Origin of the sequence: Micromonospora sp. WMMD961 (assembly GCF_029626145.1) — a bacterium.
Classification (GTDB): domain Bacteria; phylum Actinomycetota; class Actinomycetes; order Mycobacteriales; family Micromonosporaceae; genus Micromonospora.
In genome coordinates, this window is sequence record NZ_JARUBJ010000002.1 from 6591931 (window position 1) to 6818731 (window position 226801).

Genomic DNA, 226801 nt, shown 5'->3' on the forward strand with positions numbered 1-226801 from the left:
CCGGCCGTGACCGGCCTGATCGAACGGTTGCGGGCTGCGAGCGACGACTTCCGGCGGCTGTGGGCCGAGCACGAGGTGGCGGTACGCCGGGCCGACCGCAAGACGTTCGTACACCCGCGCGTGGGCCGCATCACGGTGGACTGCGAAACCCTGGTCACCCCGGACCTCGGCCAGCAGCTGCTGGTGCTGACCCCGGCCGACACCGAGGACCGGGAAAAGCTTGAGCTGCTGCGCGTGCTGGGGGTCGAGGAGTTTCCGGCCGTGCCTCACTGACAGCGCCCGCGGTTCCCCCACACTCATGGCAAGGGACCAGCAGGAGAAGCGTTGGCCGAGGAGGCGGGGGACGCACCGGGCGATGACGCAGATCCCGTCTCGGGTTTGCTCATCGATCCGTCTCGCTGCGCCGGGCCAGCGATTCCCGGAAGCACGAGCGTTTACAGCCCCGGAAGTGTCCTCAGCGGGCAAGATCGACCCGCTCACCATCTGCCCACAACCAGTCGCCATAGGTCGGACGCAGCCGGACCCGGCTAGATCGACGACAACGGCCCCTGATCAGCATCTCTGCTGGTCAGGGGCCGTGTCTGCACCTGGTGGCGGGTAGAGGATTCGAACCTCTGAAGCTTTCGCGACGGATTTACAGTCCGCTCCCATTGGCCGCTCGGGCAACCCGCCAGGGCACCCCACCGCGTCGTAACGCGGCGGCGGAAGCAAGGATAGCGGCTCCCCCCGGCAGCGATGCAACCGGGTACGGTCAGGGGGTCGTGCCGCTGGTCGGCGGCCGACGGCAGGCCCAGACCGCCGGACAGCAGGAGCAGAAACATGGCAGCGAACCCGTCGTTCGACATCGTGAGCAAGGTTGACCGTCAGGAGGTCGACAACGCCCTTCGGCAGGCGGAGAAGGAGCTTGCGACGCGGTTCGACTTCCGCGGCACCGGCGCTGAGATCTCCTGGTCCGGCGAGGAGGCGATCGGCCTTCAGGCGGAGACCGAGGAGCGCGTTCGCGCCGCGCTGGACGTGTTCAAGGAGAAGCTCGTCAAGCGGAACATCTCCCTGAAGTCGCTGGATGCTGGGGAGCCGCGCCCGTCGGGCAAGATCTTCAAGATCGACTGCAAGGTGATCCAGGGCATCGAGACGGACAAGGCCAAGGCGATCAGCAAGAAGATCCGCGAAGAGGGCCCCAAGGGCGTGCAGGCGCAGATCCAGGGCGACCAGCTGCGGGTCACCGGCAAGAAGAGGGACGACCTCCAGGCGGTCATCTCGCTGCTCAAGGGCGAGGACTTCGGCGTCGCCCTCCAGTTCAACAACTACAGGTAAGGAAGACCCGGCCGGCCTGGTTATTGGGCCGGCCACGCCCTGCCACCTGGGCAAACGTAGTCACTATTAGTCGTTGTCGGTCGGCAGCGATCGGCGTGCGACGGCCTGGCGACGGCCTGGCCGAGTCCCCTGGCAGCTCCCGACCGTTGGTCGAGCTGCGATGGCATCTGCGGCATGCGTCGCTTCGTTGACAAGAAAGATCGTCTCCACGTCTTTCAATCCGTACGCATGTTCGACAGTATTGACTGTACCAACTCAGGGAGTGTGGTCATGGCAGACAAGAGCGCCATCGAGTGGACCGAAGCAACCTGGAACCCAACGACAGGTTGCGACCGAATCTCCGCCGGCTGCGACAACTGCTACGCCCTCAACCTCGCGAAGCGCCTGAAGGCAATGGGGTCAGCCAAGTACCAGAACGACGGCGACCCACGCACCTCTGGACCCGGCTTCGGCGTCACGATCCACCAAGACGCCCTGAGCATCCCCCACCGCTGGCGTGAACCTCGGACAGTCTTCGTCAACTCCATGAGTGACCTGTTCCACGCTCGCGTGCCGCTGGACTACGTGCGTCAGGTGTTCGACGTCATGGCAGACACCCCACGGCACACCTACCAGGTGCTCACCAAGCGGGCATCCCGGCTGGCAAAAGTCGCCAGCCATCTCGATTGGCCGTCGAACGTGTGGATGGGCGTCAGCGTCGAAACGGAGCACGAGCTCCCACGCGTCGACCACCTCCGCGCCGTCCCGGCGGCAGTGCGGTTCATCTCCGCCGAACCACTACTCGGCCCCCTCGACAGCGTTGACCTAGCCGGCATCCACTGGCTGATTGCTGGCGGCGAGTCCGGGCAGGGCGCCCGCCCCGTCGATCCTGCATGGGTCCGAGCCCTCCGGAGCCAGTGTGTTGACGCAGGGACGGCCTTCTTCTTCAAGCAGTGGGGCGGAAGGACACCGAAGGCAGGTGGCCGGATGCTGGACGGTCGGACGTGGGATGAGATGCCATCGCGGGAGCTTACGCCGGTTCTATGAGCTCTTGGAGCAGCTTCTTCTTGCCCCTAGGGCTGGTCCTAGTGACATCCGGGTAAAGCCGTGTCCACGCCTTTCGTAGGTGGGTCTGGCGGGCCTGACCGGCAGCCTTCCCATAGACCTCGCTGTAACGCTTGCTGATCGCGACGGGCTTGCCCTCTCCTAGCAACCGACGCAGGTTCTGTTCGATCTCATTGATCCAGCCGTTTTCCAACGCCTGCTCACTTGCCAGGAACGTCGCCTCGTCCGCGAATAAGGTGTCAGCGTTCTCCAGGTCGTACACGGCTTTGCGCCACTGAGCAAGGCCAAGCGACAGGGCTTCGGCGAACTCGGTGAACCCGTCGCGGTGGCGAGTAAGGAACACAAGGTAGTAGACGGGCTTGTGGTGGGCACGGTTACGAACGGGAGTCACGCACCAGCTGCATCGTTGATCGGTAGCTAGACGCCTCGTGTACTCGACCACCACCGCCTCCTCAGCACGCACCCTGTCCTCGCCGTGATCCAGCCAGACCTTCTGCCACCAGTCACCACCACACGCTGCATCCATCCGGGCAAGGGTCGCCGGCGTGCCAGGGCTGTCCTTGGTGCTTGTAAGTAGTCCAGCCACCCTCCGCAGACCAACCGCACTGAAGTTGATCAGCATCTCGGTAGCTGGAGGCTGCGACGGCCGTTGAGCGAACACCTGCGCTGCCTTCTGGAACGGGATCATGACCCCGAACGGATCAAGATAGACCAGCGCAGGGATGCCCTTGACCAAGGTCAGCAGATCGTCAAGGTGATCTTCAATGCTGCCCGGGAAAACCTGCATGGGCAACTCCGCCCCCTCGGCCGCGATGACCTGCCGAAGCCTTGCCAGTGACTGTGGGTGACTCTCAACGAAGTAGCACTCCAACTGCCGGTTGATAGCTTGAAGCTCGCGCGCTTTACGGAGCAGCAGCGCAGGTGAAGCCTCATCTCCGTTGTCGTACCGCCCCTCCCCCGCATATCCATCGACAATCGCAACCCTGTGACCAGGGGAGTACAGGCCGGTTTTTCCAACGAACGGGCTGACGTACTTGTCGATGATGGCGTGTTTTAAGATCGCCGCCGGCTTTTTGCCTTCGAAGAAGCCCATGTGTCCCCCTTGGCCCCTGCCTGCCAGCTCACCCATAGCAAGCAGTCGATGTCAGGCAGTCATTATGATCTACTGGCGTAGATCCGATGCACCCTCATGCAGGCAGACCTTCTGTCAGGTGGACGACAGTACGATCTTGCGCTGCCACCCTCTCGCGGCAACTCGCGATCTCACGCCCCATGCCCTTGTTGGACCTTGGCGAACCGGCATATGGCACGTAGATCGCACGGACCAACGACAGCAGGTAGCGCGGGTCGCTACAGCTGCGGTCGGTCCCGTGCGACACTCAGTTGATGGATCTCGGTCCCATCGACAAGCGCCCCGAAGCGCTTCTCGCCATGCTAGAAAAGCTGCTTGCCGGCGGCCATCCTGCGACCTTCACTTACTTCGGCCACTCTGCGGCGATCTTGCCGTTAGACCGGCTTCGAGCCGGGCAGCCCTTGTTCGTCGAGGGCCAAGACGCATTCGTCACGCTTTCGATCGAGATGTATGAGTCGCTCATGGAAACGCTCGATGTGTTGAGCGACCCCGGCGCTGTAGCTTCGATCAAGGAGGCGGACGCTTCTACCGAAGAGGATCTGAGCCTAGAAGAGATGCGCCGCTTGCTTGCGGAGCGTGACGGAACGAGAAGTTCACGGTTGCCTTTGCGCCGACCGCCAGTCGTGAACTCTCTTCACCCAAGATTCCACGTCGCGCAGCTGACGCCGTCCTTATGTTCATCTCGGGACCGCTAGCTGAGTCGCCGTGGCGCGTCGGCAAACCGCTCGTAGGAACCCTCGCTGGCACCTATAGCGCTCGCCGAGAAGACTTCCGCATTCTCTACACCATTGACTTCGACGCGCGGAAGGTACGCATCATCTCCGTCTCTCACCGATCTGACGTCTACCGCCCTCGTTAGTGACCATCCCGTCTGCCGTCGACCCGCCCCGCTGGGGAGCGGGCCGCCGACCGGCCCGCCACGTCAAGACGGCCTTGACGCACGTTCGGACGCTGGCGGGCCGGGTGGTGGTCTGCTCGGCTCGCCCGGGTCGTCGGCTGGCGGGATGGTCCTGCGCCACCACCCATGGACCGCGACCCGCCGACGGACCCCCGGCCATCTCGGAGTCGTTGCGCCCCCGCCGGAGGCGCGGTAACCGCCACCGACCCGCCCGCCCCGATCCGCTGCGCGGACCCGGCGTGCCCTTTCCTGCGCCGCGCCGATCGGGCGCGGCCCGGCCGGCTGCCGGCCCACGACCTCAACCACTCTCGCCGCTACCGTCTGCGGCGGCCCCCGGGCCTCCCGCCCTCCGCGCCAGCCGCCGGGCGTTCTGCGCGTCCGGAGTTGGAGCGCCAGCGGAGCGACGGATGCGCGCCCAGGCGGCGGCGCGTGCGGCCCGTCTAGGGCCGCCTTGAAGACGTACAGAAACTTTGAACACATCGGCCGGCAGCCGGCGGTGTCCCGTCACGGCTGATGCTTGACACTCGCGTCCCACCACACGCTTGACGGCTGCTGTGTGCAGCGGGTGAGGGCTAGCGCGTCGGGTCGGTAACGAGCATCGGCGAGCACTCGGCCAGCTCGCTGAGTACCTCGGCCGTCGTGGTGGCCTTCATGCGGTCCAGCTCGTTTGCGGTGATCCCGACGACAGTCAGGAACCGCGCTGAGCCGTGCGGGGAGTTGATGGGCGGCAGTTCAGGGTCGGCAACGAAGGTCAGTGCGCGGAGCCGGGTATTCGCCTGTCCGGTGATCGGGCCGCCCGGGTCCATGCGATGGCCTTCGGCGAAGGGCTTGCCACTGGTGAACACGTAGTCGGCCAGTCGTTCGAGCAGACGCAGGGACCACGCGGGCGGCTCGTCCGCGTCCCTGGGGACCCTCATTGTCAGCTCGTATCCCCAACCGCTGACGTCCGGATCGTCGCTGCTCTTGGAGAACAGCTCGGTCATCCCGAACGTAACCAGCAGCCATTGGCCGGCGGACCGGTACGCGCTCAAGCCGTAGAGGCCCTGTCCTGGGAGGCTGTTCGTCCCCCAGTGCAGCGGATTTTGATCACCCGCTCTGGTTGCAACTGCCGCCTCAATCGCCGCCCAGCCGGGAGCCTCATCTGCAACCTTCACCATGAGCTCCCTCGCTACAGCTTCGCCACCTTGATTACCTGGCGTAGCTAGGCTAGATCAACTGTCAAGCATGTGCCGGGACGGATCTGTCGAGCATGTGGTGGGACTAGACACGCCGGCAGCCGGCGGCTCACCCGAGTGCCGGAACTCCCCTGGCCGCCCGGTCCCCGTCGAGTTTCCTGCTCACGGCGGGCCAGTCTTCGCTCGTGACGCTGTAGTAGATCGAATGCCGGACGTGGCCGTCGCGCAGGATGCGGTGGTTGCGGAAGATGCCTTCTTCGGTTGCGCCTAGGCCCTTAATGGCCTGTTGGGATCTGGTGTTGCGGCTGTCGGTCTTGAAGGCCACCCGGATGGCCCCTAGGTCGTTGAAGGCGTGGCGCATGAGCAGGTGTGATGCTTCGCGGATGGCGCCGGTACGCCAGTAGCTCGGCGTCAGCCAAGCCCACCCGATCTCCAGGCTGTGGTGGTTCGGTGAAATGTCGATGTAGCTAATGCTCCCGACAGCCTTGCCCGTGGTGAGGTCAACGATGGCGAAGGGCAGCCGGTCGCCTCTCTGCTGCTCGTCAAGTGCTTCCTGGATAAGCACGGCCACCGGTTCCTGGTCTGCCGGTGTCGCCTCGTCCAGGTAAGCCCAAACCTGATCGTGGCTCGCCGCTTCGGTGAGATCGCCGAGATGCCTCATCGACAGGGGCTCAAGGCGGACGATGCTGCCGCGCAGCTCGACCGGCCTGACCGTCATCGGCTCTGGCCTCATTCGGCAGACACCTCGTAGACCAGGATGTGCTTGTCACCGGCAAGAAGCTGATCGAAGGCTTCCAGCGGTGTGTCGTCCTCGTCGTAGGCGATCCGCACGGCTCGGACCACGCATACGCCGGGATCGAGCTTGAGGGCGGTGCTTTCTTGCGGTGTTGGCATCCGGAAGCTCAGCTCGTCGATGTAGTACGAGATGGGCTTGCCGTGTACCCGCTCCAGCACTGCCAGCACGCCCTCTTCGACCGGCTGTGGCTGTGCGATGGCGGTGTCCTTGACCAACTCGTGCCGGTAGTAGCTGTCGCCGAGTTGGTAGGGCTCCTCGTCGACGAGCATGACACGACGACGGACGAGCACCGGAGCGCCCTCAGGCATGGATAGCCAGCGAGCCACCTCCGCTGTGGCCGACGCAGGGCTGACGTCAAGGATGTCTTGCCGTCCAATTCTCCCTTGCCGGGCAACTTCGGCATTGAACGTCGCCGCATGGTTCTCAGCGCGACGTGCGCGCCGGTCCTGGTCCATCGCAAGAACCTGGAGCGGCCGGGCCTTCCTCACGTAGGTCCCCTGGCCCTGGCCCGACCCGATCAGCCCTTGCGATTTGAGCGCCGAAAGCGCCAGACGCACCGTCGTACGGGAGGCGTTGAACCGGTCGGCTAGCTCCCGCTCTGCGGGCAGCCGTTCTCCGGGCGAAAACTCGCCCCGCTGGATTGCGTCGCGCAGCGTATTCGCTAGAGCTACATGGATCGGCTCGCCGGCCGCTGTATCAGGCATCGGGGCACCCGGCCCTGGCTGTGTCCATGCCACCAGTCTAGAACCTTGGTACGGACCAAGCCTTGACCGTGGGGTGTGTCACGTGGTCTCCTTGGTATGTACCAAGTGGGCCACCCAAGGTTCCCGGTACGACAGGTTAAGCCCACGAGGGGCTGACCTACGACCCAGGAGGTTTGTTGTGAAGCTGTACGTGGACACCCAGAGCAAGCAGGTCCAGGTGACGAAGGACCCGGAGCCGAAGAACGACCAGAACGGCAATCAGCGGTCGGAGAAGAACACTGGCCGGCTCATGTGGTCGACCCAGGTCTTCGTGCTCGACGAGACTGGCGGCGAGATCATCACCATCACCACGGCGGGTGAGAAGCCGGGCGTGACGGTGGGACAGCTCGTCGCTGTCGAGCAGTTGGAGGCCATTCCGTGGGCGACCAACGGGCGCAACGGCGTCGCGTTCCGTGCCGTCTCGCTGAAGCCGAAGGCTGGTAACTCGGCGGCGAAGTAGGTCCCTCGCTCACCGCGCTGTGTGAGCCCTGGTGTCTGGCACAAGGCGGCCTGATGGTCCGCTGATCTGAGATCCAGGTCCGGGAGTGGTTCCGACTCCTACATTCCCGGCCCGTCATCACCAGTGGTGGTGGCATCCCCGCAAGAGCTGGCGCGGGGTCGGTCCGACTCCTACATCTGCCGACCCCGTGCCCTCCAACTCATCCACCCCAACTCGCGATTGGGAGGACTCGTCGTGTCCAAGTCTAGCCCCCGCCGCCCCTTCGGCGGCAGATCCGGAACGGTGACGGTCATCGAGGCCAAGGTCCACCGTTCCTCGGGCCGCAACGCCCGGTTGGCGTTCGTCCTCACGGCGGTCATCGTCGGCCTTCTCTCGGCCGTGGTGGCCGCATCGTCGGTTCACCCCATCGTGGGCCTGTTCATCGGCGCGGCCATTGGCATCCCGTGTGGTGCTCTGGCCTGGCTGCTGGTGCGGATCTGGCCAGTGATCCGGCTGCTGTGGTGGTGGAGCACCGAAATCGTGCTCTCGGTCCTGCTGCTCACCTTCTGGGTCCAGCTGGCCAACCACACCCCAACCCTGGTGACCCTGCTCGTGGTCGCCCTGGTCGTCGGCGTCCCCGCCGCTATCCCGACCATCCGCCGCCAGGTCATCGCCTGGACCTGGTGCCTGATCGTCAGGCATCGGCTGCGCGTGTGCTTCGCGCAGTTCATCATCGCCAACCAGTCCGGCAGCCTCCCGCTAATCCTGTGGGCTCGCCCCACCCCGGTCGGTGAGCGGGTCTGGGTCTACCTGCGCCCCGGCCTGTCGATGGCCGACCTGGAAGGCCGCCTCGACAAGATCGCCGTCACCTGCCACGCCTCGACCGCGCTGGTCGAGCGGGCCTCGGACGGCAATGCCGCCTATCTGCGGTTCGACATCAAACGGCGTGAAGTCCTCACCGCGCAGGTGAACTCGCCGCTGGTCGACGTCATCAACCCGGACACCCCCACCGCCGACCGGCCCACGCCGGTGATTCCGACGGCTCTGGACCTGCCGGACGTCGACGCACCCACCATCACCCTGCCGGTGCAGAAGAAGCCGGCCACGACCGCCAACGGCAGCAAGCCCGCGGGCTCGTCCGCGCCGTCCGACGCTGACGACGTCTCCGACTGGATCTGACCGGTGACGCAGATCGAGTACGACGAGGCCACCGACGGCTTCTACTTCCACTGCTACGCCTGCGGCCAAGAGGGCCGCTCATGGGACCGGCGTCGTGACGCCGAGCTCGATGCCGATCGGCATGACGAGCTGCACGACGACGACCTGATCTGACCCCAACCACCCATGGACGCGGAGAGCCGTTGCGGCTCGCTCGTGTGGCTCTCCGCGCCCACTCATCGCCCAAGGAGGGCACCCATGACCACCACGACACCTGCCACCGTTGGCGCGGTTCCTGTGGGGCCTGGCCTGTCGATGTTCGACCCCATCTTCGTCGGCATCGACGAGTTCGGTCAGCCCGTCTACATCACCCTCGCCTACCGCAACCTGCTCGCCGGAGGCGAACCCGGCGGAGGCAAATCCGGCCTGCTCAACGCCATCGCCGCACACGCCGCCCTCGCCGTCGACTCCCGCCTCGTCCTCTTGGACGGCAAGCTCGTCGAACTCGGCCAGTGGGAAGACTGCGCCGACGCCTTCATCGGCCCGGACATCACCGCCGCGCTGACCGTCCTGCGACGGCTCCAGCAGGTGATGAACAACCGCTACGCCTGGCTCCGCGCGTATGGGCGCCGCAAGCTCACCGCCGCCGACCGACTGTCGGTCATCACCGTCTTGGTCGACGAGATCGCGTTCTACTCCGCCACCGTCGGATCTAAGCAGGAACAAGAAGAGTTCGTCGCGCTCCTGCGTGACCTCGTCGCCCGGGGCCGCGCCGCCGGCATCCCCGTCGTCGCTGCGACGCAGCGGCCGTCGTTCGACATCATCCCCACCAGTCTGCGGGACCTGTTCGGCTACCGCGCCGCGTTCCGCTGCACCACACCCAACTCGTCGAACATCGTGCTGGGTCACGGGTGGGCCGAGCAGGGCTACTCCGCTACCGACATCTCGCCCAGCAACCAGGGCGCGGCCTACCTCATCGCCGAAGGCGGCATCCCCCGCCGCATCAAGGTCGCCTACCTGTCGGATGCCCAGATCTCCGGCATCGCCGACTACGCCGCCTGGATCCGGCGACCCCGCCGGTTACCGGACCGGGTTCCGGACCTCACCCACGCCGACTTCGGGATCGCGGCATGACCTCCCGCGAACGCGCCTACGCCCGTGCCAACAACCAGCGGGCCGCCCAATTCACCGAACTCTGGATCACCGGCAGTCCCGAGGACATCGCTGCCCTGGTCCAGGCCATCGCCCGCAGCGGGCGACTCGTCTACCTCTCCGCACCCACCCAGATGCCGGGTGACGACAACCGGCACCGCCGCTACCTGCGGCTACGCGCCCGATAACCGGCCGACAGGACCAGGTCACCGCCTGCCAGCAGAGCTGGTCCTGCCGACCTCCACCAACAACCTCGAAAGGACGTGGTTGCCATGAAGGCTACCCAAAACCCACCCACACAGGTCCAGGTCACACCTGCGGATCTGCTGCGGATGGCGGCCCTCTACCTGCGCCGGCACGGCTGGACCCAGGGCAGCTACTACGACATCTACGAAACCGCCGACTACCTCACCCCGCCGGCCTGCGCCGCCGGGGCCATCGGCATCGCCTGCGCCGGACACCGCGTGGAGCACTTCTCCCAGCTCGACCCCGACGCCCTCGCCGACTACCTCGCCGCCCTGGGCGTGTTCGTCGACTACCTCGACACCACCGCCCCGGTCTTCCACATCGATGAAGACGGCTACCTCCTCGACGAGCACACCTCCCCCTACTCATGGAACGACGACCCGGCCCGCACCGCCGAGCAGGTCATCACCGCCCTAGACAGCGCCGCTGACGAGTGGGACTCCCTCCGCATCACCGGAGGTGAGAACGCATGAACACCGTCAAGAAGCACTTGACGCCCAACCTGCCCCGGCAACGGCGTCGGGACGTCGTCGAGAACGACGCCTTCGCCTCGTTCGCCCGGCGCATCATCCGCGCCCACGGCCGCCGCGTCGCCACCGGAGACGTCGAAGCCCTGCGCGACCTCATCGCCCTGTCCGCCGTCATTGACGACGCGATCGGGGAAGCCGTGATCGGCCTACGGGCCTTCGGCTACTCCTGGGCCGAAATCGGCTCCCGCCTCGGCATCACCCGCCAAGCCGCCCAACAGCGCTGGGGTGGTGACAAGCCATGACCGACCTCCGTAGCCGCAACCTCGATGATCTGGCCGAGCGCACCGGCATCCGGGTCGAGTTCTACGACCCGGACGGCACCCGCTACGGGTTCCCCACCTTCCCCTACCACTGCGCCCCCACCGGCCTAGCCACCCTGCGGCAACTCCGCGCCGCCGGCCTCCGCCCGGGAGGGCACGACCCGGTTGCGCAGATCTATTGGCGGCACCGCAAGAACCGGCGGGTCGCCTACCTCTACCGCACCGACCTCGCCAAAGCGAAGCGCACCGCCACGCCCGCGCAGCGGGAGGCCATCGCCAAAGCCCTGCTCGCCCGCCGCACCTGCCGGCACTGCGCCCAGGTCAAGCCCTACTACATCCCCCGCCGCTACGGCTGCTGCCTCGACTGCCACGGAGGCCACCAATGACCACTACCCCGGTTAGCGCCGGCACCCGCCTGGAGGGCCTGGTCCTGGTCCTCATCCTCATCGTCGTCGGCGGCTCCGCCGGGGCCGCCTCCTTCACCCACGTCCACGACTGGACCATGGCCAACAGCCCCGACAACACCCCCGGATGGTTCGGCTGGGCCAACGCCGTCATCTCCGAACTCGTCCCCATCGCCGCCCTCCTCACCATCCGCCGACGCCGCCGGATTAGCGCACCCATCGGCTACCCGATGGTCCTGCTCATCGCCGCCGCCGGCCTCTCCCTCGCAGCCCAACTCGCTGTTGCCAAACCCGGCCCGTCCGGGTGGCTTCTCTCGGCCGTTCCTGCGCTGGCGTTCATGGCCCTGGTCAAACTCGTCCTCGCCCCCGCACCCACCGCGCAACCCGTGGCACCGGCTCCTGAGCCGATCCGCGTTCAGGTGGCCGAGCAGGTCACCACCGAGCCGACACCACCGGCCGCCATCACCCCAGCACCCGAGCCAACCCCGGCCGTCACCGCGCCGGCCTCGGAGCCGGTCGACGTACCCGCCCACCTACTGCCCACCGCCCGCTTCGCGGCCGTGCAGCACGAACAAGCCACCGGCCACCCCATCACACCCGCCGAGCTGGCCGACCGCCTCGACATCACCCCGACCGTCGCCGGGAAACTCCTCACCACCATCGGCGGTGTCCGATGACCATCGTCCTGGTCGACATCGAGCAGGTCACCCACACCTGCCCCGCCCACCCCGACGCCCACCCGTTCGACACCCGCCGAACCCTCATCGACCTCATCCCCGGCGGCCCGTGCCGGGCACCGGTCACCATCCGCTGCGGCCAGGTGACCACCATCATCCCGTGCCGTCAGCACGAACCGGTCAAGCGCCAGTGCGGCGCCTGCCGGGTCATCGTCACCGAACACACCATCACCACCCGCCACCTCACCACTGAGGTTCGCGGCTGATGGCCTCGACGCTGGACCTCACACCCCGTGCCTCGGCCCGGGGTGTGGGCTCGAACGCCGACACCATCGCCCCCGTCATCACCTACACCGCCGCCGGGTCGGCCTTCACCCGCGCCACCCAACCGGGATACTTCGGCTGGCTGGAACACGTCCGCGCCGCCGCCGGCTGCACCCGCCCTATCCGCCTCGCCGGGCAGCTCCTCACCGTCGAGCAGAGCACCGGCCGGGTCCTGGAACAGCGGCACACCGACGCCATGCCCGACGCCGCGATCTACACCGCCTGCGGCAACCGCCGGTCCAGGGTCTGCCCGTCGTGCGCACAGACATACCAACGAGACGCCTTCCAACTGCTGCGCGCCGGCCTCGTCGGCGGCAAAGGCGTCCCCGACTCGGTCGCCTCGCATCCGGCGGTGTTCGCGACCTTCACCGCACCGTCGTTCGGGACCGTGCACGCACGGGTGGTCAAGCGCCACACCTGCCGCAACCGCCGCCGCTGCGACTGCCGCGCCGAACCCTGCCACGCCCGCCGCGACACCGGCCTCTGCACCCACGGGCGTCCCGCCGTGTGCTGGGCACGCCACGAAGCCGCAGACACGGTGCTCGGGCATCCGCTGTGCCTCGACTGCTACAACCACGACCACCAGGTCGTCTGGAACATCTTCTCCGGCGAACTGTGGCACCGCACCAAGCAAGCCGCGGAACGCTGGCTCGCCACACTCGCCCGCCGCCGAGGCATTCCCCGCGTCGACGTCGTCACCGCCTCCGGCAACATCCGCAAGGTCCCACCGGTCCGGCTCTCACCCGGGAAGGTCGCCGAACTCCAAGCACGCGGAGCGGTCCACTTCCACGCCATCGCCCGCCTCGACGGCGTCGACGGCCAGGACCCCGACGCCGTCATACCCCCACCCGCCGGGTTCGGCGTCGACGAGCTGGTCAACGCGCTCCGGCACGCCGCCCGACACGTCACCTTCCACACCCCCACCCACCCCGACCGGCCCGAAGGGTGGCCGATCACCTGGGGCGAACAGGTCGACCTGGAACCCATCACCACCGACGGCACCGGCGAAGTCACCGACGGCATGGTCGCCGGCTACCTTGCCAAGTACGCCACCAAGAGCACCGAGGCCACCGGACACACCTCCACCCGCCTCACCGCCGACACCATCGGCGACTACGCCGACCCCGACGGCGACCACACCGCCCGCCTCATCGACGCCTGCTGGCGCATCGGCCGACCCACCCACACACCCGTGGCGCTCTCCCAGCGGCCCCGCGACCCACGGCCCCGGCCCGGCTTCGTCGACCGCTGGGACTGCCCCGACTGCGGCACCCACACCCGATACGCCGCCTGCCCCGTCTGCATCGCCACGCGTCAAGCCGCCCTTGACAGCGAACCGACGAAACCAACGACGGCCAACCCTTACGCCCGGCTACGCCGTTGGGCGCACATGCTCGGCTACGGCGGCCACTTCCTCACCAAAGCCCGCCGCTACTCGGTGACCTTCCAACTCCTGCGCGACACCCGCGTCAGCTTCCGACGCCACGAACACGACCACCAGGCCGACGAGCAACCCGGCACCCTCCGCGCCGTCGACCACCTCGACAAAGACGACACCACGCTCGTCGTCGGCACCCTCACCTTTGCCGGCGTCGGCTGGCACACATCAGGTGACGCGCTACTCGCCAACACCGCCGCAGCCATGGCCCGAGAGCGACGAACCACCGGTCGCGAAGAACTCGCCCACGAACTCAGCGCTACCCCCGCCGGGCTGTCGCCGGCCGCCGCCTGATCACCCCTCACTCACGGGAGACGACATGACCACCGCACAACCGCTCAAGCTCTGGACCGTCGAAGACGTATCGGCCTACCTCGGCGTCCCGGTCCAGACCCTCTACACCTGGCGCAAGCGCCGGATAGGTCCGCCCGCCGGCCGCGTCGGTCGGCATCTGCGTTATGACCCGGACGCCGTCCGGGCCTGGTTCGAGCAGCAAGCCGCAGCCTGAGGGGAGGAACGTCGTTGGCTCACGTCGAAGATCGCTGGTACAAGGTTGTTGTCCGCCCGGAGGGCAAGTCGGAACGGGTCAAGACCCCTCTTCATGGGAAGGGGCTCCGTTACCGGGTTCGATACATCGCGCCGGATGGTCGGGAGCGGTCGAAGTCGTTCCCGGACAAGGAGAAGCGGGCCGCTGAGGCATTTCTCGTCTCGGTGGAGTCCGACAAGTTGCGGGGCACCTATATTGACCCCGCCGCCGGGAAGCTGACGTTTCGTCAGTACGCCGAGCACTGGTTGGCCGCACAGACCTTCGACGAGTCGACCCGGGAAGCGACGGAGCGGCGGCTACGTCGGCACATTCTTCCGTTCCTCGGTAGCCGTTCGCTCGCCGCGATCCTGCCGACCCACCTGCGCGAGCTGGACCGCTCACTCCAGCAGCTCGGCCTGGCGGCCACCTACCGCGTCGTCGCCTACAGCAACGTCGCCACGATCCTCAACGCCGCTGTCGACGACGGTCGGATCCCTCGTAACCCGTGCCACGCGAAGACTGTCCGGCCGCCGAAGGTGCCGCCCCGCAAGGTGGTGCCCTGGTCCCGGGAACAGGTGCTCGGCATCCGTGCCGGCCTGCCGGCGCGCTACCGCGTCGCCGTCGATCTGGGCGCGGGCTGCGGACTTCGTCAGGGAGAGGTTCTGGCCCTGGCCGTGGAAGACATCGACTTCCTTCGGGGCACCCTGCATGTCGTCCGCCAGTTGAAGATCGTGGGTAGCCGCCTCGTCTATGCGCTGCCCAAAGGTCGCAAGACGCGAGATATCCCGTTGCCCGCGTCGGTGGGGACAGCCCTTACCGATCACCTGGAGGCGTTTCCTCCTGTGCCGGTGACGCTGCCGTGGGAGATGCCCGGCGGTGCTCCGGTCACCGTCAACCTGGTCGTTCACGGGCGCACAAACGTCGCCTTGGACCGACACACGTTCAACCGGGACTACTGGCACCCCGCTCTCACGGCTGCTGCGATTCAGTCCTCACGGGCCACCGGGATGCACGCGCTGCGGCACTTCTACGCCTCGGTCCTTCTCGACGCTGGGGAGAGCGTCAAGGCGCTGTCGGAGTACCTGGGCCACGCCGACCCGGGCTTCACCCTGCGCACGTACACGCACCTGATGCCGACCAGCGAGGACCGAACACGGCGTGCTGTGGACAAGGTATTTGGGTCACCCTCGGACGGCCTGGCGACGGCCTAGCAGCGATCATGGCTACGTTCTGGCAGGTAGCGGGCGGTATCCCTCCAGTTCAACAACTACCGGTAGGGCAGATCCGAGGGCTGGCCGATCGGGCCGACGACGATCCGCCAACCGAGCCGGTCTCAACCCACCGATTCGGGGGCGCCACCCGGCGAGCCGGCGTCAAGCCCACGCGAACTGAGGACGCCACCCGCCGAGCCAGCGTCAACTCCACTGAAGCTGAAAAGCGCACCCGCCCGAGTCGGCGTCGACCACCCCGGTCGGCGTCGACTCACCCCGCCGGTCAGGCTGATTCCGCGTTGAGTCCGTCGAGCACGAGTGCGTTGACAGAGCGCAGCACGGCCGCCTCCTGCTCGTGGCCGACGCTGCCGGCGACAGCGGCCCAGTGCGCGGCGCACCGGGCGGCCAGCTCCCATTGTCTGCGCGACAGCTTGACGGCGACCTCCTCGTCGTCGGCCGGCCAGTCCCCGGAGCCGGCGACGCCCGGGGTCCAGTGCGCGACCTGATCCCATCCGGCTTCGCGGATGTCCGATCCTGTCTGCACCACCTGGTGCGGATCGTCGCTCTCCGCCGCAATGCTGACCTCGCTGTCGACGGCACCATCCAGGTGTCGCCACTGCCGAGTGGTCATGCGCAGGCTGAAGGCTCGCTCCGGGTCGTCGACCTGTTCCATGTGGCTCACTCCATCGGTACACGGGCTCAGTAGACGACGCGGTACCAGTGCTCGGTCTCGCCGGGCAGCGGCTCCAACCGCACCTTGGTGCCGCCGGGGTGGTCGAACATGCGCACCCCGTCGCCGAGAAGCACCGGGGCGAAGAACATGAGGACCTCGTCCAGCAGCCCGGCCTCGATGCACTGCTTGGCGACGTTGGCGCCGAGGATGTTGACGTACCTGTCCCCGGCGGCCTCCTTGGCCTGGGCGACGGCGGTGTGCAGGTCACCGACGAACGTGACGTCCGCGGGTGGCTCGGCCGGCGGCCGGTGGGTGAGGACGAACACCGGCCCGTGGTACTGGCCGCCGAACGCGCCTTCGCTGTCGGTGCCACGGTTCGGGTCGTCGCCGCCGAAGGTGCCGTTGCCGGCCAGGATCGCGCCGACGCTGTCGAGTAGGCGCTCCGCCGTCGGGTTTTCACCCCCGATGTAGTCCGTCAGCCATGACATGTCGCCATCTGGGCCGGCGATGTAGCCGTCGAGCGACGCCGTCGCCGAATAGAGAACCTTGGCCATGAAGCCAGGGTAGGCGGGCGGAACAGCACACGGGTTCCTGGAAGTCGCCGGTGTCCGGCGCGCAGGGACACCCCGACTTCCAGGAACCTGAGTGGATCAAGCCGACGGGAACCCGTGTGGATCAAGGACCGGCGCGACGCGCAGAGCGCAGGTCAGGCGGGGACGGGGTGTTCGGCGCGTACCGCTGTGGTTTCCGCGCGGGCGATGGGCCCGGCGGGGAGCGCGGCGACCGCGGCCCCGACGGCGACCGCCGCCCCGGCGAACAGGAACGCCCAGCGGACGCCGCCGGCGTGGTCCACGATCACGCCGGCCACCGAACCACCGGCCGCGCTCGACGCCACCGCGACGGTGACCACCCAGGTGTACGCCTCGTTCAGCATGCCGGTCGGGGCGATCCGGCCGACCAGGGTGTTCTCCAGGGTCAGCGCGGGCGCGATGGTGGCCCCGCCGACGACGAGCGCGACTCCCAGGGCCAGCGGGGTGGGCATCACCGAGAACACCGCGAAGGTGCCGGCGAGGGCGGCGAGGAGCAGGGCGAACTGGCGGGTCATGTTCGGTGCCGGCTTGCGGACGCCGAACCAGACTCCGCCGGCGGCGCTGCCGAGCCCCCAGACCGCGAGCAGGAGGCCGGCCAGGCTCTCCGGGTCGTCGGTGGTGTGGCCGCTCGCGTACGCCGGGACGATCACCCCGGCGGCGCCGAACGCGATGCCCAGCCCGGCCACGCAGACCAGCAGGGCCGGGAATCCGGCGACCCGAAGCGGCCCGAGGCCTCTGGCGTGGTGCTCCTTGGGGTGCGGACGCCAGCCGCGCATGACCCGGCCGAGGGCCACGGCGGTGGTGCCGACCAGGGTGACGACGGCCGCGCCGATCAGCGCGGCGGCCGCGTCGGCGACCAGGACGAAGCCGGCGACGAGCAGCGGGCCGAGCACGAAGACGATTTCGAAGAGCGTGGTCTCGGCGGCCAGTGCGGTGTTGCGCAGGGGGTACCGGCCGGAGGTGGGGCCGGTCAGGTCGTTCCAGGCGCCTCGGATGGCGGCGGTGAGCGGCGGGTACGTGGCACCGGCCACGCCGCTGGCGAGGTAGATGGCGGGTAGGGCATCGTCGCCCGAGCGGCTGGCCAGCAGCAGGCCGGTGAGCGCCAGTGGGTGGGCCACGGCGGTGACCAGCAGGACGGGGCTGGGGCCGACCCGGTCGGCGATCCGCCCGGCTATCGGGCTGAGTGCGGCACCGGCGACGGCGTAGGTTCCGCCCGCCACGGCGGCCAACGAGTATCGCCCGGTCACCTGCTCGACCACCAGGAGCAGCGCCAGCGGGGTCATGCCGATCCCGAGCCGCCCGATGATGCCGGTCACCAGCAGCATCGGCGCGCCGGGGATTCGCCAGACTCCCAGGTACTGACGCAGCGCGACCACGGTGGACCTCCCGAGGATGTAATGAGCGTGGACCGCTTACGACCCTAACGGCACCGTACGACGGCAGACAGCGGTTATCCGCCCGACACAGCACTCCGCCCGCACCCGGGCTGACCGGGTACGGGCGGAGGCGGTGGATCAGCGGGTCAGCGCTGGAACTGCACCGGCCCGGCGTTGCGGGCCATCTGCTCCAGCCGGGCGACCCGGTCCTCCATCTTCGGGTGCGTGGCGAACAGCGACGCCATGCCGCCGCCCCGGAACGGGTTGGCGATCATCAGGTGCGCGGTGCTGGTGAGCTGACCCTGGGCCGGCAACGGCCGGCGGCGGGCCACCGCATCGATCTTGCGGAGCGCGCTGGCCAGGGCGAGCGGGTCGCGGCTCAGCTCGGCGCCCGAGGCGTCCGCCTGGAACTCGCGGCTCCGGCTGATCGCCAACTGGATCACGGTCGCCGCGATCGGACCCAGGATCAAGGTCAGCAGCAGGACGGCCGGGTTCGGCCGGTCCTCGTCGTCCCCACCGCCGAGCGGGATGAAGAAGGCGAGGTTCGCCAGCAGGGTGATGATGCTGGCCAGGCCGGCCGCCACGCTGGAGATCAGGATGTCCCGGTTGTAGACGTGGGACAGCTCGTGCCCGATCACGCCGCGCAGCTCGCGGTAGTCGAGGATCTCGGTGATGCCCTGGGTCACGCAGACCGCCGCGTGCTGCGGGTTACGACCGGTGGCGAACGCGTTGGGCTGCGCGGTCGGGCTCACGTAGAGCCGGGGCATCGGCTGCCGGGCGTCGGCCGCCAACTCCCGCACCATCCGGTACAGCTCGGGGAACTGTGCCTCGGTGACCGGTTGCGCCCCCATCGAGCGCAGTGCGAGCTTGTCGGAGTAGAAGTAGGTAACGCCGTTCATGACCAGCGAGACGACGACAGCGATGACCAGGCCACCGCTGCCACCGAACCAGTAGCCCACCGCCAGGATCAGGGCGCTGAGCAGGCCAAGCAGCGCTGCGGTCTTCAGACGGTTGTGGTGCACGATCTCTCCTTCGGTGCACGGATCGCCGGGATCCGCTGACCGGTGCAACAACCCGGTACCCGCCAACCATCCGTTACAACGCTGAGAGTTGACTGAGACTGCGCCGCAGGTCAGGTCGGGTCAGCGGCCGGCCAGGTCGAGCACCAGCTGTGGGGCGACGCCGAGCACCACGGCGGCCACCGTAGCCACCGCCAGCACCACGGCCACCACACCCACCACGGGTACGGCAGCGGCGCCGCCGCCACTCGGGGTGGCAGGAGACGTCGGTGCCCAGAGCGCGGCGGTCACCCGCAGGTAGTAGGCGAGCCCGATCACGGCGTTCACGGCCACCACCAGCGCCAGCCAGGCCGCACCGCCGTCCAGCAGCGCCCGCACCACAGTCACCTTCGCGAACAGGCCGGCGAGCCCCGGTGGCAGACCAGCGAGGCCCACCAGCGCGAGACCGAGCGCCGCGCCCCGCCACGGGTGCCGGCGGGCCGCCCCGCGTAGGTCGTCCAACGTGCCGCCGTCGGCACCGGTCGGCCGCAGCGCGGTCACCGCGGCGAACGCGGCCAACTCCAACACCACGAAGAAGACGGCGTACGCCACCGCGGCGGCGTACGCGGCGGACCGGGCGTCGTCCGTGCGGCCGGCGGCCAGTGCCAACGCCCCCAGCGGGGCGAGGATGTAGCCGGCCTGTGCGACGGACGACCACGCGAGCAGCCGGACGGTACGCCGCTGGCGTAGCGCGACCAGGTTGCCGACGGTCATGGTGAGCACCGCGAGCAGGGCGAGCACCGGGCCGGTCTGGTCCGCCGGGAGGGCCCGTTGCACCACGGCGAGCAGGGCGACCAGGCCGCCCAGTTTCGAGGCCGTGGACAGGTACGCGGCCACCGGCAGCGGCGCGCCGTCGTAGGTGGCCGGCGCCCACGCGTGGAACGGCACCGCCGCCACCTTGAAGGCCAGCCCGACCAGCAGCACCGCCACCGCGGCGGTGGTCAGTGGAAGATCCCGCAGCTCCGGCCGGTCGGCGAGCAGCGTGCCGAGCCGGTCCAGGTGCAGCCCACCCGTCACCGCGTACAGCAGGGCCGCGCCGAGCAGGGTCAGCGTGGTCGCCACCACGCTGACCACGAAGAACGTCACCGCCGCCTCGGCGCTGGCGAGACTGCCCCGGCGCAGGCCCACCAGCACGTACAGCGGCAGGGTCAGCGTCTCCAGGGCGACGATCACTGTGATCAGGTCACCGGCCGCGCCGAGCACCACGCCGCCGGTCATCGAGCAGGCCAACAGGAAGCAGTATTCCCCCACCGGCGACCGCCCGGCCCGCAGCGCGGGCACGGACAGCCCGAGCACGCCCACTGTGAGCAGTGCCACCACCACGCCGACCAGGGCAGCCCGGCCGCCGAAGACCCAGGAGCAGTCGACGCCGACACAGAAGGTCCGCCGCTCCCCACCCGAGCCGACCAGGGCCGAGCCGACGGCGGTGCCGAGCGCGCCCAGCGCGGCCACCACGATGGTGGCCCGTGGCCGGGCCAGCAGCAGGTCGGTGAGGAGCACGAGCACGGCGGTGCCGGCGGCCAGGTAGGCCGGCAACAGCGCGACGCTGTCCACGCTCTGCACACCAGTCATGGGTAGACCACCCCGATCAGGGCGTCGACGGGGGCCTCGGCGACGCCGAGGACAAGCGCCGGGGCCAGCCCGATGGCCAACGCGAGCAGCACCAGCGGCACCCACGCGGTCAGCTCCGCACCGGCCAGGCCGGCACCGATCCGCCCGACGGCGGGGCTCGGACGGTTGTGGGTGACCTGACGCAGCAGCCGCAGGAAGTACGCGGCGGTGAGCGCCCCGCCGACCGCCGCCAGCACCCCGAGGGTGGTCCAGAGCGGGCCACCCACCTGCACGGCCGCGATCACCGCGAACGCCTCACCCCAGAAGCCGGCCAGCCCGGGCAGGCCCAGCGACGCGACGGCCGCGAACGCGAGCAGACCCGCCAACCGGGGCGCGGTCTCCCGCAGCCCGGACAGCTCGGCGAGGGTTCCCGTGCCGGTACGGTCCTTCACCGCCCCAGCCAGGAAGAACAGCAGGCCGGTGATCACCCCGTGCGCGACGTTGCCGATCAACGCCGCCTGGATGCCGGTCGTGGTCAGCGTGGCGACGCCCAGCAGCACGAAGCCCATGTGCCCCACGCTGGAGTACGCGATCAGCCGCTTCACCTCCGACTGGGCCAGGCAGACCAGCGAACCGACCAGGATCGCGGCGACGGCGAGCACACCGAGCACCGGCGCCGCCCAACGCGCCCCCTCGGGCGCCACCCCCACCGCGACCCGGATCAGGCCGTACGTGCCCATCTTGAGCAGCACACCGGCCAACACGACGCTGCCGACCGTTGGCGCCTGGGTGTGCGCGTCGGGCAGCCAGGAGTGCAGCGGCCACAGCGGGCTCTTCACCGCGAACGCGGACGCGAGCAGGGTGAACGCGGCCAACTGGATGCCCCGGGACATCCCGGCACCACCGTTGAGCGTTACCAGGTCGGCGGTGCCGGCGGCGGCGACCACCACGTACACGCCGACCAGCAGCAGCACCGAGCCGAACAGCGTGTACAGCGCGAACTTGCGGGCCGCCCGACGCCGGTCCGCGCCACCCCAGCCGGCGATGATCGCGTACATCGGCAGCAGGACGACCTCGAAGAAGAGGAAGAACAACACCAGGTCCAGGGCGAGGAAGGTGCCCAGGATGCCCACCTCGACCACCAGCAGCAGCGCGACCAGGGCCCGGCCGCTGCCGCCGCCGGGCACCCGCCACATCGTGTACGCGCAGCAGAGCAGCGTGAGCAGCGCGGTCAACACCACCAGGGGCCAGGAGATGCCGTCGACGCCGAGGTGGAAGCGCAACTCCAGGCCGGGCACCCACTGCAGGTCCAGTTGGTGCCACGGACGCACCGCCGTTGCGTCGGCCGACCAGGCGATCCAGCCTCGACCGCCGAACACCAGCGGCACCGAGGCCAACAGGGTCAGCGCTGCCGCGACAGTGCCGACCAGCCGGGCCGCCCGGTCCCGGGGAGTCGCCGCCACCGCTACCGCGCCGAGCGCCGGCACCGCCAGGACAGCGACCAGCAACACCTGCCCGAAGGTCACCGGACCACCTCTGTTCGCGACTGCGGGGCTCGCAAACCCGGCTCACTCCTCGCGCTCACCGGACCCCTCCGATCACGGCGGCGGCCAGGCCGATCAGCAGCGCGCCGGCCAGTACGCCGGCGGCGGCCCGGGGCAGTGCCGCGCGGTGCAGCACGGCCAGCCCCGCCCCCAGCGCGGACGCAGCTCGCCCACTGCCCTCGACAGCGCCGTCCACGACCACCTCGTCGGTCGTGCGCGCGGCGCCGGCCAGCGCCCGGACTGGGCGTACGACAACTGTGTGCTGGGCGTCGTCGAGCCGGAACGCGCGGGCGAAGACCGGCCCCAGCGGACCCAGCGCGACCGCCGGGTCGGCGGTCGGGTTCCGACGCCAGCCCAGCGTGACCAGCCCGGCGCCGACCAGCAGCAACGCGAGCGGCAGCAGCACCCCCGGCCCCACGTGGACCAGGCCGTCCTCGGAGCCGGCCACCGGCACGGTCGGGAACCGCAGGCGGTCGGCGAACGCCCCGACGAACCCGGCCAGACCGAGCAGCGCGGCCGGCACGGCCAGCAGCAGGACCGGCCAGCGCAGCACCGCCGGTGGGTCGTGCGGTCGGACCAGCGGCAGGCGGGGTACGCCGAAGAAGGCGCGCAGCAGCAGGCGACCGGCGTACCAGGCGGTGATCGCCACGCCGAGCAGACCGGCCAGCCACACCAGCCAGCCCACCCAGGACGGCGCCGGGCCGGTGCCCTCCAGCGCGGCGGCCTCGGCCACCGTCAACACGCCGTCCTTGCTCCAGAAGCCGGCGAACGGTGGCACCCCGGCCAGTGCGCCCAGGCCCACCACCGTGCACCAGAACGTGACCGGCATGCTCCGCCGCAGCCCGCCCATCTCCGACATCAGGGTGGTGCCGACCGCGTGGATCACCGCGCCGGCGGCGAGGAACAGCAACGCCTTGAACGCGGCGTGGGTGAGCAGGTGGAACAGCGCGGCCGACGGGGAGCCGACGGCCAGCGCACCGGTCATGTAGCCCAACTGGGACACCGTCGACCAGGCCAGCACACGTTTGATGTCGTCCTGCGCGGTGGCGGCGAGCGCGCCGAGCAGCAGGGTGATCGCGCCGACCACCCCGAGCACCGTCAGCGTCACCGGCGCGGCCGTGAACAGCGGGTAGAGGCGGGCCACCGCGTACACCCCGGCGGCGACCATCGTCGCGGCGTGGATCAGCGCGGAGATCGGCGTGGGGCCGGCCATCGCGTCCGGCAGCCAGGTGTGCAGCGGGAACTGCGCGCTCTTACCGGCGACCCCGGCGAGCAGCAGCAGGCCGGCAGCGGTCAACGTCGCGCCGGAGTGGTCGTGGGCGAGCACGTCGGCGATCCGGAAGCTGCCCGTCGACACGCCCAGCAACGCGATGCCGAGCAGGAACCCGACGTCACCGACCCGGGTCACCAGGAACGCCTTCATCGCCGCCGCCGGCGCGCCGGGCAGTCGGCGGTCGTGGGCGATCAGCAGGTACGAGCAGAGGCCCATCACCTCCCAACCGACCAGCAGCATGATCAGGTCCCCGGCGACCACCACCAGCAGCATGGCACCGGTGAAGAGGCTGATCTGGGCGGCGTACGGCGGGTAGCGGTGGTCGACGTCGATGTCGTCGTGTGGACCGCGCCGCAGGTAGCCGATCGAGTAGACCTGCACGGCCAGGGCGACAGCGGTGACCGCCACCGCGACCAGCGCGGCGGCGCCGTCCAGCCGTACGCCGAGGGTCACCATCAGACCGCCGACCTCGACCCAGGTGGTCGACGTCTCCGTCGGCCCGTCGACGGTCAGCAGCAGCGCGACGGCCAACGCCAACGCGCCGGCCGCACCGGTGACGCCGAGCACGACGGCCGCCCGTCGGGCCCGACCGCCGCCGGTCGTGTCGTCGTGGCGCGGGGCCGGCGGCAGTAACAGGCCAGCCAGACCGGCGGCGAGCGGGACGGCGGGCAGCAACGCCCCGAGCAGCCCGGTCACCGGCCCGCCTCCGTGTCCAGGACGGCCGGCTCACGCCCGTCGACGACCTGTGCCGGCTCGGTCAGGGGCACGTCGTCGACCGCCACGGTGGCCCGCAGCCGGTAGAGCTGCAGCACGATCGCCAACCCCACGCCGATCTCGGCGGCGGCGAGGACGATGACGAACAGCGCGAAGACCTGCCCCGAGTGCGGGAGCACGGCGCGGGCGGTGGTGTCCGCGGTGACCAGGATCAGGTTGACCGCGTTGAGCATCAGCTCGACCGACATCAGCACCAGCACCGCGTTGCGTCGGCGCAGTACGCCGTAGACGCCGAGCCCGAACAGCAGCGCGGCGGTGACGTACGGGATGACCGGCCTCACCGGCGCCCCCCGGTCTCCGCGTCGACCAGCTCGGTGGGTGCCGCCGTCGCGCGGCTGGGCGGACGGCCGATGTCCGGCCGGGACAGCACGATCGCGCCCACCAGGGCGGACAGCAGCAGCACGGAGAGCACCTCGAACGGCAGCACCCAGGACTGGAAGATCTGCTCCCCCAGCCGCTCGGCGGTGCCCGTGTTGGGCAACGCGACGGTGCTCCAGCGGTACGCGTCGACGAGCAGCACGGTCAACCCCAGCCCGGCGCCACCACCGATCAGGGCGGCCGGCCAGCCGGGCCGGTCCAGGTCGTCGGAGGCCCCGATCGGAGCCCGGGTCAGCATCACCGCGAAGAGCAGCAGGACGACCACCGCGCCCACGTAGATCAACACCTGCACCCAGGCCACCAACTCGGCGCTGAGCAGCAGGAAGTCACCGGCCAACGCGCCCAGGCACACCACCAGGTAGAGGCCGGCCCGGACCAGGTGTTTCGTGGTCACCACCAGCACACCCGCACCGACCGCCACCGCGCCGAGGGCGAGCAGCAGCACGTCCGCCCCGGTCACCGGAGCGCCTCTCCGGCTCGGGCGGTCACGACGCGGGGTCCTGGTCGGCTTCGGGGCGTACCGCTGGAGGGGCCGGACGGGCGGCGGCCTTGCGCGCGGCGGCGGTCTCCTCCTTGGCCGGCTCGCCGTTCGGGTCGTGCGCGGGCGGCGGCGGCACGGTGGCCATCCACTGACCGAGGTGGTCCTTGTCGTGCAGCAGGTCCTTGATGTCGTACTCGGCGTACTCGAACTCCGGTGACCAGTACAGCGCGTCGAACGGGCAGACCTCGATGCAGATGCCGCAGTACATGCAGAGCGAGAAGTCGATGTCGAACTTGTCGAGCACGTTGCGTTGGCGAGGACGGGCGGCGCCGGGCACCGCCACCTCCTCCTTGTGCGAGTCGATGTAGATGCACCAGTCCGGACACTCACGGGCGCAGAGCATGCAGACCGTGCAGTTCTCCTCCGACAGCGCGATCACGCCACGCGAGCGCGGCGGCAGCTCGGGGGCGACGTCCGGGTACTGCTGGGTGGTCGAGCGGCTGGTCATCGTCTTGAGGGTGACCGCCAACCCCTTCACCAGGCCCGCGCCGGGCAGGCTGCGGTCGCTGGTGTCGCCGCGCTCGCTGGGGTCGCTCATGTCGACCATCCTGCCCTGTGGCCACGGCGCGCGCGACCACCACCCACAGGTCCAGGGCGGTACGGTGGTCGTGGGGAGAACGACGCACCCGGAAGGACCTGCCATGACCGCCGCGCTGCAGAGCGACCACCCGCCCGAGAGCGAGTGGACGACTGACGATCTGGATGCGCTGCCCGAGGATGGCCGCCGCCGGGAACTGCTCGATGGAGTGCTGCTGATGTCCCCCTCCCCCACCCGTACCCACCAGACCATCGCGATGCGTCTTGGTGCCGCGCTCGACGAAGACTGCCCCGACGGCTACGACGTGACCCAGGGCGTGGAGGTGCGGATCAACCGCACCCGGTCGTTCATCCCCGACGTGCTGATCACCACCGCTACCGCGGCGGCTCGGGAGCCGGCGAAGTACGAGCCGCACGAGGTGGTCCTGGCCATTGAGATCGTCTCGCCCAACACCCGTTCGATCGACCGGGTGTTGAAGCCGGCGCTGTACGCCCAGGCCGGCATCCCCTACTACTGGCGGATCGAGACGGAGGGCGGCGAGTTGGAGGTCGTCACCTACCGGATCGACGCGGTGAACGAGGTCTACACCGAGACCGGGCGGTGGACGAAGTTCGTCGACACCGGCGAGCCCTTTCCGATCAACCTGCCGATCAGTCGGATCACGCCCCGGGTCCGTTGACGACGGTCGGGGGCAACATCTCGACGCCGAGTTGTTGCAGCAGTTGGAACAACTCGTTGCAGCTCCACACCTCGACGATCCGGCCCGCCACGTCGAAGCGCAGGAACGTCGCGCCGGAGTAGCTGACCACCTGACCCGTCGGCGGCACCGGCCCGAACTGCCCGACGTGGGTGCCGGCCGCCCGCCAGTGCACCGCCACCCGCTCGCCGGCCGCCACCACGTCCACGACCTTGTAGCGCAGGTCCGGGAAGGCCGCCCGGCGCTCGCGGTGCCAGGCCAACGTCGCCTCCGGCCCGGTGCCGCCCAACCCGGGGCACTCCTCGGCCACCAACTCGTACGCGGACTCCTCCCGACGCGCGTTCCACACGTCGGCGATGAACCGCCGGGCCGCCGCCTCCACATCCGTCATGCCGGCGAGGGTATCCGGGCTCACGCCGTCGGCCGGTTGGAGATCGGTCAGGATGGGAAGCAGGGCAGTAACAACACCGGGAGGGTCACGTGGGCGAGGAAACAGGCGGCAAGTACGTCGAGCCGGGTGGCGAGTTCACCCGCGACCAGCGGTACATCGCCACCCGGATCACCAAGGACGGGCGCGACGGGTACCCGGTGGAGCCGGGCCGGTACCGGCTGGTGGTCAGTCGGGCCTGCCCGTGGGCGAACCGCCTGATCATCGTGCGACGGCTGCTCGGCCTGGAGGACGCCCTCTCGATGGCGGTGGCCGGCCCGACCCACGACGCCCGGAGCTGGACCTTCGACCTCGACCCGGACGGCCGGGACCCGGTACTCGGCATCGAGCGCATCCAGGACGCGTACTTCAAGCGCTTCCCCGGCTACGAGCGCGGCATCACCGTGCCGGCGATCGTGGACGTGCCGACCGGGCAGGTGGTGACCAACGACTACGCGCAGATGAGCCTCGACCTGTCGACGCAGTGGGTCGCGTACCACCGCGACGGCGCCCCGCAGCTCTATCCCGAGCACCTGCGGGCGCAGATCGACGAGGTCAACGACGTGGTGTTCCGGGACGTCAACAACGGTGTCTACCGGTGTGGATTCGCGGGCAGCCAGGAAGCGTACGACAAGGCGTACCACCGGCTCTTCGACCGGCTAGACTGGCTGACCGAGCGACTGACCGACCAGCGTTACCTGGTCGGCGACACCATCACCGAGGCGGACGTGCGGCTGTTCACCACCCTGGTCCGCTTCGACCCGGTCTACCACGGTCACTTCAAGTGCAACCGGCAGAAGTTGAGCGAGATGCCGGTGCTGTGGGCGTACGCCCGGGACCTGTTCCAGACACCCGGTCTCGGTGACACCATCGACTTCGACCACATCAAGCGGCATTACTACGAGGTGCACCGCGACATCAACCCGACCGGAATCGTGCCGCTCGGTCCCGACCTGTCGAACTGGCTCAGCCCGCACGGCCGGGAGGCGCTTGGTGGCCGCCCCTTCGGTGACGGCACCCCGCCCCCGCCGCCGCTCGAGCCGGTCGACCCGGCGCACACCCCGCTGCGCTGACCGGTCCACCTCGCGTCATTTCGTCGCCCCTCGCCGGGCTCGCCGCAAGGTCCGCGCAAACGATCAAGTCGCCAACCCACGACCTGAACAGTTACCCGGGAAGTTGCACGGATCTCGGGCGGTCGGGCGTGGGGGTGGGCGTGGGGCGTGGGACGTGGGGCCGGCCGGGTTTGCCGGTCGCGGGCCTGGCGCGGGGATGGTCGTGAGGATGCTTTCGAGCTGAATCGTTTGTGACATCGGGCGGCATCCCGGGCAGCGGCTGCGGCAGCGGCAGCGGCAGCGGCAGCGGCAGCGGCAGCGGACGATTCGTTTACGACATCAGCTCGAAAGCGTCTCTCGGGACCACCTCGACGCGCCGCGCTGAGCGATCCGGCCCACCTCGCGCAAGATGATCGCGCGCGGCTCGGGCACTGTCGCGCGAGGTCAGAGGGCGATGCGGACGGCCGCCGTGAGGACCAGTTGCCCGAGGGACGCCGGCACCAGCACCAGCCAGCAGAGCCGTTGCAACTGGTCCTCGCGCAGCCGGGGGTAGGACACCCGAAGCCAGATGATCACGAACGACACGGCGAATATCTTGAGCAGTGTCCAGAGCCAACCGAGCTGGTCGTCGGCGAACGGGCCCTGCCACCCGCCGAGGAACAGCACAGTGGTCAGCGCGGCGATCACCACGATGCCGACGTACTCGGCGAGCAGGAAGAACGCGAACCGCAGCCCGGTGTACTCGGTCATGTAGCCGAAGACCAGCTCCGAGTCGGCCACCGGCATGTCGAACGGCGGTCGGCGGATCTCGGCCAGCCCGGCGACGAAGAAAATGATCATTGCGGGCGCCTGCCAGAGCAGCCACCACGGCTGCCACGCCTCGACGATGCCGGAGAGGCTGAGCGTGCCCGCCGCCATCGCCACCGAAGCGGCCGCCAGCACCAACGGCAGCTCGTAACCGAGCAACTGGGCGGCCCCACGCAGCCCACCGAGCAGGCTGTACTTGTTGGCCGACGCCCACGCCGACATCAGCACGGCCACCACCCCGACACCGACCACGGCCAGCACGAAGAACAGGCCGATGTCCAGCGGTTGCCCGACCAGGTCGTTGGGGCCGAGCGGGATCACCAGCAGCACCAGCAGGTAGGGCACCAACGCCACCGCCGGGGCCAGCCGGAACACCGCCCGGTCCGCCTCCCGCGGAGTCACGTCCTCCTTCTGCACGAACTTGACCCCGTCCGCGACCAGCTGGGCCCAGCCGTGGAAGCCGCCCGCGTACATCGGGCCGAGCCGGCCCTGCATGTGCGCCATCACCTTGTGCTCGGCCTGGCCCACCAGCAACGGCAGGGTGAGGAACGCGACCACCACGCCACCCACCCGCAGCACCAGCTCCACCCAGAGCGGCATCAGGTCGTACCCCCATCGTGGTCGGGCCGGTCGGTCGGCGCCGGGCCGTCGTCACCGGCGGCAGGCCGGGGAGTACGCGCCGGCCGGGCCCCCGGAGCGGGCCGCGCCGGCCGCTCGCCGGCCGGCCTGGCCGGGGTGCCGCCGCGCGGGCCCTCCCCCACGCCGCCCGCGCCGGCCGGGGTGGGCGTGGTGCCCCACTCGCCGGGAGCGGGAACGCCCGGCGGGCGGATCGGCCGACGTCCGCCGCCGGCCTCCGACTCGCCCGGTTCCTTCGCGCCCGGCCAGGGCTTGGCCACCCGGGACGCGAGCACGAACTCCTTACGCAGCGGGTGGCCCTCGAACTCCGGCGGCAGCAGCAGCGGACGCAGCTCCCCGTGGCCGGCGAAGTCGATGCCGAACATCTCGTGGGTCTCCCGCTCGTGCCAGGCGGCACCCGGGTAGACGTCGACGACCGAGGCGACAGTGGGTTCACCGCGCGGCAGCCGGGTACGCAGCAGCACGCCGTGCCGAAGCCGCGTCGACCAGAGGTGCGCTACCACGTCGAAGCCCTCCGCCAACTCGTCGACGGCGGAGAGCCAGTCGAAGAAGTCGCAGGCCAGCTCGGTGTCGTCGCGGGCGGCGTGCACAGCGGCCAACCAACTCGCCGGTGGCACGTCGACGGTGGCACGGGCGAACCGTTGCCCGCCGGAGACCGACGGGGTCGCCTCGACCGGCGCGAGCAGCGCGATCAGCCGAGCGCCGACCTCTTCGGGAGTCATGCCGCTGATCCTAGTGCCGCCCGCGCCCGCACCTGGCCGCCGCCGATCCCCCGCGATCTGCCAGCTTCGCGCGCGGCGCAGCCCGCGACGAGGAAGGATGAGGGAGTGCGCGCTGTGACTGTGACACCCGGGGTGGCCAACTCGCTGCACCTCGTCGAGGACCAACCGGAGCCGGCTGCCGAGGAGGGCTCGGTCCTGGTCGAGGCGCTCGCCGTCGGCATCTGTGGCACGGACCACGAGATCATCGCGGGGGACTACGGCGAGGCGCCGCCGGGGGCGGACCGCCTGATCATCGGGCACGAGTCGCTGGGCCGGGTGATCGAGGATTCAAGCGGCACCCTGCAACCCGGCGACCTGGTGGCGGGGATCGTCCGGCACCCCGACCCGGTCCCCTGCCCGAACTGCGCCGTCGGCGAGTGGGACATGTGCCGTAACGGGCAGTACACCGAACACGGCATCAAGGCGCTACCCGGGTTCGCCCGCGACCGTTGGCGGATCGAACCACAGTTCGCGGTCGCGCTCGACCCGGCGCTGGCCCAGGTCGGCGTGCTGTTGGAGCCGACCAGCGTGGTGGCGAAGGCCTGGGACCACATCGAGCGGATCGGGCACCGGGCCGAGTGGCAGCCGCAGACCGTCCTGGTGACCGGCGCCGGCCCGATCGGGTTGCTGGCCGCGTTGCTCGGCACCCAGCGCGGGCTCAGCGTGCACGTGCTGGACCGGGCCACCGAAGGCCCGAAGCCGGAGCTGGTCGCCGGGCTCGGCGCCACCTACCACGCGGTACCGGTCAACGACCTGCAGTTCGAGCCGGATGTGGTGATCGAGTGCACCGGCGCGCCCACTGTGGTCCTCGACGTCATGTGCAAGGCGGCCCCGAACGGGATCGTCTGCCTGGCCGGGGTGTCCAGCGGCGGCCGGAGCATCGACTTCGACGCCGGGGCGCTCAACCGGTCCCTGGTGCTGGAGAACAACGTGGTGTTCGGCTCGGTGAACGCCAACCGGCGGCACTGGAGCATGGCCGCGCAGGCTCTCGTCCGCGCCGACCAGGTCTGGCTCGAGTCACTCCTCACCCGTCGGGTGCCGGTGAGCCGGTACGCCGACGCGTACACCCCCGGGCCGGACGACATCAAGGTGGTGCTGGAGTTCGCGTCCTGAGTGACGCCTCGCCCGATCAGATCCCCGGCAGCCGACCGTTGCGGAACAGGTCGACGAAGAGCTGGTGGTCCTGCCGGGCGCGCACCCCGTACGCGTGCGCGAAGTCCACCAGGTGGGCGACGAAGCCCCGCTCGTCGGTGTCCACCGCCGCGACGATCGCCTCCTCGGTGGAGTAGTCCACCAGGTCGTGACTGGACTCGTCGTCGGCGACCGAGTGCATCCGGGCCACCGCCCGACCGAGGTCGACCAACACCCCGGTCAGCTCCTCCGGCTCGTTCACGTCGGACCAGTCCAGGTCCGCGGCGTACGGGGACACCTCGGCGACGAGCTGACCGGCCCCGTGCAGCTCGGTGAAGCCCAGCCACGGGTCGGCGTGCGCCTGCAACGCCCGCTGCGACTCGGCGGTCCGGTGCCCCTGGTGCTGGAAGTATCCGCGAACCGACTCGTCGGTGACGTACCGTGCCACGGCCGGCACCTGCGCCTGCTTCATGTAGATGACGACGTCGTTCTCCAACGCCTGGGTGTGCCCCTCCAGCAGCAGGTTGTACGACGGCAGTCCGGCCGAGCCGATGCCCACCCCCTTGCGCAGCACCACGTCCTTGATCCGCGCCGCCACCGGCCGGAGCTGCGTCGAGCCGACCGGCAGGGTGCCCAGGTAGTCCTGGAAGGCGGCGCTCACCAGGTCCCGGGTGGCGTCGTCGATCTCGAAGACCCCGTCACCGATGGAGAAGCGTCGCTCGTAGTTGTCGATCGTCGTCTGCGCGGCGAGCAGGTCGACGCGGGTGTTGAGCCGGGCCTGCTGGAGCACCCGGCGCAGCACGCCGTCGGCGTTGTCCAGGGTGATCGAGCCGATCGCGTCGTCACCGCCGGCGGCGATGGCCCGCAGCTCGGTCAGGTACGACCGGGCGAAGCCGGCCACCAGATCCCCGATCGCCGTGTCGGAGAGCGCCTTGCCGTAGCCGAGCAGCGCCACGCTGGCCGCGAGCCGTCGCAGGTCCCAGGTGAACGGGCCGACGTACGCCTCGTCGAAGTCGTTGACGTTGAACACCAGTTGCCCGGAGCCGTTCATGTATGTGCCGAAGTTCTCCGCGTGCAGGTCACCGTGGATCCACACCCGGCTGGTCTGTTCGTCCAGGAACCGGTCGTCGGCGAAGTCGCCGAGCTGGTCGGCGTAGAACAGCGCGGCACTGCCGCGGTAGAAGGCGAACGGCGAGGCCGCCATCTTGCGGAACTTGCGGCGGAAGGCGGCCGGGTCGATCGCCATCGACGCGCCGAACTCCTCGGTGAGCACGTCGACGATGTGGGCGGTCCGCTGCTCCACTGAACTGCTCATGAACCGCAGGCTAGCCCGGCCCGGCCACCCCGAGCCTCGGACAACCGACTTGTCCCCTTCGACCGGGAAGTCGACCCGGGACAGCCCTGGGCGGCCTCGTCACCCATGCTGAACCGACGTGAATCGATGGTGGTGCAACCAACATGGGTTCGCTGACGTCTGTCTAGGCAGCCGGCGCGATCGGCGCCGGCTGCCATCACGGGAGGACCAGATACACGTGTTCAAAAAAACGGGGACCCTACTCACCGCCGCGCTGCTCGGCCTGACCGCGACGGTCGCCACGACCGGCCCGGCGGTCGCCGCGCCCGTCCGCGCCGGTGACCACACGCTCTCGGTGGGCAGGCTGATCCTGAGCCCGACCGACCGGGGATACCAGGGCAGCGTCTCGGTGACCGTCACCAACACCGGCAGCGCCACCGACTACTTCCACTACAAGCTGCGGGAGCCGGTGCCGGGCGCCTTCCAGCGCGACGACCTCAACTGCGACATGTTCGACATGCGGGTGGAGCAGAACCGCCGGGTGTTCAACTGCGCCCTGACCGACACCTGGGTCGAGTTGGCCCCGGGCCAGAGCATCCGGAACGAGCTGGACTTCCACGTACTGACCGACCCACGGCGGTACCCGATGAGCATGAACGGCGGCTGGGTCGAGGCCTACTCCACCAACGGCGGTCTGGTGGCGCGCACGTCGTTCGGCGCCCTGTTCCGGTCCACCACCGGTTCGCTGATCCGTCCCCGGCCCTACGTCCAGGACGCCCAACCGGACGCCTCGATCAGGCTGGACGGCCCGGTGACGGAGTTCCCGGGCGGTGAGGGCAACCTGCGGGTGCCGGTGACGATCCGCTACGACGGCGACGCGCCGCACAACAGTTTCTGGGTGCAGGCCAGTTCCCTGCCGGCCGGCTCCGTGTTCTGGCACACCGACCCGGCCGACGGCCCGGTCGGCGGCAGCGGCGCTCTGGTGCCGGTGCCGGGCCTGCGGTTGATGCCCGGCGAGGAGTACAGCTTCGCGCTGGTCATCAGCCCGCCGACCGATCCGGCCGACGCCACCAAGTTGATCGACATCGAGGTGACGACCGACTGGTACCCGACGACTCCCGACGTCGACCCGAGCGACAACGTCGTGCGGACCGCGCTGGCTGTCGGCGCGAACGGCTGACCTGTCGATCCGGTCGCCGCTCGGACCCGTCCGGGCGGCGGCCCGCGCCGTCAGTTGGCGGCGGGCGGGCGCACCGGCGCAGCGGTGAGGGAGTCGACGGAACGCGGGGCAGCGGCTTCGCGGGGCGGCGCGTCCAACGGCGCGGCCAACACGTCGCGTTGCGGCACGCCACCGATACCGGACTGCTCGGCGGCGATCTTCTCCTGCAGGCGCAGGATGCCGTGCAGCAGCGCCTCCGGCCGGGGCGGGCAGCCGGGCACGTAGACGTCGACCGGGATGAGCTGGTCCACACCCTTGGTCACCGAGTACGAATCCCAGTAGGGGCCGCCGCAGTTGGAGCAGGCACCGAACGAGATGACGTACTTCGGCTCGGGCATCTGGTCGTAGAGCCGCTTGATCGCCGGAGCCATCTTGTCCGTCACCGTCCCGGACACCACCATCAGGTCTGCCTGCCGGGGGCCGTGGGCGAACGGGATCACGCCGAGCCTGATGAAGTCGTGGCGACCCATGCTGGTGGCGATGAACTCGATCGCGCAGCAGGCCAGGCCGAAGTTGAACACCCAGAGCGAGTAGCGACGCCCCCAGTTCAACACGAACCGGATCGGCTCACCGAGCACTGCCGGTAGCTGCACGACCGCCCCCTTCTGTCCCCCACCGGACAGTCAACCACAGCGACTCCGAGCCTCGTTCCTGGCTTCGGGCGCCAATCAGAGCCGCCGCCGACGAGAGGCGCAGGAATCACCATCGAAGCTGACACGGGAAGACGGTTGACCTGCCGATCGGGCCCGGCCGAGATTCTCGGCCGGGCCCGATCGGGCGCCGTCGTCCCGACGGCACGTCACACTCAGGCCGTCGTCACCGTCGAGCTGGGTCCGGCCAGTTCAGCGACACCCGGGCCGGGGCCGATCTCGCCGGGAGCACCCGGGCCGGGGCCGATCTTCGCGGCCACACCCGGGCCGGGGCCGATCTCGCCGGGAGCACCCGGGCCGGGGCCGATCTTCGCGGCCACACCCGGGCCGGGGCCGATCGCAAGGACCACACCCGGGCCGGGGCCGATCTCGCCCGGAGCACCCGGGCCGGGGCCGATCGCCGTGACGGCTGCCGCCGCGCCGCCCAGGCCGAGGGCCAGGCCGGCTGCCGCAGTCACTCCGGTGATCAGGATCTTTCGCATCGTCATGGTCTCTCCCCGTGCCGTTTGGTTGATGACCTGACCGTACGGAAACGACGAATAACACAAAACCTACTTATAGCGGCACTTATCTATACTTATGCCCGTTGATGTACCACCTGATCTGTGCCACGCGGGCGCGATGTCTCGGAGACGACAGGGAACGCCTACCGGTTCTCCCGCAACCTGCCGGCGTACCCGAATGTGTGACCGGTGCTGGCGAACACGCCGCCCGCGGCCACCACGGGGAGGACGAGTGCTTGTGACGAGAGAAGTACAGGTGGGCGGACGGCCGCCGGACCCGCTGGGCAACTCCACCTCGGCCGCCAACGAACTGGTCTTCGACGACTTCTACCACGCCCACTTCCGCTCGCTGGTCGTGCAGCTCACCGCGTACACGGGTGACCGTGGGCAGGCACAGGACCTGGTCCAGGAGGCGTTCTGCCGGGCGTACGCCCGCTGGGACCGGGTCGCCCGGTACGAGGACCCGTTGGCCTGGGTACGCAAGGTCGCCTGGAACCTCGGACACAACCGCTGGCGGCGGTTACGGACCGCCCAGTCGTGGCTGGTACGGCAACGGGTTACCCACGTCGCCGGGCCGAGCCCCGACCGGGTCGCCCTCGACGTCGCGCTGGCGAAGTTGCCGCCGAAACAGCGGCGGGCTGTCGTTCTGCACTACCTCGCCGACCTGTCGGTCGCCGAGATCGCCGCGCAGGAGCGGGTCGCCGAGGGCACCGTCAAATCGTGGCTGCACCGGGGCCGCACGGCCCTCGCTGCCCATCTGCGGGACACCAACGAGGAGGTGCGGGATGTCTGAGCAGGAGACCCTCGGCCTCGCCGAAGAATTTGCCCACTACCGCCGTACCGTGCTGGACAAGGTCGAGGTGCCCGGTCCCGCCGCCGTCCGTCGGACGGTGCGGGGTCGCAACCGACGCCGGTGGGGTGCCACCGCCACGACGGCGCTCGCGCTGTTCGGCGGGTCCGCCATCGGGTACGCGGCGATGAGCGGCCCGGACCACCAACCGGGTCCGGTCGACCCGACGCCGAGCATCTCGGTGTCGCCCACGCCGGAGGGATCGACGAGCCCGACCCCCGGCCCCTCCGTGACCACCGGCGGCCCCGCCTCCGCCGTGCCCGACGGCCGGATCAGCCGGGCGCAGTTGCTCGGCGCGTCGGTGACCCTGCCGGCGTGGCGGGCCGGGCGCGGCTGCCCGACGTCGGCCGTACGGATCAGCGGTGACGACCGCGAGGGGGTCAACTGGCTGGTGGCGCTCGACCACGGCGACGTCGACGGGGACGGTGCGGTGGAGACGGTGGCACTGGTGCAGTGCGTGCTCGGCACCGGCGGCCCGATGCAGGTGGTCGCCTTCGACCGGGACGAGCAGGGGAAGGTGATCACGCTCGGCCGCGTGGTGGCGACGACCATCGACAAGCCGCAGTGGTTGTTCGCCCTCGACGTGGTGGCCGACGGCACGGTCCGTGTGCAGGTGGGTGACATCGCCCCCGGGGGCGGCTGGCCCGCCGAGTGGTCACAGCGGCAGTGGCGGGGCTACCGCTGGAAGGGCGACGCCTTCGCTCAGGTCTCCGGGCCGACGAGCTTCGGCCCGAACCGGCACGACGTCAACCTCGTCGTCACCGCCACGAACCTCGTGCTTGCCGACGCCGGGGACGGCTCCAAGGTCGGCACGGTCACCGTGCGCATCAGAAGCACGACCGGATCGGCCGCCTACGTGGCTCTGCGGCTCGGCCTGCCGCCAGCCGTTCGTCCCGACGGCAGTGGATGGGCGGCGTGCCGCAACGACCCGGAGACGACCCGGGAGCCGGTGACGTGCGACCTCAACGGACTCGGAGCCGGCAAGGAAGCCAAGCTCACGCTCGGCTTCCGGGTTCCGGCGGGCACCAGCGTCGGCACCGGCAAGGCCGACGTGGACGTCCGGGCGATGGACGCGAACTTCGACTTCGTGGAGGAGGTTTACGTACCGGACAACACGGTCTCGATCACCTACGGCTGAGGCGGTCCGGTCCACCGTCCCGCGACGGTGGACCAGACCGGGCGCCGTCACCAGGTGGGACGTTGCAACAGGCCGACGAACTCCACCAGCAGGCGTTCGCGCAACGCCGGCGGGGCGGCGTCGAGCAGCGTGTTCACCACCGCGAGGCGGTCCGGCGTCGACGCTCCCCCGCCACCGAGTCCGAGCCCGGCGGCCAGCCCGGCGACGAGTTCGGGCGTGAGGGCGTCCGGTGTCAGCGACGTCGCCAGCGCGATGAGCTCGGGCGGGAGGGCGACCGGACCGGCCGCCCGGGCGGCGGCCACCGCCTCGACCAGGTCCGGCCCGAACTCGGCGACCCGGGGCGCGACCGAGGCGGTCACCGTGAGGTGCACACTCGCCGGCAGCCCCGCGTACGACAGTTGGGGCTGGGTGTGCCAGCCGCGCGCGGTCAGCTCGTCGACCAGGACGAACAGGTCCGGGCCGCCCTCGGTGGCGGTGAAGCACACCACCGTCGACTCCGGCTCGGCCATCAGCCGCAACCCGTCGGCGGCGCGTACCGCGTCGGCCAGGCCGGCGACCGCGTCCCGGGTGACGGTGGCGAGCCGCAGGTAACCGTCGTCGCCGAGGTGCCGCACCGTGGCGTACGCGGCGGCGATCGGCCCGCCCGAGCGGGTGGACGCGATCACCGGGTTGATCATCGTGTAGCCGGGCCAGTCGGCGTACGCGAAGTACTGCGGGGCGCGGAGCGCGGCGTCCCGGTGCAGCAGCACCGACACCCCCTTCGGCGCGTACGCGTACTTGTGCAGGTCGACCGAGATGGACGTGACCCCGGGTACCGCGAAGTCGAACGGCGGCACCGGCTCACCGAGGCGACGCAGGTACGGCAGGGTCCAGCCGCCGAAGCAGGCGTCCACGTGGCAGCGCACCCCGGCGGCGGCGGCCGCCGCCGCGATCTCCGCGACCGGGTCCACCACCCCGTGCGCGTACGACGGCGCGGAGCAGGCGACGAGCACCGTCTCCGGACGGATCGCCGCGGCCATCGCGGCCGGATCGGGACGCAGGGTGTCCGGGGAGACCGGCACGACGTCCATCGCCACCCGCAGGTAGTGCGCCGCCTTGGCGAATGCGGCGTGGGCGCTCGACGGCACCACGATCCGGGGCTCGGCGATCTCCGGGTGCGCGTCCCGGGCCGTCTTGACCGCGAGGATCAGCGACTCGGTACCGCCGCTGGTGACACTGCCCACGACGTCCGGGGCGGTTGTGCCCGGGCCAGCACCGAGCACCCGGCCGGCAGCGCCGACCAGGGCGTTCTCCATCGCCAGCAGGGACGGGAACGCGGTCGGGTCCAGCCCGTTGACGTGTGCGCTCTCCCGGTGCGCGGCGGCGGTCAGCTCGTCCAGGCCCGGCACCGCGGGGTCGTAGACGTACGCGAACAACTGCCCCCCGTGGGTCGGCCGGTCCCCGGCGCGCAACTGCCGTAACTCGTCGAGCGCGACCTCCGCCGGCACCCCGAGAGGCAACGTGGCCCGGTCCTCAACCCTGGTCTCGTTGATCATGGAGTTGTGGTGCCCTTCTCGTGACGGTCAACGGCTTTCGTCCCCACCACAACTCCATGATCGACGCGGTCGTCACGGATCGGGTCAGCCAGGGCGGCGGGGGTGAGGGTGTACTGGCGGAGTAGGAGGATCGGCGGGGCGATCAAGAGGGCCGGGATCAGCGTGAAGCCGAGCAGGACGCCCAGGCGGGCACCGTCGGACTGGGCGGCGGCTGTTCCGGTGTCGGAGGAGACGTAGCCGGAGAGCTGGAGCACCAGGCCGTAGATGCCCGGACCCAGCGCCAGCCCGAGGGTCTCCCCGGCCGTCCACAGGCCCGTGAACACACCCGCCTGTCGCCGACCGGTGCGCCTGGTGTCGTACGCGATGCAGTCCGGCAGCATCGACAGCGCGAAGACCTGCTGCCCGGCGTACCCGACGCCGATCACCGCGACCACCAGGTAGACGGCGACCGTCGGCAGCACCGACGCGGCGACCAGGGTGAGCGCCCCGACGGCGAGGATCAGCGAGGCGGCGACCAGCGCGGTCCGCTTGCCCAGCCGGGCACCGACCCGGGACCAGATCGGCATCACCAGCAGCGCCGGCCCGACGAAGCAGACGAAGAGCAGGGTCGGCCCGCTCTCGTCGTCGCGCAGGATCTGCCCGGCGAAGTAGTTGACCCCGGCCAGGATCGTCGCCACCCCGGCGGACTGCACGACGAAACAGATCAGCAGCGCCCGGAACGGGCGGTTGGCGGCGGCCACGGCGAGTTGGGCGCGCAGACTCGGCTCGCTCCCGCTCACCGTGCCGGTCGGCGCGGACCGGGTGCCGAGGAACGCCCCGACGGCACCGAGGGCGATCAGCGCCGCCACGAACAACCCCATCCACCGGTGCCCGGCCACACCGTCGCCGCCGGCGCTCACCACCAGCGGGGCGACCGCACCGGAGACCAGGATGGCCAACGCCAGCACCGCGATCCGCCAGGTCATCAGCCGGGTGCGCTCGGCGTAGTCGTCGGTCAACTCCGCCGGCATCGCCACGTACGGCACCTGGAAGAAGGCGAACGCGGTGGCGGTGGCGAGGAAGGCGAACGCCACGTACGCCGCGGCGGCCGGCCCGTTGCCGAACGGCGCGGCGAAGATCGACGCGAAGAGAACAGCGAGCGCGAGGCCAGCGATGAGCAGGTACGGGCGGCGAGCGCCCCAGCGTGACCGGGTGCGGTCGGAGATTCGCCCGGCGACCGGGTTGACCAGCACGTCCCAGGCCTTGGGCAGCAGCACCAGCAGGGCTGCGAGTCCGGCGGCCACGCCCAGCGTGTCGGTCAAATACGGCAGCAGCAGCAGACCGGGCACGGTGCCGAACGCGCCGGTCGCCAGCGAGCCGAGCGCGTAGCCGGCGTGCACCGGGCGAGGCAGCGAGCCGGCGGCTGACCAGCCGGTGCCCGACGGCATTGTCATGGGGCCGAATGTTACTCACGTTATGTCGGAGGTCACATCCCCTCATCCGCCCGCCTGACGCGGACATCAGTCCAGTCGGGTTGACGGCAGTCGGACGCGCAACCGCCTCCGCAGTCTCGGAGTGTTACCAGCACCGACGGCAGACCAGCCCGGCGGTGACGGGGGAGGGGCAGTGACAGCAACGATGGGAGCCCACGCCAAAGAGCCACCGGCGGCACGGACGGCCGGTGCGACGGTCGAGGTGACGATCACTTTCGACGACTTCTACCACGCGCACTTCGGCAGCGTGACCGCCCAACTGTGCGCGTACGTCGGGGATCTCGGACACGCGCAGGACCTCGCCCAGGAGGCGTTCTACCGGGCGCTGGCCCGCTGGGACCGCCTGGTCCGGTACGACGACCCGGTGGCCTGGGTCCGCCGGGTCGCCTGGAACCTGGCCCGCAGCCGCTGGCGACGCCTGCGAACCGCCCGCAACCACCTGCTGCGGCAGCGGCCCACCGAGGCGGAGGTCGCCGGGCCGAACCCCGACCGGGTGGCGATCGACGCGGCGCTGGCGCAACTGCCCGCCAACCACCGCCGAGCGGTCATCCTGCACTACCTGGCCGACCTGTCGGTGAGTCAGATCGCCGCCCAGGAAGGGGTGGCCGAGGGCACCGTCAAGTCCTGGTTGCACCGCGGTCGGACGGCACTGGCCGGACTGCTCGACGAGAACACCGAGGGGGTGTGCGATGTCTGACTTCGACCCGCTCCTGCGCGAGCGGCTCTCCGCGTACCGCAACGACGTGGTCAGCCGGGTCACCGGCCCCGGCCCCGACCAGGCCCGACGCCACCTGCGCCGACGCCGTCGGATGACGGCGATGGCCGTGGCCGCCGCGGCGGTCGTCCTGGTGGTGGCCCCCGTCGTCGCGAACGCCGCGCTGCGCGGCGACCGGAACCCGCCGGTGCCGGCGGAGTCCGTCGAACCGACGGCACCGCCGACGTCGACACCGTCGACGCCGACGCCGACACCGACCGGGTCACCGTCGACGACCACCAGTACCCCGAGCGCTCCGGACGGGCGGATCAGTCGGGCCCAACTGCTCGCCACCCGCGTCGACCTGCCGAGCTGGCCGTCGGGCATGGCGGAGGGCGGCTGCACCACCTCGAAGGTGCGGCTGAAGGACGACACGACGGACACCTACGTGTCGATGCTCGCCGACAACGAGTTCGAGCACGGCGACATCGACGGCGACGGTGCCGTCGAAACCATCGCCGTCGTCGCCTGCCGGTACGGCGAGGCGTCGGCGAAGCAGGTGGTGGCCTTCGACCGGGACGCCGACGGCCGGATCGTGACGGTGGGCAGGGTGGTCCGGACCGGCGACGGGTTCGACGACATCCGCACCACGGAGATCACCCAGAACGGGTCGGTCGAGGTGCGCGTCGCCGACATCGTGCCGTGCTGCGGCACACCGACCTACCTGCGGCGGGAGCAGGTGCGGACGTACCGGTGGGACGGGGAGCGGTTCGGTCAGACCGACGGCCCGACGACGTTCGGCAAGGACCCCCGACTCACCGACCTGAGGTTGAGCATGACCCACGAGTTGGTCGACGTCCCCGGCGCCGACACCCGCCAACTCACCACCGTCTTCACAGTCACCAACGCGGGGCCGCTCGACGCGCCGCAGATCTCGTTCCGTGGCTTCGACTTCGAGCCGGCGGGCGGGGACTGGTCGAAGTGCGACCCGAACCCCGCGCCCCAGGCCGACAACCCGTCATGCCTACTGCCCGGAGTGCCTGCCGGTGAGTCGCGCCGTTACACCTTCGTCCATCTGGTCCCGGGTACGACCGGACCCGACGCGCAGAACCGGAGGTTCTGGGTCTACCACCACGACGCCCAGGAGCGGCTGTGGCCCGACCCGAAGCAGGACGACAACAGCGTCGTGCTGCCTTTCCGGCTCTGAACCACCTCGCGGCGCCCTGTCCCCTGCCGGGGGCGGGGCGCCCGCCCGGCAGGGCTGCTCGGTCACCCCTGCTCGCCGGGCGACCAACTCGCCGTCATGTCCACCCCGGCCGGGCGCAGCGGCACCCCCTCGGCGCGCAGTCGGGCCCGCGCCTCCCGCTCGTGGCCCGGTGGCAGCCGGCCAGCGGCCGTCACCACCCGGTGCCAGGGCACCGAGCCGCCGTGGCGGGCCATGATGGTGCCCACCAGTCGCGCGGACGCGCGACCCGATCGTTCGGCGAGCGCGTCGGCGACCGCGCCGTACGACATGACCCGGCCCTCCGGGATCCGCTCGACCAGGTCGAGCACCGCCTCGACGTACTCGTCAGGTGTCACAATCCGCCACCATATGGGAACGCCGCCGGGTGGTGCGGCCGTGACCACGCAGAATGGGCGGGTGCGCGACGCAGTCACGGCGGCCCGGCGGGTCGTCGTCAAGATCGGATCCTCCTCGTTGACCACCGCCACCGGCGGCCTGGCCGAGAAGCGCGTCGACGCGCTCGTCGACATCCTCGGTCGGCTCGCCGCCGAGGGGCGCGAGGTGGTCCTGGTGTCCTCCGGCGCGATCGCCGCCGGCCTCGCCCCCCTCGGCCTGATCCGACGCCCGCGCGACCTGGCCACCCAGCAGGCCGCCGCCAGCGTCGGGCAGGGGCTCCTGATCGGCCGGTACGCGGCCAGCTTCGCCCGGCACGGCCGCACGGTGGGGCAGGTGCTGCTCACCGTCGACGACGTGACCCGGCGGGCGCACTACCGCAACGCGTACCGGACGCTGCGCAAGCTGCTCGACCTGCGGGCGGTGCCGATCGTCAACGAGAACGACACGGTGGCCACCCAGGAGATCCGGTTCGGCGACAACGACCGGTTGGCCGCGCTGGTGGCCGCGCTGGTGCACGCCGACCTGCTGGTTCTCCTCTCCGACGTGGACGCGCTCTGGACCGGTGACCCCACCAAGCCGCAGTCGACCCGGATCACCGAGGTTCACGGCGACGCGGATCTCGCCGGGATCACCATCGGCGGGGCCGGCCGGTCCGGTGTCGGCACCGGCGGCATGGTGACCAAGGTCGAGGCCGCCCGGATCGCCACCGGCTTCGGCATCCCGGTGGTGCTCACCGCCGCCGACCTGGCCGGCCCGGCGTTGGCCGGTGAACCCGTCGGCACGCTGTTCCACCCGCAGCGGCAACGCCCGACGGCCCGGCTGTTCTGGCTGGCCCACGCCACGTCACCCCGTGGGCGGCTGCACCTCGACCCGGGCGCGGTGGCCGCCGTCGTCGGGCGACGCAAGTCGCTGCTACCGGCCGGCATCACCGCCGTCGACGGCACGTTCACCGCGGGCGACCCGGTGGACCTGGTGGACACCGCCGGCGCGTCGGTCGCCCGAGGTCTGGTCAACTACGACGCGGTGGAGCTGCCCGGGCTGCTCGGCCGCTCCACGTCCGAACTCGCCGCGGCGCTCGGCCCGGCGTACGAACGAGAGGTCGTCCACCGCGACGACCTGGTGCTGCTGTAAGCAAGGGCCCCCTGTTAACGCCTGGTGTTGTACAAGGGGCCCTTCCTAACGCGAGGAGCAATCGATGAGCGTGAGCGAGCAGGCGAAGCGGGCGCGGGACGCCGCCGCGGATTTGGCCGTGACCACGCGTACCGTCAAGGACGCCGCGCTGGTGGCGATGGCCGACGCGCTGGTGGCGCGTACCTCGGAGATTCTGGCCGCGAACGAGGTGGACCTGGCAGCCGGCCGCGAGGCCGGGCTGAGTGCGTCCGTGCTGGACCGGCTCGCCCTCGACGCGGGACGGGTCGCCGGCATCGCCGACGCGCTGCGCCAGATGGCCGCGCTGCCCGACCCGGTCGGCGAGGTGGTCCGAGGTTCCACCCTGCCCAACGGGCTGGAGCTACGTCAGATCCGGGTGCCGTTCGGGGTGGTCGGCATCATCTACGAGGCGCGACCCAACGTGACAGTGGACGCCGCCGGGATCTGCCTCAAGTCGGGCAACGCGGCGCTGCTGCGCGGGTCGTCCTCGGCCGCACACTCCAACGCCGCGCTGGTCGAGGTGCTGCGCGACGCGGTCACCGAGGCCGGGCTGCCGGCCGACGCGGTGCAGCTGCTCGACGCCAGCTCCCGCGACTCGGTCAAGGAGCTGATGCGCGCCCGAGGGCTCGTCGACGTGCTCATCCCGCGTGGTGGCGCGTCGTTGATCCGCACCGTGGTCGAGGAGTCGACAGTGCCGGTGATCGAGACCGGGGTGGGCAACTGCCACGTCTACGTGGACGCCGCCGCCGACGTCGCGAAGGCCGTCGCGGTGACGCTGAACGCCAAGACGCAACGCCTCTCCACCTGCAACACCGCCGAGTCGCTGCTGGTGCACGCGGACGTCGCCGACGCGTTCCTGCCGCCGATGCTGGCCGCCCTCGCCGAGGCGGGGGTGACCGTGCACGGCTCCCCCGAGGTGGCCGCGTACTCCGCCGCCGTCGTCCCGGCCACCGAGGAGGACTTCGCCACCGAATACCTGTCCGCCGACATCTCGGTCGCGGTGGTCGACTCACTGGACGCGGCGGTAGCGCACATCCGCCGCTTCGGCACCGGGCACACCGAGGCGATCCTCACCGACTCGGCGAGCGCGGCGCGCGACTTCGTCGCCCGGGTGGACGCGGCGGCGGTGATGGTCAACGCGTCGACCCGGTTCACCGACGGGGGCGAGTTCGGGTTCGGGGCGGAGATCGGCATCTCCACCCAGAAACTGCACGCCCGTGGCCCGATGGGTCTACCCGAGCTGACCAGCACCAAGTACGTGGTCACCGGAGACGGGCACCTGCGCTAGCCGGCTACGCGGCGGCTCCGGCCGGCGTGGGCCGGGCGGCTCGGATCGCGGACAGCGTGGCGTGCACGTCGAACTGGTGGCCGTCATCGCTCTCCCAGCCGCCGTCGCTGCGCTGGGTCTCGGCCAGCCGGCGCAGAGCCCGCACCATGATCCAGTCCTGTGGGTCGATGCCGGCCCTGCGCAGCGTGGCCGCCAACCACGCCACATTGCCCGCAGACATCTTCGGCATCCGTTCGGCGAGCACCACCTGGATCCGCGCCGACTCCTGGAACATCTCCTGCCGGTGCAGCACCGACGCGCTCAACCAGCCGGCGGCGAGGTACGAGGGCCAACTGCCGTCCGGACGCAGCCGCGCGGCCAGCGAATGGGCCGCCGCCTGCACCACCCCGGCGTACGCCCCACCGACCCGATGGTCGAGCGGGCCCGAGGCGCGCGCGTCCAGGCCGGCGACGGTGAGCCAGAAACCGGCGTTGGCCGACACGAGGAACCCTGCCTCCGGGTCGCCGGGTCGGGCCCACTCCGGGGCCGAGTCGGCCAGCGACGCGTCCTCGTCCCAACCGCCGTCGGCCTGCTGCCGGGACGCCAACCAGTCGAGCGCGCGACGAGCTGCGGGACGGCCGAGTGCTCCCAGGTCGTCCAGCTCGGCGAGCCGGAAGCAGGTGGCGTCGATCGAGGCGATCGGGCCGCCCCAGGTGGCCGGCCAGCCGCCGTCTGGCGACTGGCCGACCTCTGCCGTCTCCAACAGGTTGGCGGGCACCGCGGTGCCGTTGCGCAGCCAGGAGAGGCGGGCGCGTTCCACCGCATCACCGTGCGCCACGACGAACCCGATCGCGGCTTCCAAGTCGACCACGGCGGGAACGCTACCTGCGCAGATGCGATCCCGCCTCGGGGAATCGGTTGGCCTGGCATGGCTGCGTCGCTCCGACCGCAGGGCCAATCATCGTGACTTGCGTCGATTCGCCCGGGCGGCGGGTGCGACGGTCACCGGGCCACCGTCACGGGCGGCGTGCGACCGCTACCGGGGCCGCCGTCGCGGGCCGGGGCGGCCCGTTCGGCCGCCCCCGGCCCGGTCGGTCAGTACGCCGGCAGCGCCGGATCGATCTGCTTGATCCAGGAGAGCACGCCGCCCTGCACGTGGACGGCGTCCCGGAACCCGGCCGCCTTGAGCGCCGCGAGCGCCTCTGCCGAGCGAACGCCGGACTTGCAGTGCAGCACGATCTGCCGATCCTGCGGCAGCTTCGCGAGTGCCTCACCGGAGATGATGTCGCCCTTGGGGATCAGGGTGGCGCCGGGGATCCGGACGATCTCGTACTCGGCCGGCTCGCGCACGTCGACCAGGAAGATGTCCTTACCGGCGTCCTGCCAGTCCTTGAGCTCCAGTGCCGTGATGGTCGAGTCGAGCGTTGCCTCCTGGGCCTCCTCGGAGACCGCGCCGCAGAAGTCCTCGTAGTCTTCCAGCAGGTCGGTGACCGTCGGGTTCTCGCCGCAGAGCGCGCAGTTCGGGTCCTTGCGAACCTTGATCTTGCGGTATTCCATCTCCAGGGCGTCGTAGACCATCAGGCGGCCGACCAGCGGCTCACCGATGCCGGTGAGCAGCTTGATCGCCTCGTTCACCTGGATCGAGCCGATCGACGCGCAGAGCACACCGAGCACGCCGCCCTCGGCGCAGGAGGGCACCATGCCCGGCGGCGGCGGCTCCGGGTAGAGGCAGCGGTAGCAGGGGCCGTGCTCGGCCCAGAACACCGACGCCTGACCGTCGAAGCGGTAGATCGAGCCCCACACGTACGGCTTGCCGAGCAGCACCGCCGCGTCGTTGACCATGTAGCGGGTGGCGAAGTTGTCGGTGCCGTCGACGATCAGGTCGTACTGGGCGAAGATCTCGCGGACGTTCTCCCGGTCCAGGGCGGTGTTGTGGATCTCCACGTTGACCAGTGGGTTGATCTCGCGGATCGACGCGGCGGCGGACTCGGCCTTGGACCGGCCGACGTCGGACACACCGTGGATGACCTGGCGCTGGAGGTTCGACTCGTCGACGGTGTCGAAGTCGATGATGCCGAGCGTGCCGACCCCGGCCGCGGCGAGGTACAGGAGGGCGGGTGACCCGAGGCCACCGGCGCCGACACACAGCACCCGGGCGTTCTTCAGCCGCTTCTGCCCCGTCACCCCGACGTCCGGGATGATCAGGTGGCGTGAGTAGCGGCGGATCTCGTCAACGGTCAGCTCGGCGGCGGGCTCGACGAGCGGGGGCAACGACACGGTGGACTCCCCGGGATCGGCGGTGTGAACCGCGCCATTGTTGCTCGCCGGGGCCCCGCTCGGCCATGAGGGAGGACACGTGGTCCGCGATGCGGGAGCGGGAATAACCGACGATGCCGTCGGTCAGGGGACGATGTCACCCGCGTAGCGACGGCCGTCGAGGTAGGGCCAGGCGTTGGCGACGCAGCCGTCCAGGCCGTACGTCTGCTGCTGCATCACCGGTGCGGGCTCACCCGGGGCGGGGCAGGCCTCGTGCAGTTCGCCGAACTCGTGGCCGACCTCGTGGTTGATCACGTAGGTGCGGTAGGTGTCCAGCGAGGCGCCGTAGTCGGGCACTGCCTCCATCCAGCGGGCCAGGTTGATGATGACCTGGCCGGGCAGGCGGCAGGAGGTGTAGCGCTCGGTGGTCAACCCGCCCTCGGCGCACATCCGCTCGGACGTGACCGGGGTGGCCAGGTAGATGGTGAAGTCGGCGGCACCGGCGTCGGCCACCCGCTGCACCCGCAGGTCACCGGACGCGATCCAGCTGCGCGAGTCGGCCAGGACCTCGTCCACCCGGGCGGCGAAGACCTCGGCGTCCTGGCCGGTGCCGCGTTCCACGACGACCCGGTACCGGCGCAGCGGACCGTCCGTACCGTGCACGGGTGTCTCGCCGTCGGCGGCGGTGAAGCGTCCCGCTCCGACCGACGGGTAGCTGGTGGGCGCAGGGTGTGGCGCCCCACCGCCGCGTCCCGTGCCACTCTGGGTCGTGACGGCAGGAGTCACGGCCGCCGGCTCGCCGTCGCCCCTGGCCATCGGCACGCCGATGACGGCGGTCAGCACGAGAAGGACGAGCAGCAGGGTGCGGCGACGTCGCCGGTGCATCCGGGCCAGCGTGGGACGCACGTACGCCGGCCGGCCCGACGGGTCGGGCGGCTGGGGCGGGCCGTAACGGGACGACGGCGTCATGACGTCGAGCCTGCCAGATTATTCGGGCATTCTTCCGTTTTTGCAGCTATTGCCGCAAGACGCCTGATGGAGGGGTACGAGGAGGGCGCGTCGGCCCGTCACTCAGAGGGCAGGGCCGGTGTAGCGACGCCCGTCGAGGTACGGCCACGGGTTGACCTGGCACCCGTTGAGGAAGAGCGTCTGCTGCATCATCACCGGCGCTGGCCGGCCGGCACCCGGGCAGCGCTCGTGCCGGTGCCCGAGCTGGTGCCCCACCTCGTGGTTGACCACGTACGTCCGGTAGACCGCCAGCGGCACCTTCGCCGAGACGAAGTGCGGCACGGACAGCCGCCACCGATCCAGGTTGATGATCACCTGGCCGGGTGCCCGGCAGGACGTGTAGGGCCGACCCCCGACCCTGATGTCCACTCCCCCGTCGGCACACATGCGACCCGCCGTGCGGGCGGTCGCCAGGTAGACGGTGAAGTCGCGAGGCGCGCCCCCCGGCACCTGTTGCAGCCGCAGCCTGCCGCTGTCGACCCAACTGCCCGGCCCGGCCAGCGCCGTCTGGACCGCCAGCGCGAAGTCGGCGGCATCCTCGTTGCTGCCCGACTCCACCGCGACCCGGTAACGCCGCAGCTCACCCGCTCGCCCCAGCACGGGCCCGGAGCGGGCGTCGTACCCGAAATCGCCGGTGCCGGCGCTCGGGACCGCACCGGGCATCCGCAGCACCGGGGGCGGGCTGGACGGGACCGCCGCGGAGGGCGACGGGCTGACCGACGGCGGCAGCGGCGCGGCCACCAGCGGCGGCAGCGTCGGGATCTCGTCGGCGGCCAACCGTTCGGCACCGGGGTGCCCGTCCGGCCCCTCCGCGATCACGGTCACCGCCGCGCCCACCGCCAGCACCACCGCCACCAGCTGGGCGAACAGCGCGAAGCGTCGCTGACGACGGGCCGGGAGGCGGGCTGAGCTGGGCATCGGGCTCAGCCTGCCAGATCGGGCCGCCCAGCGGACTCCTCCGTTTCGGCGAGCAGGCCGACCACCGCTCGGGCCACCAGTCGGGGGACCTCCAACTGCGCCACATGACCCACACCGTCGAGCATCATCAACCGGCTGTCGCGGATGACCCGCGCGGTCTGCGGCGCGACCCGCACGTCGACCAGACGATCCTGTCGACCACCCACCACCAGGGTCGGTGCGCGCACCGCCTCGGCGAGCCGCCACAGCGAACCCGGCCCCGGCAGGTACGCCCGCAGGAAGCTGGAGACCAGACCACGAAACGTCCGGACGTACGCGGCGGCGTAGTGCTCCGCCTCGTAGCGGACCCGGATCTCCTCCAGCGCCTCGGCCCGGCGCTGGTCGCAGATCCGGCTGAGATCGGCGACACACGCCTCCAACACCTGCTGGGCCATCACCTCCGGCGCGAGCTGGGTGAGCCGCTTGGCGACCAACCGTTCGCCGCGCGGAATGGCGAGCACGGGCAGCATCCGCCCCTGCAACGAGCGACGGAAATCCAGGAACGGCAGGGCCGGGGAGATCAGGGTGAGCGTACGGACCAGGTCGGGCCGGAGCCCGGCCACCTGCACCGCGACCGCTCCGCCCAGCGAATTGCCGAACAGGTGCACCGGACCCCGATCGGAGTGCTCGATCCAGCGGACGACGAGGTCCGCGAAGGCCGGAATCGTGTAGCGGGGACCCGGTTCACTGCGGCCGAAGCCGGGCAGGTCGATGGCCTGACCGTCCAGCCGGTCGGCGAGCAACCCGGCCAGGTCGGTCCAGTTCTGCGACGACCCGCCCAGCCCGTGCACGTATAGCGCCGGCTCCGCGCCGACGGCGGTGGCCGGAGTGTCCCGCACGTACGTGACCAAGCCGTCGAGGCGAACCTCGCGGCCCGGCCACGGCGGGGGAACACGGTCGTCGGGGAGCAGGTGGTCCGGCCAGAGGGTGGCGCGTCTCATCGTTCCAGTCTGCCCCGGACCACTCAGGACAGCAGCGCCTCCAAGCGACGGTTCACCGCCGCGAGGGTCGCCCGCACCACCGCCTGCCGGGGATCACCGGCGACCAGAGCCGAGCCGGCGAGCTGCTCGACCCAGCCCTCACAGACGAGCAGAGCCACCACGGTGGCCACCTCACAGTTACCGAACGGCACCACCGCGGCGTGCTCGACGAAGCAGCGCCCCCGCTCGGCGTTGTCGGCACCGCGCAGCAACTCGTCGACCGCGGCGGCCGCGGCCACCGCGCAGAGCCGCAGGACATAGCCGTCCACCGCCGGCCCAGTCGCGTACCCGGACGCGCTCTCGCCCCCGGCCAGCAGCCGGACCTCCACGTTCGCGTCCAAGCCGAAGGTGCTGACCTGCACGTGGTCGATCACCACCCGTGGCCCCGGCGCGCCGTCCGTCTCCAACGGCCGGGACGGCGCCGACTCCGTCGTGGTCACCTGGCCGCCGGAGTACGACGTGCCGAGCGTTGCCGGGCTGCCGGTGGCGGCACCAGCGGGGGCGGCCGAGACCGAGCCCGGCTCCTCGACGGTGGCACGACCCCGGTGCGGCGCGTTCGACCGCCGGCGGCGCGAGGTGTCAGTGCCCGGCCTCTGCTCCAGGCCCGCCGGCACGGCCTCCACCCGACTGCCGGACGGACGGGTGCCCGCCGTCGACTCGGCCGCCCGGACCCCACCGCCGCGCGGGTCGGCACCGGCATCGCGCGACGCCGCGGTCTGGGGATCCGGGGTACGTCGTTCGGCGACCCGAGGCTCGGCCACGCGACGGCGCACCGGCGGGGGTGGCGTGCTGGGCAGGCCGGGCACGTTCTGCGGAGCGGCGGCCAGCCCCATCCGATCCTGGAGCAGACGGGCCACCTGTCGACTCACCTCGGCCGGGTCGGCGCCGTCGGCCAGGTCCAGTCGCAGGCTGTGCGCGCCGGCCGGGGTACGGCGCAGCGCGGCGTCGCGGACACCGGCCACCTCCCGGACGGCGTCCAGGATCGCGTTGACGTCGAACCCCTCGGGGCGCTCCCGCAACGGGGCTGGCTCGTCGTCGCGGCGAAGGTGGGTGGCGATGCGGGCGAGTTCCGGGGTTTCGGCGGGTGGGTCCACGGCTGGCGGCTCCGGCACGACGGGCACGTCCGGCTCGGCGGGGACGCGCTGCGGCAGCACGACCGCTCTCGGGTCCGACTGCTGGTCGTCCTCGGGGGACGGCGTCGGGTCGGGTGCGGATCGGCGCGCCGCATAGGGGGAGGCCGGCGCGGGGCCGGGCCGGTCGCGGGGGTCGGGCCCGTTCATGGCGGACGGTGGCACGGCCCCCGTCGAGGACGACGTGACATCGGTGGATGACGAGGCGTTCGTCGGCGCGGACGGGCGCTGTGGCTCGACCGGGCCGGGCGGCTCGGGCGTCGCCGGGCGGAGCCGGAATGGCGCAGCCGGTCGGACCTCGGGCCGGGCCGGGCCGGAGGTCTCGTCGTCGCCCCCACGAGCGAGCTTGGCCGACTGGATCGCCGCCCAGGATGGACGCTCGACCGGGGTGGCGGGGATGCGCCCCTCGGACCAGTCCGGCCGCTCGTCCCGGGTCGGGTTCGCCGAGCCGGTCGGTGAACCGCCGGCCCAGGAGGGGCGTTCTGCCACCGGCGGTGGGCCCACCGGAGCCGGTGGCGGGTCGGCCAGCGTGGGAGGTGCTCCCGCTGGCGCCGGAGGTGGCATGACGGGCGACGCCGGGCTGGTGGCCCAGGACGGGCGGGTCGGCGGAGCACTGGTCGGCTCGGAATCGGCGCCACCAGCCCACGACGGCCGCGACGGCGTAGCACTGGTCGGCTCGGAATCGGCACCACCAGCCCACGACGGGCGCGACGGCGGAGCACTGGTCGGCTCGGAATCGGCGCCACCAGCCCAGGACGGACGGTCGGTCCGGGACGCGCGGGTCGCCCCGGACCCGGCCCAGGACGGCCGGTCGGCCGGTGGGCCACTGGTCGGCGTCGGGCCACCGGCCCAGGTCGGGCGCTCCACGGCGGGCGGAGTCGCGGCCGGCGACGACACCGGCGGACCGCTGGTCGGGGACGGGTCCGAGTCGACGGACCGCAGGGGACGTTCCGCAGGTGGGACAGCGGACGGAGCAGCCCAGGAAGGGCGGTCGGCGGGCGGCGCGCTGGCCGGTTCGGCGGGGCGTTCCGGCGCAGCGTCGGACGCCGCTACACCCCGTGCTGGGTCGTACCCGCGCGGCGAGTCGGCGCGGACCGGTTCATACGGGCGGGGTGACTCGGCCCACACCGGCTCGTACGGCTGGACCGGCTCGGCGGCCCAGCCGGACGCGGACTCGTCCCGGGCCGGCGGGGCGGCCGGCTCGTCGTCCTGCCGGGACCAGGGCGGCGCCCAACCGCCGCCCCAGCTCGGACGGTTCCAGCTCGGCCCCGACCAGTCCGGCTCGACGGCCGGGGGCTCCCCAGCTCGGTGCGCGTCCCCGACTCGGTGCGTGTCTCCCGGGCGGGGGCCGTCGGCGGCACGGCCCGAGTCGGCGGCACGGCCCGGCTCGGCTCCACGGCCCGGCTCGGCTCCACGGCCCGGCTCGGCTCCACGGCCCGGCTCGGCTCCACGGCCCGAGTCGGCGGCGTCGGTGTGCCCGGCCGGCCCCGGGGTGCGTCCCGGCGCGGCCGGATGCTCCGGTGTCAGCGGGGCTCGCCATTCTCGTGGCGCGGCCGACGGGTCGTCGGCGGCGAGGCGTTCCCCGATCGGCGCGTGGAAGCCGGGCGGCACCTCGAAACCCGACGCGGAGGTGCCGACGGGCGGCACCTGGACGGCCGGTGGTGCCGAGGTGGGCAGCCCCGGCTCGGGCCAGCGGGCGCGGTGCGCGACGGCCGGATCGGCGGTGGAACGCTGACCGGTGGTCGTGTCGGCCTCGCCGGTTGCCTGCTCCGCTGGCGGCACGGGACGTTGGGCGGGCACCACCAACCGGTCGCCGGCCGTCTCGGGCCGACCGTCGGCGGGCAGCCCCGGTGGTGCGCTCACCGGCGTGGGGCGTCCCACTGTCGGTTCGAGACCGGGGCGACGGACACCGTTGGCGTCGTCCGGGTGGTGCACACCGTTGGCGTGGTGGCCGTTGACCCGGGCCGACGGCTCCGGGTCGCCCGGCGGCCCGGCCAGCGGCGACGGAAGGTCGCCGTGTCGGGTGGAGGAGGTGCGCCAGCCGGACGCCGGGTCGGGTTGCCAGCGCGGCGCCTGCTCCCGGGCGTCGTCGCGGTCGGCGGCTCGGGGCCACCCACCCGCCTGAGGCGCCCACCCACTGACGGCACGGCTCGGGTCGTCGTGCTGACCCGCTCCGTCACCGTGTTCTCCCGGGGTGGCGGCTCCGGGTTGCCCTGTTTCACTCACCGCGCGCTCCTTGGTCGCCCCCGCTGAGGCTACCGTGTGCCGAGAGTGGCGATAAGTTACAGCGGCGGGCCATTTCCACGACGGTGGTCAGTGACCTCGCCGGTCTGGGGGGAAAATGCCGGCTCGTACGGAGAACTCGGAGGATCCCATGACCGCTGCGGGGAATGGTGCACAGACCGCTGGCCGGCCCACCCGCCTGCCCCGCTCCGCGCGTCGTAAGCAGCTTCTCGCTGCGGCGCAGGAGGTGTTCGTCGCCCAGGGCTACCACGCCGCCGCCATGGACGACATCGCCGAGCGGGCCGGGGTGTCCAAGCCGGTGCTCTACCAACACTTCCCCGGGAAGATGGACCTCTACCTGGCCCTGCTGGACACGCACTGTGACGCCATCGTCGCCAAGGTGCACGACGCGATGCGCGGCACCAGCGACAACAAGGAACGGGTCAGCGCCTCGGTCCGCGCGTACTTCGACTTCGTCGACCACGAGAGTGAGGCTTTCCGGCTCGTCTTCGAGTCGGATCTGCGCAACGACCCGGCGGTGCGGCAACGGGTGGAGCGGGTCGAGCAGGGCTGCATCGCGGCGATCACCGACACCATCATCTCGGACACCGGCGTGAGCCGGGCACACGCCGAGCTGCTCGCCTCCGGGCTGGTCGGTGCCGCCGAGACGGCTGCGCAGTTCTGGCTGGCCGGTGGCCGGCAGGTGCCGAAGGCCGAGGCCGAGGCGTTGGTGGCCGCGCTGTCGTGGCGGGGCATCGCGAGCTTCCCGCTGCAAGGTGAGTCAGCCTGACCGCCGACCCCGTGATCGGATAGCCTTCGCAGGGCGGTTCTTTCGCCCCAGTTGAGGAGGCACAGTGGAGGTCAAGATCGGCGTGCAGTACGCGCCGCGCGAGCTGGTAGTGGACAGCGCGCAGTCGCCGGCCGAGATCGAGCAGATCGTGACCGACGCCTTCGCCGGTAACGGCGGCACGCTCTCCCTGACCGACGAGAAGGGCCGGCGGGTCATCGTTCCGGTCGAGAAGGTCGCCTACGTCGAGATCGCCGAGGCGTCTCCCCGAGCGGTCGGCTTCACCGTCCGCTGACCGGGCCGGCCATCGCGGCAGGTCGGCGACCGGCCACCTGCCGCAGGCCGGCACCGGCCCCTACTGCCGCAGGCCGGGTTCCCGACCACCGTGGCCGGGCCCCCGACCACCGCAGGTCGGACCGACCGGCCGTCGGTCAGTTGCTCAGCCCGGCGGCGGCCATCCGCGCGGTGTGCGCGGCGGTGAGCCTGCCGAACAGCCCGGGCACGTCGACCCGGTCGCCCCGCGCGATCAGCGCGGTGAGTGCGGCCCGCTCGGCGGCGACGCGGCTCGCCTGGGACAGCGCCTCGCCGACCAGCCGCCGCGCCCACATCGACAGCCGACCGGCCACCCGGGGGTCGTCGGCGACTGCGGCTCGGATCTCGGCCGCGGCGAAGTCGGCGTAACGGGAGTCGTGCAGGACGTCGAGCACCAGCGCCCGGTCCGGTTCCGCCAGCGCGTCGGCGATCTCCCGGATGAAGTCGTCGGTGATGGCGTCGCCGACGTACGCCTTCGTGACCACCTCCGCCCAGTCCCGGGGTTCGGTCGAGTCGTGGTACGCCTGCAGCGGCGCGACGTAGGGCGTCATCGCGTCGTCCGGCGGCACGCCCAGCGCGGTGAGCCGGTCGGCCAGACGCCGGTAGTTGACGATCTCGGCGGCGGCCATCTCGTCCAGCGCGGCTCGACGACGCAGGTCAGGGGCGAGCCGGGCATCACCCGCCATCCGTTCGAAGGCGAGCAGTTCCCCGAAGGCGACCAGGCCCAGCAGGTCGGCGACGGCGGGACCGGGGGTGGTCGGCGTGGACACGAGCGCAGGCTACCCCGTACCCGAACGCCCCGGTTAACGTGACGTAGGTCACAATTACTTGCCCCGCGTGGCGAGTGGCCGGATGGGAATCGGGACGGGGGCATGCCTGTTCAGGTAGCATGGAGCAGTTGCCGTGGGCGCCGATCTGATCGAAGCTCAGCCCGCGGCGCGCGTGCGGCCCGGTCCGGCTCGGCAGTCTGCCGCCGACCGTGTGGCCCGCGTCATACCGAACGCGCCCTGAGGACATGACGGGCGCACCCACGAGAGGGCACCCCCACATCCAGATGAGCGACCTTACTCAAGATTTGCTGGACGGCCAGGAACTGGCCCCCACCGCCCCGGTTCGGCCGGAGGCTCCCACGTTCGCCGCACTCGGCGCCCGCGCCGAGACCGTCGAGGCGCTGGCCTCGGCGGGCATCACCCGCGCCTTCGCCATCCAGGAGTACGCGATCCCGATCGCCCTGCGCGGGGTCGACCTGATCGGCCAGGCACCCACCGGCACCGGCAAGACCCTCGGCTTCGGCGTACCCCTGTTGGATCGGGTCTTCGCGCCGGGCGAGGGAAGCGACGGCGTCCCCCAGGCGCTGGTCGTCGTCCCCACCCGCGAGCTGGGCATCCAGGTCGCCAAGGACCTGGCCGCCGCCGGCCGGACGCGCGGCGTCCGGGTGCTGCCGATCTACGGCGGGGTGGCGTACGAGCCGCAGATCGACGCGCTGCGCAAGGGCGTGGAGATCCTGGTCGGCACCCCCGGCCGGTTGATGGACCTGCAGAAGCAGAAGCACCTCCGTCTGGACCGGGTGCACGCGCTCGTCCTCGACGAGGCCGACCGGATGCTCGACCTGGGCTTCCTCGACGACGTCGAGAAGATCCTCGCGATGCTGCCGGAAGACCGGCAGACGATGCTCTTCTCGGCCACCATGCCGGACCCGATCGTCACCCTGTCCCGGCGCTTCCTGCGCCAGCCGATGACGATCCACGCCGGGCACACCGCCGAGACCGGCCCGTCCCCGCAGACCCAGCAGCTGGTCTACCGCACCCACTCGATGAACAAGGTCGAGGTGGTGGCGCGCATCCTCCAGGCGGAGGGGCGTGGGCTGACCATGATCTTCACCCGCACCAAGCGGGCCGCCGACCGGGTCGCCGAGGACCTCGACTTCCGTGGGTTCGCCGTCGCCGCGGTGCACGGTGACCTGGGCCAGGGTGCGCGCGAGCGGGCACTGCGCGCGTTCCGCGCCGGCAAGATCGACATTCTGGTCGCCACCGACGTGGCGGCCCGAGGGCTGGACGTCACCGGCGTCACCCACGTGATCAACTACGACTGCCCGGAAGACCAGGACACCTACACCCACCGGATCGGTCGTACCGGTCGGGCCGGCGCGACCGGTGTCGCGGTGACCTTCGTCGACTGGGACGACATGCCGCGCTGGCGGATCATCGACAAGACCCTCGGTCTGGAGATGCCCGAGCCGCCGGAGACCTACCACACGTCGCCGCACCTCTACACCGACCTGCACATCTCGACCGAGGTCAGCGGCACGCTGCCCACCGCCGAGCGCACCCGGGCCGGGCTGTCCGCCGAGATCGAGGAGGACCTGGGCGGGACGACGCGCTCCCGCCGGGGTGACGGCGGTGGTCGGGGCTCCCGACGCGGTGAGAGCCGTGGCGAGGGGCGGGGCGAGCGCCGCGGTCGGGGCGACAGCCGCCGCGACCGCTCCGACGCCGGCACCCCGGCCGTCGCCGAGGCGCCCGCGGGCGACAGCGCCGAGGAAGGCACCCGTACCCCCCGCCGCCGGCGTCGCCGCCGGGCCGGCGAGGTGGTCGCGGGCGAGACGACCGCGGTGATCGCCGCCGAGACCGGTGCCGCCGAGCCCGCCGCCGCAGCTGACGGCGAGCCGTCGAAGCCGCGTCGCCGCCGGCGTCGCCGTGGTGGCGGCTCCGGCGCGGGTACGCCGGCCGAGGCGACCGCCGACTGACCAGCAGTCACACCTGACATCCCCCGCACCGCCGCGCGCGGTACGGGGGATGTTCCCTTCCCACCCCACCTGCCGAAGATGGAACGATGCCGGAACCACTGGACGCCGCCCTGACCGAGGTCCGGGCGCTGCTACTCGACCCCGCGTTGACCCGGGCGGTCGCCGCCGGACGTCGCCGCGGGCGCCGCCCCACCGTTGAGCGGGTCGAGCTGCGGCCGGTGACGCTGAAGGCTGGGCCCCGGATGCAGATCACCACGTCCGACGGCGCTCGCCCGTACACCCGTAACCTCGCGCCCGGCGCGGAGGCCGCCGTGGCGGTCGACGAACTGCTCGCCGAGCCGTTCGGCAACTGGCACGTGGAGACGGCCGACTCGACCCTCCAACTGCGGGTGACCAAGTCCGGCGAGGCGCAGGTGCACCGGGCCGCGACGACCCGTACGGCGGCCACGCCGGGCGGGAACGACCGGGCGAAGGAATACCTGCTCGACCCCGGCGACCCGATCTTCGCCGAGATCGGCGGCTCGGCGGCGAAGCGCCGCCAGGTGGACGCGTTCCTGCGGGCCCTGGCCGCGACCCTGCCCGACGACCTGACCGGTCCGCTACGGGTGGTTGACCTGGGTTGCGGCAACGCCTACCTGACGTTCGCCGCGTACCGCTACCTGACGGGTCGCGGGCTGGACGTCCAACTGATCGGCGTGGACGTCCGGGAGGACCAGCGCCAGCGCAACACCGCGCTGGCGCAGCGGTTGGGCTGGGCCGACCAGGTCAGCTTCGTGGCCGGCACCATCGCCGACGCCGTCGTCGACCCCGCGCCCGACCTGGTGTTGGCGCTGCACGCCTGCGACACCGCCACCGACGAGGCGTTGGCCCGCGCGGTGCGCTGGGAGGCCCGCTGGGTGCTGGCGGCGCCGTGCTGCCACCACGATGTGGCGAAGCAGCTTCGCGCCCACCCGGCCCCGTCCCCGTACGAGTTGCTGACCCGGCAGGGCATCCTGCGCGAGCGCTTCGCCGACGTGCTCACCGACGCGCTGCGCGCCGGGTTGCTGAGGGTGCACGGCTACCGGGCCGAGGTGGTGGAGTTCGTGGACTCCCAGCACACGCCGCGCAACCTGCTCATCCGTGCCCGCCGTACCGGCGGCGAACCCACCGAACCGCAGCGTGCGGAGTATCGCGAGCTGGTCGACCACTGGCGGGTCACACCCCGGCTGGAGACCCTGCTCTCCGCCGAGCAGGTGCGCAGGCCCTAACGCCGGCGGTCGCTGGCACCGCCGTCGAGGACCGACACCCGGTCGATGCCGGGCCGAGGTCCGACCCGGTCGCCGTCTGCCGGGGCGCTCGGAAACGGAACGACCTTGCCTGAGCTCTCGGCGTTGCCGGCTGCGGCGAAGGCGTTCCAGGAGATGTCCACCAGCAGCTTCTTGATCTCGGCGTGCCGGATGGCCGCGCTGCGCTGCAAGGCCATCCGGGCCCCCAGCACGACGCCGACCAGCGTCGTGGTGATCGCGCCGGTGGCTGCCAACACCTGGAGACCGGTCGCGGAACTGGTGCGGAGCACCAGGACCACCATCCAGATCCAGAACCCGGCGGCGAAGACGCCGGCCTTGGCGACGAAGAAGAGGCTCACCGCACCGGGCTGGTACGGCTGGGGGCGGCTCGATTCGGCCATGGTGCTCCTCGGCGGTGGTGCGTTCGGACGCGGCAGGCGGAGGACGCCGTGTCGGGACGGGCACCGAGCCTAGTGGAACAACGACGATGATCGCTCTCCGTGCAAGTTTCGGTCCGCATCGTGCTGCCGGAGAAAAAGTCTCATCCACGGGACAGTTTGTGCGGTCAGTCAATTGTTTCCGCCGTCGGGCGTACTACCCTCGGGAGGCATCGTCCCGGCGCTCCGACGGGAGGGAAAGACACACAGGGATGGCATCAGCCGACGTATCACCGCAGATGGCCTTCGCCCGCTTCGTCCGGCGTGCCATCGATGACGCTCGCGAGGAACGCGGCTGGACCGTGACTGATCTTGCCTCACACACGGGCGTTGGTCGCTCCACCGTGTTCCGCTGGCTCGCGGGTGACTGGCAGGACTATCCCGAGCTGGCCAAGGTGCGCGGCTTCTGCGCCGCACTGGACCTGCCGGTCGCCGCCGCCTTCCGCGCGCTCGGGCTGCCCGACGCCGGCCCCACGCCCCGCCGACGTCACGACGACGGCCCCGTCGAGGCGGACGTCCGCGCCATCCTGGACCGGCTGGCCGACCCCACGGTCCCCGCCGAGGAGAAACACCACATCCGCGATCTGCTCCGCTACCTGGCCCGCCGCCCCATCCGCCGCGCCGGCTAACCCCGCGCCCTAACCCCGCGCCCCCAAACGGGCCGGACCGCCAAAGCCGACCCACCCCGAGCAGTGATCATGAAGTTATTGACACGACGCGCCGTGGAGAGTGGCGACAACTTCATGATCAACGGGACGAGAGGGGCGGCCCGGGCGGGTGGGGCTTTAGGGGACGGTGACGGTGAACTCCGCCGTTTGGACGGTGGGGCCTACCTGGAAGTCGAGGTAGAGCCGGTAGCGGCCCGGGCCCGGGGTGGTCAGCCAGAACTTGATCTGGCCGTCCACGAGTTCCGGCTCGGGGTGCACGTGCAGGTAGCCGAGGTCACCCTCGCGCAACGCCACCAGGTGCCCGTACGCCCCGAGGTAACGCTCCAGCGGGGCCGCCCCGCCCGCGCCGTCGACCCGGAAGGTCAGTGGCACTGTCGCCCTGGCCTGCGGGGCGCCCTGGTAGCCGACCGTGAACCCCTCCACAGTCGTCGAGGTGGCCGGCCCCGGCAGCGGACGAGGCTGGTAGTCACCAGGCACCACCAGGTCCGCGCCGAGGGTCACCGCGGTCTGCGTGCCGTCGTCCGCCACCACTGTGAAGTCGGCGTACGCGCGCCAGACGCCGGGCTGCGCGAGGGTCAACGGCACCGACCAGGTCCCGTCGGCCGCCATGGTCGGATGCAGGTGCTGGTAGCCGGTCAGGTCCCGGCGGACGACGATGAGGTGCATCGGCTTGTCGTGCACGACGGCGAAGCGGGTGACGGGCCGGCGTTGCACGTCACGCACCTGGAAACGCAGCTGACCGGGGCGACCGGCCGCGAACTCGGTGGCCAGCGGCACCAGGGTGAGCCCGGCCGAGCTGACCGCCAGGCCACCCGGCTCGGTGGGCGCGCCCTGGTCGGTGCCCGTGGCGGTGCCGTGGTTGTGCGGCCCGATGCCCGGTGGGTCGGTGTGATCGGCGGCCAGCGAAGGGGCGCCGGTGGTGGTGCCGCCCTCGTTCAGCCGGCCGAGGCCGAAGCCGAGCAGGACCGCCAGCACCAGCCCGCCGACCACCAGGGCCAACCGGAGTGTGTCGCGGTCCGGCGCGGCGGAGACCTGCTCAGGCACCGCCGACGCCCAGCACGTGACCCGCCCGGTCGATGGCGGAACTGCCCGCGACGGCGCGGCGGTCGGGCTGCTGGTCGGTCATGCCGCCCACGGTACCGCCGCGTCGGGCCAGCTCAGACCGACGTCCGGACGGCGTGGCGACTGTCGCATTCGACGCCGCCCGGGAACTCCCACCGACCAGCCCTGAACGTGAGCCGCCGCGCGGGTCACCCAGCCACGGCGAGGGCGAGCGGAAGCACGTCGGGCGCGCCGGCCCGGCGCAGTTCGCGAGCCACCAGCGTCATCGTCCAACCCGAGTCGACCAGGTCGTCGACGAGGAGCACCGGGCCGTCCAGACCAGCCAGCGTCTCGGCCAGGTCGGTCGGCACGGTGAAGGTGTCGTGCAGCGCGCGTACCCGTTGAGCGCTGTTGCCGCGCGGCCCGCCGGGGCCGCCCGCCCCGGCTGGCGTTACCTGGCCGAGGAGCGGCAGTCGGCCCACGGCGGCGATCCGCTCGGCGAGCGACCCGACCAGCCGGGGCCGCCGCCGCGAGCCGACCGCGACCACCGCCGCCGGCCGGCGGGGCCACGGGTCGTCGCCGTGCGCCCACGCCTTCAGCACCTCCACCACGGCCCCGGCCACATCGTCGGGCACCGGCGCGTCCGGCGCCTCCGGGCCGACGAGATCCCGCAGCCGGCCACCCCAACCCAGGTCCGAGAGACGCCCGACCGCACGGCCCGGCAGGGCCTGCTCCGCGGGAGCGATCCGGCCCTTGAGGGGTACGCCCACCGCGTCGAGCCCGGTCGGCCAGAGCTTCTTCGGGGCGATCTCCACACCGGGTCGGCCCAGGAATGTCTGCGCGGCGGCGAGAGCCGCCGTCGACACGTCGGCGGCGAAGAGAGGCTCGGCGCACCGGTCACAGCGACCGCAGTCGACCGCCCCGGTGTCGTCCAGGCGTTCCCGTAGATACCGCATCCGGCAGTCGGACGTGGTCGCGTACTCCCGCATGGCCTGTTGCTCGACGGTGCGCGCCTCGGCGACGCGGCGCAACCGGGCCTCGTCATAGGTCCACGGCTCGCCGGTGGCGAGCCAGCCACCGCGCACCCGACGGACCGCGCCGTCCACGTCGAGCACCTTGAGCATCAGCTCCAACCGGGCCCGGCGCAGGTCGACGAGGGGTTCGAGGGCCTGGGTGGAGAGCGGGCGGTCGGTGTGCAGGGCGGCCAGCACGGCCCGCACCTGCTGCTCCGGTGGGAACGCCAGCGAGGCGAAGTACCGCCAGATCGCGGCGTCCTCGGCACCGGGCAGCAGCAGCACCTCGGCGTGCTCGACGGCGCGGCCGGCACGACCGACCTGCTGGTAGTACGCGATCGGCGAGGGCGGCGCGCCGAGGTGGACGACGAAGCCCAGGTCGGGCTTGTCGAAGCCCATGCCGAGCGCGCTGGTGGCGACCAACGCCTTGATCTTGTTGTCGAGCAGGTCCTGCTCGGCGGCCCGCCGGTCGGCGTCCTCGACCTGCCCGGTGTACGACGCCACCGGGTAACCCCGGGAGCGCAGGAACTCGGCCGTCTCCCCCGCCGCGGCCACGGTCAGCGTGTAGACGATCCCCGAGCCGGGGAGTTGGTCCAGGTGGTCGGCGAGCCAGGCCAACCGGTGGGCCGGGCTGGGCAGGTCGAGCACCCCGAGGCGCAGCGACTCGCGGTCCAGGGTGCCGCGCAGGACGAGGGCGTCGCCCAGCTGCTCGGCCACGTCCTGGGTGACCCGGGAGTTGGCGGTGGCGGTGGTGGCCAGCACCGGGGTGCGCTCGGGCAGCTCGGCGAGGAACGTCCGCAGCCGCCGGTAGTCCGGCCGGAAGTCGTGCCCCCAGTCGGAGACGCAGTGCGCCTCGTCGACCACCAGCAGCCCGGTGGTCGCGGCCAGCTTCGGCAGCACGCCGTCGCGGAAGTCCGGGTTGTTGAGCCGTTCCGGGCTGATCAGCAGCACGTCCACCGCCCCGGTCTGGATCTCGGCGGTGATCTCGTCCCACTCGTCGAGGTTCGCCGAGTTGATCGTGCGGGCCCGGATGCCGGCCCGGGCCGCCGCCTCGACCTGGTTACGCATCAGCGCCAGCAACGGCGAAACGATCACCGTGGGGCCGTGGTCGCCGCCGTGCGCGCTGTCACGCAGCAGCGCGGTCGCCACGAAGTAGACCGCCGACTTGCCCCAACCGGTGCGCTGCACACAGAGAACGCGCCGCCGGTCGACGACCAGCGCCTCGATGGCCCGCCACTGGTCCTCGCGCAGTCGGGCGTGGTCACCGGCGAGCCGGCGCAGCACCGCCTCGGCCCGCTCCCGTACCGCTGCTCGATCGTGGCTCATCCGGCATTTCTACCAGCCGTCGCCGGGGAACCCCCACGATCAACGGGGTTCGGCGGGCTCCGACCGCGTCGTCGCGCGAGTGTGTACCGGCAGGACGGGCGGTGGGAGGAAGAGCAGGACGCTGCGGAGCGCGTCGGTGGCCGCGAGCGGAAGCTGGCAACGCGCCGCCAACTCCTCCATCGACGCGTACGGGCCGCGTACCCACCGGTCCATCGCCACCTGCCGGCGCTGCGCATCGGTGAGCCCGGGCAGCGTGGCGAGCACATGATCGGATACGGCGTTGACGTCGACGAGCCCGCCGTCGTCGAAGGCGCGGGGCAGGTCCGGTCGGCCGATCGCGAACTCCAGACGTGCCGAGGGGTAGCGGTGCAGCAGGTTGCGTGCCTGCTGGCGGCGAATCCGGCGCTCCTCCGCGTGGGCCTGCGCCACGCGCGGCCGTCCGGTGATCCGTCCCCAGACCCAACGGTTGAGCAGGACTATGTGCGCGGAGCCGACCAGCCAGCAGAGGAAGACCACGCCGAGCGCGGAGAACGCCTCCGCCGCCGAGTCCTCCGTCTCCAGGTCGTCGGTGGCGATCATGACGACCAGCAGCGTCGCGGTGAGGAGGTAGCCGAGGGCCGCGAGGCCGAGCCGTCGACTACGCCGCCGCACCGCGTACGCCAGCACCACCAGCCAGGTCCCGGTGCCGAAGGACAGGAGCGCCAGAAGGGTGCCGAGGACGGTGGTCGTGGTGCTCACCCACGCCGGTAGCGGGTGCCGCTCCCGGCGCGGCTGCTCGACAGCGAACGGCGAAGGCGAGCCGGCGGGCAGACCGTCCAGCGCGGGGTACGGCGGCGACGGCAGATCTGCGTACGGCGGCGCCTGAAGTGGCGGCGGCGGGACGGTCGGGTCGGGGGTCGGGGCGGCCAGAGGTGCGTCGGCGGACGGATGCGCTGGCGCTGGCGGCATCATGCTCTGGGCATGCCGGGTGCCGGAAGCCGAAGCGGGCCAACCTGTTTCCCGGACACCGGCGGTGAGGGTCGGGTCGGCGCGCAGGATCCGCGCGTGCAGCTCCCGGAGCGCCTCGCCGGGGCCGATGCCGTGCTCCTCGCGGAGCAGGCTGTCGATGTCCCGGTACGCGGCCAGTGCCTCGGCCTGCCGCCCGCTGCGGTACAGCGCCAGCATGTACTGGTAGCGCAGCCGCTCCCGGACCGGGAACTCGGCCACCAACTCGACCAGCTCGCCGACCGTCTCGCGGTGCCGCCCGCTGCCCAGTTCCAGATCCGCGCGGGTCTCCAGGGCGACGGCCCATAGCTCCACCAGGCGGTGCCGGGCGGCCTCGAACACGCCACCGGAGAAGCCGGTGAACGGCTCACCGTGCCACCGGGCCAGCGCATCGGTCAGCTCGGCCAGCGCCTGGTCCGGACTTTCGGACGCGTGCCGTCGAGCGGCCTGGACGCCCCGCTCGAAGCAGATCGCGTCCACCGCCTCCGGGTCGACCCGGAGCAGATAGCCGGCATCGGTCAGGCTCAACACCTGCCCGGGGGTACGCGGCGAACGGTCCGGCTCCAGCACCCGGCGCAGCCCGGCGACGTACTTCTGCACGACGTTGGGGCCGTTAGCGGGCGGATCCTCCGGCCAGACCGCCTCGATGATCTGCCCGGTGGACACCGGACGACCCGGGGAGAGCAGCAGCACGGCGAGCACCGCGCGCTGTTTGCTCGGACCGAGGTCGATCTCGCGGTCGGCGTACCAGGCCCGCTGAGGCCCGAGGATCTCGAAACGCAGCTGTCCTGACATGCGACTTTCCGCTCCTGACACCCCCGTGAGCACCGGACGGCAGTGCCCGGCAGCCGGACGGCAGCATATCGGCAGCCGGACCGCCGTGCTGATCCGCAACATCGTCGTCGGCAAGAGCCACGCAGCGAGAAAGAGACATGCGATGACACAGGCAACGGGCACCGCCGGCACCTTCGGACGGACGGTCGGCGCGATCGCCGCCGTGCTGGCCGCGACCACCCTCCTCGGGGGTTGCGGACCGAAGGACGAGCCCGCCGCGGCGCCGCAGAACAGCCCGGCCGCCAGCCCGAGCGCCAATCCCAAGGACGCACTCCTGGACGCCGTACCGGACGGCTCCGAGGGGACGTTCCGGTTCAGCGGCAAGGACTCGTCGAGCACGATCGACGGCCGGATCGACCCGGCGGCGAAGGCGTTCGAGCTCAACATGAACATGCCGCCGGACTCCGACGGCATCGTGGTGAAGATGTCGTTCCTGGTGATCGAGGACCAGAACTGGGTGAAGGCGAAGTTCAGCGGCCGTTCCGGCCTGCCGAAGTTCCCCGACAAGTGGATGAAGGTGGACCCCAAGAAGCTGACCGACGCCGCGAGCATCCCGACCTACGACGGCGTGGACCAGGGCAACACCGGTCCGCTCATCCAGGCGGCTACCTCGGTCGAGGAGAAGAGCCCCGGGCAGTACGTCGGGTTCATCGACGTGAGCGACGCGGAGGCGGCGAAGGCGTTGGAGGACGGCGAGGCGGCCGCGCTCGGTGAGGCGGCCAAGAAGGTGCCGTTCAGCGCCGTGGTCGGTGCGGACAAGCGGCTGGCCTCGCTGACGTTGAAGATCCCGGCCGCTGGCAAGGCGAAGGCGTACGACTACGTCGTCAACTACGCCGACTACGGCAGCGCCCCGAAGATCACCGTCCCGACGGCCGCCACCTCGACCCAGGCCCCGGCGATGGCGTACGAGATGTTGAACGGCTGATCCACAGGACAGGGGGCGGCGGCCACACGGGGGGCCGCCGCCCTTACGTCGTTCATGGCGCGCGCGTGGTCAGCGGCCGAGGACCGAGCCCCCGTTGACGCCGAGGACCTGGCCGGTGACGTATCCGGCGGCCGGGCTGGCCAGATAGCGGACCGCCTCGGCGATGTCGTCCGGCAGCCCAGCACGCCCGACCAGGGTCGCCGCGACCCGCTTCGCGTTCCCCTCGGCGGTCATCCGGTCGCCGAAGAACTCGGTCTCGGCGACGTAGCCGGGGCTCACCACGTTGACCGTGATCTGCTCCGGACCAAGCTGCGCTGCCAGGTCGTACGCCCAGCCGTGCAGGGCCGCCTTCGCGGCCGAGTACGGCCCACCGCCGCCACGCTGAGCGGCGATCGAGCTGACCAGGATCACCCGCCCGCCCGGTCGACGCAGCGCCGGCCGCAGCGCCTCGGTCAGCAGCACGGCGGTGAGCACGTTGGCGTCCAGGTTGGCCCGCCAGTGTGCGGCGGTCCCGACCAGGGTGCCGGTGTCCCCGCCCAGGTAGCCGCCGGCGTTGTTGACCACCACGTCGACCGGCCGACCGCCGACCGCTGCGAGCACCCGGTCGAGTTGCTCCGGGTCGGTCAGGTCGGCGGTCACCGCGTTGACCGCATCGGTCCGACCACACTCAGCGGAGATCCGCTCGGCGGCGGCCGACAATACGTCCGCCCGCCGCCCGACGATCAGAACGTCGTACCCGTCCCGGACGAGCGCCTCCGCCACGGCGGCCCCGATCCCGGTCCCACCTCCACTGACAACAGCAACCCGAGAGTCCATCTCCCAACCTCCCCTGCGCACAACCTCGTCGATCATGAAGTTATCGCCATCCGCCGCGGCGTGTCGTGGCTATAACTTCATGATCGACGAGGTCTAAGGGGTGGGGGTGGGGTCAGCGGCGGGGGCGGAGGGCTCGGGTCAGGTGGGCTACGCGGGGGGCGAGGCCGGCCAGGCCGCCGGGGAAGAAGTAGACGGCCAGGATGAAGACCGTGCCCAGGACGAACAGTGGCTGGCTCAACGGGTGGCTGAGGACGGCCGGCAGGTTGTCCACCGCGTCGCTCGTGCCGAACGCGGTGAGCCGGTGGTCCAGGTACATGTAGAGGACACCGCCGAGCACCGGCCCCCACCGGGTGCCCGGCCCGCCGAGCACCACCATGACCAGCAGCGACAGGGTCAGCTCGGAGGACGTGATGTGCGGTGACGCGCCGCCGACGATCAGGACATAGACCACCCCGCCCGCCGAGGCCAATCCGCCGGCCAGGGTGAACGCCACCAGCTTGTAGCGGTACGGGTCCAACCCGAGCACGCCGATCCGCCGCTCGTCGTCACGCAGCCCGGCGAGCACCCGACCGGTCGGCGAGCCACTGACCCGGTGCACCACGAAGACCACGAGCGTCAGGTACGCGAGCGCCAGCCAGTACAGGTTGACAGTGTTGGTCACCCCGACCAGCCTGGCGGGCAGCCCGGACACGTCCAGCGGCAGGCCCTCCTCACCGCCGGTGAGCCCGCCGAAGTCGCGGGCCACCAGGATCGCCCCGACCTGCGCGAAGGCCAGCGTCACCATGGCGAACGCGATGCCCACGGTCCGCAGTGCCACCGCGCCGAGCAGCGCGGCGAGGATCGTGCCGCCGGTGACTGTCAGCAGGGCTGCCTGCCACAGCGGCAGACCGGCCCGGGTGACGAGGATGTCGGTCCCGTACACGCCGGCGGCGAAGTACAGCGCGTGCCCGAAGGAGAGCATCCCGGTCCGGCCGAATAGCAGGTCGTACCCGGCCGCCAGCCCACCGAAGATCAGGCAGATGGCGAGGAGTTGCAGGGTGCCGGGCGAGTTGACCGGCCCCTCGAAGACTCCCGGCAGGGAGATCGTCGAGTACGGCAGGATCGCCAGCACGACCAGCGCGACCAGCGGCAGGAACGGGCGGACCCGGTGCCACCGTCCCCGCTGCGGGGTCAGTTCGTCCGGCACCTGCGCGGGAGGCGCGTCGATCACCGTCATGCCGTTGCCACCTTTCCGGCGATGCCCTGCGGGCGCAGCAGCAGCACCACGGCCAGCAGCCCGACCACGCAGATGTCGCCCAGCCCGGACGTGCCGTAGTAGTTGACGAACTGCTGCACCAGCCCGACCACGACCGCCGCGTACGCGGAGCCGATCACCGAGCCCATCCCACCGATCACCACCACGATGAACGCGAAGATCAGCAGCGAGCTGCCCTGACCGGGCGAGACGGTGCCGAAGTAGACGCCGCCGAGCGCGCCGGCGAGCGCGGCTGCCGCCCCGCCGATCGCGAAGACCAGCGTGAACGCCTTGCGCACGTCGATGCCGAGCGCGGTCACCATCTCCCGGTTCTCCACTCCGGCCCGGATCACCAGGCCGTACCGGGTCCAGCGCAGGAACGCCAGGATCGCGCCGAGCACCAGCACCGCCGCGATGATCAGCAGCAGACCCCCGTTCGGCACCTGCGCGCCGAGGATCCCGGTCACCTGCCGGGTCCAGTCGGGGCGCGGGAACGGCCGGGCATCCGCACCCCAGGTCGCCTGCAACAGCGCCACCCCGGCCAGCGACAGGCCGACGGTGACCAGCACCTGCTCGATGGTGCGGGAGTAGAGCGGACGGATCAGCACCAGCTCGACCAGGATCGCCACCAACGTGCCGGCAGCCACCCCGAACGCGACCGCCAACACGAAGCCGAACCCGTCGGGGCCCGCGCCCGGCAGGTTGCCGGCCGCCCACCAGGTGCCGTACGCGCCCACGCCGAGGAACAGCCCGTGCGCGAAGTTGAGCACGTCGGCCAGGCCGAAGACCAGGGACAGGCCGGAGGCGACCAGGAAGTACAGCGCGGCCAGGCCGAGCCCGGTCAACGCCAGGAGAATGACGGTCCCCATCAGAGTTGGTCCTTCCTCGCGACTGCGGGGCTCGCAAGCTCGCTCCTCGCGCTCGGCGCGACCGCCTCCGCCGAACCGACACCCAGCAGCGACTTGGTCAACGCCGTCTCCAACAGCAACTCGTGGGCGTCTCCGGTCCAGGCCACCTTGCCGGCGGCCAGCACCACCGCGTCGCGGGCCAGCCGGCGTACGACGGCCAGGTTCTGCTCGACGAGCAGCACCGGCACCGACTCCGCGACCCGTTCCAGCACCTCCGCCACCTCGGTCACCACCTTCGGCGCCAGCCCTTTGGTCGGCTCGTCGACCAGCAGCAACCGGTTGTCGTTGAGCAGCACCCGACCGATCGCGAGCATCTGCTGCTGCCCGCCGGAGAGCGAGCCGGCCCGTTGCCGTCCGCGCCGGTCCAGCTCCGGGAAGAGCGCGAAGACCTTGTCGTACGCCGGGGTGGTGCCGCGCCGTTCGGCGAGCCGGAGGTTCTCGGCGACGGTGAGGCCGGCGAACACGTCCCGGTCCTCCGGCACGTAGCCGAGCCCACCGCGTACCAGCCGGTGGGTGGGCCGGGCCAGCAGGCTCTGCGCGCCCATCCGGATGGTGCCCCTGACCTCCCCGGCGGGCGGGGTGAGCCCGAGGATCGCACGCAACGTGGTGGTCTTGCCGACGCCGTTGCGGCCGAGCAGGACGGTCACGCCGGTCGGGGCGACCGTGAAGGACACCCCCTGGAGGATGTGCAGCCCGGAGATCCGGACCGACAGGTCCTCCACGCTGAGAACGGGTTCCATCAGGCCCGCCTCCGTTCGCGACTGCGGGGCTCGCAAACCCGGCTCACTCCTCGCGCTCACAGCGACTCCCCCAGGTAGGCCTCTTGCACAGTGGGGTTGGCCATCACCGTCTCCGGGGTGTCGCAGGCCAGCAGCGCGCCGTGGTGCATGACGGCGATCCGGTCGGCCAACTCCAGGATGACGTCCATGTGGTGCTCGACCATCAGCACGGCCCGGCCGCTGTCGCCGGTCAGCGACTTGATGACGGCGACCAGTTCCGGGATGTCCTCGGCGCTGACCCCGGCCATCGGCTCGTCCAACAGCATCACCCGAGGCTCACCGGCGAGCAGCAGGGCGATCTCCAACTTGCGCTTCTCGCCGTGGGCCAGGGTGCCGGCGAGTGCCGTACCCCGGTGGGCGAGACCGACCCGGTCGAGCGCCGCGTCGGCGGCGGCGGCGACCTCCCGGTCGGCCGCCGCCCGCCGCCACAGTGCCATCGAGCCCCCGCGGTGCGCCTGCACGGCGAGCCGGACGTTCTCCCGCACGCTGAGCGAGCCGAAGACCGAGGACGCCTGGAAGGTGCGGCCCAGCCCGAGGCGGGCCCGCCGGTGCGGCGCAAGCGCCCCGATGTCCTGTCCGTCCAGGACTATCCGGCCCTCCGTGGCCCGACGCAGGCCAGTGATCAGGTTGAACAGTGAGGTCTTGCCGGCGCCGTTCGGCCCGATCACGCCCAGGAACTCCCCGGGCGCAAGGTCGAGGTAGACGCTGTCGACGATGGCGACCTCACCGATCCGCCAGGTCAGACCGCGGGTGGCGAGCATATGTCAGCCCTTCATGGCCACGGCCGGTGGCGCGGTCTCGTCACCGGTGAGGCTCTTCTGCGCGGTGGCCGTGAACTCGGTACCGCTGCCGGTCAGCTTGGCCTGGAACATCGGCTGAAGCAGCGCGTGGTCGGCGGCCCGGATGGTCATCTTGCCCTTGACCCCGTCGAAGCTCCAGCCCTCCAGGGCGGTGATCATCTTGTCGACGTCGTCCCCGCCCTCCTGCGCGGCCCGGACCACCATCTGCGCGGCGGCGAAGCCGTCCGGGTGGAACAGGTCGATGGTGTTGACAGTGGCCTTCAGCGCCTTGCTGGCCTCGGTGTCGCTGGCACCGTCGAAGTAGTGCGACAGGAAGGAGATCTTGGTGCCGGCGGCGCCGAAGGTCGGCCACGAGGCGCGGATGTCCAGGCCGGTGACGACCGTGGTGGACGCGAGCACGCCCTGCTGGTCGAGGGTCTGCCACATGGCCGGGGCGGTGGTGCCGGCCCAGGCCACGAAGAGCAGGTCCGGCTTGGCGGTCTTGATCTGGCTGGCGAACGGGGTGAACTCGGTGGCACTGGCCGGGGCCCGGACACTGCTCACGGTGGCGCCCGCGCCACCGATGACGGCCTTGACGGCCGCCTCGTTGGCGTCGCCGAACGCGCCGTCCTGAGCGAAGACCACGACCTTCTTGCCGGCCGGGTCGCCGATGAACGACTTGGCGGTCACCACGTCCTGGTAAGACTGCCGGCCGGAACGGAACGTGTACTTGTTCGCGCCGGTCACCGCGTCGGTGGCAGCGGGTCCGCTGATGAAGAGGACCTTGTTCTGCGCCGCGATCGGCGCGACCTGGAGCGCCACCCCGGAGGCGGTGGAACCGGCGATGATCTTCGTACCCTTGCCGATCAGGTCCTTCGCGGCGGAGACCGCCTTGGCCGGGTCACCCGCGTCGTCGACCTCGGTCAACTCGATCTTCCGGTCACCGACCTTGCCGGTGCCCTTCGTGGCGAAGTCGAGCCCGGCCTTGAACCCCTCGATGTACTGCTTTCCGTAACTGGCCAGGGCACCCGACTGGGAATACACCAAGCCGACCTTGACCGGCGCGGCACTGTCGCCGCCGCCGGTGGCGGTGTCCTGCGGGCTACCACAGGCCGTGGCGGCCAGCGCCGCGGCCATCATCGTGGCGGCGGAGAGGAACACCCGCCGCGTCGTCCGGACCGTCATTGCGACTCCACATGAGGACTCGGAGGGAGAGAACTTCTTCGTGACGGCTCACGCTAGAAGTGACGTCACCCACGAGCTATGTGGCGGAAACACACAAGTAACAGGAATGAGGTGGCCGGGGGTTACAAGGGGCCGCCCTACCGCCCGGACGCCCGTGCTCACGATGGCCCGAACCCCCACGGACCACCCGAAGCGTGTGTCGCCCCGCGCCATCCGCCCCGATCTGATCACCCGCAGGGTCCGTTGCTGCTTCCGCCGCCCCCGAAGACAGCAACAACAGGGAAGTTGCTGCCCCCTGCCGTCTTCGCCCCGCACGATGTTGCGGCGGTGACACCCCGTGGGAAGGCCGCTGGCCCGGCGTCCGAGGTGACGGACGACGGGCCAGCGGGTGGGCCGAACGTGATCGGCCCGGTGGTCGGCCCGGCGCGGGTCAGCAGCCGGGTCGAGGTTCGGTGCGCGGCGTCAGCTGCGGGCGCGGGTCAGCGCCCAACAGGCGTCAGAGGCCGGCGCGGGCGGCGACGGCGGTGTCCGGGTGGTCGCTGAAGACGCCGTCCAGGCCCAGGCCGAGGAAGAGTTCGTACTCGGCCGTGATGTCGCCGCGAGCGTTGGGATCGGTGCCGATCCGGAAGTCCACCGGGAGGAACTGGTTCTCCGCGCGGAACGTCCAGGAGTGCACGAGCAGCCGCTCGCGGTGCGCGTCGCGCACCACGTTGGTGGGGGCGAGCAGGTTGCCGGCCGCGTCCCGGGGCACCAGCAGGTTCTTGTTCGCGCCGATGCCGTCGGCGTATCCGGCGATCCACTTGAGCCCGGCCGGCGTAGCCAGATCCTGGTACGTGCGGGCGTCACCGGCCACGGTGAAGTCGTACGGGCGGCCGCTGGCGTCGAGCAGTTGGACCAGCTTCACGTCGGTCAGCCGGCTCAGGCGGCGCAGGTTCGCCGTCTCGAACGACTGGATGAAGACCGGCGAGTTCCGGCGGTCCAGCTTGTTCTGCCGCAGCACCTTCAGCAGCGGCTCCTCCAACGGCTTGCCGATCGACGCGAAGTAGGTCGGGTGCTTCGTCTCCGGGTAGATGCCGATGGTGCGGCCCCGTGCCCGCCCCTCGGTCCGGGCCAGGTCGATGACCTCCTGGAGGGTGGGCACCTCGAAGCGGCCGTCGAAGGCGGTGTTCGCCACCCGGACCTGCGGCAGCCGTTCCTTGGCGCGCAGCGTCTTCAGCTCCGCCAGCGTGAAGTCCTCGGTGAACCAGCCGGTCACGGCGACACCGTCGATGGTCTTGGTCGCCTTGCGGGCCGCGAACTCCGGGTGGGTCGACACGTCGGTGGTGCCGGAGATCTCGTTCTCGTGTCGGGCGACCAGCACGCCGTCGGACGTCGACACCAGGTCCGGCTCGACGTAGTCGGCGCCCATCCGGATCGCCAGCCGGTACGCCTCCAGGGTGTGCTCCGGCCGGTAGCCACTGGCACCTCGGTGACCGATCACGATCGGGCGGTCGTTCGCCCGGGTGCGGTCCGCGCCGGTCGAGGGATCGGCGGCGGCCATGGTGGGCACGGCCACGGCGGCGGCGAGCAACGCGCCGGCCACGCCGAGGGTCGAGAGGGTACGTCGCAACGCCGTCTCCTGTCATCGAAGGGTGTCGTAGAAAGCAGACCGCCCGCGATTGACCGGGAGTTGGTCGACGACTGACCGGCAGGTGAATCTCCGGAATGGGCGTTCCCACACCCGCACCCACCCGGAAAAGGAAGATTGTCTGGTGCGCTGGTTTCTCCGCAATCCCGTGCGGCTGGTGCCGCTGGGGTTCCTGGTGCCGATCCTGCTCGGCACCGGGTTGCTGATGGCGCGCTGGGCAACCGTCGAACACCAACGCCCGCCCCTGGTCACCGCGTTGTTCACCGCCAGCTCGGCGGTGTCGGTGACGGGACTGGCGATCAACGACACCCCCAACTACTGGTCCGGCGCGGGCCTGGTGGTCATCACCCTGCTCACCCAGCTCGGCGGTCTCGGCATCCTCACCGCCGCGGCGCTGGTCATCCTGGTGGTCTCACGCCAACTGGGTCTGCGCAACCGGCTGCTGGTGCAGGCCGAGACTGCGGAGTTCGGGATCGGAGACGTGGCCCGCCTGCTGCGTCGGATCGCGGTGACCGTCTTCGCCTGCGAGGCGGTGATGACCGCGCTGGTCGCCGGCCGGCTCTGGTGGGCGTACGACTACGGGCCGGGGCGGGCCCTGTGGTCGGGGGGGTTCCACGCCGTCCAGGCGTTCAACAACTGTGGATTCGCGCTCTACAGCGACGGCCTGCTGGCCTTCGCCCGCGATCCGTGGGTGTCGCTGCCGCTGGCGTTCGGGGGGATCGTCGGAGGGCTCGGGTTTCCCGCCCTGTTCGAGGCCGCCCGTGAGTGGCGCAGGCCGGCGGGGTGGGTGGTGGCCACGAAGCTGACCATCTGGGGCAGCCTCGCCCTGCTGTTGCTGGGCTTCGCCGGCCTGCTCGCCGCCGAGTGGACCAACGCCAGCACCATCGGCTCGTACGACGCCCCAGGCAAGGTCCTCGCGTCGTTCACCCAGATCGCGTTGAGCCGCACCGGCGGCTACAACGTGCTGAACATCGCCGAACTCCAGGAGGAGAGCTACCCGCTGCTGATCGTGCTGATGTTCATCGGCGGCGGCAGCGCCAGCACGGCCGGGGGCATCAAGGTGTCCACGTTCTTCCTGCTCGGGTTCACCATCTGGGCGGAGTTGCGCGGCGAGCCGGACGTGACGGTCGGGCACCGAAGGGTGGCCACCGCCAGCCAGCGACAGGCGGTCACCGTGGCTCTGCTCAGTGTCGCACTGGTCACGGCCGGGACCATGCTCCTGTTGCTGCTCACCGAGGGCGTGCGGTTCGTCGCGGCCCTGTTCGAGGTCACCTCCGTGTTCAGCACCACCGGGCTCACCGTCGGCCTCGCCGCCGAACTGCCGGCCAGCGGGCAACTGGTGCTCACCGCGCTGATGTTCGTCGGCCGGGTCGGGCCGCTCACCCTGGGGTCGGCGATCGCCCTGAACACCCGGCGCAGGCTCTACCGCTACCCCCAGGAACAACCAATTGTCGGCTAGCAACGAGGAGGGTCGAGGTGGCCGCGAGACGATCGGACGGCGGCGGCATCGTGGTGATCGGGTTGGGCCGCTTCGGCTGCCACCTGGCCGCGTCGCTCAGCCGGATGGACCGCGAGGTGCTGGCCGTCGACCGCAATCCGGACCAGGTTCAGCGCTTCTCCGACCAACTCGACCGGGTGGTCCAGGCCGACTCGACCGAGGAGGGGGCGCTACGTCAGCTCGGCGTCGCCAGTTTCGCCCGGGCGGTGGTGGCCATCGGGGCGTCGGTGGAGGCGAGTGTCCTCACCGTGCTGGCGTTGGTCGAGTTGGGTGTGCCGCAGATCTGGGCGCGGGCCACCTCGCAGAAACACGCCAAGATCCTGTCGTCGGTGGGCGCGCACCACGTGATCTTCCCGGAGGCGGAGACCGGTGACCGGGTCGCGCACCTGATCGTCAGCCGGCTGCTGGATTTCGTCGAGTTCGACGACGACTTCGCGATCGCCACCGTCCGGGTCCCGGAGTCACTCGTCGGGCGCACCCTGCTCGACCTGCGCCCGGACGAGCGATCCGGGGTCCGGGTGATCGGCGCCAAGGTGCCCGGTGAGCGTTTCCGCTACGCCTCGGACGACACGGCCCTCACCCACGGCGGAGTGCTGGTCGTGGAGGGTGGGATCGACCAGGTCCAACGATTCGCCGAACGACGCTGACCGTCACCTCTTCGGCCCACCAGGCCCCGCGGGGGCCTTCACCCTTTTCCCGGACCACCCGGGCCCTTGGCGTCGCCGGGCTTCGCGGGCCCCTTCGCGGGCTTCGGCGGCTTCGCCTTCTGGGCACCGCCACCGCCGGAGCCACTGGGGGTCGTCGCCTTCTTCGGCGGGGCCTTCTTCGTGGCGGTCGCGGTGCTCGCCGGCGCGGTGGACGGCACGCTACCGGCGACCCCGGAGACGCGTACCCCGCAGGTCACGTCGCCGAGCCGGAACTCCACCGGCAGGGGGTTGGCCCCGCTGTACGTCCCGGACAGGGTGAGCTTCTCGGCGGCACCGGGTGCCAGGGTGGTGCGCGCGGCCGCGGGTCGGATCAGCACCGAGCTGCCCTGCTGCTGCACCGACGTCGGCTCGGCCTTCGTCACGGTCTGCTGACCGGGGAACGTGAAGCTCATCGTCCAATCCCGCAGTTCCTGCTTCCCGCTGTTGGTCAGGGTCAGCTCGGCGGCGAACTCCTTGCCGGTGTCGGCGCGCAGCGCGTACGTCACGTCGCAGGTCGCGGCCGGCGGCAGGCCCATCCGGGCCTCGGTGGTCGGCCGGTCCTCCCCGCTGGCCGGGCTGCGCGAGGTGAATCCCCACATCGCCCCGGTGACCGCGATCAGGCCGACGGCGGCCACCCCGGCCTCCACCCGCCGGCGACGCCGGTCCGTCCGCCGGCTCCGGTTACGGGTGCGGGACAGCGGCAGCGCGTCGGTCGCCGCGGACCAGGGCAGGATGGTGGTGCCGGCATTGGCCAGCGCGGCTGGGTCCAGTGACCCGGCGGCCGGCGAGACCGGAACGGCGGCGAGCATCCCGGCCGCCTCGGCGAGCGTCCGGGCCAGTTCGGCGGTCGCCGGACGGTCACCGGGCCGCTTGGCCAGGCAGCGCCGCACCAGGTCGGTCACCCCGTCGGGCAGGCCGGGCACCGGCGGCATCGGGTCCGGGTCGTTGTACATGTGCGCGCGCAGCATCTGCGTGGTCGTGCTGGCCTGCCAGGGCAATCGGCCGGTGAGCATCCGGTAGAGCAGCAGCCCGACGGCGTACACGTCGGTGGCCGGGGAGACCTGGCCGTTGTCCAGCCGCTCCGGAGCGAGGTAGGCGGGGGTGCCGAGCAACGCGCCGTCCGGCCCCTTCTCGCTCTCCCCCACCAGCGCGGAGATGCCGAAATCGACGACCTTCACCCCGGTCGGGGTGAGCATCACGTTGCCGGGGGTGACGTCACGGTGCACCACACCACGCGCGTGTGCGGTGGCCAGCGCGGAGCTGACCTCGGCGCCGATGGTCACCGCCTCCCGCCACGGCAGCCGGCCCTCCCGGCCCAGCCGACTGGCCAACGAAGCGCCGTCGACCAGCTCCATCACCACGTACGGCACGGTCAGGCCGACCTGCTCGGACTCGCCGTAGTCGTACACGTTGGTGATGTTGGGGTGGCAGAGCCGTGCGGCGGCCTGCGCCTCCACCCGGATCCGGTGCCGGAAGGCCCGGTCGCTGGCGAGCCGGGAGGCGAGCACCTTCACTGCGACCTGGCGGCCCAACACCTCGTCGTAGCCCCGCCAGACCACCGACATGCCGCCCGCGCCGAGTTGCTCGACGAGCCGGTACCGCTCATCGAGGAGTTGCGCGTTCTTCCGGTCCCCACCGCCCATGGTGGCCGTTGTTGCCCAGGCACGACACACCTACACCTGTTGGATCGGAATCGGTCAGGAAAGTCACCCGATCAGGCGGTGGCCAGGAGCTGGTCCACCGGGGCGTAGTCGTCGGTCAGCACCATCGCCGAGCTGACGAAATCTGTGAGCTCCACACCGGAGAGCAGGCTGACCTTGGGGTCCACCTCGTTCAGCCGGGCGCGGACGGCGTCCAGCGGCAGCGGCGTGTCCGAGCCGACGATGAGGAAGTTGGAACCCTGCTGCTCGGCGAGGGCCTCCGGCGGCGCGATCAACGCCACGTGCCGGAACTCGGCCGCCACCGTGGCCAGCTCGGCGCGAATGAACCGCAGCGGCGGGTAGTCGATGACGTTCTGCACGTACACGCCGCCGGGGCGGGTCACCCGTCGCACCTCGGCCGCCATCTCCCGGGTGGACAGGTGCCACGGCACCACCAGGTGACCGAACGCGTCACCGACGACCAGGTCCCGGCTGTCCGTCGGCTCGCCGGCGACCAGCATCCGGGCGTCACCCACCACCGCCCGCAGCTCCGGCCCGGTGCGTACGCCCAACTCCTGTTCACCCAGCTCGACCAGGCCGCCGTCGATCTCGAACACCACGTTCTCGGTGCCCGGCCGGGTGGCGGTGAGGTAGACCGGAATCGTGAACCCGCCGCCGCCCAGGTGCAGCGCGTCGAGCCGCTTCCCGGCGGGTGCGGCGACGTCGGCGACCGCGCCGATCCACTTCGTGTACGCGTACTCCAGGTGCTTCGGGTCGGCGAGGTCCACGTACGAGTGCTGGGCCGAGTTGAGCAGCAGCGTCCGCCCGGTGGGCCGGTCCGGGTCGGACACGACCCGGGCGCAGTGGTACGCCGTCTCGATGTCGCACGGGTTCGGCGCGATCGTGGTCAGCCCGGCCCCGAGCAGGCCGAGGACTGCCAACGCGGCCCGGGTCCGGGCCGGGCCGGGCAGTTCGGTGGGCTCCTGCCGCCGCAGATACCACCCGAGGCCGATGCCGACCAGCCCGAGCGCCACCGCGAGGGTCAGCAGGATGACAGTGCTGCGCAGCGCGGCGACCAGCACGAACCCGGTGAGCAGGGTGGCGGTGATGCCACCCAGGGTGCCGATCCCGGAGAGTCGACCGACCACCTGGCCGGTGCGGCGCAGGTCGGCCAGTTGGAGTTTCACGACCAGCGGGGTGACCGCGGCCAGCAGCGCGGCCGGCACGAACACGGCCAGCGCGACCAGCAGCAGGATGCCGCTGGCCGCCCCGCCGCGCAGCACTTCACCGGCGTAGCGGACCACCGGCAGGGTGATCGCGGTCGCGATGCCGGCCAGCACCAGCGCCGGCGCCAGCAGACCCCGCGGGTTGCGCCGGTCGGCCAGCCAGCCACCCGACCACGCCCCGTACGCGATGGCGGCCAGCGCGATGCCGATCACCGAGCTGGTCACCTGGAGGGTCACCCCGACGTACGGGCCGACCAGGCGCAGCGCGACGGTCTCCAGCACCAGCACGGCCCCGCTGGAGAAGAAGACCAGAAAGGCGGCCAGGCCGTTGGGCAACGCCCGGCCGGTGACCGGAACGGGCGAGGCCGGGGACGACGGCGGGGCCGCTACGTCGGGCGGTGGAGAGCTCATCGTCGCGATGGTACGCAGCGAAGCTGGTACTTCGGGTCAGTACATCGAGAGATGAACATGGTTCGTGTGGGACGCGGCGGGACTGCCGCTGCCGCTGTACGAGCGCCACCCGGTGCCGGGATGCCAGATCTGCCGGTACCAGATCACGTAGAGCACGCCCAGACGGTCGGCGTTGCGCACGTGCCAGGCGGCCAGGCTGTCCCCGTACGCCTTGTCGCCGCCGGTCGCGTTCTTGTCCTCGAAGCCGTTCGTGGCGGCCGAGAAGTCGCAGGCCCGCCCCTTCGGGTGCTCGCCGCCACCACCGCTGCGCTTGCAGGAGGCGTGCCGCTTGTAGCCGGCCGCCTGGGTCTGCTTGAGTGCGTTCAGGGTGCGCGGGGTGATGCAGCCGGACGTGGTCGGGTCCTTCACCGAACACGACTCCGACGGCCAGGACCCGTCCGAGTTACGCGGAGCCGGCGTCGCCGAGGCGGAACTGCCGCCACTGAAACCGCTGCTGCTGCCCGAGCTGACCTCGGCGAGCGCGGCCTCGGCCTCCTTCTTCTTCTTCGCCATCACGGCGAGTTGCTTCTGCTGCTCGCGGACCTCGGTGTCGATGGCGAGCTTGGCCTGCTGCGCCTGCTGCTTGGCCTCGACGAGGTCACGCAGCCGCTTGGCATCGCGCTGGGCCATCATGTCGAGGTCGCTCACGCGTTCCAGGAACGCCTGCGGGGTGCTGGTGTTGAGCAACATCGTCGCCGGGGTGAGCCGGCCGACCCGGTACGACTGTGCGGCCACCTCGCCCACCTGGGCGGTCAGCCCGACCAGTCGACCCTCGACCGTGGTCAGCTCACCGGCCAGCGCCGTCTGGCGACGCTTGGAGTTGTCCAGTTTGGCCTTCGCCTCGATGTGCCCCTTGGCGGTCAACTCCAACGCGTCCTGGAGCTTCTTGCTGCCACCCTCGCCCGGCTCCGCGTACGCGGGCACGGCGGCGCCCCCGAGCACCAGCGCGGCGGTGGCGAGCAGAGCGAACAGGGCGCGGCGACCGAGCCGCGGGCGAAGCCTGGTCCTGGGCACGCAAGCGTCCTTCCGTCGACCGCCGGCCCCCGGTGAACCAACTGCGCGGCGGCGTCCCCGCCGGCGCCGGTCGGCGGCCTGCTGGCGGGAGACCGCCGGTCACGATACCGGACGGCGGCCTGCTGACCAGCCCCCTGACCACCGGGCCGCCCAGATGTCGACGCAGCGTTCCAGCGCCGTCGCGCAGTGCGCCGATCAGCTGTCGAGGAGGGCGTCGCGTACCTCGGCCCAGACCTGCTCGTTGGCGGCGACGAGCAGACCACGGCCGTCGTCGGCCGGGTGGTAGTCGGCCCCGTCGAACCGGCGGGCGACGCCACCGGCGGCGCGGACCAGCAGGGTGCCCGGGGCATGGTCCCACGGCAGGGTGCGCCAGAACAGGACGAACTGCTGCTCGCCGGTGAGGATGTCCAGATACTCGCGGCCGGCGCAGTGCTGGCCGGGCAGCAGCTCACCGAGTTGCCGGCCGCCGGCGCGGACCCGGTCCCGGGTCTCCGGCGGCAGGAACCGGGTCATCGCCGCCCCGCGCAGCTCGCCGAGCGGCGGAGGCGTGGCGGTGCGGTCCACCGGCCGGCCGTTGAGCAGGGTGCCGTCGTCGGCAGACCCGACGGCGAGGGTGTCGGCGAGCGGGTCGAGGATCCAGCCGGCGGCCGGTCGTCCGTCGGTCAGCAGCGACACCATCAGGGCGAACGGCCGGCGACCGGCCGCGAAGTTGGCGGTGCCGTCGACCGGGTCGACCAACCAGACGTCCCCGCCGTCGCTCAGGTGCCGCAGCAGCCCCGGGTCGTCGGCGACGCCCTCCTCGCCGACCACCATCGAGCCCGGCCGCAGCCGGCGCAACCCCGCCGACAGCAACTCCTCGGCCCGGCGGTCGGCGACGGTGACCACCTCACCGGGTGCCTTCTCCGACACGTCCTCGTCGTCGAGCTTGCGGAACAGGGGCACCACGACCTGGTCGGCGGCCTCGCGGAGGAGGTCGCCAACATCGTCGAGCAGGGTGTCAGCCACGCGGCGGCAGCTTGACCACGCTGACGAAGAACTCGTCGATCTGGCGGACCACCGAGATGAAGCGCTCGAAGTCCACCGGCTTGGTCACGTAGGCGTTGGCGTGCAGCTGGTAGCTGCGCAGGATGTCCTCGTCGGCCTGCGAGGTGGTCAGCACGACCACCGGGATCCGACGCAGCTCCTCGTCCTTCTTGATCTCTTCCAGCACCTCCCGGCCGTCCCGGCGGGGCAGGTTGAGGTCGAGCAGGATCAGGTCCGGCGCCACCGCGTCGGCGTACTGGCCCTCCTGCCGCAGGTAGGCGAGCGCCTCGGCGCCGTCGGAGACGACGGTCAGCCGGTTGCGCAGCTTGTGCTCCTCGAACGCCTCCTGGGTCATCAACACGTCACCCGGATCGTCCTCGACGAGCAGGACCTCGATCGGGCTCTTGCCATCCGCCGGCGCGGTCATCCCACCGTCTCCCTCATGTCACCCGTTCTACCGCTTCCCGACGCCGCGTCGGCCCGGTCCGGTCGGTCCGACCCGCCGGACTGCTCGGCCGGCGCTGCCCGAGCCTCGTCCGGGGGCGTCGTGTCGCCCGCGGAAAGAGCCGCCGGCTGTTCCGGCGAGTCGACGACGGCAGCCGACTCCACGTCCGCCGGAAGGGCCGGCAGTGTGAAGCGGATCGCGGTGCCCTCTGCCACGTCGGTGTCCACCCAGACCCGGCCGCCGTGGTACTCGACGATCTTCTTGACGATGGCCAGCCCGATGCCGGTGCCGGGGTACGCGTCCTTCGAGTGCAGACGCTGGAAGATCACGAAGATCTTGTCGGCGAACTCCGGCTCGATGCCGATGCCGTTGTCCTCGCAGCTGATCTCCCACTCGGTGCCCACCAGACGGGCCGAGATGTGCACCTTGGGCGGCACGTCCGCCCGCCGGAACTTGATCGAGTTGCTGACCAGGTTCGCCAACAGGTTGGTGAGCAGCGGTTCCTCACCCGAGATCACCGGCAGTTCGGTCCAGGTCAGCTCGGCATCGGCGTACTGCCGGGCGGCCTCGGTCTGACCGGCCACGTCGCCCATCACCTTGTTCAGGTCGACCTCGACGAAGCCGGTGGTGAGCCGGCCGATCCGGGAGAACGCGAGCAGGTCGTTGATCAGACGCTGCATCCGCTGAGCGCCGTCCACCGCGAACGCGATGTACTGGTCGGCCCGCTCGTCCAACTGCCCGGCGTAGCGGCGCTGCAGCAGTTGGCAGAAGCTGGCCACCTTGCGCAGCGGCTCCTGCAGGTCGTGCGAGGCCACGTACGCGAACTGCTCCAGGTCACGGTTGGACCGGGTCAGCTCCTCGGCCTGCTTCTGGAGCTGGCTGTTGACCCACTCGATGCGCTCGCGGGCACCACGCACCTCGGCCAGATCGGCGGCGATCTTCTGGCGCATCGCGTCCACGTCGTCGCCGAGCCGGATGAACTCCGGCGGGCCGACGGTGGCGATGCGGTGCTGGTAGTCGCCCTCGGCGACCTCACGGACCTGGTCGGCCAGGCCGGTCAGTGGCCGGACCACCATCCGGTCCAGCGAGACCAGCAGCACCGCGCCGGCCACGACCACCACCAGGGCGGCGACGATCAGCAGGACGACCAGCACGTTGCTGCTGGTACGCACGTTGGTGGCGGCCTGCTCCCGCGCGGCGAGGATCTCCTCCTGGAGGTCATCCACCGCCGCGCGAAGCTGGTCGAACTGTTGCCGGGTCTGGTCGGTGATCAACGCCTGCCCCGCGCGGGTGCCGCTCTGCTCGGTGGTGGTGATCACCGGCTCGGCCACGGACTGCCGCCACTGCGCGGCGCGTTCCTCGACTATCCGCATCTCCTGGCCGATCTGCGGATAGTCGTGGAGCAGCGACCGCATCGAGGCGACGACGCTCTGCTCCTGCGCGAGCCCGTCCCGGTACGGGCCCAGGTCGGCCGGCTTACCGCTGACCGCGTACCCACGGACTGCCGTCTCCTGGTCGAGCAGGGCGTTGAGCAGTTCCTGCGACTGCACCCGCAGCGGGCCGGTCTGGTTCAGGACGGCGTCGATCTGGGTGCGATTACGGGCGGCCATCGCCGCCTCCGCCCCGGCCAGGCCGATCAACAGGATGCCCACGACGGTGAGCAGGGTGACGACCCGGCGGCGCAGGCTCCAGCCGCCGACCACTGGCTTCACCGGCCACCACCCCGGCTGACCAGCAGCATGGCCACGTCGTCGGAGAGCGCGCCGCCGTTGAGCCGCTCCGCCCGACCGACCAGCCAGGCCGGCAACTCGGGCAGCGACACCGACCGGTTGGCCGGCTCGTCGAGGAGCCCGGTCAACCCCGGTACGTCGAGGCGTTCGTTGCCCTCGCCCACCCGCCCCTCGATGAGGCCGTCGGTGTACATCAGCAGGGACCAGTCATCGTTGTCGAACTCCACGTCGTAGGCGATCGGCCGGCGGGGTCGTACGCCCAGCAGTCGGCCGCCGGGTGCGGGCACCGGGGTGACCCGGCCACCGGAGAGCAACAGCGGTGGCGGATGCCCGGCGAGTCGGACGGTGGCCCGGTTGGCGTCCAGGTCGAGTCTGACGGTGGCCACCGTAGCGAAGATCTCCTGGAGGCGGCGCTCGCTCATCAGCACCTGCTCCAGCGCGGGCAGCACCTCGTCGTCCGGCACTCCGGCGAGCACGAGGGCCCGCCAGGCCACCCGCAGCTCGACACCGAGTGCGGCCTCGTCCACCCCGTGCCCGCAGACGTCGCCGACGATCAGGTCGAGGCGGTCCGGGCGGGTCTGCACCACGTCGAAGAAGTCCCCGCCGATCAGCGCGGCGTGCCGGCCGGGCCGGTAGAAGGTGTGCACCGCCACCTGATCGGTCGTCATCAGCGGCTGCGGCAGCAGGCCGCGTTCGAGGCGGGCCGACTCGGCCTGACGCAGCTCGACCTCGCGCAACCGGCGGGCGTTCTCGTCGGCGCGCTTGCGCTCCACCGCGTAGCGCAGCGCCCGGGTCAGCAACACCCCGTCGACCTGGCCCTTGACCAGGTAGTCCTGCGCACCCTCGGCGACCGCTACGACGCCCAGGTGCTCGTCCGAGCGGCCGGTGAGCACACAGACCGCAGCGCCGCTCGACATCTCCAGCACCTGGCGCAGCCCGTCCAGCCCCTGCGCGTCGGGCAGGCCCAGGTCGAGCAGGACACAGTCCACGTCGCCGATCCGCTGCCGCGCCTCCCGGAGGCTGGTGGCGACCAGCAGGTCGATCATCGAGTTCGTCTCGGCGAGCAACTCGGCGACCAGGAACGCGTCGCCCTCGTCGTCCTCCACCAGCAGCACCCGCAACCGCTCTCCCGGTGGCAGGTTGGCGTGCCGCGCCAGGCCGCCGTGCGGGTACGGCACGACGGGGGAACCGGTCAGACCGGGTCCCCGGTTCGGCCGGGTCACCGCCGCGAGGCGCGGGAGTTCGCTGGTGATGTCGGGCTCCTTCCGAGTGCCCTGCTGATCCTGTATTAGACAACGGTCGCACACAACACGGTGCCTCCGGCGCGGGCGGGGAGGGGGATGGGCCTCGTCACTGCCCACCCGATGACGAACCGGGCGGCGGTCGAGGTAGGGCGTACCGGCCATCCCTTCGGCACGCGCCGAGGGGCAGGATGGTGCCACCCCAGGCCCCACCACCCCCGAGGAGTTCCCGTGGGCGCACCCACCACCCCGGTCACGACGGGCACGCCGCCCGGCCCGACTTTGGGCGTACCCCCGGCCGACCGTGCCCTGGCCAGACCTCACCGGCGGCTCGTGGCCGCCGCGGCGGCGCTGGTCGCGCTGGCCGCCGTCGGTGCCGGCAGCCTGCTCGACCTGCGCACCCCGGCGCCGAAGCCGGCGGACGCGCCGGCTGGTGAGTTCAGCGCCGGCCGGGCGTACGCGGACGTCCAGGTGATCGCGGCCCGGACGCACGTCGCCGGCAGCGCGGCCAACGACCAGGTGCGCGCGCACCTCGAGCAGCAGTTGCGCGGGCTGGGCCTGGAGACCGAGGTGCAGGACACGGTGGCACCGGAGGCCGGCCAGCTCAGCGGGGCGGCGGGCGGGACGACACTGGCCCGCGTGCGCAACGTGGTGGCCCGGCTGCCCGGCACCGCGTCGACGGGCCGGATATTCCTGGTCGCCCACTACGACTCGGTACAGACCGGGCCGGGCGGCAACGACGACGCCGCCGGCACCTCGGCCATCCTGGAGGTGGCCCGCGCGCTCAGCACCGGCCCTCGCCCGCGCAACGACATCGTCTTCGTGCTGACCGACGCCGAGGAGGCGTGCCTGTGCGGCGCGTCGGCGTTCGCCGCCAGTCACCCGCTGGCCGCCGACGGCGGAGTGGTGCTGAACCTGGAGGCCCGGGGCTCCACCGGCCCGGTGATCATGTTCGAGACGTCCCGGAACAACGCGAAGCTGGTCGACGTCTTCGGCCGGGCCGCCCCGCATCCGGTCGGCACCTCGTTCGCGGTGGAGATCTACCGCGCGCTGCCCAACGACACCGACTTCACCGCCTTCCTGGACCAGAAGTTCGTCGGGCTGAACTCGGCGTACATCGACGGCGGTGCGATCTACCACACACCGCTGGACACTCCGGCAGCGATGGACCGGGGCAGCCTCCAACAGCACGGGGACAACGCGCTGGGTCTCGCTCGGGAGTTCGGTGCGGTCGACCTGACCGACCTGCGCTCCGGACACGACGCGACCTACTTCCCGGTCCCCGGTGGCCTGGTCCGCTACCCGGGCACGCTCACCCTGCCGCTGGCCCTGCTCGCGGTGATCGCGGTGGCGGCCCTGGGCTGGCTGACCCGGCGCAGTGGCCGGGCCAGCATCGGTCGGCTGGCCGCCGGCTTCGCGCTGGCCCTGGTGCCGATCGTCGCCGCGCCGGTCGCCGCCCAACTGCTCTGGCTGGCGATCACCACGATCCGACCGGGGTACGCCGAACTGCTCGACCCGTACCGACCGATCTGGTACCGGCTGGCCGTCCTGGCGCTCGCCGCCGCCATCCTGTTCACCTGGTACGCGCTGACCCGCCGCCGGATCGGCCCGGCCGCGCTCGCCGTCGGCGGTCTGGCCTGGCTGGCGCTGCTCGGGGTGCTGCTCGCCGTGGCGGTGCCGGGAGGGGCGTACCTCACCACACTGCCGGCGCTGGCCGGCGCCCTCGGCGGGCTGGTCGCGCTGCGTACCCGGCAGACCGGACCGTGGCCGGTGGTGGCGGTGACCGCCGCCGCGGCCGTCGGTGTGGTCATCCTGCTGCCCACCGTGGTGCTGCTCTTCCCCGCGCTGGGGATGGGCATGGGCGGGGTGGCCGCGCTGGTCGCGGTGCTGCTCGGCCTGACCGCCCTGCCGGTGGTCGACCTGCTGCACCCGCAGGCCGGTGGCCAGCGCGGGCTGCTGGCGCTGCGGGCCCGGCGGCTCGGTGCGCTCCCGGCCGGGGCCGCCGCCGTGGCGGCGGTGGTGCTCGCCGGGGTCGGGCTGGCCGTCGACCGCTTCGACGCCGCGCACCCAGCGCCCACCCACCTGATGTACGCGATGGACGCCGGCACCGGTCAGGCCCGTTGGCTCAGCCACGAGAGTGACCCGCAGCCGTGGACGGACGGCTACGTGGACGGGACGACCGACGTCGGCGACGACTTCCCCGGACTCGGCGACGGTGAGCTGCGGGCCGGGCCGGCGCAGGCGGCGAACCTGCCCGCCCCGAAGCTGGAGGTGCTCTCCGACACCCGCTCCGGTGACGAACGGCTGGTGCGGGTGCGTGTCCTCCCGCAGCGCCCGGTCCGCCTGCTCACGCTGCATGTGAACGGACCGACGGCGGTGACGTCGGCGACGGTGAACGGACGACAGTTCGATGTTGCCCGGACGGCGACTCAGAAGCCCTGGGGCTTCGGCGTGGTGTTCCACGCGCCGCCAGCGGAGGGGGTCGAGATCACGCTGACCATGTACCCGAGCCCCGCTGACGGCCCGGTCGCGCTGCGGGTTATGGACGCCAGTGACGGCCTGGACGCGCTGCCCGGCTTCCGCCCCCGGCCACCCGCCGTCGGCGTCGTGGGGTCGCACAGCTCGGAGATGTTGGCGGTCGCCCGCACCTACCCCGTCTGACGCAGAGAACGGTGGTCCGGCGCAACAATTCGCTCCGCCGGACCACCGAACTATTCGTAGCGACCGAGATGCGGCGAACTACCCCTCCAGGCGCGCCAACAATTCATTGCGCATAGGCCATGACTCGTCCGCGATGCACTCCGCCAGGCAGGCGAGCCCAAGTGCCAGCGGCCAGGAAACCGCCTGTCGATGCTGAAGGAGCATGTCAAGCGGTCGACTGGGATCCCAGAGCCGCCGGGGCGCCAGGCCGACGGGCATGAATTCGTGTACGTAGGAGCGCTCCACTCGCCGCGGTGACCGATCGAGCACCTGATCACCGGTAAGGTTCAGCAGAGTCACGGCGCAGAACTCGGGCATGGCTCCCCGGCTGATCCAGCGGCCGTGACCAATTAGGGAGCTGTCTGTTATCTCGCGTTCTACCAGGTGGCACTCTTCCCGCAGCTCGCGTTCGGCTCCGTTTATGACGATCCTCTGAATCGTCCAGTCCGCCGGGTTCCGAGGCACGTCCCTCGGTTCCAGTGCGCCTGAGCCGGACGGGGCAAGCAATCCGGGACTGCCGATGTTGTCCTCGGTTTGCGCGACCACGAGCAACTGTCCGTCTGTGGTGAAGGCCAGCGTCGACACACCGACCAGGTTCGCGAGACGACTGCGTTTGAAGGAGATCAGCCGGCCGTCCGAGTCGAGGATGAGGTCCCTTCCTCGAAGCGCTGGGCTCTTCCGCCCCACCTCCCAGATGTCCAACGGGGCGAGCAAGTTGCTGCACATGAAATCGAAATAGTGGCCCGCCCTCAGCTTGACGACATCCTCGCTCAACAGGTCCGCAGCCAGACAGAGCACACTGTCGTTATAGATCTTCCCCGTCCTCGAACGATGCGTCAGGAAGTCAAGCGACCACGTCTTCAGGTCACGAGGAAGCTTGTAGTCGGGCGACTGAACAATGGCCCGGATGGGCCGCTTACGCAGTTCGGCGTTCTCACGCGACAGCAGAATCCCAACGTCACGGGCGCTTTCCACACCTGACCCGAGGTCCACCGAATCGCCAACCACATCCCGGTAGGTGTCGCCCTTCCGCGGCTGAAATCGCACCTCTCGTGCACGGCGACGGTTGGCTCGGGTCTCCATGAGGGAGAGAGTAGCGCCGGCGAGGCCAGCAACCACACTGACTGGCCGTGGCAGGTTCACCAGGGATGTCGCCAGCCCGAACGAGGCTAGAGCCAGTCCCACGGTCGTCAGTCTGTAACGCCACAGCTTGTAGCGCCAGATGGCCGTCTTTGTCCTCACCGCTCTCTTAGGACCAAGCATCCGCGCTCTCCGCCCGTTGTCACGCGCCTCGGAGGCTGCATCGTAGCGGCGGTCCGGAGCGCGTCGCGCGCTTGATGTTTCGCGCTTTACGGAGATTTGGGACAGTTCTGAACACGACTGGCCGTCAAGGTCGGATTGACAGTGCCCGAAGTCAGGAATCCGACTGGATGACGCTGATTGCTTTTACGTCCAGACCTGCTGGCGGGCCGTCTCGCTGACGAAAATTGGCTGTTGGTTCGCGCTGGAAGGCCTCTGCGGACGGCAGGATGTTGGCTTGGTTCGATCTGGTGTGCGAGGCTTCGGCGGTGACTGACCTCGGCATCCGCGCGGCCACTTCGGCTGATTCCGAATTCCTGGTCGACATGCTCGTGGAGGCCGTGAACTGGCTACCCGAGCGCAACTGGTCCCGCGAAGAGATCCTGGCGAACCCTGCGCTGGCCCACTACGTCTCCGGCTGGATGCGGCCAGACGACTTCGGCCTGGTTGCGGTGGACCCGACTGATCGCCCGGTCGGCGCGGCCTGGTTCCGGTACCTGACCGCCGCCGATCCGGGCTACGGGTACGTGAGTGACGACGTGCCAGAACTGACCATCGGCGTGGTGGAATCCTGGCGGGGCCGGGGTGTGGGCCGGGTGCTTCTGCGCGCTGTTCTGGACGCCGCACGAGCACGCGGCATCCGCACTGTGTCGCTGAGCGTGGAGCGGGCGAACTTCGCCGCGCGGCTGTACGCCGCCGAAGGCTTCCGCACTGTCGAGTCTTTCGAGGACGCGGACACGATGGTCGCCGAGATCGGGGGCTGACCCCGCTCGCTCAGCAGCGGATACTTCCCGCATGACTCTGGCACCGTCACGTACCCATCTCGTTGACGCGCGCTCATGCTTCCTGGTGCTGGCGGGCTGGTACGTGGCCGTCGTCGTGTCGTTCGGCCTGTTCCTCAGCACGCTCTCGGGTCGGTCACGGCAGGCTGCGGCGAGGTATGCGACTCCGAACGGTCGCGGGCGCTGCTCTTCGGGCTCCACGTGGCCATGCCCGCGCTGTTCCTCGCGTTGCTGCTCAGCCTGGCGATGCTCGCGGTGCTCGTCACCCGTATCCGGATCCGCTCGTCGGCAGTGGTGGGCAGCCTGTCCGCTGCGCTTCCGCTGGTCGTCTGCGGCTTCCTCGCCGCCAGCCTCTGACCGCCACCGCTCGCCTCAGATCAGCCGCTGGATGCGGATCTTCGGACGCTCGTTCCGCAGGTGGCCGTGTTTGTGCTGGCGGATCTGCTCGTCCCAGACCTCCTGGTCGTAGTCGGGGTCCGGCGGGATCCACCTGTGGGAGCCGTCGCTGTAGTGGAACTTCTCGTCACCCCGCCGGAGGATGCTCATCGGGTCCAACCGAGGAAGCGACGGTGCAGAACCCCTGCCGGCACCCAGGTCAGATCCTGCGAGGCGCAGACCAGTTGAGCACCCATATAGAGCGCTAGGGAGACGGCTGCGCCCTCGTATTCAGCGCGTAGTTCTTGCTGTCGCGTCTGGCAGGGCCAAGGCGCGTTGCAGCCTCCGCAGGTCCAGATCGGCATCACCGGGCCGTGGGTGGTCACCGTGGGGCACCGATGAGGTGTACGAAGTGCGCCCGCCTCTGGGCCCAGTGCAGTCGCTCTGGGCAGGGGTGGGGCCGACCGCACCGGCACAGGTCGAGTCCAACCTCGTCATGACGTGTCAGGAGCACGTCGGCGGCGTCGACTTGACCCTGAGCGTGCTCGATGAGGGCCTCCAAGCCGCAAATGGCAGCCACCCTCACTCCGTCAGGTCTGCACGGCGACGGTGCCAGCGTGCCTCCGCCCGGACGGCGGCGAGGTTGATATCGCCCGTGGCGATACGGCTCCGGGCAACATCGAGCCACAGCGATGATGCGACGGCCTGCTGACCGCTAGCGGTAAGCAGGCCGTCGAGGGCGAGGCGTGCCAGGCGGCACGACATAAGTCGGTCGGCCTGTAGCTGACCAACGGTGAGGTAGTGGCTGGCACGGCCGGGGCGGTGGTCCTCCCACAGTGCTCGGCACAGACGCCACAGCAGCCGGTGGCGACAGCCGTCAGGCGGTTCGACCGGTGGGTTCTCGACATCGAACAACATGCCAAGACGGTCCCGCTGGCCGCGGCCTCGCGGCCATGTCCGCTAGCCATATCACGGTGACATGAGCGGGCTCGACCTGCACGGGTACCAGACCTAAGCTCCAGGTTGAGCACGATGCGTAGTCGTTCGACAACGGTGGGAGCGGTTGTGCCACTCGACCACTTTCGGATTCCGGACGACTTCTGGGCACGGGAGGACGTCAGGGCCGCAGTGCGCGTCCGCGACATCGGCACTCTGTTCCGGCTGCTTGCCCGGCACGCGGGGGCGAGTCAGACACGCATCGGGGCCGTGGTTGGCCTGGAACAGGGCTACGTCAGCCGGGTGATCGCCGGGCGGAAGGTGAGCTCCATCGACGTGCTGGAGCGGATCGCCGACGGCTGTGGCATGCCCGACGAGATCCGGATGTCGCTCGGCCTTGCACCCTGCCACCAACCACATCGCCCCTCCCCCGGCAGCCCGCGGGGTGATGTGCCAAACGACCAATCCTGGCGCGAGACCGTCCGCGCCGCCACACAGCTGTGGGAAGGCGACGTGAACCGCCGAGACATGCTCCGTCAGACGGTATTCAGCTCCGCTGGCTACACCCTGCCCGCGCTGCGCTGGTTCACCGCCCCCACCACCCAACCCGTCGGGCAGAGAGGTCACCGACCAGTCGGCCAACCCGACATCGACACCATCCGCGAGATGACCTCCACCTACCGGCGACTCGACAACCAGCACGGCGGCGGCCACGCCCGTGAAACCCTTGCCCGCTACCTCAACCACGAGGTCACGCCCCTACTGACCGAGGGACGCTACGATCCGGCGACCGGCCGCAAGCTACTCGCCGCCGTCGCCGAGTTGACTCAGCTCGCGGGCTGGCAGGCATACGACATGGCCGAACACGGCCTAGCCCAGCGCTACCTCACCCACGCTCTCGACCTCGCCCGAGCTGCTGACGATGCTGGGCTCGGCACCGAAATCCTCGCCGCGATGAGCCACCAAGCCACCTACCTCGGCCACAGTGCCAGCGGCATCGATCTCGCCCGCGCCGCCCGGCAGACGGCACAACGCGCCGGCCTCGCGGTGTTGACCGCCGAGGCCCTGGTCATGGAAGCCCACGCCCATGCCGCCGGGCGCGACGAACGCGCCTGCACCACCGCACTGCACCAGGCAGAACAGCTGCTCGACCGCGCCGACCGCAGCAGCGACCCGCAATGGCTCGGCTACTTCGACGAGGCATACCTGTCAGCGAAGTTCGGCCACTGCTTCCGCGCACTCGGCCGCCACCAGCAGGCCGAACGCTTCACCGTCCGCTCGCTGCAGATGGACGAACGCTACGTCCGCGGGAAGGCCTTCAACCTCACTCTCCTCGCGTCCATCCACGCCCACCACGGCGAGCCCGATCGCGCCAGCGCCATCGGGGCCGAAGCGCTCACCCTGACCTCTCAACTGCGGTCAGCCCGAGCCGTCCGGTATTTACGCGACCTGCAGACCGAACTCACAGCGCACCGCCGCCGGCCAGCCGTCCGAAACTTCATCAGCCGCGTCGACGCGACCCTCGGTCAACGCCGCTGACTACAGCTCACCCCGGGCTTTACGCGCAACCAACTCCAACACCGCGATCACCGTGCCGGACCCCACGATCTCACCCCGGGACACGAGGTCGCGCGCTTCCGCCAACGGCATCCAGGCCACCCGCTCGGCCTCATTGACGTCCATCGGTGACCCGATATGTGTGGCATCGCGCGCGAGAAACAACAGGTTCTCCGCATCTGCGGTCGCCACCCACGGCTGGAAGGACAGCATCGGTTCCACGGCACCCGGACGCCATCCGGTTTCCTCCTCGACCTCGCGGACCGCGCATGTCGCCGGCTGCTCACCGTCATCGACGTAGCCCCCGGGCAGCTCCCACACCCACCGGTCGAACACGAACCGGTGCCGCCGCATCAGCAGCAGGCGCTCCTGCTCGTCAAGCACCGCAACCATGGCTGACCGGGGCGCACGGATCACGTACTGCTCGAAACGGATCCCATCCGGCAGTTCCACGTCGGCAATGCTCAATCGCGCTCGCCGGCTGCCGTCCACCACCCGCTCACCGTGAATCGTCCACCGCGTCGGCTCGGTAACCTGCTCCTCCGTCACCCGTCCAGTATCCGACCGGTGACGCGGACGCATGCCCGCGCCTCATGACGGAAATTCCGCTCCATCCGATGCCGAACCTCCTCGGGAATCGGAACCTCGGCGTCGGCAGGCGCAGTGGCCAGACCCTCCCGAAGCTAGATCGAGTCTTACTTCGGAGCGATCTACCTAAACCCAGAGATCGATGACGCGAGGGGTCTACCCACCGTCACCACTTCAGTTGGCGGTGGGCAGTCGCCCGACCAGATCAGCCCTCGACCGCGGCCTGCACCATGGCCTGCGCCTGGTCGACGGCCTCCGTGTCAGTGATGCCCGCCCTCTCCGCGTAGAGCTGTGCCAGCACGAGAATCATCGTCCCAGCGGCCTTGTTGAGGACGTTGTACTGCTCTTGGAAAACCCGGATGAGCTCGTCAGGACTCTCCGCGACCACCTCCATCTGGCCGTAGACCATCGTCCACATGTCACCACTGGTGCCGGTCGCAGTGTCGTTGATCACCTCTCGGGTGAGGTTGGCGAGCTGGTTGCAGGCAGCTAGGAGCTGTTCGTCTTCGGCATCCATGACGGCACGCTACCTTCGGGCTCACCGCTTCTGACTGTGGCTGGCCGCGGTCATGATGGCAGGGTGACGAAGCTCCTGGACTGGATCTCCCGCCGTCTGGCCATCTGGTTCATCGCCAGCGCGCTCCTGGCGGGCGGATCGATGTGGTTCATCGCAGCTATCTACCGTGCGCCGGCCGCTGAGGAGCAGCCGAAGGTCACCGACTGGATGCAGGCATGGGGCAGCATCCTCGGCGTGGTCGCCGGCTTGGCGGCGGCAGGTGCCGCCGCGGCTCTCTTCTTGCACGAGCGGCGACGGTCTGAGCAGGCCGAACGGCAGCTCATCGAGGAACGGGAGGAGGCCGCCCTGAATGCGCCTCGAGCAGTGGTAGCCACGCCTGCCCGGTTCGGCACGTTCGGGGGCGACAGTGATGCCCACATCAGCGAGGTGGTGCTCACCGTCCACAACTATGGGTCGAACCCGATCCGGAACCTCGCCGTGATCGTGACTCTGCCGAAGGACGGTAGGCACTTGATTCTGCCCCACCACGAGGGGCTCGGTCCGGGCGACAAGCACGACTTCAGGCAGCGCTACCAGGCCGGACTTCGTGTCCCCGGCCCGTGGTCACCCATCATGGGGAGAGCGCCCGTCACCGTCTGCTTTATCGATCACACCAACCAGGCGTGGCAGCGGACAAGTGACGGCGGTGTGGAACGGACGAGTGTGCCCTACCCGTTCCTCGAGGAGGCGCTAAGCACCCTGGGATCTCTCGCCGAGTGGGACTGACCCGGGGCTGGCTCAGCGAGGTCGGTTCGCCGTCACGTCTTATCCGAGGGGCACACCATGTGGTCGGGGTCCCACCACAACACATGGAACACATCCTCGACCCGGAACCCCCAAAGCCGCTTCGGACCAGAGATCCGGAACCGAAAGAGTTCGTCGGTCACCTCATTGAGCCTCAGATCAGCTAGGCGGGCTTGCGCGGTGGAGGCAACAGTTTCCGTGGAGTAGCTGTGGTGCTTCTTGTGACGCTTGTGACTTGGGCCCGTCTCCTGCGACAGGATCTCACCCCAGGTCAGGCGAGAAATCTCGCACAGGAAGTCCAGCACTTCCCAGGCATCGCGGGTGCCTGCGGCTGGCCAACTCCACGCACCGTCAAAGGCCCTGTCGACGTGCTGGAAAGAGATAACCAGTCGCCGGTCGTTACCGGGCGGCCGGAGGATCGCCTTTGGCTGGCGTTCTCCGGCCGCCTTGGTAAGCGTCCCTGCTTTGACCTTCGGTCTCTTCGGCGACACGGCGGGTTAGCGGTACGCCGCCGAGTCGCTGGCCCAGTCTCCCCAGGGAAGCTCGTCTACCGGCACGGCATCCTCCGCCGTGTCGATCGTCGAGTAGTACTCGGCCATCACCTCTGTCGTGATTTCCGCGTCAGAGCGTGCCGTGGGGGGGAGGCCATGGCGGGCGTTGATCCACGGATCCTCACCGTGGGTCAGGTGACTCAACTGCCGGGCGTCGAGGTGACCGTAGTTGTCCAGCACCGCGTCGATGGTGCCGCGCTCGGCTGCGTTGAGATTGTCGGGGTCACCCAGCGGCCACTGATCGACGGCGAACTTGCCACGATGAGCGTCGTAGAGTTCGCGAATGACCGGGCCATTCGCCCAAGCCTCGATCCTCTCCGGAAACAGAGGGCTGTCGGCCCAAACAAGGTGCCAGGCCTGGGAGTAGTAGACGAGTTTTTGCAGCTTCATGGCCGACGTCTGTCCGCGGCGGGACAGGATGTACGCGGCCACGTCGTGCGCGTTAGCCATGTTGATCACTCCTTGGCGGGGAGGGGGTCCCGCTCTGGGGGGCCAAGGGTAACTGCTGCCTACGTCACTCCTGTGCTCAACGGTACCTTCGCCTGACCGTTACGGGTCCGTTTTGCCAGTTGGGAGCGGTTCATCACGAGTGCGCTGAGCGAAGGATCGACTCTCTTGCGCTCGAACCGCTGAGGCAGGCCGGTACGTACAAGTGTCTATGGAACGAGCAACCGCAAGACTCCAGGCCGGTCCGCCGCGACCGAGCCAGCCCGCCGCGCCGCTACCTAGAAGTGGCTGCGCGAGGTCCAGGCCGAGTTCCCTGACTTGGAACTCGCGCAACATTTGGAAGACATTGAAGACCGCGACGGTGTTTCCGCAGTTCAGAGCCTAGATCGGAAATCCTCGACGGTCAGGTGCCCGCCTGGCCTACTTCCAGCGGAAGTGGACGAAGAGGCGGCCGAAGTTCTTCGAGTCCTTCTCTACCCGGTGGTAGAGCTGCTTGACGTCCTTCTGGTCGAGGAACCGCAGCACCCGCTTTTTGAGCTGACCCGAACCCTTACCAGGGATGATCTCGACCAGGGTGGCCTTCTTCGCCACCGCCTCGTCCATGATCCCGCGCAGCGCGCGGTCGATGTCCTGGCCCTTGTTGAAGATGTCGTGCAGGTCCAGCTTGAGCTTCATGCCGCAGCCCCCGGCCGGTCAGGTCCCATGTCCGCCATCCTAGGCACGTCGGCCGGCCCGCCCACCGCACGACCAAAGGGGCGGCCGCCGGACGACGAAGGGGCGGCCCCGGAGGACCGCCCCTGCCACGTCACCGGTCCACGCTCAGCGCGCGCCGCCCACTCGGGTCTCCACCCGCTCCAGCGCGGTCCGGTAGTCGTCGTTGGTCGCGTACATCGCGGCGGCGATCCGCAGGTGCCGCAGCGCGTCGTTGTGCCGGTTCAGCCGCTCCAGCGTCCGACCGAGCACGTGGTGCGCGTAGTGGTCGCTCGGGTCCCGGTCGATCAGCTCCCGCAGGTGCTCCTCGGCCCGGTTGAGCTGGGCCGACTGGAAGTACGCGCGGGCCAGCAGCTGCCGAACGGCCGCGTTGCCGGGTTCGGCGTCGACGATCGGCTCCAGCAGTCGGGCCGCCCCGCTCGGGTCACCGGTTTCGAAGAACATGGTCGCCCGCCGGTAGTCCGCCAGAAGATCCATCTGCCCCACCCCCTCCGTCGCGTCGTCACCTGTTCCGACGCTGGCACAACACCGGACGTTTGGCGACTGTTCCCGGGAGTCGAGAAGGGGTCAGGTGCGGGCGTCCCGACGTCCGGCGGAAAGCTCCCACGCGCGGACACCGCCGACGATTCCGGCGGTGTTCGGCACCACCACCACGTCGTCGCCCATCCGGGCGAGCTGCTCGGGCCGGATCAGGCGGGAGTTGCCCCCGCCCAGGTAGAGCCGGTCCCACCGGAACACCGGACGCAGCCCGTCGACCACCTGCCGGATCCGGCGGGACCAGAAGGCGTCGCCGAGCCGCCGACGTTCCGGCTCACCCACGTAGGTGTCGTAGGTGGTCCCCCACCGCACCGGCGCATGCGACAACTCCAGGTGCGGTGCGAGCACCCCGCCGTCGAAGAGCGCGCTGCCCAGCCCGGTCCCCAGGGTCAGCACCAGCTCGCAGCCGGTGCCGGCGACCACCCCGGCGCCGTGCACCTCGGCGTCGTTGAGCACCAGCGCGGGCACCCCGAAGGCGTCCGCGAGGGTGCCCCGCGCGTCCCAGCCGGACCACTCGGCGAGCAGGTCCGGGTCGACCCGACTGCGCGGGCCGCTGCGGGTCACGTAGTGCGGTGTGGCGACCACCACCCCGTGCCGGATCATCCCGGGTACGCCGACGGTGAGCCGGTCCGCCGTCGGTAGGCGTCCGCCCAGATCCAGCAGGGTCGAGACGAAAAGCGCGGGCGGCAACGGGTACGGGGTGGGCACCCGCAACGGTCGGGCCCGCATCGTGCCCGCCTCGTCCAGCACGGAGGCCTTGATGCCTCCGCCGCCGCAGTCGATCGCCAGTGTGGTCACCACGTCGTTGAGTCTGCCCGCTGCGGTCGGCTGGTATGCGGGCAGCCGGATAGGCTGCCGTCCTGATGAGCGCCACGATGATCGTCAAGGACCTGGCCGCCGGGCACGGCGACCGCCCACTCTTCGCCGGGTTGGACCTGGTTGTCGCCCCCGGCGACGTGGTCGGCCTGGTCGGGCCGAACGGGGCCGGCAAGTCGACGCTGCTGCGTACCCTCGCCGGGTTGTTGCCGGTGGAGGCCGGCAGCGTCCGGCTCAGCCCGCCCACCGCGACCGTCGGGCACCTGCCGCAGGAGCCGGAACGGCGACCGGGTGAGACGGTGCGCGACTTCCTGGCCCGACGGACCGGGGTGACCGCCGCGCAGGCGGCGTTGGACGCGGCGACCGAGGCGCTGACCACCGGCGCGGCGGGTGCGGACGACGCGTACGGCGACGCGCTGGAGCGCTGGCTCGCCCTGGGCGGCGCGGACCTGGACGAACGCGCCGAGCAGGTGAGCGCGGACCTGGGGCTCGCGGTCGACCTGGACCACCCGACGACCGGGTTGTCCGGCGGCCAGGCGGCCCGCGCCGGGCTGGCGTCGCTGCTGCTCAGCCGGTACGACATCTTCCTGCTCGACGAGCCGACCAACGACCTGGACCTGGCCGGGTTGGAGCGACTGGAGGAGTTCGTCACCGGGCTGCGCGCCGGCACGGTGCTGGTCAGCCACGACCGTGAGTTCCTGACTCGCACGGTGACCCGGGTGCTGGAGTTGGACCTGCCGCAGCAGCAGGTCAACCACTACGGCGGTGGCTACGCGGCCTACCTGGAGGAGCGCGAGGTGGCGCGCCGGCACGCCCGCGCGGACTTCGAGGAGTACGCCGACACGAAGGCCGGCCTGGAGGCCCGCGCCCGCACCCAGCGTGGCTGGATGGAGAAGGGCGTGAAGAACGCCCGCCGGAAGGCCACCGACAACGACAAGATCGGCCGCAAGTTCCGGAGCGAGGCGAGCGAGAAGCAGGCCGGCAAGGTCAAGCAGACCGAGCGGCTGATCGAACGGCTCGACGTGGTCGAGGAGCCTCGCAAGGAGTGGGAGCTGCGGATGGAGATCGCCGCCGCGCCCCGCGCCGGCGCCGTCGTGGCCACGCTGCGCGGAGCTGTGGTACGCCGAGGCGGGTTCACCCTCGGCCCGGTCGACCTCCAGATCGACTGGGCGGACCGGGTCGCGGTGACCGGGGCGAACGGCTCCGGCAAGTCCACCCTGCTGGCCGCCCTGCTCGGCCGGCTGCCGCTGGACGAGGGCACCGCCTCGCTCGGCCCTGGGGTGGTGGTGGGCGAGGTGGACCAGGCCCGAGGGCTGTTCCTCGGCGACGCGCCACTGATCGACGCGTTCCACGCGGCCGTACCCCACCTGTCGCCCGCCGACGCGCGGACCCTGCTGGCGAAGTTCGGGCTGCGCGCGGCGCACGTGCCCCGACCGGCGGCCACCCTCTCGCCCGGCGAGCGGACCCGGGCGGCGTTGGCCCTGCTCCAGGGCCGTGGGGTCAACCTGCTGGTGCTCGACGAACCCACCAACCACCTGGACCTGCCCGCCATCGAACAGCTCGAATCGGCACTGGCCAGCTACCCCGGAACGCTGCTGCTGGTCACCCACGACCGGCGGATGCTGGCCGCCATCGAGACCAACCGGCGACTGCGGGTCGATGCCGGGCGGATCGCCGAGGATTGATCCGTGCCCGCGGGCCTGCGCGGGGTGAGAATGACGCCATGCTCAAGTGGGAGTACGCCCTGCTGGTCCGCCGCCGCCAGGCGGCGACCAACGACCTCGGCTGGGAGGTCGTGTTCGTCTGGTACGGCCCGGACGGCTCGATGGTCGACGTGACGCCCTACGGCGACACCTCGCTGGCCCACCTGAACCGTGCTGGTGACCAGGGCTGGGAGCTGGTCGCGATGAGCGAGGACCCGTCCCTGCCCGGCAACCACGAGCTGCACCGCTACCACCTCAAACGGCCCAAGCCGGCCGACCCGCCGCCCCGCCAGCGAATGCGTGGGGGCCGCCGTAGCCTCTCCGGCTGACGCGCCGCCGCCGGGCCCCGGCATGTCCTGTGCGCGGCCGCACCCTCTCGGGCTGACCGGCGCCGCCGGGCCCCGGCATGTCCTGCGCGCGGCCGCACCCTCTCGGGCTGACCGGCGCCGCCGGGCCCCGGCATGTCCTGCGCGCGGCCGCACCCTCTCGGGCTGACCGGCGCCGCCGGGCCCCGGCATGTCCTGATGAGCGTGATTCCGCTGTGGCATCTAGATGCCACAGCGGAATCAGCCTCGTTCCAGTCCCCTGGCCCGGCGGGACCGGTTGGCGCCCGGCCGCCGCCCACCTTGACAGCGACCTGCCCGGGACGGCGCGACGGGTCGATCCGGAGATCGGGGCATACCGGGCGCGAATGCGGGTATCGCGCGGCGGGAGGTGGCCCGAATGGTCGCTTTGGCACAGACTCCGCCCTCGGCCGACCGGCTGCGGGCGATCGACGACTTCCTCGCCCAGGCGTGGGCGGACCAGGTCCGGCACGACGACCGGCTGCGGGGCCTGACGGTGGAGGTACGGTTCGACCGGGGGGTGGCCCACCTCACCGGGGACGTCGCCGAACCCGGCGAGTTACGGCTGGTACGGGACCTGGTGGGGCGGCTGGCCGGCGTCTACGGCGTCTGGTGCCGGGTCGGCGTCGGCGGGCGGGCACCGGTGGTGGTGGACCTCGGTTGCGGGCCGACCAAGCAGTGGTCGAGCAACCTGGGTCTGGACATCTATCCCGCGCCGGGGGTGAACGCGGTCGCGGACCTGTCCGGCTCGTTGCCGCTCGCCGACAACTCGGTGGACGTCCTCTTCGCGGTGCACATCCTGGAGCACCTCATCGACTTCCTGCCGCTGACGGACGAGTGCCACCGGGTGTTGCGTCCCGGCGGCGTCCTGCACGTGATGAGCCCCTGGTGGGGGCACGTCAACGCGGTGGCCGACCCGACCCACGTCCGGTTGATGGACGTGCAGACGTTCAAGGGGATCTGCCAGGGCCGGCCGCCGGGCACCCCGCGGTGGTACCCACTGCACGCGGGCTGCGACGGGGCTTCCATCTTCGCTGACCTGACCCCGTTACCTCCGGACGCGGACCTCGCACCCAAACCCCACCTGGCCCGCTTCTTCGACTAGGGGGTCCTGGTGGACTCGCGCAGTTCCAGGCGGTAGGGAGCGCGGAGTTCCTTCGCGGGGGCGGCCGGGTCGCCGTCCAGGCGGTCGGCCAGGAGTTCGACCGCCAGGTGGGCGATCCGCTCCTTGTCCGGCGCGACCGTGCTCAGGGTGGGAATGGAGAACCGGCCGTCCTCGATGTCGTCGAAGCCGACCACCGCCACGTCCTCGGGCACCCGCAGCCCGGCCTCGTGCAGTGCGCGCAGGGCACCGAGTGCGAGCGTGTCGTTGAAGCAGAAGACAGCGTCGGGGCGTACCCCGGAATCGAGCAGGCCCCGCATCGCGGCCGCACCGTCGGCGCGGTGCCAGGCCGGCGCGGGCGCCACCAGGGCCTCGTCGTAGGCGAGCCCGGCGGCGCGCAGCGCGTCGGCGTAGCCGGCCAGGCGCAGTCGTGCGCTGGCGCCCCCGTCGGTGCGCTGGGAGCCGATGGCCGCGATCCGGCGGTGGCCGAGTGTGATCAGGTGGTGGGTGATCTCCCGGGCCGCGGTCACGTTGTCGATCACCACGCGATCGGCCGGGCCGTGCTCGACCCGCTCGCCGAGCAGCACCGTCGGCGTGCCTTCCAGGCCGGCCAGGTCCTCCGCGGTGAACGCCAACGGGCTGACGATGAGCCCGTCGACCAGGTGGTCGGTGATGCCGGAGGCAATCACCCGTTCCTGCTCGCGCCGACCGCCGGTCTGGTCGATGAGCACCGTCCAGCCGTACGCGGCGGCGGCGGTGACCACGTGGCGGGCCAGCTCGGCGAAGTACGGGATGTCCAGTTCCGGAACTGCCAACGCGATCACGCCGGTGCGGCCCTTGCGCAGGTGACGCGCGGAGAGGTTGGGCCGGTAGTTGAGTTCGGCGATCGCCTCTTCGACCCGGGCCCGGGTGACCGGCCGGACGTGCACGTGGCCGTTGACGACGTTGGAGACGGTCTTCACCGACACCCCGGCGCGCTCGGCCACGTCCTTGAGCCTGTGCCGCACTTCGCAACCTCCCCGATGTGACCCAGCGCACCGTACCGTGGCTGCCCGGTCGCAACGGTGCCCGTGAACGGCGCGCGGAAAGGGCCCCCGCCTCGGCGGGGGCCCTTTCCGCGCAGGTCGGGTCAGGCGCTCGGTTCGCGCGGCTGCGGGGCGACAGCCGGCTCGTGGCGGGCCAGCCGGTTGCGGCGGTAGCCGTAACCGACGTAGATGAGCGCGCCGAGCAGCATCCAGGCCAGGAACCGCAGCCAGGTCTCCACCGACAGGTTCAGCATCAGGTAGAGGCAGGCCAGCGCGGAGACGATCGGCAGCACCGGGGAGAACGGCACCCGGAACGGCCGCTCCAGGTCCGGGCGCTTGCGGCGCAGGATCGGCACCGCGACCGACACCAGCACGAACGCGCAGAGCGCGCCGATGCTGACCAGGTCGGCCAGGGCGGACAGCGGCAGGAAACCGGCCAGCAGCGCGACCGCCACCGTCATGATCGCCGAGATCCGGTACGGGGTGCCCCAGCGCGGGTGCACCTTCGCGATCGAGGGCGGGATCAGGCCGTCCCGGGCGATGGCGAAGCCGATCCGGCCCATGGCCACCAGGTCGACCAGGATGACGCTGGTCAGGCCGGCGACCGCGGCGATGGAGACCAGCACGGCGGCCCAGCCCGCGCCGACCGACTCGAAGGCCGACGCGATCGGTGCGCCCCGGTCGATCTCGGTGTACGGCACCATCCCGACCACCACCAGCGAGACGCCGATGTACAGCACGGTGGAGATCAGCAGCGTGCCGAGCAGACCCAGGGTGAGGTCCCGCTTGGGCTTGCGCGTCTCCTCACCCAAATTCGCCACGGCCTCGAAGCCGGTGTACGCGAAGAAGACCACGGCGGCGGCGCTGAGCACTCCGACGAAGCCGAAGACGGACGGTTCCAGCCCGAAGAGCGCCTGGGTGACCGGCTGCTTGATGCCGTCGTCGCCGCTACCGGCCGGCTCGGCCGGCGGGATGAACGGGGTGAGGTTGGCGGCCCTGACGAAGAACAGGCCGGCCACCACCACGAAGACACAGATGGACACCTTGACCAGCACCAGCAGGTTGGTGATCCGGGCGGACTCGCGGATGCCGACGATCGCGACGACGCCGAGGATCAGCACGATGGCGATCGCGCCGAGGTTGACAGTGCTGCCCTCCTCGCCGAACCAGCGGGTCGGCAGGTCGAGCAGTTCGGCGAGGTAGCCGGACCAGCCTCGGGCCACCACCGCGGCGCCGAGCGCGAACTCCAGCAGCAGGTCCCAGCCGATGATCCAGGCGACGATCTCGCCCATAGTGGCGTACGCGTAGGTGTAGGCGCTGCCCGCGGTCGGCACGCTGGACGCCAGCTCGGCGTAGCAGAGCGCGGCGAGCAGGGCCACCACGCCGGCGATGGCGAAGGAGATCACCACGCCCGGACCGGCGCTGTCCCGGGCCTCGATGCCGGTGAGCGTGAAGATCCCGGTGCCGATCACGATGCCGATGCCGAAGCCGGTGAGGTCGAGCGCCCCGAGGCGCCTCTTCAGCCCGAGCCCGCCTTCGGAGCCGTCCGCCTCACTCTGGGCTATCACGTCCTTGATCGGTTTTGTTCGCAGCACGGACACGCGGTCACCCCTTCCACCGTGCGACCACCTGGTGGCGGCCGGTGACCGGCGTTGCTACCCAGCGGCGGGAATGGTCAACCACGAACCCTTGCGGTTCGCACCCGAGTGTGAAAATTTCCTACCAGCGGCAGATAGTCGTCGGCGAATCTTGCCGAAGCCGCGCGCTGATCACACGGGAGCCCCACCGAAGGGACACACCGCATGAAGGCAACTCGACTCGGAGCCGCCGGGCTCGTCACCGCCCTGCTCGGCACCCTCGTCGCCGCCACCCCCGCGACCGCGACACCCCGCACCACCAGCACCACCACCTGCACCACCGACCCGGCCACGCCGAAGCGGCAGTTCAGAGCCATGTGGATCTCGTCTGTGGTCAACATCGACTGGCCCAGCAAGGCGTCCCAGACCAGCCCCGACCGGGTCGCCGCCCAGCAGGCCGAATACCGCGAGCTGCTCGACCTCGCCGAGCGGCTGCACCACAACGCCGTCGTGGTGCAGGTCCGGCCCACCGCCGACGCGCTCTGGCCCTCGCCGCACGAGCCCTGGTCGGAGTACCTGACCGGCGTCCGCGGGCAGGACCCGGGGTGGGACCCGCTGACCTTCCTCGTCGACGAGGCGCACCGACGCAACCTGGAGTTCCACGCCTGGTTCAACCCGTACCGCGTCTCCATGCCAGCACCCGGCGGGGCCGGCGCGGACCTCAGCCTGCTCGCCCCCGGCCACCCGGCCCGGCAGCACCCCGACTGGACCTTCGCCTACCCACCGGCCGGCGTCGCCGGCAGCCGGCTCTACTACAACCCCGGCATTCCCGAGGTACGCGAGTTCGTGCAGACCGCGATGATGGACGCGGTCAGCCGGTACGACGTCGACGGCGTGCACTTCGACGACTACTTCTACCCCTACCCCAGCGGCACCTACCAGGTGCCCGACGATGCCGCCTTCGCCGCCTACAACCGGGGCTTCACCGACCGTGCGGACTGGCGGCGGGACAACATCAACCTGTTGATCCAGGAGATGAACGGCAAGATCAAGGCGGCGAAGCCGTGGGTGAAGTTCGGGGTCAGCCCGTTCGGCATCTGGCGCAACAAGACTGCCGACCCGCTCGGCTCGGACACCACCGGCAGCCAGTCGTACGACATCATCTCCGCCGACACCCGCAAGTGGATCAAGCAGGAGTGGATCGACTACGTGGTGCCACAGCTCTACTGGTACATCGGCCAGTACCCGGCCGCCGACTACGCCCGGCTCGTGCCGTGGTGGGCCGAGACGGTGCGCGGCACCCGGGTGCAGCTCTACATCGGTCAGGCCGACTACAAGAGCGGCGATCCGGCGTACGGCCCATACTGGCAGAACCCCCGTGAGCTGTCCGACCATCTGACGCTCAACCGGTCGTACCCGGAGGTGCAGGGCAACGTGCACTTCTCCGCCGTCCAGGTGCGGGCCAACCGGCTCGGCGCGACCGACATCTACGCCGCCGAGCACTACTCCCGCCCGGCGCTGGTGCCGGCCATGCCACACCTGCCGGCGAGGCCGTTGCTCTTCCCGGTGGTCACCAAGGCCGCCCGGCAGGCCGACGGGGTCCGGCTGACCTGGCGGCAGCCGGCCGACGGGGTCGGGCCCCTCGGCACCGCCACCTCGTACGCGATCTACCGGTTCGACGGCACCACGCTGCCGGGTCGGTGCGGCACGGCGGACGCGGCGCACCTGGTCGACACCGTCCGGGCCGCACCCGGCGGCGCCCAGTCCTGGGTGGACACCTCGGCCGAACCTGGTCGGCGCTACACCTACCAGCTGACCGCGTTGGACCGTTCGGCGAACGAGAGCCCGGCGAGTCCGCCGGCCTTCGTCCTGCGCTGAGCCGTCCGCTCCACCGAACGCCCCGGGTGCCCCACGCACCCGGGGCATTCGTCTGTTTCAACGTATGTCATCAATAGTTGGCGGGGCGCATACCGCCTAGTTGATCAGTTGATCGACACTGATCGACATCCGGTGACCCGCCGGTAACTTCCGTCCCAGCCGCTCACCCGCGGAGGTAACCCGTGCCCCGACGTCTCGCCACCCTGCTCGCCTCGGGCGCTCTCGCGCTGCTCGCCACCCTCACCGTCGCCTCCCCCGCCGCCGCCGTCACCCCCGCACAGAAGCTGTCCGTGCTGTCCAGTTGGACGCAGACCAGCGCGTCCAGCTACAACTCCTGGAACAGCGCCCGGGTCAACCGGGCCCCCTGGGCCGAGTACAACTTCAACTGGTCCACCGACTACTGCTCGTCCAGCCCGGACAACCCGCTCGGGTTCACCTTCAACCTGGGCTGCTACCGGCACGACTTCGGCTACCGCAACTACAAGGCCGTCGGCCAGTTCCCGGCCAACAAGTCCCGCCTGGACAGCGCCTTCTACGAGGACCTCAAGCGGGTCTGCACCACGTACAACACAATCGTCCGTCCGGCCTGCTACAGCCTGGCCTGGACCTACTACCAGGCGGTCAGCATCTTCGGATCGGTAGCGGCCGTCCAGCAGGCCGACATCGACCGCGCCGCCCGGATGAAGGCCGAAGCCGAAGCCGCCGCCCGCGCCTAACCCCCACCCCCAACCCCCACCCCCACCTCGGACCTGTTGATCATGAAGTTATTGCTGCGACACGCCGCGCAGGCGGGCAATAACTTCATGATCGACGGCCGAGGGCGGGGCCGGCAGGGCCCCGGGGGGCGTGGAGGTCAGGCGCGTTCGGTTCTGGTGGCCGGGTGGCGGTCGGGGTCTGCCGGACGGCGCGGGGTCGGCTGGGACAGGCCGGTGCTGAAGCGGGTCGAATCCGCTGCCAGATCCGGGTGTTCCACGTCGAGTGCCAGCGCCGCCGCCTCGTCCAACCCCAACTCGGCACCCTCGCCGTACGCGTCGTCGAAGGCCGTGTCGCCCAGCACCGTCCGCAGCTCCGCCTGCTGTTCCGCCCAGTAGCCACCGTAGATGCCCGGGGTCGCCCGCATGCTCGCCCGGGTGGCCTGCGCGGCACCGAAGAGGCGGGCGGCGGTCGACCGGTCCCCGCCGATCGCACAGCGCACCGCTATCGCGTTCAACGTGTCGCACGCCCGGCCGTGGTAGCCGTGGCCCATCCGGGACCGCAACGCCACCAGCAGGTGCTCGTGCGCGGCGACGACGTCGCCCCGGGCCAACGCGACCATCCCGAGCAACATGTCCACCGATCGCCGGCCCCGCTCCACCGGCCGGGCCGCCTCCACCGGACGGACCGCGCCCAGCAGTTCCGCCGCCTCGTCCAGCGCGCCCCGCCGCCACAGCAGCTCGGCCAGGCTGAACACCGCGAACAACGCCTCGCCGACCACGTTCTGCCCGTGCGCCCAGTCGATGACCTCCCGGCACACCCGCTCGGCCTCGACGAACTGCCCCATGTCCACCAGCGGCGCGGCCCTGCCGGCGAGCACCCGGGCCAGCAACCCGGCATCGCCGGCCTGCCGGGCCGCCGCCTCCGCCCGCTGCGAGTAGCGCAACTCCTCGGCGAACTCGCCGTCGGCACCGGCGTGCAACGAGTGCATATGGTAGGCCGCCGCCAACTCCGACTCCGGGATCCGCTCCCCCGTCTCGGCGATCCGCCCGTACAACCGGAACAGCCACAGCCGCCCCTCCCGGGCCAGGCCCCGCTCAAGCCACCACTGGTCCAGACCACCAGCCAGACCGAGGCCGGCACGGGCGCTGCCTCCGGTGGCGCACCACCGCAGCGCGGCACGCAACTCCCCGGCCAGCGGGTCCAGGGCGTACAACGACAGCGTGACCGGTCGGCCGTCCTGGCCCAGGTGCGCACGGTCCAACGCATGCGCCGACCACGCCACGTGCCGGTTCCGAGCGGCCTGTTCCTCACCCGCCTCGACCAACCGCCGTGCCGCGTACGCCCGAATGGGGTCGAGCATCCGGTAGGTGCTGCCGGCAGCCCGCGGTTCGGCCAGGACCATCGACTTGTCCACCAGCACCGACAGCGGATCCAGCGGATCGTCCCCCAGCAGCCACTCCACCGTCGGCAGGTCCACCGGCCCGGCGAAGACCGCCAACCAGCGCAGCAGGCGAGCGGCTCGAGGCCCCAGCGTCCGGTACGACCAGGTGACAGTGGCCTGCATGGTCAGGTGCCGCTCGGTGGCGGAACGCTGCACCGCCCGACTCGCCGGGGTGGGCGGTGACGCACCGGCCGCCGCGGCGACCAGGTCCACCGTGTCCTGCTGGTTGCCGGACCACCCTCGCTCCACCGGTGGCGGCTCCGGGTCCTCCCGCCCGGCGTCCAACGTGCCGAGCACATCGTCCAACCGCTCGGCGAGTTGGCCGACGGAGAGCACCCGCAGCCGGGCGGCGGCCAACTCGATGGCGAGCGGCAGCCCGTCCAGCCGCTGCACCACCCGGCGCAGATCGGCCGACTCCGCCGGGTCCGGCTGCCGGCCACCGCGTGCCGCCGCCGTCCGGTCCAGCAGCAGCGCCACCGCGTCACTCTCCGCGCCGTCCGACTGCGGGTCGACCGAGAGCGGCGGAATCCGCCACACCACCTCGCCCGGCAGGCTGAACGACTCCCGACTGGTGGCCAGCACCCGCACACCACCACCGCCGGACAGCAACCGCGCGATCACCTCCGCGCAGGCGGCCGGCTGGGTGTCGCAGGTGTCCAGCACGACCAGCATGCGGCGGTTGGCCGCGTACTCGACCAGGGTGTCCAGCATCGGGCGGCCCGGCTCGGGCCGCAGGCCGAGCACCGCGGCGATCGCGAACGCCACCAGCCCCGGGTCGGTCACCGCGGCGATGTCGACGAACCAGACCCCGTCCGGGTACGACTCGACGACGCCGCTGGCCAACTCCACCGCGAGGCGGGTCTTGCCCGCACCGCCCGCCCCTAACACGGTGACCAGGCGATGTTGCCGCACCAGCAGACCCAACTCGACGCGCTCGGTCTGCCGGCCGACGAACGAGGTCACCTGGGTCGGCAGGTTGTGCGCCACCGTGTCGGCGGTCCGGGGGCGGGGGAACTGCCGCTCCAGGCCGGGCGCGACCAGTTGGAACAGTCGTTCCCGATCGTCGAAGCCGCGCAACCGGTGCAGGCCCAGGTCGAGCAGGGTCGCCCCGGGTGGCAACGGCTCGGCCCGGCGTGCCGTGGACGCCGAGCAGAGCACCTGCCCGCCGTGCGCGGCGGCGGCCACCCGCGCGGCCCGATGCACTTCGGGGCTGGCGTATTCGCCGTCGCGCGGCTCGGCGTAGCCGGTGTGCAGGCCCATCCGTACCCGTGGGGCTGCTTCCGGCGTGGGCCAGTCGTGGCTGGACAACGCCCGCTGGGCGGTCAGACAAGCGGTGAGCGCCGCCGCCGCGTCCTCGAAGGCCAGGAAGAACGAGTCGCCCTCGGTCAGCAGCTCCGCTCCACCCGTGCTGGCCAACGTCCGACGCAGCAGCCGTCGGTGCTCGGCGAGCACCGGACGGTAGTCCGGGCCGAGCAGCTGGGCCAGCCGGGTCGAGCCCTCGATATCGGTGAACACGAAGGTCACCCAACCGCTCGGGAGCTGGATCCGTGGCGACATGCGTGGAACCTCCGCCCGTGACGTCGGATTCATGCTGCCTGAGTCCGAGCGGTCACACATCGTGAGAACGGTCGGGCAGGTGCCGCCTCAAAGTGCCACTCGGCCCTGCCTGCGGCAAGGCCAGCCCACCAGGCGGGCGGAGATTTGGCCGATCAGCAGCCGCAGGCGCCGCCGCAGCAACCACCGCCGGTGGGTGCCGGGGCACCACCGCCGGCACCACCCCGGCCGGTGACCGCGACCGCGGACAGAAGCTTGACCGTGTCGGCGTGTCCTTCCGGGCAGCTCGCCGGCTCACCGGCCGCCGCCATCGAACGGTTGACCTCGAAGGTGTCGCCGCAGGCGCGGCAGCGGAACTCGTACCGGGGCATGGCACCCAGGGTACGGGGATCTGACGTTCGGCGGGACATGGGTGATACTCGACGGGTGGTGGACGGCGAGGACGACACGCGTGTGCAACGGCTACGACCGGCCGCTCCGCTGGACGGGCCACTGGAGGGCTCGGGCGCGGCGCCTGATCCGGTGCCTGCGGTGCCCCGCCCCCGCCGGCCCTGGCTGAGTGGGCGGTCCCCGGGTGCGACGAGCACACCAGCGGCCACGACCCCGAAGACCGAGGCCACAACGGTCGCGGATCCAGTGACCGCAGACGCCAAGACCGCAGACGCCGCAGACGCCGCAGACGCCAAGACCGCAGACGCCGCAGACGCCAAGACCGCAGGCGCCGCGGAGGCAGCGGGCACCGACGGCAAGGGCGCCGACGCGCGGCCGACCACGGTGGCCGCCGCCGCCGAGGACCCGGCGAAGACCACCGTGGACGAACTGCCCGTGGTGCCGGCGTCCGATCCGGCCCGACGACGGCGGGTGCCCTTCGCGCACGCGGTACGGCTGCAGCCGCGCCGGGCGGCAACCACCGCCGCTCACGCGACCCGTGCCTGGGCTCGTCGCCCGAGTGGTCGTCTCACCCTGCCCGGTGTGTTCCTGTTGGCGCTGGTGGCCGCGACCGCCGCGGCCGGCGCGCTCCTCGTACCGGCCACGATTCGCGCACCCCGCCCGGTTGCGGCCGACGCCACCGCGACGACGGTGCCGGGCGCACCCCAGGGGCTGCCGACCGGGCAGCCCACCGGCCCACTCCCCACCGGCCCGCTGCCCACCGGCCCACTGCCCACCGGCCCACTCCCGACCGGTTCGGTGCCGGGCGGCGGGCTACCCAGCGGCGGACTGCCGACCGGGCAGCCCACCCTCGGGCCGGCGATCGGAGGCCGACCGTCGGACGCCCTGGCCGGCTGGGCTCAGCAGGTCGGCGCCAAGGTGGGAGTCCCCGCTGTCGCCATGCAGGCGTACGGCTACGCCGAGCTGGTCCTCGCCCAGACCAACCGCAGCTGCGCGTTGAGCTGGACCACGCTGGCAGCGATCGGCCAGGTCGAATCGGGGCACGGCTCGGCCAACGGTGCGCGGTTGGGGCAGGACGGCAAGGCCCTGCCGAAGATCATCGGACTGCCGTTGGACGGCAAGGACGGGCGGATGCGGATCATCGACACCGACCGTGGGGATCTCGACGGTGACAAGGTCCTCGACCGGGCGATCGGGCCGATGCAGTTCATCCCGACGACCTGGCGGGAGATCGGCGCGGACGCCGACAACGACGGGCTCAAGGACCCGCACGACCTGGACGACGCCGCCCTGGCAGCGGGAAACTACCTCTGCAAGGGCGGTCGGAACCTGAGCATCGCGGGCGACTGGTGGAACGCGATCCTGTCCTACAACGATGTACGGCGGTACGCCCAGGACGTCTACGACACCGCGAACCGGTACGGACGGACCAGTCGCCAGTGAAGTGATCGTCTCGATACGTTGGAGAACTGGACACTTCCCCCGGGCAGCTGTTAGCGGCAAGCTAGACGGGTGATGGTGCGCGAGTGGGACCCCAGGACCGCGTCGTCCGCCGAGATCGCGTCGCTGCTGGCCACGCTGAACGCGGTTCTGGCGGCCGATCTGCCGCAGGACCCGCCGTGGCGGGAGACCTCCCTGCGGGAATACCTCGCCGAGGTGATGCCGGGCGAGCGGCGGATCTCCTGGATCGCCCAGGCCGAGCCGACCGCCCCGGACGACCCGGGCGCGGTGCTCGGCCAGGTGCACGTGCTGCTCCTCGGTGACATCGGTGTGCTCGAGGTGCTGGTGCACCCGTCCGCGCGGCGCAGCGGCCTCGGTCGTGACCTGGTGTTGCGCGCCGCTCGCCGGGTCTACCAGGAGGGCTTCCAGTCGATCGGGGTGGAGGTCGTCGGCGACACGCCGGCGGTGGCCTTCTACGAGTCGCTCGGCTTCACCCGGGAGTACGTGGAGACCCGCAGCGTGCTCGACCTGACCGCGGTCGACTGGGCCGAACTGGCCGAGATGGCGACCGGCATCAGCGCGGGTTACCACCTGGAGTTCTTCCCGGGCGGGCCACCGGACGACCTGATCGAGGCGTACGCGCGGGCCAAGGCCGAGGTGCGCGACGTCGACGACGGTGAGCTGCGCCCCAGCTCCTACGACCCGGAGCGGCTGCGCGACAGCCTCGACACCCTGCACCGGCGGGGCATGAAGCCGTACATCGTGCTCGCCCGGCACGAGCAGAGCGGTGAGGTGGCCGGCCTGACCGAGGTGGTCGTGCCGGCGCAGCACCCGACCCGCGCCGACCAGTACGACACGATCGTCGCGCAGGACCACCGGGGTTACGGCATCGACCGGGCGATCAAGGCTCGGATGCTGTTGGAGTTGCGCTCCGCCGAGCCGGAGCTGATCGAGGTGCAGACCTGGAACGCGCAGGCCAACGAGGCGATGCTGAAGGTCAACGCGGAGTTGGGCTACCGGTCCGACCGGGACTGGTGCGAATACAGCGTCGACGTCGCTGAGCTGGTGCACCGCCTCGACCCGCCGCGCTGAGGGAATTCACGAAACTGTCCACTAGGGGATGGACGGTGGACAGTCGCGCACCTTAACGTGCGTTGACTCCCATCCACCCATCGTGGAGGCCCTATGCGCCCGCGCCGCTCATTCGTCGCGCTCGCGACCGCCACCGCCGCCGTGACCATCACGGCGCTCGGCGTCGCACCCACCGCGGCCAGCGCCGCGCCCACCGACCTGTTCATCTCGGAGTACGTCGAAGGTTCGTCGAACAACAAGGCGATCGAGCTGTTCAACGGCACGGGTGCCGCCGTCGACCTGACGGCCGGCGGCTACCAGCTCCAGATGTTCTTCAACGGCTCCACCACGGCCACCACGATCGCGCTGACCGGCAGCGTGGCCGCGGGTGACGCGTTCGTCTTCGCCAGCGCCTCGGCCGGGGCCGCCATCCTCGCCCAGGCCGACCAGACCACCGGGGCGAGCCTGTTCAACGGTGACGACGCGATAGTGCTGCGTCGGGGCACCACAGTGCTCGACTCGATCGGGCAGGTGGGGGTCGACCCGGGCACCGAGTGGGGTGCCGGCACGACCAGCACCGCGGACAACACCCTGCGTCGACTGCCGACCGTGGCCGTCGGCGACACCGACCCGTCGGACGCGTTCGACCCGGCCGCGCAGTGGACCGGTTTCCCGGTCGACACCTTCGACGGGCTCGGCACGCACACCGTCGAGGGTGGCGGCCCGGTCGACGCGCCGGCCACGCTGACCTGCGGCGGCCCACTGGTCACCGCGACCGGCACGGCCGCGACCCGCGAGGTCACCGCCATCGACCCCGACGACACGATCGTCGACCTGGCGGTGACCGCGGTCAGCCCCGCCCCGTCCACCGGCTCGGTCACCCGCACCGCGTTCACCCCCGCAGAAGGGCTGGGCGGCACCGCCCGCGCCACGGTCAGCGCGAGTGCCGATCTCGCCGCCGGGGCGTACACCGTCACTCTCACCGCTACCGACGCGGGCGGCGGCACCGCCACCTGCGCGCTGACCGTGCAGGTGACCCGGGAGTTGACAGTCGGCGAGGTGCAGGGTCCGACCACCGACGCCGAGTCCGGTCCGACCGACCGGTCACCGCTCGCACCGGCGAGCGGCAACGGCACGAGCAGCACGCTGTACGACGTACGAGGCGTGATCACCCAGTTGACCCTTGCGCGCACCTCGGCCGGGGCGGAGCAGCACGGCTTTTTCCTGCAGAGCCGTACCGGCGACACCGACGGCGATCCGACCAGCTCCGACGGCATCTTCGTGTTCATGGGCACGTTCACCTCGCTGATCGGTGGTTACGTGCCCACAGTCGGTGACGAGGTCGTGCTGCGGGCCCGGGTGTCGGAGTACTACAACCTCACCCAGCTCTCCGGCGCCTCTCTGGTCCGCCGGATCGCCGGTGGCCTGGCCGTGGACACCACGGTCGCGGTCACCGACGCGGTGCCACCGGTCGAGCTGACCGACGCACAGCGTTTCTGGGAACGGCACGAGGGCACCCGGATGCGGGTACGCGCGGGCAGTGGCGCGGTCAGCGGACGGGACGTGTTCTCGTCCACCGCCGACGCCGAGCTGTGGGTGGTCGATCGGGACGACCCACTGCTGGACCGCGCCGACCCGTACACCCGGCGGGTCTTCCGTGATTCGCACCCGCTGGACAACGACCCGACCCGCCGCTTCGACGACGGCAACGGCCAGCGGACGCTGCTCGGCAGCATGGGTGTGAAGGCCACCGCCGGGGACAGCACCGCGCTGCTCCCGCCGGCGCACACCTTCGACACGCTGCGCGCGGACGCGGTGGGCGGCGTCTACTACTCGTTCGAGAAGTACGGCGTCCAGGTCGAACGTGCCGAGTTCGACGCCGGTGCCGACCCGTCGAAGAACAACCCGCCGAAGCCGGCCGACCGGTCGCAGGAGGTGGCGGTCGCCACCTACAACGTGGAGAACCTGTACGACTACCGGGACGACCCGTTCGACGGCTGTGACTTCGCGGGTAACGCCGGTTGCACAGGGGTCACCCCGCCGTTCGACTACGTGCCGGGCAGCGAGGCGGAGTACCGGCAGCAGTTGGCCGCGCTCGCCGACCAGATCGTCAAGGATCTGCACGCCCCGGACCTGATCCTGGTGCAGGAAGCCGAGGACCAGGACATCTGCACGGTCTCCGGCACTGCGCTGAGCTGCGGCGACACCAACGACGCGGACGGTGCGCCGGACAGCGTCCAGGAGTTGGCGCTCACCGTGGCGGCAGCCGGCGGGCCGGCGTACGCCGCCGCCTACGACCGGACCGGCGCGGACGCCCGCGGTATCACCGCCGCCTTCCTCTACCGCACGGACCGGTTGTCGCTGGCCGCCGCGACGGCGACCGACCCGCTGCTGGGCTCGGCACCAACCGTCCAGTACCGCTCGGCGGGGTTGCCGAGCAACGCCGACGTGCAGAACCCGAAGGCCCTGAACGCGGTGCTGCCCTCGGACGTGGACACCTCGACGGGTCGGGACGGGAACAACGTCTTCACCCGCGCTCCCCAACTGGGCAGGTTCACGGTGGCCGCCGCGCCCGGCTCGGCGGAGCGGTTCACCCTGTACGCGCTCAGCAACCACTACTCCTCCGGCCCGGACAGTCGGGTCGGGCAGCGGCGGGAGCAGGCGCGTTACGGCGCGGCGATCGTCACCGCGATCGAGGCGGCCGACCGGACGGCCCGGGTGGTCTACGGCGGGGACCTGAACGTCTTCCCCCGCCCGGACGATCCCATCGCGACGGGCAGCGAGCCCACGCCCTCGGACCAGCTCGCACCGCTCTACGAGGCCGGCCTGCACAACCTGTGGGACGACCTGGTGACGGACGTGCCGTCGTCCGCCTACTCGTACAGCTTCGAGGGGCAGGCGCAGACGCTCGACCACCTGTTCGTCAACGACGCGCTCCACGCCGACCTGGTGCAGGTGCGGGCGGCACACGTCAACGCCGACTGGCCGGCGGAGTTCACCGGCGACGGGTCGCGGGGTTCCAGCGACCACGACCCGCAGGTGGCCCGGTTCCGGTCCCGGGCGTCGCTGACCGTCGCCGACGCCACGGTGGTCGAGGGCGACCAGGGCACCAAGCAGCTCACCTTCACCGCCACGGTGTCCCGGCCGCTGTCCCAGCCGGTGCTGCTCTGCGCCGCCACCGTCGGCCTCACGGCACAGGCGGGCTCCGACTTCGACCCGTACGCCGGCTGCAAGGTGCTGGCCGCCGGGCAGACGTCGGTGGCCTTCCCGGTGACGGTGCGGGGTGACCGCAAACGGGAGGCGGACGAGAGGTTGACGCTGCTGGTGGCCGGCGTGCCCGGCCTGCGGCTGGCCGACCCGCTCGCGGTCGGCACGATCACCAACGACGACTGACGTCGAACGATCCCGACGAGGCCCGTCGATCCGCGCCGGATCGACGGGCCTCGTTCGTGCCGAGGTCAGAGCACGCTCGCGCCGAGGTCAGAGCACTCCGCGCGGTGGCCAGGGTGGTCGGGGCAGGTGCCGGTGTTGCGCCACCCGCACCTCCCACTGGCTGCGCCGCCGCATCGCGTCTCGAACCGCCCTGTCGCGGTAGAACGTCTCCGGCGGGCGGGCCAGCCCGTAGATGTCCGCCCACCACTCGCCCAGCTCGGGGTCGAGGATGGTGTCCAGGTGCGACGGGTAGCGGCGCTCCGCGCCGTTGCGGGTGTCCTGCCAGTCCCGCATCGGTTTCAGCACCCGGCCGAACTCGTCCACCACGGCCAGCCGGCAGCCCACCACCGCGATGATGCGCCGGAGCAGAACGATGCTCGGCACCATCCGGCCGGCCTCGATCCGGCCGATGGTGGCGTGGTGCACGCCCGCCCAGCGGGCCAGCTCGCGCTGGCTCAGGTCAGCGCGGCGGCGGACCGCGCGGACGATACCGGCTGCCGGCCAGGGCACGTCGGACGGTTCGGTGAGGAGGACCGGCTCGGCTGGGGCTGACGAATCGCTCATGCCGTCACCGTCCCGCCCGGCGGCGCCGGCCGCAATCCCGCCTGCCGCACCTGTGGACAACGAGCTGACCTGTGGATAACGCATGCCGCCGCCGATTACTGGCCGTGCTCACGGCACCCGTGAGAGGCCGTCGCTACACTGCGTCACGGATCTCACGCCGCCTCGTCCGGTCGACCCGGCAGGCCGCAGCCGACAACCGCCGGACCAGCTAAGACCCGACCCCGGCCACCAGACCCCCAACCCCCACGCCGCCCCCTTTGCTGTGCAGTTCAATATGCACCGCTAACGGACCGTAGGCGTCGCCGTGAGGGGTGCACAGCAAAGGGGGAACGAGGGGACGGGCGGGTCGCCTGAGATGGTCACGCTGGGTAGGCGAAGCAGCCGACGGCTCACGCGCATGGGCGTGACGGATCCGCAGGCCGAAAGAGGGCGAGAGGACCTGGGCTGGCACGACCGACTGGTCCGTGGGGCGGTCTGTCCACGGGTCGGTGCGCCTGGGTGCCCCCGCCCCATCGCTCCGCACCCGCCCGCTTGCCCGCCCACGCGAGGGGCGACAGTCAGGACAGCTTGGAACACGGCCCCGCCGGTACGGCCCGGCACGCAAGCGGAAGCGGAAGCGGCGTGGCCAGGGCCAGGGCCAAGGCCAAGGCCAGGGCGGGGGTCAGTAACGCTCGCGCAGGAGCTGGGCGGCTTCGACGGCCCAGTAGGTGAGGATGACCTGCGCGCCGGCCCGCTTGATCGAGGTGAGCGTCTCCAACATCACGCGCTCCCGGTCGATCCAGCCGTTAGCGGCGGCGGCCTCGACCATCGCGTACTCGCCGGAGACCTGGTAGGCGGCGACCGGGACGTCCACCGCGGCCCGCACCGCCGACACCACGTCGAGGTAGGGCAGCGCCGGCTTGACCATCACCAGATCGGCGCCCTCGGCGACGTCGAGCGCGACCTCGCGCAGCGACTCGCGCAGGTTGGCCGGGTCCTGCTGGTAGGTGCGTCGGTCGCCCTCCAGCGCGGACTCCACCGCCTCCCGGAACGGGCCGTAGAAGGCGGATGCGTACTTGACCGCGTACGCCAGCACCGAGACGTCCTGGTGCCCCGCGGCGTCGAGCGCCTTGCGTACCACGCCGACCTGGCCGTCCATCATCCCGGACGGCCCGACCATGCCGACCCCGGCGGCGGCCTGGGCCACCGCCATCTCGGCGTACGCGGCCAAGGTGGCGTCGTTGTCGACCTCACCGTCTCCGGTGAGCAGCCCGCAGTGCCCGTGCGAGGTGAACTCGTCGAGGCACAGGTCGCTCATCACCACCGTGGCGTCGCCCACCTCGGCCACCACGTCGCGGATCGCGACGTTGAGGATGCCGTTCGGGTCGATGCCGCCGGAGCCGGTCGGGTCCCGTCGCTCCGGCACACCGAAGAGCATGATCCCGCCGACACCGGCCTGGACCGCCTCGACCGCCGCCTTGCGCAGCGAGTCCCGGGAGTGCTGGAGCACTCCCGGGAGCGACCCGATGGCCCGGGGCTCGCTCAGCCCCTCCTTGACGAACATCGGCACGACCAACTCGGCCGGGTCGACCCGGGTCTCGGACACCAGCCGGCGGATCGCCGGGGTGCGGCGCAGCCGGCGGGGCCGGATCTCGGGGTACGACATGGAAGGGCCTCCTCGAACGACTACCGGAAGCGCAGAGCGGTCGGGCCCTGCACCTTCGAACCGCGGCGCTGCTTGGCCGGCATGGCGGCCAGCTTCTCGCGCAGCTCGACGGCGTAGGCGGCCAGCGCCTCCACCAGGTCGGGCACCGAGGCGTGCGGCGGCTGGACGTCGACCCGCAGCCCGAACTCCGTCGCGGTCTCCGCCGTCTTGGGCCCGATGACGGCAACAACGGTCCGGGCGTGTGGCTTCCCGGCGATACCGACCAGGTTGCGCACGGTGGAGGACGAGGTGAAGAGCACCGCGTCGAACCCGCCCGACTTGATCGCGTCCCGGATCTCGGCGGGCGGCGGCGCGGCGCGCACCGTCCGGTACGCGGTCACGTCGTCGACCTCCCAGCCGCGCTCGGTGAGCCCGGCGGCGAGCGTCTCGGTGGCGATGTCGGCGCGCGGCAGCAGCACCCGGCCCACCGGGTCGAGGACCTCGTCGTGCGGGGAGAACTCGGCCAGCAGCCCCTCGGAGGACTGGTCCCCGGCGGGGATCAGCTCCGGCTGGATGCCGAACGCGCGGACCGCGTCCGCCGTGGCCTCACCGATGCAGGCGATCTTGACGCCGCCGAAGTGCCGGGCGTCCAGGCCGTGCTCGGCGAACTTCTCCCACACCGCGCGGACCGCGTTCACCGACGTGAAGATCACCCAGGCGTACCGGCCGTCGACCAGGCCCTTGACGGCCCGCTCCATCTGCGCCGGGGTACGCGGCGGCTCGACCGCGATGGTCGGCACCTCGCACGGGATCGCGCCGTACGCGCGCAGTCGGGCACTCATCGCGCCGGCCTGCTCCTTGGTGCGGGGTACGAGCACCTTCCAGCCGTACAGCGGGCGGTTCTCCCACCAGCTCAGCTTGTCCCGCTGGCCCACCCCGACACCGACGGTGAGTACCACCCGACCGGTGAAGCCGAGCGCGGCGGCCACGAAGCTGTCCACGGTCGACGTGGTCGTGTACTGGGTCTCGCCGGTGCCGTCACCGGTCACGCCGACGCCGGTGGTGCCGTCGACCCCGGCGGCGAGCAGCCCGTCCCGGACCGCGGCGAGGTCACCGGCGTCCACGGCGAGCGCGAGCGAACCCCGGCCGACGGCCGTGGCCAGCGCCTCGAAGTCCAGTGCGCTGACGTCCTCGACGTCGGCGGCCGTACGCACACCCGGCAGCGGAACACCGGCGTAGGTGGCCACACCCTCGGCCTGGCCGACGCCGGGCACCACCTCGAAGTGGGCGGCGGTGCGGGCCACCGCCTGCACCTCCTTGACCACCGAGTCGTGGCCGAACGGGTCACCAGCGACCAGGTGCACCGCGTTCAACCCGGAACGGGCCGCGGAGATCAGCACCTTCGCCACGTCCCCCGGCGCGCCCTCGGCCGGGGTGAACTCGGCATCGTCGGAGGCCTCGGCGCGAACGACGGCGAGCAACGACTCCGGGACTCCCCGGTCGTAGATCACCTGGTCGGCGTCGACCAGGGCGTCGTGGGCCCGACGGGTCAGCAGGCCCGGGTCACCGGGGCCAGCCCCGACGAACGCGATACGGCCGACGGGCTTACGGGTGCGGGTCATTCTGTGCTCCCAAATTGCTGGGTCCCCGGGCCGGTGTGTCCTTCGTGGCCGAGGATCGAGTCGGCGCCGAGGTCGAGGAGTTCGGCGGCGAGTGCCTTACCGATCTCCGCCGCGTCGGCGGGCGTTCCGGTGCGGGACAGCCGGAGGTCACGAGTGCCGTCCGGGCTGATCACCGCCCCGCGCAGGTAGATCTCATCGCCGGTCTCGCCTTCGGCGGCGGAGTCGGCTGGCTCGCCTTCGGCGAGGACGGCATAGGCGGCGACGGGTGCGCTGCACCCGGCCTCCAGGGTTGCCAGAAACGCGCGTTCCGCGGTGACCGCGGCACGCGACGGTGCGTGGTCGAGCACCGCGAGCAGCTCGACCAGGTCCTGGTCGTCGACCCGGCACTCCACGGCCAGCGCACCCTGGGCGGGCGCGGGCAGCATCAGCATCGGGTCCAGCGATTCGGTGATCACGTCGAGCCGGCCGAGTCGGGCCAGGCCGGCCCGGGCCAGGACGACGGCGTCGAGGTCGGCGTCGGGGCCGAGCACCCGCGCCAGTCGGGTGTCCACGTTGCCGCGGATCGGGGTGACCTCCAGTTGCAGGCCGAGGGCGTGCAACTGGGCGATCCGGCGCAGCGCGCCGGTGCCGACGGTGGCCCCGGGCGGCAGCTCGGCGAGCGTCCGGCCGTCGCGGGCGACCAACGCGTCGCGCGGGTCCTGCCGGGCCGGCACCGCCGCGATGTGCAGCCCGCCGGCGGCAGCGGTGGGCAGGTCCTTGTAGGAGTGCACGGCGAAGTCGATGGTCCTGGCGGTCAGGGCGTCGCGCAGCGCGGACACGAACACTCCGACGCCGAGCCGGTGCACCGGCGCGCTGGAGCGGTCGCCCGCCGTGACGACCTCGACCAGCTCGACTGGGCGGCCGGTGGCGGCGGTCAACGCTTCGGCGACCTGGCCGGACTGGGCCATGGCCAGGGCGCTGCCGCGCGTGCCGAGGCGCAGGGGGGCGGTCATCGCGCACCTCCGGTGGGCGGGGTCGGCTCGGCGGTGTCGGCCCGGAGCATCGGGTCGTTGCCGGGCAGCGGCAGGCCGAGGTCGGGGGTCAGCACGTCCGGAACGGTGTCCACCGGTGAGGTCTGCGGGACCTCCAGGTCGAACAGTTCACGCAGCAGGGCCGCGTACTGGTCGCCGCCGGGCTCGGCGGCCAACTGGCGGACCTTGACGGTGGGCTGGTGCAGCAGCCGCTGCACGACGCGGTGCACAGTGCGGGCCACCTCGGCGCGCAGGTCGTCGTCGAGCTCGGGGCGACGCTGGGCGAGCCGGCGCAGCTCGGCGGTGACGACGTCGTCGGCCCGACCGCGCAGCGCGGCCACGGTGGGTGCCACGTCGGCGCCGCGCAACCAGGTGAGGAAACCCTCCACCTCGCTCAGCACGATTCGTTCCACGGCGGCGGCGTCGGCGGCGGCCGGGCCGTCGGCGAGCAGTGCCGCCATCCGGTCGATGTCGATCACCTCGACGCCGGGCAGTTCGGCGACACCCTCCTCGACGTCGCGCGGGACGGCCAGGTCGAGCAGGACCAGCGGGCCCCGGGCCGGGTCCCGTTCGGTCAGCGCCGCGCTGACCAACGCCCGGGTGAGGACGGGTTCGGTGGACGCGGTGGCGGCCACTACGATGTCCACTGTGGAAAGGGTGTCGGCCAGCTCGGTCATCGGCGCGGCACTCGCCCCGTACGACTCGGCGAGCCGGACGGCCCGGTCCGCACCCCGATTGCTGACGGTGAGCGGGCCGGCGCCCAACCGGGACAGCGTGGCCACTCCGAGCGAGCCCATCGCACCGGCGCCGACCACCAGGGCCGGGCGGCCGACGAGGTCGCCGTCGAGGTGCCCGGCGGCCAATTCCAACGCGGCGGTGACGACGCTCTGGCCGGCCCGGTCGATGCCGGTCTCGGCGTGGGCCCGCTTGCCGACCCGCAGTGCCTGCTGCATCAGCTCGTGCAGCAGGCGGCCGGCCGAGTCGGCGCCGGTGGCCCAGTGGTACGCGTCACGCAACTGCCCGAGGATCTGCGCCTCGCCGACGACCATCGAGTCCAGGCCGGTGGCGACGCGGAAGACGTGGTCCACGGCGGCGGTGTCGTAGTGCACGTACAGGTGACTGGCGAGCGCCGCCGGCGCGCTGCCGGCCTGGTCGGCCAGGACGGCGCAGACGTCGCCGAGCCCACCGTGGAAACCGGACACGGCGGCGTAGACCTCCACCCGGTTGCAGGTGGAGACGATCACCGCCTCGGAGACGTACGGCTGGGCGATCAGGCGGTCCAGGGTGCGGGTCAGGTCGGCGGGGGGCACGGCCAGCTGCTCCAGCGTGGCGACCGGGGCGGTCCGGTAGGACGCGCCGACGACGAGCAGTTTCACGTGCCGATCGCCTCCTGGGTGTCGGTGGCCGCGAACCCGCCCGGCAGGGCGGTGAGAGCGGACCCGCCGGTGGCGGGCAGCGCGGTCAGCGACGCCTTGCGGTGCTCGTGGAAGGACAGAATCTGCAGCTCGATGGCGAGGTCGACCTTGCGCACGTCGACCCCCTCCGGAACCGAGAGTACGCACGGCGCGAAGTTGAGGATGCTCGTCACGCCCACGGCGACCAGTTGGTCGGCAACCTGCTGGGCGGCGGCGGCCGGAGTGGCGATCACGCCGATCGCGAGGGATTCCTCCGCGGCGACAGTGGGTAGGTCGTCGACATGCCGGACCACCAGGCCGTTGATCTCCTCACCGACCCGGGAGGGATCGGCGTCGAGCAGTGCGGCGATCCGGAAGCCCCGGCTGGCGAAGCCGTCGTAGCCGGCCAGGGCGTGACCGAGATTACCCACGCCGACCAGGGCGACCGCCCGGCGTTGGGTGAGCCCGAGCACGTACTCGATCTGCTCGATCAGGAGCGCGACGTCGTAACCCACGCCCCGGGTGCCGTACGAGCCGAGGTGGGAGAGGTCCTTGCGGAGCTTTGCGGGGTTGACCCCGGCGGCGGCGGAGAGGCCCTCGCTGGAGACCGTCTCGTGACCGGTGTCGGCGAGGTTGTGCAGCGCGCGCAGGTATTCCGGGAGCCGGGCGACGGTCGCCTCGGGCAGGTCCGGGAGCGCTGGTACGGCACCGGCACGGCCGGGCGCGCCTGGGTGACGGTGCTGACTCATGAGACTCCGTGCGGTGCGATCCTCGGCCAACTCCGCTGGTCGGCCGCTTATGGACTCCCGCTGGCGACCGAGGTTGCCGGCTGTGCTAGCAGGGCGCGTCGGAGTCACAGCGTAGGCGCTTGTGAAGACGTGCACAAATCGCGATCTTGCCGCTGCGCCACGCAACCTCACCAGCACCTCCATTCCGCAAGATCGATCGGACGGGTATCCACGCGCGCCGCCCGGGCGATTATTGCTCAATCCCGACTTCTCTGACCAATCCCGCGCCGAGCCTTCCGAGGGCCGTCCCGCAGGTGGTAGGGGCAGCACTACGGAGGAGAGGCAGGGCTTCGGGATGGGGACGGGCGGCCCGGGTGCCTAGCCTTTTGGCATGACCGCCGTTGCCGCCACCAGCGACCGACCGACGCTGGCACCGAGCATCCCCCGCCAACTCTTCGTCGACTCCGGGTACGTGCTGCTCGGTCTGCCCCTGGCGGTGGCCAGCTTCGTCGTCCTCATCGTCGGCCTGGCGGTCGGCATCGGTCTGGTGGTCACGGTGATCGGCCTGCCGATCCTCAGCGGGACCCTGTACGCGGCCCGCGGGCTGGCCGACATCGAGCGGCTGCGGCTGCCCGCGGTGCTGCACCAGCCCCGGATCCGGCCGCACTACCGCCTGCCCGAGGGGGGCGCGAACGCCTGGCGGCGGATCTTCGTGCCGATGCGGGACGCCCAGTCCTGGCTCGACCTGGCGCACGGCATCCTGCGGGTGATCGCGGCGGTGGGCACCTTCGTGGTGGCCCTGGCGTGGTGGGCCGCCGCCGTCGCCGGCTCGCTCTACTGGGCCTACGACTGGGCCCTGCCCCGCGCAGACGGTGAGGGTGACCCGGATCTGGCGCAGCTGCTCGGGCTGGGCGACTCGACCACCGCCCGGATCGGCCTGTACACCGCACTGGGGGTGTTCTTCCTGATCACCCTGCCGATCGTGGTGCGGGGCTGCGCCCTGCTCCAGGCCAGCTTCGCCAAGGCCATGCTGACCGGCGTGGCCGAGATGCGGGACCGGATCACCGTGCTGGAGGAGCAGAAGCGGGCCGCCGTGTCCGCCGAGGCTTCCGCGCTGCGCCGGTTGGAACGCGACATCCACGACGGCCCCCAGCAGCGCCTGGTCCGGCTGGCGATGGACCTCAGCCGGGCCCGGATCCAGCTCGCCTCCGACCCGGAGGCGGCCGGCCGGACCATCGACGAGGCGGTCACCCAGACCCGGGACACGCTGGCCGAGCTGCGGGCGCTGTCCCGGGGCATCGCGCCGCCGATCCTGGTCGACCGGGGCCTGCCCAGTGCGCTGGCCGCGATCGCCGGCCGCGGGCTGATCCCGATCGAGCTCCAGGTGGACCCGCAGCTCGGCACCCCGGCCGGGCGGCTCGACCCGGCGGTGGAGAACACCGCGTACTTCGTGGTGTCCGAGGCGCTGACCAACGTCGCCAAGCACGCCCGGGCTACCGAGGCCACGGTGGCCGTCGCCCGGCACGGCACCCACCTCCAGGTGCGGGTGGGCGACGACGGGCAGGGCGGCGCACACCTCGCCAAGGGTCACGGGTTGGCCGGGATCGCCGACCGGGTGCGGGCCGCCGGCGGTGAACTCGTGGTGGTCAGCCCGGCCGGCGGACCCACCGAGATCCGCGCCGAGCTCCCCCTGTGAGCCGTTGGAGACCGCCGCGAACGGGTTCGACGTGGTAGACAACACAGCCATGCGCATCGTGATCGCCGACGACGCCGTTCTGCTCCGGGAAGGGCTGGTTCGGCTGCTGACCGAGAGCGGGCACCAGGTGGTGGCCGCCGTCGGGGACGGTGACGCGCTGGTCGAGGCAGTGGTGGAGCACCGTCCGGACGTGTCGATCGTCGACGTCCGGATGCCGCCGTCGCACACCGACGAGGGGCTGCGGGCGGCGGTGGAGGCGCGTCGGCTGGTGCCGCGTACCCCGATCCTGGTGCTCTCCCAGTACGTCGAGGTCTCGTACGCCGATGATCTGCTCGCCACCACCGGCGGCGCCGGCGGCGGGATCGGCTACCTGCTCAAGGACCGGGTGGCCGCGATCGACGAGTTCCTGGACGCGCTGCGCCGGGTGGCGGGCGGTGGCACGGTGCTCGACCCGGAGGTGGTCGGTCAGCTCTTCGCCCGACGCCGCCGCGACGACCCGCTGAGCGAACTGACCCCACGCGAGCGGGAGGTGCTCGCGCTGATGGCGGAGGGACGTTCGAACACCGCCATCGCCCGCGCCCTCGTGGTCAGCGACGGGGCGGTGGAGAAGCACGTGCGCAACATCTTCACCAAGCTCACCCTGCCGCCGGACACCGAGCAGCACCGTCGGGTGCTGGCCGTCCTCACCTATCTGCGGAACTGACCTGCCGGGCCAGGGTCACCGCGTCGGTGAGGGTGTCGGCCACCGGGTGACCGGAGGCGCGCAGCCGGGCCGGGTCGGTGAACCCGCCGGTGTAGAGCACCGCCCGGCCGCCCACCGCGGTCGCCGCGTCCGCGTCGTCGATGGAGTCACCGATCAGCACCACCGAGGCGCCGTCCACGCCCAGCTCGGCGAGGTGCCGTTCGAGCGACTCGGCCTTACGGTCGCCGCCGACCGTGGCCCGCAGCCCGTCGACCCGGGTGAAGTGGCCGGTCAGCCCGTACGTGTGCACGGTCGGCACCAGCTCCTCGTGGAACCACATGGAGAGCAGACTCTGACTGCCGGGCCACGCGGCCATCGCGGTGCGCGCGTCGTCGGCCAGCTCGCAGGTGGTCAACCCGGTGCGGTACGCGTCGTGGAAGATCCGGTCCAGTCGGCCGAACTCGTCGTCGTCCACGGCCTGCCCGAGCACCTCGGCGTAGTACTCGGCGATCGGCCGGCGGAACCGCACCCGGTGCTCGTCGAGGGTGACGGTCGGCCCGCCGATGCTGGCGAACACGACGTTGGTGGCGGACACCACCAGGCTGAGGTCGTTGAGCAGGGTGCCGTTCCAGTCCCAGACGAGGTGCGGGTTCGCGGGGGTCATTCAGAGCACTCTAGGCACCGTTCAGAGCTGCGGGGTGGTCAGGTCCCGCAGCAGTCGGTCCTCCTCGACCCGCCAGTAGCCGTGCTCCTTGCCGTCGAGCATCACCACCGGCAGCCGGTCCCCGTACTCCCGCTCCAGGCCCTCGTCACCGGTGACGTCCCACTCGACCCACTTGTCGCCGGTGACCGCCACCACCCGGTCGAGCGCCGCCTTGGCGTCGTCGCACAGGTGACAGCCGGGTCGGGTGATCAGGGCGAGCCGGGCGTCAGTGGCCATCGGGTACCTCCGTGCGGGTGTCGGCGGGTGCGGACGGGCCGGCCGGGGGCACCGACCGGAGCTGGGTCTTGCGTACCTTGCCGATCGCCGAGTGGGGCAGGGCGTCGACGATCTCGACGGCGGTCGGGCACTTGAACCGGGCCAGGTTCCGTGCGCAGTGGGCGAGCAGCTCCTCGCTGGTCACCGGTCGCCCCGGTGCCGGCACCACGTACGCCCGCACAGTCTCTCCGGTCCGTGGGTGCGGCACACCCACTACCGCCGACTCGGCCACCCCGGGGTGCCCGGTGAGCACCAGTTCGACCTCGTGCGGATAGACGTTGAATCCGTTGACCAGGATCAGCTCGCCGAGCCGGTCGACCAGGAAGAGGTCCCCGTCCTCGTCGGCGTAGGCGATGTCCCCGGTGCCCCACCAGCCGTCGGCGTCCGGCCCGCCCCGACCGTCGGGCCAGTAGCCGTCGAAGAGGTTGGGGCCGCACACGACGATCTGCCCCGGGTCCGTGCCCGGGGTCATGTCGGAGATGTCCAGCTCGTCCGGGTCGTCGTCGGGGACGGCCAGCCCGTCGCGCCACAGGTCCACCCCGTCGGCACCGACCAGGCGCAACCGCACCCCGGGCAGGGGCCGGCCGATCGAGCCCGCCTTGGCCACACCACCCATCAGGGTGGAGGTGAGCACCGGGGCGGTCTCGGTGAGGCCGTACCCGATGTGCACCTGATGTCCGGTGACGTGGGTGAACTGCGCCGCGACCGAGGGCTCCAGCGGTGCCGCGCCGCAGACCGCGACCCGCACCGACGCGGTCGCCGCGCGGACTGTGGCGGCACCGGCCCAGGTCAGGAACATCGACGGTACGCCGACCAGCACGCTGACCCGGTGCCGGGCGATCTCGTCCAGCCCCGCGGTCGGGCCCAGCTCGTCGAGCAGCACTCCGGTCGCACCGTGGTGGACGACCGCGCCGAGCCCCGAGTTGAGCCCGTACGCGTGGAACAGCGGCAACGCGAGCAGCACAGTGTCCGTCGGACCGACCACCGGCGGTTCGATCACGTCGACCTGCTCGTGGTTGGCGAGCAACGCCTGGTGCGAGAGCATCGCCCCCTTGGGTCGCCCCTCGGTGCCGGAGGTGTAGAGGAGTACCGCCAGGTCGGTGCCGCCTCGGCGGGGGCGGGCCGGTTCGGGCGCGTCGGCGGTCGGCGGTCGGCGGTGTACGGCGACGAGCGAGGGCAGCTCGTCGGCCAGGTCGGCGACCAGGCCCCGGACCCGGTCGGTGCCGACGAGGACCGACGCGCCGGAGTCGGACAACACGTGCCGCAGTTCCGGTGCGGTGAAGCCGGGGTTGACCGGCACGGCGACCAGCCCCGCGCGCAGGGCACCGAGCCAGGTGACCACGAAGTCGATGGTGTTCGGCAGCGCGATCGCGACGCGTGGCGGCGTACCGCCGGGGTCGGCGGGCGGCGCGGCGGCCGACAGACCACGCGCGGCGGCGTCCACCGCGGCGTCCAGGTCGGACCAGCTGAGCATCTGGTCGCGCCAGTGCAGCGCGGCCCGGTCACCGCGGTCCTGAGCCGCCCGGCGGACCCGGTCGGCGAGGTTCGGCTCGGGATTTACCGAGAGGTCCTGCACGGTGATCGAGTCTGGCACAGCGGGCGACGACAGGCCACGCCCGACGGGTGGGGCCGCACGCGGGCGGCGGCACCGCGAGAGTCCCGTGGACGGGACTACGCGGTGTGCCACCGGCGATCGGATCAGGTCCTGCCGATGGGACGGACGACGCCGTCCACACCCGCTTCGGTCGTGCCCGCGCGGCCACCCGGCGCGGCGCGCCGACCGAACGTCCAATACGCCCCCGAGCAGGTAATCCATCGTGGAACAGCGCGCGAACGGAAAGTCAAACGCACACGACGGACAACCGGTCCGGCATTGGTGCGACGGAGCGGGAAATACTTCCGCCTTGTGTAACGGACTTGCCACGCGCGGGTGACGTTGGCCCTATCATCACTCGGGTCGGGTCACCCCATTTGCCGTGAGTCGACACCCCTCAGCCCGAGGAGGCCCCCGTGCCTGTGAGCGCATTGGACCAGCACCTCCAGGGGAATTGCCGCCCGTCGGCAACTCCCATGACAGTCCTGCCCGACCGGTCATCCGGTCGGTCCGCCCCGACGAGACCCAGACCGGCCCGCCCGGCGACCGACGGGGCGGGGGCAGCACGGTGACCACCTTCGGTTACGCGGAACGCCCGCTCGGCCTGACCGGTCAGCCGGCTCGCTCGCACGTCAACGAGCGGCCCACGGCCCGTTCCCCGCTGGACGATCCACACGGCACCGCCGTGCGGGGCGACGGCACGGCACACCGGATCCGCAGCCGGCCACACCACAACGAACCCACACCGCGGCCGGCGGTGCCCGGCGGAAATGCCAAGCCGCCCGGCGGGCGGGTCGGCGCACCCGCCCGGCCACTGCCCGCGCAGGGTCGACGGGGAAGCGACACACCGGCGGTGACCACCGACCCGGCGGCGGGTGAGACAGCGGTGATTCCGGCGGTGCCGGCCACCGCCACCACCCCGACCGGCTTTCCGAGCCGTCCGGACCCGTCCGACCCGGCCACCGAGGTCTGGACGCTGATCGAGCGGGCACAGGCCGGTGACTCCGCGGCGTTTGGCCTGATCTACGACCGGTACGTGGACACCGTCTTCCGGTTCGTCTACTTCCGGGTCGGCAACCGCCAACTCGCCGAGGACCTCACCTCGGACACCTTCCTGCGCGCCCTCAAGCGGATCGGCAGCTTCACCTGGCAGGGTCGTGACCTCGGCGCCTGGCTGGTGACGATCGCCCGTAACCTGGTCGCGGACCACTTCAAGTCGGGCCGGTACCGGCTGGAGGTCACCACCGGCGACGTGCTCGACGCCGACCGGGAGGACCGGGGCCCGGAAGGCAGCCCGGAGGCGGCGGTGGTGGAGCACATCACCAACGTCGCGCTGCTCACCGCCGTGAAGCAGCTCAACCCGGAGCAGCAGGAGTGCATCGTGCTCCGCTTCCTCCAGGGCTTCTCGGTCGCCGAGACGGCCCGCGCCATGGGCAAGAACGAGGGTGCCATCAAGGCCCTCCAGTATCGGGCGGTTCGCGCTCTGGCCCGACTCCTCCCGGACGGCTTCCAACCGTAGGTTGTTTCCAGAAACCGACGGATGTCGATCAATGTCTGCGCAGGTCAGAGCCGATGCAGTCCGGTGACAACCATCACTTTGTGTAATTTCCGCCCCGCCTGGCCCGTAACCCGTGCCCGGTCCGCCGCGTTTCTCCGGGTGCGACCGGTGGACGTCCCGGCAGGCCCGGGCACCGAGGTCCCACCGGCATGCCGGCGGCACCTCACCTCCGTGGTGTCACACTGCCGCCCGGTCGCTGGCAACGACGACGGCGGCCGACCGGCCGTGACCAGCGAGAGGAGGTGCCTGCGGTGGACGACATCCTCTTCTCCCGTCGGCGTGCCGAGCGCTTCGCGCAGCTTCTCGACGAGGCCAACGGCGCTCGGCGACACCACGTGCGATCCCGGGTGGACGGCCAACTCGCGCCACTCGTCGCGGTGGGCCAGCGGCTCAGCGTCGACCCCCCGGCTGTCGAGGTGGACCCGGAATTCCGGACCGGCCTACGGGCGATGCTGCTCGCGACGGCCGAACGAGAAGGACTGGGCACCGCACCGGCAGCCAGCGAACCGTCCGCCACGACAACCCGCGGACGGCTGCTACCGGCCGTCACCGCACGACGGGCCCGAGCCCGGGGCGCGATCCTGGTCGGCATCGCCGCCGGCGCCATCGCCGTCTCCGGCATCTCCGCTGCCAGTGAGAACGCGGTGCCCGGCGACGCGCTCTATGGCATGAAGCGCTCGACCGAACGCGCCCAGCTCGCCCTGGCCAGCTCGGACATCAGCCGCGGCCAACTCTTCCTGGACTTCGCCCGGACCAGACTCGGGGAGGCCGCCAAACTGCGCGGTGACCGGGTCGGCTACAGCGCCGTCCTCGACGACATGGACGCCGACACCCGGCAGGGCGTCCGCCTGCTCACCTCCGCCGCCGTGCAGCGGGCCGAGCCGGGCAGCCTGGACACCCTCAACACCTTCGTCTCGAGCCAGCGTCGCGCGGTGAGCGGCCTGCTCGACGGGAGCACCCGCGCCGACCGGGAACGCACCCAGCGGTCGCTGCTTCTCCTGAACAGCATCCGGGAACGGTCGGATGCACTACGCGCGGCAATCGCCTGCGGCCTTCCGGCCCCGACCGCCAGTGACACCCTCGGACCCGACCCGAAGGCCTGCCCCGGGTCCCGCTGACCCCTATACCGCACGTCCGACCGGCCGCGCCGCAGTTCGTTGTGTGCTCGGCCGGTCGACCGTTCGCGGCGGATACCCTCGCTGGGGAGCATCCGTCGTACCGGTGAGGAAGGGAGTCGCGTGGCGCGCAGCCGTAAGGTGACGGTCAGCACCGACGCCGAGGGGCACACTGCGGGCTGGGCGGAGACCGACCTGGCCCCGGCCACCGCACCGGATTCGACGGCCGCGGCGTTCTTCGACGTGGACAACACCATGATGCAGGGCGCGTCGATCTACTGGTTCGCCCGTGGGCTCGCCTCCCGCAACTACCTCACCACCGGCGACCTGGCCCGGTTCGCCTGGCAACAGCTCCGGTTCCGGCTGCTGGCCCGGGAGCACGCCGGTGACATGTCGGTGGCCAAGGAGGCCGCGCTGGCGTTCGTGCAGGGCTGGCGGGTCGACGAGGTGGAGCGCCTCGCGGAAGAGATCTTCGACGAGATGATGGCTCCCCGGATCTGGGCCGGCACCCACCAGCTCGCACAACGTCACCTCGACGCCGGCCAGCGGGTGTGGCTGGTCAGCGCCGCCCCGGTGGAGATCGGCCGGGTGATCGCCGCCCGGCTCGGGCTCACCGGTGCGATCGGCACGGTGGCTCAGGTCGTGGACGGGGCGTACACCGGGCGGTTGGTGGGTGACCTGATGCACGGGCCGGCGAAGGCCGAGGCGGTCACCCAGCTCGCCGCGGTGGAAGGGCTCGACCTCACTCGCTGCGCCGCCTACAGCGACTCCGCCAACGACCTGCCGATGCTCTCCGCGGTGGGCAGGGCGGTGGCCGTCAACCCGGACGGCAGCCTGCTGCGGCAGGCCCGGCAGCACGGCTGGGAGGTGCGGGACTTCCGTACCGGCCGTCGGGCGGTGAAGATCGCCGTGCCGTCGACCGCGGCAGCCGGGCTGGTCGCCGGTGCGGTCACCGCCGGCCTGGCCCTGCAGCGCCGCCGCCGCGCCGGTTGACGTCATGTGCCGCCGCCGCGCCGGCCGGCTCAGGGGCCGAACGGGTCGGGCCGTCGCTCCAGCAGCGTGTGCACGGTCTGCTGGATGGTCTCCCGCACCTGGTCGGCGAGGTTGAACACCACCAGCGGGTCGTCCGCCGAGTCGGTCAGGTGGGCGGTGGGGATCGGTGGGCAGAACTCGATCAGCCACTTGCTGGGCAGCGGCACCATGCCCAACGGCCCGAGCCACGGGAACGTAGGCGTGACCGGGAAGTAGGGCAGCTTGAGCAGCCGCGCCAAGGGCTTGATGTCGGCGAGCATCGGGTAGATCTCCTCGCCGCCCACGATGGCGACCGGCACGATCGGCGTGCCGGTGCGCAGCGCCGCCGAGACGAAACCGCCCCGCCCGAACCGTTGCAGCTTGTACCGGTCGGCGTAGAGCTTGCCGATCCCCTTGAAGCCCTCGGGGAACACGCCGACCAGGTCACCCCCGCCCAACAACCGCTCCGCGTCCGGGTTACAGGCCACCGTGCCACCGGTCTTGCGGGCGATCTCGGAGACCACCGGCATTCGGAAGACCAGGTCAGCGCCGAGCAGCCGTAGGTAGCGGTGCCCGGGGTGCTTGTCGTGCAGCGCCGCCGAGAGGATCAACGCGTCCAGCGCGACCGTCCCCGAGTGGTTGCCGACCACCAGGGCGGGCCCGTCGACCGGCACATGCTCCACACCACTGACCTCGGTGCGGAACCAGTCCCGGTAGAGCAGCCGCAGCAGCGGGTGGAAGACGGCGTCGGTCAACTCCGAGTCGAAGCCGAACTCGTCCACCTCGTAGTCACCGGAGAGCCGTCGGCGCAGAAACGCCAGCCCGTTCGCGACCTTGCGGTCCCAGTGGTCCCCCGGCCGGTCCACCACCGCCGGCTGGGTGCCACCCGACGTCCCGGCCTCCGCCGGGTCGCCCGCCTTCGCGTCCGCCGCGACGGGCTCGTCGGTGGCGGCGGTGTCGGCCTCGTCGGCCAACGCCGGGGTCGGGGTCGGAGCGACCCGCGTCACCGGCCGGTGCCCGTTACTCCGCACCGGCTCCGCGGCCGGCGTGGACGACTGCTGCGGTACGTCGAAAGGCCCGACCCCCTGCGGGTCACGCCCCTCCGTCGGCCCGGTCATGGTGTGCGCTCGCGGACTGCGGCGCGGACCTGCCGGATGCCGTCCCGGACGAGCCGCTCGGCCACGGCCAACTGGTCGCGGGTGACCACCACCCCGCCGTGGTGTGCGCGGATGAAGTCGTCGAACGCCTCGGCCGTGGAGCGGGGCGTGAAGCCGTACTCCTGCTCCAGCCGGCTGGTGTCGACCACCCGGCCGTGCACGAAGAGGTCGACCTGGTCCAGGCCGTAGCGGCCGAAGCCCATGGTGCGGGCCAGTGCGGCGGCACCGGACAGACCCGGTTCCAGCACCGGCACGGCCACCCGGCCGGCCCGCCGGATCGCCTGCGACAGCGACAGCACGCCCGGGCCGGCAACGTTGTAGGTGCCCGGATGGTCCTCGACGATCGACCGGTGCAGCACCTCCAACGCGTCGTCGAAGTGCAGGAACTGCAGGCGCGGGTCACGGCCGAAGACGGTCGGCACGAACGGCTGCGCGAAGTACCGGGTCAGTGTGGTGTCAGCGGTCGAGCCGATGAACGGCGCGAAGCGCAGCACCGTCGCGGTGACGTCGGGCCGGCGGCGTCGAAAGCCGCGAACGTACCCCTCGAGGTCGAGGATGTCGCGGCCGAACCCGCCGCGCGGCACCTCGCGTGGCTCGGTCTCCTCGGTGAAGACCGCCGGGTCCCGGAACGAGACCCCGTACGCGGCGGTCGACGACCGGACCACGAGCTTACGCAGGCGGGGTGCCCGTTGGCAGGCGGCCAGCAGGTGCATGGTGCCGATGACGTTCTGGTCCTTCATGGCCGACCGACCGCCGTGCTGCTGGTCCGGGGCGCTGACCAGCGCGAGGTGTACCACCGCGTCGACGTCCAGGTCGGCGAGGAGGCCGCCGAGCGCGTCGCTGTCGAGGCGGATGCGTTCGACCCGGTCCAGCAGGTCGGTGAACTCGGTGCCCGAATCCGGTGCGTCCACCCCGATGACCCGTTCGATCCGGGGGTCGGCGGCCAGCCGGGCCGCCACGTGCGCACCCAGGTAGCGGCCCACCCCGGTGACGACGACGACCCCCGGAGCACCTGAGGTGCCACCGGGGGTCATCTGACACACCTACCCCGGCAGGAAGGACCGAGCCGGGACGACCACGGCCTGATCACCTGAGCCTCCGGGGATCGACAGTGAGGCAAGTGACGCCGAACGCCGGGCGGTCGGATGGGCCGGGGCGCTCCGGCGAAGCATGCGCCGCCGGCCTATCCGGTCGGATGGGCCGGGGACGCTCCATGCGCCGCCGGCCTATCCGCTGAGCCCGGCGGCGATCACTTGCCGAGACGGCGACGCTGGACGCGGGTCTTGCGCAGCAGCTTGCGGTGCTTCTTCTTAGCCATGCGCTTACGGCGCTTCTTGACCACCGAGCCCATACGACAGCCTTTCGATACAACGTGCGGGGCGGACCGGATGACACCACGCAGGTGGCGACGGCGACCGCTTGCGGACAACGGACCGGACCAGTCTGGGCGGCGGGGCGCACCGGTGGGGTCTCGGTCGGGCTCCAGGGTAGCCGGAGAGCGTCAGCCGGACCAACGCGCCCCCGTCGATGCCGGTTAGGTGGCACTCGGAGGGCGGGGCGGTGGCTCAGGCGGTCTCCTGAAAAGCACCCCGGAGATATTCGTGCACCGCATGCTCGGGCACCCGGAATGAGCGGCCGACCCGGACGGCGGTGAGCTCACCGCTGTGCACCAGGCGATAGACCGTCATCTTCGACACCCGCATGACCGTCGCCACCTCAGCAACGGTCAGGAACTTGACCTCCGACAGCCGTCCGTCGGACTGCGACCCGGCCATGGCTCACCGACCCATCCCATGCCCGGCGCGTGCCAACCCGACGGATGCTCCGGGCCGGGCCGGCGACGCGCGTGTTACCAGTACGGTAGCGGGGCGGTTGTGACCGGCGCGATCCCTTCGTACAACTGATCATGTTTCTCCTCGCCGTTCACCCGATCCGTGCTCCCGGTTCGTGCCCGCCTGGGGTCCGTGTCCCAGGTGTTCCGACGCCGCTCAGCCAGCGTCCCGGTTGGTCCGACGCCGCTCACTCGGCGCGCAGCGCCACCACCGGGTCGAGCCGGCCGGCGCGTTGCGCGGGTACGACCCCGAAGACGATGCCCACCACCGCCGACACACCGAAGGCGAGCGCCAACGACCACCAGGTGATCGCGGCCGGGATCGGCGACAGGGCATCGACCAGCAGGGCGGTTCCCACGCCCAACGCCATCCCGGTCAACCCGCCGATCGTGGTGAGCAGCACCGCTTCCAGCAGGAACTGGACGCCGATGTCGCGGGGGCGAGCGCCGACCGCCTTGCGCAGACCGATCTCCCGGGTCCGTTCCCGAACGCTGACCAGCATGATGTTGGAGACACCGACGCCGCCGACGAGCAACGAGATGCCGGCGATGGCGGCCAGTACGCCGGTGAGGACGCCGAGGATGTCGCCGAGCACACCGAGGATCTGCTGCTGGGTGACCGCGCTGAACTCGGTGTCGGGGTGGCGGCGGTTGAGCTCGGCGACGATCCGCTCGCCCAACTCGTCGATCCGCTCCCGGTCGGGCGCCTTCACCGCGATGCCGTCCACCCGCTGGGTGCCCCAGAGCCGCTGCGCGGCGGTCACCGGCACGTGCACCTCGTCGTCCCGGTCGACGCCGAGGCTCTGCCCCAGCGGCGCGAAGACGCCGATCACCCGGAACCGCACCCCGGCCAGCGCCACCTGCTGGCCGAGCGGGTCCCGGTCGGGGAAGAGCGCCCGGGCCACCGAGTCGCCGAGCACCGCCACGCGTCGGCTGGTGTCCACGTCGGCGCCGGTGAGGTAGCGCCCACGGGCCAGCGAGCGGGTGAACACCGCCGGGGTGGTCTCCAGCACCCCCTGCACGGTGGTGAAGTCGGAGCGGTTGCCGGCTCGGGCGGTCGCCCCGGAGGCGACGGTGACCGCCACCCGGTCCGGGTCGCCGACCACCCGGGTGACGGCGTCGACGTCCCTGAGGGTCAGCGGCGAGACCACCGGCGCGTTGCCCACCTCGATCCGGCCGGGGACGACCAGCAGCAGGTTGGAGCCGAGGCCCTCGACCTGCTGCTCGACCTTCTGTTTGGTGCCGGTGCCGATGGCCACCAGCAGGACCACCGAGGCCACCCCGATGATCACCCCGAGCATGGTCAGCGCGCTGCGCAACCGGTTGGCCCGGAGGGCGTCCAGCGCGACCCGCCACGCCTCGGCGACCCTCACGCCACGCCTCCGGGCCGCTCGACCTCGGGCTGACCCGCAGCGCCCTCTGGTGGAACGGCAGCGCCCGGGGCGACGTCGTGTGGATCGGCGTCGGGCCGCTCGACCTCGTGCGGAAGGCACCCGGTGGCTCCGGCGGCGCCACCGGAGCCACCGGGCGGGTGCCCCGGGCCGCTTCCGGACGCGGACCGGGGCTCCGCGCTGGGAGCGGGGACCAGTGTCTCAGGTCGACCGTGATCGACGGACGGCGGTCGATCATGGGCGGATCGCGGGTCGTCCGTGTCCGCGCCCGGCGGGCGTGCGCCCACGGCGCTGTCCGCCACCACCACCCCGTCGCGCATGGTGATCCGGCGGCGCGCACGCGCCGCCACCTCCTGGTCGTGGGTGACCATCACCAGTGCCACCCCGGACTCCGCGTTCAACCGCTCCAACAACTCCAGCACGGCCGCGCCGGTGACGGTGTCCAGGTTGCCGGTGGGTTCGTCGGCCAGCAGCACCGTCGGTTCGGTGACCAGCGCGCGGGCGATGGCGACCCGTTGCTGCTCGCCGCCGGACATCTGGTTGGGCCGGTGGTCCAGCCGGTGCCCGAGGCCGACCCGGGTGAGCATCGCCGCCGCCCGCTCCCGGCGCCGCCGGGCCGGCACCCCCCGGTAGACCAGCGGCAGTGCCACGTTCTCCACCGCCGAGGTACGCGGCAGCAGGTGGAACGCCTGGAAGACGAAACCGATCGTCTCGTTGCGCAGGGTGGCCATCTCCGGTGGGGCCAGGGCGTTGACGTCCCGCCCACCGATCACCAGACGGCCACCGGTGGGGCGGTCCAACCCACCGAGGAGGTGCATGAGCGTGGACTTGCCCGAGCCGGACGGGCCGACCAGAGCCACGTAGTCCCCCGGTTGCACGACCAGCGACACCCCGCGCAGCGCCTCGACGGACACCCCGTCGAGGTGGTACGTCCGGGACACGCCCACCGCCTCGATCGCCGGCGGGGTGCCGGTCACCGCACCTCCTGGCCGTCGCGGACCTGGTCGGTGCCGCGCACCACGATCCGGTCACCGGGTTGGACACCGTTGAGGATCTGCACCAGATCCGACCCCTGGACACCCACGGTCACCGCCGCCCGGCCGGCCCTGCCGTCCCGGACCACCCACACCGCGTCCCGGCCGTCGGCGGAGAACACCGCCGAGGCGGGGACGGTCACCGCGTCGGCGGCCTCGCGTACCCGCAGGTGGACGATCGCGTTCATGCCGGGGCGGGGGGTGGGAGCCGGCTCGTCCTCGGCCAGCTTCCCGGCGCCCAGGGCGAGGCGTACCCGGTAGGTGACCCCGCCCTGGGCGGAGTTGGTGGGCAGCACGTCGACCGAACGGACCACGGCGTCGTAGCTGGCGCCGGTGACGGCGTCCAACTCGACAGTGGCGGTCACGCCGGCCTTGACCAGCAGCACGTCGGTCTCGTCCACCTCGGCGAGGAGCCCCAACTGCCCGGTGTCGACCACGGTCAGGACCGGTGTGCCGGCGGTGACCCGACCGCCGACCACGACCGCGTCGTCGACCCCGGCCGGCGGCCCGCCCTGGCCGGGGGCCAGCACGGAGGGGTCGATGCCGGCGGCCTGGGCGCCACCGGCCTGTTCCAACAGCCCGGCGAGACCACCGGTCGCGCTGCCGCCGGCCCGGGTGCCGCCCGGCTGCACCACACCGGCGATCGGAGCGCGCAGGGTCAACGCGTCCACTGTCGCCTTCGCCAGGTCGTACCCCTGCTGGGCCTGGAGCCGCTGCGCCGCGGAGAGCGCGCCGACGGCGGAGCTCAGCCCGTTGATCCCGCGCTGCACGGCGCGTACGGCCTGGTCCGCGCTGCGCGCAGCGGCGGCGTACTGCCGCTGGGCGGACGTCACCTGGGTCAGCAGCGCCGCCCGCAACTGCGGGTCGGCGATCTTCGCGGCGGCCTCGCGGGCGGCGTCGAACGCCTCGTTCGCCGCCTTGTCCGTGCCGCGTCGGCTGCCGGTCAGGTCACCCGTGGAGACGCCCCGTCCGGCGCGCTTCGCCGCGTCCAACGCCTCCTTCGCCTGCCGGAGCCGCTGCTGGGCGGCGGGCGAGTCGACCACGGCGAGGACCTGGCCACGCTTCACCGACTGTCCTGGCTGGACGCGGAGACTCGCCAGGGTGCCGTCGGCGGGAGCGGTGAGGGTGGCGGCGGCCCGAGCGGTCACCGTCGCCGGAGCGTCGATCACCTCGCTGACCGGGTTGCGGGCCGCCGACGCCAGCGCGAGGTCCGGGTCGTCATCGCCGCACGAGGCGGCGGTGGTGGCGGTGAGGACGGCGACGGCGGTCAGGGCGACGAGCAGGCGGGGCCGCGTGGTGTTGGCTGGCCGCGGCAACTGGGGGCGGCGCACCCATCGATGGTACGACCGACCGTCACCTGGCCGACGGGCCCGTCAGGCGGTGGCGGCGCGGACGTACGCGACGCACTCGTCGTGCAGCGTCGACCACTTCTCACCGAACGCCTGCTCGGCGGCCACGTCGAGGGTGTCGCGCTCGTGCACCACCGCCTTGAAGAAGGCGAGCAGCCGCTGCGGCCCGTACCGGTCGACGAGGTGCCGGACGGCGAGGTAACCGACACCGTAGCTGCCGGCGACCCGCTCGGCGGAGGCGTCGGCGGCGGGGTTGACGCCCGCCAACTGGCCGTCCCAACCACCCCGGACCAGTTTGCGCACCTCGGCGATGCCCTCGTACCGGTCGACCGCCTGGCCGCCAGCACCGGCCAACTCGGCCAGCCCTTCCACCAGCCACCAGGTCGTCTTGCCCGGGTAGCCGCGCTCGGGCAACGAGGCCGCGTGGGTCAACTCGTGCCGGAGCAGGTCGTCGGTGCCGTTGCGGGAAAGCCCTTCGGCGTTGAGCACCACCTCGTGGTGACCGCCGCCCACGGTCACCGCGTACCCGCCGGTCCACTCCGGTCGGTCACCGCCGTACCAGCGCTGCCACTCGGTGCGGCCGGCGTAGAAGATCCGGTAGCGGTCCGGCGGCGAGTCGGTCAACGTGTACCCGTCGGCGACCTTGGCCGCCGCCTCGGCCTGCGCGAGCAGGCCGGGCAGTTTGCCGCGCAACGCGGGGGTGGTGGCGACGATGGTCCGCGCGCCGACCGCCACCACCAGGTCGCTGACCTCCCAGGGCCGGGTGCCGGTCTCCACCGACTTGGACTCCTCCACGGCGACCAGCCGGGGCTGGTCACCGTTCTCCCGCCAACGGATGCCGATCAGGACCGGGCTGGGCCGGCAGTTCGGTACGACGAAGCAGTACTGGAAGCGCACCAGAAGCCGCCACTCCCCCGGCTTACCGACAACCGGTGCGGGCAGACCGCTCGGTTCGGCCCGCCAGACGGTCACCTTGAGCTCGCGGAGCGCAGCGAAGCGTCGGCGCAGGTCAGCGTGTGCGGCGGGGTCGGCGACGGCGAGAAACCCGGCGCGGTCACCACCGAGCAGCGCGCTGGACTGCCGGTTGAGCTGTGTGGTCATCCGCTCGGCGAGCGCTCGGGCCGCCGCGGTGGCGGGGTCGTCGGCCGTCGAGACGCCGGCCCGGCTGAACGTGGACCGGGCGCCGTTCTCCCGGATCACTCCAGCGACGAGCACCGCCGGTAGACCGCAACCCAGTAGCACGACAACCACCACGAGCACCGTCCACAGCGGCCAGAGCCGCCGTGGTGCTGGCCGCTGCTGCACCCCGTCAGTCCCGTCAGTCACCCGCCGAAGGGTACGACCATTCCCTGAGCGGGGCGAGGCCGCCCCGGGCCGACCCGCTCACGCGTCGGCGGCCGGCCAGGAGCGGAACGAGATGTCCATGCTGGCGACCAGTTGGTGGTACGAGCGGTCGAGTTCGCGGGGCAGGCCGAAGCCACCTGCGGCCTCCAGGGCGACGAAGCCGTGCAGGGCGCTGCGCAGGGCACGGGTCGCGTCCACGGCATCGTCACCGGTGAGCCCGTACCCGCGCAGCACCGCGAAGATGGCGCCGACCGCGCGCTCGCCCGCCTCCACATGCTCCGGGTCGTTCGGGTCCGGCACCTGCTGCGTCGCCGGATAGCGGCCGGGGTGCCGGTGGGCGTAGTCGCGGTAGGCGTCGGCCATCGCCCGCAGCGCGTCCCCACCGGCCCGCCCGGCGGCGGCGGTGGTCAGCTCGGTGGCCAACTCTGCGGTGGCCAGCGCGGACAACTTCTGGGACAGCGCGTCCGCACCCCGCACGTGCTTGTAGAGGCTGGGTAGCGCCACCCCGAGCCGGCTGGCGAGTGCGGCGAGGGTGAGCTGCTGGTAGCCGACCTCGTCGGCCAGCCGTGCTGCCTCCCGCACCACGGTCTGCTGGTTGAGACCGACCCTAGGCACCGGTGCACACCGCCAGGAAGCCGCGCAGTTCCTCGGCCGTGCGCTGCGGCCGGTCGGCGTGCGGATAGTGGCCGGCCTCCTCGATCATCCGGGCCTCGGCGGTGCGGAAGAGCCGGCGCGCGGCTCGCGCCTCCGCCCCCGGGTCGGGGAAGTCCGGATCCTTGGCACCCATCAGCACCAGCACCGGCTGCCGCACCTGCGGGGCGCGGGCGGTCCAGTGCGGCTCGACCGGGACGATCACCCCGCGCATCGCGGCCATCCGGCCGGGCTCGCGCAGGTTGGCCACCATGGATCGCCGGTACGCGGCGTCGTCGGCCGGCCGGTGCACCGGGAACAGCGTCTTGTGGAACATCCCGAACAGTCGAGGGCTGTGCAGCACGGACCACATGGCCATCCGCACCAACGGGTTGAGCTTGCGCTGACCCACGAACGCGCCGACCTGCACGATGCCGGCGACCAGCTCGGGCGCGTCGGCCGCGGCGAAGACCACCGCCGCCGCGCTGGACGAGCTGCCGACCAACACGGCCGGGCCGGCGTCGAGGTCGCGGACCACGGCCAGCAGATCCGCGCCGACCTCCGCCGGTGCGTACGTGGGCCAGCCGACGCTGGACTCGCCGTGCCCCCGGACGTCGACGGAGGCGACCGTGTGACCGGCCGCTACCAGCAGCGGCACCAGGTGCCGGTAGCTCGACCGGTTCTCGCCCATGCCGTGTGCGAGGACGACCAGTGGGCCCTCGCCGTGTACCTCGTACGCGATGTGGCCGCCGTCGCGACGAACCTGGCTAGTTGTCATAGCCATAAAGCTAACTCGCTTAGCCAACGTCGTCAAGTCGCAGACGCGAACGGGCCGGCGGGACCACAGAGGGTCACCGCCGGCCCGTGGACCGAATTCGGGCTACTTCTTGGAGATCAGGGCCCGGCCGAAGAAGACCAGGTTGGCCGGGCGCTCGGCGAGCCGGCGCATCAGGTAGCCGTACCACTCGTCGCCGTACGGGACGTAGGTGCGCACCGTGTAACCCTCGGCGGCCAGGCGCGCCTGCTCCTCCGGGCGGATGCCGTAGAGCATCTGGAACTCGAAGCGCTCCGGCCCCCGGTCGAACCACCGGGCCCGGTCCTCCCCGATGGCGATCATCCGAGGATCGTGGGTCGCCAGCATCGGATAGCCGTCGCCGGACATCAAGATGTTCATGCACCGGACGTACGACTTGTCCACCTCGCGGGCCGACTGGTACGCCACCGACTCCGGCTCCTTGTAGGCACCCTTACACAGCCGCACCCGCGACCCTGCCGAGGAGAGCTCCCGGCAGTCCGACTCGGTCCGGCGCAGGTACGCCTGGAGCACCGCGCCCGTCGACGGGAAGTCCTTACGCAGCCGACCCAGCACCTCCAACGTCGAGTCGGTGGTGGTGTGGTCCTCCATGTCCAGGGTGACCGTGGTGCCCGCCGTGTCGGCCGCCGCGCAGATCGCCCGCGCGTTGTCGTACGCCAACTGCTCGTCGAACATCTGGCCGAGCGCGGACAGCTTCACGCTGACCTCGGCGGCGGGAGTGAGCCCCGCGGCGGCGAGCAACGTCAGCATCTTCAGGTACTCGTCGCGGGTGGCGACGGCCTGTTCGGGGGTGACGGTGTCCTCACCGAGGTGGTCGAGGGTGACCGCGAGACCGTCGTCGACGAGCCCGCGGGTCGCGCGCAACGCGTCGTCGGTGGCAGCGCCGGCGACGAACCGGCGAACGACGTCCCGGGTGTACGGGGCGGTCGCGACGAGCCGCTCGACCTGGGATGACCGGGAGGCGGCGAGGATGACGGAACGGAGCATGAGCCGAGCGTATCGCCCCTGCCAGGACCCCCGCCCGGCGGCGGCTGCGCCATCCCCCGAACGCAAGGAAGGGCCCCTTGTACAACAAAATCCGTTAACAAGGGCCCCTTCCTTGCCTGGGGCTGCGGTGCTGGCGCGTATCGGCTACAACGATGCCGTGGACCAACGCCCCCGCCGCCGGCTCCGGTCGGCCTCCGTGCAGCTCGGCGCGCTCACCGCTCTCGCGCTCGCCCTCTCCGGCTGCAACATGACCTCGGACGACGACGATGACGACGACTGCGCCCTCGGGCCGGTCGGCGGCGGTGACACCGTCGCGCTGGCGATGCGGGTCCCCGACCCGGCCGCCGGTCGCGCCGCCCCCGAGCCGACCACGGCCGCCCTGCCCGATCGCGGGGGCTTCGGCACCCACCTCGCCGCCTGCGGCGGCTGAGATGCGCCGCGAGACCGTCACCCCGCGCCCCGACTGGGACACCACCATTCGGGAGCAGGGGTTGATCTACGTCGACACCGAGCTGCCCGACGGCGGGATCATGTCGTACTGGGACGAGACCGCCGCGTACGCGTTCGACCTGGACGAGGTGCTCCGACTGGAGGAGGCCACCGAGGAGCTGCACCGGATGTCAGTGGCCGCCGCCGAGCACGTGGTGACCCACCGCCGGTACGCCGAGTTCGGCATCCCGGCGTGGGCGGCCGACGCGGTGGCCCGGTCGCTGCGCGAGGCGCCACCCACCCTCTACGGGCGCTTCGACCTGGCGTACGACGGCACCTGGCCGCCGAAGATGCTGGAGTACAACGCGGACACCCCGACCGCGCTGGTCGAGGCGAGCATCATCCAGTGGTACTGGCTGGAGCAGAGCCGGCCGGAGCTGGACCAGTGGAACAGCCTGCACGAGCGGCTGGTCGGCACCTGGGCGAAGATCGGATCCGGGCTGCACGAGCCCCGGGTGCACGTGCTCTGGTCGAACGAGGAGGAGTCCGGCGAGGACCACATGACCGCCGGTTACCTCGCCGAGACCGCCCGACAGGCCGGTCTGAGCGTCACCTTGCAGCCCATCCAGGAGATCGGCTGGGACGGCCGGCGCTTCGTCGACGCCGACGACCAACCGGTGACCACGTGCTTCAAGCTCTACCCGTGGGAGTGGATGCTGGCCGAGCCGTACGGGCCGACGGCGCTGGCCCCGGGCACCCCGACCACCTGGATCGAGCCGGCCTGGAAGCTGCTGCTGTCCAACAAGGCGTTGCTCGCGGTCCTGTGGGAGCTGTACCCCGACCACGAGTACCTGCTCCCGGCCTACCTCGACTCGCCGCGCGGCATGCCGGAGTACGTGGCCAAGCCGCTGCTCGGCCGGGAGGGCGGTTCGGTACGCATCGTCACCGCCGACGAGGAAATCACCAACCCCGGGATCTACGGCGACGAGGGCTGGTGTTACCAGGAGTTCCGGGCGTTGCCGCAGTTCGCCGGCAACCGGGTGGTGCTGGGCAGCTGGATCGTCGACGGCGAGTCGGCCGGGGTGGGAGTGCGGGAGAGCGCCAGCCTGATCACCGACGGCTACGCGCGGTTCCTGCCGCACTACATCGACGCGCCACGCACCCCGTGAGTCGTCTACCGTTGGGGGCGTGAACTTCGACGCGTACGCGCGGACCGGTGTTGACCTGGTCAACGCCCGCCTGGACGACCTCGACGACCTGCGTGCCCTCTTCACCGAGGACCACTCCTGGATGAGCGACGAGGTCGTGGAACGGGATGTGGCGATCTTCCGGCGGGCGCAGAAGCGACTGCGGGACGTCTTCGAGTACGGCACCTCGGGGCGCGATGCCCAGGCGGTGACCGAGCTGAACGCGCTGCTGGAGGCGTTCCCGGTGCAGCCGCGCATCTCCGGGCACGACTCCAGCGACTGGCACATGCACGTGACCAGCAGGGGCGCGTCGGTCAGCGCGGAATACCTGGCCGGCGCGGTCTGGGGGCTGTCGGTCTGGCTCTGCGAGTACGGCAGCGCCCGATTCGGGGTCTGCGCCGACGAGCGGTGCGGCAACGTCTACCTGGACACGTCGTCCAACTGCTGCCGGCGGTTCTGCTCCGAGCGCTGCGCCACCCGCTCGCACGTGGCCGCGCACCGGGCCCGCAAGCGGGCGGCGGTCGGCGAGCAGGTGACCGTCGCCGCGCAGCCGACCGCCGGCGCCGACTCGCTCTCGCCGGTCAGCTGACACCGCCGCCGTTCGGGCGGACGGGTCAGGCGTCGACCGGGGACGACGCGGTCAGGTGCTGGCGGGCGAACTCCAGCGCGGCACGCAGGTCCGCCTCGCGCACCGCGCGGCTCTTCGCGCCCCGGGTCGCGACCTCCACCGCCACCGCCCCGGTGAAGCCACGCCCGGCCAACGAGGAGAGCAGCTCACCGCAGGGCTGGGTGCCACGACCGGGCACCAGGTGCTCGTCGCGTCCCTTACCGGTGCCGTCACCGAGATGCACGTGCGCCAGCCCGGCACCCATCCGGTCGGCCATCTCCAGGGGGTCGCTGTGCGAGGCCGCGCAGTGCGAAAGATCCAGGGTGTACGCCGGGTAGCCGGTGTCGGTGGGATCCCAGCCGGGCACGTACGGGACGAACTGCCGCCCCGCCATCCGCACCGGGTACATGTTCTCCACGGCGAACCGCAGCCCGGGGAACCGGTCCCCGACGCCTGCTAACCCCTCGGCGAAGTTGCGGGCGTAGTCCCGCTGCCAGGTGAACGGTGGGTGCACCACGACGGTCGGCGCCGCCAGCGTCTCGGCCAGCTCGGCGGCCTTGCGCAGCCGCTCCCACGGGTCCGGGCTCCACACCCGCTGGGTGACCAGCAGACACGGAGCGTGCACCGAGAGCACCGGCACGCCGTAGTGCTCCGAGAGGCCGCGCAGTGCCCCCGCGTCCTGGCTGACCACGTCGGTCCAGACCATCACCTCGACGCCGTCGTACCCGAGTGCCGCAGCCAGTTGGAACGCCGCCGCGGTCGGCTCGGGAAAGACCGACGAGCTGGACAGGAGCACGGGAACGCGGGAAGTCACATCCGCCAGCGTAGCCCGGCGGCGCTCACGACATCGTGACGAGCGCCGGCAAAGCACCCGAAACCGGAAGGCCGATCAGATCGGTTCGAGTTGATCGAGCCGGCGGAGGATGACCCCCTCGCGCAGTGCCCACGGACAGATGTCCAGCGAGTCCATGTCCAGCCGGCGCATCACCGCCTCGGCGACCACCGCGCCGGCCAGCAACTGGTGGGCCCGACCTGCGCTGACCCCCTCCAGCTCCATGAGTTGAGCCGGTGGGATGTGCCGGATGAACCCGATGACCTGCCGCAACCCGGCACGGGTCAGGCTGCGCCGCACCCACAGCCCGGCTCCGGAAGGCGCCGCCCCGGCCAGCCGGGCCAGGGTGCGGAACGTCTTCGAGGTGGCCACCGTCCGGTCCCAGCCGACCTGGGTGATCTGGTCGGCCACCTTGTCCAGCCGACTCTCGACGTACTCCCGGAGCTTCTCGACGGCCTCCGCCGACGGCGGCGCCGCGCTGGCCGGGTCGACCCGCAGCCGCTCCCGGGTCAGCCGGCCGGCGCCGAGCGGCAGCGAGATCGCAACGTCCGGGTCCTCGTCGATCCCGGCCGCGATCTCCAGAGAGCCGCCGCCGATGTCCAGCACCAGCAGCCGACCCGCCGACCAGCCGAACCACCGCCGGACAGCCAGGAACGTCATCCGCGCCTCGTCCGCACCGGAGAGCACCGCCAGGCGTACGCCGGTCTCGTCGCGGACCCGGGCCAGCACGTCGGCCGCGTTCGTGGCGTCGCGCACCGCGGACGTGGCGAACGCGATCAGGTCGTCGGCCTCCAACCCGGCGGACGCTGCCTTGGCCATCCCGACGGCCTTGACCAGGCCGTCGGCGCCCGCCTCGGTGAGCGCACCGTCGGGGCCGATCTGCTCGGCCAGCCGGAGCACCACCTTCTCCGAGTGCGCCGGCCACGGGTGCGCGCCGTGGTGCGCGTCCACCACGAGGAGGTGCACCGTGTTGGATCCGACGTCGAGGACACCCAGTCGCATGGTGAAGACCCTAGGCGCAACACGTTTGCGCGGCTCGCCGGCCTGCCGACCTCACCACGCGTACGCTGGGCCGGGTGACGATGGAGCTCCGTGTGCTGGTGGACGACCCGGGCGATCCGCGTAGCCGTGAGGTGCCACTGGACTTCCCCCGGGAGTGGATCGAGTTCGCCGACCCGGCTGACGAGACGCACCTGATCCGGGCCGACCTGACCTGGCTGCTCTCCCGCTGGACCTGCATCTTCGGCAAGGGCTGCCACGGCATCATCGCCGGCCGGGCCTCCGACGGTTGCTGCTCGCACGGGGCGTTCTTCACGGACTCGGACGACGAGAAGCGCGTGCGCAGCGCCGTCAAGCGGCTCACCCCGTCGACCTGGCAGCACTTCCAGCGCGGGTTCAAGAACTGGACCGACGAGGACACCATCGACGGCAAGAATCCGGCCCGCCGCACCGCCACCCAGGGCACCGAGGGTCCGTGCGTGTTCCTCAACGACGCCGACTTCGTCGGTGGCGGTGGCTGCGCCCTGCACGCCCAGGCGTTGCGCGACGGGGTGCACCCGTTGGAATACAAGCCGGACGTCTGCTGGCAACTGCCCGTCCGCCGGGACCAGGACTGGGTCAAGCGGCCGGACAACTCCAAGGTCCTGGTCTCCACCCTGTCCGAGTTCGACCGGCGGGGCTGGGGAGCAGGCGGGCACGACCTGGACTGGTGGTGCACCTCCTCGACGGACGCGCACGTCGGCACCGAGCCGATGTACCTGTCGTACGGCCCGGAGTTGACCGCGCTGATCGGCGCTGCCGCGTACGAGCGGCTGGCCGAGCTGTGCGCGGCCCGGACGCGGCAGGGCATGGTCGCCCCGCACCCCGCCGACGAGCTGTAGCTGATCAGCGCAGGGCGTCGTCGACGAGGGTGCGCGCGCTGCGCCGGGCCGCGTCGGCGATCAACGGGTCGGCGTCCAGCACACCGCTGGCGAGCCCGCCGTCCAGCAGGAGGGTGAGCTGTCGGGCAAGCAACTCTGGTCGGGCGGCGCCCGCCTGACGGGCCAGTTCGGTCACCCAGGCACGCACCACGGTCTTGTGTTCAACCGTCCGGGCGTGCACCTGGCTTCCGCCAGGTGATTCGGCGGCGGTGTTGATGAACGCGCACCCGTGGTAGCCGTCCCGGCGGCACGCGCCCGCCAACGCGTCGAACATGCCGACCAACTGCTCGCGCGGCTCGTCGCCGGCGTCCCGCGCCGCGGCACGCAGCGCGCCGAACCACGCCTGGTCGACCCGATCCAGGTACGCCAGCACGAGATCGTCCTTGCGAGGAAAGTGCTTGTAGAGCGTCGCCTTGGCCACGCCCGACTCGGCTATCACCGTGTCCACCCCTACGCCGCGCGGCCCGTGCGCGTAGAACAGCCGGAACGCCGTGTCCAGGATCCGGTCCCGGGCCGAGCCGGCCGGAGTGCGTGGCGCGGGCATCGGCGCTCCCTTGATCTGCTGGCGACCGCCCTGATTCTACAGACAGCTCCGTCTACGGCTTACGACACCTACCGCTGCCACCTTGGCTGTTCCCGTGGCAGCGCCTCCGACGAGCAGGCAAGGGCATGAGTCGGGCGCTGTGGAGCTGAATCGCTTACGACATCAGCGCGGTACGCACCGGGTCAGCGCAGTGCGGCCCAGTGCCAGCGCCTGGGCCCCGGCGGATAGCCCGTGGACCGCAACCGCCCCGGGGGCCGACGGCGGCGGTGACCCGCGACCGCCCGGTTACGACGACGGACGGCCCGGCGCGTGATTCGTTCACGACATCAGCTCCAAAGGACGCCATGACACCTCCCATCCCCTCAGCACACCCCGGATCCACCAACGGGCGACAGGCGACAGGGCAGCAGTAGACAGACCTGTCTGTTAGCCTGCTCGCAGTTGGCGCGAGGTCACTCAGCGCCCCGACGAAGGATCGATCGCCATGCGTATCGCAGTTCTCGGAACCGGCTCGGTCGGTCGGGCCATCGCCGCCCGCACGGCGGAGCTGGGCCATCGCGTCACCATCGGCACTCGCGACGTCGCCACCACTCGGGCCGGCGACCACGCCGCCTGGATGGCACGACACCCCGAGGTCGGCCTGGCAACCCTGCCCGAAGCGGCCAGCGCGGCCGAGTTGGTGGTGAACGCCACCAACGGCAGCGCCTCGCTTCCGGCGCTCACCGCGGCCGGCGCGGCAAACCTGTCCGGCAAGGTCCTGCTCGACATCGCCAACCCGCTCGACTTCGGTGCGGGTTTCCCGCCCAGCCTGACGGTGCACAACACCGACTCCCTCGCCGAGCGGATCCAGCGCGAGTTCCCCCAGGCCAAGGTGGTCAAGTCGCTCAACACGCTGACCGCCGAGCTGATGGTGCGCCCGCGCCAGCTCGCCGACGGTGAGCACACCGTCTTCGTCTCGGGCGACGACGCCGAGGCCAAGCGGATCGTCACCGGGCTGCTCGTCAGCTTCGGGCACACCGACGTGATCGACCTCGGCGACCTCTCCACCGCACGGGGCGTCGAGATGGTCCTGCCGCTCTGGCTGCGGCTCTACGGGCGGCTCGACACCGCGACCTTCAACATCAAGGTCGTTCGCTGATCGGCCGCGGACAGCCCGAAGGGGGCCCACGCCGCGCGTGGACCCCCTTCGCGTACGCCGATCACGGCTCGAACTTGTAGCCCAGTCCCCGGACGGTGACGATGAAGCGCGGCGCGGACGGCTCCGGTTCGATCTTGGAGCGCAGCCGCTTGACGTGCACGTCCAACGTCTTTGTGTCGCCGACGTAGTCGGCCCCCCAGACCCGGTCGATGAGCTGGCCCCGGGTGAGCACCCGGCCCGCGTTGCGCAGCAGCAGCTCCAGCAGCTCGAATTCCTTCAGCGGGAGCTGCACGGCCCCACCGTCGACGGTCACCACGTGCCGCTCGATGTCCATCCGCACCGGCCCGGCGGCCAGGGTCGGAGCACCCGTCTCGGCCACCTCCGGGCTCTGCCGGCGCAGCACCGCCCGGATCCGGGCGACCAGCTCGCGCGGCGAGTACGGCTTGGTGACGTAGTCGTCGGCGCCGATCTCCAGCCCGACCACCTTGTCGATCTCGCTGTCCCGGGCGGTGACCATGATGATCGGCACGGCCGATCGCTGCCGCAGTTGCCGGCAGACCTCGGTGCCCGACATCTCGGGCAACATCAGGTCGAGCAGCACGATGTCGGCGCCGGTCCGGTCGAACTCGGTGAGAGCGTCGGTCCCGGTCGCGGCGACCGAAACCTCGAAACCCTCCTTACGGAGCATGTACGACAAGGCGTCGGAGAACGACTCCTCGTCCTCGACCACCAGAACGCGGCTCAACGGGGATTTCCTTTCCATTGCTGTCAGACCTGCCGTAGCCCAGCCGGACCGGAGTCGATCCCAACCGGCGGCAGTGTCGCCAGGAGGTCGTCCGGTGGACTGGCGGGCAGCCGGAGGGTGAACGTCGACCCACCACCAAGAGTGCTCGACACCTCGACCCGTCCGCCATGGTTGCTCGCGATGTGTTTCACGATCGCCAGCCCGAGCCCGGTGCCGCCGGTGGCACGGGAGCGGGCCTGATCGGCCCGGTAGAACCGCTCGAAGATCCGGTCCACGTCCGTCGGGGCGATACCGATGCCCTGGTCAGTGACGGCCACCTCGACGTGCTCGTCGTCGCCGCGGAGGGTGACCCGGACCATGGTGTCCTCGCCCGAGTAGTTGATCGCGTTCTCCACCAGGTTCGCCACCGCCGTGGCGAGTTGGGAGTCGCTGCCGTACGCGGTGAGGCCACGCTCACCCTCCACGGTCACCTCGACCCCCCGGGCGGAGGCCGTGGTGCGGGTCCGGTCGACCACTTCGGCGATCACCCAGTCCAGTGCGACCGGCTCCGGTGGCGGCTGGGGTTCGGCGCCCTGCAACCGGGTCAGCTCCAGCAACTCCTGCACCAGCCGGCCCAGCCGGGTCGACTCGTGCTGGATCCGTTCGGCGAACCGGCGGGCGGCGACCAGGTCCTCGGAGAGGTCGGGCGCTGCGGCGTCGGCTGGCTCGGTCGCGTCCAGCAACGCCTCGGCGAGTAGTTGAAGCGCCCCGATCGGGGTCTTGAGCTCGTGGCTCACGTTGGCGACGAAGTCGCGGCGTACGCGGGTCAGCCGGTGCGACTCGGTCACGTCGACCGCCTCGACGGCGATGAAGCCGTTGCCGATGCCCATCGCCCGCAGGTGCACGCCGAGCGGGTTCTCCCCCGCGCCGTCGCGACCTCGGGGCAGGTCCAGCTCGATCTCGCGTCGCACCCCGGTGCGCCTCACCTGGCCGGCAAGGGTACGGATCAGCGGGTGCGCGGCGATCGAGCCGGGGGTGCTGCCGGTACGCAGGAGCCCCATCGCGCGGGCGGCCGGGTTGATCAGCACGGGCTCGTCGTCGTTGTCGAGCACCACGACACCGGCCCGAAGCGAGTCGATCGTCCGGCGGCCGAGCCCGGTCTGCTGCTCGTCGGCTATCGCGGGCCTCCCCCTGTTCCAGCGGGAGCTCGCGCTGCCCGTCGACGTGGAGCGACCGTCCCGCGCGGGCAGGAACCGGGGCAGCAGGAAACCGGCGGCCAACCCGGCCACCAACGCCACGGCCACCACGACCGCCACCGCCCACTCCACCCGGCGATCGTAGGGGCATTGTTAACCTGGCTACCACACAGATCGGGACGAACCCCCCGCACTTCCGAAATTGTTCACCCCTGCGTCTGGCGTCGTTCACCGTGGTTCATCCGGGGTCCGTCCGCGCGCCCTACCGTTGGCGTCGCACCTGCTCTACCCCCTGCGCCGGCACCCGTCGGCGGCGACCGACCACAGGACGTGATGATGCGCGACGAGTTCCGGGCCGACCTCCAGATCGTCAGCCAACTGCTGGTGGACATGGCGGAGGGCGTCCGCGCCGCCATGCGCCAGGCCACCCGGGCCCTGCTCACCGCCGACCGGCAGTCCGCCGAGACGGTCATCGAGCGGGACGCCGAGATCGACGACCTCTACCGGCACGTCGAGGAGCGGGTCTGTGACCTGCTCGCCCGACAGGCGCCGGTCGCCTCCGACCTCCGGGCGATGATCACCGCGCTGCACGTGGCCGCTGATCTGGAGCGGATGGGCGACCTGGCCGAGCACGTGGCGAAGACGGCCCTGCGCCGGCACCCCTCCCCCGCCGTCCCGGCCGAGCTGCGGGCGGTCTTCACCGAGATGTCCGAGATCGCCGACCGGATGGCGGTGAAGATTGGCTCGGTGCTGGCAAAGCCCGACGCCGACCTCGCCCGCCAACTGGACGGCGACGACGACGCCATGGACGAGCTGCACAAGAACTTGTTCGCGGTGCTGCTCGGTGACGACTGGCCGTACGGGGTGGAGACCGCGATCGACGCCACCCTGCTGGGTCGTTTCTACGAGCGCTTCGCCGACCACGCGGTCAACGCGGGCGAGCACGTGGTCTACCTGATAACCGGCGAGAGCAGCCCCACCACCAACTGAGATGCAAGGAAGGGCCCCTTGTTATCGAAAAAGCGATAACAAGGGGCCCTTCCTTGCATCTCAGCGACCCTGGTTGGCCACCGCGGCGGCGGCTGCCTTCGCAGCGGTCGGGTCGAGGTAGGTGCCGCCCAGGGTGAGCGGGCGCAGTTGCGGGTCGAGGTCGTAGCGCAGCGGGATGCCGGTCGGGATGTTCAGCTTGGCGATCGCCTCGTCGGAGATCTGGTCGAGGTGCTTGACCAGAGCGCGCAGCGAGTTGCCGTGCGCGGCGACCAGCACCGTCCGGCCGGCCAGGATGTCCGGCACGATCGAGTCGTACCAGTAGGGCAGCATCCGCTCGACGACGTCCTTGAGGCACTCGGTGCGCGGCATCAGCTCGGTCGGCAGTAGCGCGTAGCGCGGGTCGCCCACCTGCGACCACTCGTCGTTGTCGTCGATCGGCGGCGGCGGCGTGTCGTACGAACGGCGCCAGAGCATGAACTGCTCCTCGCCGTACTCGTCAAGGGTCTGCTTCTTGTTCTTGCCCTGCAGGGCGCCGTAGTGCCGCTCGTTGAGCCGCCACGACCGGCGCACCGCGATCCAGTGTCGGTCGGCGGCGTTGAGCGCCAGTTCGGCGGTGCGGATCGCGCGGCGCATCACGCTGGTGTGCACGACGTCCGGCAGCAGGCTGTGCTCGCGCAGCAGTTCGCCGCCGCGCCGCGCCTCACCCTCGCCCTTCTCGGTCAGGTCGACGTCCACCCAGCCGGTGAAGAGATTCTTGGCATTCCAGTCGCTCTCACCGTGTCGCAGCAGGACCAGCGTCCCGACGGTGGGCCCTTCGCTCGCAGTCATGCGGATCATCCTGCCTCAACCACCGCCCGGACACGCGGGCACCCGTCGTGACGACCACCACGTGAAAAAGCGGGTGACCCGCGGCTCGGCCCGCCACTAGGGTTGTAAGGCACGCCACTCAGATCGGTCATTACATGCAAGCGGGGCGCCAGATGCGGACGATGCGGAGTTGGTTCCGGGACACCACCGGCGGCCTACCGACCACCTTCTGGTACCTGTGGTCCGGGACCCTGATCAACCGACTCGGCTCGTTCGTCCTCGTCTTCCTCGCCATCTACCTGACCCAGGAACGCGGCTTCTCCGCCTCCCAGGCCGGGCTGGTGATCGGTCTGTGGGGCGTCGGCGGCGCGTTCGGCACCACCGCGGGCGGCACTCTCGCCGACCGGTGGGGCCGGCGGCCGACACTGCTCACCGCATACGTGGGCGCCGCCACCATGATGCTCGGGCTCGGGCTGGCCCGGGACCTCTGGGCGGTGGCGCTGGGCGCTCTGCTGCTCGGCATGTTCGCCGAGGCGGCCCGACCAGCGTTCGGCGCGATGATGATCGACGTGGTGCCGGCGAAGGACCGACTACGCGCGTTCTCGCTCAACTACTGGGCCATCAACCTGGGCTTCGCCTGCGCCGCCGTGCTCGCCGGTCTCGCCGCGCAGGCGGACTACCTGCTGCTGTTCGTGGTCGACGCCGGCACCATGCTGATCACCGCGCTGATCATCTTCGTCAGGGTGCCGGAGACCCGGCAGGCCGGCGCTCCCACCGCCAGCGCGGCGAAGGTGTCGCGCGGCGCCCTGCGCACGATCCTCACCGATCGCGTCTACCTCGGCTTCGTGGCACTCAACCTGTTCGCCGCGCTGGTCTTCCTCCAGCACATCTCGATGCTGCCGATCGCGATGGGCGACGACGGCCTGAGCCCGGCCACCTACGGCTCGGTCATCGCGCTCAACGGCATCCTCATCGTGGTCGGCCAACTCTTCGTGCCCCGACTGATCCGGGGTCGAAGCCGCTCACACGTGCTGGCACTGGCGTCCGTGGTGATGGGCGTCGGGTTCGGGCTGACCGCGTTCGCCGGCACCGCCTGGTTCTACGGGCTGACCGTGCTGATCTGGACAGTCGGCGAGATGCTGAACTCACCGTCCAACTCCACGCTGATCGCGGAGTTGTCCCCGGCCGACCTGCGCGGTCGCTACCAGGGCGTCTTCTCACTCTCCTGGCAGATCGCCGGTGCCAGCGCGCCGATCCTCGGTGGCCTGGTTCGCGAGCACGCCGGCAACGACACGCTCTGGTACGGCTGCGCCGCGCTCGGCGCCCTGACCGCCGTAGCCCACCTGGTGTCCGGGCCGGCCCGGGAGCGGCGCGCCGCCGAACTGCGCCGTTCCGGCGAGGCGCTGGCGCCGGTCACCGCCGACCGGGGGACCCAGCCCGCCGAGGCCGTCGCCTGACGACACGCCCGAAGATCAGACCTGGACTGGCGCGACGCGGCTCGAGTTTCTACCGTGCAGAGGAAACAGTTAAGGAACTGAACTGTCGGGAGGACGGTTGCACGCCGTGCGGCGCTGGTGGCTCGACACCGCGGGCGGGCTCCCCGCCACCTTCTGGTACCTCTGGATCGGCCTACTGATCAACCGGGCCGGCGCCTTCGCCATGTTGTTCCTCTCGCTCTACCTCACCGACATACGCGGAGCGAGCGTCGGGCTCGCCGGCACCGTCGTCGGCCTGTACGGGGCCGGCGGCGCTGCGGGTGTGCTGCTCGGCGGGGTGCTGGCCGACCGGTGGGGCCGACGGGCGACCCTGCTCGCCGCGCACCTGGCGACGGCCGCTCTGATGGTGGCGCTCGCCTTCAGCCAGCCCCTCCTCCTCATCGCGGCGCTCGCCGCGCTGGTCGGCGTGGTCCACTCGATGCCAAGCCCGGCTTTCGTCGCGGCGATCGTCGACGTGGTGCCCGCCGAGCGCCGCTCGCGCGCATTCAACCTCCAGTTCTGGGCGTTCAACCTGGGCATGGCGGTCGCCTCGTTGCTCGCCGGGGTGCTGGCCGAGGCGAGCTTCACCGCGCTGTTCCTGGTCGACGCCGCCGCCACGCTGACCGCCGCCGCCGTGATCGGCTGGAAGGTTCCGGAGACCCTGCGGCCGGCCACGTCGACGGTCGACCAGCCGCCAGCCGCCCGTCCGACACCAAGGTCCGTCCGGACCCGCCGGCCAGGACTGCACACCGCCCTCACCGACCGCACCTTCCTGGTCTTCGTCGGGCTCACCTTCGTGCTGGCCGTGCTCACCATGCAAACCTCGACGATCATGCCGCTGGCCATGCGCGCGGACGGCCTGGGCCCATCGGCGTACGGACTGGTGGTGGCGCTCGGCGGCGCGCTGATCGTGATCGGGCAACTGTTCGTACCCCGGCTGATCGACCGACACCGCAAGGACGTCGTGCTGGCCGCCTCCACCGCACTGCTCGCGCTCGGCTTCGGAGTGCTCGCCGTCGCCGACGAGCTGGCCGTCTACCTGGGCGCCGCAGTGGTCTGGACGGTGGGCTCGATGATCGCCGCCCCGCCCAACGCGCAGATCAACGCCGACCTGGCGCCGCCGCAACTGCGGGCGCGCTACCAGTCGGTCTTCTACCTGACGTTCCCGGCCGCCGCATTCGTCGCCCCCACGCTCGGCGGGGTGAGCCTGCAACACCTCGGCGACCGGCACTGGCTGATCGTGGGTGGGTTGGGTCTGCTGGCCGCGCTCGGACATCTGCTGGCCGGACCACCCCGGGAACGGCACGTCGCCGCACTGCGGAAGACTGGAGAAACGCCGAAACCGGCGGACCGGGTGGCGGCGTCGTAATTGCCGTTCGAAAACGCAAAGCGCCCACCACTACCCAAAGGTTGTGGTGGGCGCCCGCCGGTGGGGCCGGCGGCGGCGGGCAACACTCACCCCCGTAAGCATCGCCCGCTCACGCCGCCGGTCCAAACAGGTGGCCACCGTCCCCCAACGGCTAATCCACCCGTCCCCTCGCGTCTCGCCTGGTGCACGGATCTGATCGATCCGCCGCTCCCCCGAACGTTTCCAAGCGTGACGCGGCGCAATAAAGCTAGTTCGCCCGGATTCTGGATTCAACCCAGAACGGCTGTCTCGCCGGTCACAACTGACGAGTATCCGCTGCTCCGGCATCGGTCATTGGCAACAGCGGCGTACCCGTCAGCCATTCCCGCAAACACCTCAACCGTCTTCCCGATCGGGTGACTCGGTCCGGAAGAAGTTGCTCGGCCGACCGTCCCTCAACTGTTCCTGATAAATCAGGTTCAGCCGACGCAGGTCGAAGGTGTAGAACCACTCATCCCAGGTGATCTCGCGGATTCGGCTGCTTTCCCGGTATCCGGGGATGTTGAAGGTCAACACACCCGCCCGACCATCCCGCTCGGTGCCGGCGATGGTCGCCGGCCTGGCCCCTCGGTCCCGGGCCCACCGCTGGATCACCTCGTGATTCGCGGTGATCAGGCTCCGCCCGGGCCGCTCCGGCCGATCCATGGTCGACGAGATCACCTGCGAGCTACGGACCGACCGCCCGGTCCCCCGTCCGGTCCTGATCCCGCCGGCCGCCGCCGACCGCGACGCGGTGCGCGAGGCGGGTGCCGCACGCTTCGCCGCCGGCCGGGCCGGCGCCTTCTTAGCCGCCGCCTTCTTGGCCGGCGCCTTCTTGGCCGACGCCTTCTTGGCCGGCGCCTTCTTAGCCGCCGCCTTCTTGGCCGGCGCCTTCTTGGCCACCGCCTTCCGTGCGGATGCCGCCTTCCGTGCGGACGCCGTACGGGCTGTCGCTGTCTTGCGCGCGGCCGTCGACCTGCTCGCCGCCGTCTTCCGCGCGGCCGTCGACTTGCTCGCCGCTGTCGTCTTCTTCGCGGGAGCTGTCCGACGCGCCCCCGTGGTCGACGCCCGCACGGATGTCGTCTTCTTCGCGGCGGCCCGCTTGGCGGGAGCACTCTTGTTCGCCGGTGCGGCCTTCGCGCGACTCGGTGCCGCCCTCGACGCCGACTTCTTCGTCGCGGCGGCCCGACCGGCCGACGCCCTGGTGCCGGTGGCCCGACCAGCCGGTCCAGTGCTACGCCGGGCCGCACCAGAGGCACCGGACCGCAGCGAGCGGACCAACTGTTTCACCAACTCGGGCTTGCGCAGCGCGGAGATCCCGGAGACCCCGCGTTTGCGTAGTTGGCCGCGGATGTCGTCCACCCGCATCCGGGAAATCTCCGACTCGGAGACTCCCGGGGTACCCGGCGTCTGGTTGCCAGCCTGCCGTTTCGTCCTGGTCGCAGTCCCGCCGCGACCTGAGCTGTTCCGCTGAGCCATGGGACGCTCCGCTCCTCGACACTCCGTCCTCGGCGCGCGGGGGTCCCTTGCCGCACCGCGCGGTGCGGCATACCCGTCAGGAGCAGTCCGAACCTCAGTCGGCTCGCCATGATCGTGCCGCAACCAGGATCGAGTGGCATCGGCGCGTCCGTGAGGCCACTACTTCCTGGTTCGAGCGTGATCAGGGCGAGGCGCGCGCCGGGTCGGAGGACGCGGAGGCACCGCAGTGCGGTCAGGCCGGTTCCGGGCCGGAGCCGGAGGGCTCGAAGAGGTGGGTGAACGCGGCCAGGTTGGCGGTCGACTCGCCGCGCTTGACCCGCCACTCGTACTCCCGCCGGATCGAGCTGCCGAAGCCGATCTCCAGCATCGTGTCGAACGACTCGTCGGCGTACGTGAGCACCGACCCGAGTAGCCGGTCCAACTCGTCGGCGTCCACGCCGGCCGGGTTGACCCGCCCGGTCAGGTAGACGTCGCCGACGGCGTCGGTGGAGAAGGAGACGCCGTACATCCGCGCGTTGCGCTGCAACAGCCAGGCCCACAGCTCCTCGCGCCGCTCGTCGGGCTGGCGCATCACGAACGCCTCGATCCGCAGCGCGTGCTCACCGACGATCAGGTTGCAGACCGTCTTGAGCTTGTGGGTGCCCGGCAGGGTCACCGCGTACGAGTCGGGGCCGGTCGACTCCCAGGCCAGGTCCCGCTCGGCGCAGACCGCCTCGATCAGGGTCGCAAGATCGCTCTTCGGGCTCACCGGACCCACTCTACGACCGACCTGGCCGGCGCACCGGTTGGCGGCCAGCGCCCCGGGCTCACCAGGAGCAGGACAGCGCGGGATCACACGCCAGGTCAGCCGCGAGCCGAGCACGGTGCGCGGCGATGGCCTCGCCGTACACACCGAGCAGACCGGCGACCGTGCGGTCCCAGGAGAAGTGCCGGGCGTGCTGCTCGGCACCCTGGGCCAGCGTTGCCCGGCGTGCCCGATCCGGCAGCAGGTGGCCCAGCGCACGGGCCCAGTCGACCGGGTCGTGGCCGTCGATCAGTACGCCGCTGACCTGATCCCGCACGGCGGTGACCAGTCCTCCGACGGCGGCGGCCAGCACCGGCGTACCGCAGGCCTGCGCCTCCAGGGCGACCAGCCCGAACGATTCGTTGTGCGACGGCACCGCGACCAGGTCGGCCGCCCGGTACAGCGCCGGCAGGTCGTCCCCGGTGAGCGGCGGCAGGAACCGCACCCCGTCGGCGACCCCGAGCGTGGCGGCCAGCTCGATCAGCGCCGTGGGCCGGTCCAGCCCACTTCCGCTGGGTCCGCCGCAGATCACCACTGTCACCTGGTCGGCAAGTGCCGGGTCGCGCTCCCGCAGGGCGGCAACCGCGCGGATCAACACGTCGGGGGCTTTGAGCGGCTGGATCCGACCGACGAAGGCGACCACGTACCCGTCGGCCGGCAGCCCCAGCCGGCGGCGAGCCTTGCGGTCAGCCGCGGACCGGTCGCCCGGCGCGGGCCGGAACCGGTCCAGGTCGACTCCCGGTTGCACGACGGACACCCGGGTCGGGTCGGCGTCGTAGCGGGCGAGGAGGTCGGTGGCCTCGACCCGGGTGTTGGCGACCAGCCGGTCCGCCTCGGCGACGACCTGCTCCTCGCCGATCACGCGGGCCTTCGGCTCCGGCCGGTCACCGGCCGCGAGCTGGGCGTTCTTGACCTTGGCGAGGGTGTGCGCGGTGTGCACCAGCGGCACACCCCAGCGCTCCTTGGCCAGCCAGCCGACCTGGCCGGACAGCCAGTAGTGCGAGTGGATCAGGTCGTAGTGCCCGGGCGGGCGCGACGCCTCGGCGCGCAGCACCCCGGCGGTGAAGGCGCAGAGCTGCCCGGGTAGCTCCTCCTTGGTGAGGCCCTCCAGCGGGCCGGAGGTGATGTGCCGGACCTGCACGCCGGGTGCCATCTCGACCACCGGGGGAAGGTCGCCGGAGGTGGCCCGGGTGAAGATTTCCACCTCGACATTGGCCTCGGCGAGTCGCCGGGCGACTTCGAGGATGTAGACGTTCATTCCACCGGCGTCGCCCGTGCCGGGCTGGTGCAGGGGGGAGGTGTGCACCGAGAGGGTGGCGATGCGGCGAGGCCGGGGCCACGGTCGGGCACCTCGCTGACGCCCGACACCGGTGTGCATTTCCGCCACATCCGCTCCTTCGTCACGGTTGATGCCGTCTCGCACGACCGGCGCTTCTCGGTCAACCTGTACGCCGGATGTCATCTTCCCCATCGGGCTTCGGAAATTCCCCAGCGCGGCCCCCGCGCGTGACGGACCTCATCACCGGACGCGGCCGGTGGCTCCCCTGCGGCCGGTCGGATCGGGTCGGACGGTCGGGGGGACAATGCCGGGATGACCTCTGTCGCCATCGTCACCGGAGCGTCCAGCGGAATCGGCGCGGCCACTGCCCGCCGGCTCGCCGCCGAGGGCTTCCACGTGCTCGCCGCCGCCCGCCGAGCCGATCGGCTCGCCGACCTGGTCGCCGAGATCACCGCCGCCGGCGGGCAGGCCACCGCCGTGACCTGCGACATCACCTCGGACGAATCGGTGGCCGCGTTGGCCGAGGCCGCCGCCCAGGCACCGGGGCCGGTCACCCTGCTGGTCAACAACGCCGGCGGGGCGCGCGGACTGGACCCGGTGGAGTCCGGCTCGGTCGCCGACTGGCAGTGGATGTACGACGTGAACGTGCTCGGCACGCTGCGGGTCACCCAGGCGCTGCTGCCCGCGCTCGAGGCGTCCGGTTCGGGCACCATCGTGGTGGTCTCCTCCACCGCCGGCCTGACCGTCTACGAGGGCGGGGGCGGCTACACGGCGGCGAAGCACGCGCAGACCGCCATCGCCGGCACGCTCCGCCTGGAGTTGTGCGGCCGGCCGCTGCGGGTGATCGAGATCGACCCGGGCATGGTGAAGACCGACGAGTTCGGGTTGGTCCGCTTCGAGGGCGACGCGGAGCGGGCGGCCGCCGTCTACGCCGGGGTGCCGGGGCCGCTGGTCGCCGAGGACGTCGCCGACTGCATCGCCTGGTGCGCCACCCGCCCGGAGCACGTGAACGTCGACCGGCTGGTGGTCCGGCCGCGGGCGCAGGCCGCCCAGCACAAGGTCCACCGGGTCTCCTGACTCGGGGCCGGGCGCATGAGCGGGGCTCCACGACGCCGACCCCTGGGGGTGGTCACCCGGGGCACGACCAACCCGAACCGGCTCCGCCGGGTGGACAACTGGATCGTCGCCACCTGCGCCGACCGGCTGTCGGCGGCGGCCGACCCCCTGGTGGTCGACCTGGGCTACGGCGCCACGCCGGTCACCGCTGTGGAACTGCGCGCTCGGCTGGCGGCGGGGGTTCGTCCGGACGTACGGCTGGTCGGGTTGGAGATCGATCCGGCCCGGGTGGCCGCGGCGGCGCCGGCCGCCGACCCACCCGGCCTGACGTTCGCCCGAGGTGGGTTCGAGCTGGCCGGGCTCCGGCCGGTGCTGGTCCGCGCGTTCAACGTGCTGCGGCAGTACGACGAGAGCGAGGTGCCGGCCGCCTGGCGAACGATGACCGGCGCGCTCGCCCCGGGCGGCGCGCTCGTCGAGGGCACGTGCGACGAGTTGGGCCGCCTCGCCAGCTGGCTGCTGATCGACGCCGACGGTCCCCGGACGCTTACCCTTGCCGCGAAGCTCACCACGCTGGGCAGCCCGGCGGAGCTGGCCGAGCGGCTACCGAAGGCGCTGATCCACCGCAACGTGCCGGGCGAGCCGGTGCACGACCTGATCCGCGCTCTGGACGACGCCTGGCAGGCCGCCGCCCCGTACGCCACCTTCGGCCCCCGCCAACGCTGGTTGAGAGCTGTGGGCCGCCTCCGCGAGACCGGCTGGCCGATCCTGAACGGCCCCGCCCGCTGGCGCAAGGGCGAGCTAACCCTCCCGTGGCCCCCGGCCCCGCTCCCGTCGATCATGGAATAGTGGTGGCCGTTTTCACCCCGGCAGCACTGTTTGTCCCCACCACAACTCCATGATCGGCCGGGTTGAGGGGGTGGGGCTTAGAGGGTGCAGTTGACGAGGACCGGTTCGGGGTGGAGGGTCACGCCGAAGCGGGCGTGGACCTCGTCGCGGATGCTGCGGGCCAGGGCCAGCAGGTCGGCGGTTCGGGCGGTGCCGCTGCGGTTGGTGAGCGCGAGGGTGTGCTTGCTGGAGATGGCCGTGCCACCCGGCCCGGGGTGCCCCTTCGTGAAGCCGGCCTTGTCGATCAGCCAGGCCGCGCTGACCTTGACCATGCCGTCGGCTCCGGGCCAGGCGGGCGGGTCGCCCAGTCCGGCGACGCGCTCCAGAAGCAGCTCGTACGTTGCCCCGTCGAGCACCGGATTGGTGAAGAAGGAGCCGACCGAGCGAGTGTCCGGGTCGGTGGCGTCGAGCACCATGCCCTTGCCGGCCCGCAGCCGCAGCACCGCCGCTCGGGCGTCCGCCAGCGGCACCTGGTCGCCGACCTCGACACCGAGGGCCCTGGCCAGCTCGGCGTAGCGCACCGGCCCGGAGAGCGGGGCCCGGGTGAGCCGGAAGTCGACAGAGAGCACCACCCAGCGGTCGCCGTACTTGAAGATGCTGCCCCGGTAGGCGAACCCGCAGTCGGCGGCGGGGATGGTCCGGCGGGTGCCGTCGACCCGGTCGTACACCTCGACTCCGGTGATCGTCTCGGCGACCTCCTGGCCGTACGCGCCGACGTTCTGGATCGGGGTGGCGCCGGTCGAGCCGGGGATGCCGGAGAGGCATTCCAGGCCGGCCCAGCCGTTGGTGACGGTGGCGGCGACCAGGTCGTCCCACGGCTCGCCGGCGTCGACCCGTACGGTGACCGTCTCGGCGTCCTCAGCGACGACGCGGAGGCCACGGGAGCGCACCAGGACGACGGTGCCGGAAAAGCCCGCGTCGCCGATCACCACGTTGCTGCCGCCGGCCAGGATCAGGACCGGTTCGTCAGCGGCCTGGACCGCCCGGATGATCTCTTCGGCACTGCTGGCGGCCACGATGTGGGCGGCCGTCCCGCCCGTGCCTAGAGTCGTGTAGCTGGCCAGTGGACCAGGGATGGCACGATCGGCTGCGGTTGTCGGCTGGGCGGAGGCGTCTGGCACGCCCTTCACCTTAGGCTGACTGATAGCCGTGGCACCCACTGGTCGCCCGGCACCCCCGGGAGGATGGCGATGAGCAGACTGCAGGGCAGCAAGGATTTTTGGATCGGAGCGCTCCGGGCGGAGGGTCCGGCTTTCGCGGCGGCGGTCGCCGAGGCACCGCCGGAGACGCCGGTGCTGTCCTGTCCGGGCTGGACGGTCAACGACGTCACACTGCACCTCGCTGGCATCTACCAGTGGGTGTCGTCGTTCGCCGGCTCCGGCTCGACCACCCAGCCGGCCCGCCGGGTCCCGCTCGAGGCGGAGGCGGGCATGAGCCCACTCCAGCTTTGGCAGCAGGGGTACGACCGGCTGCTGACCGTGTTCGACGGGCTGGACCCGGAGGCGCCGGCGTGGAACTGGGCGCCGCAGCCGAAGAAGGCCAGCTTCTGGCCACGTCGGATGGCACACGAGACCGCGGTGCACCGGTGGGACGCCCAGCTCGCCATCGGAGCGGGCGACCCGGTCGAGGCGAAGCTCGCGGCCGACGGGGTGAGTGAGGTTCTGGACACCTGGCTGCCCGCCGGCCGGCGGCAGGTGCCGGGTGACTGGCACGGTGTGGTGCAGCTTTCCGCTACCGACGCGGCGCAGGAGTGGTATCTACGGCTCCGTGGCGAGGGGGTGGCCCTGCTCGACACGGCGACCATCTTCGACCACGACGACCACCACGCCCGTGCGCAGGTCAGCGGCACCGCCAGCGACCTGTTGCTGGCTCTCTGGGGTCGGGTGAGCTTCGAGACGCTGGACGTGGCCGGCGACCGTCACCTGCTGGACGGACTGCGTACCGGCTGACCGGACCTGCCGCGCCGAGGGCGTCACCCGTTGACGGGTGACGCCCTCGAGTACGTCGTGGGTCACGTCGACGTATCGAAGAGAGCGCTCTCTTGACAGCAGATGGACTGCCTACCACAGTGTCGTGAGAGCGCTCTCTTGCCCATCGATCACCACCGACCACCTTGAGAGAGGTCGAAGCCCATGGCTGTCTTCCCGCGCCGCCGCCTCGCCGCGGTGGCCCTCGCCGCGACCACCGCCCTGCTCGTCACCGCCGGCTGCGGTGGCGGTGACGAAGAGGGCGGGGACGGACCGGTCACCCTCACCGTCGACGTCTTCGGTCAGTTCGGCTACGAGCAGCTCTATCAGGAGTACATGGCCGCGAACCCGGACGTGAAGATCGTCGAGCGGGGCACCGGCACCAACCTCGACGAGTACTCGCCGAAGCTGACCCAGTGGCTCGCCGCCGGCCGGGGGGCCGGCGACGTGGTGGCCATCGAGGAGGGCCTGCTGGTCGAGTACAAGGCGAACCCCGGCAACTTCGTCAACCTGCTCGACCACGGCGCCGCCGACCTCAAGGGCAACTTCCTCGAATGGAAGTGGAACGCCGGGCTGACCGCCGACGGCAAGCAGCTCATCGGCCTCGGCACCGACGTCGGCGGCATCGCCATGTGCTACCGCAAGGACCTCTTCGAGAAGGCCGGCCTGCCCACCGAGCGGGACGCCGTCTCCCAGCTCTGGCCGACCTGGCAGGACTACATCGCCACCGGCGAGAAGTTCGTCGCCGCGAAGACCGGCGCGTCCTTCCTCGACGCGGCCACCAACACCTTCAACACCATCCTGCTCCAGAACGCCGGCAACACCAGCGGCTACAGCTACTACGACACCAGCGAGAAGCTGGTCGTGGACAGCAACCCGGCGGTACGGCAGGCGTGGGACACCACGATGGACATCATCGACTCCGGACTCTCCGGCAAGTACGGCTCCTGGTCCGAGGAGTGGGTGTCCGCCTTCAAGCAGTCGAAGTTCGCCACCATCACCTGCCCGGCCTGGATGACCGGCGTCATCGAGGCGAACGCCGGCCCGACCGCCAAGGGCAAGTGGGACATCGCCCGGGTGCCCGGCAGCGGCGGCAACTGGGGTGGCTCGCACCTCGCCGTGCCGAAGCAGAGCAAGCACCAGGCCGAGGCGATCGAACTGGCGAAGTTCCTGACCAGCGCCAAGGGTCAGATCGGCGCGTTCAAGGCCAAGGGGCCACTGCCCTCCTCGCCGCAGGCGCTCGACGACCCGGCGATCACCGGCGCGAAGAACGCGTACTTCTCCGAGGCACCCGTCGGCACCATCTTCGGCAGCGGCGCGAAGAGCCTCAAGCCGGTGTACATGGGCCCGAAGAACCAGGCCGTGCGCACCGAAGTGGAGAACGCCGTACGGACCGTGGAGCTGGGCCAGCGTGACCCCGGTCAGGGCTGGACGGACGCGGTGGACAACGCCAAGAAGGCCGCCGCCAAGTAGCCCGAGCGTGCGGGCGGGCCCTGGGAGCCGGGGTCCCGCCCGCGCGACGAAAGGAGTTCTCGGGCATGGCCGTCCAGCTCGACGCCCGTCCACCGGTCACACCGGCATCCGACGACCGCCGCCGATCCTCGGGTCGGCTCAGCCGGTTCGACACCCGCTTCTCGCCGTACCTCTACATCGCCCCGTTCTTCCTGATCTTCGGCGTCTTCGGGGCGTACCCGCTGGCGTACACCTTCTGGGTGTCGCTGCACGACTGGGACCTGCTCGGCACCGACCACCCGTTCGTCGGCGCGGAGAACTACACCCGGCTGCTCGCCGACACCGACTTCTGGCACGCGCTGGTCAACACGATGGGCATCTTCGTGATCTCCACGGTGCCGCAGCTGCTCGCCGCGCTCTGGCTGGCCAACCTCCTGAACCGGGGGCTGCGGGCCCGTACCGGCTGGCGGATGGCGGTGCTCGTCCCGAACGTCACCTCCACGGCCGCCGTGGCGATCGTCTTCGGGGTGCTCTTCGGCCGCGAGTTCGGCATGATCAACTGGCTGCTCGACCTGGTCGGGGTGGACGCGATCGAGTGGAAGTCCAATCGGCTCGCCTCCTGGGTGGCGATCTCCGCCATGGTCGACTGGCGGTGGACCGGTTACAACGCGCTGATCCTGCTCGCCGCGATGCAGGCCATCCCCCGCGACCTGTACGAGGCGGCGGCGATCGACGGCGCCAGCCGCGCCCGGCAGTTCTGGTCGGTCACCGTGCCGCTGCTCAAACCGACGATCATCTTCTGCGCCATCATCGCCACCATCGGCGGGTTGCAGCTCTTCACCGAACCCCGGATGTTCAACTCCGGCACCAACCCGATCCGCGGCGGGCCACTGCGCGAGTCGCAGACGCTGACCATGTACATGTTCGAGAACGCCTTCGCCCCGCACTACAACTTCGGGTACGGCTCGGCCGTGGCCTGGCTGCTCTTCGCGCTCATCGCGATCGTCGCGGCGGTCAACGTGCTGATCCTGCGCCGGCTCGGCGGCGGAGCGCGCCCCAGCGCCCGGAAGGGATCCACCCGATGAGCCGGCTCTGGCGGGCCACCCCGCTCACCTACCTGGCCCTGGTGTTCGCCGCCGCCCTGTCGATCTTCCCGATCTGGTGGATGTTCGTCGTCGCCAGCCGCAGCAACGACGCGATGGGCCAACTGCCACCGCCGGTCACCCCCGGCGGCAACCTGGGCGCGAACATCGCCCGACTGTTCGACAACACCGACGCGTACTTCCTCACCGGTCTGATCAACTCGGCGATCGTCGCGACCACGGTGACCGTCTCCGTGGTGTTCTTCTCCAGCCTGGCCGGGTTCGCCTTCGCCAAGCTGAGGTTCCGGGGTCGCAACGCCCTGCTGCTGGTGATCATCGCGACCATGATGGTGCCGACGCAGCTCGGCGTGATCCCGCTCTACCTGCTCATGACCAAGCTGCACTGGAACGACAGGCTGCCGGCGGTCATCGTCCCGGTCCTGGTCACCGGGTTCGGGGTGTTCATGATGCGGCAGTACGCCGGCCAGGCCATCAGCGACGAACTGATCGAGGCCGCCCGGATGGACGGCTGCGGCACCGCCCGGATCTGGTGGCACGTGGTGGTTCCCGCGCTGCGTCCGGCCGCCGCCGTGCTCGGCCTGCTCACGTTCATGACCACCTGGAACGACTTCCTGTGGCCGTACGCTGTGCTGAACGATCCGGCGAATCCGACCGTGCAACTCTCCCTGCGGGCGCTGTCGGATGGCTACTACCAGGACATGTCGCAGGTGTTCACCGGGACAGCCATCGCGACGCTGCCCCTGCTGTTGGTGTTCGTGTTGTTCGGCCGGCAGATCATCGGCGGGATCATGGAAGGTGCGGTCAAGGCGTGAACGAACTCCGTTTCCCCGACAATTTCCTCTGGGGTGCGGCCACCGCCGCCTACCAGATCGAGGGCGCGGCCCGCGACGACGGTCGCGGTCCGTCCATCTGGGACACCTTCAGCCGTACGCCGGGCAAGGTCTACCAGGGCCACACCGGCGACGTCGCCTGCGACCACTACCACCGGTACGCCGACGACGTGGCGCTGATGGCCGAGCTGGGGCTGCGGGCGTACCGTTTCTCGGTCGCCTGGCCCCGGATCCAACCGGACGGCACCGGCCCGGCCAACCCGCGCGGGCTGGACTTCTACGACCGGCTCACGGACGCGCTGCTCGACCGGGGAATCGACCCGATCGTCACCCTCTACCACTGGGACCTGCCCCAGGCCCTCGGTGACCGGGGCGGCTGGACCAACCGGGACACCGCCGAGCACTTTGCCACCTACGCCACGGCCGTGTACGCCCGCCTCGGCGACCGGATCGACACGTGGACCACCCTCAACGAGCCGTGGTGCTCGGCCTACCTCGGCTACGCCAACGGAATACACGCCCCCGGCGAGCAGGACCCGGGGGCGGCCTTCACCGCCGTACACCATCTGCTGCTCGGGCACGGCCTGGCGGCGCGGGCGTTGCGGGCGGCCGGCGCGCGCGGCGTCGGCATCACCCTCAACCCGGCCGACGTACGCCCGGCCGACCCGGAGAGCGCGGCGGACGCCGCCGCGGTCCGCGTGGTCGACGGCCTGCACAACCGGATCTTCCTCGACCCGCTGCTGGCCGGCGGCTACCCGGACGACGTTCGCGAGCACGTGGCCCGGATCGTCGAACCGACCTTCATCCGCGACGGTGACGAGAAGCTGATCGCCGCCCCGATCGACCTGCTCGGGATCAACTACTACGCGCCCGGTTACGTGGCAGGTCGACCCGACGGTGCCGGCAACGGCGCGTACCCGGGCACCGAGGGCGCGGTGCACTTCGTGCCGCCGACCGGGCCACTGACCGACATGGGCTGGATGATCGAGCCGGCCGGGTTGACCCGGCTGCTGGAACGGATCGCCACCGACTACCCCGGGGTACCGCTGCTGATCACCGAGAACGGTGGGGCGTTTCCCGACAAGCCCGGCGCCGACTCGCCCGACGGGCCAGGCCAGGTGATCGACACCGACCGCATCGCCTACCTCGACGGGCACCTGCGTGCGGCGCACGAGGCGATCTCCCGGGGCGTGGACCTGCGCGGTTATCTCGTATGGTCATTACTGGACAACTTCGAGTGGGCGGAGGGTTACCGCAAGCGGTTCGGGATCGTGCACGTCGACTACCTGACCCAGCGGCGCACACCGAAGGCCAGCGCCCGGTGGTACCAGGAGGTGATCTCCCGGAACGGGCTGTGACGAGCGGGGGGAAGGCGCGATGACGACGGCGCAGCGGCCGACGCTCGAAGCAGTGGCGGCGAGGGCCGGGGTGTCCCGCGCCACCGTGTCCCGGGTGGTCAACGGCTCCACCACCGTCGCCGAGCCGATCCGGGAGGCGGTCACCCGGGCCGTCGCCGAGTTGGGGTACGTGCCCAACCTCGCCGCCCGCAGCCTGGTCACCCAACGCACCGACTCGATCGCCCTGGTCATGCCGGAGGCCGCCACCCGGGTCTTCTCCGACGACCAGGTCTTCCCCGGCATCATCCGGGGTGTCAGCCAGGAGTTGGAGGCGGCCGACAAGCAACTGGTGCTGATGCTCGCCGGCTCGCCCGCCGGGCACCAACGGGTCGAGCGGTACACCACCGGCCGGCACGTCGACGGGGTGCTCTTCGCCTCGCTGCACGGCGCCGACCCGCTACCCGGCACGCTGACCCGACTCGGCATTCCGGTGGTGGTCAGCGGCCGGCCGCTCGGCGACGTACCGGTGCCGTACGTCGACGTCGACCACGTGGCCGGAGTGACCGCAGCCGTCCGACACCTGATCGACGGTGGTCGCCGACGCATCGCCACCATCGCCGGGCCACAGGACATGGTCGCCGGGATCGAACGGCTCAGCGGTTACCGCAGCGCGGTCGCCGACGCCGGGTTGCCCGAGCTCGTCGCCGTCGGCGACTTCACCCGGGAGTCCGGGGCGGCGGCGATGCGGCACCTGCTCACCGAGCACCCCGACCTGGACGGCGTCTTCGCCGCCTCCGACCTGATGGCGCACGCCGCCCTGCGTACGCTGCGCGAGGCCGGTCGGCGGGTGCCGGAGGACGTGGCGGTGATCGGCTTCGACGACATCGAGACCGCCGCGTACACCGAGCCGCCGCTGACCACGGTCCGGCAGCCGATCGTGGAACTCGGCCGCCGGATGACCCGCCAACTGCTCCGGCTGGCCGCCGGGGAGACCATCGAGCAGCGGGTCATGCTCCCCACCGAGCTGATCCGCCGAGCCTCCGCCTGACCCCCCCCACCCCCCACCCCCACCCCCTGCCCCTCCCACCCCCCCACCCACCCCCCACCCCCTCCCGGGGAGATCTTGGAAGGAATCGGCCCCTCGGGGGGCGCTTTGCTTCCAAGATCTCTTTGTGTGCTGCCGAGGGCAGCGTTGAGGGGCCGTTATTCCGTCGCTCGGGCGGGCGATCGCCGCTAGCCTCGCCGGCATGCCGGATCCTGTCGCGCTGCTGCACGTCCCCGCTCTCTCCGACGTCGCCGAGTACGCCTACGCGGCCACCGTCGACCCGCCCGCCCGACTGGTGTTCACCGCCGGCGCGTGCCCGCTGGACGCCGAGGGTCGTACCGTCGCGCCGGGTGACCACGCGGCGCAGGCCCGGCAGGTGATGACGAACCTGGAGACCGCTCTCGGCGCGGCCGGTGCGCGGCTCACCGACGTCGTCAAGACCACCGTGTACGTGGCGTCGTCGCAGCAGAAGGATCTGGTGACCGTCTGGGAGGCGGTGCGGGACTTCTTCGGCGACCACGACCCGCCCAGCACCCTGCTCGGGGTGGCCGTGCTCGGCTACACCGACCAACTCGTCGAGGTCGAGGCGGTCGCCGCCGTACGGACGGGGGCCTGACATGCGCATCCGCGTGGCGCGACCCGACGACGCCCCGGCCGTGGTGGCCCTACGGGCGACGGTCTTTCCGTACCTGGTGCGCGGTGTCGAGTCGACCCGGAAGATGATCGCCGAACCGCCGCCCGAGGAGGAGTGGACCGCGTTCGTGGCCGAGGTCGACGAGCGGGTGGTCGGTTGGGTGTCCGCTGAACGCATCGGCACGACATCGGCGGCGAACGTCGGTGGCATCAACCTTCTGCACGTGCACCCGGAACACCGACGCCGTGGCATCGGCACCGCCCTGCTGGCCGCCGCGACCGAATTCCTCCGCCCGTTGGGTATCCGCCGGGTGCGTGCCATGGCACAGCCCGACGCGCTGCCGTACGCCCGCCGGCACGGCTACGAGCCCAGCCGGGAGGTGCGCTATTCGGCGCTCGACCTGAATCCGGTGCCCGCCCTACCCGCCCCGCCCCCGGGCGTGCGGCTGCTCCCGATCGCCGAGCTGGACCCGCACCTGCTGTACGCGGCGGACGTGGCCTCGGCGGCAGACGAACCGGGCGACCTGCCTGTCGACGCGAAGAGCTATGACAGCTGGCAGTACGACGTGTGGGACAACCTCGGGCTGGACAAGGCGGCCAGCATCGCCGCCGAGGTCGACGGGGAGGTGGTCGCCTTCAGCCTGGTCAAGCGGGACGGGGACCGGATGTGGTCGGACTACACCGGCAGCATCCCGGCGTACCGCGGCCGAGGGCTGGCCCGGCTGGCGAAGACGGCGGCGCTGCACCGGGCCGCCGCCGACGGCGTGCGCGTCGCGTACACCTCGAACGACGAGGCGAACGCGCCGATGCTCGCGATCAACGCCCGGCTGGGCTACCGCCCGGTGGCATCCCAGTGGAGCTGCCTGGCCGACCTGACCGACGAAGTCGGGGACGAACGGTGGCAACTGCGTCGAGGTCGCTGACAACCTGCCCGGCGTCGTGCTGGTCCGCGATTCCAGATCTGCGATGATCGAGGCATTGGCCGAGGATGGGGCCGGTCAGGCGGCGTCGAAGACCTCGCGGGCCGTGGCGTGGGTGTCCGCTCCGAAGAGGACCAGGCGGGCCTCGATGACCGTGGCCGGCGTGGCCGGGCGGAGCACCGCGAGCGCTTGGCGGACCGCGTCGTCGACCGGCCAGCCGTAGATGCCGGCGGAGACCAGCGGGAACGCCACAGTGGACGCCCCCAACTCGTCGGCCACGCGCAGGCTGTTGGCGTAGCAGTCGCGCAGCAGTCCCGAGCGGTCCTCGCCGGCCGACCAGACCGGGCCGACCGTATGGATCACCCAGCGGGCCGGCAGCTCGCCAGCCGTGGTGGCCACCGCCTGCCCGGTGGGCAGACCCCTGCCGTACCGGGACGCCCGCAGCGCCCGGCACTCGGCCAGGATCGCCGGTCCGCCGCGCCGGTGGATCGCGCCGTCCACCCCGCCGCCGCCGAGCAGGGACGAGTTCGCGGCGTTCACGATGGCGTCCACCCGCTGGGTGGTGATGTCCCCCTCGACCAGGGTGATCTCCATGTCAGCTCTCCTCGGTCGACTGGCCCAACGACCGGCGGGCCAGCAGGGTGGCGCCGGCGACGGCGGCCGGCATGACCAGCACCGCGCCGAGCGGGATGAGGAAACAGAGGAAGACCGCCACTCCGAAACCGAGCGCGGTCGGGCGGTCCGCCTTCAGGATCGTCCGGCGCTGCGGCAGTCGCATTCCGCGTCGGTAGAAGGGCGCGCCGACCAGCTCCACGGCGAGGAACCAGCCACCCACCGCCGCCCCGATCACCGGGACGACAGTCTGGCCGACCACCGGGATGAAGCCGGCGAGGAAGAGTGGGACGCCGACCAGCACGGTGAGCGCCACCAGGCGTACCGAGTCAGCGGTGCTGCGGCGCAGCGACGACCAGAACGGCACCTCCACGGCGTCCGGGGTGCCGCCGAGCCGCTCCTCCACCTTCTCGGAGATCTTCTCGTAGAACGGATCGCCGATGACCAGCGTCACCGCCGTGAAGCTGATCACCGCGAGCAGGCCGCCGATCCCCAGGAAGGCGAGCCCGGCGATCACCCGGACCAGGCTGCGGCCGGTGCTCGACCAGTCGTCGGCGAACGGGGTGACCAGGGCGGCCAGGTCGTCCGCGAAGTACACGAGGGTGGCGTACGCGGCCACGAAGAGCACACCGGAGATCAGCGCCGGTACGAGGCCGAGCAGCATCAGCTTCGGGCTGCGGACGTAGAGGCCCAGCCCGCGCAGGAGCAGTCTGACCCCGAGGAAGAAGCGTCCGACGGTCCCGGTCACCGGGCTGGCGATTCTGCTGGCGTCCACGATCGAGCAGCCTAACGACAGGTGATCGAAACCGCCGGGTAGCGGCACCGGGCAGGATGGGCGGGTGCGCGCGTCCCGACTGATCTCGCTGCTGTTGCTGTTGCAGGCGCGCGGGTCGATGACCGCGAGCGAGCTGGCGCGGGAGTTGGAGGTCTCCGAGCGGACCGTCTACCGGGACGTGTTGGCGCTCTCCGCCGCCGGGGTGCCGGTCTACGCCGACCGGGGTCGGGCCGGTGGGTACCGCCTGCTCGGCGGGTACCGCACCCGACTGACCGGGTTGACCCGGGACGAGGCTGAAGCGCTCTTCCTCTCCGGGCTGCCCGGCCCGGCCGGCGACATGGGGCTCGCCGACGCGGTCGCCGCCGCCGAACTGAAGGTGCTCGCCGCGCTGCCACCAGCCCTGCGCGACGCCCCGGCCCGTGCCGGGCAGCGGTTCCACCTGGACGTGCCGGGCTGGTTCCGGGAGACCGCGCCGCCGCTCTGGCTGCCCGAACTGGCCCGGGCGGTCTGGGGCGACCGGGTGGTGGAGCTGCGCTACCGACGCGGCGACCGGGAGGTGACTCGCCAGGTCCAGCCGTACGGCCTGGTGCTCAAGAGCGGGGTCTGGTATCTGGTCGGCCGGGTCGGCGCCGATGTGCGCACCTATCGGGTGGACCGGGTCACCGGGGTCGAGGTGGGCGAGGAGAGCTTCGAGCGGGACGAGGGCTTCGACCTGGCCGGGCACTGGCGCGAGCAGGCCGGGTCGTTCCTGCGGACCATGCTGCGGGCCGAGGTCACCGTCCGGCTGAGCCCCGCCGGCCTGCGCCGGCTCCGGCACCTGGTCGATGCCCCTTTCGTGTACGACGAACTGGTGGCCGCCGCCGGAGCACCCGACGGGCAGGGCTGGGTGGTGGGCCGGCTGCCCGTCGAGTCCGTCGAGGTGGCGTACCACCAGCTGCTGGGCCTCGGCCCCGAGGTGGAGGTTCTCGACCCACCCGAACTACGGCGGCTGTTCGCCGACACGGCCGGCAGGTTCGAGGCGCTCTACCGGTAGCCGGTGACGTCCGCCGGCTTGCCCGCGTCGACCACCTCGGTGATGTAGCGGAAGCCCTCCGGCTGACTGCCGTCGAGGTCGGTGAAGCCGTACACCTTGGACAGGGTGCCGGCGTCGACGGACTGGCCGCTCCAGCGGGCATTCGCCTCGTCCGCGGCGAGCGCGGCCACCGCCCGGCCGACGAACGCCGGGGTCTCCGAGATGAGGAAGTTCGGGTCGGTGGCGGCGCCGTCGCGCCAGTTGTCCTCGGTCACGCCGAAGTGCTCCAGCATCGCCTCGGAGCGGATCCAGCCCGGGGTGAGCGCCACCGCCGTGCACCCGTGCGGCTTCAGCTCGTGCGCCTGGCTGAAGGCGAGCCGGTTGACCGACACCTTGGCCAGGTCGTAGAAGACCGAGAGCCGGTAGTTGTTGTCGTTGTACGCCTTCGTGCCGTCGCCCATCTCCACCACCAGGCCGCCGGGCTTGCGGATCAGCAGCGGCAGGGCGAAGTGGCTGGTGACGATGTGGGTGTCGATGGCCAGTCGCAGGGTCCGGAAGCCGGCGTCCAACGGCTGCTCCCACACCGGCTTGTCCCAGGTGACCAGCGGGTCCCCACCCCAGATGTCGTTGACCAGCACGTCGAGTCGGCCCTGCTCGGCGTCGATCCGGGCGACGAGGTCGCGGACCTGCTCGGGCACCAGGTGGTCGACCTGGACGGCGATGCCGGTGCCGCCGGCCTCGGTGACCAGCTCGGCGGTCTCCTCGATGGTCTCCGGCCGGTCCATCTCCGAACGGCCCGCCCGGGTGCTGCGGCCGGTGGCGTACACAGTGGCGCCGGCAGCGCCGAGTTGCACGGCGATCTGCCGTCCGGCACCTCGGGTGGCACCGGCGACGAGCGCGATCTTTCCTGTGAGCGGTTGAGTCATACCCGCGAGGTTGGCAGCGATACCTGACAGCCGCCGTCCGAATTACGCGAAAGGCTCAGTCCACCTCGTTGAGGAAGCCGGCGATGCGGTCCCGCAGGTCGGCGCGTTCCGACCAGAGGACGCCGGGCCGGTCGTACACGTGCAGCGTGGCCTGGGGTAGTGCGGCGGCGAGTCGCTCGGCGACCTCGACCGGGTGCAGGTCGTCGCCCGCGTTGGCGATCACCAGCGCTGGCGCGGTGACCGCCGCGAGGTCGGTGATGTCGCGCAACGGCGTCTGATCCGCGAGGCTGGCCAGGCTGCCGGCGAGCCCGTCGCGGAGCAGCTGGTCGAGTCGCTGCCGCAGGTACGCCCAGCCGGCCGGGGTGTTGCGCACCGCCGCGGGCAGTTCCAGGGTGACGACGTCGGCGACGGCCGAGGCGTCTCCGCTCTCCACCGCCTCCAGCAGATCCGTGATGCGGTCCCCCGCCACCGGGCCACGCGGCTGGTCGAGCACCGCGGGCAGGAAGAAGACCAGCTTGTCGAACCGGTCCGGACTCTCCGCGAGCAGCCGGCAGAGGGCACCCGCGCCGAGGCTCGCGCCGAACGCCCGGCTGGCGCCGCTCAGGTCGGCGACCGCCCGCAGGTCGCGGGCCAGGTCCGAGTAGTTCCACGGCCCGTCCGGCGCCTCTGAACGGCCGTGCCCCCGGAACTGGAAGAACACCTTGCGGCCGGTCACCCCACTGCCGAACGGACGGGTGGTGGCGATGCCGTTGCCCAGCCCGTGCGCGAACACGGTCACCGGATCACCGGTGCCGGTGATCAGCCGCTCCAGCCGTACGTCGTGCGGGGTGGCGACCAGGTCGGTGTCCGGCTCCGGGAGCGCCGGGCGGCCGGTGCGCGGCCCACCCGGACCGGGCCCCCAGGTGCGGGGCCCGCTGTCCGGTGGTGGTGGCCAGCGAAAACCTCTCACCAGAACCCTTTGCCGTCGCTGAGGTCGCGCAGGCCGACCCGAACGTCGAGCAGGTAGATGAGACCGGCGGCGATGCCGATCAGTCCGAAGAGACTGATCGGCCCGAAGCCGAGCAGGGTCAGCACGAGGCAGACCGCCAGGATGGCGATCCAGCCACCCTTGGGAAGCGTCCCGATGGCGGGGAAGGCGTCGGAGCGCTGGGTGATCGCGTGGACCAGGGCGACGCCCTGGACGATCAGCGCGAAGACGAGCAGGATCAGCTCGATCACGTAGCGGACTTCGAACGCGAAGATCGGCGCGGCGTTGGCCATGCCGGCAAGCTTATGTCGAGGACCCCGGCTTCGTCCGACAAGGACGCCGCCGGGGTCGCCGACAGGACGACTACTCGGCCGCCGGACGGGTCCGCTTGGTGGCCCGGGGCAGCTTCGCCGACGGGGTGGCGGTCGGCTTCGCGGCCTTCGGGGCGCGCGCGACCTTCTTGACGGCGGCCGGCTTGGCCTCGGCGATCTCCGCCACCTCGGCCGGGGTCGGCACCTCGGCCGGGGCGGTGGCGGCCGGGGCGGTGGCGGCCGGGGTGGTGGCGGCCGGGGTGGTCTCAGCCGGGATCACGGCCTGAGTGGCCTCGATGTCGGCGTTGACCGTCTCAGCGGCCTCCAGCACGCCGGTGCCGACGACCCGCTCACCCCGGGCGACCAGCGCGCCGTACGCGGCGAAGGCCCGCTCCTGGGCGGCCTGGGCCCCGGCGACCACCATCGCGGCGTTGCGCGTCGCGGCGGCCCGCAGCTTGTCCAGGTCGGCAACCTCGCGCAGCTTGGCCAGGTCGGCAGCGTCGCGCAGCTTGGCCAGGTCGGCCGACTCGCGCAGCTTGGCCAGGTCCAACTCGTTGGCCTTCTGGCGCAGCTCGTAGCCGGTCAGCACGGCCCGGCCACCCAGGTCGGCGACGACGCGGGTGCCGAGGACGCCGACCACCGCCGGCAACTTGCGCAACTGCTCGATGGCCAACTCACCGGCACCCGCAGCGGCGTAGATCGGGGCGGGGATCCGGTTGGTCTTCGGCTCGCTCATGACGTCTCCTCTTCGGCCGCCTCGGCGGCCCTGCGTGCCGCCGGACCGGCGGCCTTCTTCTCGGGGGTGTTGGTGCTGCCCGGGGCGGGTGCGGTGCCCGCCTCGGTGACGGCGACCGACTCGATCACGGCCTCGGTCGGGGTGCCGCCCGCGGTGGTGGGACCGGTGGCGGCCAGGTTCGCCACGTCGGCGGGCTCGTCGCCGACGTCGGTCGGAGTGGTCGCCCCGGGCGTGCCGCCGGTGGGCCCGGGGCCGCCGGCCTCGGCGGCCGCCTGGGCCTCGGCCAGCCGGGTGTTCTCCCGGCGGAACGTCTCGTAGATCTGGGTGAGGGACTGCTTCTGGGCCATCGTCAGGTCGGTGTCCACCGCGATGGCGGCGAGTACACCATGGCCCTCCTTGTCGTCGAGCAGCCCGGCGCGCAGGTACATCGCCGGGGTGGAGACCCGCAGCGCGCTCGCCAGTTGCTGGAGCACCTCGGCGCTTGGCTTGCGCAGGCCGCGCTCGATCTGACTGAGGTACGGGTTGCTGACCCCCGCCTGCTCGGCGAGCTGCCGGAGCGAGATCTTGGCGTTGCGCCGTAGATCGCGGATGAACCCGCCGACGTCGGGAAGGTCCTTCGGTGTGGCCATGACTGCGACGTTAACCGGCCCCGCTAGCTCTTGCAAGCAAAACGCTAACCGCAGTTAGCAACATCTCAGCCACGTGGTTGCGCCCCGCTCCGCAGGTCCGTACGGTCCGACCGTGCACAAGATCACAGTCAATGGAGCAAGCATCGCGTACGACGAGGCAGGCACCGGCTCGCCCGTCGTACTCCTGCACGCTGGCATCGCCGACCGGCGGATGTGGCGGGGGCAGATCTCCGCGCTCGCCACCCGCCACCGGGTGATCGTCCCGGACCTCCGCGGCTACGGAGACTCCGAGCTGCCTCCGACCCCGTTCACACACCACGACGACGTGGCGGGGCTGCTGGACGCACTCGACCTGCCCCGGGCCGCCCTGGTCGGCTGCTCCTTCGGTGGGGCCGTCGCCATCGACACCGCGCTCGCCCACCCCGACCGGGTCAGCGCGCTCGCGCTGTTCGACACCGCGGTCTCCGGCAACGAGTGGTCGGACGAGGCGAACGACCTCTGGGACGACCTGGTCGGCGAGGTCGACCCCGACGACTTCGTCGCCGGCGCGGCCGGCGAGGTGCGGTTCTGGGTGGTCGGCCCGGGTCGACAGCCGGCGGACGTCGACCCGGCGCTGATCATCTTCACACAGGAGATGGACCAACGCGCGCTCGCCGCCGAGCTGGCGCTCGGCGCGGTCGAGGTCGGCGAACTGACGCCGCCGGCCATCGATCGCCTCGGCGAGCTGACGGTGCCAGTCCTGGTCACCGCCGGGGCCGCGGACGTGCCGGACATCCGCCGGCTCGCCGACCGGATCGCCGCCGAGGTCCCCAAAGCGGTACGGCTGCCGGACATCCCGGACGCCGCACACCTGTTGCCACTGGAGCGCCCGGAGCCCGTCAACGCCGCCCTGCTCGACTTCCTGAGCTGACCACCCGGTCACCAGAGCGGGCGGACCGCCCCCACCGGAACTCCACCGCCGAACAGCGGCACCTCGGCGTACTCGGTCAGCACCGGGGCGTCCACCCCGAGCCGGCGCAGCGCGGAGACCAGCACCGGCATCCGTGCCCGGTCGGCGCCGTCGTCGATCTTCAGCGCGACGGCGCCGACGCCCGGCACTGCCACCGCGATCACACCCTCGGCACCGACCTTGGCCAGCAGGCCCGGAACGCCCCGCATCAGCCGGGTGTCGTCGGCCTGGGTGCCACCGACGATCTCCGGGTACGCGCGCATGGCGTCGGCCACCGTCCGCGGCACCGAGCCCGGCTCGGCGTCGACCAACCGGAGGAACGCCCCGGCCAACCCGGTCAGCGACACCGCGAGCACCGGGGCGCCACAACCATCCACGCCCACCGCCGCCACCTGCTCACCGGTGAACTCCTCGATCGCCGCCCGCAACCGCTGCTGGAGCGGGTGCTCCGGCCGCCAGTAACCCTCCAGCGGCCAACCGGCGGCCTCGCAGGTCAGCAGCATCCCGCTGTGCTTGCCGGAGCAGTTCATCTGCACCCGGGTCGGGCCGCCCCCGGCGCGCAGCACGGCCTGCCGGGCCGCCGCGCCCACCGGCAGGTCGGGCGGGCAGTGCAGGGCCGAGGCGTCCAACCCGGCCCGCTCCAACAGCGCGCCGACCCGGGCCAGGTGGAAGTCCTCACCGGCGTGACTCGCCGCGACCAGCGCCACGTCCGCCGGGTCGGTCAACGACAGACCGGAACGGAGCATCCCGATCGCCTGCATCGGCTTGCTCGCCGAGCGGGGAAAGACCGGCGAGGTCACGTCCCCGGCTGACGCCACCACCGAGCCGGTGGCGTCCAGCACCACCACCGAACCCCGGTGCGCACCCTCCACGAACCCGGAACGGACCACCTCGGCGAGCGGGTCGCCGCCCTCGTACGTCTTCGTCACGGGCTGGACGGTACCGACGGTCGTGGGTGGCCCGTCGGCGGGGTGACCTGGTGGTCCACCGCCCGGGTGACAGGAGCGTGAAGCAGTCTCGGCCTTACAGCCCGAGCAGCTCGCGAGCCTCCGCGGTGGTCAGCGGCGGGCGCTGGGCGAGCTGGGCGAAACCCACCGCGCGGGCGACCAGTTGCATGTTCGACTCCACCGGGCGGCCCTTCGCGTACGTCACGGTGTCCTCCATGCCGACCCGCAGGTGCCCGCCGGTCGACAGCGAGGCCAGCATGACCGGAATCGTGCTGCGGCCGATGCCGGTGGCCGAGAAGGTGGTGCCCTCCGGCAGGTCCCGCAGCATCCGGTGGGCCGCGACCAGCGTCTCGGTGGTGCCCGGCATGCCTCCCGGCACCCCCATCACGAAGTCGACGTGCACGTGCCCGCCGGCCGGCAGCCCGTACCTGCCGAGGAGGCGCTGCAACGCGGACAGGTGCCCGAGGTCGAAGATCTCGTACTCCGGCACGATCCCGCGTTCCTGCATCCGGGTGTGCAGGTCGACGATGAACTCCCAGCGGTTGAGGAAGACGTCGTCGCCGAAGTTGACGGTGCCCATCGTGCAGGAGGCCATGTCCGGCCGGGCGTCGAGGACGGCAAGCCGGGCGGCCTCCGGGTCGGTCACCGCACCGCCGGAGGAGAGCTGCACGATCAGGTCGGTGCTGTCCCGCAGCGCCGCCACCGTGTCGGCCAGGCGCACCGGGTCGAGGGTCGGCCGCGCCTCGTGGTCACGGATGTGGACATGGATCACGGCGGCCCCGAGCGCCTCGCACTCCTTGGCGGTGAGCAGCAGCTCGTCGAGGGTCACCGGCAGCGCCGGCACCTCCGCCTTGGCCGACTCAGCGCCGGTCGGGGCCACCGTGATCAACGTCCCTGTCGTCATGCCGGCGATCCTAGACGCCACGGTCAGGACGGGTCGATCGCCGCCGCCGTCTCGCCGATCAGCAGTGCCGCGTCGTCCGGGACGTTCCGCTTGACCACCGCGAGCGCCACCTGACCCAGCTCGTGGTGCAGCACGGCGGTGCCGACGAAGCCGACCGCCCGGCCGTCGAGCAGCACCGGCGTACCGGCCGTCGGCGGCTGGTCGGTGGTCACCCCGTCCAAATGCAGAAGTACGAGACGACGCGGCGGGCGGCCCATGTTGTGCACCCGGGCCACCGTCTCCTGCCCCCGGTAGCAACCCTTGTCCAGGTGCACGGCGGGGCCGATCAGGTCCACCTCGGCCGGGATGGTCCGGTGGTCCGTGTCCACCCCGACCCGAGGCTGGCGCGCCGCCACCCGGATCGCCTCGTACGCCCAGAGCCCCGCGACCGGCACCCCGGCACCGCGCAACTCCGCCACCACCTGGTCCATCGCCGAGCGGGGCACCAGCAGGTCCACCCCGAGTGGCCCGCGTCGGGCCCAGCCACCGATCGGCAGCGGCCGTACGTCGTACCGAACACTCGCTCGGGGTGGCACGGCACCGTGGGCGAACTTCGGACCCGGCACCGCGACCAGGTCCGGCGCGGCGAGCCCGGTCACGCCGAGCGTGCCCAGCGCCTCCGTCGCCGCCGGCCCGACCAGCGACAACAACGCCCGCTCGGCAGTCGCGTCGCGCGGCTCGACCTTGCTGAAGAACCGCATCTTCTCCAGGTAGGTCAGCAGACCCTCGGTCGCACCCGGCTCGGTGTCCAGCCAGGCGGTCTCGCCGTCCTCGGCGACCATGGCGTGCTGCTCGATGTGGCCGTGCGGGGACAACACCAGCAATTCGGTCCCCTCACCGGCGGTCAGCGCCGTCAGGTGTTGCGAGGTCACGGTGTGCAGCCAGCTGGCCCGATCTTCACCGGGCACCGCGATGACCCCCCGGTGCGACCGGTCGACCAGGCCGACCTCGGTGTCGAGGGTGCGCTGCTCACGCAGCGGGTCGCCGTAGTGGGCGGCCACCCCTCGGACGCCGGCCGCGACATGCGCCGCATCCGGTTGGTCGCGGCTGGCCTCGTCGATGCTCTCGACGGCCACCGCACCCGCGATGTCGATCATTTGTCGTCCCCGTTCTCGCAGCGTACGCACACGCCGAAAAGTGACACGTGCCCGATATCCACCCGGAACCCCCGCTGCGTGGCCAACTGGTCGGCGAGCGGACGCAGCATCTCCGGATCGATCTCGTCGATCGCTCCACACTCCCGACAGACCAGGTGGACGTGCTGGTGCTCACCCGCCGCGTGATACGTCGGCGAGCCGTGCGACAGGTGCGTGTGGGTGACCAGGCCGAGCCGTTCCAGCAGCTCAAGCGTGCGATAGATGGTGGTGATGTTGACGCCGGCGGCGACCTCCCGGACGGCCGTGTGCACCTGCTCCGGGCTGGCGTGCCCCAGATCGAGCACCGCCTGCAGGACGAGCTGCCGTTGGGGCGTCAGCCGCAGCCCACGGGCCCGCAGCATTTCCGCGAGGGAGGATTCGGACACGGTCCGATCATAGTTCGGCAATCGCTGCGACCCCTGCGAGCGACCGGTCGCCGCTACGCTCGGCGGTCATGGTGACGTCGTCGGCCGGCAATGCCCCGGCTTCTCCGAGCGCGCGGATCGCCGTGCTCGGGCGGGGCCTCATCGCGGCCGAAGAGCCCGTGCTCCGCGGCGACGACCTGGGCGTCCTGCGCGGCGACGGGCTCTTCGAGTCCATGCATCTGCGCGAGGGCCGGGCGTGGCTGCGCGACGAGCACCTGGCCCGAATGGTCACGGCGGCGGCGGCCGTCGACCTGGACCTGCCCGCCACCGACGCGCTTGTCGACCTGCTCGACACGGTACGCGCGGGCTGGCCCGTCCAGGTGGAGGGTGCGCTGCGGCTGGTCTGCACCCGAGGTTCCGAGGCCGGCGGCCCGCCGACCGTCTACGCCACCCTGACCCAGGTGCCGGCGTCGTCGCGGGCGGCCCGCCGCACCGGGATCACCGTGGCGACCCTTCCGCTGGGGGTGCCCGCCGACGCGCGGACCGGGCTCGACTGGTTGCCGGCCGGCATCAAGTCCACCTCGTACGCGGTCAACAGCGCCGCCCGCCGCTGGGCACAACGGGCCGGGGTGGACGACGTGCTGTGGGTCTCCTCGGACGGGTACGCCCTGGAGGGGCCGATCGCGAACGTGGTGTGGCTCACCGGAGACACGCTGTGCACGGTGCCGGCCGCCACCACCGGCATCCTGCCCGGCACGACCGTGGCCTGGCTGCTCGCCCATGCCCAGGAGCTGGGTCTGAGCGCCGCCGAACGGATGGTCACGCCGGCCGAACTGCACGACGCCGACGGGGTCTGGTTCAGCTCCTCGGTACGCGGGCTCGTCGAGGTCCGGATGCTGGACGGGGTGCGCCGGGACAACTGCCCGCGCACTCCCGCCCTGCAAACCCTGCTGGGTTTCCCCGTCTAGTCAGCCGCCGACCCGGACGAGCCGGGCGGACAGGTGCGGGCTGAGCCCGTGCCCCATGGCGGCCATCTCCTGCGCGTAGAGCAACGCACCCTCGACGATGCCGAAGAGCCGGTGCCCGCCGGTGACCTCCTTGGCGGTCGGCGTCCGGACCACCGCGTCGGTGGCGAACTCGACCTGGGTGCCGGTGCGCTTGCCCAGGTGCAGCTCCATCACCCCGGTCGGAGTGGTCAGCACCGCCTCCAGCTCGTCGGTCGCCCGACCATCCACCAGCACCGGCCGCCACCAGCCGACCTCACGGCCCGCCGGGCGGACCGGCTTGCTCTGCTCGTCCAGGATCCAGGCACGGGACTCGTAGTGCAGGAACGGCCGGCCGTCGTGGCTGATCCGGATCTCCTGGGCGTAGTCGAAGTCCTCGATGGTGGGGAAACCGCCCTTGCCCCGGCCACGCCACAGCCCGATGTAGGGCAGCAGGCCGTCCAGCGCGGGGTGCAGCTTCGGCCCCACCCGCAGGTCGTGGCTCTCCTCGAACGGGTACTCCTCGACCGGCGGCGCGTTCAGCCACGGCGGCTGCAGCGGATTCTCGCTCACCGAGCCATCTCCGTTCGCGACTGCGGGGCTCGCAGACCGGGCTCACTCCTCGCGCTCACCGAGCCATCTCCGTTCGCGACTGCGGGGCTCGCAGACCCGGCTCACTCCTCGCGCTCACCAGCGTCCTCTCGAAATGCGTACGGCAAGGTAGACCAGGCCACCGGCGAGCCCGCCCAGGCCAGCGACCAACAGGCTGACAAACCCGATCTCGGTAACCATCCCGACCATCCTATGCTGGGCCACATGGCCCGCACTCTCGTCGTCAAGGCCACCGCGGGGGCGGACGCCCCGGAGCGGTGCGCGCAGGCATTCACGGTCGCCGCGACGGCTGTCGCGGCCGGGGTGGACGTGTCGCTCTGGCTGACCGGCGAATCGACCTGGTTCGCGGTACCCGGCCGCGCCCAACAGTTCGAGCTGCCGCACTCCGCGCCTCTGGCCGAGCTGTTGCACGTCATCCTGACCAGTGGCCGGGTGACCGCCTGCACCCAGTGCGCGGCCCGACGGGAGATCGGCCCGGACGATGTGCTCCCCGGGGTCCGGATCGCAGGCGCCGCAGTCTTCGTCGAGGAGGCGTTGGCCGAGGGCGCGCAGGCGCTGGTCTACTGAGCACCGAGGAGGAGTGCCGATACCGGCCCGACATCTCGGGCGGCTGCCTACGATTCGGATGTGACCGAGGCGGCGGAGAGGTTCTTCGAATCACTGCCGGCGCGCGCCCCTGACCTCCTCGTCGGCCTGACCGACGGGACCCTCCAGATCGACCTCGGCACCGACCACCGGACCGAGCACTGGATGGTGCGGATGCGGCCCGGGTCAGTGCAGGTCAGTCGCGAACGCGGCCCGGCCGACGCCATCTGGTACAGCAGCGAAGCCCTCTTCGACCGGCTGATCACCGGCGAGGCCCAGAGTGTCGCGGCCGTGCTGCGCAACGAGAGCACGTTCAGCGGGAACGTGGTGCTCTTCCTCGCCTTCCGCCGGTTCTTCCCGAACCCGCCCGGCACCCGCGACCCGCGCGAGGTAGCACGCAGAACAGCCGGGCGTCCGGTGTGAAGGACCTCGTCAGCATCCTGGACGGCAACACCTTCCTGGTCAGTGACCGCCAGGGAGACATCGAGCCGTCCTTCGACTTCCCCACCGGGTTGTTCTCCTTCGACACGCGGTTCCTGTCCAGGTGGGTGCTCACCCTCGACGGCCAGCGGCTGCACGCCCTCTCCATGGACGACGCCGAGTCGTACCGCACCAAGTTCTTCCTCGCCCCCGGTGAGCCCACGCACTACCTGGACGCGAAGGCGTCGGTGATCCGCAGTCGGGAGATCGTGGGCAGCTTCGAGGAGGAGCTGACAGTGCTGAACCACACCGGTGCGGAGGTCGAGTTCACCGTCCGGATCGACGTCGAGGCCGACTTCGCCGACCTGTTCGAGATCAAGCACTCCCGCCAGAAGCGGGGTACGACCACTGTCACCGTCTCCGGCAACGAACTGCGGCTCAGCTACCGGCGGGAGGCGTTCCACCGGGAGACGACGGTCACGACCACCGCGCCGGCGCAGGTCGACGCCGACGGTCTGACCTTCCGCATCCGGATCGCCCGCAACGGCAAGTGGACCACCCGGCTGCACGTGTCCAGCGTCGTCTACGGGGCGCGCGGTCAGGACATCCGGGCAACCCTGCCGTACGGGGGCAGCCGCAGCGCGGACGCGATCCGGGCCGAGCAGCAGGAGCTGATCGACCGGGCACCGAAGCTCGGCTGCGACTGCGAGCCGCTGGCCGGGGCGTACCGGCGCAGCCTCAACGACCTGGCCGCACTGCGCTACGAGTCGATCGCGCTGGGCGTGCGGCTGATCGCCGCCGGGCTGCCCTGGTTCATGACCCTGTTCGGCCGGGACAGCATCATCACGTCGTTGCAGGTGCTGCCGTTCCTGCCGGAGTTGGTCCCGCCGACCCTCCTGATGCTGGCCGGCTTGCAGGGGCACCGGGTGGACGACTTCCGGGACGAGGAGCCCGGCAAGATCCTGCACGAGCTGCGGTACGGGGAGACCGCCGGCTTCGAGGAGCAGCCGCACTCGCCGTACTACGGGTCGGCCGACTCGACACCACTGTTCGTCATCCTGGTCGACGAGTACGAGCGGTGGACGGGCGACGCCGCGCTGGTCCGTCGGCTGGAGCCGCAGGTCCGCGCGGCGCTGGAATGGATCGACACGTACGGCGACCTGCTCGGCACCGGTTACCTCTGGTATCAGACCCGCAACCCGGAGACCGGTCTGCAGAACCAGTGCTGGAAGGACTCCTGGGACGCCATCTCGTACGCCGACGGTCAGATGCCCGGCTTTCCCCGGGCAACGTGCGAGTTGCAGGGGTACGCGTACGACGCGAAGATCCGGGCCGCCCGGCTGGCCCGGACCTGTTGGAACGACCGGGCGTACGCCGACCGGCTGGAGCGGGAGGCCGCCGACCTCAAGCGGCGGTTCGACCGCGACTTCTGGATCGCCGACCGCGGGTACTACGCGCTGGCGCTGGACGCCGACGGCCGGCAGGTGGACGCGCTGACCTCGAACATCGGGCACCTGCTGTGGAGCGGCATCGTGGACGAGTCCCGTGCCGGCAAGGTGGTCGAGCATCTGCTCGGGCCGCGCCTGTTCTCCGGCTGGGGGGTGCGGACGCTCGCCGAGGACCAGGGGCGGTACAACCCGATCGGGTACCACGTGGGCACCGTCTGGCCGTTCGACAACTCGATCATCGCCTGGGGTCTGTGGCGGTACGGCTTCCGCGAGGAGGCCGGCCTGATCTGCGACACGATGCTGGCGGCGTCGCGGTACTTCGAGGGGCGGCTGCCGGAGGCGTTCGCCGGCTACACCCGCGACCTCACCGACTACCCGGTGGAGTACCCGACCGCGTGCAGTCCACAGGCCTGGTCGACCGGCACCCCGCTGCTGCTGCTCCGGGTGATGCTGGGGTTGGAACCGCAGGGCGAGCACCTGATCATCGACCCGGCCGTGCCTCCGGGGATGGGCCGTGTCGAGCTGCTGGACATCCCCGGCCGCTGGGGAAAGGTGGACGCGTTGGGCCGCAGCCGTGGTTCGACGGATCAGCCGGACGGCAACTGATCGGGGCCGGCCGCTCGGCTCATCCCGGGCAGCCGACGGTGGCGGACACCCGGGTGGCGTCCGGGCCGAGATCGGCGAACACCGTGACCGGGCCGGTGCGGTACGCGTACACCGGGGGTTTGTCCAGCAGCGGGGCGTCTCCGGCCAGCGCGGCGAGCGCGGCCGTGGAAGCGGCCGGGCCGGGACCACCCGCGGAGCGCACGGTGCGGGCCAGCCCGCCGCCCGGGCAGGGTGCGGTGACCAGTTCGGGCGTCGCGTCGCTCGGCCGGCCGAGCGCCCCCAGCGCCACGGTCAGGGCGGTGGCCTCCGGACCGGTCGCGGCGGCGGTGGCCGGCGTGTAGCCCGAGCCGATGGGCCGGCAACCGGTGTCGACGACCAGGCGGACCTGCCCGTCCACTGTCGGCCGCCCCTCGACGGCCACGAACTCTCCGGCGTCGGCGTTCAGCTCCGGGCCGTTCAGCCCGGACCCGACCCAGGCCCGCCAGCTCGCCGGCAGCCGCTCGGCGATCCCGGCCAGCACGGCCCGCTCGGTGCCGGTGGGCGCGAGCACGCCCACGTCCCGGCGCAGCCTCGCCCCGTCGGCGAACGGGGTGACCCGGCAGCCCTCCGCGACCCTCGGCGGGCTCAACTCCAGCATGCCGGCCGCCCCCGCCGCACGGACCAGCTCGCCGACCGCCCGGTCGACCACCGGGCCAGCCTGATCGAGGGAGCGCTGTTCGCGCACGGTCGGCGGATCGTCGCGGACCGACGTCCAGGTGAGTACGGCCAGCAACACGGCCCAGGCCGCCGTCGCGGCCAGCAACCGCCGCCGCCACGGCCGGGCCGGCGTTGGCGCGGCCGGACCAGCCGAAGGGGCCCAACCCGTCTGGACAGCACCGCTCACCCGGCCATGGTGTCACGCCCCCGCCGCCGAACCGGCAGCGGAGGCGTCGGCCCGGAATCCGGCGACGGGCTGCGGGGTCAGGTGGGCTGCGGTGGCTCCTGTGGCACCGTCGGCGGGGTGACCAGCCGAACGGTCGACGTCGGGCCACCAGGCGACCGGAACAGCATCGTCCGCAACTCGGCCAGGTCCGGGCAGCTGACCACCTGGCCGATCCCGTCGAGTTGCCGGAGCACCCGCTCGACCACGGCAGCATCCGCGCTCACGCAGAGCACCAGCGGAACCTTGTCACCGGACGCGCCGCCGTCACCCGCACCAACCTTGGTATCCACCTCTAGATAGTGACGCATACCGATTGATTCCGTTGGTCCGCCCGAGCCCGGAGTTGCGCTGGTACCACTTCGGGTTACCGGCGTGTGGAAGGACGACCGGGGCCGGCCACCCGTGTGGGTGACCGGCCCCGGTCGATCAGAGCAGTGGGTCAGGCGACGGTGACGGCAACCTCGTTGACGCCCCGGCCGGCGGTGACGGCGGTGTCGCCGTTGCCCTGCCGGGACAGCGCCCGCAGCGTCCAGGCGCCCGGCGCGGCGAAGAACCGGAACTGGCCGGCGGTCGAGGTCACCACCTCGGCGGTGAACTCACCGGTCGAGTCGAGCAGCCGGACGTACGCGCCGGGCACCGGCTCGTCCTCGGCGGAGCGGACGATCCCGGTGATGACGGTTTCCTTCTCCAGGTCCAGGCTGGCCGGCAGCGGCGCGGCCTGGTCGGGTGCGGCGCACCCCGCGGCGGTGGGGAGTGTCATGATCAGGCCTCCCCGGGTTCGTCGCCGAGCGCGACCGGCACGCCGACCAGCGAGCCGTACTCGGTCCAGGAACCGTCGTAGTTCTTGACGTTGCGGTGGCCCAGCAACTCCTGCAGCACGAACCAGGTGTGCGAGGAGCGCTCGCCGATGCGGCAGTAGGCGATGGTCTCCTTGCCGTCGTCGAGCCCCGCGTCGCCGTAGATCCTGCGCAGTTCGTCGTCGGACCGGAAGGTGCCGTCCTCGTTGGCAGCCTTGGACCACGGGACGCTGATCGCGGTGGGGATGTGGCCGGCCCGCTGCGCCTGCTCCTGCGGCAGGTGGGCGGGGGCGAGCAGCCGGCCGGCGAACTCGTCGGGGCTGCGCACGTCGACCAGGTTCTTGGTGCCGATCGCGGCGACGACCTCGTCGCGGAAGGCCCGGATGGAGGTGTCCGGCTCCTGCGCGACGTACTGCGTCGCCGGGCGGGTCACCGAGTCGGTGACCAGCGGGCGGGCGTCCAACTCCCACTTCTTGCGACCACCGTCGAGCAGCTTCACGTCGCCGTGGCCGTAGAGCTTGAAGTACCAGTAGGCGTACGCCGCGAACCAGTTGTTGTTGCCGCCGTACAGGATGACGGTGTCGTCGTTGCTGATGCCCCGCTCGGAGAGCAGCGCCTCGAACTGGGACTTGTTGACGAAGTCCCGGCGGACCTGGTCCTGCAGGTCGGTCTTCCAGTCAATCTTGATGGCACCGGCGATGTGGCCGGTGTCGTAGGCCGAGGTGTCCTCGTCGACCTCGACGAAGACGACGCCCGGGGCGTCGAGGTTCTTCTCGGCCCACTCGGCCGAAACGAGTGCGGTGTCGCGACTCATCGAATCACTCCCTGGTGAGGATGGATGGTGAGCCAACGCGCGAGATCGATGGATGTATCTGTCGCACCACGCGCGGGACCCAGCGGAAGGACGGGATCACGGGTTCGTGCGACGGCGCCGCTGCCGGGCGTTCGGTGGGATGACCGGAGGGTGTGAGAACCCCGTGCCGGTGGCCGCCGTCAGGCGGCCGGAGACAGCCCCGCCGTCAGATGACGGGGCGACACAGGCAGGTGGCCACGCGGCACAGGTCGACCGCGCGCCGTTTGGTGAGGTGGGTCCCCATGGCCAGGGAGCCTACCAGCCAGTGACCGTGCTGCCACTGGGCCGACCACCATCCGGGATCACCCGGACCGTCGGGCACGCCGCCGACCGGACGTCAGCTGACCGAATTGATCGGTACGTTCTTCGCGTCGACGGTGACCGCCAACCCCTCCGGCAGCGGCCGAACCTCCCGCACGGTGAGCTGGAAGGGCAGCTCGGGTAGGGGCACGTCGATGGAGATGCTCTTGGCGTAGTTGCTGAGGAAGGTGCGGGCCAGCGGTAGGTTCGGCAGACCGGCCGCGTCCAGGTCGTTGAAGCGCAGGGCGACCGCACCGTTGTCGGCGACGGTGACGTCGGCGGTGCCGGCGACGGTCAGCTTCTGACCGAGGATGTCCACCGGCGCGGTGACGGCGAGCCTGCCGTTCTGCTCGCCGAGGGTGAGCCCGGGGCGCTTCAGCAGAGCGGCCAGGCTGTCGTAGCTGATCGTGCCGGCGCCGTTGACGGTGTCCGCGACGATGTCCCCCTGGCCGGTGCGCAGGGTGTCCAGCGAGGCCCGGACGTTGCGGGCGGTCACGTCGAGCACCGGCAGTTGCACGGCGTCACCCTCGACCGGGGCCTGCACGTCCCGCAGGTTGATGGTGATCCGCTCGTAGCGGCCGTCGAGCACCTGGGTGAGGAACGGGGTGCCGGCCACCTCCACATCGGGCGTGGCGGACTGGGCACCCTGCTTGGCGAGCTCCTGGCTGACCCGGTCGGCGATGGTCCGCTCGGCCACCCCGACCGCCACCCGGTCGGCGACCACCAGCAACCCGGCCACCACCAGGAGCAGGACGATCAGGCCGATGAGCAGCTTGCGGCCGCGCCGTCGGGGACGCGCTCCGTCCGCCGGATAGTCCTCCGCCACGCCGCCTCCCGTCTTCACCCGCCGCGCCGCGACGGGTCGTCCACACCGGTGCCGCAGCGCGGCGTACCCGTTGGTACCCGACCGACCCCGGGCTCAACCGTGACTCAGAGGAAGAGCATGCACATGGCGTACGCGGCCGGCGCCGCCAGGGCGAAGCCGCCCAGCGGACCCTGCATGTGCCGGGCCACCCACATCGTCGGCGGCTCTCCGGCCATCAGCCGGCCCGCCTCCGCGTACCCCACGGCGAGGTCGGAGAGCACGGCGGTGACCGCCGCGACCAGGCCGATCACGGCGGCCCGGGTCGGCGTGAAGGGAGCCACCAGGTAGCTGCCCAGAAGCGCGCTGGTCAGCGTGCCGACCATCGCGCCGGCCACCACACCGGCGGCGCCGCGAGGCACCTGCGGGGCCAGCCGGGGCCACGGCAGTACGGCGTCGGTGAGCCGGGCGACGGTCAGCGCGACGCCGCTCGCGGTCAGGCAGACGGTGATCGCCTGGGTGCCGGCCGGGATCCGGCTGAGCACGATCAGCGTGCCGAAGGCCACCACCCCGACCACGATGAGCAGCGTCGCGCCGAGGGAGTCGGTGACCCGGACCCGGTCGACGCGGCGGACCAGCTGGCCGAGCACCGCGGCGACGAACCCGCCGACGGCCAGATAGCCCAGCGGGGCCAGCCCGGCGATGTCGCTCTGCACCGCGGCGACGTCGGCGAGCGCCGCGACCCCGGCGCTGATCCCGGCGACCACCAGCAGCGCGGGGGGACGCATGGCCATCGTCCAGGCGAGCACGAAGAGCAACTGGACGCCGAAGATGATGAAGGCGAACGGCAGCCGGTGGCCGGGGCCGGACGTCTGCGCACCGAGCACCAGACCGACGCCGAGCAGCGCGGCGAAGCCGGCGATGGTCAACGCGAGCGGCCGGTGCACCTCGACCGGGGGTACGACCTCCTCTTCCGGCTCGTCGACCTCGTCTTCGGATCGGCGGGCCGGTTCGCCGGAGCGACGGGCTCGGCGCGGCCCACCCCGTTCGCGGCGATCGCCGTCGGTGGTGGCCGGACCGGTACGCGGCGCGGGCGGGTTACCGCGCGTCGGTGCGGCGGCCGGGCCCGGGTGGGGCCCGGCGGGCCACGATTCGCGGCCGGCCTCGGGCGAGGTGGAGGGAAACACGACCCGATCGTGCCAGACCGAGCGCCGGACACGGCGGTCACGGGTTTCAGCAACGTTAAAATCTGCTCCACGATCAGGGGCAAGGTAGACAAACGGGAAATGGCCAGACGGCGCGGCCGAGGCGATCGGTTACGCTCATCCCGTTACCCGCCCGTCAGCGACGCCGGGACCACGCAATTTCTCAGCACACTCCCCCGTGAGTGTGTCTGGTCGCGTGCGGCCGAGCGCCGCCGGGACGGAGGTGATCGTGGAGATCCTGCTGCTGGTGACCGCGCGCGCAGGCGAACCGTCGGCTGTGCTGCCGGCACTCGACCTGTTGCCGCACTCGGTCCGCACCGCGCCGCGCGACGTTCGCACCCTGGTCGCGGGCCCCAGCCCGGACGCGGTGCTGGTGGACGCCCGGTCGGAGCTGAGCGAGGCCCGAGCGACCTGCCGAATGCTGCACGCCACCGGGCTCGGCGTGCCGCTGGTCGCGGTGGTGACCGAGGCCGGCCTGATCGCACTGAACGCCGACTGGGGCGTCGACGACGTCATCCTCGCCTCGGCCGGCCCCGCCGAGGTGGAGGCACGGTTGCGGTTGGCGGTCGGCCGCCTGAGCAACGCGACGGCCGGAGCCGGCGGTTCGATCCGGGCCGGCGAGCTGACCATCGACCCCGACACGTACGCGGCCAAGCTGAAGGGCCGCCCTCTCGACCTCACCTACAAGGAGTTCGAGCTGCTGAAGTTCCTGGCCCAGCACCCGGGCCGGGTGTTCACCCGCGACCAACTCCTGCGGGAGGTCTGGGGCTACGACTACTTCGGCGGCACCCGCACGGTCGACGTGCACGTCCGGCGACTGCGCGCCAAGCTCGGCTCGGAGTACGAGTCGATGATCGGCACCGTCCGCCAGGTCGGATACAAGTTCGTCGTCCCGCCGTCGCGGTCGCTGCACGAGGCGGAGCACGCGCCGCTGCCCGTCTGATCGGTAAGTCGCCACCAATTTCCTGTATGCCCCTTTTTGCGCAGCTTGCCAGTCTTATTCTGACTGCCGGGTTTGCCGCAGAAAGGGGCCAGGGTGCGCGCAGTCATCACGGGGGCGACGGGTCGGCCGCGCCGGCCAGTCGGGCGCAAGCCGTGACGCGGGGCGTGTCGACCGCGAAGGCGACCGGGATCGTGACGCTGGTGTTGGCGGCGCTGCTCGGTTCGGCGTACGCGCTGGGCCACAGTCTCATGGTGGACCCGACACCCCGACACCCGACCGACGTCACCACGAAGGCGGACGGGCCGCGCTACGCCGACCAGCCCAGCGAGGGCGACCCGAACAGCGCCGCACACCCCGGCGGCAGCAGCGGCCCCGCCGAGGCCGGCCAGGACGGCTCGGGCCGCGACGCCGGCGGCGACAAGCTGTTCGGCGCGCACGAGACCACCGGGTCACCCCGGCTCGCGCTGACCTTCGACGACGGGCCGGACCCCCGGTACACCCCGCAGGTCCTCGCCGCACTGCGCGAGTTCGACGTGCGGGCCACGTTCTGCGTGGTCGGCGAGAACGCCCAGAACCATCCCGACCTGATCCGGGCGATCGTCGACGACGGACACACCCTGTGCAACCACTCGTGGCACCACGACGTCGGCCTGGGCGCCCGGTCGGCCGACGCGATCCGCGCCGACCTGCTGCGCACCAACGACGCGATCCGGGCGGCGGTGCCGAACGCGCCCATCGTCTGGTACCGGCAGCCCGGCGGAGCCTGGACGTACCCGGTGGTGTCGGTGGCGCGACAGCTCGGCATGACCCCGCTGCACTGGTCGGTCGACCCGTCGGACTGGGACCTTCCCGGCGCCGCCAAGATCACTGCAACCGTGGTGACCCAGGCCGCACCCGGCTCGGTGGTGCTGCTGCACGACGCCGGCGGCGACCGGCAAGGCACGGTGGAGGCCCTGCGCCGGATCCTGCCCGACCTGACCGCGCGTTTCGAACTGGAGGCGCTGCCCACCGATCCGACCTGATCCGCAGCTTTGCCCGGCGACGGTCCGGGCGGCACGACACGCAACGGATACGGTGACGGGATGAGCAGCGCGGAGCCGACCAGCGACCAGGTGACCCGGACCGACCGACTGGCAGCCGGGGAGATCGCCGACGTGCTGGCCCTGGCCAGCACCGCGGCTGACACCGACGGCGCGAGCCCGCTCGACGAGCACGTCCTGCTTCGACTGCGCGACCCGGACGCCCCGGCCCTGCACCTGATCGCCCGGGCCGACGACGGCACCCTGACCGGGTACGCCCACCTGGACACCACCGATCCGGTCGGCGGGATCGGAGTCGAACTGGTGGTGCACCCCGCGTACCGGCGGCGGGGCACCGGTCGTGCGTTGGCCCGGGGCGTGCTCGCTTCGGCCACCGGGCCGCTGCGGGCGTGGGCGCACGGCGACCACCCCTCGGCCGCTGCGCTCGGCGTCGACCTCGGCTTCACCCGGGCACGGGTGCTCTGGCAACTGCGCCGCCCCCTGGCCGCACCGCTCGGCGAGCCAGGCCTGCCCGACGGGGTGGCGCTGCGCGCGTTCCGGCCCGGGGCGGACGACGCGGCCTGGCTGACCCTCAACGCGCGCGCCTTCTCCGAGCACCCCGAGCAGGGGCGCTGGACCTCCGACGACCTGCGGGTCCGGCTGGCCGAACCCTGGTTCGACCCGGACGGCTTCCTGCTCGCCGAGGAGACCGGGACCGGTCGGCTGCTCGGTTTCCACTGGACCAAGGTGCACGAGCGCCCGGGCTCCGCCCGGATCGGCGAGGTGTACGTACTGGGGGTGGAGCCGACCGCGCACGGCGGCGGGCTCGGCCGGGCGCTGACCACCGCCGGGCTGGCGTACCTGCGGGACAGGCGCGGCCTGGACCGGGTGATGCTCTACGTGGACGAGTCGAACACCGGAGCCGTCGCGCTCTACGAGCGGATGGGCTTCGCCCGCTGGTCCGCGCACATCAACTACCACCTGGGCTGACTGTCGGTGGTCGCCGGAGCCGGGTCACCGGTGGGTAACGGCCGGGCGTCGGCGAGATAACGGCGAACCGGAAATATACCTATACTTCCGACAGGTGTACCCGGGTTCACTTAACGGACAACTCACCCTCAGCGAGTGGTCACCTCGGCGGTCGTACGTGTTCACCTTGCGTTCACTTGTGACCGGCGAACCGGCTACCTGGCACTTCTAACTTTCGTGTCAGCCGGTTACTGCCGGTCCTCGGGCCCCGGGATCGGGGCGCCAAGTCAGACGCGAAGGGAAACCCCTCAGGTGAAGCTCCAGCGGTACGGCGCGATTGCCGGCCTCGCCCTTGCTGCGACGCTCGGTCTCAGCGCATGCGGCTCGGACAACAACGAGCCCACCCCCGGCGCTAACGCTTCGGGCTCGGCCGCCGCGGTCGACTGCGCTACCGGCACGCTGAACGCCCAGGGCTCGTCGGCGCAGAAGAACGCCATGGCCGAATGGATCAAGGCGTACCAGACGAAGTGCCAGGGCACCACGATCAACTACGAGCCGACCGGCTCGGGTGCGGGCATCCAGGCGTTCATCGCCGGGACCGCCGACTTCGCCGGCTCCGACTCCGCCCTCAAGCCGGAGGAGCAGCCGCAGGCCGACGCCAAGTGCGCCGGCGGCAAGGCCATCCACCTGCCGATGGTGATCGGCCCGGTGGCCGTCGCCTACAACGTCAGCGGCGTGGACAACCTCCAGCTCAAGCCGGCCACCCTGGCGAAGATCTTCGCCGGCAAGGTGACCAAGTGGGACGACGCGGCGATCAAGGCCGACAACCCGGGTGCCACGCTCCCGGCGACCACCATCCAGACCGTCCACCGCTCGGACGAGTCGGGGACCACCGACAACTTCACCAACTACCTCTCCAAGACCGCCGAGGCCGACTGGACTCTCGGCAAGGCCAAGGCGTGGAAGGCCCCGGGCGGCACCGGCGCCAAGGGCTCGGACGGCGTGGCCAGCCGGGTCAAGGGCGCCGACGGCTCGATCGGCTACATGGAGTGGTCGTTCGCCGAGAACGCCGCTCTGAAGATGGCCAAGATCGGTAACGGTAACGGCGAGTTCGCCGCGCTGACCGCCGAGGCTGCCGGCAAGACCATCGCTGGCGCCAAGGTCGAGGGCCAGGGCGACGACCTCAAGCTGTCGATCGACTACAACACCAAGGAGGCCGGGGCCTACCCGATCGTCCTGGCGACGTACGAGATCGTCTGCAGCAAGGGCCTCGCCGCCGACAAGCTGCCGCTGGTCAAGGGCCTGCTGGGCTACGCCGCCAGCACCGAGGGCCAGGCTGCCATGACCGAGCTGGGCTACGCCCCGCTGCCGGAGAGCGTCCGCACCAAGGTCGAGGCCGCAGTCAAGAACATCTCCTGACCGACACCACTCCGCAATCGAATCGAGCGAGCAGATGGGTGACACCCCCCACCGCTCGGCCGACGCCGGCACCGGCGGGACGCGCGTGACCCAGAGTCACGAGTGGCCCGCCGGTGCCTCGGCGCGTGTGGCCGAGGCACCAGTCAGCACCCGTTCCCCGGGCGGCGCCGGGCTGGGCGGCGGCGGCGCGCTGCCGCGCAGCCGGAAGTTCGGCGCCGAGCGGGCCTTCCGCGGTCTCACCCTGGCCGCCGGCACCGCCGTTCTGGTCATCATCGCCGCCATCGCGATCTTCCTGGTCGCCAAGGCGGTGCCGGCCCTGCGCGCCAACACCGAGAACTTCTGGACCTACGAGGGCTGGTCCCCCAATGAGACGGAGCCGAAGTTCGGCATCGGCGCCCTCGCCTTCGGCACCGTGCTCAGCTCCGCACTGGCGCTGCTGATCGCGGTTCCGGTGGCGCTGGGCATCGCGCTCTACCTGTCGCACTACGCGCCCCGCCGGCTGGGCACCGCGCTCGGCTTCCTGGTCGACCTGCTGGCCGCCGTGCCGAGCGTGGTCTTCGGCCTCTGGGGACGGGACGTCTTCAGCAGCCCGGTCCGGGACTTCTCGGTCTGGCTGAACCAGCACTTCAGCTGGATCCCGCTCTTCGGCGGCGACGGCCCGTTCGGCGCGTCCGTGATGCTGGGTGCCCTGGTGCTCGCCATCATGGTGTTGCCGATCATCACCTCGCTCTCCCGCGAGGTGTTCCTCCAGACGCCGACCGCGAACGAGGAGGCGGCCCTCGCCCTGGGTGCCACCCGCTGGGAGATGCTCCGCACCGCGGTGCTCCCGTACGGCCGCCCCGGCATCATCGCCGCGATGATGCTCGGCCTCGGCCGGGCGCTCGGCGAGACCATCGCCCTGGCGTTGACCCTCGGCATCACCTTCAACATCTCGTTCAACCTGATCCAGAACGGCGGCAACACCATCGCCGCCAACATCGCCAACGCGTTCGGCGAGGCGAACGAGACCGGCCGGGGCGCGCTCATCGCCTCGGGCCTGGTGCTCTTCGCCATCACGCTGATCGTCAACATCACGGCGCGGGCGATCATCTACCGCCGCCGGGAGTTCACGGAGTCGGCCGCATGACCACAACCGTCACCTCCCACCGCACCCGCCCGCCGGCCCAGCCGGCCTCGCTGCGGGCCAAGCGGCTGCCCTGGTACGCCTCGCCGGCCATCGCCGTGGCGGCCCTGGCGCTCGCCGCCGTGATCGTCTACGGCACCGGCATCGGCGGCCCGATTCTCGTGGTCGTCCTCGGCGCGATCCTCTACCTGGTCGGGCTCTTCGCCGCCGCCAACGCGGTCGAGGGGCGTCGCTCGGCCCGCAACCGCACCTGGAGCGCGCTGATCCACTCCGCGTTCGTGCTGGCGGTGCTGCCGCTCGTGTCGGTGGTCTGGACGCTGGTCAGCAAGGGCGCCGAGCGGCTGGACGTCACCTTCTTCCAGACCTCGATGAACAACATCGGGGCCCGGGACGCCAACGGCGGCGCGTACCACGCGATCGTCGGCACGCTGGAGCAGGTTGGCATCGCCACCCTGATCACCGTGCCGCTCGGCATCCTCTGCGCGATCTACATCGTCGAGTACGGCCGGGGCAAGTTCGCCTTCACGATCCGGTTCTTCGTGGACGTGATGACCGGCATCCCGTCGATCGTCTCCGGCCTGTTCGTGCTGGCGTTCTGGGTGCTGGTCGTGTCGCCGTGGTTCAACGACGGCCGGCCCAGCTTCTCCGGCTTCGCTGCCGCGCTCGCGCTGAGCGTGCTCATGCTGCCGACCATCGTCCGGTCCACCGAGGAGATGCTCCGCCTCGTCCCGGCGCCGCTGCGCGAGGGCGCGTACGCCCTCGGCGTACCCAAGTGGAAGACCATCCTGCGGGTGGTGCTGCCGACGGCGCTGCCCGGCATCGTCACCGGCGTCATGCTCGCCATCGCGCGCGCCGCCGGTGAGACCGCGCCAGTGCTGTTGGTCGCCGGCGGCGGCGCCGCGATCAACACCAACCCCTTCGAGAACAACCAGTCGTCGCTGTCCCTCTTCGTCTACCAGCAGGCCGGTGACGCGTCGAGGTACGCGCCGGCACGGGCGTGGACCGCGGCACTCACCCTGGTCGCCCTCGTGCTCATCCTGACGATCGCGGCGAAGCTGCTGGCCCGTCGCAACAGGCTCAGCCGATGAACCCCGGAGGTACCACCATGGCCAAGCGCGTCGAAGCCTCGAACGTCACCGCCTACTACGGCGGTTTCAAGGCGATCGAGAACATCAACCTGACCGTCGAGCCGAAGACGGTCACCGCCCTGATCGGCCCGTCCGGCTGCGGCAAGTCCACCTTCCTGCGGTCGATCAACCGGATGCACGAGGTGCTGCCGGGGGCCCGGGTCGAGGGCAGCCTCACCATCGACGACCAGGACATCTACGACCGGGACGTGGACGTCACCGCGGTCCGGCGCATGATCGGCATGGTCTTCCAGCGGCCGAACCCGTTCCCCACCATGAGCATCTTCGAGAACGTGGTGGCCGGGCTGAGGCTCAACGGGGTCCGCAAGAAGTCGATCCTGGACGAGGCCGCGGAGAAGGCGCTGCGCTCGGCAAACCTCTGGGACGAGGTCAAGGACCGGCTCGGCAAGCCCGGTGCGGGCCTCTCCGGCGGTCAGCAACAGCGGCTCTGCATCGCCCGGACCATCGCGGTCGAGCCGCAGGTCGTCCTGATGGACGAGCCGTGCTCGGCGCTGGACCCGATCTCCACGCTGGCGATCGAGGACCTGATGTTCCAGCTCAAGGACAAGTTCACGATCATCATCGTCACGCACAACATGCAGCAGGCCGCGCGGGTCTCGGACCGTACCGCCTTCTTCTCCATCGAGAAGACCGGCGACCCGGGCCGGCTGATCGAGTACGACAACACCCAGAAGATCTTCAGCAACCCGAGCGTGAAGAAGACCGAGGACTACATCACCGGCCGCTTCGGCTGAGCCGACCGCGACGGCACTCGTCGATCATGGAATTGTGGTGCCCGATAAGGGTGCGAAGAGCGCCTTCGTCCCCACCACAACTCCATGATCGACCGGGCCCGGTGGGGTGGGGCCGCTCAGCCGAGCACGAAGCGGGGTTCCCCGTTCGGGGGTAGGTCCAGGCGGGGGGTGATGGGGGTGGCGGCGTCGCGGTCGACCGCCGCCCGCGCCACTCCGGCCAGGTCGCCGGCTGCCGCCACCTGGGCCAGCGTGACCAGCGTCGGTGGCAGCATGGTCAGCTCGCCGGCCTTGGCGCGGGCCAACGCGTCCGCCGGCCGGATCCACAGCGTGTGGTCGGCCTCGCCGGAGACGTCCCGGGTCCGTTGTCCCGCCGGCAGCAGGGCGACGAAGAAGTACGTGTCGAAGCGGCGCGGTTCGAACTCCGGGGTGATCCACCGGCTCCACGGCAGCAACAGGTCCGACCGGAGGGTGAGCTGACGGTCGGCGAGCAGCGCCGCGAAGCCCAGCCGACGTCCCTCCAGGTCCTGCCGGGCGGCCTCCCAGTCGTCGCCACTGACGTCGCCCACCACTGTCGCCGGGTCCGGGCCGGCGAGCAGCACGCCCGCCTCCTCGAAGACCTCCCGCGCGGCGGCGCAGACCACCGCCTGGGCCGCGCCCGAAGCTACCCCGAGCCGCCCGGCCCACTCATCTGGCGTGGGCCCGGCCCAGTCCAGGTGTGTCTCGGAGTCGGAGCGGTCCACCCCGCCGCCGGGGAAGGCGTACATCCCGCCGAAGGTCATGGCGGCGACCCGGCGGATGACGTACACCTCGAAGTCGGCGTCGGTCGGGCGCAGCAGCAGCACGGTGGCCGCGACCCGGGGCACCGCCGGGGTGCCGCCCTCGGCCTGGAACCGGCGGGCGTGTTCGACCAGGGCGGCCGGGGCGGCGAAGCCGTCACTGTCGATCGTCATGCCGCGAGCCTAGTTCCCCCGTCGGGCTCCCTGGCCCGGCCGATGGGCCGGGCCAGGGAGCCGCACCGGGCCAGACGTCCTTTGCTCTGCATACGCGGGCGCACCACATCCGGCCGTGACGTGGTGCGTCGACATAAGCAGAGCAAAGGACGTAAGTGGGGGCGGGGGCGGCGAGGCGACCGCGCCTCACCGCGATGTCCGACGGCTGAGCCGGCGGCGAACGGTTCACCCAGCTCGGTTAGCGTTCCGGCATGACTCGTTGGGGCATCCTGGCCACCGGCCACATCGCCAGCCGTTTCGCCGAAGACCTCCGGCTGGTGCCGGACGCCGAGCTGGTCGCGGTCGGCTCCCGCGCCGCGGAGAGCGCGCGGCGTTTCGCCGACACGTACGGCGCGAAGCGCGCGTACGGCTCCTGGGTGGAGCTGGCCGCCGACCCGGAGGTGGACGCGATCTACGTGGCGACTCCGCACTCCGCGCACTACGAGGCGGCGATGACCTGCCTGACCGCCGGGCGGGCGGTGCTGTTGGAGAAGCCGTTCACCCTCGACCTGGCCACCAGCACCGAGTTGGTGGACACCGCCCGTGCCGCCGGGGTCTTCCTGATGGAAGCCATGTGGATGCGGACGAACCCGATGATCCTGCGGGTGGTCGAGCTGGTCGCGGGCGGGGCGATCGGCACGGTGAGCGGGGTCCGCGCCGACTTCGGGGTGGCCGGGCCGTTCCCGCCGGACCACCGGATGCGCAACCCGGCGCTGGGCGGGGGCGCGCTGCTCGACCTGGGCATCTACCCGATCAGCCTGGCCCACCTGCTACTCGGGGTGCCGCAGCACGTCCGGTCCTGGGCGCAGATCGGCCCGGAGGGCACCGACGAGAACACCGGCATGCTGTTCGGCTACGACACCGGTGCGCTGGCGACGCTGAGCTGCGGCATGGTCGGGGCGACCAACCTGTCCGCCTCCATCACCGGCAGCACGGGTCGGATCGACCTGCCGGAGCCGTTCTTCCGGCCGGGCTCGATCACCCTGCACCGGGCCGGTGCCGAACCGGAGACGATCACCGCGGACACTGCCGGCAACGGCTACCAGTACGAGGCGATCGAGGTGCAGCGCTGCCTGGCCGCCGGGCTGACCGAGAGCCCGCTGGTGCCCCACACCACCACCCTTGAGGTGATGGCGCTCCTCGACACGGTGCGCGAGCAGATCGGCGTGCGCTACGAGTGAGACGGACGGCCCCGGTCGCGGTGACCGGGGCCGTCGAGGTGCGGGGTCCGGTCAGCCGAAGAGCGGCCGGACCAGCAGGTAGGTGATGCAGGCGATCAACGCGGCGGCCGGGAACGTGATGATCCAGGCGAGCACGATGTTGCCGGCGACGTTCCAGCGGACCGCGGAGAGCCGCTTGGTCGCGCCCACACCCATGATCGCCGAGGTGATCGTGTGGGTCGTGGAGATGGGCGCCTTGAGCACCAGGGCGTTGAAGTAGAGCACCGCGCTCGCGACCGTCTCGGCGGCGAACCCCTCCGGCGGCCCCAGGTCGATGATCTTGCGACCGAGGGTGCGGATGATCCGCCAACCACCGGCGTACGTGCCGAGGGCCAGCATCGTCGCCGACGTCCAGAACACCCAACCCGGGATGTGCGTCTTGCTCTCCTGGAAACCGCCGGTGTAGAGCGCCAGCACCACGATGCCCATGGTCTTGGCGGCGTCCTGCATGCCGTGGCCGACCGACATGGCGGCCGCCGAGGCGGTCTGCGCCCAGCGGAAGCCCCGGTTGAGCTTGCCCGGCTGCCCCTTGCGGAAGAGCCAGAGGATGGCCAGCATCAGGAGGTAGCCGAGGGTGAGGCCGACGATCGGCGAGAGCACCATCGGCAGGAGCACCTTCTCGCCGATGTTGACCCACTGCACGATGCCGCCGGTGGACAGCAGGGTCGCGCCGACCAGACCACCGAAGAGCGCGTGCGAGGACGACGACGGCAGACCGAAGTACCAGGTGATCAGGTTCCAGGCGATGGCACCGAGCACCCCGGCGAAGACCACCCCCAGGCTGCTCACACCGGTGGGCAGGGTGACCAGGCCGTCGCCGACGGTCTTGGCGACTCCGGCGCCGAAGTGCGCGCCGATGAAGTTGCCGACGGCGGCGAGCCCCAGGGCGATCCGGGGTGTCAACGCGCGGGTGGAGACGCTTGTCGCGATCGCGTTGGCGGCGTCGTGGAAGCCGTTGGTGTAGTCGAACGCCAGGGCTACCCCGATCACCGCCAGCACGGCGATGAGTTCGGGTGTCACAGTCACAGGATCAGGACTCCTTGACCGCGATGGTCTCGACCGTGTTCGCCACGTGCTCGAAGGCGTCGCAGGCGGCCTCCAGCTCGTCGGCGACCTCCTTCATCTTCAGCACCGTCAACGCGTCGTACTCGCCGGAGAAGAGGCGCACGAGCAACTGCCGGTTGATCCGGTCGCCCTCGTTCTCCAGGCGGTTGCACTCGATCCAGTAGTCCTCGAGGTCCTTCATCGACTTCAGCCGGGGCATCGCGTCGGCGGTCAGCTTGGCCTGCTGGTCGAGCACGTTGACCATCTCGTGCAGTTCGCGGGGCAGCGCCGGCAGCTCGGTCAGCCCGTACAGGTAGAGCAGGTCGCCCACCGCTTCCAGGTGGTCCATCACGTCGTCCAGCAGCGAGCCGAGCCGGTAGATGTCCTCCCGGTCGAACGGGGTGATGAAGGTCGAGTTGATCTTCTTGTACAGCTCGTGGGTGATCTGGTCGCTGTCGTGCTCGACCTCGGTCAGTCGCTCGCTGACGGACTGCACGTCAACGCCGGGCAGGGCCAGCTCGTTGAGCAGCGTGGTGCCCCGGACCAGGTTCTGCGCGGCCCTGGTGAAGAGCTCGTAGAAGGCGCCCTCGGTGGGGCGGAAGGAAAACTTCACAGCACAGACCTCGTCGCGTCGGTGGAAGGGTGGCGGTGCCCGAAGAGCGGCCGCTCGGTGAATGCTAGGAAACGACCGAACCGCGAATTCGCCGGCCCACCCCTGGCCAGGCGTCATTCACCGCTCGTTTACCTGCTGTTCATCTCGGCTGCCCCACGCGCACCCGGTCCCCCAGCACCAAGCCGCTTGCGCTCCTCGTTCACGTCGAAATCGGCAGCCGGATACCCGAGGTCGAGGGTGTCGAACGTCTCACGCAGCAGGTGAGCCACCGCCCAGTCCCGGTACCACTTGCGGTCCGCCGGCACCACGAACCAGGGTGCGGCGTCCGTGGCGCACCGGCTGAGGGCCTCGGCGTACGCGGCCTGGTACTCGTCCCAGTGCCCTCGGGAGTCGATGTCGGACGGGTTGTACTTCCAGTGCTTGCGCGGGTCGGTGAGGCGTTCCAGCAGGCGCTTGCCCTGCTCGTCGTACGAGATGTGCAACATGACCTTGACCAGGGTCATTCCACCCTCGGTCAGCTCCCGTTCGAACGAGTTGATCGCGTCGTAGCGGGCCCGCCAGGTCGTCTCCGGCACCAGCGACCCGACTCGGGCGATCAACACGTCCTCGTAGTGCGAACGGTTGAACATCCCCACGTACCCCGGCGGCGGCAGCTCCCGACGAATCCGCCAGAGGAAGTCGTGCCGCAACTCCTGGCGGGTCGGCGGCCCGAACGAGCGGATGTGCAGGCCCAGTGGGTTCATCGCGCCGGCCACCCGCTTGATCGTGCCGTCCTTGCCACCGCAGTCCATGGCTTGAAGCACCAGCAGCACCCGGTGTCCGGGCCGCTGCGACCCGGTCTTGGCCATCGCGAAGAGCATCTCCTGCTGCTGGCCCAACTCGGCACCGACCAACTCCACCTGCTCTCGCGCCCAGGCCTTACGAGGTTCGCCGCGCCCCGCCGTCTCCGGCAGGCCGGGCGTGGATCGGGGGTCGATGGCGCCGAGGTCCACCGGCGCGGTGACCCGCAGCAACTCCCGTACGGAGCCGCCAGCGGGTGCCATGATCTGCCCTTGCTGGGGTGCGCTCATCCACGGATCATCGCCCACCCGCAGACCATCCGCCCGCCAAGGGGGCCTCGCCGGGACGGCCGTCCGCCCCGTCGGGGCTGCCGCTGCGGGCGGTTGCCGCAAGGATGTACGCCAGGACGGTGCCGACCGGGAGGTGGTGGGGTCGTGCGGGACCTGGCAACAGAGTTCGAGGCCGAGCGGGGTCGGCTGCTCGCGGTGGCCCACCGGATGCTGGGCAGCCGCGCCGAGGCGGAGGACGCGGTGCAGGAGACCTGGCTGCGCTACGCCGGGGCGCTGGCCGACCCGGGAGCCCGCGCCGACATCCGTGAGTTGTCCGCGTGGCTGACCACCACCTGCGCCCGGATCTGCCTGGACGTGCTCCGCTCGGCCCGGGTCCGCCGGGAGGCGTACCCCGGTCAGTGGCTTCCGGAGCCGGTGGTGAGCCCGTTGGGCGGCGGACCGTCCTCGGACGGGTACGCACCCGACCCGGCGGACCGGGCGGTCCGCACCGACGAGGTCGGCGCGGCGTTGCTGGTGGTGTTGGAACGGCTGGCACCGGAGCAGCGGGTCGCTCTCGTGCTGCACGACGTGTTCGCGGTGCCGTTCGCCCGGGTCGCCGACGTGCTCGGCACCACCGAGGTGTCGGCCCGACAGCTCGCCTCCCGGGCCCGCCGGGCGGTCACCGCGCCGGACGTTCCTCGGCACACCGCCGACCTGGCCGAGCAACGTCGGGTGCTCGAAGCGTTCGTCGTCGCCACCGAGTCCGGCGACCTGGACCAGTTGCTCCGGGTGCTCGCGCCGGACGTGGTGCTCGTCGGCGACTCGGGCGGGCACTTCCCGGCGGCACGGCGCCCGGTGCTCGGCGCGGACTCTGTCGCCCGCCTCACGCTCGGCCTGTTCGGCCGGACCGGCCGGTACGCCCGACGCGTGCTGTCCCGGCCGGTGTTGGTCGACGGGGTGCTCGGCCTGCAGATGGAGACGACGCACAGCGACGGCCGGCCCATCCGCCTGGTCACCGCCTTCGCGGTGCACGAGGGGCGGATCACCGCCATCTACAACCAGCTCAATCCGGAGAAGCTCGGCGCCCTGACGCCGTTGGGCGACGACGACACCTGGCCACCGCGCTGGTGAGCCGACCCCGCCGTGGGCGGCGTCAGACCACGAGAGCCAACCACTTGCGGTACGCGCTGGCGAACGGCTCCGTGCCGTCGCCGAGGGCCGCGAACAGCCGCTGGGCCGCTGCTTCGGCCTCGGTCACCACGTCGTCCGGGTAACCGAACCGAGCCCGGTGCTCGGCGAACTCGTCCTCGTCGAGCAGCTCCACCAGGCCGGTGGCCCGACGCCGCACCACGTCGAGGTCCAGGTCGATGAGGTTCACTGTCTCGTCCGATTCCCAGCGGGCCGGAGTGGTGATGTCGCAGTAGACCTCGCTGGTGCGGGGCGGCGGGTTGAACATGGCCGTCCACCAGGCACGATGAGGCACCAGCAGGATGAACGGGATCTTCTCCACCGACGGCCGGCCGTGGTAGACCGACTCGGTGCCCTCGGGCACGCCGAGCCAGATGCCGAGGTCGTCCTCGGTGAGCCGGCGGGCCGGGTAGTCGCGGTGGGCGCTGCCGTCGTACTTGCGGTAGATCACTCGGACCATGTCGCTCGGCATGATTCGCACCCTAACCGATACTGCCCACGCGTCGTAGCACGGCGGTAACCGGACGGTGCGGACCCCCGTCGATCGCCCTGCCGGCATCGCGCCACGCGGCGGATGGGCGCGGCCGCTGTCGGCGGCGGCGGGTACCGTCGCACGGTGACTCCGCCCCGCACCGCCACCGGTTCCGCCACCCCGTCGGCCCGCGCCGGGAGCCGGCGGCGGGGTGCCCGCCCCAGCGGCACCGAGCTGCTGGCGGCGGCGGTCGGCGCGGTTCCCGGGGGCGCGGAACGTCCCGGTCAGCTGCAGATGACCACGGCGATCGAGGAGTGCGTGGCCGGCGGCGAGCATCTGCTCGTGCAGGCGGGCACCGGCACCGGCAAGTCGCTGGCCTACCTCGCGCCGGCGCTCACCGTGGACGGCCCGGTGGTGGTCTCGACGGCCACCCTGGCGTTGCAGTCCCAGCTGGTCGACCACGACCTGCCCCGGCTCGCCGACGCGGTCGAGCCGGTGCTCGGCCGCCGGCCCACCTTCGCCGTGCTCAAGGGCCGCCACCACTACCTCTGCCTCGCCCGACTGGACAACTCCACCGAGGAGGAGCCGGAGGACACCCTCTTCGACGCCCCCGCGGCTCGCCCCGGGGGCGGGACGAAGTGGCTCGGTGAGGCGGGCCGGCTGGGCAAGCAGATCGAACGGCTGCGCGACTGGGCTGAGAAGACCCACACCGGCGACCGCGACGAGCTGGACCCAGGCGTCGACGACCAGGCCTGGCGGCTGGTGTCGATGCCGGCCCGGGAGTGCGTCGGTGCGAGCCGCTGCCCGTTCGGGCAGGAGTGCTTCGCCGAGGCGTCCCGCGCCCGGGCCCGTGAGGCGGACATCGTGGTGACCAACCACAGCCTGCTCGCTGTCGACATGCTCGCCGACCGGCACATCGTCCCGCCGCACAAGCTGCTCATCGTCGACGAGGCGCACGAGCTGGCCGACCGGGTCTCCTCCGCGGCCCAGGCGGAGCTGGTGCCGGAGCTGATCGACCGGACCACCCGCCGGGCCCGCACGCTGCTGCGGCCGGAGACCGCCGAGGCGCTCACCGCCGCCGGTGACGCCCTGGCCGTGGGGCTGGCCGAGGCACCGGCCGGGCGCATCACCGCCGGGCTGCCGACGCCCCTGCGGGAGGCGTGCACGCTTCTCGACGCGGCCACCCGGTCCGCCCTGGACGCCATCGGCGACATCAAGTCCGACGACCCCGACCCGGTCCGCAAGCAGCAGGCCAAGGCTGCGCTGGACGAGCTCTCCACCACCGCCCAGCGGCTGCTGGAGGAGGCTGACCACGACGTGGCCTGGGTCGAGAAGAACGACAGTGGCAGCCGGCGCGCCCTCGTGGTCGCGCCGCTCTCGGTGGCCGGCACCCTCGCCACCCACCTGTACGACGAACGCACGGTCGTCGCCACCTCGGCGACCCTGGCGCTGGGCGGCCGGTTCGACACGGTGGCCCGCGCCCTCGGGCTGGACGCTCCCCCACCCGCACCGCCGTCCCCCGCGTCGGCCGCGCTGGCCGCCCGCACCGGCCCGGGTCGTCCGGCCGCCGAGACGCCGGGCCGTCGGCTGGCCGGGGACCCGACCCCCAGTGCCGTCGTGCCGGCGACCGAGGGCCCCGGGTGGCGGTCCCTCGACGTCGGCTCACCGTTCGACTACGCCCGGCAGGGCATCCTGTACGTCGCCGCGCACCTGCCCCGCCCCAGCGTCTCCGGGCTCCCCGAGGCCGCCGGAGAGGAGTTGCTCGGGCTGGTCGGAGCACTCGGTGGTCGTACTCTCGGGCTCTTCTCCTCCCGGCGGGCCGCGCAGCAGGCCGCGGAGCTGTTGCGCACGCGGACCGACCTGCCCGTGCTGCTGCAGGGCGAGGAGGCGCTGCCGCTGTTGGTTCGTCGGTTCCGCGAGGAGCGTGCCAGCTGCCTGTTCGGGGTGATGTCGCTGTGGCAGGGGGTGGACGTGCCGGGTGACGCGTGTCAGCTCGTCGTCATCGACCGGCTGCCCTTCCCGCGCCCGGACGAGCCGTTGGCGGCTGCCCGCGCCGCTGCCGTGGATGCCGGCGGCGGCTCCGGCTTCGCCGCGGTCAGCGTGCCGATCGCGGCGGTGCGGCTGGCTCAGGGTGTGGGCCGGCTGATCCGGGCGACCGGCGACAAGGGCGTGGTCGCGGTGCTCGACTCGCGGCTGGAGACGGCCCGTGGTTACGGGCCGTTCCTGCGCCGGTCGCTGCCCCCGTTCTGGTACACGACGCGTCCCGAGGTGGCTCGCGGTGCCCTGGAACGCCTCGCCAACTCCTGATCCCCGCCGGCACCGACTGGGCGGGGCGGGGCGGGTCTAGGGGGCCTGCGCGGCGACGACCACGGCGTCGGGTGGGGTGTCCGGGACCCGTCGGGCGGCGAGCCGACGGACCGCGGTGTTCAGCACCGCGATGAGCGGTACGGAGACCAGCGCGCCGGTGATGCCGGCGAGTACGACACCGGCGGCGATGCCGATGATCACCGCGAGCGGGTGGAGGGCGACCGCCCGGCCCATGATCAGCGGCTGGAGCACGTGCCCCTCGATCTGCTGCACGCCGATCACCGCGCCAAGGATGATCAACGCGGTGACCGGGCCGCTGTCGACCAGGGCCACCAGCACCGCCACGCCGCCGGAGAGCGCCGCACCGACGATCGGGATGAACGCGCCGAGGAAGACCAGCGCGGCCAGCGGGAAGGCGAACGGGATGTCGAAGGCGACCAGGAAGATGCCGATGCCGACGGCGTCGATGAAGGCGACCAGCACTGTCGCGCGGACGTAGGCGCCGAGCGTGTGCCAGGACGCGCGGCCCGCGTCGTCGACCTTCCACCGGGCGGCCACCGGCAGCAGCCGCACCAGGAAGCGCCAGATCCGGTTGCCGTCGCGCAGGAAGAAGAACGTCGCGAACAGGACCAGCAGCGTGCCGGTCAGCACCTCGGCCAACGTCGCGGCGGTGCTCAACGCGCCGCTGGTGAGATCGCGCGTGTTGCCGTTGATCCAGACCTGCGCCTCGTCGATGTAGCGGTCGAGCTGGGTGTCGGAGAGGTGCAGCGGGCCCGTCTTCAGCCAGTCCTGGATCTGCCGGACACCCTGCGACGACTTCTCGCTCAACTCCGGCACACCGCGAATGAACTCGTTGACCACCAGCGTCAGCGTGCCGATCACCGCGACCAGGCCGCCTACCAGCACCACCGCCGTTGCCAGCGACCGGGGGAACCGGGCCCGCAGCAGCCAGCCCACCGCCGGCGCGAGCAGCGCGGAGAGCAGCAGCGCGATGGCCAACGGGATGATCACGATCTTGATCGTGCCGACGATCCGGAGCAGGGCCCAGGCCACCACACCGATCACGATCAGCCGCCAGCACCACGCGGCGGCGATCCGCAGCCCGTGCGGAACGTCGGCGTCGTCCCGGCTGGAGGTCGAACTGTGCAGATCCACCGGAGGCTCAGCTCCGTAGACCGAGGCACTCGGCGGCGCGGTCGGCCCCGGTACGGCCGGGGACGCCACCCGGGCGCCCGCCGACACGTCGCTCAACTCGTCGCTCGACGTGCCCTCGTCGGCCCGGGCCGACTCCTGTCGCGACTGGTAGGCGCGGCGAAGCCGCCCGCGTACCCGCTCGAAGCGGCTCAAGCGCACCTCCTGGCAGAGAAACCCGGCCCGCCCACGGCGACAGGTCGGACAGCATACGTCCGTTGCCGACACCGTAGGGCAGTTCCGCCACACAATGCCCCCGCCACCACCGGCGTAACCACCGCCCGGCCACACGGTAGCGTCTGCGGCGTGACCGCCGACAACGATCTCGACGCCGGCCTGCCGATCCGCCTGCTGCACGACCGAGTGCTGGTGCGGATGGAGGGCAGCGAGGGCGAACGCCGCTCCACCGCCGGCATCGTCATTCCGGCGACCGCCGCGGTCGGCAAGCGCCTCGCCTGGGCCACCGCCGTCGGGGTGGGCCCGAACGTCCGCGCCATCGTCTCCGGCGACCGGGTGCTCTTCGACCCGGACGACCGTTCCGAGGTCGAGCTGCACGGCCGCGGGTACGTGCTGCTCCGCGAACGCGACGTGCACGCCGTGGCCGCCGAGCGGATCGAGAACGACCCGACCGGCCTCTACCTCTGACGCACCCTCCCCCTGCCGCGCACCGTTTGCCCGGCCGCACGACGGGAAGCCATCCGGCGACCGTGGCCCTGGGGAGGGACGATGCCGGTATTCGTGAAGAAGCTGTTGACCTGGGGCTTCGTCGCGTTCCTGATCTACTTCATCGCCTTCCGGCCGGACGGTGCCGCACAGATGTTCCGAGCCATCGGGGCCGCGTTGATCGCGATGTTCCAGGGCTTCGGTGACTTCCTCACGTCGCTGATGACCTGAGCCGCCAGCCGGCGGCCACCAGCCGTCAGGGGTGACCCGGGGGCCAGGGCGCGGGCGGTCGCAGGCCGGGCCAGCCGGGCGGGGGGTACCCCACCGGCGGCGGGGCAGGAGCCAGCACCACCGGGATCGGCACCACCGGCTCGTCCGGCGCGTCCACCGGACGCTGGGCGCCGTCCGGGAAGCGCAGGTGGTAACGGCTGCCGTCCCAGATCCCGGCCGGAGCCTGCGGATCCCGGCCGACGAAGACCGACCGGTACGCGCTGATCGCGTCCAGCAACTCCCGCTCCTCCCGGGCGGTCCGTTCCTGGTCGGCGGCCTTCCGGTCCAGGCCGCGCAGAGTGCCATCGCGAAGCAGCGCCAACCGGGTGGCGGCGGCCTGGTAACCGCGCATCGCCCGCACCCCGGCGTCACCGGCCACTCGGCGGGCCCAACTGCGGGCCGCGTGCCGGCGGCCGAGGCTGCTCAGCGCGGCCACCTCGGGCGGGCTCAGCCATCCGGCGCGTACGTAGTCCGGCAGGACCCGCTCGGTGAGCCGACCCTCCCAGGCGCGCAGCCACACCGCCAGCCCCACCGTGCCGAAGAAGACCGGCACCATCAGGCCCAGGAAGCCGTACAGCATGATCACCACCTCGCCGGTGGCCTGGGTCAGCGTGGGGAGCAGGTTCCACGTGCCGTGCAACATCATCGCCAGCAGCAGACCGGCGAGCGGGGCGAGCACCCGCACCCGCCGGTCGGCCGTCCGCGCCGCGATGCCCAACCCCACACCGGTCATCGAGGTGAAGAGCGGATGGGCGAACCCGAACAGCAGGATCCGCAGGATGAAGATCGCAATGACCTGCTGGATGCCGGTCGCCGGGCCGTACCGGTCGACTCCGGACGCGTAGCCCAACCCGCCCAGGTACAGGATGTTCTCCACCATGGCGAAGCCGACCGCGGACAGCCCGCAGTAGACCAGGCCGTCGGTGATCCCGGACCACTCGCGACGGCGGAACACCAGCAGCAGGATCGGGCCGAGCGCCTTGGTCGACTCCTCGATGAACGGCGCCACCAGCACTCCGGTCAGCGCGGACGGCAGACCCCAGTCGGCGAAGCGGCCGGCGGCGAAGTCGTTCACGGTGAGCGAGGCGGCGGTGGAGACGAACGCGCCCCAGGCGAAGCAGAAGATCAGGTATTTCAACGGCTCGGGTTCGTACCGGTCCAGCCAGAGGAAGCAGGCGACCAGCACCGGCACCGGCAGGATGGCGGCGGCCACCCCGATCAGCAGGGCCTGCAGGCCGAGCGACTGGCCGAGCGTGAAGACCATGAACACCGCGCAGGCGGCGATGAGCAGCACCACCCCGGCCAGCGCCAGGAACCGCCGCCAGCCCAGCCGGCGCCCTGGCATCCGGGGCGCCTCGCCGACGGACGGGGCTGAGGGTGCGGGCGGCGACGGCAGGGGTGAACCGGGCGGGGTGTCGGCCATGCGGTCAGCGTAGCCATCCGCCGCCGGCTGGTCCGGTCCCATCGGTAGCAGTTATGCTGCCGGCAGGTCACGAGTGCCAGCGCGAAGCCCCGGCTTGCTGGCCGGCAACCCTCGTCGAGTTCGCGGTGGGGTGCCCCGGGTGATGACCGGGCCCAGCCCGATCGGTGTGCTGGGCAAGCGCGGACCCCGTCCCGACAGTGCACCCGGGGTCCCTGACCCCGGAGGTTCCGGCGTGTCCGTCACCCTGCTCCCCTCGCTGCCCACCCGCGTCGACGCCGCGCCCGAACCGGCCTCGTCGGGGCCGCTCGACGTCCTCGGCGTACCCGGCGAGATCAACCTGGACTACGCGGCCAGCGCGCCGTGCGCGCGGGCCGCCGCCGACGCGGTGGCCGCGCTGCTGCCCTGGTACGCGAGCGTGCACCGTGGGGCAGGAGCCCTGTCCCGACGCTGCACCCTGGCCTACGAACGGGCCCGACAGACGGTCGGTGACTTCTTCGGTGCCCGCACCGACGATCACGTGATTTTCACCCGCAACACGACCGACGCGCTCAACCTGCTGGCCCGGGCCCTGCCCGCCGGCACGACGGTGGTCACCTTCGCCGGTGAGCACCACGCCAACCTGCTGCCCTGGCCGCGTGGCTCGGTACGGCTGCCGGTGCCCACCGACCCGGACGCGGCGGTACGCGACCTCGCCGCCGCCCTCACCGAACTGCGCCGGGGCAGCAACCCGGCACTGCCGGTGCTGGTCGCGGTGACCGGTGCCAGCAACGTGACCGGGGAGCGGTGGCCGGTCACCGAGCTGGCCCGGGTGGCGCACCGGCACGGCGCCCGGATCGTGCTGGACGCCGCGCAACTCGCCCCGCACGCCCCGGTCGATCTGCGCACGCTCGACGTCGACTACCTGGCCGTATCCGGCCACAAGCTCTACGCGCCGTTCGGTGCGGGTGTGCTGGTCGGCAGGGCGGACTGGCTGGACGCCGCGCCGCCGTACCTGGCCGGTGGCGGCGCCACCAGCCACGTCGGACCGGCGACCCACGACGTCAACTGGGCGACCGGGCCGGCCCGGCACGAGGGCGGCACCCCCAACCTGCTCGGCGCGGTGGCGCTGGCGGCCGTGTGCGCGGCGCTCGACGACGCCGACCGGGCCGCGCTGGCCGCCCACGAGCAGGCGCTGCTGACCCGACTGCGGACCGGCCTCGCCGCTCTGCCGCACGTCGTGGAGCTGCGGACCTTCGGCCCGGACGCGCCGCGCGTCGGGATCGTCTCGTTCGTGGTCGCCGGATGGGATTCCGGCGACGTGGCCGCCCGGCTGGCCGCTGAGCACCACATCGGCGTACGCGACGGGTTGTTCTGCGCCCACCCGCTGGCGCGACGTCTGCTCAGCGAGGCGGCGGGGCGCACCGGTCGGCGGGACCTGCCGCCCACCGCACTGCGCGCCAGCATCGGCCTGGGCAGCACGCAAGCGCAGGTAGACCGGCTGCTCGCCGCGCTCGCCAACCTGAGCTGAGGGCTCGCGCGGCCCGACGCGTCGCGAATGTTAGGAAGGGCCCCCTCCTATACATAAAGCGTTAAGGAAGGGCCCTTCCTTGCTCAGCCGACGGGTGGGGCGGTGGGTGGCTTCGGCGTCTCGTCGGGTTTGGCCGGCTCGCCGACCGGCCGCTCCTGCTCCCCGAAGGCGTTGCGGATCCACCGGTTCGCCTCCTCCTGCTCGATCCCGGAGGCCACCAGCAGGTCGCTCGCCGTGGTCCGGATCTGGGCGACCACCACGCTGCCGGAGAAGCCGACGCCGGCCCCGTACGCCCGGCTGGCTTCGCTGACCGCACGCAGGGACCGCTCCCGGGCCTTCTCCGGCTCCTCCCCGGCGGCGAACTCGTGCTTGAGCAGCCGGACCGACTCGGCGAGGTGGCCGACCGCGTCCGGCATCGGATCGGGCACCGGTTCCTCGTCCTCGATGAGGGTCACCGACCGGCGGATCAGCGTGCCGCTGTTGCGCATCGCCCGGTCGATCGGGTCGGCCGCCTCCGCGTAGTGGGTCAGTTCGTCGCGGCGGTGCCAGCGGGCCGGGGAGAGGATTGCGGTCTCCTTCGCGCCCTCGATCGCCTCGCCCAACGTGGCCAGCTCCTCCTTGTTGTTGCGCAGCCTCTCCAGTGCGCCCTGGATGGTGGCCCGATCCCGGCTGCGTAACCCGTCGGCGGTGACGTCGAGCTGGGTGGCGAGCAGGTCCAGCGCCGGCCGGGCGGCCCGGTTGATCACCCGCAGCGGGTTCAGCGGCAGCAGCACCGCCGTGACCAGCAGGGCGACTCCGCCGCCGAGGAACGCGTCCACGAAGCGGGGGATCTCCAGGTCCTGGGTGGAAGGGCTCAGCGTCACGATCAGCACCGCCGTGGCCGCCGCCTGGATCACGATGGCGACGCTCGCCCCGGCGAAGATGGTGAGCAGGATCGCCACGGTGACCACCAGGCCGAGCTGCCACGCCCCGGTGCCCAGCAGGTAGATCAGGAGGTCGCCGACGGCCACCCCGACCCCCACCCCGACGATCAACTCCATGGTCCGGCGGAACCGCTGGCCGACAGACGCGGCCAGGGTGCCGACCGCGGAGATCGGCGCGAAGACCGGCTGCGGGTTTCCGAGCACCTTGTGCGAGATCAGGTACGCGATTCCGGCGGCCAACCCGGCCTGCAGGGCAAGCCCGCCGGCCATCCGTACCCGGTGCAGACGGTCGTGCAGGGTGGCCCGGCTCCGATGGCGCAGTTGCTCGGTCGCCTCGGCGATCCGGGCGCCGTCGATGTCCACCAGTCCATCGCGCAGCGCGGTACGTCGTACCACCGGAGGTCGCTTGTCCCGGGCCACGGCCATGGGCGCGACTACCCGTGGTGGGCGCGCTGAATCCTCCCTTCACACGCGTCACGGGCGGATGCGGCAGACTCGGGCGGTGGTTGATCTGCTGCATCGGTGGCGAATCGCGGTCCGGGGCGCCGGTGCGAGCCCGGACGCGACGTCGGCCAGAGCTGGGGAGCGGTTGCTCGACCGGTGGCGGGAGCCGCACCGGCACTATCACTCGGTGTCCCATCTGACGGCGGTGCTCGACGTGGTGGACGAGTACGCCGACCTCGCCGACCGGGTCGACCTGGTCCGGCTGGCGGCCTGGTTCCACGACGCCGTCTACGACCCGCGAGCCGCCGGTCACGCCAACGAACGCGACAGCGCCGCGCTGGCCGACCAGGTGCTCACCGGGCTCGGGGTGCCGGCGTCCGCAGTGTCCGAGGTGCGCCGCCTGGTGCTGCTCACCGCCGGACACACCGTGGCACCCGACGACCGGGACGGTGCCCTGCTGTGCGACGCGGACCTCGCCGTGCTGGCCGGGCCGCCGGCCAACTACGAGCGGTATGCCACGGCGATCCGGCGGGAGTACTCGCACGTGCCGGAGCCGGCCTTCCGGACCGGGCGGGCGGCCGTGTTGACCGGCCTGCTGGCGCTGCCCGCGCTGTTCCGGCTGCCGCCGTTGGCGAGCCGGTGGGAGGAACCAGCCCGGGACAACGTGCGCCGCGAGCTGGCCGCGCTCAGCGGGGAGTCGGAGGGCGCGGGTTGACCAGGTGCTTCGGACGACGCAGCCCGGCCGTGCGGAGCAACCGGACCAGTTCCCGGCTCGGCACCACCTGGGCACCGAGCCATACCGCCGCCGCGAACCGGTCGGCCGGGATGTCGTAGTGGTCCCGGTCGAAGCCGCGTCGGGGTGCGCCGAGCGTCTCGGCGAAGGCGTGCAACTCGGCGTACGAGACGTCGCTGATCAGGTGCGACCAGAGCCGACCGCGCCACGGCCAGGCAGGCCGGTCCAGGTAGAGCATGGTGCCCAAGCTATCCCCCGCAGTCGATCATGTTGATGATCGCCGGCCGGCGACCTAGCCTCGGCTGCATGGCCCCCACCGATCTCCTCGACGACCTGCGCGACGCGCTCGGCGACGACGCCGTGCTCACCGACCCGGACCTGCTGCGGATGCACCAGCGGGACGAGGCCGACCTGTGCGCCGCCGGCACCCCGCTCGTGGTGACCCGCCCGCGCAGCACCGAACAGGTGGTCGCCGTGGTTCGGGCGGCGGCGCGCCACGGCGTACCGGTGGTGCCGCAGGGCGCTCGGACCGGGCTGGCCGGCGCGGCGAACGCGGTGGACGGCGCGGTGGTGATCAGCACCGTCGCGATGGACGAGATCCGGGAGATCGACCCGGTGAGCCGGATCGCGGTGGTCCAACCCGGGGTGGTCAACGCTGCGCTGGCCGGGGCGGTGGCCAAGCAAGGGCTCTGGTACCCGCCGGACCCCGGTTCCTGGGAGTCGTCGACGATCGGCGGCAACGTGGCCACCAACGCCGGCGGCATGTGCTGCGTGAAGTACGGCGTGACCACCGAGTACGTCCTCGGCCTGGAGGTGGTGCTCGCCTCCGGTGAGGTGCTGCGCACCGGCCGACGAACGGCCAAGGGGGTGGCCGGTTACGACCTGACCCGGCTCTTCGTCGGCTCGGAGGGCACCCTCGGCGTGATCACCGAAGTGACGGTGGCGCTGCGGCCCGCGCCGGCCGACTCGCTGACCCTGGTGGCGGTCTTCCCGTCCACCGCCGCGGCCGGTGCCGCGGTGGCCGAGATCGCGGCTCGTGGGCTCACCCCCAGCCTGTTGGAGCTGCTCGACCAGACCCACCTGCGGGCGATCGAGGCGTACCAGTCGATGGGGCTGCGCACCGACGCGCAGGCGCTGCTGCTGGCCGCGGCGGACACCGGCCCCCGGGCCGCCGAGGATCTGGCCGGCCTGGCCGGGGTGTGCGAGGCGGCCGGCGCCGACGAGGTGTACGCGGCCACCGACGCGGTGGAGGCGGCGGCGCTGCTCCAGGCCCGCCGGCTGGCGCACCCGGCGATGGAGAAGTTCGCCGCCGACGCCTACCCGGGTGGCAACGGCGGTCTGGTGATCGACGACGTGGCGGTGCCGCGTGGTTCGCTCGCGGCGCTGCTGGACGGGGTGGCCCGGATCGCGGCGGAGTGCGAGGTGCCGATCGGTGTGGTGGGGCACGCTGGCGACGGCAACATGCACCCGAACATCGTGGTCGACCGGGCCGACCCGGCGAGCGTGGAGCGGGGCCGGCGCGCGTTCGACGAGATCATGCGCCTCGGCCTCGACCTGGGTGGCACGTGCACCGGCGAGCACGGGGTGGGGCTGCTCAAGCGGGACTGGCTGGCCCGGGAGATCGGGCCGGTCGGCGTCCGGGTGCACCAGGCGATCAAGTCGGCGCTCGACCCGGCGGGTCTGCTCAACCCGGGCAAGGTGCTCTGACCTGCCGCGATCAGCGCACCGCGACTTCGGCCGGCCGAGGTCAGCCCTTGACCTCGGCCGGGGTCGCCTGGGTGAGCAGCAGCAGGATTTCGCCGGCGACCGGTGTGCGCTCCTCACCCGGGCAGTCCTGTGAGGTGACCAGCCCGGTCGAGGTGATGAGGCTGGACGTCAGCGCGTCGATGCAGGTGGTCCGGTAGCGCCGGGCCTGGTCGGTCTCGTCGGCGAGAGCCGGGTTGGCGAGCAGCACCTGGAGCCGTTCGGTCAACTCCGGGGCGAGGGTGCCCCGGGAGGTCACGCCGTCGCCGGCGCAGTCGAGGCACTGCCATGCGCCGTCCCGCTCCACGCTGAGGGTGCGCAGTGGGCCGTCCTCGCCAAGCCGTTGGATCAGGCTGACCTGACCTGCGGCAACGGTGGTGGGGATCTCCAGTTGCGACCCACCTCCCGCCACGGCTGCGGTCGGTTGCGCAACGGTTTTACCCGGCTCGTCACCGTCGAACAGCGAGCACCCGGTCAGGGCACCGGCGAGCGCGACGGCGAGGAGGGGTGGGAGCAGACGGGGGTGCGCGCGGATTAGCACGCGCGGAAACCTACCCCACCGTAGGTAGCGTTCGAAACCACCATCCGGGTCGGTATCGATGGTTACCCATTGGTAACGTCGCAATTCGTCATCGAGCGGACGATCGCAGCTCCGCCTGGTCGTCCTCGCCACCCCGGTCGGCCGCGTAACCCCGGACGTCCGGCGCACCGAGCCGGGCCGCGTCCGCCGCCGCGTCGTCCGGCATCAACTGGGACTGCCGCTCCGCCTCCACCCGGGCGCGGTAGTGCTCCACCTCGCGGGCCCGGGTGGCCGCGTCCCAACCGAGCACCGCGCCCATCAGCTCGGCGGCGTGCTCCGCCGACTCCAGCCCTCGATGGCTGGTCTCGAACGAGATCCGCGTCCGTCGGGTCAGCACGTCCTCCAGGTGCAGCGCACCCTCGGCCCGTGCCGCGTACGCGACCTCGGCCGCCAGATACTCCGGGGCACCCGCCAGCGGAGACGCGAGCAGCGGATCGGCGTCGACCAGCGCCAACAGGTCGAGGGTGAGGCTGCCGTACCGCTCCAGCAGGTGCTCCACCACGCCCACCGGCACGCCGTGCCGGCGAGCCAGGTCGGCCCGGTCCCGCCACATCGCCGGGTAACCGTCGGCACCCAGCAGCGGCAGGTCGGCGGTACGCGACGGACGCGTGCCGCCGAGCCGGCGGGCCGCACGATCGACCACGTCGGAGGCCATCACCCGGTACGTCGTGTACTTGCCGCCGGCCACCAACAGCAACCCGAGCATGGGCTCGAAGACCGCGTGCTCGCGGGAGAGCTTCGAGGTCGAGTCGGCCTCGCCGGCCAGCAGCGGCCGCAGCCCCGCGTAGACGCCCTCGATGTCGGCGGTGGTCAACGGCCGGTCCAGCACGGTGTTGACCTGTTCGAGGAGGTAGTCGATGTCACTCGCGGAGGCGGCCGGGTGGGACCGGTCCAGCCGCCAGTCGGTGTCGGTGGTGCCGATGATCCAGTGCCCGCCCCACGGGATGACGAAGAGCACCGACTTCGCCGTACGCAGGATGAGCCCCGTCTCACCGGTGATCGCCGAGCGGGGCACCACCAGGTGCACCCCCTTGGAGGCGCGCACCCGGATGCCGGGCCGCAGGCCCACGTCGTTGAGCATCCGGGACATGTCGTCGCTCCACACACCCGTGGCGGCGATGACGGTGCGGGCGTGCACCTCGAACTCCGCGTCCGGTGAGCCCGCCGGCGCCTCCAGGTCGCGTACCCGCACGCCGGTCACCTCACGCGCCTGCCGGATCAGCCCGACGGCACGGGCACTGCTCACCACTGTTGCGCCGAGGCTGGCGGCGGTGCGGGCCAGGGTGACCACCAGGCGTGCGTCGTCGACCTGCCCGTCGTAGTAGCGGATCGCCCCGGCCAGCGCGTCTGCTCGCAGACTCGGGAAGATCCGCCGGGCGCCCTCCCGGGTCAGGTGCCGGTGCAGTGGCATCCCCCGGCCGCCGCCGAAGAGCCCGGCGAAGGCGTCGTAGGTGGCCACGCCGGCGCCGTAGTACGAGCGGCGGAAGATCCGGGCCGGCAGGTCGCGCAGGCCCCGCCCGGCCGGCAGCGGCACCAGGAACGGCACCGGACGTACCAGGTGCGGCGCGAGCCGGGTGGCGAGCAGCCCGCGCTCGGTGAGCGCCTCGTGCACCAGGTTGAACTCCAACTGCTCCAGGTAGCGCAGGCCACCGTGGATGAGTTTGCTGGACCGGCTGGAGGTGCCGGCGGCGAGGTCACGCGCCTCGACGAGGGCCACCTTGAGGCCCCGGGACGCCGCGTCCAGGGCCGCACCGGCACCGGTCACCCCGCCCCCGATGACCAGCACGTCGAAGCGCTCGGCGCGCAGTCGACGCAGGTCGGACGCACGGCGGACCGGCGACAGTTGGCCGGCGGCGGATCGGGAGACATTGGGGTCACGCACCCGTCCACGGTAACCGCCGGGCCGCCGAGTCGACATTCGCCGCCCCTGCCTTCGCCGTCCCGAGGCGCACGACGGGCGGCGGCGGCCAGCGACCGGTTCGTCACCGTCCGGCCCCGGCTGCGGGCCTGTTCGATGGTCGATCGCAGCCGCCGCTTCCGCTCCTCGATCAAGTGATGAAGAGTAGGTGCCAACGGCGCTTCTGACCTACTTTTCATCACTTGATCACCGCACGTCACGTCGACGCCGGGCTGGAACTGTTCATCATGGTCGTAAGGTTCTCGGATGCACGGTGAGCCTGGGTACCCCGGAGTCAGCGACCGCAGTTCCCCATGGCCGGTGGTCGCGGCCGTTGTCGTCGGCTGTTGGACGGTTGCGGTCACCGTGGCCACCCAGACCGGTGGTTGGCTCACCGATCAGGTGCTGCTGGGCTTCGGCCGGGACCGGCTCGGCTGGCTCTGGCCGGTGCTCGGTCTGGCGACCGTCGTGCTGGTGGGCACACCCGCCCTGCTGCTGTCCGTGCTGCCCCGGTCGGCAGCGATCCGGGCCACCGGGCGGGCCTGGCTGCTCGGGGCACTGGCCCTGGGGCTGCTCACACTGCTGCGGGTCGTGCCGCTGGTGCACCACGAGGCGTACCTCGCCGCGCTGGCCGGCACGGCGCTGCTCGGCGCGTTCGCCATGCGCTGGGCGGCACGCCGGTGGGCGTACCCCGGGCTGGTCGGCTTGGTCCACGGCCCGGCACCCACCGGAGGCGGCGACGCCACGCTGCCCGAGGCCACCGGCAGCGGCGACGCCACGCGGCCCGAGGCCACCGGCAGCGGCGACGCCACGCGGCCCGAGGCCACCGCGAACGGCGACGCCACGCGGCTTGAGGCTGTCGGGAGCCCGACGCCGGTCGAATCTCGGCGACGCCCGCGTGGACTCGGCGCGGTGCCACTGCTCGCGATCGCCGCCGGGTTGGCGACGCTGCTGCCGTGGGCCTGGTTGGGCGCGCTCGGCGGGCTCCTGGAGACCGTGCTCGCGCTGCTGGCGTCCGCCGCGCTCGGAGTGCTGGCCGCGACCCTGTTGGACGGCACGTTCTGGTCCCGGTTCGCGGTCGGCCGGCCACCCCGGCCGGCTCGGCTGGTGCTGGTCGGGGGCCTGGTCGCCGGGGTGGCGCTACTGCTGCTCGCGGCCGGCACCGGCCAGTCCGGTGCGCAGCTGCCCGCGCTGTGGACCCTGCCGCCGCTGGGTTTCGCACTGGCCGCGCTGTGGGCCGCTGCCTGGCGGCCCACAGTCGACCCGGCCGACGCCGCGCGCGCCGGCCGGACGGCGACCGGTTGGCTCGTCGGCCTGGCCGCGCTCGGCCCGCTCGCCTTCACCGACCCGGAAGAGATCAGCCTGCTGCTGATCGGCACCCGGGACGTTCCGTTCTGGGTGGCGGCCGCCACCGGCACCGGGCTCGCCGTCGCCGTCCTGGTCGCCATCGGGTACGCGGTGCTGCTCGCCCGGCCGTCGGCACGTACCCCGAACCGTCGGGTCGCCGCGGTGACCGCCGTGGTGCTGGTGGTGGCGTTCGGCGTGGTCGACCTCGGCCCCGGCCAACCCGGCCTCTACGGCGAGCGGCTGCTGGTGGTCCTGCGCGCGCAGGCGGACCTGACCGGTCTGCCGACCGGCGCGGCGGGTCGGGCCGGGCGGGACGCCCGGGCGACGGAGGTCTACCGGCGGCTGGTGGCGACCGCCGAGCAGAGCCAGGCCGACCTGGTCCGAGAGCTGAACCGACTCCGACTCGACCCGGTGTCGTACTACCTCGTGAACGCCGTCGAGGTGGACGGCGGCCCGGCGGTGCGCGCGTGGCTCGCCCGTCGGCCGGAGGTGGACCGGGTGCTGATCAGCCAACGCCTCCGCCCACTACCGGCCCCGGCCGGGCAGAGCCGGGGTACCGCGCCCAAGCCCACCGGTCCGGAGTGGAACATCAGCCAGATCGGTGCCGACAAGGTCTGGTCCCAGCTCGGGGTGACCGGATCGGGCATCGTGGTCGGCAGCTCGGACTCAGGGGTGGACGGAAACCATCCGGCGCTGCGAGCGCAGTTCCGCGGCGGCGACGACTCCTGGTACGACCCGTGGGACGGCACCCGCAACCCCACCGACCAGGGCGGGCACGGCACCCACACGGTCGGCAGCGCGGTCGGGCGGGACGGCATCGGGGTGGCCCCGGACGCGCAGTGGGTGGGCTGCGTCAACCTGGACCGCAACCTCGGCAGCCCCGGGCACTACCTGGACTGTCTCCAGTTCATGCTGGCGCCCTTCCCGACCGGCGGCGACCCGTTCACCGACGGCCGCCCGGAGCGCGCGCCGCAGGTGTTGACCAACTCGTGGGGCTGCCCGGCCATCGAGGGTTGCGACCGGGGCGTGCTGCGGCCGGCCACCGCGGCGCTGGACGCCGCCGGGATCTTCGTGGTCGTGGCGGCCGGCAACACCGGCCCGTGGTGCGCGTCGATCGACGACCCACCAGCCCCGTTCCCGGACGTGTTGACCGTGGGGGCGGTGGACTCGCACCGACGGGTGGCCGAGTTCTCCTCGCGCGGGCCGGTTGCGGGCAGCCCGGGTAAGCCGGACGTGCTCGCACCGGGTGTGGGTGTGGTGTCCGCCATGCCGGGTGGCACGTACGCCGCATTGGACGGCACCTCGATGGCGACCCCGCAGGTGGCGGGGGTGGTCGCACTGATGTGGTCGGCGAACCCGGCGCTGGTCGGCGACGTGGCCCGGACCCGGCAGATCCTGCGGGACACCGCCACGGCGGCCACGCCGACCTACCGCTCCAGCGACCCGTCCGACGCCTGCGGTGCTCCGTCGAACATCACCGGCGCTGGTCAGGTCGACGCCTACGCCGCCGTTCGCGCAGCCGCGGGGGTGCGACCCGGTACCCGGTGATCTAGGGTCGGCGACCATGGACGCCGAGATCACCGTCACCGAGCTGAGCGCCGACCTGGTCCCCGCCGTGGTGCGGCTCTGCGAGCAGGCTCTCGACCTGCCCGAGGACGCCGCCGAGGCGGCCCCCATCGTGGACGTGCTCTGGCCCCGGGCCACCGCCGACCGCCAGGTGGTCGGCCTGGGCGCGTACCGGGGAGCGGACCTGGTCGGGGTGCTGCTCTGCTCCGTGTCGTCGGCCGACCCGGGCATCGGGCACGTGGACCTGGTCGCGGTCCTCCCGGATCAGCGCCGCCGAGGCGTCGGCCGTTCGCTGCTGCGACGGGCCGAGCGGGTGCTCGCCGAGCGCGGCGCGACCGAAGTGCTGCTGGCCGGGAACCCGCCGTACTACGCCTGGCCGGGCATCGACGTCCGCTACACCCCAGCGGTGTGTGCCGCTCTCGCGCTCGGCTACCAGCAGGACCGGACCGCCTGGAACATGACCGCCGACCTGTCGTACGACGGGTCGCCGGCACTGCGGTCCACGGAGGCGGCAGAGCGTCGGCTGACCGACCAGGGTGTGACCGTACGCCGGGCGGAGCCGAGGGACCTGCCGGCGCTCACCGCCTTCGCCCGGTCCACCTTCGGTGGCACGTGGGACGGCGAGCTGGCCGGGTCGGTGGGTCGCGACGGGGCGGGCTGCCACCTGGCGGAGCGCGGCGGCGAGGTGCTGGGCTTCGCCGCGTACGGGTCGTCCCGGCCGAGCTGGTTCGGGCCGATGGGCACCGCGCCGGCAGCCGAGGGGTCGGGCATCGGTGGGGTGCTGCTGCGGCGCTGCCTTCGGGATCAGCGGGCGGCGGGCCTGGATCGGGCGCAGATCGGCTGGGTGGGGCCGGTGCCGTTCTACTCGGGCAGCGCGGGCGCCTCGATCGAGCGGGTCTTCTTCCTGTACCGACGGACGTTGGTGGAATAAACCCGCCAAAACGGGATATAGGTTCATTCGCCCGCACTGGCCATCGACGCCCTTTACCGTTTCGGTAGAGGAGGCAGCCATGACCACGGATGACGACCAGACCGAGGACGGCCCGCCGATCACCTGGAAACCGGTCGGCGAACTCCCCGGCCAACTGCCGTTCGACCGGCTCGACTACGGCGACGCCGAGCAGCTCGCCGAGATGACCACCGACGGGGAGCCATCGGCGGTCGAGGAGCCATGCGAGATGGTGGACGCCCCGATCCAACTGCTTCCGCCGTACGACCGGGCGCAGAAGCGGCGCAACCAGCGCCCACTACCGACCTGACGACGAACGGGGCGGACCGCGTCAGCGGCCCACCCCGTTCGGTGTCGGAACTGGACTCAGAAGTCCATGTCCCCGCCACCCGGGCCAGCCGGGGCAGCCGGGGTCTTCTCCGGCTTGTCCGCGACAACGGCCTCGGTGGTGAGGAACAGCGCCGCGATGGAAGCGGCGTTCTGCAGCGCGGAGCGCGTCACCTTGGCCGGGTCGATGATGCCCGCGGCCAGCAGGTCGACGTACTCACCGTTGGCGGCGTTGAGGCCGTGACCCGACTCGAGGTTACGGACCTTCTCCACCACGACGCCGCCCTCGAGGCCGGCGTTGACGGCGATCTGCCGCAGCGGGGCGTCCAGCGCGACCTTGACGATGTTCGCACCGGTCGCCTCGTCGCCGACCAGGTCGAGCTTGTCGAAGGCGGTCTTGCCGGCCTGGACCAGCGCGACGCCACCACCCGGGACGATGCCCTCCTCGACGGCCGCCTTCGCGTTGCGAACGGCGTCCTCGATGCGGTGCTTGCGCTCCTTGAGCTCGACCTCGGTGGCCGCGCCGACCTTGATGACCGCAACGCCGCCGGCCAGCTTGGCCAGCCGCTCCTGCAGCTTCTCCCGGTCGTAGTCGGAGTCGCTCTTGTCGATCTCGGCCCGGATCTGGTTGACCCGGCCCTGGATCTGCTCGGCGTCACCGGCACCGTCGACGATGGTGGTCTCGTCCTTGGTCACCACGACCTTGCGGGCGCGACCCAGCATGTCGAGGCTGGCGGCGTCGAGCTTGAGGCCGACCTCCTCGCTGATGACCTGACCACCGGCGAGGATGGCGATGTCGGTCAGCATGGCCTTGCGGCGGTCACCGAAGCCCGGCGCCTTGACGGCGACCGACTTGAAGGTGCCACGGACCTTGTTGACCACCAGGGTGGCGAGAGCCTCGCCCTCCAGGTCCTCGGCGATGATCAGCAGCGGCTTGCCCGACTGCATGACCTTCTCCAGGATCGGGAGCAGGTCCTTCACCGACGAGATCTTGCTGTTGGCGATCAGGATGTACGGGTCGTCGAAGACGGCCTCCATACGCTCCGGGTCGGTCATGAAGTAGGCCGAGATGTAGCCCTTGTCGAAGCGCATACCCTCGGTGAGCTCCAGCTCCAGCCCGAAGGTGTTGCTCTCCTCGACGGTGATGACGCCTTCCTTGCCGACCTTGTCCATCGCCTCGGCGATGATCTCGCCGACGGTGCTGTCGCCAGCGGAGATGGAGGCGGTGGAGGCGATCTGCTCCTTGGTCTCGACGTCCTTGGCGAGCTTGGACAGCTCCTCCGAGACGCTCGCGACCGCAGCCTCGATGCCCCGCTTCAGGGCCATCGGGTTGGCGCCGGCGGCCACGTTGCGCAGGCCCTCGCGAACCAGGGCCTGGGCCAGGACGGTCGCCGTCGTCGTGCCGTCACCGGCAACGTCGTCGGTCTTCTTGGCGACCTCCTTGACCAGCTCAGCGCCGATCTTCTCGTACGGGTCCTCGAGCTCGATCTCCTTGGCGATGCTCACACCATCGTTGGTGATGGTGGGGGCACCCCACTTCTTCTCGAGCACGACGTTGCGGCCCTTGGGGCCGAGGGTCACCTTTACGGCGTCGGCGAGCTGGTTCATGCCCCGCTCGAGGCCGCGGCGCGCCTCTTCGTCGAACGCGATCATCTTGGCCATACGGCGTTGTCCTCCTGGACACTCACGGGCCACCCGAGATGTGTGCCTCGGATGGGCCGCCTGGTGTACGCACCTTGGGACGTCGCCACCTGGCGACGACGACGTCCTTCGGCCGGGCCGGATAGCCCGCGACGACCGGCCATGTGCCGCCCCGGCGTCTCCACGCCGGCGCAACCTGGCCCCACCGTCCCGACCATTGGCACTCACGGTATGCGAGTGCCAATGACTTGTTTAGCACTCTCCCCTGCCGAGTGCAAGCACGATGTGGCCGCTCAGCCGAGTTCCGCGGCCAGTCCGGCAGCGTTCACCGGCGCCTCGTGGGCGCGCTGCTCGGTGTACGTCAGCAGCAGACCGATCATCTGGGCGAGGTGGGCCGGCAGGGCCAGCACCGCGGTGACTCCGATCACCACCACCGCGCCGACCGCGGTGCCCGCCGAGGCGAAGGGATCCGTGCCGAACGCGGCGGTGCCGAACCCTTCGATGGCGCTGGCGACGAAACTGACGACGATCACCGCGAGGGCCACCAGCGCCACCCGACCGAGCAGCAGGCCGAGCCGGTCGTGGAACATCCGGAACGATCGGCCGATCGGGTTGTGGCGCTCGAAGAGGTAGACCGGGCCGGCCATGCTCAGCGCGAACGCCAGGTAGATGCCCGGTAGTACGCAGAAGCAGACTCCGATGCCGATGAGCAGACTGACCAGCAGGGTCCAGCCCCACAGCCCGAGCGCCCGACGGAGGCCGTAGCGGAGCGCGGAGTCGAGGCCGGCCGGCTGACCGACGGCCTGCCGGGTGATCACCCAGCTGCCGGCGGCCCACCCGACGGCCTGCACCAGGCCGATCACCAGGCTCCCGCCGACCAGCACGGCCAGGAGACCCGCCAGCTCCGCGACGAAGTTGTCCGGCAGCGCGGCTGTCGAACTCGCCTCGACCTCGACAGCCCAACTGGCCGACGGGTCCAACCCGAGAGAGATCACCGACAGCACCGCCGCGGGCAACACCTGGGTGAGCAGCATGATGGGCACCAACTGCCGCCAGCCCCGGCGCAGCGCTTCCCCGCACCTGTTGAACCAGCCGCCGATGCCGGCACCGGGCGGGTTGACCAGGGGGTCGTTCGGGTCGAAGCCGTAACCGGGCGGGTACCACCCGGCCGGCGGCCCCGGATGCCACTGTTGCCCGCCGTAGGGACCCGCCCCGGGCGGGTAGCCCCCGGTGGGCGGAAACACCCAGCCCTGCGGCGGACCGCCCGCACCCCAGGCGCCCTGCGCGGGGTCCCACCCCGACGGCGGACCGCCCGGCGGCACGCCTGGCTCCGCACCCGGCGGCGGACCGGCGGGGCCGGGTTGGCTCCGGGTCGGGTCGGACGGGCCCGGCTCACCCGGCCCGGAGGGTGGGGTGGACGAGGGTGGCTGGTCGGTCATGAACGCTCCTCAGCATTGGCTGGAACGGTTCACGATCTTCCCGGTTGCACGCCCGCGCCGCAGCCCCGACGCGCGGGCCGTTCGGTGCGGGAGATTCAGCCGATGACGCGTACGCGTTCCGCCTGCGGACCCTTCTGGCCCTGGGCGATCTCGAACTCCACCCGCTGGCCGTCCTCCAACGCCTTGTAGCCGTCCATCTCGATCGCGGAGAAGTGGACGAACACGTCCTGACCGCCGTCGACGGCGATGAAGCCGTAGCCCTTTTCGGCGTTGAACCACTTCACGGAACCCTGTGCCACGGTGCCACTTCCCTCACTGTGCGCGGCGTTGCCTGCCCGGCGAACGGCACAGCCGAACGCCATCGGAGCACCGCCTCAGCAATCGATGACGGCCATTGAAGCGGTGACCGAAATCGCACGCTACACGAGGAGTGACAGCCGTGCACGACCACAAATCGGGCATATTCCAGCGCGGCCTGATCACCTCGGTGGACCCGTTTTCCGATCCATCGGATCCGCGGTGGTGAATCGCGGTGCGGACACCAGGGCTACCGGCGGCAGGAGAGGCGCGGCCAGAAACCACGTCCGCCGCTGTGGTAGGCATGCGGACATGACCACCGACACGGGCTCGCCGGGCCTGCGGCAGGCGGAGATCCGCCGAGTCAGGCCGATGGACGCCGCCCGGATGCGGGCGCTGCGTCTGGAGATGCTCGCCGACGCGCCGCTGGCCTTCCTGGAGACGATCGCGGACGCGGCAGCCCGCCCGCACAACGAGTACGCCGCGCGGATCGCCTACACCTCCGCCGGCCCGAACAACGCGCAGTTCGTCGCGGACCCGGGCGGCGGCCGGCTGGTCGGACACGCCGGCGGCACCGCCACTCCGGACGAGGCAGGGCTGACCGTGATCTACGCCGTGTACGTCACGCCGACCTGGCGGGGCAGCGGCCTGCTCGCTGAATTGGTCGACGGCGTGGCCGCCTGGTCGCGGGCCTGCGGCCGGCCCGAGTTGCTGCTGGAGGTCGTGGTGGGCAACGACCGCGCCTACCGCGCCTACCGACGGCTCGGGTTCGAGGACACCGGTGTACGGGTTCCCCACCCGACCATCCCCGCCCTCACCGAGCTACAGATGCGCCGGCCAGCCTGATCCACAACCCAACCCAACGACCACCCGCCGCCGGTCGTGATGGGTGGAGCAGGATTCGGGATCAGACACGCCGACGACCACCGCGCCCACAGCGGGTTTCCGGGGCAGCCCGACCCGCGTATGGATCAAGCCTGACCGCCCGGAGCGGGACGGGCTGCCCCGGAAACCCCCAACCGCAACCGAAGGTCAGGCCGGACGTCGGGACTGGACGATCCGGAAGCGGTTGGCCACGTACGCACCGTCGGTCAGCGCCGAGTTGGCCGCCGCGTTGGCGCCACTGCCGTGAAAGTCGGAGAACGCGGCCGACTGGTTCACGAAGACCCCGCCGGTGAGGTTGCAGGACAGGTGCACGCCGACCTCGACCGCGACCGCCTCGGTGGCGTCCAGCACCGACTCGTCGGTGGAGTAGACCCCCGCGGTGAGCGCGCCCTTCTCGCCGACCGTCCGACGCAGCAGTTCCAGGCTGTGCGCGGTGGAGTCGGTGGCGATGGCGAACGAGATCGGACCGAACCACTCCCGGCCGTACGTCTCCGCGTCGTCCGCGGTCAGCTTCACGATCGTCGGGGTACGCACCACCGCGTCGGCGTACGCCGGGTGGTCCACGGCGCGCGACTCCAGCACCGGCTCGCCGACCTTGGTGACCTCGGCCAGCCGCTCCAGCACCCCGTCGTTGACGATGGCGCCGGTGAGTTCGACACCCCGGGCCGGGTCCGCGGTGAGCTTCCCGACGGCGGCGGCGATCCCGCCGGCCACCTCGTCGAAGCTCTTGTGCCCCTGGTCGGTCTCGATGCCTCCGGCCGGGATGAGGATGTTCTGCGAGGTGGTGCACATCTGACCGCTGTAGAGGGTCAGCGTGAAGCCGAGGTTGCGGCACATGCCGGCGAAGTCGTCGGTGGAGTCGATGACGACGGTGTTCAGACCGGCCTTCTCCGTGTAGACCGACGCCTGCCGGGCGTGCGTCTCCAGCCAGTCGCCGTACTCGGTGGAGCCGGTGAAGTCGACGATCTTGACGGCCTGGTGCAGGGCCAGGTCGCTGGCGAGCTTCTCGCCGGGGGCTTCGGCCGCCAGCATGATCAGGTTTGGGTCGAAGCCGGCCTCGGCGAGCACCTCCCGGGCGTACTTCACGGTGATGGCCAGTGGCAGCACCGCGCGCGGGTGCGGCTTGACGATCACCGGGTTGCCGGTGACCAGCGAGGCGAACAGCCCGGGGTACGAGTTCCAGGTCGGGAAGGTGTTGCAGCCGATCACCAGCGCCACCCCACGCGGCACCACGTGGAACGTCTTGGTCATCCGCAGCGGGTCACCCTTGCCGGCGGCCTTCTCCCAGCCGGCGGTGCCCGGGTGCCGGGTCATCTCGGCGTACGCGTACGCCAGCGCCTCCAGCGCCCGGTCCAGCGCGTGCGCGCCACCGGCCTGGAAGGCCATCACGAACGCCTGCCCGCTGGTGAACTGCACCGCGTTCGCCAGCTCGAAGATGTGCTTGTGCAGCCGGTCGAGGATCTCCAGGCAGACGCCCACCCGGGCCTGCGGGCCGGCGTCGCGCCACGCAGGCAGCGCGGCGGAGGCGGCGCTCACCAGCTCGCCGGGGCGGGCGTGCGGGTACCGCACCGCCAGCTCCACACCGAACGGGCTCGCCTCGGTGGCGACCCGAACGCCAGCGCCCGGCTGGTCGAGCGGGAAGTCACCACCGAGGTACGCCTCGAAGGCGGCCTTACCGTCGGCGGCGGCGGTCTCGCCGTACACCCGGGGGCTGGGGGATTCGGGGTAGGCGGACCAGTAGCCCCGCTCCGTGATCGCGGTCAGCGCACGGGTGAGGGTTTCGGCGTGCCTGTCGTACAGGGGATGCGGGGTCTCCGTCATGCCAGCCATCATGCCCGAGCCAGGCCCGCGAGCAGTAACGCCGATTTCCGTCAGAGAGTGAGCTGCCAGTCGGTCCAGGACTCCGCCGGGCGGAAGCCGAGCTGCTCGTTGATCGCCACCATGTAGGTGTTGCTGGCCGCGTTCATGGTGTCGATCACTCGCACCGCTGGCTCGTGGGTGAGCAGGTGGTGCAGGTTCTCCGCCTTGGCGATGAGGCCGAGCCGGTGCCCACGGTGGTCCGGGTCGACGATGGTGATCTGCTGGAACGCGTGCCAGTCCGCTGAGGCGCCCACGTCCAGCAGGGTCCAGGCGACCAGCCGGCCGGACGCCTCGTGCCGCATCCCAAGGTGGTAGCGCCGCCGGCCCCGCGCGTCGAGAGCCCGTTCTTTGCCGCGGATGCGCTCGGCGTCCACCTGCTCCGGCTCCCACTGCACGTCGCCCATGGGGGCGTCCATCAACAGCCGGCCGTTGAGGTAGGCGATGTCGGAGAGGTATTCCTGCGGGGTCGCGCCCTGCCAGCAGACCGACCGGTAGCCCTCGGCCAGTTGGCGAGCCTCGGCGAGCGCCGCGCGCAGCGCCACCCGGTCGATCCCGTCGACGTCGAGCCGCCGACGCACCTCGCTGAGGGCGGGCTGGGCTCCGGTGGCGGCGGCGAACGCATCGCCCGCCACGCTCCGGGCTGGCCCGCCGGGCAGCGCGGAGACGGTCATCCCGACCACCCGCTTGCGGCCGTGCTCCCGAAGCAGGCGCACCCCGTACTCGTGGAGCGCCCGGCCGACGCCCCGACGCCGCAGCTCCGGATGAACAGTCAGTTCGACGGTGGCGTTGTCGGTGTTGTCCATCTGTGGCAGGTCGAGCTGGAGGTAACCG

Annotated in this window: 221 protein-coding genes, 1 tRNA gene, 5 pseudogenes and 1 riboswitch (2 of these 228 running past the window's edge); of the genes and pseudogenes, 97 read left to right on the forward strand and 130 right to left on the reverse strand. The window is 71.5% G+C overall.

The genetic code is table 11. The features are described from left to right. Positions 1 to 273: the 3' end of a helix-turn-helix transcriptional regulator gene (locus O7614_RS30130; protein WP_278141737.1), read on the forward strand. The gene continues 573 nt to the left of window position 1, outside the view; only the last 273 of its 846 coding nucleotides appear in the window; its start codon lies beyond the left edge, outside the window; its stop codon occupies positions 271 to 273. Positions 274 to 588: 315 nt separating this feature from the next. On the opposite strand, the gene O7614_RS30135 is transcribed toward O7614_RS30130, so the two are convergent. Then, positions 589 to 672, reverse strand: a tRNA-Tyr gene (locus O7614_RS30135). A 147-nt stretch (positions 673 to 819) separates the two neighbouring features. Between O7614_RS30135 and O7614_RS30140 the strand changes: the two genes are divergently transcribed. Beyond that, positions 820 to 1314, forward strand: coding sequence for a YajQ family cyclic di-GMP-binding protein (locus O7614_RS30140; RefSeq protein WP_091402478.1), 495 nt, complete (start codon positions 820 to 822; stop codon positions 1312 to 1314). 270 nt (positions 1315 to 1584) lie between these two features. Next, positions 1585 to 2340 carry a phage Gp37/Gp68 family protein gene (locus O7614_RS30145; RefSeq protein ID WP_278141739.1) on the forward strand — a complete coding sequence of 252 codons (756 nt, stop codon included), beginning with the start codon at positions 1585 to 1587 and terminating at the stop codon, positions 2338 to 2340. On the opposite strand, the gene tcmP is transcribed toward O7614_RS30145, so the two are convergent. Beyond that, positions 2324 to 3451: a three-Cys-motif partner protein TcmP gene (tcmP, locus tag O7614_RS30150; protein ID WP_278141741.1), complete on the reverse strand. Its 1128-nt coding sequence runs from the start codon at positions 3449 to 3451 to the stop codon at positions 2324 to 2326. The genes O7614_RS30145 and tcmP overlap by 17 nt on opposite strands. Before the next feature lie 293 nt (positions 3452 to 3744). On the opposite strand from tcmP, the gene O7614_RS30155 reads away from it, so the two are divergent. Beyond that, entirely contained in the window at positions 3745 to 4185 is a 441-nt protein-coding gene (locus O7614_RS30155) for a hypothetical protein (protein ID WP_278141742.1), read from the forward strand. Between the two features lie 775 nt (positions 4186 to 4960). Here the strand turns inward: O7614_RS30155 and O7614_RS30160 are convergent. From O7614_RS30160 to O7614_RS30170, 3 genes are all read right to left on the reverse strand, one after another. Continuing rightward, positions 4961 to 5545: a suppressor of fused domain protein gene (locus O7614_RS30160; protein WP_278141743.1), complete on the reverse strand. Its 585-nt coding sequence runs from the start codon at positions 5543 to 5545 to the stop codon at positions 4961 to 4963. Between the two features lie 127 nt (positions 5546 to 5672). Further along, on the reverse strand, positions 5673 to 6296 hold the full coding sequence (locus O7614_RS30165; protein WP_278141744.1) for a GNAT family protein: 624 nt from the start codon (positions 6294 to 6296) through the stop codon (positions 5673 to 5675). Next, on the reverse strand, positions 6293 to 7063 hold the full coding sequence (locus O7614_RS30170) for a GntR family transcriptional regulator (protein WP_278141745.1): 771 nt from the start codon (positions 7061 to 7063) through the stop codon (positions 6293 to 6295). Before O7614_RS30170 ends, O7614_RS30165 begins: the two co-directional genes overlap by 4 nt. A gap of 178 nt (positions 7064 to 7241) precedes the next feature. On the opposite strand from O7614_RS30170, the gene O7614_RS30175 reads away from it, so the two are divergent. The 13 genes from O7614_RS30175 to O7614_RS30235 all read left to right on the forward strand — a co-directional run bounded on the left by O7614_RS30175 (position 7242) and on the right by O7614_RS30235 (position 15467). Continuing rightward, a complete protein-coding gene (locus O7614_RS30175) occupies positions 7242 to 7562 on the forward strand; it encodes a hypothetical protein (protein WP_278141746.1) in 321 nt (106 codons plus the stop codon). Positions 7563 to 7796: 234 nt separating this feature from the next. Further along, a complete protein-coding gene (locus tag O7614_RS30180) occupies positions 7797 to 8720 on the forward strand; it encodes a hypothetical protein (RefSeq protein WP_278141747.1) in 924 nt (307 codons plus the stop codon). A 3-nt stretch (positions 8721 to 8723) separates the two neighbouring features. After that, complete coding sequence (locus O7614_RS30185; protein ID WP_278141748.1) at positions 8724 to 8873, forward strand: hypothetical protein; 150 nt, start codon at positions 8724 to 8726, stop codon at positions 8871 to 8873. A gap of 84 nt (positions 8874 to 8957) precedes the next feature. Next, a complete protein-coding gene (locus tag O7614_RS30190) occupies positions 8958 to 9833 on the forward strand; it encodes an FtsK/SpoIIIE domain-containing protein (RefSeq protein ID WP_278141749.1) in 876 nt (291 codons plus the stop codon). After that, positions 9830 to 10039 (forward strand): hypothetical protein, encoded by a 210-nt coding sequence (locus O7614_RS30195; RefSeq protein WP_278141750.1) that lies wholly within the window; start codon positions 9830 to 9832, stop codon positions 10037 to 10039. The genes O7614_RS30190 and O7614_RS30195 overlap by 4 nt, the downstream gene beginning before the upstream one ends. 84 nt (positions 10040 to 10123) lie before the next feature. Further along, on the forward strand, positions 10124 to 10570 hold the full coding sequence (locus O7614_RS30200; RefSeq protein ID WP_278141751.1) for a hypothetical protein: 447 nt from the start codon (positions 10124 to 10126) through the stop codon (positions 10568 to 10570). Continuing rightward, the gene (locus O7614_RS30205; protein ID WP_278141752.1) at positions 10567 to 10869 is read left to right on the forward strand and encodes a hypothetical protein; all 303 of its coding nucleotides are present in this window, start codon (positions 10567 to 10569) and stop codon (positions 10867 to 10869) included. Before O7614_RS30200 ends, O7614_RS30205 begins: the two co-directional genes overlap by 4 nt. Then, on the forward strand, positions 10866 to 11273 hold the full coding sequence (locus tag O7614_RS30210; protein WP_278141753.1) for an RRQRL motif-containing zinc-binding protein: 408 nt from the start codon (positions 10866 to 10868) through the stop codon (positions 11271 to 11273). The genes O7614_RS30205 and O7614_RS30210 overlap by 4 nt, the downstream gene beginning before the upstream one ends. Continuing rightward, positions 11270 to 11968 carry a hypothetical protein gene (locus tag O7614_RS30215; protein WP_278141754.1) on the forward strand — a complete coding sequence of 233 codons (699 nt, stop codon included), beginning with the start codon at positions 11270 to 11272 and terminating at the stop codon, positions 11966 to 11968. The genes O7614_RS30210 and O7614_RS30215 overlap by 4 nt, the downstream gene beginning before the upstream one ends. Then, entirely contained in the window at positions 11965 to 12234 is a 270-nt protein-coding gene (locus O7614_RS30220; protein WP_278141755.1) for a hypothetical protein, read from the forward strand. Before O7614_RS30215 ends, O7614_RS30220 begins: the two co-directional genes overlap by 4 nt. Beyond that, complete coding sequence (locus O7614_RS30225) at positions 12234 to 14024, forward strand: replication initiator (protein ID WP_278141756.1); 1791 nt, start codon at positions 12234 to 12236, stop codon at positions 14022 to 14024. Before O7614_RS30220 ends, O7614_RS30225 begins: the two co-directional genes overlap by 1 nt. Positions 14025 to 14049: 25 nt before the next feature. Then, positions 14050 to 14238, forward strand: a complete 189-nt coding sequence (locus tag O7614_RS30230; RefSeq protein WP_278141757.1) for a helix-turn-helix domain-containing protein — start codon at positions 14050 to 14052, stop codon at positions 14236 to 14238. A gap of 14 nt (positions 14239 to 14252) precedes the next feature. Then, positions 14253 to 15467 (forward strand): site-specific integrase, encoded by a 1215-nt coding sequence (locus tag O7614_RS30235; protein ID WP_278141759.1) that lies wholly within the window; start codon positions 14253 to 14255, stop codon positions 15465 to 15467. A gap of 283 nt (positions 15468 to 15750) precedes the next feature. On the opposite strand, the gene O7614_RS30240 is transcribed toward O7614_RS30235, so the two are convergent. The 10 genes from O7614_RS30240 to O7614_RS30285 all read right to left on the reverse strand — a co-directional run bounded on the left by O7614_RS30240 (position 15751) and on the right by O7614_RS30285 (position 25772). Beyond that, entirely contained in the window at positions 15751 to 16140 is a 390-nt protein-coding gene (locus O7614_RS30240; protein WP_278141760.1) for a hypothetical protein, read from the reverse strand. Between the two features lie 26 nt (positions 16141 to 16166). Continuing rightward, positions 16167 to 16694 (reverse strand): dihydrofolate reductase family protein, encoded by a 528-nt coding sequence (locus O7614_RS30245; protein ID WP_278141761.1) that lies wholly within the window; start codon positions 16692 to 16694, stop codon positions 16167 to 16169. A 152-nt stretch (positions 16695 to 16846) separates the two neighbouring features. Beyond that, the gene (locus O7614_RS30250; protein ID WP_278141762.1) at positions 16847 to 18106 is read right to left on the reverse strand and encodes an MFS transporter; all 1260 of its coding nucleotides are present in this window, start codon (positions 18104 to 18106) and stop codon (positions 16847 to 16849) included. A 146-nt stretch (positions 18107 to 18252) separates the two neighbouring features. Further along, the gene (gene htpX, locus O7614_RS30255; RefSeq protein WP_278141763.1) at positions 18253 to 19128 is read right to left on the reverse strand and encodes a zinc metalloprotease HtpX; all 876 of its coding nucleotides are present in this window, start codon (positions 19126 to 19128) and stop codon (positions 18253 to 18255) included. A 120-nt stretch (positions 19129 to 19248) separates the two neighbouring features. Next, the gene (locus O7614_RS30260; protein WP_278141764.1) at positions 19249 to 20736 is read right to left on the reverse strand and encodes a proton-conducting transporter membrane subunit; all 1488 of its coding nucleotides are present in this window, start codon (positions 20734 to 20736) and stop codon (positions 19249 to 19251) included. Next, the gene (locus O7614_RS30265) at positions 20733 to 22241 is read right to left on the reverse strand and encodes an NADH-quinone oxidoreductase subunit M (protein ID WP_278141765.1); all 1509 of its coding nucleotides are present in this window, start codon (positions 22239 to 22241) and stop codon (positions 20733 to 20735) included. The genes O7614_RS30260 and O7614_RS30265 overlap by 4 nt, the downstream gene beginning before the upstream one ends. Before the next feature lie 55 nt (positions 22242 to 22296). Beyond that, positions 22297 to 24228 carry an NADH-quinone oxidoreductase subunit L gene (locus O7614_RS30270; protein ID WP_278141766.1) on the reverse strand — a complete coding sequence of 644 codons (1932 nt, stop codon included), beginning with the start codon at positions 24226 to 24228 and terminating at the stop codon, positions 22297 to 22299. Continuing rightward, positions 24225 to 24587 (reverse strand): NADH-quinone oxidoreductase subunit NuoK, encoded by a 363-nt coding sequence (gene nuoK / locus O7614_RS30275; RefSeq protein WP_278141767.1) that lies wholly within the window; start codon positions 24585 to 24587, stop codon positions 24225 to 24227. The genes O7614_RS30270 and nuoK overlap by 4 nt, the downstream gene beginning before the upstream one ends. After that, positions 24584 to 25144: an NADH-quinone oxidoreductase subunit J gene (locus tag O7614_RS30280; RefSeq protein WP_278141768.1), complete on the reverse strand. Its 561-nt coding sequence runs from the start codon at positions 25142 to 25144 to the stop codon at positions 24584 to 24586. The genes nuoK and O7614_RS30280 overlap by 4 nt, the downstream gene beginning before the upstream one ends. A 25-nt stretch (positions 25145 to 25169) precedes the next feature. Continuing rightward, on the reverse strand, positions 25170 to 25772 hold the full coding sequence (locus O7614_RS30285) for an NADH-quinone oxidoreductase subunit I (RefSeq protein WP_278141769.1): 603 nt from the start codon (positions 25770 to 25772) through the stop codon (positions 25170 to 25172). Positions 25773 to 25866: 94 nt separating this feature from the next. On the opposite strand from O7614_RS30285, the gene O7614_RS30290 reads away from it, so the two are divergent. Further along, entirely contained in the window at positions 25867 to 26442 is a 576-nt protein-coding gene (locus O7614_RS30290) for a Uma2 family endonuclease (protein WP_278141770.1), read from the forward strand. Here O7614_RS30290 and O7614_RS30295 read toward each other — a convergent pair. Continuing rightward, complete coding sequence (locus O7614_RS30295; protein ID WP_278141771.1) at positions 26423 to 26851, reverse strand: ester cyclase; 429 nt, start codon at positions 26849 to 26851, stop codon at positions 26423 to 26425. The two genes, O7614_RS30290 and O7614_RS30295, sit on opposite strands and share 20 nt — an antisense overlap. A gap of 89 nt (positions 26852 to 26940) precedes the next feature. Here O7614_RS30295 and O7614_RS30300 point away from each other — a divergent pair, with 89 nt between their 5' ends. After that, on the forward strand, positions 26941 to 27960 hold the full coding sequence (locus O7614_RS30300) for a glutathione S-transferase C-terminal domain-containing protein (RefSeq protein ID WP_278141772.1): 1020 nt from the start codon (positions 26941 to 26943) through the stop codon (positions 27958 to 27960). 423 nt (positions 27961 to 28383) lie between these two features. Here the strand turns inward: O7614_RS30300 and O7614_RS30305 are convergent, their stop codons facing one another. Together O7614_RS30305 and O7614_RS30310 are read right to left on the reverse strand one after the other, a co-directional pair. After that, positions 28384 to 29346 (reverse strand): complex I subunit 1 family protein, encoded by a 963-nt coding sequence (locus O7614_RS30305; RefSeq protein WP_278141774.1) that lies wholly within the window; start codon positions 29344 to 29346, stop codon positions 28384 to 28386. Further along, positions 29346 to 30104, reverse strand: coding sequence for an NADH-quinone oxidoreductase subunit C (locus O7614_RS30310; protein WP_278141776.1), 759 nt, complete (start codon positions 30102 to 30104; stop codon positions 29346 to 29348). The genes O7614_RS30305 and O7614_RS30310 overlap by 1 nt, the downstream gene beginning before the upstream one ends. A 105-nt stretch (positions 30105 to 30209) precedes the next feature. On the opposite strand from O7614_RS30310, the gene O7614_RS30315 reads away from it, so the two are divergent. Beyond that, complete coding sequence (locus O7614_RS30315) at positions 30210 to 31256, forward strand: glucose 1-dehydrogenase (protein WP_278141777.1); 1047 nt, start codon at positions 30210 to 30212, stop codon at positions 31254 to 31256. Positions 31257 to 31272: 16 nt separating this feature from the next. Here the strand turns inward: O7614_RS30315 and O7614_RS30320 are convergent, their stop codons facing one another. After that, positions 31273 to 32589, reverse strand: a complete 1317-nt coding sequence (locus O7614_RS30320; protein ID WP_278141778.1) for a DUF2252 domain-containing protein — start codon at positions 32587 to 32589, stop codon at positions 31273 to 31275. Between the two features lie 217 nt (positions 32590 to 32806). Here O7614_RS30320 and O7614_RS30325 point away from each other — a divergent pair, with 217 nt between their 5' ends. Beyond that, on the forward strand, positions 32807 to 33748 hold the full coding sequence (locus O7614_RS30325) for a hypothetical protein (protein ID WP_278141779.1): 942 nt from the start codon (positions 32807 to 32809) through the stop codon (positions 33746 to 33748). 50 nt (positions 33749 to 33798) lie between these two features. Here the strand turns inward: O7614_RS30325 and O7614_RS30330 are convergent, their stop codons facing one another. Both O7614_RS30330 and O7614_RS30335 read right to left on the reverse strand, forming a co-directional pair. After that, a complete protein-coding gene (locus tag O7614_RS30330) occupies positions 33799 to 34380 on the reverse strand; it encodes an NADH-quinone oxidoreductase subunit B (protein ID WP_179781058.1) in 582 nt (193 codons plus the stop codon). Between the two features lie 212 nt (positions 34381 to 34592). Then, complete coding sequence (locus O7614_RS30335; RefSeq protein ID WP_278141780.1) at positions 34593 to 34925, reverse strand: hypothetical protein; 333 nt, start codon at positions 34923 to 34925, stop codon at positions 34593 to 34595. 271 nt (positions 34926 to 35196) lie between these two features. On the opposite strand from O7614_RS30335, the gene O7614_RS30340 reads away from it, so the two are divergent. Then, entirely contained in the window at positions 35197 to 35733 is a 537-nt protein-coding gene (locus O7614_RS30340) for a SigE family RNA polymerase sigma factor (RefSeq protein WP_278141781.1), read from the forward strand. Then, a complete protein-coding gene (locus tag O7614_RS30345) occupies positions 35726 to 36928 on the forward strand; it encodes a hypothetical protein (protein WP_278141782.1) in 1203 nt (400 codons plus the stop codon). The genes O7614_RS30340 and O7614_RS30345 overlap by 8 nt, the downstream gene beginning before the upstream one ends. A 47-nt stretch (positions 36929 to 36975) precedes the next feature. Here O7614_RS30345 and O7614_RS30350 read toward each other — a convergent pair whose 3' ends face one another. Both O7614_RS30350 and O7614_RS30355 read right to left on the reverse strand, forming a co-directional pair. Continuing rightward, positions 36976 to 38463: an aminotransferase class V-fold PLP-dependent enzyme gene (locus tag O7614_RS30350; protein ID WP_278141783.1), complete on the reverse strand. Its 1488-nt coding sequence runs from the start codon at positions 38461 to 38463 to the stop codon at positions 36976 to 36978. Beyond that, positions 38460 to 39896, reverse strand: a complete 1437-nt coding sequence (locus O7614_RS30355) for an MFS transporter (protein ID WP_278141784.1) — start codon at positions 39894 to 39896, stop codon at positions 38460 to 38462. Before O7614_RS30355 ends, O7614_RS30350 begins: the two co-directional genes overlap by 4 nt. 172 nt (positions 39897 to 40068) lie before the next feature. On the opposite strand from O7614_RS30355, the gene O7614_RS30360 reads away from it, so the two are divergent. Continuing rightward, positions 40069 to 40632 (forward strand): SigE family RNA polymerase sigma factor, encoded by a 564-nt coding sequence (locus O7614_RS30360; protein WP_278141785.1) that lies wholly within the window; start codon positions 40069 to 40071, stop codon positions 40630 to 40632. Continuing rightward, positions 40625 to 41836, forward strand: coding sequence for a hypothetical protein (locus tag O7614_RS30365; protein ID WP_278141786.1), 1212 nt, complete (start codon positions 40625 to 40627; stop codon positions 41834 to 41836). The genes O7614_RS30360 and O7614_RS30365 overlap by 8 nt, the downstream gene beginning before the upstream one ends. A 62-nt stretch (positions 41837 to 41898) precedes the next feature. Here O7614_RS30365 and O7614_RS30370 read toward each other — a convergent pair whose 3' ends face one another. After that, on the reverse strand, positions 41899 to 42210 hold the full coding sequence (locus O7614_RS30370) for an MGMT family protein (protein ID WP_278141787.1): 312 nt from the start codon (positions 42208 to 42210) through the stop codon (positions 41899 to 41901). Between the two features lie 13 nt (positions 42211 to 42223). Here O7614_RS30370 and proB point away from each other — a divergent pair, with 13 nt between their 5' ends. Next, positions 42224 to 43381 (forward strand): glutamate 5-kinase, encoded by a 1158-nt coding sequence (proB, locus tag O7614_RS30375; RefSeq protein WP_278141788.1) that lies wholly within the window; start codon positions 42224 to 42226, stop codon positions 43379 to 43381. 64 nt (positions 43382 to 43445) lie between these two features. Continuing rightward, a complete protein-coding gene (locus O7614_RS30380) occupies positions 43446 to 44687 on the forward strand; it encodes a glutamate-5-semialdehyde dehydrogenase (RefSeq protein WP_278141789.1) in 1242 nt (413 codons plus the stop codon). 4 nt (positions 44688 to 44691) lie between these two features. Here the strand turns inward: O7614_RS30380 and O7614_RS30385 are convergent, their stop codons facing one another. The 6 genes and pseudogenes from O7614_RS30385 to O7614_RS30410 all read right to left on the reverse strand — a co-directional run bounded on the left by O7614_RS30385 (position 44692) and on the right by O7614_RS30410 (position 53223). Next, positions 44692 to 45537, reverse strand: a complete 846-nt coding sequence (locus O7614_RS30385) for a prenyltransferase/squalene oxidase repeat-containing protein (RefSeq protein ID WP_278141790.1) — start codon at positions 45535 to 45537, stop codon at positions 44692 to 44694. A 224-nt stretch (positions 45538 to 45761) separates the two neighbouring features. Further along, positions 45762 to 47010 (reverse strand): annotated as a pseudogene (moeZ, locus tag O7614_RS30390) (adenylyltransferase/sulfurtransferase MoeZ). Between the two features lie 56 nt (positions 47011 to 47066). Beyond that, positions 47067 to 47891 (reverse strand): DUF3152 domain-containing protein, encoded by an 825-nt coding sequence (locus O7614_RS30395; RefSeq protein ID WP_278141792.1) that lies wholly within the window; start codon positions 47889 to 47891, stop codon positions 47067 to 47069. A 102-nt stretch (positions 47892 to 47993) separates the two neighbouring features. Beyond that, entirely contained in the window at positions 47994 to 48848 is an 855-nt protein-coding gene (locus O7614_RS30400; protein WP_278141793.1) for a DUF3152 domain-containing protein, read from the reverse strand. Between the two features lie 5 nt (positions 48849 to 48853). Continuing rightward, positions 48854 to 49828, reverse strand: coding sequence for an alpha/beta hydrolase (locus O7614_RS30405; RefSeq protein ID WP_278141794.1), 975 nt, complete (start codon positions 49826 to 49828; stop codon positions 48854 to 48856). 23 nt (positions 49829 to 49851) lie between these two features. Next, positions 49852 to 53223: a hypothetical protein gene (locus O7614_RS30410; protein WP_278141795.1), complete on the reverse strand. Its 3372-nt coding sequence runs from the start codon at positions 53221 to 53223 to the stop codon at positions 49852 to 49854. Positions 53224 to 53371: 148 nt separating this feature from the next. On the opposite strand from O7614_RS30410, the gene O7614_RS30415 reads away from it, so the two are divergent. Together O7614_RS30415 and O7614_RS30420 are read left to right on the forward strand one after the other, a co-directional pair. Beyond that, entirely contained in the window at positions 53372 to 54010 is a 639-nt protein-coding gene (locus O7614_RS30415) for a TetR/AcrR family transcriptional regulator (protein ID WP_203152031.1), read from the forward strand. Positions 54011 to 54074: 64 nt separating this feature from the next. Beyond that, positions 54075 to 54302, forward strand: coding sequence for a DUF3107 domain-containing protein (locus tag O7614_RS30420; RefSeq protein ID WP_179781071.1), 228 nt, complete (start codon positions 54075 to 54077; stop codon positions 54300 to 54302). Positions 54303 to 54438: 136 nt separating this feature from the next. Here the strand turns inward: O7614_RS30420 and O7614_RS30425 are convergent, their stop codons facing one another. Further along, positions 54439 to 55089: a ferritin-like fold-containing protein gene (locus O7614_RS30425; protein ID WP_278141796.1), complete on the reverse strand. Its 651-nt coding sequence runs from the start codon at positions 55087 to 55089 to the stop codon at positions 54439 to 54441. 284 nt (positions 55090 to 55373) lie between these two features. On the opposite strand from O7614_RS30425, the gene O7614_RS30430 reads away from it, so the two are divergent. After that, a complete protein-coding gene (locus O7614_RS30430; RefSeq protein ID WP_278141797.1) occupies positions 55374 to 57062 on the forward strand; it encodes a DEAD/DEAH box helicase in 1689 nt (562 codons plus the stop codon). An 86-nt stretch (positions 57063 to 57148) separates the two neighbouring features. Next, a complete protein-coding gene (locus tag O7614_RS30435) occupies positions 57149 to 58309 on the forward strand; it encodes an SAM-dependent methyltransferase (RefSeq protein ID WP_278141798.1) in 1161 nt (386 codons plus the stop codon). Here the strand turns inward: O7614_RS30435 and O7614_RS30440 are convergent. Next, the gene (locus O7614_RS30440) at positions 58306 to 58728 is read right to left on the reverse strand and encodes a hypothetical protein (RefSeq protein ID WP_278141799.1); all 423 of its coding nucleotides are present in this window, start codon (positions 58726 to 58728) and stop codon (positions 58306 to 58308) included. The two genes, O7614_RS30435 and O7614_RS30440, sit on opposite strands and share 4 nt — an antisense overlap. A 248-nt stretch (positions 58729 to 58976) precedes the next feature. Here O7614_RS30440 and O7614_RS30445 point away from each other — a divergent pair, with 248 nt between their 5' ends. Next, positions 58977 to 59393 (forward strand): helix-turn-helix domain-containing protein, encoded by a 417-nt coding sequence (locus O7614_RS30445; protein ID WP_278141800.1) that lies wholly within the window; start codon positions 58977 to 58979, stop codon positions 59391 to 59393. A 156-nt stretch (positions 59394 to 59549) separates the two neighbouring features. On the opposite strand, the gene O7614_RS30450 is transcribed toward O7614_RS30445, so the two are convergent. From O7614_RS30450 to O7614_RS30460, 3 genes are all read right to left on the reverse strand, one after another. Next, entirely contained in the window at positions 59550 to 60476 is a 927-nt protein-coding gene (locus tag O7614_RS30450; protein ID WP_278141801.1) for a hypothetical protein, read from the reverse strand. Between the two features lie 206 nt (positions 60477 to 60682). After that, positions 60683 to 62812 (reverse strand): DEAD/DEAH box helicase, encoded by a 2130-nt coding sequence (locus O7614_RS30455; RefSeq protein WP_278141802.1) that lies wholly within the window; start codon positions 62810 to 62812, stop codon positions 60683 to 60685. A gap of 39 nt (positions 62813 to 62851) precedes the next feature. Beyond that, entirely contained in the window at positions 62852 to 64591 is a 1740-nt protein-coding gene (locus O7614_RS30460) for an AfsR/SARP family transcriptional regulator (protein ID WP_278141803.1), read from the reverse strand. 142 nt (positions 64592 to 64733) lie between these two features. Here O7614_RS30460 and O7614_RS30465 point away from each other — a divergent pair, with 142 nt between their 5' ends. Then, positions 64734 to 65555, forward strand: a complete 822-nt coding sequence (locus O7614_RS30465) for a hypothetical protein (protein ID WP_278141804.1) — start codon at positions 64734 to 64736, stop codon at positions 65553 to 65555. Positions 65556 to 65624: 69 nt separating this feature from the next. On the opposite strand, the gene O7614_RS30470 is transcribed toward O7614_RS30465, so the two are convergent. The 7 genes from O7614_RS30470 to O7614_RS30500 form a co-directional block, all read right to left on the reverse strand. Continuing rightward, entirely contained in the window at positions 65625 to 66371 is a 747-nt protein-coding gene (locus O7614_RS30470; protein ID WP_278141805.1) for an SDR family NAD(P)-dependent oxidoreductase, read from the reverse strand. A 112-nt stretch (positions 66372 to 66483) separates the two neighbouring features. After that, positions 66484 to 67587, reverse strand: coding sequence for a branched-chain amino acid ABC transporter permease (locus O7614_RS30475; RefSeq protein WP_278141806.1), 1104 nt, complete (start codon positions 67585 to 67587; stop codon positions 66484 to 66486). Continuing rightward, entirely contained in the window at positions 67584 to 68474 is an 891-nt protein-coding gene (locus O7614_RS30480) for a branched-chain amino acid ABC transporter permease (RefSeq protein WP_278141807.1), read from the reverse strand. The genes O7614_RS30475 and O7614_RS30480 overlap by 4 nt, the downstream gene beginning before the upstream one ends. Then, the gene (locus O7614_RS30485) at positions 68474 to 69253 is read right to left on the reverse strand and encodes an ABC transporter ATP-binding protein (RefSeq protein ID WP_278141808.1); all 780 of its coding nucleotides are present in this window, start codon (positions 69251 to 69253) and stop codon (positions 68474 to 68476) included. The genes O7614_RS30480 and O7614_RS30485 overlap by 1 nt, the downstream gene beginning before the upstream one ends. Before the next feature lie 56 nt (positions 69254 to 69309). Further along, on the reverse strand, positions 69310 to 70053 hold the full coding sequence (locus tag O7614_RS30490) for an ABC transporter ATP-binding protein (protein WP_278141809.1): 744 nt from the start codon (positions 70051 to 70053) through the stop codon (positions 69310 to 69312). A gap of 3 nt (positions 70054 to 70056) precedes the next feature. Continuing rightward, positions 70057 to 71256, reverse strand: a complete 1200-nt coding sequence (locus O7614_RS30495) for a substrate-binding domain-containing protein (RefSeq protein WP_278141810.1) — start codon at positions 71254 to 71256, stop codon at positions 70057 to 70059. Between the two features lie 496 nt (positions 71257 to 71752). Next, the gene (locus O7614_RS30500) at positions 71753 to 72865 is read right to left on the reverse strand and encodes a glycerophosphodiester phosphodiesterase (RefSeq protein WP_278141811.1); all 1113 of its coding nucleotides are present in this window, start codon (positions 72863 to 72865) and stop codon (positions 71753 to 71755) included. 142 nt (positions 72866 to 73007) lie between these two features. Between O7614_RS30500 and O7614_RS30505 the strand changes: the two genes are divergently transcribed. Together O7614_RS30505 and O7614_RS30510 are read left to right on the forward strand one after the other, a co-directional pair. Next, positions 73008 to 74342: a potassium transporter TrkG gene (locus O7614_RS30505; protein WP_278141812.1), complete on the forward strand. Its 1335-nt coding sequence runs from the start codon at positions 73008 to 73010 to the stop codon at positions 74340 to 74342. A 17-nt stretch (positions 74343 to 74359) separates the two neighbouring features. Further along, positions 74360 to 75028: a TrkA family potassium uptake protein gene (locus O7614_RS30510; protein WP_278141813.1), complete on the forward strand. Its 669-nt coding sequence runs from the start codon at positions 74360 to 74362 to the stop codon at positions 75026 to 75028. 38 nt (positions 75029 to 75066) lie between these two features. On the opposite strand, the gene O7614_RS30515 is transcribed toward O7614_RS30510, so the two are convergent. From O7614_RS30515 to O7614_RS30545, 7 genes are all read right to left on the reverse strand, one after another. Continuing rightward, the gene (locus O7614_RS30515; protein WP_278141814.1) at positions 75067 to 76710 is read right to left on the reverse strand and encodes a serine/threonine-protein kinase; all 1644 of its coding nucleotides are present in this window, start codon (positions 76708 to 76710) and stop codon (positions 75067 to 75069) included. A 71-nt stretch (positions 76711 to 76781) separates the two neighbouring features. Further along, on the reverse strand, positions 76782 to 78344 hold the full coding sequence (locus O7614_RS30520; RefSeq protein ID WP_278141815.1) for a fused MFS/spermidine synthase: 1563 nt from the start codon (positions 78342 to 78344) through the stop codon (positions 76782 to 76784). Positions 78345 to 78380: 36 nt separating this feature from the next. Continuing rightward, the gene (locus O7614_RS30525; protein ID WP_278142430.1) at positions 78381 to 79355 is read right to left on the reverse strand and encodes a hypothetical protein; all 975 of its coding nucleotides are present in this window, start codon (positions 79353 to 79355) and stop codon (positions 78381 to 78383) included. A 237-nt stretch (positions 79356 to 79592) separates the two neighbouring features. Then, complete coding sequence (locus O7614_RS30530) at positions 79593 to 80402, reverse strand: inositol monophosphatase (RefSeq protein ID WP_278141817.1); 810 nt, start codon at positions 80400 to 80402, stop codon at positions 79593 to 79595. Beyond that, a complete protein-coding gene (locus tag O7614_RS30535) occupies positions 80395 to 80847 on the reverse strand; it encodes a response regulator (protein ID WP_278141818.1) in 453 nt (150 codons plus the stop codon). Before O7614_RS30535 ends, O7614_RS30530 begins: the two co-directional genes overlap by 8 nt. Beyond that, a complete protein-coding gene (locus O7614_RS30540) occupies positions 80844 to 82577 on the reverse strand; it encodes a sensor histidine kinase (protein WP_278141819.1) in 1734 nt (577 codons plus the stop codon). Before O7614_RS30540 ends, O7614_RS30535 begins: the two co-directional genes overlap by 4 nt. After that, a complete protein-coding gene (locus tag O7614_RS30545; RefSeq protein WP_278141820.1) occupies positions 82574 to 83773 on the reverse strand; it encodes a fused response regulator/phosphatase in 1200 nt (399 codons plus the stop codon). Before O7614_RS30545 ends, O7614_RS30540 begins: the two co-directional genes overlap by 4 nt. Before the next feature lie 345 nt (positions 83774 to 84118). On the opposite strand from O7614_RS30545, the gene O7614_RS30550 reads away from it, so the two are divergent. Then, a complete protein-coding gene (locus tag O7614_RS30550; RefSeq protein WP_278142431.1) occupies positions 84119 to 86497 on the forward strand; it encodes a M28 family peptidase in 2379 nt (792 codons plus the stop codon). Between the two features lie 78 nt (positions 86498 to 86575). Here O7614_RS30550 and O7614_RS30555 read toward each other — a convergent pair whose 3' ends face one another. Further along, entirely contained in the window at positions 86576 to 87619 is a 1044-nt protein-coding gene (locus O7614_RS30555; RefSeq protein ID WP_278141821.1) for a hypothetical protein, read from the reverse strand. Positions 87620 to 88023: 404 nt separating this feature from the next. Here O7614_RS30555 and O7614_RS30560 point away from each other — a divergent pair, with 404 nt between their 5' ends. After that, positions 88024 to 88599 (forward strand): GNAT family N-acetyltransferase, encoded by a 576-nt coding sequence (locus O7614_RS30560; RefSeq protein ID WP_278141822.1) that lies wholly within the window; start codon positions 88024 to 88026, stop codon positions 88597 to 88599. 225 nt (positions 88600 to 88824) lie between these two features. Further along, a complete protein-coding gene (locus O7614_RS30565) occupies positions 88825 to 88974 on the forward strand; it encodes a hypothetical protein (protein WP_278141823.1) in 150 nt (49 codons plus the stop codon). 15 nt (positions 88975 to 88989) lie between these two features. Here O7614_RS30565 and O7614_RS30570 read toward each other — a convergent pair whose 3' ends face one another. From O7614_RS30570 to O7614_RS30580, 3 genes and pseudogenes are all read right to left on the reverse strand, one after another. Then, a complete protein-coding gene (locus O7614_RS30570; protein ID WP_278141824.1) occupies positions 88990 to 89163 on the reverse strand; it encodes a hypothetical protein in 174 nt (57 codons plus the stop codon). Further along, positions 89163 to 89378: pseudogene (locus tag O7614_RS30575) on the reverse strand (hypothetical protein); the annotation flags it as partial. The pseudogene O7614_RS30575 and the gene O7614_RS30570, both read right to left, overlap by 1 nt. A 196-nt stretch (positions 89379 to 89574) precedes the next feature. Beyond that, a complete protein-coding gene (locus O7614_RS30580) occupies positions 89575 to 89910 on the reverse strand; it encodes a hypothetical protein (protein WP_278141825.1) in 336 nt (111 codons plus the stop codon). Positions 89911 to 90057: 147 nt separating this feature from the next. Here O7614_RS30580 and O7614_RS30585 point away from each other — a divergent pair, with 147 nt between their 5' ends. Then, positions 90058 to 91467, forward strand: a complete 1410-nt coding sequence (locus tag O7614_RS30585) for a helix-turn-helix transcriptional regulator (RefSeq protein WP_278141826.1) — start codon at positions 90058 to 90060, stop codon at positions 91465 to 91467. Here O7614_RS30585 and O7614_RS30590 read toward each other — a convergent pair whose 3' ends face one another. Both O7614_RS30590 and O7614_RS30595 read right to left on the reverse strand, forming a co-directional pair. Next, positions 91468 to 92034, reverse strand: coding sequence for an NUDIX hydrolase (locus O7614_RS30590; protein ID WP_278141827.1), 567 nt, complete (start codon positions 92032 to 92034; stop codon positions 91468 to 91470). A 244-nt stretch (positions 92035 to 92278) separates the two neighbouring features. After that, positions 92279 to 92590, reverse strand: coding sequence for a hypothetical protein (locus tag O7614_RS30595; RefSeq protein WP_278141828.1), 312 nt, complete (start codon positions 92588 to 92590; stop codon positions 92279 to 92281). 63 nt (positions 92591 to 92653) lie between these two features. Between O7614_RS30595 and O7614_RS30600 the strand changes: the two genes are divergently transcribed. Further along, positions 92654 to 93355, forward strand: coding sequence for a hypothetical protein (locus O7614_RS30600; RefSeq protein WP_278141829.1), 702 nt, complete (start codon positions 92654 to 92656; stop codon positions 93353 to 93355). A gap of 32 nt (positions 93356 to 93387) precedes the next feature. On the opposite strand, the gene O7614_RS30605 is transcribed toward O7614_RS30600, so the two are convergent. The 5 genes from O7614_RS30605 to O7614_RS30625 form a co-directional block, all read right to left on the reverse strand. After that, on the reverse strand, positions 93388 to 93864 hold the full coding sequence (locus O7614_RS30605; protein WP_278141830.1) for a hypothetical protein: 477 nt from the start codon (positions 93862 to 93864) through the stop codon (positions 93388 to 93390). Positions 93865 to 93870: 6 nt separating this feature from the next. Then, positions 93871 to 94374, reverse strand: coding sequence for a type II toxin-antitoxin system antitoxin SocA domain-containing protein (locus O7614_RS30610; protein ID WP_269682232.1), 504 nt, complete (start codon positions 94372 to 94374; stop codon positions 93871 to 93873). Positions 94375 to 94791: 417 nt separating this feature from the next. Then, entirely contained in the window at positions 94792 to 95046 is a 255-nt protein-coding gene (locus O7614_RS30615; protein WP_088987488.1) for a Smr/MutS family protein, read from the reverse strand. A 144-nt stretch (positions 95047 to 95190) separates the two neighbouring features. After that, entirely contained in the window at positions 95191 to 95559 is a 369-nt protein-coding gene (locus O7614_RS30620; protein ID WP_278141831.1) for a tetratricopeptide repeat protein, read from the reverse strand. Positions 95560 to 95649: 90 nt separating this feature from the next. Next, on the reverse strand, positions 95650 to 96420 hold the full coding sequence (locus O7614_RS30625) for an ROK family protein (protein WP_278141832.1): 771 nt from the start codon (positions 96418 to 96420) through the stop codon (positions 95650 to 95652). A 62-nt stretch (positions 96421 to 96482) separates the two neighbouring features. Between O7614_RS30625 and O7614_RS30630 the strand changes: the two genes are divergently transcribed. The 3 genes from O7614_RS30630 (at position 96483) to O7614_RS30640 (ending at position 99587) form a co-directional block, all read left to right on the forward strand. After that, a complete protein-coding gene (locus O7614_RS30630; RefSeq protein ID WP_278141833.1) occupies positions 96483 to 98120 on the forward strand; it encodes an ABC-F family ATP-binding cassette domain-containing protein in 1638 nt (545 codons plus the stop codon). Between the two features lie 38 nt (positions 98121 to 98158). Next, complete coding sequence (locus tag O7614_RS30635; RefSeq protein WP_278141834.1) at positions 98159 to 98467, forward strand: hypothetical protein; 309 nt, start codon at positions 98159 to 98161, stop codon at positions 98465 to 98467. A 394-nt stretch (positions 98468 to 98861) separates the two neighbouring features. Next, positions 98862 to 99587 (forward strand): methyltransferase domain-containing protein, encoded by a 726-nt coding sequence (locus O7614_RS30640; protein ID WP_278141835.1) that lies wholly within the window; start codon positions 98862 to 98864, stop codon positions 99585 to 99587. Here O7614_RS30640 and O7614_RS30645 read toward each other — a convergent pair. Together O7614_RS30645 and O7614_RS30650 are read right to left on the reverse strand one after the other, a co-directional pair. Continuing rightward, positions 99584 to 100591: a LacI family DNA-binding transcriptional regulator gene (locus O7614_RS30645; protein ID WP_278141836.1), complete on the reverse strand. Its 1008-nt coding sequence runs from the start codon at positions 100589 to 100591 to the stop codon at positions 99584 to 99586. The genes O7614_RS30640 and O7614_RS30645 overlap by 4 nt on opposite strands. Positions 100592 to 100713: 122 nt before the next feature. After that, positions 100714 to 102210, reverse strand: a complete 1497-nt coding sequence (locus O7614_RS30650; protein WP_278141837.1) for an amino acid permease — start codon at positions 102208 to 102210, stop codon at positions 100714 to 100716. 201 nt (positions 102211 to 102411) lie between these two features. On the opposite strand from O7614_RS30650, the gene O7614_RS30655 reads away from it, so the two are divergent. Then, complete coding sequence (locus O7614_RS30655; protein ID WP_278141838.1) at positions 102412 to 104064, forward strand: family 10 glycosylhydrolase; 1653 nt, start codon at positions 102412 to 102414, stop codon at positions 104062 to 104064. Between the two features lie 182 nt (positions 104065 to 104246). Further along, on the forward strand, positions 104247 to 104780 hold the full coding sequence (locus tag O7614_RS30660) for a phospholipase (RefSeq protein WP_278141839.1): 534 nt from the start codon (positions 104247 to 104249) through the stop codon (positions 104778 to 104780). A gap of 137 nt (positions 104781 to 104917) precedes the next feature. Here the strand turns inward: O7614_RS30660 and O7614_RS30665 are convergent, their stop codons facing one another. Together O7614_RS30665 and O7614_RS30670 are read right to left on the reverse strand one after the other, a co-directional pair. After that, positions 104918 to 107758 (reverse strand): adenylate/guanylate cyclase domain-containing protein, encoded by a 2841-nt coding sequence (locus O7614_RS30665; protein WP_278141840.1) that lies wholly within the window; start codon positions 107756 to 107758, stop codon positions 104918 to 104920. A 152-nt stretch (positions 107759 to 107910) separates the two neighbouring features. Then, the gene (locus O7614_RS30670; protein WP_278141841.1) at positions 107911 to 108126 is read right to left on the reverse strand and encodes a zinc ribbon domain-containing protein; all 216 of its coding nucleotides are present in this window, start codon (positions 108124 to 108126) and stop codon (positions 107911 to 107913) included. A gap of 55 nt (positions 108127 to 108181) precedes the next feature. Here O7614_RS30670 and O7614_RS30675 point away from each other — a divergent pair, with 55 nt between their 5' ends. The 3 genes from O7614_RS30675 (at position 108182) to O7614_RS30685 (ending at position 114049) form a co-directional block, all read left to right on the forward strand. After that, complete coding sequence (locus tag O7614_RS30675; protein ID WP_278142432.1) at positions 108182 to 109588, forward strand: lytic murein transglycosylase; 1407 nt, start codon at positions 108182 to 108184, stop codon at positions 109586 to 109588. A 72-nt stretch (positions 109589 to 109660) separates the two neighbouring features. After that, on the forward strand, positions 109661 to 110677 hold the full coding sequence (locus O7614_RS30680) for a GNAT family N-acetyltransferase (RefSeq protein WP_278142433.1): 1017 nt from the start codon (positions 109661 to 109663) through the stop codon (positions 110675 to 110677). A gap of 93 nt (positions 110678 to 110770) precedes the next feature. After that, on the forward strand, positions 110771 to 114049 hold the full coding sequence (locus tag O7614_RS30685; RefSeq protein ID WP_278141842.1) for a lamin tail domain-containing protein: 3279 nt from the start codon (positions 110771 to 110773) through the stop codon (positions 114047 to 114049). 87 nt (positions 114050 to 114136) lie between these two features. On the opposite strand, the gene O7614_RS30690 is transcribed toward O7614_RS30685, so the two are convergent. The 6 genes from O7614_RS30690 to O7614_RS30715 all read right to left on the reverse strand — a co-directional run bounded on the left by O7614_RS30690 (position 114137) and on the right by O7614_RS30715 (position 121051). Next, on the reverse strand, positions 114137 to 114652 hold the full coding sequence (locus O7614_RS30690) for a helix-turn-helix transcriptional regulator (protein WP_278141843.1): 516 nt from the start codon (positions 114650 to 114652) through the stop codon (positions 114137 to 114139). Between the two features lie 661 nt (positions 114653 to 115313). Next, complete coding sequence (gene hemB, locus O7614_RS30695; protein ID WP_278141844.1) at positions 115314 to 116297, reverse strand: porphobilinogen synthase; 984 nt, start codon at positions 116295 to 116297, stop codon at positions 115314 to 115316. Positions 116298 to 116317: 20 nt separating this feature from the next. Beyond that, positions 116318 to 117898 carry a uroporphyrinogen-III synthase gene (locus tag O7614_RS30700; RefSeq protein WP_278141845.1) on the reverse strand — a complete coding sequence of 527 codons (1581 nt, stop codon included), beginning with the start codon at positions 117896 to 117898 and terminating at the stop codon, positions 116318 to 116320. Further along, the gene (gene hemC / locus O7614_RS30705; RefSeq protein WP_278141846.1) at positions 117895 to 118890 is read right to left on the reverse strand and encodes a hydroxymethylbilane synthase; all 996 of its coding nucleotides are present in this window, start codon (positions 118888 to 118890) and stop codon (positions 117895 to 117897) included. The genes O7614_RS30700 and hemC overlap by 4 nt, the downstream gene beginning before the upstream one ends. Continuing rightward, positions 118887 to 120284: a glutamyl-tRNA reductase gene (locus O7614_RS30710; protein WP_278141847.1), complete on the reverse strand. Its 1398-nt coding sequence runs from the start codon at positions 120282 to 120284 to the stop codon at positions 118887 to 118889. Before O7614_RS30710 ends, hemC begins: the two co-directional genes overlap by 4 nt. After that, positions 120281 to 121051 (reverse strand): redox-sensing transcriptional repressor Rex, encoded by a 771-nt coding sequence (locus O7614_RS30715; protein ID WP_278141848.1) that lies wholly within the window; start codon positions 121049 to 121051, stop codon positions 120281 to 120283. The genes O7614_RS30710 and O7614_RS30715 overlap by 4 nt, the downstream gene beginning before the upstream one ends. A gap of 370 nt (positions 121052 to 121421) precedes the next feature. Here O7614_RS30715 and O7614_RS30720 point away from each other — a divergent pair, with 370 nt between their 5' ends. After that, complete coding sequence (locus O7614_RS30720) at positions 121422 to 122726, forward strand: sensor histidine kinase (RefSeq protein WP_278141849.1); 1305 nt, start codon at positions 121422 to 121424, stop codon at positions 122724 to 122726. Between the two features lie 49 nt (positions 122727 to 122775). Beyond that, positions 122776 to 123429 (forward strand): response regulator transcription factor, encoded by a 654-nt coding sequence (locus O7614_RS30725; protein WP_278141850.1) that lies wholly within the window; start codon positions 122776 to 122778, stop codon positions 123427 to 123429. Here O7614_RS30725 and O7614_RS30730 read toward each other — a convergent pair. The 3 genes from O7614_RS30730 to O7614_RS30740 are packed head-to-tail and all read right to left on the reverse strand — an operon-like array spanning position 123410 to position 125963. After that, a complete protein-coding gene (locus tag O7614_RS30730; protein WP_278141851.1) occupies positions 123410 to 124072 on the reverse strand; it encodes an HAD hydrolase-like protein in 663 nt (220 codons plus the stop codon). The two genes, O7614_RS30725 and O7614_RS30730, sit on opposite strands and share 20 nt — an antisense overlap. 21 nt (positions 124073 to 124093) lie before the next feature. Further along, positions 124094 to 124348, reverse strand: coding sequence for a glutaredoxin family protein (locus O7614_RS30735; RefSeq protein WP_030329740.1), 255 nt, complete (start codon positions 124346 to 124348; stop codon positions 124094 to 124096). Continuing rightward, positions 124338 to 125963 (reverse strand): AMP-binding protein, encoded by a 1626-nt coding sequence (locus O7614_RS30740; protein WP_278141852.1) that lies wholly within the window; start codon positions 125961 to 125963, stop codon positions 124338 to 124340. Before O7614_RS30740 ends, O7614_RS30735 begins: the two co-directional genes overlap by 11 nt. A gap of 586 nt (positions 125964 to 126549) precedes the next feature. On the opposite strand from O7614_RS30740, the gene O7614_RS30745 reads away from it, so the two are divergent. From O7614_RS30745 to O7614_RS30755, 3 genes are all read left to right on the forward strand, one after another. Next, positions 126550 to 127500 carry an ECF subfamily RNA polymerase sigma factor, BldN family gene (locus O7614_RS30745; RefSeq protein WP_278141853.1) on the forward strand — a complete coding sequence of 317 codons (951 nt, stop codon included), beginning with the start codon at positions 126550 to 126552 and terminating at the stop codon, positions 127498 to 127500. 281 nt (positions 127501 to 127781) lie between these two features. After that, positions 127782 to 128657, forward strand: a complete 876-nt coding sequence (locus tag O7614_RS30750) for a DUF5667 domain-containing protein (RefSeq protein ID WP_278141854.1) — start codon at positions 127782 to 127784, stop codon at positions 128655 to 128657. 120 nt (positions 128658 to 128777) lie between these two features. Beyond that, complete coding sequence (locus O7614_RS30755) at positions 128778 to 129647, forward strand: HAD-IB family hydrolase (protein ID WP_278141855.1); 870 nt, start codon at positions 128778 to 128780, stop codon at positions 129645 to 129647. A gap of 29 nt (positions 129648 to 129676) precedes the next feature. Here O7614_RS30755 and O7614_RS30760 read toward each other — a convergent pair whose 3' ends face one another. The 11 genes from O7614_RS30760 to O7614_RS30810 all read right to left on the reverse strand — a co-directional run bounded on the left by O7614_RS30760 (position 129677) and on the right by O7614_RS30810 (position 140202). Then, a complete protein-coding gene (locus O7614_RS30760) occupies positions 129677 to 130534 on the reverse strand; it encodes a lysophospholipid acyltransferase family protein (protein ID WP_278142434.1) in 858 nt (285 codons plus the stop codon). Between the two features lie 245 nt (positions 130535 to 130779). Beyond that, positions 130780 to 131856, reverse strand: coding sequence for an NAD-dependent epimerase/dehydratase family protein (locus O7614_RS30765; protein ID WP_278141856.1), 1077 nt, complete (start codon positions 131854 to 131856; stop codon positions 130780 to 130782). 215 nt (positions 131857 to 132071) lie between these two features. After that, positions 132072 to 132173, reverse strand: coding sequence for an AURKAIP1/COX24 domain-containing protein (locus O7614_RS30770; RefSeq protein ID WP_007465623.1), 102 nt, complete (start codon positions 132171 to 132173; stop codon positions 132072 to 132074). Positions 132174 to 132387: 214 nt separating this feature from the next. After that, positions 132388 to 132597 carry a helix-turn-helix domain-containing protein gene (locus O7614_RS30775; protein ID WP_007465625.1) on the reverse strand — a complete coding sequence of 70 codons (210 nt, stop codon included), beginning with the start codon at positions 132595 to 132597 and terminating at the stop codon, positions 132388 to 132390. Positions 132598 to 132841: 244 nt separating this feature from the next. Beyond that, positions 132842 to 134026 carry an ABC transporter permease gene (locus tag O7614_RS30780; RefSeq protein ID WP_278141857.1) on the reverse strand — a complete coding sequence of 395 codons (1185 nt, stop codon included), beginning with the start codon at positions 134024 to 134026 and terminating at the stop codon, positions 132842 to 132844. Further along, on the reverse strand, positions 134023 to 135021 hold the full coding sequence (locus O7614_RS30785) for an ABC transporter ATP-binding protein (protein WP_278141858.1): 999 nt from the start codon (positions 135019 to 135021) through the stop codon (positions 134023 to 134025). Before O7614_RS30785 ends, O7614_RS30780 begins: the two co-directional genes overlap by 4 nt. Then, on the reverse strand, positions 135018 to 136409 hold the full coding sequence (locus tag O7614_RS30790) for an efflux RND transporter periplasmic adaptor subunit (RefSeq protein WP_278141859.1): 1392 nt from the start codon (positions 136407 to 136409) through the stop codon (positions 135018 to 135020). Before O7614_RS30790 ends, O7614_RS30785 begins: the two co-directional genes overlap by 4 nt. 42 nt (positions 136410 to 136451) lie before the next feature. Beyond that, positions 136452 to 137753, reverse strand: a complete 1302-nt coding sequence (locus O7614_RS30795) for a hypothetical protein (protein WP_278141860.1) — start codon at positions 137751 to 137753, stop codon at positions 136452 to 136454. A gap of 57 nt (positions 137754 to 137810) precedes the next feature. After that, positions 137811 to 138386, reverse strand: coding sequence for a TetR/AcrR family transcriptional regulator (locus O7614_RS30800; protein WP_278141861.1), 576 nt, complete (start codon positions 138384 to 138386; stop codon positions 137811 to 137813). Next, entirely contained in the window at positions 138379 to 139179 is an 801-nt protein-coding gene (locus O7614_RS30805) for an alpha/beta hydrolase (protein ID WP_278141862.1), read from the reverse strand. The genes O7614_RS30800 and O7614_RS30805 overlap by 8 nt, the downstream gene beginning before the upstream one ends. Positions 139180 to 139281: 102 nt before the next feature. Further along, on the reverse strand, positions 139282 to 140202 hold the full coding sequence (locus tag O7614_RS30810) for a proline dehydrogenase family protein (RefSeq protein WP_278141863.1): 921 nt from the start codon (positions 140200 to 140202) through the stop codon (positions 139282 to 139284). Between the two features lie 127 nt (positions 140203 to 140329). On the opposite strand from O7614_RS30810, the gene O7614_RS30815 reads away from it, so the two are divergent. Genes O7614_RS30815 through O7614_RS30825 form a run of 3 tightly spaced genes read left to right on the forward strand, consistent with a single transcriptional unit; the run spans position 140330 to position 142407 of the window. Further along, the gene (locus O7614_RS30815) at positions 140330 to 140632 is read left to right on the forward strand and encodes a hypothetical protein (RefSeq protein WP_278141864.1); all 303 of its coding nucleotides are present in this window, start codon (positions 140330 to 140332) and stop codon (positions 140630 to 140632) included. A gap of 1 nt (position 140633) precedes the next feature. Further along, entirely contained in the window at positions 140634 to 141800 is a 1167-nt protein-coding gene (locus tag O7614_RS30820) for a glutathionylspermidine synthase family protein (protein ID WP_278141865.1), read from the forward strand. Between the two features lie 19 nt (positions 141801 to 141819). Continuing rightward, on the forward strand, positions 141820 to 142407 hold the full coding sequence (locus O7614_RS30825) for a CGNR zinc finger domain-containing protein (protein ID WP_278141866.1): 588 nt from the start codon (positions 141820 to 141822) through the stop codon (positions 142405 to 142407). Between the two features lie 25 nt (positions 142408 to 142432). On the opposite strand, the gene O7614_RS30830 is transcribed toward O7614_RS30825, so the two are convergent. Next, the gene (locus tag O7614_RS30830) at positions 142433 to 143239 is read right to left on the reverse strand and encodes a sugar phosphate isomerase/epimerase (protein WP_278141867.1); all 807 of its coding nucleotides are present in this window, start codon (positions 143237 to 143239) and stop codon (positions 142433 to 142435) included. Between the two features lie 75 nt (positions 143240 to 143314). Then, entirely contained in the window at positions 143315 to 144259 is a 945-nt protein-coding gene (locus tag O7614_RS30835; protein WP_278141868.1) for a Ppx/GppA phosphatase family protein, read from the reverse strand. A gap of 80 nt (positions 144260 to 144339) precedes the next feature. On the opposite strand from O7614_RS30835, the gene O7614_RS30840 reads away from it, so the two are divergent. Continuing rightward, complete coding sequence (locus O7614_RS30840) at positions 144340 to 145137, forward strand: hypothetical protein (RefSeq protein ID WP_278142435.1); 798 nt, start codon at positions 144340 to 144342, stop codon at positions 145135 to 145137. A 4-nt stretch (positions 145138 to 145141) separates the two neighbouring features. Here the strand turns inward: O7614_RS30840 and O7614_RS30845 are convergent, their stop codons facing one another. Further along, entirely contained in the window at positions 145142 to 145720 is a 579-nt protein-coding gene (locus O7614_RS30845) for a TetR/AcrR family transcriptional regulator (RefSeq protein ID WP_278141869.1), read from the reverse strand. A gap of 484 nt (positions 145721 to 146204) precedes the next feature. On the opposite strand from O7614_RS30845, the gene O7614_RS30850 reads away from it, so the two are divergent. Then, positions 146205 to 146858, forward strand: a complete 654-nt coding sequence (locus O7614_RS30850) for an NAD(P)-binding domain-containing protein (protein ID WP_278141870.1) — start codon at positions 146205 to 146207, stop codon at positions 146856 to 146858. 61 nt (positions 146859 to 146919) lie between these two features. On the opposite strand, the gene O7614_RS30855 is transcribed toward O7614_RS30850, so the two are convergent. Then, complete coding sequence (locus tag O7614_RS30855; RefSeq protein WP_110563227.1) at positions 146920 to 147603, reverse strand: response regulator transcription factor; 684 nt, start codon at positions 147601 to 147603, stop codon at positions 146920 to 146922. 23 nt (positions 147604 to 147626) lie between these two features. After that, positions 147627 to 148910, reverse strand: a complete 1284-nt coding sequence (locus O7614_RS30860) for an ATP-binding protein (protein WP_278141871.1) — start codon at positions 148908 to 148910, stop codon at positions 147627 to 147629. Between the two features lie 204 nt (positions 148911 to 149114). Between O7614_RS30860 and phoU the strand changes: the two genes are divergently transcribed. Further along, entirely contained in the window at positions 149115 to 149768 is a 654-nt protein-coding gene (gene phoU / locus O7614_RS30865; RefSeq protein WP_278141872.1) for a phosphate signaling complex protein PhoU, read from the forward strand. Between the two features lie 60 nt (positions 149769 to 149828). Here the strand turns inward: phoU and O7614_RS30870 are convergent, their stop codons facing one another. Further along, positions 149829 to 150596, reverse strand: coding sequence for a phosphoglyceromutase (locus tag O7614_RS30870; RefSeq protein WP_278141873.1), 768 nt, complete (start codon positions 150594 to 150596; stop codon positions 149829 to 149831). A 134-nt stretch (positions 150597 to 150730) separates the two neighbouring features. Here O7614_RS30870 and O7614_RS30875 point away from each other — a divergent pair, with 134 nt between their 5' ends. Together O7614_RS30875 and O7614_RS30880 are read left to right on the forward strand one after the other, a co-directional pair. Next, complete coding sequence (locus tag O7614_RS30875) at positions 150731 to 152032, forward strand: MFS transporter (RefSeq protein WP_347404386.1); 1302 nt, start codon at positions 150731 to 150733, stop codon at positions 152030 to 152032. A 97-nt stretch (positions 152033 to 152129) separates the two neighbouring features. Next, positions 152130 to 153419 carry an MFS transporter gene (locus O7614_RS30880; RefSeq protein WP_278141874.1) on the forward strand — a complete coding sequence of 430 codons (1290 nt, stop codon included), beginning with the start codon at positions 152130 to 152132 and terminating at the stop codon, positions 153417 to 153419. A 375-nt stretch (positions 153420 to 153794) separates the two neighbouring features. On the opposite strand, the gene O7614_RS32275 is transcribed toward O7614_RS30880, so the two are convergent. The 3 genes from O7614_RS32275 to mshA form a co-directional block, all read right to left on the reverse strand. Continuing rightward, positions 153795 to 154805, reverse strand: a complete 1011-nt coding sequence (locus O7614_RS32275) for a hypothetical protein (protein ID WP_347404387.1) — start codon at positions 154803 to 154805, stop codon at positions 153795 to 153797. A gap of 343 nt (positions 154806 to 155148) precedes the next feature. Further along, complete coding sequence (locus O7614_RS30895; protein ID WP_278141877.1) at positions 155149 to 155664, reverse strand: YbjN domain-containing protein; 516 nt, start codon at positions 155662 to 155664, stop codon at positions 155149 to 155151. 58 nt (positions 155665 to 155722) lie between these two features. After that, positions 155723 to 157192, reverse strand: coding sequence for a D-inositol-3-phosphate glycosyltransferase (gene mshA / locus O7614_RS30900; protein WP_278142437.1), 1470 nt, complete (start codon positions 157190 to 157192; stop codon positions 155723 to 155725). A gap of 99 nt (positions 157193 to 157291) precedes the next feature. Here mshA and O7614_RS30905 point away from each other — a divergent pair, with 99 nt between their 5' ends. Both O7614_RS30905 and O7614_RS30910 read left to right on the forward strand, forming a co-directional pair. After that, a complete protein-coding gene (locus tag O7614_RS30905) occupies positions 157292 to 158056 on the forward strand; it encodes an SDR family oxidoreductase (RefSeq protein WP_278141879.1) in 765 nt (254 codons plus the stop codon). A 15-nt stretch (positions 158057 to 158071) separates the two neighbouring features. Next, positions 158072 to 158881: a class I SAM-dependent methyltransferase gene (locus O7614_RS30910; protein WP_278141880.1), complete on the forward strand. Its 810-nt coding sequence runs from the start codon at positions 158072 to 158074 to the stop codon at positions 158879 to 158881. Between the two features lie 77 nt (positions 158882 to 158958). Here O7614_RS30910 and O7614_RS30915 read toward each other — a convergent pair whose 3' ends face one another. Then, positions 158959 to 160041, reverse strand: coding sequence for a UDP-N-acetylmuramate dehydrogenase (locus O7614_RS30915; protein WP_278141881.1), 1083 nt, complete (start codon positions 160039 to 160041; stop codon positions 158959 to 158961). A gap of 69 nt (positions 160042 to 160110) precedes the next feature. On the opposite strand from O7614_RS30915, the gene O7614_RS30920 reads away from it, so the two are divergent. From O7614_RS30920 to O7614_RS32280, 9 genes and pseudogenes are all read left to right on the forward strand, one after another. After that, positions 160111 to 160869 (forward strand): maleylpyruvate isomerase family mycothiol-dependent enzyme, encoded by a 759-nt coding sequence (locus O7614_RS30920; protein ID WP_278141882.1) that lies wholly within the window; start codon positions 160111 to 160113, stop codon positions 160867 to 160869. Between the two features lie 183 nt (positions 160870 to 161052). Beyond that, the gene (locus tag O7614_RS30925) at positions 161053 to 162360 is read left to right on the forward strand and encodes an extracellular solute-binding protein (RefSeq protein WP_278141884.1); all 1308 of its coding nucleotides are present in this window, start codon (positions 161053 to 161055) and stop codon (positions 162358 to 162360) included. A gap of 65 nt (positions 162361 to 162425) precedes the next feature. Next, positions 162426 to 163424: a sugar ABC transporter permease gene (locus O7614_RS30930; protein ID WP_278141885.1), complete on the forward strand. Its 999-nt coding sequence runs from the start codon at positions 162426 to 162428 to the stop codon at positions 163422 to 163424. Then, positions 163421 to 164254, forward strand: coding sequence for a carbohydrate ABC transporter permease (locus O7614_RS30935; RefSeq protein ID WP_278141886.1), 834 nt, complete (start codon positions 163421 to 163423; stop codon positions 164252 to 164254). Before O7614_RS30930 ends, O7614_RS30935 begins: the two co-directional genes overlap by 4 nt. Continuing rightward, complete coding sequence (locus O7614_RS30940) at positions 164251 to 165630, forward strand: GH1 family beta-glucosidase (RefSeq protein WP_278141887.1); 1380 nt, start codon at positions 164251 to 164253, stop codon at positions 165628 to 165630. Before O7614_RS30935 ends, O7614_RS30940 begins: the two co-directional genes overlap by 4 nt. Before the next feature lie 19 nt (positions 165631 to 165649). Then, the gene (locus O7614_RS30945; protein ID WP_278141888.1) at positions 165650 to 166657 is read left to right on the forward strand and encodes a LacI family DNA-binding transcriptional regulator; all 1008 of its coding nucleotides are present in this window, start codon (positions 165650 to 165652) and stop codon (positions 166655 to 166657) included. A 199-nt stretch (positions 166658 to 166856) separates the two neighbouring features. Continuing rightward, the gene (locus O7614_RS30950; RefSeq protein ID WP_278141889.1) at positions 166857 to 167270 is read left to right on the forward strand and encodes a RidA family protein; all 414 of its coding nucleotides are present in this window, start codon (positions 166857 to 166859) and stop codon (positions 167268 to 167270) included. Between the two features lies 1 nt (position 167271). Beyond that, positions 167272 to 168165: pseudogene (locus O7614_RS30955) on the forward strand (GNAT family N-acetyltransferase); the annotation flags it as partial. Position 168166: 1 nt separating this feature from the next. After that, positions 168167 to 168247, forward strand: a pseudogene (locus O7614_RS32280) (DUF397 domain-containing protein); the annotation flags it as partial. 38 nt (positions 168248 to 168285) lie between these two features. On the opposite strand, the gene O7614_RS30960 reads toward O7614_RS32280, so the two are convergent. Next, complete coding sequence (locus tag O7614_RS30960) at positions 168286 to 168801, reverse strand: O-acetyl-ADP-ribose deacetylase (protein WP_278141892.1); 516 nt, start codon at positions 168799 to 168801, stop codon at positions 168286 to 168288. A gap of 1 nt (position 168802) precedes the next feature. Next, on the reverse strand, positions 168803 to 169594 hold the full coding sequence (locus tag O7614_RS30965; RefSeq protein WP_278141893.1) for an EI24 domain-containing protein: 792 nt from the start codon (positions 169592 to 169594) through the stop codon (positions 168803 to 168805). A gap of 64 nt (positions 169595 to 169658) precedes the next feature. Here O7614_RS30965 and O7614_RS30970 point away from each other — a divergent pair, with 64 nt between their 5' ends. Continuing rightward, a complete protein-coding gene (locus tag O7614_RS30970; RefSeq protein WP_278141894.1) occupies positions 169659 to 170627 on the forward strand; it encodes a YafY family protein in 969 nt (322 codons plus the stop codon). On the opposite strand, the gene O7614_RS30975 is transcribed toward O7614_RS30970, so the two are convergent. The 5 genes from O7614_RS30975 to O7614_RS30995 form a co-directional block, all read right to left on the reverse strand. Further along, on the reverse strand, positions 170618 to 171532 hold the full coding sequence (locus O7614_RS30975; protein ID WP_278141895.1) for an SDR family oxidoreductase: 915 nt from the start codon (positions 171530 to 171532) through the stop codon (positions 170618 to 170620). The two genes, O7614_RS30970 and O7614_RS30975, sit on opposite strands and share 10 nt — an antisense overlap. 55 nt (positions 171533 to 171587) lie before the next feature. Next, a complete protein-coding gene (locus tag O7614_RS30980) occupies positions 171588 to 172481 on the reverse strand; it encodes an alpha/beta hydrolase (RefSeq protein ID WP_278141896.1) in 894 nt (297 codons plus the stop codon). Beyond that, on the reverse strand, positions 172478 to 172792 hold the full coding sequence (locus O7614_RS30985) for a DUF2516 family protein (protein WP_088950380.1): 315 nt from the start codon (positions 172790 to 172792) through the stop codon (positions 172478 to 172480). Before O7614_RS30985 ends, O7614_RS30980 begins: the two co-directional genes overlap by 4 nt. Positions 172793 to 172862: 70 nt before the next feature. Further along, positions 172863 to 173546, reverse strand: coding sequence for a hypothetical protein (locus O7614_RS30990; RefSeq protein ID WP_278141897.1), 684 nt, complete (start codon positions 173544 to 173546; stop codon positions 172863 to 172865). Next, positions 173543 to 174175: a helix-turn-helix transcriptional regulator gene (locus O7614_RS30995; RefSeq protein ID WP_278141898.1), complete on the reverse strand. Its 633-nt coding sequence runs from the start codon at positions 174173 to 174175 to the stop codon at positions 173543 to 173545. Before O7614_RS30995 ends, O7614_RS30990 begins: the two co-directional genes overlap by 4 nt. 112 nt (positions 174176 to 174287) lie before the next feature. Between O7614_RS30995 and O7614_RS31000 the strand changes: the two genes are divergently transcribed. Continuing rightward, the gene (locus O7614_RS31000; RefSeq protein WP_278141899.1) at positions 174288 to 175085 is read left to right on the forward strand and encodes an alpha/beta hydrolase; all 798 of its coding nucleotides are present in this window, start codon (positions 174288 to 174290) and stop codon (positions 175083 to 175085) included. An 8-nt stretch (positions 175086 to 175093) separates the two neighbouring features. On the opposite strand, the gene O7614_RS31005 is transcribed toward O7614_RS31000, so the two are convergent. The 4 genes from O7614_RS31005 to O7614_RS31020 form a co-directional block, all read right to left on the reverse strand. Continuing rightward, the gene (locus O7614_RS31005) at positions 175094 to 176053 is read right to left on the reverse strand and encodes an asparaginase (RefSeq protein WP_278141900.1); all 960 of its coding nucleotides are present in this window, start codon (positions 176051 to 176053) and stop codon (positions 175094 to 175096) included. A gap of 94 nt (positions 176054 to 176147) precedes the next feature. Next, positions 176148 to 176975 (reverse strand): 3-keto-5-aminohexanoate cleavage protein, encoded by an 828-nt coding sequence (locus O7614_RS31010; protein ID WP_278141901.1) that lies wholly within the window; start codon positions 176973 to 176975, stop codon positions 176148 to 176150. 23 nt (positions 176976 to 176998) lie between these two features. Then, positions 176999 to 178111 (reverse strand): folate-binding protein, encoded by a 1113-nt coding sequence (locus O7614_RS31015; protein WP_278141902.1) that lies wholly within the window; start codon positions 178109 to 178111, stop codon positions 176999 to 177001. After that, positions 178108 to 178536, reverse strand: coding sequence for a Fur family transcriptional regulator (locus tag O7614_RS31020; RefSeq protein ID WP_088987421.1), 429 nt, complete (start codon positions 178534 to 178536; stop codon positions 178108 to 178110). The genes O7614_RS31015 and O7614_RS31020 overlap by 4 nt, the downstream gene beginning before the upstream one ends. A 68-nt stretch (positions 178537 to 178604) precedes the next feature. Between O7614_RS31020 and O7614_RS31025 the strand changes: the two genes are divergently transcribed. After that, the gene (locus O7614_RS31025; RefSeq protein WP_278141903.1) at positions 178605 to 179483 is read left to right on the forward strand and encodes an aminotransferase class IV; all 879 of its coding nucleotides are present in this window, start codon (positions 178605 to 178607) and stop codon (positions 179481 to 179483) included. Here O7614_RS31025 and O7614_RS31030 read toward each other — a convergent pair whose 3' ends face one another. Together O7614_RS31030 and mtfM are read right to left on the reverse strand one after the other, a co-directional pair. Then, positions 179484 to 180071 (reverse strand): FABP family protein, encoded by a 588-nt coding sequence (locus O7614_RS31030; RefSeq protein ID WP_278141904.1) that lies wholly within the window; start codon positions 180069 to 180071, stop codon positions 179484 to 179486. It lies immediately after the preceding gene. A 114-nt stretch (positions 180072 to 180185) separates the two neighbouring features. Next, the gene (mtfM, locus tag O7614_RS31035; protein ID WP_030327764.1) at positions 180186 to 180290 is read right to left on the reverse strand and encodes a small membrane protein MtfM; all 105 of its coding nucleotides are present in this window, start codon (positions 180288 to 180290) and stop codon (positions 180186 to 180188) included. Between the two features lie 12 nt (positions 180291 to 180302). Here mtfM and O7614_RS31040 point away from each other — a divergent pair, with 12 nt between their 5' ends. The 3 genes from O7614_RS31040 to O7614_RS31050 are packed head-to-tail and all read left to right on the forward strand — an operon-like array spanning position 180303 to position 183169. Beyond that, entirely contained in the window at positions 180303 to 180677 is a 375-nt protein-coding gene (locus tag O7614_RS31040) for a DsrE family protein (protein WP_145778733.1), read from the forward strand. A 60-nt stretch (positions 180678 to 180737) separates the two neighbouring features. Further along, complete coding sequence (locus O7614_RS31045) at positions 180738 to 181118, forward strand: SCP2 sterol-binding domain-containing protein (protein ID WP_278141905.1); 381 nt, start codon at positions 180738 to 180740, stop codon at positions 181116 to 181118. Continuing rightward, on the forward strand, positions 181115 to 183169 hold the full coding sequence (locus O7614_RS31050; RefSeq protein WP_278141907.1) for a glycogen debranching N-terminal domain-containing protein: 2055 nt from the start codon (positions 181115 to 181117) through the stop codon (positions 183167 to 183169). The genes O7614_RS31045 and O7614_RS31050 overlap by 4 nt, the downstream gene beginning before the upstream one ends. Before the next feature lie 19 nt (positions 183170 to 183188). Here the strand turns inward: O7614_RS31050 and O7614_RS31055 are convergent, their stop codons facing one another. The 7 genes and pseudogenes from O7614_RS31055 to O7614_RS31080 form a co-directional block, all read right to left on the reverse strand. Beyond that, positions 183189 to 184052 carry a hypothetical protein gene (locus O7614_RS31055; RefSeq protein ID WP_278141908.1) on the reverse strand — a complete coding sequence of 288 codons (864 nt, stop codon included), beginning with the start codon at positions 184050 to 184052 and terminating at the stop codon, positions 183189 to 183191. A gap of 158 nt (positions 184053 to 184210) precedes the next feature. After that, positions 184211 to 184324 (reverse strand): annotated as a pseudogene (locus O7614_RS31060) (transcriptional regulator); the annotation flags it as partial. 206 nt (positions 184325 to 184530) lie between these two features. Next, positions 184531 to 184851, reverse strand: a complete 321-nt coding sequence (locus tag O7614_RS31065) for a DUF1416 domain-containing protein (protein ID WP_278141910.1) — start codon at positions 184849 to 184851, stop codon at positions 184531 to 184533. Between the two features lie 2 nt (positions 184852 to 184853). Then, on the reverse strand, positions 184854 to 185702 hold the full coding sequence (locus tag O7614_RS31070) for a sulfurtransferase (RefSeq protein ID WP_278141912.1): 849 nt from the start codon (positions 185700 to 185702) through the stop codon (positions 184854 to 184856). Positions 185703 to 185907: 205 nt separating this feature from the next. Then, positions 185908 to 185985: an Ms5788A family Cys-rich leader peptide gene (locus O7614_RS32285; RefSeq protein ID WP_310503780.1), complete on the reverse strand. Its 78-nt coding sequence runs from the start codon at positions 185983 to 185985 to the stop codon at positions 185908 to 185910. A gap of 93 nt (positions 185986 to 186078) precedes the next feature. Then, the gene (locus O7614_RS31075; protein WP_278141913.1) at positions 186079 to 186867 is read right to left on the reverse strand and encodes a DUF2993 domain-containing protein; all 789 of its coding nucleotides are present in this window, start codon (positions 186865 to 186867) and stop codon (positions 186079 to 186081) included. A gap of 104 nt (positions 186868 to 186971) precedes the next feature. Then, complete coding sequence (locus tag O7614_RS31080) at positions 186972 to 188030, reverse strand: hypothetical protein (RefSeq protein WP_278141914.1); 1059 nt, start codon at positions 188028 to 188030, stop codon at positions 186972 to 186974. Between the two features lie 241 nt (positions 188031 to 188271). On the opposite strand from O7614_RS31080, the gene O7614_RS31085 reads away from it, so the two are divergent. The 7 genes from O7614_RS31085 to pstB all read left to right on the forward strand — a co-directional run bounded on the left by O7614_RS31085 (position 188272) and on the right by pstB (position 195403). Then, on the forward strand, positions 188272 to 188991 hold the full coding sequence (locus O7614_RS31085; RefSeq protein ID WP_278142438.1) for a response regulator transcription factor: 720 nt from the start codon (positions 188272 to 188274) through the stop codon (positions 188989 to 188991). 152 nt (positions 188992 to 189143) lie between these two features. Beyond that, on the forward strand, positions 189144 to 190013 hold the full coding sequence (locus tag O7614_RS31090; RefSeq protein ID WP_278141915.1) for a polysaccharide deacetylase family protein: 870 nt from the start codon (positions 189144 to 189146) through the stop codon (positions 190011 to 190013). 60 nt (positions 190014 to 190073) lie between these two features. Beyond that, positions 190074 to 191000 carry a mycothiol synthase gene (mshD, locus tag O7614_RS31095; protein ID WP_278141916.1) on the forward strand — a complete coding sequence of 309 codons (927 nt, stop codon included), beginning with the start codon at positions 190074 to 190076 and terminating at the stop codon, positions 190998 to 191000. Between the two features lie 291 nt (positions 191001 to 191291). Beyond that, entirely contained in the window at positions 191292 to 192398 is a 1107-nt protein-coding gene (gene pstS, locus O7614_RS31100; protein ID WP_278141917.1) for a phosphate ABC transporter substrate-binding protein PstS, read from the forward strand. Positions 192399 to 192432: 34 nt separating this feature from the next. Beyond that, positions 192433 to 193524: a phosphate ABC transporter permease subunit PstC gene (gene pstC / locus O7614_RS31105; protein ID WP_278141918.1), complete on the forward strand. Its 1092-nt coding sequence runs from the start codon at positions 192433 to 192435 to the stop codon at positions 193522 to 193524. Beyond that, entirely contained in the window at positions 193521 to 194609 is a 1089-nt protein-coding gene (gene pstA / locus O7614_RS31110) for a phosphate ABC transporter permease PstA (RefSeq protein WP_278141919.1), read from the forward strand. Before pstC ends, pstA begins: the two co-directional genes overlap by 4 nt. A gap of 17 nt (positions 194610 to 194626) precedes the next feature. Then, positions 194627 to 195403, forward strand: coding sequence for a phosphate ABC transporter ATP-binding protein PstB (gene pstB, locus O7614_RS31115; protein WP_278142439.1), 777 nt, complete (start codon positions 194627 to 194629; stop codon positions 195401 to 195403). A 116-nt stretch (positions 195404 to 195519) separates the two neighbouring features. Here the strand turns inward: pstB and O7614_RS31120 are convergent, their stop codons facing one another. After that, a complete protein-coding gene (locus O7614_RS31120; RefSeq protein ID WP_278141920.1) occupies positions 195520 to 196353 on the reverse strand; it encodes an NUDIX domain-containing protein in 834 nt (277 codons plus the stop codon). Positions 196354 to 196604: 251 nt separating this feature from the next. Between O7614_RS31120 and O7614_RS31125 the strand changes: the two genes are divergently transcribed. Continuing rightward, positions 196605 to 197573, forward strand: coding sequence for a Gfo/Idh/MocA family oxidoreductase (locus tag O7614_RS31125; protein WP_278141921.1), 969 nt, complete (start codon positions 196605 to 196607; stop codon positions 197571 to 197573). Between the two features lie 51 nt (positions 197574 to 197624). Here O7614_RS31125 and O7614_RS31130 read toward each other — a convergent pair whose 3' ends face one another. The 3 genes from O7614_RS31130 to O7614_RS31140 form a co-directional block, all read right to left on the reverse strand. Further along, positions 197625 to 198632, reverse strand: a complete 1008-nt coding sequence (locus O7614_RS31130) for an inorganic phosphate transporter (protein ID WP_278142440.1) — start codon at positions 198630 to 198632, stop codon at positions 197625 to 197627. Positions 198633 to 198642: 10 nt separating this feature from the next. Then, a complete protein-coding gene (locus O7614_RS31135) occupies positions 198643 to 199269 on the reverse strand; it encodes a DUF47 family protein (RefSeq protein WP_278141922.1) in 627 nt (208 codons plus the stop codon). A 128-nt stretch (positions 199270 to 199397) separates the two neighbouring features. Beyond that, positions 199398 to 200339, reverse strand: coding sequence for a PPK2 family polyphosphate kinase (locus tag O7614_RS31140; protein ID WP_278141923.1), 942 nt, complete (start codon positions 200337 to 200339; stop codon positions 199398 to 199400). Positions 200340 to 200483: 144 nt separating this feature from the next. On the opposite strand from O7614_RS31140, the gene sigJ reads away from it, so the two are divergent. After that, positions 200484 to 201449, forward strand: a complete 966-nt coding sequence (gene sigJ, locus O7614_RS31145; protein WP_278141924.1) for an RNA polymerase sigma factor SigJ — start codon at positions 200484 to 200486, stop codon at positions 201447 to 201449. Between the two features lie 22 nt (positions 201450 to 201471). Here sigJ and O7614_RS31150 read toward each other — a convergent pair whose 3' ends face one another. Further along, complete coding sequence (locus O7614_RS31150; RefSeq protein ID WP_278141925.1) at positions 201472 to 201978, reverse strand: DUF402 domain-containing protein; 507 nt, start codon at positions 201976 to 201978, stop codon at positions 201472 to 201474. 102 nt (positions 201979 to 202080) lie between these two features. Here O7614_RS31150 and O7614_RS31155 point away from each other — a divergent pair, with 102 nt between their 5' ends. Continuing rightward, positions 202081 to 204285: an ATP-dependent DNA helicase gene (locus O7614_RS31155; RefSeq protein WP_278141926.1), complete on the forward strand. Its 2205-nt coding sequence runs from the start codon at positions 202081 to 202083 to the stop codon at positions 204283 to 204285. A 36-nt stretch (positions 204286 to 204321) separates the two neighbouring features. Here the strand turns inward: O7614_RS31155 and O7614_RS31160 are convergent, their stop codons facing one another. Beyond that, positions 204322 to 205632, reverse strand: a complete 1311-nt coding sequence (locus O7614_RS31160; RefSeq protein ID WP_278141927.1) for an AI-2E family transporter — start codon at positions 205630 to 205632, stop codon at positions 204322 to 204324. A 150-nt stretch (positions 205633 to 205782) separates the two neighbouring features. Here O7614_RS31160 and O7614_RS31165 point away from each other — a divergent pair, with 150 nt between their 5' ends. Both O7614_RS31165 and O7614_RS31170 read left to right on the forward strand, forming a co-directional pair. Beyond that, positions 205783 to 206121: a co-chaperone GroES gene (locus O7614_RS31165; RefSeq protein ID WP_145778711.1), complete on the forward strand. Its 339-nt coding sequence runs from the start codon at positions 205783 to 205785 to the stop codon at positions 206119 to 206121. A gap of 81 nt (positions 206122 to 206202) precedes the next feature. Then, positions 206203 to 206370 carry a hypothetical protein gene (locus O7614_RS31170; RefSeq protein WP_278141928.1) on the forward strand — a complete coding sequence of 56 codons (168 nt, stop codon included), beginning with the start codon at positions 206203 to 206205 and terminating at the stop codon, positions 206368 to 206370. 25 nt (positions 206371 to 206395) lie between these two features. On the opposite strand, the gene O7614_RS31175 is transcribed toward O7614_RS31170, so the two are convergent. Next, positions 206396 to 207874, reverse strand: a complete 1479-nt coding sequence (locus O7614_RS31175) for a PrsW family intramembrane metalloprotease (protein WP_278141929.1) — start codon at positions 207872 to 207874, stop codon at positions 206396 to 206398. Positions 207875 to 207897: 23 nt separating this feature from the next. Next, a riboswitch (SAM riboswitch) is annotated at positions 207898 to 208018 on the forward strand. A 70-nt stretch (positions 208019 to 208088) separates the two neighbouring features. Here O7614_RS31175 and O7614_RS31180 point away from each other — a divergent pair. Next, positions 208089 to 209339 (forward strand): aminotransferase class V-fold PLP-dependent enzyme, encoded by a 1251-nt coding sequence (locus O7614_RS31180; RefSeq protein ID WP_278142441.1) that lies wholly within the window; start codon positions 208089 to 208091, stop codon positions 209337 to 209339. Between the two features lie 83 nt (positions 209340 to 209422). Here the strand turns inward: O7614_RS31180 and O7614_RS31185 are convergent, their stop codons facing one another. After that, entirely contained in the window at positions 209423 to 210625 is a 1203-nt protein-coding gene (locus O7614_RS31185) for an FUSC family protein (protein ID WP_278142442.1), read from the reverse strand. Between the two features lie 139 nt (positions 210626 to 210764). Here O7614_RS31185 and O7614_RS31190 point away from each other — a divergent pair, with 139 nt between their 5' ends. Then, the gene (locus tag O7614_RS31190; protein WP_278141930.1) at positions 210765 to 211421 is read left to right on the forward strand and encodes a metal-dependent phosphohydrolase; all 657 of its coding nucleotides are present in this window, start codon (positions 210765 to 210767) and stop codon (positions 211419 to 211421) included. On the opposite strand, the gene O7614_RS31195 is transcribed toward O7614_RS31190, so the two are convergent. Beyond that, complete coding sequence (locus O7614_RS31195; RefSeq protein ID WP_278141931.1) at positions 211393 to 211677, reverse strand: DUF4031 domain-containing protein; 285 nt, start codon at positions 211675 to 211677, stop codon at positions 211393 to 211395. The two genes, O7614_RS31190 and O7614_RS31195, sit on opposite strands and share 29 nt — an antisense overlap. Before the next feature lie 68 nt (positions 211678 to 211745). Here O7614_RS31195 and O7614_RS31200 point away from each other — a divergent pair, with 68 nt between their 5' ends. Then, entirely contained in the window at positions 211746 to 213146 is a 1401-nt protein-coding gene (locus O7614_RS31200) for an FAD-linked oxidase C-terminal domain-containing protein (protein ID WP_278141932.1), read from the forward strand. Between the two features lie 40 nt (positions 213147 to 213186). Here the strand turns inward: O7614_RS31200 and O7614_RS31205 are convergent, their stop codons facing one another. Then, positions 213187 to 213723: a hypothetical protein gene (locus O7614_RS31205; RefSeq protein WP_278141933.1), complete on the reverse strand. Its 537-nt coding sequence runs from the start codon at positions 213721 to 213723 to the stop codon at positions 213187 to 213189. Positions 213724 to 213811: 88 nt separating this feature from the next. Next, a complete protein-coding gene (locus tag O7614_RS31210; RefSeq protein WP_278141934.1) occupies positions 213812 to 215680 on the reverse strand; it encodes a glycerol-3-phosphate dehydrogenase/oxidase in 1869 nt (622 codons plus the stop codon). 246 nt (positions 215681 to 215926) lie between these two features. On the opposite strand from O7614_RS31210, the gene O7614_RS31215 reads away from it, so the two are divergent. The 3 genes from O7614_RS31215 (at position 215927) to O7614_RS31225 (ending at position 219831) form a co-directional block, all read left to right on the forward strand. Further along, on the forward strand, positions 215927 to 218554 hold the full coding sequence (locus O7614_RS31215; protein ID WP_278141935.1) for a S8 family serine peptidase: 2628 nt from the start codon (positions 215927 to 215929) through the stop codon (positions 218552 to 218554). A gap of 16 nt (positions 218555 to 218570) precedes the next feature. Continuing rightward, the gene (locus tag O7614_RS31220; RefSeq protein WP_278141936.1) at positions 218571 to 219503 is read left to right on the forward strand and encodes a GNAT family N-acetyltransferase; all 933 of its coding nucleotides are present in this window, start codon (positions 218571 to 218573) and stop codon (positions 219501 to 219503) included. 79 nt (positions 219504 to 219582) lie between these two features. Then, positions 219583 to 219831: a hypothetical protein gene (locus O7614_RS31225; protein WP_278141937.1), complete on the forward strand. Its 249-nt coding sequence runs from the start codon at positions 219583 to 219585 to the stop codon at positions 219829 to 219831. 56 nt (positions 219832 to 219887) lie between these two features. On the opposite strand, the gene groL is transcribed toward O7614_RS31225, so the two are convergent. The 3 genes from groL to O7614_RS31240 all read right to left on the reverse strand — a co-directional run bounded on the left by groL (position 219888) and on the right by O7614_RS31240 (position 223227). Next, a complete protein-coding gene (gene groL, locus O7614_RS31230) occupies positions 219888 to 221510 on the reverse strand; it encodes a chaperonin GroEL (protein ID WP_145778699.1) in 1623 nt (540 codons plus the stop codon). 272 nt (positions 221511 to 221782) lie between these two features. After that, positions 221783 to 222928, reverse strand: coding sequence for a hypothetical protein (locus tag O7614_RS31235; protein WP_278141938.1), 1146 nt, complete (start codon positions 222926 to 222928; stop codon positions 221783 to 221785). Positions 222929 to 223023: 95 nt separating this feature from the next. Further along, entirely contained in the window at positions 223024 to 223227 is a 204-nt protein-coding gene (locus O7614_RS31240) for a cold-shock protein (RefSeq protein ID WP_278141939.1), read from the reverse strand. Positions 223228 to 223537: 310 nt separating this feature from the next. Between O7614_RS31240 and O7614_RS31245 the strand changes: the two genes are divergently transcribed. Continuing rightward, complete coding sequence (locus O7614_RS31245; RefSeq protein ID WP_278141940.1) at positions 223538 to 224071, forward strand: GNAT family N-acetyltransferase; 534 nt, start codon at positions 223538 to 223540, stop codon at positions 224069 to 224071. A 186-nt stretch (positions 224072 to 224257) separates the two neighbouring features. Here the strand turns inward: O7614_RS31245 and paaN are convergent, their stop codons facing one another. Together paaN and O7614_RS31255 are read right to left on the reverse strand one after the other, a co-directional pair. Further along, entirely contained in the window at positions 224258 to 225931 is a 1674-nt protein-coding gene (paaN, locus tag O7614_RS31250) for a phenylacetic acid degradation protein PaaN (RefSeq protein WP_278141941.1), read from the reverse strand. A 50-nt stretch (positions 225932 to 225981) separates the two neighbouring features. Beyond that, positions 225982 to 226801: the 3' portion of a GNAT family N-acetyltransferase gene (locus O7614_RS31255; protein ID WP_278141942.1), read on the reverse strand. Its footprint extends 200 nt past the window's final position; only the last 820 of its 1020 coding nucleotides appear in the window; its start codon lies off the right edge, out of view — the gene reads right to left on this strand; it ends in the stop codon at positions 225982 to 225984.

What these genes read in the sequence shown, in the direction of transcription:
- O7614_RS30140 (WP_091402478.1), top strand. Translation starts at nt 820, where the DNA reads ATGGCAGCGAACCCGTCGTTCGACATCGTGAGCAAGGTTGACCGTCAG.
- O7614_RS30145 (WP_278141739.1), top strand. Translation starts at nt 1,585, where the DNA reads ATGGCAGACAAGAGCGCCATCGAGTGGACCGAAGCAACCTGGAACCCA.
- tcmP (WP_278141741.1), bottom strand. Translation starts at nt 3,451, where the DNA reads ATGGGCTTCTTCGAAGGCAAAAAGCCGGCGGCGATCTTAAAACACGCC.
- O7614_RS30155 (WP_278141742.1), top strand. Translation starts at nt 3,745, where the DNA reads ATGGATCTCGGTCCCATCGACAAGCGCCCCGAAGCGCTTCTCGCCATG.
- O7614_RS30160 (WP_278141743.1), bottom strand. Translation starts at nt 5,545, where the DNA reads ATGGTGAAGGTTGCAGATGAGGCTCCCGGCTGGGCGGCGATTGAGGCG.
- O7614_RS30165 (WP_278141744.1), bottom strand. Translation starts at nt 6,296, where the DNA reads ATGAGGCCAGAGCCGATGACGGTCAGGCCGGTCGAGCTGCGCGGCAGC.
- O7614_RS30170 (WP_278141745.1), bottom strand. Translation starts at nt 7,063, where the DNA reads ATGCCTGATACAGCGGCCGGCGAGCCGATCCATGTAGCTCTAGCGAAT.
- O7614_RS30190 (WP_278141749.1), top strand. Translation starts at nt 8,958, where the DNA reads ATGACCACCACGACACCTGCCACCGTTGGCGCGGTTCCTGTGGGGCCT.
- O7614_RS30195 (WP_278141750.1), top strand. Translation starts at nt 9,830, where the DNA reads ATGACCTCCCGCGAACGCGCCTACGCCCGTGCCAACAACCAGCGGGCC.
- O7614_RS30200 (WP_278141751.1), top strand. Translation starts at nt 10,124, where the DNA reads ATGAAGGCTACCCAAAACCCACCCACACAGGTCCAGGTCACACCTGCG.
- O7614_RS30205 (WP_278141752.1), top strand. Translation starts at nt 10,567, where the DNA reads ATGAACACCGTCAAGAAGCACTTGACGCCCAACCTGCCCCGGCAACGG.
- O7614_RS30210 (WP_278141753.1), top strand. Translation starts at nt 10,866, where the DNA reads ATGACCGACCTCCGTAGCCGCAACCTCGATGATCTGGCCGAGCGCACC.
- O7614_RS30215 (WP_278141754.1), top strand. Translation starts at nt 11,270, where the DNA reads ATGACCACTACCCCGGTTAGCGCCGGCACCCGCCTGGAGGGCCTGGTC.
- O7614_RS30220 (WP_278141755.1), top strand. Translation starts at nt 11,965, where the DNA reads ATGACCATCGTCCTGGTCGACATCGAGCAGGTCACCCACACCTGCCCC.
- O7614_RS30225 (WP_278141756.1), top strand. Translation starts at nt 12,234, where the DNA reads ATGGCCTCGACGCTGGACCTCACACCCCGTGCCTCGGCCCGGGGTGTG.
- O7614_RS30230 (WP_278141757.1), top strand. Translation starts at nt 14,050, where the DNA reads ATGACCACCGCACAACCGCTCAAGCTCTGGACCGTCGAAGACGTATCG.
- O7614_RS30240 (WP_278141760.1), bottom strand. Translation starts at nt 16,140, where the DNA reads ATGGAACAGGTCGACGACCCGGAGCGAGCCTTCAGCCTGCGCATGACC.
- O7614_RS30245 (WP_278141761.1), bottom strand. Translation starts at nt 16,694, where the DNA reads ATGGCCAAGGTTCTCTATTCGGCGACGGCGTCGCTCGACGGCTACATC.
- O7614_RS30260 (WP_278141764.1), bottom strand. Translation starts at nt 20,736, where the DNA reads ATGACTGGTGTGCAGAGCGTGGACAGCGTCGCGCTGTTGCCGGCCTAC.
- O7614_RS30285 (WP_278141769.1), bottom strand. Translation starts at nt 25,772, where the DNA reads ATGGTCGACATGAGCGACCCCAGCGAGCGCGGCGACACCAGCGACCGC.
- O7614_RS30290 (WP_278141770.1), top strand. Translation starts at nt 25,867, where the DNA reads ATGACCGCCGCGCTGCAGAGCGACCACCCGCCCGAGAGCGAGTGGACG.
- O7614_RS30295 (WP_278141771.1), bottom strand. Translation starts at nt 26,851, where the DNA reads ATGACGGATGTGGAGGCGGCGGCCCGGCGGTTCATCGCCGACGTGTGG.
- O7614_RS30305 (WP_278141774.1), bottom strand. Translation starts at nt 29,346, where the DNA reads ATGCCGCTCTGGGTGGAGCTGGTGCTGCGGGTGGGTGGCGTGGTGGTC.
- O7614_RS30310 (WP_278141776.1), bottom strand. Translation starts at nt 30,104, where the DNA reads ATGACTCCCGAAGAGGTCGGCGCTCGGCTGATCGCGCTGCTCGCGCCG.
- O7614_RS30320 (WP_278141778.1), bottom strand. Translation starts at nt 32,589, where the DNA reads ATGAGCAGTTCAGTGGAGCAGCGGACCGCCCACATCGTCGACGTGCTC.
- O7614_RS30335 (WP_278141780.1), bottom strand. Translation starts at nt 34,925, where the DNA reads ATGACGATGCGAAAGATCCTGATCACCGGAGTGACTGCGGCAGCCGGC.
- O7614_RS30345 (WP_278141782.1), top strand. Translation starts at nt 35,726, where the DNA reads ATGTCTGAGCAGGAGACCCTCGGCCTCGCCGAAGAATTTGCCCACTAC.
- O7614_RS30350 (WP_278141783.1), bottom strand. Translation starts at nt 38,463, where the DNA reads ATGATCAACGAGACCAGGGTTGAGGACCGGGCCACGTTGCCTCTCGGG.
- O7614_RS30355 (WP_278141784.1), bottom strand. Translation starts at nt 39,896, where the DNA reads ATGACAATGCCGTCGGGCACCGGCTGGTCAGCCGCCGGCTCGCTGCCT.
- O7614_RS30365 (WP_278141786.1), top strand. Translation starts at nt 40,625, where the DNA reads ATGTCTGACTTCGACCCGCTCCTGCGCGAGCGGCTCTCCGCGTACCGC.
- proB (WP_278141788.1), top strand. Translation starts at nt 42,224, where the DNA reads ATGGGAACGCCGCCGGGTGGTGCGGCCGTGACCACGCAGAATGGGCGG.
- O7614_RS30380 (WP_278141789.1), top strand. Translation starts at nt 43,446, where the DNA reads ATGAGCGTGAGCGAGCAGGCGAAGCGGGCGCGGGACGCCGCCGCGGAT.
- O7614_RS30395 (WP_278141792.1), bottom strand. Translation starts at nt 47,891, where the DNA reads ATGACGCCGTCGTCCCGTTACGGCCCGCCCCAGCCGCCCGACCCGTCG.
- O7614_RS30400 (WP_278141793.1), bottom strand. Translation starts at nt 48,848, where the DNA reads ATGCCCAGCTCAGCCCGCCTCCCGGCCCGTCGTCAGCGACGCTTCGCG.
- O7614_RS30405 (WP_278141794.1), bottom strand. Translation starts at nt 49,828, where the DNA reads ATGAGACGCGCCACCCTCTGGCCGGACCACCTGCTCCCCGACGACCGT.
- O7614_RS30415 (WP_203152031.1), top strand. Translation starts at nt 53,372, where the DNA reads ATGACCGCTGCGGGGAATGGTGCACAGACCGCTGGCCGGCCCACCCGC.
- O7614_RS30430 (WP_278141797.1), top strand. Translation starts at nt 55,374, where the DNA reads ATGAGCGACCTTACTCAAGATTTGCTGGACGGCCAGGAACTGGCCCCC.
- O7614_RS30435 (WP_278141798.1), top strand. Translation starts at nt 57,149, where the DNA reads ATGCCGGAACCACTGGACGCCGCCCTGACCGAGGTCCGGGCGCTGCTA.
- O7614_RS30440 (WP_278141799.1), bottom strand. Translation starts at nt 58,728, where the DNA reads ATGGCCGAATCGAGCCGCCCCCAGCCGTACCAGCCCGGTGCGGTGAGC.
- O7614_RS30445 (WP_278141800.1), top strand. Translation starts at nt 58,977, where the DNA reads ATGGCATCAGCCGACGTATCACCGCAGATGGCCTTCGCCCGCTTCGTC.
- O7614_RS30455 (WP_278141802.1), bottom strand. Translation starts at nt 62,812, where the DNA reads ATGAGCCACGATCGAGCAGCGGTACGGGAGCGGGCCGAGGCGGTGCTG.
- O7614_RS30460 (WP_278141803.1), bottom strand. Translation starts at nt 64,591, where the DNA reads ATGTCAGGACAGCTGCGTTTCGAGATCCTCGGGCCTCAGCGGGCCTGG.
- O7614_RS30465 (WP_278141804.1), top strand. Translation starts at nt 64,734, where the DNA reads ATGACACAGGCAACGGGCACCGCCGGCACCTTCGGACGGACGGTCGGC.
- O7614_RS30470 (WP_278141805.1), bottom strand. Translation starts at nt 66,371, where the DNA reads ATGGACTCTCGGGTTGCTGTTGTCAGTGGAGGTGGGACCGGGATCGGG.
- O7614_RS30475 (WP_278141806.1), bottom strand. Translation starts at nt 67,587, where the DNA reads ATGACGGTGATCGACGCGCCTCCCGCGCAGGTGCCGGACGAACTGACC.
- O7614_RS30480 (WP_278141807.1), bottom strand. Translation starts at nt 68,474, where the DNA reads ATGGGGACCGTCATTCTCCTGGCGTTGACCGGGCTCGGCCTGGCCGCG.
- O7614_RS30485 (WP_278141808.1), bottom strand. Translation starts at nt 69,253, where the DNA reads ATGGAACCCGTTCTCAGCGTGGAGGACCTGTCGGTCCGGATCTCCGGG.
- O7614_RS30490 (WP_278141809.1), bottom strand. Translation starts at nt 70,053, where the DNA reads ATGCTCGCCACCCGCGGTCTGACCTGGCGGATCGGTGAGGTCGCCATC.
- O7614_RS30495 (WP_278141810.1), bottom strand. Translation starts at nt 71,256, where the DNA reads ATGACGGTCCGGACGACGCGGCGGGTGTTCCTCTCCGCCGCCACGATG.
- O7614_RS30515 (WP_278141814.1), bottom strand. Translation starts at nt 76,710, where the DNA reads ATGGGCGGTGGGGACCGGAAGAACGCGCAACTCCTCGATGAGCGGTAC.
- O7614_RS30520 (WP_278141815.1), bottom strand. Translation starts at nt 78,344, where the DNA reads ATGAGCTCTCCACCGCCCGACGTAGCGGCCCCGCCGTCGTCCCCGGCC.
- O7614_RS30535 (WP_278141818.1), bottom strand. Translation starts at nt 80,847, where the DNA reads ATGACCGCGCCGGCGGATGGCAAGAGCCCGATCGAGGTCCTGCTCGTC.
- O7614_RS30555 (WP_278141821.1), bottom strand. Translation starts at nt 87,619, where the DNA reads ATGGAGACCCGAGCCAACCGTCGCCGTGCACGAGAGGTGCGATTTCAG.
- O7614_RS30565 (WP_278141823.1), top strand. Translation starts at nt 88,825, where the DNA reads ATGCCCGCGCTGTTCCTCGCGTTGCTGCTCAGCCTGGCGATGCTCGCG.
- O7614_RS30570 (WP_278141824.1), bottom strand. Translation starts at nt 89,163, where the DNA reads ATGAGCATCCTCCGGCGGGGTGACGAGAAGTTCCACTACAGCGACGGC.
- O7614_RS30580 (WP_278141825.1), bottom strand. Translation starts at nt 89,910, where the DNA reads ATGTTGTTCGATGTCGAGAACCCACCGGTCGAACCGCCTGACGGCTGT.
- O7614_RS30595 (WP_278141828.1), bottom strand. Translation starts at nt 92,590, where the DNA reads ATGGATGCCGAAGACGAACAGCTCCTAGCTGCCTGCAACCAGCTCGCC.
- O7614_RS30610 (WP_269682232.1), bottom strand. Translation starts at nt 94,374, where the DNA reads ATGGCTAACGCGCACGACGTGGCCGCGTACATCCTGTCCCGCCGCGGA.
- O7614_RS30615 (WP_088987488.1), bottom strand. Translation starts at nt 95,046, where the DNA reads ATGAAGCTCAAGCTGGACCTGCACGACATCTTCAACAAGGGCCAGGAC.
- O7614_RS30620 (WP_278141831.1), bottom strand. Translation starts at nt 95,559, where the DNA reads ATGGATCTTCTGGCGGACTACCGGCGGGCGACCATGTTCTTCGAAACC.
- O7614_RS30630 (WP_278141833.1), top strand. Translation starts at nt 96,483, where the DNA reads ATGAGCGCCACGATGATCGTCAAGGACCTGGCCGCCGGGCACGGCGAC.
- O7614_RS30635 (WP_278141834.1), top strand. Translation starts at nt 98,159, where the DNA reads ATGCTCAAGTGGGAGTACGCCCTGCTGGTCCGCCGCCGCCAGGCGGCG.
- O7614_RS30640 (WP_278141835.1), top strand. Translation starts at nt 98,862, where the DNA reads ATGGTCGCTTTGGCACAGACTCCGCCCTCGGCCGACCGGCTGCGGGCG.
- O7614_RS30655 (WP_278141838.1), top strand. Translation starts at nt 102,412, where the DNA reads ATGAAGGCAACTCGACTCGGAGCCGCCGGGCTCGTCACCGCCCTGCTC.
- O7614_RS30665 (WP_278141840.1), bottom strand. Translation starts at nt 107,758, where the DNA reads ATGTCGCCACGGATCCAGCTCCCGAGCGGTTGGGTGACCTTCGTGTTC.
- O7614_RS30670 (WP_278141841.1), bottom strand. Translation starts at nt 108,126, where the DNA reads ATGCCCCGGTACGAGTTCCGCTGCCGCGCCTGCGGCGACACCTTCGAG.
- O7614_RS30680 (WP_278142433.1), top strand. Translation starts at nt 109,661, where the DNA reads ATGGTGCGCGAGTGGGACCCCAGGACCGCGTCGTCCGCCGAGATCGCG.
- O7614_RS30685 (WP_278141842.1), top strand. Translation starts at nt 110,771, where the DNA reads ATGCGCCCGCGCCGCTCATTCGTCGCGCTCGCGACCGCCACCGCCGCC.
- O7614_RS30690 (WP_278141843.1), bottom strand. Translation starts at nt 114,652, where the DNA reads ATGAGCGATTCGTCAGCCCCAGCCGAGCCGGTCCTCCTCACCGAACCG.
- hemB (WP_278141844.1), bottom strand. Translation starts at nt 116,297, where the DNA reads ATGTCGTACCCCGAGATCCGGCCCCGCCGGCTGCGCCGCACCCCGGCG.
- O7614_RS30700 (WP_278141845.1), bottom strand. Translation starts at nt 117,898, where the DNA reads ATGACCCGCACCCGTAAGCCCGTCGGCCGTATCGCGTTCGTCGGGGCT.
- hemC (WP_278141846.1), bottom strand. Translation starts at nt 118,890, where the DNA reads ATGACCGCCCCCCTGCGCCTCGGCACGCGCGGCAGCGCCCTGGCCATG.
- O7614_RS30715 (WP_278141848.1), bottom strand. Translation starts at nt 121,051, where the DNA reads ATGAGTCAGCACCGTCACCCAGGCGCGCCCGGCCGTGCCGGTGCCGTA.
- O7614_RS30720 (WP_278141849.1), top strand. Translation starts at nt 121,422, where the DNA reads ATGACCGCCGTTGCCGCCACCAGCGACCGACCGACGCTGGCACCGAGC.
- O7614_RS30725 (WP_278141850.1), top strand. Translation starts at nt 122,776, where the DNA reads ATGCGCATCGTGATCGCCGACGACGCCGTTCTGCTCCGGGAAGGGCTG.
- O7614_RS30730 (WP_278141851.1), bottom strand. Translation starts at nt 124,072, where the DNA reads ATGACCCCCGCGAACCCGCACCTCGTCTGGGACTGGAACGGCACCCTG.
- O7614_RS30735 (WP_030329740.1), bottom strand. Translation starts at nt 124,348, where the DNA reads ATGGCCACTGACGCCCGGCTCGCCCTGATCACCCGACCCGGCTGTCAC.
- O7614_RS30765 (WP_278141856.1), bottom strand. Translation starts at nt 131,856, where the DNA reads ATGACCCCCGGTGGCACCTCAGGTGCTCCGGGGGTCGTCGTCGTCACC.
- O7614_RS30770 (WP_007465623.1), bottom strand. Translation starts at nt 132,173, where the DNA reads ATGGGCTCGGTGGTCAAGAAGCGCCGTAAGCGCATGGCTAAGAAGAAG.
- O7614_RS30775 (WP_007465625.1), bottom strand. Translation starts at nt 132,597, where the DNA reads ATGGCCGGGTCGCAGTCCGACGGACGGCTGTCGGAGGTCAAGTTCCTG.
- O7614_RS30805 (WP_278141862.1), bottom strand. Translation starts at nt 139,179, where the DNA reads ATGACAACTAGCCAGGTTCGTCGCGACGGCGGCCACATCGCGTACGAG.
- O7614_RS30810 (WP_278141863.1), bottom strand. Translation starts at nt 140,202, where the DNA reads ATGCTCCGTTCCGTCATCCTCGCCGCCTCCCGGTCATCCCAGGTCGAG.
- O7614_RS30820 (WP_278141865.1), top strand. Translation starts at nt 140,634, where the DNA reads ATGCGCCGCGAGACCGTCACCCCGCGCCCCGACTGGGACACCACCATT.
- O7614_RS30835 (WP_278141868.1), bottom strand. Translation starts at nt 144,259, where the DNA reads ATGCGACTGGGTGTCCTCGACGTCGGATCCAACACGGTGCACCTCCTC.
- O7614_RS30840 (WP_278142435.1), top strand. Translation starts at nt 144,340, where the DNA reads ATGGAGCTCCGTGTGCTGGTGGACGACCCGGGCGATCCGCGTAGCCGT.
- O7614_RS30845 (WP_278141869.1), bottom strand. Translation starts at nt 145,720, where the DNA reads ATGCCCGCGCCACGCACTCCGGCCGGCTCGGCCCGGGACCGGATCCTG.
- O7614_RS30850 (WP_278141870.1), top strand. Translation starts at nt 146,205, where the DNA reads ATGCGTATCGCAGTTCTCGGAACCGGCTCGGTCGGTCGGGCCATCGCC.
- phoU (WP_278141872.1), top strand. Translation starts at nt 149,115, where the DNA reads ATGCGCGACGAGTTCCGGGCCGACCTCCAGATCGTCAGCCAACTGCTG.
- O7614_RS30870 (WP_278141873.1), bottom strand. Translation starts at nt 150,596, where the DNA reads ATGACTGCGAGCGAAGGGCCCACCGTCGGGACGCTGGTCCTGCTGCGA.
- O7614_RS30875 (WP_347404386.1), top strand. Translation starts at nt 150,731, where the DNA reads ATGCAAGCGGGGCGCCAGATGCGGACGATGCGGAGTTGGTTCCGGGAC.
- O7614_RS32275 (WP_347404387.1), bottom strand. Translation starts at nt 154,805, where the DNA reads ATGCGGGTGGACGACATCCGCGGCCAACTACGCAAACGCGGGGTCTCC.
- O7614_RS30905 (WP_278141879.1), top strand. Translation starts at nt 157,292, where the DNA reads ATGACCTCTGTCGCCATCGTCACCGGAGCGTCCAGCGGAATCGGCGCG.
- O7614_RS30910 (WP_278141880.1), top strand. Translation starts at nt 158,072, where the DNA reads ATGAGCGGGGCTCCACGACGCCGACCCCTGGGGGTGGTCACCCGGGGC.
- O7614_RS30920 (WP_278141882.1), top strand. Translation starts at nt 160,111, where the DNA reads ATGAGCAGACTGCAGGGCAGCAAGGATTTTTGGATCGGAGCGCTCCGG.
- O7614_RS30925 (WP_278141884.1), top strand. Translation starts at nt 161,053, where the DNA reads ATGGCTGTCTTCCCGCGCCGCCGCCTCGCCGCGGTGGCCCTCGCCGCG.
- O7614_RS30930 (WP_278141885.1), top strand. Translation starts at nt 162,426, where the DNA reads ATGGCCGTCCAGCTCGACGCCCGTCCACCGGTCACACCGGCATCCGAC.
- O7614_RS30935 (WP_278141886.1), top strand. Translation starts at nt 163,421, where the DNA reads ATGAGCCGGCTCTGGCGGGCCACCCCGCTCACCTACCTGGCCCTGGTG.
- O7614_RS30945 (WP_278141888.1), top strand. Translation starts at nt 165,650, where the DNA reads ATGACGACGGCGCAGCGGCCGACGCTCGAAGCAGTGGCGGCGAGGGCC.
- O7614_RS30950 (WP_278141889.1), top strand. Translation starts at nt 166,857, where the DNA reads ATGCCGGATCCTGTCGCGCTGCTGCACGTCCCCGCTCTCTCCGACGTC.
- O7614_RS30960 (WP_278141892.1), bottom strand. Translation starts at nt 168,801, where the DNA reads ATGGAGATCACCCTGGTCGAGGGGGACATCACCACCCAGCGGGTGGAC.
- O7614_RS30975 (WP_278141895.1), bottom strand. Translation starts at nt 171,532, where the DNA reads ATGACTCAACCGCTCACAGGAAAGATCGCGCTCGTCGCCGGTGCCACC.
- O7614_RS30985 (WP_088950380.1), bottom strand. Translation starts at nt 172,792, where the DNA reads ATGGCCAACGCCGCGCCGATCTTCGCGTTCGAAGTCCGCTACGTGATC.
- O7614_RS30990 (WP_278141897.1), bottom strand. Translation starts at nt 173,546, where the DNA reads ATGAGCGAGCCGAAGACCAACCGGATCCCCGCCCCGATCTACGCCGCT.
- O7614_RS30995 (WP_278141898.1), bottom strand. Translation starts at nt 174,175, where the DNA reads ATGGCCACACCGAAGGACCTTCCCGACGTCGGCGGGTTCATCCGCGAT.
- O7614_RS31010 (WP_278141901.1), bottom strand. Translation starts at nt 176,975, where the DNA reads ATGACGACAGGGACGTTGATCACGGTGGCCCCGACCGGCGCTGAGTCG.
- O7614_RS31015 (WP_278141902.1), bottom strand. Translation starts at nt 178,111, where the DNA reads ATGATCGACATCGCGGGTGCGGTGGCCGTCGAGAGCATCGACGAGGCC.
- O7614_RS31025 (WP_278141903.1), top strand. Translation starts at nt 178,605, where the DNA reads ATGGTGACGTCGTCGGCCGGCAATGCCCCGGCTTCTCCGAGCGCGCGG.
- mtfM (WP_030327764.1), bottom strand. Translation starts at nt 180,290, where the DNA reads ATGGTTACCGAGATCGGGTTTGTCAGCCTGTTGGTCGCTGGCCTGGGC.
- O7614_RS31040 (WP_145778733.1), top strand. Translation starts at nt 180,303, where the DNA reads ATGCTGGGCCACATGGCCCGCACTCTCGTCGTCAAGGCCACCGCGGGG.
- O7614_RS31065 (WP_278141910.1), bottom strand. Translation starts at nt 184,851, where the DNA reads ATGACACTCCCCACCGCCGCGGGGTGCGCCGCACCCGACCAGGCCGCG.
- O7614_RS31070 (WP_278141912.1), bottom strand. Translation starts at nt 185,702, where the DNA reads ATGAGTCGCGACACCGCACTCGTTTCGGCCGAGTGGGCCGAGAAGAAC.
- O7614_RS32285 (WP_310503780.1), bottom strand. Translation starts at nt 185,985, where the DNA reads ATGGGGACCCACCTCACCAAACGGCGCGCGGTCGACCTGTGCCGCGTG.
- mshD (WP_278141916.1), top strand. Translation starts at nt 190,074, where the DNA reads ATGAGCAGCGCGGAGCCGACCAGCGACCAGGTGACCCGGACCGACCGA.
- pstC (WP_278141918.1), top strand. Translation starts at nt 192,433, where the DNA reads ATGGGTGACACCCCCCACCGCTCGGCCGACGCCGGCACCGGCGGGACG.
- pstA (WP_278141919.1), top strand. Translation starts at nt 193,521, where the DNA reads ATGACCACAACCGTCACCTCCCACCGCACCCGCCCGCCGGCCCAGCCG.
- pstB (WP_278142439.1), top strand. Translation starts at nt 194,627, where the DNA reads ATGGCCAAGCGCGTCGAAGCCTCGAACGTCACCGCCTACTACGGCGGT.
- O7614_RS31120 (WP_278141920.1), bottom strand. Translation starts at nt 196,353, where the DNA reads ATGACGATCGACAGTGACGGCTTCGCCGCCCCGGCCGCCCTGGTCGAA.
- O7614_RS31125 (WP_278141921.1), top strand. Translation starts at nt 196,605, where the DNA reads ATGACTCGTTGGGGCATCCTGGCCACCGGCCACATCGCCAGCCGTTTC.
- O7614_RS31140 (WP_278141923.1), bottom strand. Translation starts at nt 200,339, where the DNA reads ATGAGCGCACCCCAGCAAGGGCAGATCATGGCACCCGCTGGCGGCTCC.
- O7614_RS31150 (WP_278141925.1), bottom strand. Translation starts at nt 201,978, where the DNA reads ATGCCGAGCGACATGGTCCGAGTGATCTACCGCAAGTACGACGGCAGC.
- O7614_RS31155 (WP_278141926.1), top strand. Translation starts at nt 202,081, where the DNA reads ATGGGCGCGGCCGCTGTCGGCGGCGGCGGGTACCGTCGCACGGTGACT.
- O7614_RS31170 (WP_278141928.1), top strand. Translation starts at nt 206,203, where the DNA reads ATGCCGGTATTCGTGAAGAAGCTGTTGACCTGGGGCTTCGTCGCGTTC.
- O7614_RS31175 (WP_278141929.1), bottom strand. Translation starts at nt 207,874, where the DNA reads ATGGGACCGGACCAGCCGGCGGCGGATGGCTACGCTGACCGCATGGCC.
- O7614_RS31195 (WP_278141931.1), bottom strand. Translation starts at nt 211,677, where the DNA reads ATGCTCTACCTGGACCGGCCTGCCTGGCCGTGGCGCGGTCGGCTCTGG.
- O7614_RS31200 (WP_278141932.1), top strand. Translation starts at nt 211,746, where the DNA reads ATGGCCCCCACCGATCTCCTCGACGACCTGCGCGACGCGCTCGGCGAC.
- O7614_RS31210 (WP_278141934.1), bottom strand. Translation starts at nt 215,680, where the DNA reads ATGTCGACTCGGCGGCCCGGCGGTTACCGTGGACGGGTGCGTGACCCC.
- O7614_RS31215 (WP_278141935.1), top strand. Translation starts at nt 215,927, where the DNA reads ATGCACGGTGAGCCTGGGTACCCCGGAGTCAGCGACCGCAGTTCCCCA.
- O7614_RS31220 (WP_278141936.1), top strand. Translation starts at nt 218,571, where the DNA reads ATGGACGCCGAGATCACCGTCACCGAGCTGAGCGCCGACCTGGTCCCC.
- O7614_RS31225 (WP_278141937.1), top strand. Translation starts at nt 219,583, where the DNA reads ATGACCACGGATGACGACCAGACCGAGGACGGCCCGCCGATCACCTGG.
- groL (WP_145778699.1), bottom strand. Translation starts at nt 221,510, where the DNA reads ATGGCCAAGATGATCGCGTTCGACGAAGAGGCGCGCCGCGGCCTCGAG.
- O7614_RS31235 (WP_278141938.1), bottom strand. Translation starts at nt 222,928, where the DNA reads ATGACCGACCAGCCACCCTCGTCCACCCCACCCTCCGGGCCGGGTGAG.
- O7614_RS31245 (WP_278141940.1), top strand. Translation starts at nt 223,538, where the DNA reads ATGACCACCGACACGGGCTCGCCGGGCCTGCGGCAGGCGGAGATCCGC.
- paaN (WP_278141941.1), bottom strand. Translation starts at nt 225,931, where the DNA reads ATGACGGAGACCCCGCATCCCCTGTACGACAGGCACGCCGAAACCCTC.